Consider the following 220,082-nt stretch of genomic DNA (forward strand, 5'->3'; position numbering starts at 1 on the left):
ATGAAGGGTTTCACGGCAGTGGCGGATAGTTTGAGCGTTCAGGCATCGCATGATGATGCGCGTCTGGAATCGGCGTGGGACGCGATCCGCGCCGGGCTTCGCCGCGACATCGGCCCGCGCATGTTCGATCAGTGGCTGAAGGCCGCTCGGCTGGGCGACTATTGCCCCGAATCCCAGACGCTGGACCTGCTGTTCGCCTCCGACTTCACGGCCAATTTCGTGTCCGGTCATTTTGGTGACCGCCTTTGCATGGCATGGCGCTGTGCTGGCGTAGGGGTCCGGGAGGTCAGGCTTCGCCGCGCGCCTAACTCCATCGGCCCGCGCCTGCTCGAAGCCGCACCGGTGGAGGAGATCGCCGTTGTTGATCCGGTTTCCCTTGATGCCGCCCCCGCCTGCAATTTCCAGCCGCGCCACAGCTTTGCCGATTTCGTAACCGGCGAATCCAACCACCTCGCCTTTTCCGCGGCGCAGGCGATCGCGGCAGAAGCGCAGCCCCGCTTCAGCCCGCTTTTCATCCATGGCAGCACGGGACAGGGCAAGACGCACCTGCTCCACGCCATCGCCCAGCACTTCTCCACCCACTCTCCCGCCGCGCCCGTGCTCTACATGTCGGCGGAGCGGTTCATGATGGAGTTCGTGAACGCGATGCGCGCGAACGAGACCATGATGTTCAAGGCGCGCCTGCGCGCTGCCCGCCTGCTGCTGATCGACGATATCCAGTTCATCGCGGGCAAGGGCTCCACGCAGGAAGAATTTCTCCACACTATCAATGACTTGATCGATTCTGGCGCTCGCATCGTCGTGACCGCCGACCGCGCCCCGCAACTGCTCGATTCGATCGACGCCCGCATCCTCTCCCGCCTCGCCGGAGGGCTGGTCGCGGACATCCGCCCGGCCGACCTTGACCTGCGCCTGTCCATCCTGGAAGCCAAGCGCGCCATCGCCGGCGACCCGCCGGTCCCTGACGCCGTCATCGATTTTCTAGCGCGTTCAATTCGCTCAAACATTCGTGAGTTAGAAGGCGCTTTCAACAAACTGATCGCCTATGGCCAACTCACTGGCCGCTCCGTCGATCTGGAATTTGCCCAAAGCATGCTCGCCGACGCCGTGCGCGCCAACGCGCGCCGCATCACGGTAGACGAGATCCAGAAGGTCTGCGCGGCGCACTACAAGATCGACGCGTCGGAGATGCGGTCCAAGCGCCGCGCTCGCGCTGTGGCGAGACCCCGTCAGGTGGCCATGTATCTCGCCAAGAAGATGACGCCCCGGTCGCTGCCCGAAATCGGACGCATTTTTGGCGGCCGCGATCATAGCACCGTCATCCACGCCGTGCGCACGATCGAGGGACTGCGGCAAACGAATGCGGATATAGACGCCGACATCCGCGCCCTCCTGCGCCAGCTGGAAAACTGACGCTGACAGCGATGTAGCGATGGATTAGGGTGTCGCCGTGATCCGACATTTTGCCCTTCTGCTCGCTGCTATACTTTCCTTCACGGCCGCTGCTGCTCAGGTTCCGGCTTCTTCTCCTTCCCAGGATGTGCAGGTTGCGCTCGATACAAGTGCTGGCCGCATCATCGTCGCCGTCCATCTAGCCAAGGCGCCGATCACCGCGCGCAACTTCTTGCGCTACGTCGATCAAAAGCGGCTGGACGGCACCACATTCTACCGCGCCGTGGGGACAGCCGATTATGGCTTCGTCCAGGGCGGAACGCAGAATGATCCCGCGCGCGCACTCCCACCCATCGCCCATGAGTCCACCACGCAAACCGGGCTTACCCATGATGAAGGCGCGCTTTCAATGGCACGCTATGCGCCTGGAAGCGCCACCGGGGATTTCTTCATCGTCCTTGGCAAGATGCCCAGCATGGACGCGCAACCCGCGTCGCCGGGCGATAATCAAGGCTTCGCTGTGTTTGCCCATGTGGTGGAGGGCATGGACGTGGTCCGCGCGATCCTCTCGGCACCAAAGTCGCCGACTGAGGGCGAGGGGGTTATGAAGGGGCAGATGCTGGAGCAACCTATCCGGATCACGACAGCCCGACGGCTTCCCTGATCCTGCCAAACCGAGAAAATTCGGCGGTCTCCTACTCCGAAGTGAAGACCGCCGATGAGCGTTTCGTCCGAGATCAGCCCTTCCGTTCCGGCGGCAGGGTGATTTTTACGTCCTCGCCATTCTGCCCCGGAAAGCCGGTGAACATAGCGTCGATCAAGTTGGGGACGAGATAGGTCAACCTGTTCGACAGGGATTGCGCGGACGCCTTGCCTTCGAACAGCCGCCGGTTATCGGCCGCCCGATCGATCTTCATGCTGAGGTCGCTAGTATACACGGTATAGCTGCTGACGTCGTTGTAGCCAGGGCCGAACAGCCACGGGTCATAGAAGCCGTAGCCCCAAGGCCTACCCCAACGGCCGCGCCAACCCCAGCCGCCATAGAAATAGGGGTCGGGCGGGCCGAAGCCGGTAGAGCGCACCTTCTCACGCCCATTATCGACATGATAGGCGACGCGGACGATCAGGTCAGCGCGGGCCGGATCAGATGCTGGAGTGTAGCCGGTCTGCGCCAGGCGTTGACCTACCATCCCTGCATATTGAGAAAATTCTAGGCCACCGGCGAGACGGGGGTCATCGGCAACGATGGTGAAGCTCTGCCCGGCGGGTGCAGGCAATTGCTGGAAGCGCGCGACATTCGCTTTGAAGGATGAAGCACAGCCAGAAAGGGCGATCAGCGCCAACGTCGGCGCCGCAACCATACCAATCTTTTTGATAAGTTTCATATTCCAGCGTCCCTAAGGCAGAGAACCATTGCAACCTTGCGCCCGACAATAGCAGAACGCAACTGAACATCATTTGAACGCTCAAACAAGGCGGGCGGACGCAATAATGTCAGCTATAGGCAAGACGTCACGGGGATCGTTATTCCGTCGACGACGGGCAGCGTTTCAGCGCATCAGGCCCATCGCATCATAGGCCGACCGCAATGCGGGTTCAGCGGCGGCACGCGCCTTCGCCGCACCATTCTCCAATATAGCGTCGAGCGCCGCGTCATCCGTGCGTAGTTCAAGGAAGCGCGTGCGGATAGGCCGGAGGGTTTCAACCAGCAGTTCGCCCAAAGCAGGTTTGAAAGCCCCAAAACCCTTGCCTGCAAATTCGGCGCACACGGCGTCGGCCGTTCTGCCGATCAAGGTCGCGTAGATGCCGATCAGATTATTCGCTTCCGGCCGGCCCTGCAGACCCTCTGCCGTTTCGGGCAATGGTTCCGGATCAGTCTTGGCCTTCTTCACCTTCTGCATGATCGCGTCATCCTCATCGGTGAGGTTGATGCGGCTCATGTCGGACGGATCGGACTTCGACATTTTTGCAGTGCCATCGCGCAAGGACATGATGCGCGCCGATTCCTTGGGGATGATCGGATCAGGCAAGGTAAACAGCTCGACCCCGAAATCCGTGTTGAACTTTGTGGCGATATCCCGGGCCAGTTCGAGATGCTGCTTCTGGTCCTCGCCCACAGGCACATGCGTAGCGTTATACACGAGGATGTCGGCTGCCTGCAGCACCGGATAGACGAACAGGCCGATCGAGGCGCCTTCGCGATCCTTGCCGACCTTGTCCTTGAACTGCGTCATGCGGTTCAGCCAGCCAATCCGCGCCGTGCCGTTCAGCAACCAGCATAGCTCCGCATGGGCGGGGACCCGTGCCTGATTGAACAGTACGGAGCGATCGGGATCAATCCCCGCAGCGACAAGCGCCGCCGCCATGTCCCGGACATTACGGATGCGCTGCTCGCGCCCCTCATGCACGGTGATTGAGTGCATGTCGGCTAGAAAGAAGAAGCATTGGCTTGCCGCATCCATCTCATCCTGCATGCGCACCCAATTGCGGATCGCGCCCAGATAATTGCCCAGGTGCAGATTACCGGTCGGCTGGATGCCGGAAAGGACGCGCATTCTTCTATCCATTCTCTTGGGTTGTGGTTGAACCCCGTCGGCGCATGAGTGCCTTAAGGTCGGACACGCGATAGGCGCCCGTCAGGAAACAGGCTATCCCGTAAAGCGCTATCCCCGCGCCGACAAGCACGGCCAGCGCAAGATAACGCTGGATCATTGCCCCCGCCAACCATGGTTCAAGGAGGCTTTCGCCCGCGACAAGCGCGCCGCCCATGACGAGTGCTGCCAGCGCAAGTCGAGGAAGCCTTCGGCGCAGCTGCGCATCAGCGATGAAATGGCCGCGCTTTACCAGCGTTGCATAAAGCATGGCGACATTGACGGTCGAGGACATCGCAGTCGCCAGCGGCGGGCCTACATGCCCGAGCAGGGGGATTAGTGCGATATTGCCGATGATGTTGATGAGGATGGATAGCATCGCATAACGCACCGGCGTTTTGGTGTCGCCACGCGCATAATAGCCGGGCGTCAGAACCTTCACGAGCACATAGGAGGGGAGGCCGATCGAGAAGGCGGACAATGCCCAGCCACAGCGACGCGCATCCTCAACGCTGAAGCGGCCATATTGAAAAAGGCCGCGAACGATCGGCTCGGCAACCGTGATGAAGGCGATCGTCGCGGGCAATGTGAGAAAGAGGGCCAACTCCACGCCGCGATTTTGCGTTTCCATGGCCACCTGCTCCTGCCCCGTCGACAGAAGCCGGGAAATGGTCGGCAGCAATATGGTGCCAAGGCCGATCCCGATCAGTCCAAGCGGCAGTTGGTTCAACCGATCGGCGTAGTAGATATAGGTGATCGACCCGGAGGCTAGCAGCCAACCGGACAAGGCAGTGGAAATAAGCAGGTTGATCTGCGAAGCGCCAGCACCGGCGGCAGCTGGCACGATAAGACGCAGCAATTCACGCACGTCACCGTCAAGACGGGGGCGTTTGATCTTCATCGATACGCCCGCGCGACGGCAGGCCCAGATCAGCCATAAGAGTTGCAGCGCTCCGCCCACAGTGACCGATGTGGCCTGGACACGAGCCGTTTCATATTCGTCCGCCCCGTGGAAAAGCCACAGCCCGGCGATCATGGCGACATTGAGCAATATCGGGGCGGCCGCATTCACCCAGAATTTATCGAGCGAATTCAATATGCCGCCCAACAAGGAAGCAAGGCTGATCAGCGCGAGATAGGGCAGGGTGATGCGCGACAACAGCACCGCGAAGGCAAACTGCTCCGGCGTCGGGTTTTGGCGCGAGAAACCGCCAGACAACAGCCAGGTGATGGGGTAGGCCGCAGCAATCAGGATGACAGTGAAAAGAATAAGCACCGGCAACAGGATGGCAAGCGCACGTTCGGCGAAATGGTAACCGTCCGCGACACCGCCCGGCCCCGCCGCCTTGCGGTTGAACATCGGAATGAAGGCTGCGGAAAAGGCGCCCTCCGCAAACAGGGCGCGAAACATGTTGGGCAGGCGAAATGCTACGCCATTGAAGGCGTCCGACGCAAAGCCTGCACCGACATAGCGCGCGGCCAATGAGTCACGGACCAGCGCGAGCACCCTGCTGGCGAGCGTCAGCCCGCCTACCGAGCCAAGCGCCTTGACCAACTTCATGGGATTATCTCTCCCGCCGAGCGAGGTTGGGCTGGTCCGTTCTGCCTACGGCCGAAGCGCAGGGCAGTTCGCTTACTCCGATTACCGCAAGCTTGGCGAGCCCAGCGGGAGCGGAGTGCGGCCTCATATGTGCTTCAGGCGTGACCAGCCGGTTCGCCAGCGGTTTGTGCGATCGCCTGAGCCTGCTGCTCGTAAAGTCCACCGAAATCGATCGGGTCCAGCAACAGCGGCGGGAAACCGCCATCGCGGATCGCATCGGCCAGAACGCGGCGGGCGAAGGGAAAGAGCAGGCGCGGCGCTTCTGCCAGCATGAAAGGCTGAAGCTGTTCGTCCGGCACATTGCGCATGCCGAAGAGCGCGGCGTACAGCAGTTCGACCGCAAATGCCGTACCCTGCGGAGCGAGCGCCTTCACTTCGATTTTCAAGGAAACTTCTACGACTTCATCACCGACCTTGTCGGCCCCGATGTTGAACTGAACATCGATTTGCGGCTGATCTGGCCATTGGTAGACGGCAGGCGAATTAGGGTTCTCGAACGAGAGATCCTTCACATATTGGCTGATGAGCGCGATCTGTGGGCTCGTGTCGGCGCCGTTACCCGCGCTGGTCTGGATCGTATCGGCTTCGTCGGCCATTTGAGTTCCCTGAATTTCCTGTTGGTCCGGGGGCAACAAGCCCCAAGACGTTGGCCCGTGCGCTTAGCAGGGGCGGCGGGGCAGGGCAATGCCGCCGCCAAAAGGCGCCATTTGAATATGGGCGGAAACATGCCTATGTTGGTTGCGTTGTCGTTTTCCAGATCTAGTCTAAAGGGTTCTTTGCCCCGTGTATGTAATCGTGATCCTCGCCCTCATCGCCGGTTTTCTGGCGTTGCGGCTCTACTCCGTACTGGGAAAGCGGACGGGGCATGAGCAGGAACCTGCGTTGCGTCCCGCTGAGGAAAGGGCAAAGGTAACTGTACTTCAGCCTCGCACGATGACGGACATGGCCGGTGATTCGGTGCGGTTGGCCGATGGCTTGATCGCCCAAGGTGGCGAAGCTGGTGTGCGCGCATTGATCGCGGCCGACCGGAATTTCGATGTCCCGCAATTTGTCGAGGGTGCGAAAGCAGCCTACAAGATGGTGCTGGAGGCATTCTGGCGCGGCGATCGTTCGGAACTGGAATGGTTGTGCGATACAGAAGTGCTGACCTCTTTTGAGGAAGCGATTGCACAGCGCGAGGCGGCTGGTCATGTGCTCGATAACCGGCTTGTTCGGATCGAAAAGGCGCAGATCGTGGGCGCCCGCGTCGATGGACGTGTTGCCGAAGTCTCGCTTCGGTTCGAGGCGGATATCGCAGCGGTGACTAGAGACAAGGATGGCAATGTCGTTGCAGGTTCGCTGACCGATGCGGTGGGCACCAACGACATCTGGACGTTCACGCGCGATTTGCGCAGCACCGATCCCAACTGGAAGCTTAGCGAAACCGACGAGGCCGCATGAACTTCAGGCAGCCGTGGGCAGCGCTGTCGGCTGCGCTGCTCTTGTCGGCATGCGCGGGCGGTGTCATCCCACCCGGAGCCACAGGTCCTGCCCCTTCAAGGCCAGTGCGCGGGTCCGAGGCCCCGGTCAGCGCAGTTCCCGCGACGCCGCGCCCCGCTTTGCCGTCCGCGACGCCATCGACCCAGGCCGCCGACAATTTAACTGCGGTCGCTGCCGGAGTTGCGCGTGGCCCCGATATTGCACCGCTGATCGAAGCAGGAGAGCGTTCACGCAAGGCGCTGGAGGCATTTCGTCTTTCCTGCCCGTCGCTGATGAAGCGCATCGATCAGAGCGGCCTTACAAAAGGGTCCGATTGGAACAACGCCTGCGCTGCCGCGTCCAGCTGGCCTGAAGCGAGCGCCAACGAATTTTTCGCCCGCTATTTCGAGGCGGTGCAGGTTGGCCCAGGCACAGCGTTCGTCACTGGATATTATGAGCCTGAAATCTCCGGGTCGCGAAATGAGCAAGCAGGCTACCAGATCCCGATCTATCGCCGTCCGCCCGAGCTGATCGACGTCAATCTTGGCCTGTTCAGTGACAGTCTGAAGGGCAAGGCCATACGCGGCAAAGTGCAAGGGAGCAATTTCGTCCCGTTTGACGAGCGTTCCCAAATCGTCGCTGGAGCGCTCGCCGGTCGCGGGCTCGAACTTGCGTGGGCGGCGGACCCGGTCGAATTCTTCTTCCTTCAAGTGCAGGGCAGTGGACGTCTGCTGCTGCCCGGCGGCGATGTCATGCGGATCGGCTATGACGGGCAGAATGGCCGCGATTATGCTGGCATCGGCAAGCTGATGAAGGATCGCGGACTGATCCAGGCGGGGTCGATGCAGGATATCATGGCATGGTTGCGCGCCAACCCGGTGGAGGGCGCGCAGATCATGAATGAAAACAAGAGCTTCGTGTTTTTTCGCGAACTGACAGGGCCGGGGCCGATTGGCGCCATGGGAGTGCCGGTGACGGCGGAGGCGACCGTGGCCGCTGATCCGCGATATGTCCCGATGGGCGCGCCGGTGCTGCTTTCGCTTGATCGCGCCGAGCCCAATGGCGTCTGGATTGCCCAGGATACGGGCGGTGCCATCAAAGGCGCCAATCGATTCGACAGCTTCTGGGGTGCAGGTAGCCGAGCGCGGTCGATCGCCGGGGGCATGTCGGCACGCGGTAGCGCGCTGATCTTGCTGCCCGTTGGATCGGCGGCGCGGCTGGCGTCTCAATAATTGCGGTTGGCGATGGCCCGGCGGCATCTTTCCTCTGATGAACAGGCGCTTTGGAGCGCTCTTACTCGATCCGTTCGTCCGCTGCGGCTCGGTCGATATAAAGTCGACATAGCTGAGTCTGTCGCAACGGTGCCAAGCAGTCGAGCTTTGCCGCTTGTTCCTTCGCGGCCTATGGAAACACGTCCATCCCGCTCCCCGGCAGCTATTCTCGATAGTGGGTGGGAGCGCCGTATCCGTGGCGGGACACTGGCACCTGACGTGGCAATCGACCTCCACGGTCACACCCTCTCGAGCGCGCATGCAATGCTGAATCAGGCGCTTTCGTCCGCATTGGCCCGTGATTTGCGCATCCTGCTCGTGATTACAGGGAAGCCCCCCAAAGCTGCTGTTCCAAACCGAGAATCCCGGCGGGGCGCAATCCGGGGCGAGATCGGTCACTGGCTCGAAACCAGCCCCTTTTCCGACCGGATCGCGAGCGTCAGACAGGCCCATCCCCGCCATGGCGGCGACGGAGCTATCTACATCATATTGCGGCGCAAAAAATAGCCGTGCGAAGGTCTGCCACTGACCTTTTCTTAACCAGCATCCTCCATAAGCATCCCGATCCGTGGCTCATTATCGAGCTGCGCTCTGGGCAGGAGGCACATGCAGGGCGTGACATTGAAAAGCCGCGCCACTGCCTTCGCCTGCGCCGCGGGGGCGCTGGTGTTCATCCTGTCGCTTGTGCTTGGGCAGGATCAGGCCGACGATATCCTGGGGATCGGCAGATCGCTGATCGTCGCGATCCTTTGCGGCACATTGAGCTGGGCTTCAGCGCGCCAGACGGTCGCCACGACCGCGAGCGCCATTGATGTCGCAACCGAAAGGTTGATCGCTGCTGCCCATGGTGATCTGCAATCGTCCGTACCGCCTGAGATTGCCGTCGAATTGCCCGACCTGTCGGTGGCAATGACCAGCCTGTTCAGTCAGGTCCGCACCAACCTCGACCATGTGCAAACACTCGCATTGTTTGACCAGGTGACGGGCCTAGCCAACCGCACCAGCTTTTGCCGACAGGTTGAAAGGTTACTTGCAGAGCGGGAAGAGACCTGTGCAGCGGCGCTGTTCTTCATCGATCTCGACGGCTTCAAGGGGGTGAATGACACGCTGGGCCATGCTGCGGGCGACCAGCTGCTTGCCCGCGTCGCCGGACGTCTCCGCGAAGTCGTGATGGCGCAGGTCAGTGCAGGCATGCACGATGCTGTCATCGGTCGGCTCGCGGGTGATGAGTTCACGATGTTCTTCCCCCAGTTGCCCGGACCCGAGGCTGCGAGTCGGATCGCGCGCGCTATTCAATTCGCGCTGAGCGAGCGCTTCGATCTGGGCAGCCAGCATATAGAGTTGGGCGCATCGATCGGCATCGCCTGTTACCCCGATCACGGCGATACCCTCTCTGCCCTGCTGCGATCCGCCGATATCGCCATGTATCATGCCAAGCATCGGGGCCGGAACCGGGCCGAGATGTTCACCGCCGAACTGGCGCTCGAAGCCGCCGACCGCGCCGAACTGGAGCGGGATTTGTTGCTGGCGTTGCAACGGGACGAGTTTATTCTGGAGTTCCAGCCACAGGTGGAGGCTGTGAGTGGTCGGGTCGTCACGGCCGAAGCCTTGATCCGCTGGGCACATCCCGAACGTGACATGGTCATGCCGGGCTTCTTCGTACCTGTCGCGGAGGAAAGCGGCGCCATTGTTGCGTTGGGCGATTGGGTAATGAGCCGCGTTTGCGAAACGGCGGCGCGTTGGTCGAGGGCCGAGATCGGGCAGCGCATCGCGGTCAACATCTCGTCACGGGAACTGTCCCAAGCGGATTTCTTCCTGCGGCTGCGGCATGCCATGGCGGCGCATCAGACCCCCCCGCACATGCTGGAACTGGAAATTTCCGAATCGCTGGCAATGGGAATGGACGAGCGGGTGCGTGCGCAGTTGAAAGCGCTGCGTGAGGAAGGCGTGCGGATCGCCATCGATGATTTCGGTACTGGCTATTCCAACCTGTCCCGCCTTAAGGAGCTGCCCGTCGATCGGGTCAAGATCGACCGGAGTCTGGTGCGCGACATCGCCGTATCAGCCGAGGCACGTACCATTTGCAGTGCCGTTGTCGGGCTAATCCAGGGGCTGGGTATGGAGGTCGTGGTGGAGGGCGTCGAATCGGAAGCGCAAATGGAAATGCTGCGCGTTATCGGTTGCACGATGTTCCAGGGATATCATTTCGCCCGACCCACCAGCGAGCAGGATTATCTGGCCCGCTTTGCACCAAAGCAGGCCATCCAGCGCCGCATGGTTTGAAGATCAGGCCGCTAAGGCCCGGCGGACAACAAGCGCGTATATGCGCGTCAGATCTTGCAGGTCCTGTACGGCCACTGCTTCATCCAGCTTGTGCATCGTCGCATTGTTCAAGCCGAATTCGACCACGGGGCAGAGTCGCGAGAGGAAACGGGCGTCCGAAGTGCCACCAGTGGTGGAAAGTTCCGCTTCCACCCCGGTCACTTCCCTGATCGCTCCTGCGACAAGGCTGGACAAGGCTCCGGGTTCGGTCAGAAATGGTTCGCCGCTGATCTTTGCGGTGACGGTGCCGCCCTCCGCTGCGGCGATCGCGTTGATCCGTTCAATCAACTGCGCGCCACTATGTCGATCATTGAAGCGGACGGAGATGCGTGCATTCGCTGCGGCTGGAATGACATTGGTTGCGGAGTTGCCGACTTCCAGGTCGGTGATCTCGATATTGCTTGGCTGAAACCAGTCGGTGCCTTCGTCCAGCACCACGGCATCTATGGCGGCAAGAATGCGAACGAGCCGTGGCACGGGATTGTCGGCCAGATGCGGATAGGCGACATGCCCCTGCACTCCGTCAACCCGGATCCACATGTTCACCGAACCGCGTCGGCCCACTTTGATGACGTCTCCGAGCCGCTGGGATGACGTGGGTTCACCAACCAGGCAGAGATCGGGCCGTAGTCCATGCGCGGCCATGCGATCCATGAGCGCCAGCGTGCCGAAAACCGCAGGGCCTTCTTCGTCGCCAGTGATGATGAGGCTGACCGTACCCGGCAAGTCTTCCGGAATGCTGGCAAGCGCGGCGACGAATGCAGCGATCGATCCCTTCATATCGACTGCGCCGCGACCATAGAGCAGGTCGCCGCGAAGCTCGGGCGTGAATGGGTCGCTTGTCCAGCCATCCCCGGGCGGCACGACGTCCAGATGTCCGGCGAAGGCGAAGTGCGGACCCGCTCCGGTCGTCCGCCAGGCGAGCAGATTTTCGACCGGACCGTCGGGCTCGTCCCCCACAACAAAGCGGTCGACCGTGAAGCCGAGCGGAACCAGCATCGCTTCCAGAACGGCGAAAACCTCACCCCGCGCAGGCGTTACCGAAGGACATGCAATCAGCTTTCGTGCTATGTCCACTGTGTCGGCATTGGTGCTGGTCATGCTCATGGGGCTGCGTTAGCGAAAGCCGAGCGCCTTTGCCAGCGGAGGAAGAGATCATGCCCAAGATCGATCTTGCAGCCATAGAGCAGAACAACAGGACCGGTTATCCGGCACCCTATTCTGGGGCAGTCGATGGACGCTGGGTGCGAAAGCTCGGCCATAGTTGCGGGCTCGCCGATTTTGGCATCAGTCATGTGATATTGAAACCAGGCGCGGCTTCATCGCAGCGGCACTGGCATGAGGACGAAGATGAATTCGTCGTCATGCTGAGCGGGCAGGCCGTGCTGATCGAAGAAGAAGGCCGCTTTTCGATGCAGGCAGGTGACATGGCAGCTTTTCCAAAGGGAGAGCCGAATGGGCACCAGCTTATCAATGAAAGTGAGGGCGATTGCGAGTTCCTGGCTTTCGGGCGAGTGCCGCAGGGGGACGCGCATTATCCTGACATCGATCTTAGATGGTCGATGGGAGGCTATCGGCGCAAGGACGGGAGCGCTTTTTGAGCGGCTATCCGGGCTTCGACAGGCGGATGATGCTGGCGGGCATGGGGACCGCCCTGTTGGCCGCCAAGGCACCTGCTCCAATCCTCATCAAGCCGCCACGCTTGCGTCCGGGCGATGTCGTGGGGCTTGTTGAGCCAGCGGGCTTTACGGATGATATGTTCGATCTGGCTGTCGTGCGGGAAACGATATTAGCGATGGGGTTGAAGCCCAAGCCTGCCCGGCATCTGGTCGAACGATATGGCTATCTGGCGGGCAAGGACGAGGACCGGGCCGCCGATGTGAACGCGATGTTTGCCGATCCGGAGGTCCGGGCCGTGTTTGCTGTTCGCGGCGGATGGGGATGCGCGCGCATCCTGCCTCATCTGGACTTTGCAACGATTCGCGCGAACCCCAAGCTGCTGATCGGATTCAGCGATATAACCGCGCTACACATGGCCTTTGCGACGCGAGCGGGCTTTACGACGATCCATGGACCCAATGCCGCAAGCAGCTGGCCGCAATTCAGTTGGGATGCCTTTCGCGCGATTGCCTTTGAGGGCGCTACTCCGACATTGATCAACCCGCAGCCCAAGGAGGACCGGCTGGTTCCATTGGGCGGGCGCATCCGGACCTTTGGCGCAGGACGTGCCAGCGGGCGATTGCTGGGCGGCAATCTGACCGTGCTGGCGGCCATGGTGGGCACGGGCTGGCTGCCAGACTTTGCGGGTGCCATCCTGTTTCTGGAGGATGTGGATGAGGCACCCTACCGGATCGACCGGATGCTGACCCAGCTGTCGCAGGCAGGCATTCTTGGCAAGGTTGCGGGCGTGGTATTTGGTCAATGCACAAGCTGTAGCGCACGGGAGCCGTCCTATGGCGGTTTCACCTTGTCCGAAGTGCTGCAGCAGCATTTCGGCCCCCTTGGCGTTCCAGCATTTCAAGGCGCTGCCATAGGTCATGTCGCGAGCCAGTTCAGCCTGCCGTTGGGCGTGCGCGCTGAAATTGATGCTGATGCGGGGAGCATCCGTTTGCTGGAGGCGGCGGTTAGCTGAGGATTTCAGTCCGCCTCGTCTGAGGGACGGATGTAAGCTCCGCGTCCATCGGGCGGGATCAGTTCGTTGCCCCGGATAGTCAGCGTCAGCGTATTGAAACCGGGCTGCGGCACGTCTTTCGTCGGTTCGGCCAGCAGCCGGACGGTGTCATCCACCTCCTGCCAGCGTCCTTCGGCGAAAAGATCAAGAGCGCCATAGACGAGATACCATTGAAACCGCCCATCCGGCCGGAGCATCAGTTCAGATCCGGTCTCCATGACGCCACGAAGATAATAATGGCCCGCACGCTGAGTGGGCGAAGGCTCTGCCAAGGCTGGCGTGGCGAGGAAGGCCGCCAGCGGTAGGAATGGTGCGATCAGCCGCATGCGGGCCAAGATAACAGATTTTGGCGACGAAAACCTGTCTTACGACTAGGCCCGGCTGAAGGGGAGTAGCTCTTCATAGACATGCAGCGGCGGCTTGCCCTCCACGCGTGCGCCTTTCCGCATCAGAAACGCATGGCGGACGATCTCCGCCTGTTGTTCAAGTCCATACCCCCCGAAAGGCCGACCCTGCACAATGTCGTAACCATAGCGGCAGAAGGGATGGCGCATCAGCGGCAGATACCATTTGCCGCCCCTCTGAGCCTGCCAGACATGGGTCATCTCGTGGATGAAATGACCCTGCAAGTGCAGCCCCTGGTCGCAGAAATCCGCGCAGAAGAGGCCGCTCCTGGGATTGAACCAAAGATGCCCGTCCGGCGACATCGTCACGCGGGCGGGCTGAAATGGCCACCATTTACGATTGTGTGCCCGCACCTCTTCATAGGCGATCGCATCGCCGAAAACTGATCGGGCTAGCGCGACTTCTCCCAAGGTCAGAGGTCGGCTGGTCAATGCTTATTTGGCTCCCTCGGCCTTGGGAGTTGGCGCGCCAGGCTTCTGGATCGCGGCGTCGACCAGCAGTCGGTCGCCATTGGCGAGGAGGAAGGTCAGCGTCATCTTGCCCCGGTTGATAGCCGTATCATTGACTCCCCAGATCATCAGATGCTTGCCGCCCGGCGCGAAGGCGACCTTCGTCTTGGCGGGAATGTCGACTGAATCGATCTTCTGCATCATCATCATGCCGTCATGATCCATGCTCTCGTGCATCTCTACCTTGAGCGCGTAATCGGTGAGCACGCCGCGTAGTTGCGTCGCTGCGTCACCGCCATGCACCACGAAATATCCAGCCGATGGTGTGTCCTTGTTGGGGCTCAGGCGGACCCAGGCCTGGTCGATATAGGTCGGTGCAGGATCGCCGCATGCCGCAAGCGTGAAAGGAGCGGCAAGGGCAAAGAAGCTTAAGAGTGCGCGCATCAGGAGGCTTTCGTGACTGTCTCGTTTCCGGTCGGTTGTTACGGTAATCGCCCGCGCTTCTTGTGCCAAGAAAGATCACGCCTATATCCCATCCGCAAACGGCCTTGCCTTGGCGCTTTCGTGAGGTATGGGGCCGTCAACCGCTGAATGAAATTGGGGTTTAAGAGGACAAGATGGGAAAAGTAATCGGCATTGACCTTGGCACCACCAACAGCTGCGTGGCTGTGATGGATGGCGGCAAGCCCAAGGTGATCGAAAATGCGGAAGGCGCGCGCACGACGCCGTCGATCGTGGCCTTCACCAAGGATGGCGAGCGCCTGATCGGCCAGCCCGCCAAGCGACAGGCCGTCACCAATCCGGACAACACGATTTTCGCGGTGAAGCGCCTTATCGGCCGACGCTTCGACGATCCGACCACCAAGAAGGACATGGAGCTGGTCCCCTATCACATCGTGAAGGGAGGCAATGGCGACGCATGGGTGCAGGCGGGCGGCAAGGATTATTCGCCTTCGCAGATTTCTGCCTTCACGCTTCAGAAAATGAAGGAAACCGCTGAGTCTTACCTCGGCGAGACGGTCACTCAGGCGGTCATCACCGTTCCCGCATACTTCAACGATGCCCAGCGTCAGGCGACCAAGGACGCCGGGCAGATCGCGGGCCTTGAAGTGCTGCGCATCATCAACGAGCCGACCGCGGCTGCGCTCGCCTATGGGCTGGAGAAGCAGGACGGCAAGACGATCGCGGTCTATGACCTTGGCGGCGGCACCTTCGACATCTCGATTCTCGAAATCGGCGATGGCGTGTTTGAGGTGAAGTCGACCAACGGCGACACCTTCCTTGGCGGTGAAGATTTCGACGCCAAGCTGGTCGAATATCTGGCCGAAGGCTTCAAGAAGGATGAGGGCATCGACCTCACCAAGGACAAGCTGGCCCTTCAGCGTCTAAAGGAAGCGGCCGAGAAGGCGAAGATCGAATTGTCCTCGGCGCAGTCGACCGAAGTCAACCTGCCCTTCATCACTGCCGACCAGAATGGTCCCAAGCATCTGGTGAAGAACATCACCCGCGCCGATCTGGAGCGTCTGGTGACGGACCTCATCAAGCGCACCATGGAGCCTTGCAAGAAGGCTATGGCGGACGCTGGAATTTCTGCGAGCGAGATCAGCGAAGTCGTCCTCGTCGGCGGCATGACCCGCATGCCCAAGGTGCGCGAGGCCGTGAAGGAATTCTTCGGCAAGGAACCGCACACCGGCGTCAACCCGGACGAAGTCGTCGCCATGGGCGCGGCCATCCAGGCTGGCGTGTTGCAGGGCGACGTCAAGGATGTGCTGTTGCTCGACGTCACCCCGCTTTCGCTTGGCATCGAGACGCTGGGCGGCGTGTTCACCCGCATGATCGACCGCAACACCACCATCCCGGCCAAGAAGTCGCAGGTCTATTCGACCGCTGACGACAATCAGCAGGCGGTGACGATCCGCGTGTTCCAAGGTGAACGTGAAATGGCGGCGGACAACAAGTTGCTCGGCCAGTTCGATCTGGTCGGCATCCCGCCCGCGCCGCGCGGTGTGCCGCAGATCGAGGTCACCTTCGACATCGACGCCAACGGCCTCGTCAACGTCCATGCCAAGGACAAGGGCACGGGTAAGGAACAGCAGATCCGCATTCAGGCTTCGGGTGGTCTCAGCGACGCCGACATCGACCAGATGGTCAAGGACGCCGAGCGCTTCGCCGAAGAGGACAAGAAGCGGCGTGAAGGCGCGGAGGCGAAGAACAATGCCGAAAGCCTGATCCACACCACCGAGCAGCAGCTTTCTGAACATGGCGACAAGGTGGAAGCGGCCCTTAAGTCCGAGATCGAAACCGCGATTGCCGCGACCAAATCCGCTGTCGAAGGCGGCGACGCCGAAGCGATGAAGGCCAAAGCGCAGGAACTCGCCCAGGTTGCGATGAAGCTCGGCCAGGCGATCTACGAGAAGGAACAGGCTCAGGCCTCGGCTCCGGGCGCTGAAGCTCCGAAGGCTGATGACGATGTCGTGGACGCCGAATTTTCGGAAGTAGACGACAACAAGGCATAAGGCCCGATGAAACGGTTCTCGACTTCGCTCGAACCGAACGGTTATGGTAGCCGTTCGTGCCGGGCGAAGCCGAGGGACGTGCGCGCGCCGGGGGCGAGATGAGTAGCGAATTGGACTATTACGAATTGCTCGAGGTCGAGCGCACCGCCGACGCGGGCGTGATCAAGAGCGCCTATCGCAAGCTGGCGATGAAATATCACCCGGACAAGACCGGGGGATGCAGCGACGGCGAGGCGAGGTTCAAGGCGGTTTCCGAAGCCTATGAGTGCCTGAAGGACCCGCAGAAGCGCGCGGCTTACGATCGTTATGGCCATGCGGCCTATACCAACGCCCAGAATGGCGGTGGTGGCGGCTTCAACGGGCGTGGCGGCGCGGGCGGCTTTTCCGACCTTGGCGATATTTTCGAGACGATCTTCGGCCAGAGCGGCTTTGGCGGCGGCGGCCGTCAGGCGCAGCGGCGCGGCGCAGATTTGCGCTACGACATGGAGATTACGCTCGACGAAGCCTATCACGGCAAGAAGACCGAGATAGAGATCGAAGTCTCCGCCTCCTGCGAAAGCTGCGACGGATCGGGCGCTCAGCCCGGCACTGGCGTCAAGACCTGCGGCACCTGTGGCGGTCATGGCCAGGTCCGCGCGCAACAGGGCTTCTTCGTGGTGGAACGCACTTGCCCCGGTTGCCACGGCGCTGGCCAAGTCATCGAAAGCCCCTGCCGCACCTGCCGCGGCGAAGGGCGGGTAGACAAGCCCAAGACGCTGTCGGTCAACATCCCGGCCGGTGTCGATGAAGGCACCCGCATCCGCCTTTCCGGCGAAGGCGAAGCAGGCGCACGCGGTGCTCCTGCAGGCGACCTATACATCTTCCTTCATGTGAAGCGACATTCGCTGTTCGAACGCGACGGCACGACGCTCTTCTGCCGCGCGCCCATCAGCTTCACCACGGCGGCACTCGGCGGTTGCATCGAAGTGCCCGGCCTCGACGGCCAACGGCATGAGATCAAAATCCCGAGCGGCATCCAGTCCGGCAAGCAAATCCGTCAGCGCGGCGCTGGCATGCCGGTGCTGAACGGACGAGGGCAGGGCGACCTTGTGATCCAGGTCGATGTCGAAACCCCGACCCGCCTTTCCGCCAAGCAAAAGGAACTGCTCGAAGCTTTCCGCGACACGGAAACCGGCGAGGAATGCCCGCAATCCACCGGCTTCTTCAGCAAGCTCAAGGAATTGTGGGGCGACTAAGCGCGCGCCGTTTCAGACCTGAAATCAGAAAGGCCGGGCGCAGCACCATCTGCCCCGGCCTTTTTGCATCAGCTGGGCAGAACTCGTTTCGCTCACCGGTGAACGTTCGTTTCGTGGTCCGGCGATTAACGACCAGTTGTGGACGAGAAATTAATTGAGCCTATTTCCGGATAGCGGACATCGCGCCTCCGCGATATGGGCGGTCAGATGCTACACTGACACTGAAATTTTCGCCGTAGGATATCCGGGATGATTGTTCGCTACTTGGCTTTATTGATAGCTCTCTTGGTTCCCCCCAGCGCCTTGAATGCTCAACACCCGATGATCTTGGCGAAGCTTAATGAATGGAACGACGCCGCGCCTGTCCCCGGCAGCGAGATTTTTAAGAATGAGATCCGGCGAAAAGCAGGAGAAATCTACGGCGAGAGCGCAGCTTGCGATAATTCAGACATTGTGATCGATGCGATCGAACCTGCAACTGCTGATCGATATCCTTTCAACGCCATCCTGAGAAGAACGTTGAGGAATGCTTGGTTTGTGACCGCGCGATTGTCGGGCTGTGATCTAGCACCTGCCCGCTACATGATCATGCAGAACACTGACAACAGCTTACAGATAACTCGCGTGAATCGCGGAGTGTCTTATGCATGGGACTCGCTGATAGGCGATACGCTCCCGCTGGCCCAACTTGCCGCTATCGCTGCTCTCAAGCGAGCGGGTGTTATGTGCAGTTCCAATGAAAAGCCGACTTTGGGAGTCACCCGAATTGCGTCTAAGGAGCCGAACCTCGGTAATAGTGTCTTCGGAATTCGCTATTCAGGCAGTTGGACTGAAGTGTGGCCGATAGAAGCCTGCAAGCGAACCGTTGAAGTCTCGATCAAATTCACGGCTGATGGAGATGGTGGGGCGTACAACTACATTTCCGGCGATAAAACGCGGGTTCTGCCTTAGCGAAACGGCTTGACGGACTGTCTCGCCGGTTCAGACGAGGGAAATCGGTTCTCTTTTGCAATCCTGATGTCGGCTATTCGAGTTTAAAAGTCAAAAGCAGTTAGTCCGCAATCCACCCATCGGCGTTGTTGGGTATCCTTGTTACCAAACACGCGATGGATCGCTTCCCAAAATAATGCCGTGCCCATCACACCGGCTGCGGAGAGCCGTTGACCATCGACAAGTAACCACCCTGCCAATGCAACTGTGAAAACCCAAAGTGCGATAACCCACGGCTTCGTCATAGTTCGGGCTTACAGGGAACTGCGTCCGCTTACCGCCTTACAGCGCTCAATGGCAGACTGTCCTCTTTCCACCCATTTCCCGTCATCCCAGCGTAAGCTGGGATCTCATGAGGCTAAGCTGTGCCCTGTCGTGAGAGATGCCAGCTTGCGCTGGCATGACGGAAGGGTATCCGCTCACGACCCAATCAGAAATGCCCTTCCGCACATGAAAAGGGCTAGCGGATGGAACCAGCTATCAGCTGCAAAGCAAGGCGAATGTCACGCAAGCCCACCCCCGGTCCCTCCTGCCTGCGGGAGGGGTGGTGGCCGCAACCCAGCCATTCCGTCTCCCCGCCTGTGAAAAATGAGAGTGCCTCGTTCAGGCCGCCAAAAACATATCCGGATCGATCGACATCAGGCTTTCCGCGCCACCCTCGATCTTCCGCCGCAGCGCGCCCGCATCCGGCATCACCCGCTCAGCAAAAAAGCGCGCCGTGACCAGCTTCGCCTCCAGATAGCGCGCATCGTCTTCGCCCGCTTCCAGCAGCGCAGCAGCTGCCTTCGCCATGCGCAGCCACATAAGGCCGGTCGAAACGATGCCCAGGATGTGCATGTAATGGACCGCGCCAGCCCCGGCATTGTTAGGATTCTGCATCGCATTCTGCATCAGCCACATGGTCGCCGCGCCCAGCTGCCCGCTTGCCTTCTCCAGCGCCTCGGCTACGCCAGCCAGCTTCTCATTGCCCTTCGCCTGCCCGACCTCGTCAGCCACCAGCTTCAGGAAAGCCTGCAAAGCCCGGCCGCCATTCATCGGCAGCTTGCGGCCAACCAGGTCCATCGCCTGCACGCCGTTGGTGCCTTCGTAGATTTGGGCAATACGGGCGTCGCGTACATATTGCTCTGCGCCATTTTCCCAGATGTAGCCATGACCGCCGAACACCTGCTGGCACATGACCGCAACGTCGAAGCCCTTGTCGGTGCCATAGCCTTTCAGCACCGGGGTCAGCAGCTGGACGAGATCGTCGGCAGCCTGCCGTTCCTCCTCCGTCGCGGCGTGCTGCGCCAGATCGACCTGCATAGCGCCCCACAACATCAGCGCGCGCAGCCCCTCGGTCAGCGCCTTCGCCTCCATCAGCATGCGCCGCACATCGGGGTGGACGAACAGCGTATCGGCTTTTTCGTCTTTGTCTTGTGGGCCGGTCAGTGCGCGGCCTTGCCGCCGGTCGCGCGCATAATGGACCGCGTTCTGGAACGCGATTTCCGCTTGGCCGAGGCCCTGCATGCCTACCCACATGCGCGCGGCGTTCATCATGATGAACATGGCGGCGAGGCCCTTATTCTCCTCGCCCACGATCCATCCCTTGGCGCCGTCATAATTCATGACGCAGGTGGCGTTGCCGTGAATGCCCATCTTATGTTCGAGCGATCCGCATGACACGGCGTTGCGCTCACCCAACGACCCATCGTCATTCACCAACAGCTTGGGCACGACGAAGAGGGAGATGCCTTTGCTGCCCTCGGGCGCGTCCGGAGTCTTGGCGAGCACCAGGTGGATGATATTCTCGGTAAGGTCCTGCTCGCCGGAAGAAATGAAGATCTTCGTGCCGGTGATCAAATAGCTGCCGTCACCCTGCCTCACCGCCTTGGTCTTGATGAGGCCAAGGTCCGTGCCCGCATGGGGCTCGGTCAGGTTCATCGTGCCCGTCCATTTGCCAGACACCATGTTGGGGAGATATTTCTGCTTCTGCTCTTCGCTGCCCTTGGCGAGCAGAGCGGACACGGCCCCGCTGGTCAGGCCATGATACATTTCGAAGCTGTGATTGGCCGACAGCACATATTCGCCAACAGCAGACGCGACAATATTGGGCAGGCCTTGTCCGCCATATTCGACCGGCGCGTGCAGCGTGGTCCATCCACCTTCCACATAGGTGTCGAATGCCTGCTTGAAGCCCGGCGGCGTCGTGACGCTGCCATCCGGGTTTCGAACGCAGCCTTCCTTGTCGCCGACGGCATTCAGCGGAAAGAGTACTTCCTCAGCAATCTTCGCGCCCTCTGTGAGGATGGCATCCACCAGATCCGGCGTCGCGCTCTCAAAGCCGGGCAGATTGGTGTAGCGATCGAGGCCCACCACATGGTCGAGTATGAAGCGCGTTTCGCGAATCGGGGCGGAATAGCTGGGCATCAATCTTCTCCGGTTATCTTTTTAGTCGCGAATGTTCAGGGCTTGTCGAGAGCTGCGACAAAGCCCGAAAGTTCCGCGATGGCGGCATCTATGTCGCTTTTCTGGCGGGTGAGCAGTTCGATGCGAGCCTTGCATTTGGCGACTGTGACGCGCCGCTGCTCCTCATGTTCCTCATCCGCATCGTAAAGGTCGATCATTTCGCGAATCTCGGCGAGGCTGAAGCCGACCCTTTTGCCACGCAGGATCCAGGCAAGCCGAGCGCGGTCACGGCGCGAATAAATGCGGGCGAGGCCATGACGTTCCGGTGCGATCAGCCCTTCATCCTCATAGAAACGCAGGGCGCGGGCCGTGACGCCAAACTCCTCCGACAGGTCGGTGATGGTGTAGCTTTGCCGTTCTTTGTTGTCGGGCAATTCGATGCCCGCGATGCCGCTGCGCTGATCCATGGCGTCTTAGCTAGGAAAGCTTTACGTTAACGTCAAGCGCGATCTGCGGCAATTTGCCCTGATGACAGTCGGGCCTTGGGAGGTTAAGCGGCGCCTGATGACGGGGGCAATCAGACAATCGGAAGTCGCGCGGGGCTTGCTGGCCGCGTTGGCGCTGCTTGTCCTGGCTATTCAGTTGATCACGCCCGCCGGTTTCATGCCGGTTCGTACGGAGCGAGGCGTGATGGTGACCCTCTGTACGGGGCAGGGCGCGGTGAGCGTCCTGATCTATCGCGATCAAGCGCCGGGGAAAGAACATCATTCGCGGGATGACGGCGTCCCGGTTCAGCAACATTGCTCCTTTGCCGCCTCGGTACAGCCGGTGGTTCCTCCGCTGATTTTGGCCGATCTGCCGTTGCCAGCGTGGCAGACTGTTTTCGGGCCTATCGCATTCGCGCTCAAGACGGGGCTGATCGCCCGCCTTGCCGCACCGCCCCCGCCATCATCCGGCCCTCCGCTGTCCTCCTGAAGCTGTCGTTTATGCTGCGCTCAGCGCGGCACGATTTTCTTGAGGATGAATTCATGTCTACATTTACCGCTTTGCGCAGCGTGTCGCTGTGCGCTCTTGCCTGTTCGCTGCTTTCCACCCCAGCTTTCGCTGATGAAGCTGGTGACCAGGGCCGTATCATCGTAACCGCCAGTCCTACGGTAGAAGATGCCGTTACCCATATAAGCCGGACGGCGGGCGGCGCCGATGTCGTTGCTGCCAAGGATTTCGAAGACAAGTTGGCCGTATCGCTGCGCGACGCGCTGGCCTTCTCCGCAGGTGTCTACACGCAACCGCGCTTTGGCCAGGAGGTGCGCATTTCGATACGCGGTTCCGGACTGTCGCGGAGCTTCCATATGCGGGGCCTGACGCTGTTGCAGGATGGCATCCCGATCAACATGGCCGACGACAACGGAGATTTTCAGGAACTGGATCCGCAGGTGTTCCAGCATCTGGAGGTCTATCGCGGCGGCAATGCGCTGCGACTTGGCGGATCGACTTTGGGTGGCGCCATAAATGCGGTGACACCCACCGGACGGACGATGCCGGGCGCGGAATTGCGCATAGATGGCGGCTCGTTCGATACGCTGCGTGCGAAGGCGGCCTATGGTTATGCCGATGCTCGTGGTGACGCTTGGGCATCCATTACCGCCGACAGGTCCGATGGGGACCGCGCTCACGGAGAGAGACGCGCTTTGCGTTTCAACGGCAATGTTGGGATCAAGTTGAACGATCGGGTGGAAACCCGTTTCTATGTCAGCGCCCAAACGATCCGGCAGAAGCTGTCGGGAGCGCTGACCGAAGCGGATGCGCTGAATGACCCGGCCAAGGGCAACTTTGCAGGTGATCAGGCGCGCAACATCGATTCCATCCGGTTTCAAAACCGTACCACGGTTGAACTGGACGGCGGTCAATTGGCCTTCGGCGCCTATTTCAATGCGAAGGCTCTAAACCATCCCATTTATCAGGTGGTCGATCAGAAATCAGAGGATCGTGGACTGTTCGCCAGCCTTGACCTTTCGGGAGAGGTGCGGGGGCTTCCGGTCGAACTAACGCTGGGAACGCAGGCACGTTTTGGCCATGGTGATTTCCGGCAGTTTGTTAATATCGACGGCAAAGCGGGCGCTCTCACGTCCATGCAAAAGGCGCGGGCGCAGACGATCAACAGCTATGTAGAGGCCAGGATCGCTCCGGTTCAGGGCTTATGGCTGATCGCAGGTGGCATCTATACGCATGGTGAGCGGCGGCTGGACAATCGCCTCGTGCCTTCACGCAGCGGCGAGGCGAAATTCGATAGCTTCGCGCCTAAAGTCGGGCTTCTGTATGCACCCTCTCAGGCGGTGCAGGTCTACGCAAATTACAGCCGGTCTGTGGAGTTGCCTGGCTTCATCGAACTGGGCCAGATTGCCGCTGGACCAAGTGGGCCACTACCCGGTTTCACGCCACTCGATGCGCAGCGGGCCTGGACGGCGGAAATCGGCACGCGCGGCAGCGCGGGTCCAGCCCGTTGGGACATAAGCCTCTATCGCGCGGACCTGCAAGGCGAGTTGCTGCAATATAATGTCCAGCCGGGCATCATCCCGGCGGCAACATTCAACGCGGGCCGGACACGGCACCAAGGCGTCGAGGCCGCGCTGGACCTGACCCTCGCGCCGTGGGCGACGTTGCGGCAGGTCTACCAGTATAGCGACTTCCGTTTCCGGAATGACGCGCAATTCGGCGACAACCGCCTCCCCGTCGTGCCACGTCATTTCTACCGGGCGGAAGTTAAGCTGGGAACCGATCGCGCCAGCATCGCTCCGGCTGTGGAATGGGTGCCGCAGGGTGCCTGGGCTGATTATAGCAATAGCAAGCGGATTGATGGCTACGCGACGTTCAACATCGGGGCGCAGGCGCAGTTGACGAAGGGCGTCAGCCTGTTCGTCGATGCACGCAATCTGACGGGTAAGCGAGCGATAGGCGATATCGGAGCGCTCGTAACCTACAAACCGGACGATCCATCGATCCCTGGGAACCAGGCCAGTGCGGCCTTCTATCCCATCGAACGTCGGGCGGTTTACGCGGGCCTGCGCGCGCGTCTCTGAAAAGGCACGGGCCTATCCTCATGAGGGGGTGGAGCGGGGCGGTAAATGCGGCTAGAGGCGGCGCCATGTTGCGTCTCTCCGGCCTCAAGCTGCCCCTCGACCACCCGGCCGATGCGATGCCTGCCGCCATTTGCGAGCGGCTGGGAATTGAGGCATCGGACCTCGTCCGTCACGTCATCGTGCGCCGGGGCAATGATGCCCGGCGGAAGAGTGCAATCCAACTGGTTTATACTGTCGATGTCGAGCTGGTGGACGAGGCCGCGGTGCTTGAACGGCTTGGGGATGACCACGACGTGCGCCGTCGCCCGGACACCGACTACCGCTTCGTCACGCATGCGCCACAGGGCTGGTCGGGGAAACGCCCGGTCGTGGTGGGCGCAGGCCCATGTGGACTTTTCGCGGGACTGATCCTCGCGCAGATGGGCTTCCGGCCCATAATCCTCGACCGTGGCAAGGTTGTGCGGGAGAGGACCAAGGATACCTGGGGTCTTTGGCGGCGAGCCGAACTGAATCCCAACAGCAATGTCCAGTTCGGGGAAGGTGGCGCGGGCACCTTTTCGGATGGCAAGCTCTATTGCCGCGTGAAGGACCCGCGATTCTTGGGCCGCAAGGTGCTGGAGGAATTTGTCGCGGCGGGCGCGCCTGAAGACATATTGACCGAAGCGCATCCCCATATCGGGACGTTTCGCCTCGTCAGCATGGTCGAAAGCCTGCGCCGCCAGATCGAGCAACTGGGTGGCGAATATCGCTGGCAGCACAAGGTCGATGAACTGGAAATGGAGCGGCAAGGCGACGGAACGCAGCGCCTGCGCGGACTGCATCTTTCCGACGGCAGCTTTATAGAGGCCGACCATGTTGTGCTTGCCGTCGGACACAGCGCCCGCCCCACTTTCGAAATGTTGCACCGGCGCGGCGTTCATATCGAAGCCAAGCCCTTTTCAATAGGAGTGCGGATCGAACATCCACAAAGCTGGATCGATCGAGCCCGCTACGGCAATTGCGCGGGTCACCCGGTACTTGGAGCGGCGGCCTACAGCCTTGCGCATCATTGCGAGAATGGCCGCACCGTTTACAGCTTCTGCATGTGTCCCGGCGGGCGCGTGGTCGCTGCCACGTCTGAAGAAGGACGTGTCGTCACCAACGGCATGAGCCAATATAGCCGTGCGGAATTCAACGCCAATTCAGGCCTGGTGGTTGGCATAGAGCCGGAGCGGGATTTTCCGGGAGGGCCTTTGGCGGGCATCGACCTTCAGCGGCATTGGGAAAGCCAGGCCTTTGTCGCAGGCGGCTCTTCCTACTGGGCTCCAGGCCAAAAGGTCGGCGATTTCATGGCGCGGCGTCCCTCAGAAGCGCTCGGGGAGGTCGTCCCTTCCTACAAGCCGGGCGTCACCATGACCGATCTGTCCCTTTGCCTGCCTGACTTTGCAATCGACGCCTTTCGCGAGGCGCTGCCCGCATTTGGCCGACAGATTGCCAATTATGATCACCCTGATGCGGTCATGACCGGTGTCGAAACCCGAACCTCATCCCCCATCCGCATCACACGAGGCAAGGATTTTCAGAGCCTGAATGTGGCCGGACTTTACCCCGCTGGCGAAGGCGCGGGCTATGCAGGCGGCATATTGTCGGCGGCCATTGATGGCATCAAGGTTGGGGAAGCCGTCGGCTTGGCGATTTCCGCCTGAGTCGTGCGGCGTTGCCGTAAGGTAAATCCATCAAAATCCAATGAGGGTAGCGGCTTAACGCTGTCTTTTGCCAAGCTAAAACAAGTTAAGCGGGTAAATTACTTTCGATCGATAAATTAAGCTCCGATGAAATAATTCTTATGCCCATGACTTCGTTGGCGATAATTTGTTACCCGGTCAGGCGGCTTTGCAATATATAAGCAGCCGCTGCTCTCGGCTGGTCCGACGCTGCCGCAGCGGCCTTTCAGTAAAAATTGCTAGAGAAACAGAGGAGGCCTCTATGTATGCCAAGCCTGTGATGGCGGCGCTTTGCGTCTGCTTGGCTGTGCCGATGGTGGCAGATGCCAGGCAGGGATCTGGGCAACTGACGGTGGTAGCACCCGATAAAAGCGCAATAAGCTATGAAAAGTGGACGGATCGGACAGCATCAAGATTGTCGCGGAGCATCCGTCAGGCAACTTCCCTTTATCGTGATGGAGCATCGATCGGATATTCCCGCGTGCAGTTCCGTCTGGGAGAACAAGGGCGGCCGGAGAATATTTCTCTGGCGGGCTCTTCGGCATCCCGCAGTGTCGATCGCATATCGATGCGCGCTATCCGATCGATGGGATCGCTTTACCCCTTACCGCAGGAGGTGCGCCCTGGGTCGAAGTTCGAGGCATGGGTGATTGTGGCGAATGATGCGACGGACAGGGACAACATGCTGAGCAGTTTGCGCGCTCAACACTTTGCGCAGGCGGCGGCCGATCGGCCGATCCTCCTCGCGGCGCGTTAAATAGCAGAAAAGTCGGCTCCAAGCGCGCGGCATGAAGTGTGCGTCTTGAGCTGCGTGAAACTTACCGTCAAAGGCGGCGTTCCCCATGCCATGCGCCGCCTTCATTTCGATCTTCACAATGGCACCGGCTTTACCCGCGATGACGAGGGGCGGGAGTTGGCCGAAGAGGCTGATGCCCGCGCTCTTGCCATAAGCAGCATACGCTCGATCCTGAGCGAGGAAGTGCTGATGGGCGTCGTCGATCTGACGGGCTGGATCGACATAAGGAGTGATTCTGGCGTACAGATGGGACGAGTGTCCTTCAGCGAGGCTGTGTGTCTCCGGCTCGCCCCAGGAGACCGCGATGGTAGAGGCTCATCTCGCCAAACTTAGATTCCGTCACCCGTTATCTCCGGAAGAGGAAGAGGCCATCCGGGCGATCACGCCGCCGGGCCGTCATGTGCCTCGCAACAGCATTATCGTGCATGAGGGCGAACCTCTTGAGGCCAGCACATTGCTGCTCGAAGGGGTGATGTGCCGCTTCAAGGATTTGGCGGATGGCAAGCGGCAGATCACGCAAATCCACCTAGCGGGCGACTTTGTCGACATTCATGGCTTCACGCTGAAACGGCTCGAGCATGATGTCATGACGCTGACGGATTGCGTCGTGACCCTGGTGCCCCATGAGCAAATCCGCCAGTTGATCGAGCAGTGGCCGCGTATCGGCCGTCTGTACTGGTTCAGCACAAACCTGGATGCGTGCATGAGCCGCGAATGGGAATTGTCGCTCGGTCAGCGTTCGGCGGCGGGCCGGATGGCGGCTCTTTTTTGCGAACTATATGTCCGTCTACAGGTGATCGATCAGGCGAGCGACCGGTTCTATATCGGGATGAGCCAATCTCAGCTCGCCGACAGCCTTGGTATGACTTCGGTCCATGTAAACCGCACGCTCAGATTGCTCCGCGACCGGGGGCTTTTGAAATATCAGCGGGGCGAAGCGCAGATCCTTGATCTTGAGGGTTTGAAGGCCCTCGCGGAGTTCGACGCGCGCTATCTCTACCTCGATCCTGATCCGCTTTGACATTGCTTCTCAAGGAAGGTGTTGATTTCGTTGCAGTTAAGGTGTCGATTGGTGCCGTGATCATAAGCGGGACTTGAGGACCGATGCCAACGATGCAGGAGCGGCAGCCCAAGGATGCCCAAGGCATGAAGCCTCCCATTCCGGGGGACGAGGCCGATCGGTTGCGAGCGCTGGAACATTACCGGCTTGGCGGCATCGGTCGGGAACGCCCGTTCGACCATATAACCCAGTTCGCAGCTGACCTGTTCGATGTGCCCATGTCGCTGGTGTCGATCGTGGGATCAGACACGCAATGTTTTCGCGGCGCGTGCGGGATAGATGAAACCCATACCTCGCGGGATGTCGCCTTTTGCGCCTTCGCGATCCTGCAACCGGAGGTCATGGTGGTGCCGGATGCGACGAAGGATCCGAGGTTTAGCGGCAACCCATTGGTCACAGGGCCGCCGCACGTCCGCTTCTACGCCGGTGCGCCCTTGCGGGTGGCCAGTGGCCAGCCGCTTGGGACCTTGTGCATCGTCGATTACAAGCCGCGTGATTTCAGCGAGGCACATCGGCAGCGGCTCGCCCAGCTGGCACGGACGGTGATCGACCTCATCGAATTGCGGGTCGAAGGATTTGCGGCTGACGAACATCGGCGCAAGCTTGATGACGAACGCCAGTTGCTGAAGCTAACAGTGGAAAACGTCAGTGGCGGCGTCGCGGTGGTGGATCGGGACCTGCGGCTGATGCTGTGGAACCAAGCCTTTGTCGATCTGTTCGATTATGATCCCGATAGCGTGACGGGCGGAAGGGACGCACGTGAGCTTATCCGCCTGACCGCACAGCGCGGCGAACTGGGCCCCGGTGACCCGGATCAGATCGTCGCGGGCTTCGTCGATTCTATCCGCACCAGCGACAGTCGTCGGTTGGAGATTCAGCGCCGGAACGGTCGCATCCTCGATATCCGCCGGGAATCGATCCGTGGGGGGCGGTTCATCATGACGGCGCGGGATGTGACGCAGGAACGGCAGATCAGCCGCCTGAAGGACGAACTGGTATCGACCGTCAGTCATGAATTGCGGACGCCGTTGACCGCTATCTCCGGTGCATTGGGACTAATGGCGGGTGGCGCCGCTGGCGAATTGCCTGACAGGGCCAAACAACTGGTCGCGATCGGCAGCAAGAATGCGGAGCGGCTGATCCATCTGGTCAATGACCTGCTGGACATGGACAAACTTCAGTCGGGGAAGCTGGTCTTCCATTTCGACGGGCGGGAATTGGGCTTGCTGCTGATCGAGGCGATCGAGCAGATTGAGCCATATGCCGAGCGCTTCAGTGTTAAGCTTGAATTCGACCGCCCGGCCGAAGCGGTCGTTGCGAAGGTTGATGGCAATCGCCTGTGTCAGGTGATGACCAACCTACTGTCCAACGCTTGCAAATTTTCGCCCTCGGGTGGGACGGTGCGTGTTTCCCTTGAGCGGGCGGGGGACGTCGCCCGGATCAGCGTTGCTGACAAGGGGCCGGGGATTTCGCCGGAGTTTCGCGCGCGGCTGTTCAAGCGTTTTGAGCAGGAGGACGGTGCGCATCAGCACGGCCATGCGGGCACAGGTCTCGGCCTCGCAATCAGCAAAGGCATCGTAGAGGCGCATGGCGGAAGCATCGCGATGGATTCCGCGGCGGAAACAGGGGCGACGTTTATTGTCGAATTGCCACTGTGATGCCGAATTGACAGAAAGGCCCGAGTTGACCCGCATTCTTTATGTCGATGATGAGGCAGACCTGCGGGAGATCGCGGCCATGTCGCTTGAGCTGGACCCGGAGTTCGAGGTGCGAACGGCGGCCTCGGGTGCGGAAGCGTTGGAGCAGGCGAGACAGTGGCAGCCTGCTCTCATCCTGCTTGACGTGATGATGCCGGGCATGGATGGGCCTGCGACTTTGGCGGCGTTGCAGGTTGAGCCCGCCACCGCGACAATTCCCGTCGCATTCATCACGGCCAAAACTCATCCACGGCACGTGACGAACCTCAAGGCCCTCGGTGCGCGAACCGTGCTTGCCAAGCCGTTCGATCCGATGAGCCTCGCGGGGACCGTGCGGACATTGCTGGAGCCATGAGTGATGCGGAAGCGCAAATGCAGAAGTTGCGACAGCGCTTCCATGAGCGGGCCGCGTCCGATCGGAGCGCCATCATTTCGGCGCTTGAAGCAGGGGATCGCTCCCGCCTTTTGCATCTCGCCCATGGACTGGCGGGCGTGGCCGGGATTTTTGGCTATGCCGATATTGGCGGCCATGCGTCCGCGTTGGAGGAGGCTTTGGACGCGGGCGTTGGTGATGTGGCCGTAAAGGAGTTTGGGCAGGCGCTTATAGAAGCGCTGGGGCGCGTTTAGGGTCGACTGATCCAGACGTACTCAGGCAGGCTGCTCCGCTGTATCCGTATAGAAAAGGGCGGCATCCGAAGATACCGCCCTTGTTCCAGCTGAGCTGGATCGGTGCTCCGCGCGGGGCGGAGCAAAACCGATTACTTGAGCTCGACAGTCGCGCCGGCTTCTTCCAGCTGCTTCTTGATCTTCTCGGCTTCGTCCTTGCTGGCGCCTTCCTTGACAGCCTTGGGCGCGCCTTCGACGAGCGCCTTGGCTTCGGTCAGACCCAGGCCGGTGATGGCGCGGACTTCCTTGATGACGTTGATCTTCTTGCCACCGTCGCCGGTGAGGATCACGTCGAACTCGGTCTGCTCTTCAGCAGCCGGAGCAGCGGCGCCAGCAGCCGGACCGGCGACGGCGACGGCAGCAGCGGCCGAAACGCCCCACTTTTCTTCCAGAGCCTTCGACAGCTCAGCGGCTTCGAGGACGGTGAGGGCCGAGAGCTGATCGACCAGTGCGTTGATGTCTGCCATGTTACTATATTCCCTTCTGGGCGGGGCATGAGCCCCTCAATTGAAAGTTGATAACCTGTCTTGTCGGTAGGACCGCGGCGATTAGGCCGCGTTCTTTTCCGCATAGGCGTTGAAGACCCGCGCGAGCTGCGCAGCCGGTGCCTGGGTGACGGTCGCGAGCTTGGTCGCGGGTGCAACGAGCAGCCCAACGATCTTCGCACGCAGTTCATCCAGCGACGGCAACGATGCGAGCGCCTTGACGCCCTCTACATCGAGCAGCACTTCGCCCATTGCGCCACCAACGATCTCAAGCTTGTCGTTGGTCTTGGCGAATTCGACTGCAACCTTGGCGGCGGCAACCGGATCGGCCGAGGAGGCGAGGCCGACAGGACCGGTCAGCAGGCTGCTGAGCGCGGTATAGTCGGTGCCTTCAAAGGCGATTCTGGCGAGGCGGTTCTTCGTAACCTTGTAGGTGCCACCGGCTGCACGCATCTTCTGACGCAATTGGGTCGACTGTGCGACCGTCATGCCGAGGTTGCGGGTCACGACGACCACGCCAACATCTGCCAGATGTGCGTTCAGCGCGGAAACGACCTCAGCTTTCTGATTACGATCCATGCCATTCTCCACTTCATGTTCGCTGGCGAACCAGCAAACGACTAAAACCCGCGCGAACGCGGGGCACTTAAAGTCCGAAGGGGAGAGATCGACTGGCCCGTATCCCTTGAGGAGAACAGGCAGACCCGGACAGGACACAAGGTCCGGCCGGTAAAGAGCTTTTCCCCGTCTAGGCCGGAAATTAAGAAGGGCAAATTCCCTTCACCGACTGTCTCGGACGGAAGACCCCGAAGGGTCCGCTGCGGGGGCCTCTACAGAATTGGAGGTTTGCTGTCACGCGAAAGTTGAAAGTGACGTAGGGAATGGCGGAAAAGCGCCATTTTTGTCCCGAAGTTCACACCATATGCGCGCGCGTGCCCGGGCGCGCGTGGGCGTCATGGGAAGCGGTTCGACGTTTCAAAGAGGGCTGGGAGATAGGCAGGTTGGGGCTGTGTAGGACAGCGGGAATGGGAGGGTGTGGGGGAAATAGGATGGTTTTTGCGGGGGGTGTGATGTTGGGGATACAGGTGGGGATGGCTCGCGACTGATAGGAACATTCCCTCTCCCCTTCAGGGGAGAGGGTGCCGAGCGAAGCGATGGCGGGAGAGGGGCCATAAGGAGCTGCGGCTCGTCATTCCCCTCTCCCCGGCCCTCTCCCCTGAAGGGGAGAGGGAGAAGATCCGCGGTCAGCGCTTTTGCCCGAGATGCCAGCCTTTGTTGGCGTGCTGCTTAAGAATAAGATCTTGCGTTGCGCTAGCCCACCCCCCGGCCCCCTCCCGCTTGCGGGAGGGGGAGATGCTGCTGCCCTAAACCCGGTCGGCCTGTACTACCGCGTCCAGTGCTCGCAACGCGGAGAGAATGCGGTTCAGGTGCTGGGCGTCGTTGACTTCCAGATCGATGATGTCGGTGTGGAACGGCCCTTCGCGGTTCACCAGCTGGAGGTTCAGAATGTTCGCCTTGGTCGCGCCGAACACGTTGGCGACGGCGGCAAGCGCGCCGGGCTGGTTCTTGACGATGACCTGGAGCCGCGCGGTTCCGCCCTTGGACTTGCTGTCCCAGCTGAGATCGACCCAATCGTCGTCCTGCCCGGCTTCGAGCGATCGGCAGTCAATGGTGTGCACCTCGATCGGTTCGCCCGTGCGGCGTACACCGACGATGCGGTCGCCGGGTACAGGGTGGCAGCAGTCGCCCAGATTATAGGCGATACCGGGCGTCAGGCCGCGGATCGAGACGGGCGCGTGCTGGCGCGGATGGGCTTCCTCAATCCCGTCTACGCTGGTGGAGCCGGGGATAAGAGCCTCCATCACCTCTGAATCGAGCAGGCGATGAGTAGCGATGGCCACCATCAGAGACCCGCGATCATCCAGCTTTAGCCGCTTCAGCGCGGCCTTCAGCGCCTTGTCACCCAATTCGCTCGCCAATTCGGGCGAGAAGCGGCCGATGATTTCCTCATAGAGCTTCTCACCCAGCGCAACTTCCTCGCCGCGCTGTTTCTGGCGAATATAGCGACGGATCGCTGCGCGGGCCTTGCCGGTGATCGCAAAGGTGAGCCAACCCGGCTGCGGCTCCTGCCCTTCCGATTTCAGGATTTCGACCTGATCGCCATTTTCAAGGCCGGTACGCAAGGGCACGACGCGGCCGTTTACCTTGGCGCCGACCGTCTGGTTGCCCAGCGAGGTATGGACGGCATAGGCGAAGTCCACCGGCGTGGATCCCTTGGGTAGCTGGTGCAGCTCGCCTTTGGGCGAGAAGGCGAAGATCCGGTCCTGATACATCGCCATGCGGGTATGTTCGAGCAGCTCGTCCGCATCCTGGCTCTGTTCCAGGATTTCGACCAGGTCGCGCAGCCATGCCGCATGATGATCGGCCGCGTCGCCCTTCTGCTTGTAGGCCCAGTGCGCGGCCAGGCCGAGTTCGGCGTCGTTGTGCATGTCGCGGCTGCGAATCTGCACCTCGATCCGGGCGTTATCCTGATGGATCACCGTGGTGTGCAACGAGCGATAACCGTTGCGCTTGGGCGTGGAGATGTAATCCTTGAACCGGCCCGGCACCATTTTGTAGGTCTGGTGGATGACGCCCAACGCGCGGTAGCAGTCCTCTGTCGTTTCGGTGATGACGCGGAAGGCCATGACGTCGGTCAGCTGTTCAAAGCTGATGTGCCGTTCCTGCATCTTCTTCCAGATGGAATAGGGGTGCTTTTCGCGGCCTGACACGGTGACGGACAGGTTCTTGCCGCCCAGCAGCAGTTGCAGTTCCGCGCCGATGCGATCGACCTTGCCATGGCCGCCTTCCTTCAGCTGTTCGAGCCGCTTGGTGATGCTATCATAGGCTTCCGGCTCAAGCTCCCGGAAGGCGAGCAGCTGCATCTCGCGCATGAAGTCGTACATGCCGATCCGCTCCGCAAGCGGGGCGTAGATGTCCATCGTCTCGCGGGCGATGCGGCGGCGCTTCTGCTCATTCTTGATGAAGTGCAGCGTGCGCATATTGTGCAGCCGGTCGGCGAGCTTCACCAGCAGCACGCGAATGTCGTCCGACATGGCGAGCAGGAATTTGCGGAGGTTCTCCGCCGCCCGCTCATTTTCCGACATCGCTTCAATCTTCGACAGCTTGGTGACGCCATCGACCATTTTTGCGACGTCCTTGCCGAACGCGCTCTCAATCTCGTCATAGGTGACGAGCGTGTCCTCTATCGTATCGTGCAGCAGCGCGGTCACGATCGTCTGGTCGTCCAGGCTGAAGTCGGTAAGAATGCCCGCCACTTCGATCGGATGGCTGAAATAGGGGTCGCCGCTGGCGCGCTTCTGGGACCCGTGTTTCTGGACGGAAAAGACGTAGGCGCGGTTGATCATCGCCTCGTCCGCATCCGGATCGTAGCGCTTCACCCGCTCAACAAGTTCATATTGACGCAGCATCGTGACCCGATTGTCCGGGAAGCATCTTGCTGTGCAACAAAAAAATCCCATCTTGACGCAAAATGGCTGCTCTTTTGCATGGGCTGTGGCTTTGAGCTATCTAGACGGACGATGAAACATAATCTGGCGCAGGACCTGGAACAGTGCGCGCTCCCCAGCGCGTTGGAAGCGATGGGCGAGCGCTGGTCGTTTCTCATCCTGCGCGGCGCATTGTCGGGCATCCGGCATTTTGAAGATTTTCAATCGTCGCTCGGTATCGCGCGCAACATCCTGGCGAACCGGCTTTCGCGGCTGGTCGAGAATGGGATCATGCTGCGTCAGCCGATGCAATGCGACCGGCGCAAGATCGAGTATCGCTTGACGGAAAAGGGGCAGGAACTCGCCCCGGTCATGATCGCATTACGTCAATGGGGCGAGAAATGGGGATGTGGATCGCCGTCTTGTCAGGTGCTGGCGGACAAGCGTGACGGTCAGCCCATCCGCCGGGTGACCATTCAGGCCCACGACGGCCGGTCGTTGGAGTTGAAGGACCTTGTCTGGCTTTGCCCCGACGAGGTCACGCCGATGGATCAGGAAGCTGCTACGGCGGCGTAACGTGGGTGGCTTCACCCTGAACCTGAATTCGCCTAGGCTGGCGGCGATGTCTGTTCAACCTATTCAGCCTCAGCCTTTTTTCGCTGACAAGAACCGCGCTTTCTGGAACCTGCAATCCGTCGGATGGGCGGGAGCGTTCCTGCTGCGCGGGTCGTCTACCATCGCCAATGGGCAACCGCTTTCCAGCCTGATCCCGGTGATGATTTCCACCGTGTCGGGCTATTCGGTGACCCTGCTGATCGCGGTCATCTTCCGATTTCTGCAAAGGCAGCGGCCGATCATCACCTGGGGCGCATCGATCGTTACCGTGGTGATGGCGGCGGGTCTGGTCGCCTTTATCGACGCCTGGGTTTTTTCGACCCAGAACCGGGCAAGCGAAACGGCGGGGCTACAACTCTTCCTTGGCGCCTTTTATCTCAGCATAACGCTGCTGGGTGCCTGGTCGGCGCTTTACTACGCCATCAACTTCTACCTTCAGGTGGAGGAGCAGGCGGACCAGCTGCTGCATCTGGAAAATCAGGCGTCGAGCGCGCAACTGGCGATGTTGCGCTATCAGCTCAATCCGCATTTCCTGTTCAATACGCTGAACAGCATATCGACGCTGGTGCTTTTGAAGCAGACGGATCGCGCCAACGCGATGCTCTCACGCCTGTCGTCCTTTTTGCGCTATACCCTGATCAATGAACCCACGGCGCAGGTGACGATCGAGCAGGAGGTTGAAACGCTCAAACTCTATCTGGAGATTGAGAAGATGCGGTTCGAGGACCGCTTGCGGCCGGTATTCAACATCGATCCGGCCGTCGCGCAGTCGCGATTGCCTTCCCTGCTGCTCCAGCCGCTGGTGGAAAATGCCATCAAATATGCGGTCACCCCCAAGGAAGAAGGCGCCGAAATCTCCATCACGGCGCAGCCTGCCGGTGAAAATGTCCGGATCGTCGTATCGGATAGCGGCCCGGGATTGAACGAGGGGTTCACTCGCCCGAACATCCCCATGAGCGAGGGAACAGGCGTTGGCCTGGCGAATATCCGTGACCGCCTGATTCAGGCGTTCGGGGAACGACAGAGCTTTGAAACGCGTTCCACGCCAAGCGGATTTTCGGTCCATATCGAAATGCCGCTTAATCTGGATGAACCATCGAAAGTGGCCGCATGACCATCAGAACAATCCTCGTCGATGACGAAAGCCTGGCTATTCAAGGCCTCAAGCTCCGTCTGGAAGCGCATGAGGATGTCGAAATTGTTGAAACCTGCTCGAATGGCCGCGAAGCCATCCGCGCGATAAAGACGCATAAACCCGACCTTGTGTTCCTCGACATTCAGATGCCGGGATTCGATGGCTTTTCCGTCGTTCAGGGCCTTATGGAAGTCGAGCCGCCGCTGTTCATCTTCTGCACCGCTTATAGCGATCATGCGATTCGCGCTTTTGAGGCGCAGGCGGTGGATTACCTCATGAAGCCGGTGGATGAAGGGCGGCTTGCCGACGCGCTGGACCGCGTGCGTCAGCGCCTGTCGGAAAAGAAGCAGGTGCAGGAAGCGGAGAAGCTGCGCGAGGTGCTGGCGGAGGTCGCTCCCGATGCCATGAACGATTTCAACGCGGATGAAGAGGCGCCGTCTTCAAATCGGTTCGAGAAGCTCATCAACATCAAGGACCGGGGTCAGATTTTCCGCGTCGATGTCGACTCGATCGAGCGGATTGACGCTGCGGGCGACTATATGTGCATCTATACGGCGGATAATTCGCTCATCCTGCGCGAGACGATGAAGGATCTGGAGAAGCGGCTCGACCCGCGCAATTTCCAGCGGGTGCATCGGTCGACCATCGTGAACCTCAGCCAAGTGCGGCAGGTGAAGCCGCACACCAACGGCGAATGCTTCCTGGTGCTGGAATCAGGCGCTCAGGTGAAGGTCAGCCGGTCATACAGGGATGTGGTGGCCCGCTTCGTCCATTGACGCGCGCCTAGCGGAACACCCATTGGCGGTTGAGGCCGAACACCACTGCTGGCGTCACGAATATCATGGCCGGGATGGGCGACCATTCCGGCCATTTCATATGGGTGACGCAGAGGAAGACCCAGAGGGCGTTCAAAGCATAGCTAAGCAGGGACACGGCCACGAACTTGACGCCGCGCGCCGCATGGTTCCCGTCGCTATCCTGATCACGGAAGGTGAAGAGGCTGTGGGTGACATAGCCGATCATCACCGCCGCCACATAACCAGTCGTGTTGGCAAGCTGCGGATGCCATCCGGCCAGAGCCGCGAGCGTCCAGTAGATGGTGGCCTGGCAGGCTGTGATGAACAGGCCGCTGAGGCCATATCGCACGATCTGCCAGAACAGGGCCTGCCGTTCCGGCGTCAGACGTGACAGCAATTTCATGAAGGCCCCGTTGCGATTTGATGCGAACGCTCTAATCCACCGGCCATGAACTTGCAAAGCGGCTTCACCCTGCGGGAAAGATCCCGGCGCGCCCTGGTCTGGACGTCTGCCTGGGCGCAGGTGCATTGGAAATGGCTGACCTTCCTCATCTGGGTCGCGGCCGTGACCTGGCTGCTCTATTCGCGCTGGCCTGCCATCCACTGGCTGACGCTTAACGATACCGATGACAACATACGGTACTTGCAGGTCAAGGACTGGCTGGCGGGGCAGGGCTGGTACGATCTGAGGCAATATCGGCTTGATCCGCCTGCCGGGTTCAACATTCACTGGTCACGGCTGGTCGATCTGCCGATCGCGGCGCTGATGCTGTTCTTCCGCGCGTTTCTGGAGCAGGGGCTGGCGGATCGGCTGGCCTGCGCGATTGCGCCGATGATCCCGTTATTGCCGCTGATGCTGGGGCTCGGCTTCATCGCGCGCCGCCTTGCTGGAGGCAATGGCTGGATACTGGCCGCCCTGGCGCCCTTCGCGGCGCAGATGGGCATCAGCATGTTCCTGCCGATGCGGATCGATCATCATGGGTGGCAGCTGGCCTTGACGGTACTGATGCTCGCGGGGCTGATCGACCGCAACTGGCTGCGCGGCGGCATCGTGGCGGGGGTGAGCAGCGCGTTGTCGATCACCATCGGCATGGAGATGATCGTCTATCTGGCGGCGGGCGGGGCGCTGATAGCGCTTCGTTGGGTATTCAAGGAAGGCGCGGCGAGGCGGATGCTGCCCTATGCGCTGAGCCTTGCTGGCTCGGTTTCCATCCTGTTCCTGCTCTTTGCCAGCTACGCGAACCGGCAGATGGTGTGCGACGCTATCTCGCCTATCTGGGTCGCCATATTCGGGGCAGTGGGCGCGGGCATGACACTGCTGGCGCTGCTGCCACTACGCAGCTGGCAGGCCCGGCTGTGCGCTGGCGTGCTGGTGGGGGGCGCCGTCGCGGCCTTTGCATGGCTCAATTGGCCGCAATGCCTGACGGGCGCCTATCAGATTTCGCCGGAACTGGAGCGGCTGTGGCTCGCCAATATTCGTGAGGCCAAGCCGATCACGGTTCAGGCGTGGAGCCTGATCGTGCCGCTGATGGCCATTCCGGTTGCGGGGCTGTTCGGACTGATCTGGGCGCTTTGGGAGTCGCGGCGTGACAGCGACCGGCTGTGGGCCTGGGCGACGGTCGGGCTGATGATGCTATTCTCGACGGCGCTTCTCTTTTGGCAGTTGCGGGCCGGACCAGCGGCGCAGCTGCTCGCCATCCCACCGGCGGCTTGGGCAGCGCACCGTGTGCTTCAGCTTATATTCTTCGGCAGGCCTCTTGCGCGTGTGGTCGGCATCGTCGGAGCCGCACTGCTTGCCGTAGCAGCGTTCGCGACGCCGCTTTATCCGCAGATCAATCAGTTGTGGGTCAGCGTGACTGGTGAGAAGCCCAAAGTACAACGCCCGGCGGCGAAGACTCGACTACAGTCGATCAGCAAGGCCAATGGCCGCTGCCGGTCTCTGCCAGCGCTGGAGGTGCTGAACCAGCTTCCTTCCGCTACCATTTTCACGATGGTGGACCTGGGGCCGCGCCTGATCGCAACCACGCATCATAGCGCGATCGCGGGTCCCTATCATCGCAATGGCACGGTTATCCTGGACCTGCATCATGCCTTCGACGGATCGGCGGACGCATTCCGGCCGATCGCCGCGCGGCATCATGCGACCTACCTGCTGATCTGCCCCGGCTTTCCGGAAGGGACGGTTTACCAATCCCGTAGCCCGCGCGGCTTTTATGCGGGGTTGATGCGGGGCGATGTTCCCGGCTGGCTGCACCCCGTGGCGTTGAAGAGCGGCTTCACATTGCCCTACACCCTCTATCGCATCGACTATTCAGCGGCGGGCAGCGAAAAAGTCACGCAGCAGCGCTGACGCTTCCGCTTCGCCCAGTCCGCCATAGACTTCAGGGCGGTGCAGGCATTGGGGCTGGGTGAAAAGTCGGGGGCCTTGCTCGACCGCTCCGCCCTTGGGGTCGGCAGCACCATAATAAAGCCGGGCGATGCGCGCGTGGGATATGGCGCCCGCGCACATCGGGCAGGGTTCCAGCGTTACCCAAAGATCGCAGCCGGTGAGGCGGAAATCGCCCAGCCGTTCCGCCGCAGCGCGAAGCGCGACGATTTCGGCATGGGCGGTCGGGTCGCAGTCGCGCCGGTTGCGATTTTCTCCTTCGCCAATGATCCGTCCGTCGAGCGTGACGACGGCGCCGATCGGCACCTCGCCCGCAAGTTCGGCCGCGCGTGCGAGTTCGAGCGCGCGGCGCATGGGTTCGGGAAGCGGAAAGGGCGGTGCCATCCGCCAGCCCTTACAGCATAGCTATCGTCTATAAAATGATCAGGGCTTCTTCACATCGACGGTCGGTACTTCGACGGTTTCGTTCCGCGTGCCCACTTCGACCTTGGCTACGTCGGCCTGGAACTTCGGCATTTGCCCGCCTTCCACGGCGATTTTGGGCAGGCTGCCCTCCTGGGTCTTTTGCAGGTCGATGAAGCCGGTCGCGATGCCAGCGGCCAGCACCAGCAAAACAATCACCAACAAGCCACCAATGAGTCGCATTGCGCCCTCCTTTCGTCTATCGGCTGCAAACGTCCGAGCCGTGGAAAGGGTTGCGAAAGCGATCCGATCTGGCCGGTGGGCGGGTTGACGGCTTTCCGGAATCCCGCTACTGGCGCCGCTTTCCGAACGAACATGAACTACAAGGTTGATTGACTATGTCGCGCATTTGCGAGCTGACCGGCAAGGGCCGCCAGGTGGGTCACAATGTTTCCCACGCCAATAACAAGACGAAGCGCGTGTTCCTGCCCAACTTGCAGAATGTGTCGCTGATTTCCGAAACGCTGGAAACCACCGTCAAGCTGCGCGTGTCGACGCATGGCCTGCGTTCGGTTGAACATAATGGCGGGCTGGACAACTGGCTGCTGAAGACCAACGACGACAAGCTGTCGCTGAAGGCGCGCCGTCTGAAGCGCGACATCGTCAAGAAGCAGGCTGCTCCGGCCGCCTGATTCGGTTCGATTCGTTTCGGCTTTAAGAAGCGGCCTGGTAACGGGCCGCTTTTTTGCGTGCCGGGAGGATGCGCCCGCGCATCATTCCCGCATGTGCGGCGCTGCCTGATACCGTTTTTTTCTCAACGGTCGCGGGGCGCCCCGCGCAGCGCGAATTTCAGCAGCAGGGTGCGCTGAAAAAATTCATGATTATCGTCTGACACGATCCACACGATAATGCGCCCGGCCTCGCGCGTGATAGCCAGCCCTTCGAAGTTATCGGCCAGCAGGGGCGGAGCGAGACGGGCGATCGTACGGGCGGTCAACCGATCGCCGGGTTCCGGATGGGATGGCAGCTCTATGAGGGCCAGAGTGGCCGTGAACAGATCGCGCAGCGTTACGCGGCGATTGAGCACCAGAATGTGACGGTCATCCAGAGCGACGGCATCCGTCGGACGATAGCCCCGTGGCGCTACATAGCGAAGGTGCATGGGCGATGCGGTGCTTTGCTCCGCCGGATCTCCGGCAAAGAGCAGCGTGTCATGGTTTCCATCCGCCGTCATTCCCATTTCCGCGATCACGAGGAAGCGCCCGTCGGGCAGGCGCGCCATGGATTCGATCGAGCCCGTTTCCGGCCAAGCCTCTATCTCCGGCCAGGTGCGGCAGCTTTCAACCCGCGAAAAGCCGGGGGCGTAGCGGCAGATGCGCTGAAGCATCTCAAAACCGACCCAGTAGCGATCCGATTCCGGATCATGCGCCATCGCCTCTGAATCCCACGCCCACCATGGCTGGGCTCCGTCCTGTGCCCTGATTGGCAGGGGGGCGATGAAGGGATGGCGGTTGTCGATTGCAGGTCTGACCGCGAAACCCATCAAAGTGCCGGAATCGCTCAGCGCCAGAACCTGTCCCTGCTGATCTACCAGCAGGGATGAGATGCCGCCAAATCCATGGTGGGGGCTGCTGAGTTGCCAGCCTCCCAGATAATCGAGAGCGCCGATGCTTTGAACAGCCGGATCGGACGCGTTTAGGGGCAGGGCGCGCGCGGTAACGAGTAGTGGACCAGGCCCAAATAGTTCAGGCTTGTTCTTGTGCGGCGCCGGCAAAAGCAGGATCGCGAGCAGCAGGACGATCAGGATACGGCGCATCGCCCCGCCATAGGCAATCCCGCCTGCCGGACCAACGGCTGATTGTTCATATATGCTATTCGCCTGCGGGACAGGGACCAGTTTTTTCCATTACGGTGACGAGCGTTCAGGTCAGCTCTTGATCAGGGGCAACCGGCTAGGGATGGTGCTTTTTTATCTGAACGGTGGCTGACACGCCCATTCAGGCTTGGCTCAATGCGAATCGGCCAAAAGGGGTGCAATCGATGGGGCGGCGGAGACGCGCCGGAGTCGGTAACGAGATGATTGAGGAGCACGCCATGAAGACCAAGTTTCTGATCAATATGGGGGCGGCGCTGGCAATGGGCGTCGCTTCCTTGGCTGTAACCGCAGCGCCTGCGCAGGCACGTGACGGCTGGGGCCGTTATGATCGCGGCGACTATTATCGCGGCGATCGGGGCTATCGCGGATACCGGGGTGATTATTATCGCGGCTATCGTGGCGACCGCTACTATCGCGACAATTATTATCGTGGCTATCGCGGCGGCTATCGTTGCCGGGACAATGGCACGGGCGGCACGATCATAGGCGCGATTGCCGGTGGCTTGCTGGGCAATGAGATCGGCAAGGGCAGTGGCCGCTACGGCCGCCGGGGTGATGGCACCACGGGCGCGATTGTCGGTGCGGGCGTGGGTGCGCTGGCTGGCCGCGCGATCGATCGGGACTGCTGATCAGCCACCCGCTGCTGGATAGAGGAGGGCTGCCCCAAAAGGGCAGCCCTTTTCATTGCAATCGCGCGGCCCAAAAGAAAAGGGCCGCTCCGTTGCCGGGCGGCCCTGTTTCCAAAAATCCCGAGAAGGGAAATTACATCGCGTTCGCGGCAGCGTTCGATGCAGCGTTGCTGGCGTTCGAAGCGGCGTTGCTGGCGTTCGAAGCAGCATTCTCGGCAGCGTTCATGGCGTTGTCAGCAGCATTCGAAGCGTTCTCAGCAGCGTTGGCCGAAGCATTGGCGGCATTGTCTTCGCCCTTCGAGCAAGCGGCGAGGCCGAGCGAAGCGGCGAGAACGAGCGAAAGAGCAATCGACTTGGACATGGGCAAACCCCTCTCAGAGATAAAAACGTCGCAGACCACTCTCGGAGAAAAGTTCACCCCCCATTGCGCCTGCGGGGCCGATTCGTAATGCCTTGGATCACTCAAGGCAATCCCCATAGTGCGACTCGCCAATTTCCGGGCTTCCACTTCCATGGCCTGTTTGAAGGGCGGCAGGCCCATTGACGTATATAAAGATTTCTTTATATGATGTGCCCATGAGCGCCGCACTCGACATCTTTCGCGCCCTTGGCGATCCGACGCGGCTGCGCATCATCTATCTTCTGCGCGCCATGGAGCTTGCGGTCGGTGAAATCGCGCAGGTCGTGGGGCAGAGCCAGCCGCGCGTATCCCGCCATGTCCGTATCCTTGCGGAGGCGGGTCTGGTCGAACGGCGCAAGGAAGGCAATTGGGTTTTCCTGCGACTGGTCCGGGGGGAGGCCATGGCGCCTTTCCTGACCCTGTTCGATCAGCTGGTGCCGTCGGAAAGCGAAGATTTGTGGCAGAAGGCCGACCTTGCCCGGCTGGCGGCGGTCCGTGCGGATCGGTCACGGGCGGCGGAAAGCTACTTTGCGGAACATGCCGAGGAATGGGACGCGATCCGGTCGCTGCACGTGCCCGATGTGGATGTCGAAGCGGCCATGACCGCGCTTTTGAGTGCTGAATCCATCGGTCATCTGCTCGATATCGGCACGGGTACGGGCAGGATGATCGAGCTGTTCGGGCGCTCGGCGGATCAGGTTACCGCGCTTGACCGCAGCCCCGATATGTTGCGGCTGGCGCGGGCCAAGCTGCCTGCCGATGCAGGTGACAAATATGCGTTGGTGCTGGGTGACTTCGGCGCTCTGCCGCTGGAGCCGGGCAGCGTGGACACCGTGGTTCTGCATCAGGTTCTGCATTATGCGCAGGCGCCCGAAGCGGTGATTGCGGAGGCGGCGCGCGTCACCGGGGCAGGCGGTCGGGTGCTGATCGCCGATTTCGCGGCGCATGAACGGGAAGAGTTGCGACTGCGCGATCAACATGCGCGGCTTGGCTTTTCGGACGCGCAGATCGAAAGCTGGTTTGCGGACGCAGGTTTGGAGCTGGAACGGGTGGAGGTGCTGCCCGGCCAGGAATTGACGGTAGTATTATGGCTGGGCCGCCGCCGGGGCGCGCGTATCCTGCCTATCGAAGGACGAATTTCCCTATGACCCTGAGCTTTCCATCCGTCGAAGAGGCCGCGCGGGCTTGGCAAGCGCCGCTCTACGCCGATCTGGCGGGCGATCTGAATGTGAGCTTCGAATTCTTCCCGCCCAAGACGGAGAAGATGGAAGAGCAGCTGTGGTCGGCGATCGAGACGCTGACGCCGCTCGCGCCCAAGTTTGTGTCGGTGACTTATGGCGCTGGCGGTTCGACGCGGGAGCGGACGCACAACACGGTGGCGCGGATCGCGAAGGAAACGCCGTTGTCCGCTGCTGCGCACCTGACCTGTGTCGCGGCGAGCAAGGCCGAGATCGACGAGGTGGCGGACGCTTATTGGGAGGCGGGTGTGCGCCATATCGTGGCCCTGCGCGGCGATCCGCCGGAAGTGGGCACGAAGTTTCAGCCGCATCCTGAAGGGTATAAGGGCGCGGCCGAGCTGGTCGAAGGCTTGCGCAAGCGTCACCCGTTCGAGATTTCGGTGGCCGCTTATCCCGAAACGCACCCTGACGCGTCCTGCGCGCAGAGCGACATCGATAATTTGAAGCGCAAGCTGGATGCGGGAGCCAGCCGAGCGATCACGCAATTCTTCTTCGAACCGGAAACCTTCTTCCGTTTTCGCGACACGGTGGCGGCTGCTGGCATTACAGCGGACATCATTCCGGGCATCATGCCGGTGAGCAATTTCGCGGCGGTTCAGCGCATGTCGGCCATGTGCAACACTGACGTACCGGGCTGGATGGGCAAACTGTTCGAGGGGCTGGACGATCTGCCCGCCGCGCGGCAGCTGGTGTCCGCGACGTTGGCGGCGGAGCTGTGCCGCAAGCTCTATGCGGGCGGGGTGCGCGACTTTCATTTCTATACGCTCAACCGGGCGGAATTGAGCTATGCGATCTGCCATTTGCTTGGTTTGAGGCCCGCTGCTTTGGAGAAAACGGCATGACCGCCGAGGAACGCTTCCGCGCCGTGGCAGCGGAGAAGATCATGATATTCGACGGCGGCTATGGAACGTCGATCCAGAAGCATGGGCTGACCGAGGCGGATTATCGCGGGTCGCTCGATCTCGCCAAGGATCAGAAGGGCAATAACGACCTTCTGTGCCTGACGCGGCCGGACATCGTGGAGGGCATTCACACCGCCTATCTCGACGCCGGGGCGGACATGATCGAGACGAACACCTTCAGCTCCACGAAGATCGCCATGGCCGATTATGGCTGCGAGCATCTGGTGCGGGAGATCAACATCGCCGCTGCGCGGATTGCGCGCAAGGCGTGCGAGGCCGCGACGGCTAGGGATGGACGTCCGCGCTTTGTTGCGGGGTCGATCGGGCCGACGAATAAGACTTTGTCGATCTCGCCGGACGTCAATGATCCGGCCTATCGCGAGGTCGATTATGACACGCTGAAGGCCGACTATCGCGAGCAGTGCGACGCACTGATCGAGGGCGGGGTAGACTTTCTGCTGGTCGAGACCTGCTTCGACACGCTGAACGCCAAGGCGGCGGGGATGGCCGCGCGCGAGGCCGAGGCGGCGGCGGGGCGGCCGGTGCCGCTGATGCTGAGTTTCACGATTACCGACATGTCGGGGCGGAATCTCTCCGGGCATACGATCAACGCCTTCTGGTATTCTCTGCGGCATTTGAAGCCGCTGACCATTGGAGTGAATTGCGCCTTTGGGGCGGATTTGCTGCGGCCTTATCTGAGCGAGTTGGCGAAGAATGCCGATACGTTGATTCTGGCCTATCCCAATGCGGGGTTGCCCAATGAGCTGGGGCAATATGATGAGTTGCCGGAGACGACGGCGAGCCTGATCCGTCAGTGGGTGGATGAGGGCTTGGTCAATATGGTTGGCGGCTGCTGCGGCACCACGCCTGCGCATATTGGTGCGGTCGCCAAGGCGCTGGCCGGGCACAAACCGCGCGTAGTACCTGAGTTGCCGGTAGTGACGCGGCTTGCTGGGCTGGAGCCCATGCACATCGCGGCGTAAGATTGTTCCCCCTCCCGCAGGCGGGAGGGGGCTAGGGGGTGGGCCGGTCTAGGCGTCATCCCACGAAAGCCCACCCCCGGCCCCTCCCGCTTGCGGGAGGGGGGAAGAGAATGACATGACCCAATCGACCGCCACTTTCGTCAACATCGGTGAGCGCACCAACGTCACAGGCTCAGCCAAGTTCAAGAAGCTGATCATGGCGGGCGACTATGCCGCCGCCATCGATATCGCCCGCGATCAGGTGGAGAATGGCGCGCAGATCGTCGACGTCAACATGGACGAAGGGCTGCTCGACGCCGTGGAGGCGATGACGACCTTCCTGAAGCTGATGACGTCCGAACCGGACATCAGCCGCGTTCCGGTGATGATTGACTCTTCCAAATGGGAGGTGATCGAGGCGGGGCTGAAATGCGTGTCGGGCAAGCCGATCGTGAACTCGATCAGCATGAAGGAGGGTGAGGAGGCTTTCCTGCATCATGCCCGCCTCTGCATGGCCTATGGCGCGGCGGTAGTCGTCATGGCCTTCGACGAGACGGGGCAGGCGGATACGCAGGCGCGCAAGGTCGAAATTTGCGAGCGCGCTTACAAGTTGTTGATGTCGATCGGTTTTCCGCCGGAGGACATCATCTTCGACCCCAATATTTTCGCGGTGGCGACGGGGATCGAGGAGCATAATAATTACGGCGTCGACTTCATCGAGGCCTGCCGCGAGATCAAGAAGCGCTGCCCGCATGTCCATATTTCTGGCGGCCTTTCGAACTTCAGCTTTTCCTTCCGCGGCAATGAGCCGGTGCGGCGGGCGATGCACAGCGTGTTCCTCTACCACGCCATTCCGGCGGGTCTGGACATGGCGATCGTCAATGCGGGGCAGCTGGACGTCTATGACGCTATCGACCCCGCGCTGCGCAAGGCGTGCGAGGATGTGCTGCTGAACAGCGATCCAGATGCGGGCGAGCGGCTGGTGGAGCTTGCCGAAAGCTTCAAAGGCAAGGACGCTGCGTCCGAAAAGGCGGCTGAGGAATGGCGCAGCTGGCCGGTCGCCAAGCGGCTGGAACATGCGCTGGTCAAGGGCATCGACATGTATGTGGTCGAGGATACGGAGGAGGCCCGCCTTGCCGCCGTGAAGCCGATCGAGGTGATCGAAGGGCCGTTGATGGACGGCATGAATGTCGTCGGCGACCTGTTCGGCGCGGGCAAGATGTTCCTGCCACAGGTGGTGAAATCCGCGCGCGTCATGAAGAAGGCGGTGGCGCACTTGCTGCCCTTCATCGAAGCGTCGAAGGAACCCGGCGCCAAGGGCAAGGGCCGGATCATCATGGCGACGGTCAAGGGCGACGTTCATGATATCGGCAAGAACATCGTCGGCGTCGTGCTCCAGTGCAACGGCTTTGAAGTGATCGACATGGGCGTGATGGTGCCGTGGCAGGACATCATCAAGGCCGCGAACGAGAATGACGCCGACATGATCGGGCTTTCCGGCCTCATCACCCCCTCGCTCGATGAGATGGTGACGGTGGCGCAGGAAATGCAGCGCGCCAACATGACCATGCCGCTGCTGATCGGCGGGGCGACGACTTCGCGCGTGCATACCGCGCTGCGCATTGATCCGGCTTTCACGGGGCCGGTCGTCCATGTGCTGGACGCCAGCCGCGCGGTGGGCGTGGCGACGGCGCTCGTGTCTGAAACGCAGAAGGCCGACTTCGTCCAGAAGACGAAGGATGATTATGAGCATGTCCGCAAGGCGCGCGAAGGCAAGGGGCAGAGCCAGCTGCTGAGCATCGAGGACGCCCGAGCCAACGCATTCGAGATGGATGAGGCGCTGAAGGCGCCCCGTCCGCTGCTGCCGGGTATCCACAGCTTCCCCGATTGGGACCTAAAGGACCTGATCAACTATATCGACTGGACGCCCTTCTTCCGCGCGTGGGAACTGGCGGGCAATTATCCGGCGATCCTTGAGGACAAGGTCGTTGGCGAAAGTGCCACCAGCCTGTTCAACGACGCGCAGAAGATGCTGGACAAGATCGTCAGCGAGAAGTGGCTGACGGCGCGTGGGGTCGTGGGTCTATGGCCCTGCCGCCGCGAGGGCGATGACATCATCGTCCATGTAGAAGACGAAAAGCACGTCACGCTGCCGATGCTGCGGCAGCAGATCGCCAAGCGCGAGGGCCGGGCGAACATGTGTCTGGCCGACTTCATCAGCCCCAATGGCGACTGGATGGGTGGGTTCGCTGTGTCGATCCATGGCATCGAGCCGCATCTGGCGCGCTTCAAGGCGGCTATCGATGACTATTCGGACATTCTTTTGAAGGCGCTGGCCGACCGGCTGGCCGAAGCCTTTGCCGAGCGGCTGCATCATTATGTCCGCACCGCGCTGTGGGGCTATGCGGAAGGCGAGCAACTGACCAACGAGGCGCTGATCCGCGAGCAATATCGCGGCATTCGTCCGGCTCCCGGCTATCCGGCCTGTCCCGAGCATAGCCTGAAGCCGCTGCTGTTCGATATGCTGGATGCGCATCATACGACCGGGATCACTCTGACGGAAAGCTTTGCCATGCTGCCCACGGCGGCGGTCAGCGGCTTCTACTTCGGTCACGCGCAGGCGGAATATTTCGGCGTGGCGCGCGTCGGCCGGGACCAGTTGGAAGATTATGCGCAGCGGCGCGGGATCGACCTTGAAACCGCAGAGCGTTGGTTGCGGCCCAATCTGGATTGAGGGGCAGGGCCGATGCGGCGTTTTTCTCGAACTTCCTTCCCTCGCTTTCTCCTGCTGGGGTTGGTCGCTGCCGTCACTGGCTGCGCGCATGACCAGAGCGTTCGGCACGATGGCGGCATTGCTCCGGGATCGGTCTATGTGGCGATGGGCAGTTCCTTCGCCGCAGGGCCGGGCATTGCGCCATCCGCGAACAGCAAACCGGCCATGTGCGCCCGCTCGGCAAACAACTATGCCCAGCAGCTTGCAAAACGGCGTGGGCTGGAACTGATCGATGTCAGTTGCAGCGGGGCGACGACCGGCGGCGTACTCGACGGTTGGGCAGGCATGCGCCCGCAGATCGAAGCGCTGACGGCGGAAACGCGGCTCGTCACCATCACCATTGGCGGCAATGACGTGGGCTATATCGGGGGTCTGATGGGGGCTTCCTGCCGTCAGGTGAATGCGGCGAGCGGGGTTCGCTGTCCGCCCACCCTGGCGCCCAAGGAAGAAAGGTGGACGGCGCTGGACGCAGCGCTTCGCCGTATCGCGGCCGAAGTGCGGCAGCGCGCGCCCAAGGCTCAGCTGATATGGGTCGATTATCCGGTGGTGCTTCCGGGGAACCGCCTCTGTGCTGCCACGCCAGTTTCGCCTCAAGATGCGGATATGGCGCGGGCCATGGCGAAACGGCTGGCCGCGCTGACGGCGCGCGTGGCGCGGGAGACCGGCTCATCCATTCTTGCGGCCTCGCGCCTTACCGTCGGTCATGACGTCTGTGCACGCGACCCGTGGATGAACGGTTATCCGGTGAAAGGCGGCAAGCCGGTCAGCGCACCCTATCATCCCACGCTGCCGGGCATGACGGCGGTTGCGGACGCGCTCGATAGGATGCTTGATCGCTAAGGCGGCGTTACCGCTTTTCGTGGTTCGCGGCCACGGCCTTTGCCACCGCCTGCATGAGCTGCCAACGCGTCGGGATGGGCTCGGTCGTGCTGCCGATCATCACCGCCACGGCATAGCTGGTGCCGTCGGGGGCGGTCATGATGCCGATATCGTTGTAGCCGGTGGAGCGGGCGCCTAATTCCTGGCCCGTCCCGGTCTTGTGCAGATAATGCCAGCCAGCGGGCACGCCGCCTTTGATACGCTGCGGCCCGGTCTTGGCTTCGCTCATGATGGACATCAGCAATTGGGCCGAAGCGGGTGACAGCATGCTCCCTTCCTTGAGCTTTGCGAGCGCATTGACGATCGAGACCGGCGCCGCGCCATCAGGCGGGCTGGCGAGATAATTGTCCAGCGCCTTCGCTCGCGCCGCCATCGGCAGCTTGGCGCGAGCCGCGTAGAAATTGCGGCCGATCGAATAATCCTGCCGCCACTCCAGACCTGCAGTCGTCGCCTGTAGCAGCCGTTCGCCCGGCCCGAAGCGGATATCCTTGATGTAGCGCCGTGACAGATAGGACCGCACAGCCTCCGGCCCGCCAACCGCGCGCAGCAGGGTGTCGTTCGCCGTATTGTCGCTTTGCGTCATCGCGCGGCGCATCAGGTCGGAATAGGTCGTCGTCCATCCGCTGTTGCCCACCAGCGCAGCGCTTGGCTGGTGGAACAGGGTCAGGTCTTTCCGCGTGATCGTCGCCGAATCAGACAGGCGAATCTTGCCGCGATCCACCGCGTCGAGGAAGGTCATCGATACCCAGAGCTTCGACACGCTCTGCTGCGGGAAGAGCGAGTTGCCGTTCCACGCGACCGTCCAGTCGCTGCCGATGCGGCGAACGGCGATGCCGACTTTTCCGCTGAAGCTTTGGCCCAGGTTACGAACGACGCTGACGAGAGCGGGGGGCGGCGTTTCACGCTGATCGACGTCCAGCGCCTGGAAAGGCTTTGGCGGATTGGCGACAGGCTTGATCGGAAAGGTCGATGTCGTCGGCTGTACCCGCGGCGTGGCGCGCGCATGAGGTTCCACAGGGGCGCTGACACAAGCCGAAAGCGCCGCCATCAACAAGACAAGACGGGCCGAACCGCCATAAGGACGCGTGTCGCGCCCGTCATTTCCATTCTTCATCTGCGTCCCCGCGCTCTCCCTACCTCTCTTGGTGGCGCGAGCCTTCCGACTGACAAGGTTCATGCGACGAATGATTCCACAATTGCGATGTAAGGAGTCTGAACGGAATGCTTCTTGCGCTCAGTTAAGGTTAAGCCGCGACCGGGGATGGAGACGAGATGAACATAAAGGTTTTGGACCGGCGAGCGCTCCTGATGAGTGGCGCGGCTGCGGCGGGCGCGCTGATGTTCGGCGGCGCTGCCATGGCGGCTCCGTTCGCGTCGCGCAGGATCGCCGTGACGGTGCGGGGCACCGGCCGCGACGTGATATTGATAGCTGGGCTGGCGAGCGGACCGGGACTGTGGAACGGCGTGATGGCGGCTTTGCCGGGTTATCGCTGGCACCTCGTCCATGTGCGCGGCTTTGCGGGATTGGCGGCCGATGCCAATGTGAGCGGTCCCTTGGTCCAGCCGCTGGCGGATGAGATTGCGCGCTACATCAGTGCGGCCGGGCTGCGGCGGCCAGCGGTCGTGGGACATTCCATGGGCGGTACGCTGGCTATGATGCTGGGGTTGAAGGGGGTGGCTGGACGATTGATGGTGGTCGATATGCTGCCCGACGGCGCGGCCATGGTGGGCGGCACGGCGCGCGGCATGGGCTATCTGGCCGATCAGCTCAGCCAATATTTTACGGGGACCAAGGCAGGGCGGAGCTACCTTGCGCAGATATTGGCGCAAGCTCCGGGTGCGAGGGGGAGTGACCCGGACGTCATTGCCAATGCCCTTCGCGACCTCGCCAATATTGACCTTGGGCCGCAGCTTGGCCGCATCAGCGTGCCCATGGACGTGGTCTACGCCACCGGGGCCGATGCCGCCCAAGCGGCGCAGATCGGCCGGAACTTCCGCGCGGCTTATGCGGCCAAGAAGGATTTGACGCTGACGCCCATCGGGCCGGGCGGCCATGTCATCATGGCGGATCAGCCCGCGCGGTTCAGCGCGGCGGTGAAGCAATTTCTGTCCAGTTGAGCCGCCCACCGTCAGGGCGCCAGCACCGTGTCCACGGCTTCGGGCAGCATGTCCGGATAGTCCAGCGTGTAGTGCAGGCCCCGGCTTTCCTTGCGGCGCAGTGCTGACCGCACGACCAGACGCGCGACCTCCAGCAGGTTGCGTAGCTCGATGAGGTCGGGCGTCACGCGGAAATGGCCGTAATATTCGTCCACTTCCTTGGCGAGCAGGTCGATGCGGTGCTGCGCGCGCTCCAGCCGCTTGGTGGTGCGGACGATGCCGACATAGTCCCACATGAAGCGACGGATTTCCTTCCAGTTGTGCTGGACGATGACCTCTTCATCGCTGTTGGTGACGCGGCTTTCGTCCCATGGCCGGATTGGCGGGGGCGCGGGCAGATCGTCCCAATGGGCGCGGATGTGCCGGGCCGCCGTCTCGCCGAATACGAAACATTCGAGCAGCGAGTTGGAGGCCAGACGGTTGGCGCCGTGGAGGCCGCTTTCGGTAACTTCGCCAGCGGCATAGAGGCCGGGCATGTCGGTGCGGCCGTCCAGATCGATGATGACACCGCCGCAGGTATAATGCTGCGCCGGGACGACCGGGATCGGCTCCTTGGTGATGTCGATGTCGAGGTCCAGCAGCCGGGCGTAGATGGTCGGGAAGTGGTGCCTGACGAACTCCGGTTCCTTGTGACTGATGTCGAGATGGACATAGTCGAGGCCGAGGCGCTTGATCTCATGGTCGATGGCGCGGGCTACGACATCGCGCGGGGCGAGTTCGGCGCGCGGGTCGAAGCGGGGCATGAAGCGCTCGCCGCCGCCGGGGACGCCGGGGGGGAGCTTCAAATGGCCGCCTTCGCCGCGCACAGCTTCGGTGATCAGGAAATTCTTGACCTCCAGATTATAGAGGCAGGTCGGGTGGAACTGGTTCATCTCCATGTTGGAGACGCGGCAGCCCGCGCGCCAGGCCATGGCGATGCCGTCGCCAGTCGCGCCGCGTGGGGCGGTGGAGAAGAGGTAGGTACGGCCCGCGCCGCCGGTGCAGAGGATCGTCGCTTTCCCTAGCAGCGCATCGACATGCTTGGTCCGCTTGTTGAAGGCGTAGACGCCCCAGACATGGCCGTCGCCGGAGTAGCGCTCGCCATGGCGGGAGGTGATGAGGTCGATGGCGACCATATCCTCCAGCAGGGTGATGTTGGGATTGGCGCGCGCGGCCTTGAGCAGCGCGACCTGAACGGCGTGGCCGGTGGCGTCGTCGACATGGACGATGCGGCGGTGGCTGTGCCCGCCCTCCCGCGTCAGGTGCCAGCGTTCGCCAAATTCTTCGCCGCCGTTGAAGGGGACGCCGAGCGCCGCCAGCCGATCGATCGCAGCAGGGGCTTCGGATACGACCAACTCGACCGTTTCGCGATTGTTGAGGCCAGCGCCCGCAACCATGGTGTCGTTGACATGGGCTTCGAAACTGTCGCCTGCGTCGAGAACAGCGGCGATGCCGCCCTGCGCCCAGTTGGTCGAGCCACTGTCGAGCGCGGCCTTTGCGAGGACGATGACCTTGCGGTCTTGCGCCAGGTTGATGGCGGCGGTGAGGCCTGCTGCGCCGGAGCCGATGATGACGACGTCGTGGGTGGTGGTGGGCATGGACTTACTCGCTCCCCTCCCGCAGGCGGGAGGGGTTGGGGGTGGGCAAATGCGCAAGCGTGGTGGCTATGTGAGACATCACGCCTTCCAGATTGGTCAGCACATCTGCATTGGTGAAGCGCAAAATGGAATAGCCTTGGGCGCGGCAACAGGCGTCGCGGCGCGCGTCATAATTGGTTCTGTTGTCGTGGGTGGAGCCGTCGAGTTCTATGATGAGCCTGGCTTCACGGCAGAGAAAGTCCGCGAAGTAGGGGCCGATCGGGATTTGGCGGCTGAATTTGTGGCTGTTTAGCTGACGGTTGCGGAGATGTTGCCAGAGGAGGCGTTCTGGTGGGGAGGCTTGGTTGCGGAGGGACTTGGCGCGGGTGGTGTTTCGGTTTTTGAAAGGTCGCGCTGGCCCACCCCCCAGCCCCCTCCCGCCTGCGGGAGGGGGAGCAGGTTGCCCTTCCTCCTTCACGCGGCTGCCGTCAGGTGGAGGAAGACATCCTCCAGATCCGGGTCTCGCGTGACGACGTCCACGATCGAGAGGCCGCTGGCCTGGACGGCGCTCAGGACCTGCCCGGCGTTGGCGCGGTCCTTCATGTAAGTGATGGTCAGCGTGCGCGGGTCGGTGAGTTCGACCTTTTCGAAACACGGAGCGTCCGGCGCGGCGGTGATGTCGCGATCGACCGTCACCTGCACCACCTTTTCCTGCGCCATCGCGATCAGTTCGCGGGTCGGCTTGTCGGTGATGAGCCGTCCATGATTGATGATGCCGATGCGGTCGCACAGCTCTTCGGCTTCTTCGAGATAGTGCGTCGTGAGGACGATGGTGACGCCCTGTGAATTGAGTTCGCGGACATAGGCCCAGAGCTGCTGGCGAAGCTGGACATCGACGCCTGCGGTCGGTTCGTCAAGCACGAGGATCGGGGGCGAGTGGACCATCGCCTTTGCCACAAGCAGGCGGCGCTTCATGCCGCCCGACAGGGTGCGGGCATAGGCGTTGGCCTTGTCCTCCAGATGGACGGCGCGCAGAAGTTCGAGCGAGCGGCGACGTTCCTTGGGCACGCCATAATAGCCCGCCTGATTCTCCAGCGTCTCGAACGGCGTGAAGAAGGGGTCGAAGACGATCTCCTGCGGCACGATGCCGATGCTGTTCTTGGCATTGCGGGGGTTCTGGTCGATGTCGAAGCCCCAGATTTTCGCGGTGCCGCTGGTCTTGTTGACGAGGCCAGCGAGGATGTTGATCGTCGTCGACTTGCCCGCGCCATTGGGGCCGAGCAGGCCGTAAATCTGGCCGCGCGGGATAGTGAGGCTGATATTGTCGAGCGCGCGCTTGCCGCCCGCGTAGACTTTGGTGAGGTTGGTGATCTCGATCGCGGGCATGGGGGCGGGGGCGAAGCTGTCGGTCATGGCGGCTTATGTGGAGTGGAATGGCTGAAAATGAAAGTCACCCGTTCCTGCCTGCGCAGGAACAGGGTGCTTTCAAAACTCGTCAGCTACGTCCATCAGGCCCATGAGCTTCCTGGGCGCTATTTCCCGCCAGCTTTTTGCCAGCCGGTCGTCAATATGATCCCAGTCGGTGTCGCCAAGGTCGAGGCGGATGCCGACCCAGCCGTCGCCGAAATAGGCGGGGCGGAAATAGCGGGCGGGGTCGCTGTCGATCAGCATCGCCTGTTCTTCGGGCGCTGTGGTCTTGACGAGCAGGGCAGTGATGCCGTCGCCATGATGATCATGGCTGAAATAGGCGAATTTCTTGCCTTTTTCGATGCCGAAGCAGGGCATGCCGTGGGACGTTACCTCATCCGCCTGGGGAAGGGCGAGGGCGCGTTCGCGGACCTTGGCGAGCAGCCATTCGGGCTGGCGCTCGCGGGTGACGAAGTCGGCGAGGGTGCGGGAGTAAAGCTGGTGCTCTGCAATCAGGATGCGGGCGGCGAGGCTGTCGGCGGTGTCGCCGGGCAGGATGGCGACTTCCGTCTGCGCCAGCACCGGGCCGTCGTCCAGCTCGCTGGTGACGACATGGACCGAGCAGCCCGCATGGCTGTCGCCTGCGTCGAGCGCTTTCTGGTGGGTGTCGAGGCCCTTATATTTGGGGAGGAGGCTGGGGTGGATATTGAGCATCCGGCCTTCCCAGCCCGCGACGAATTCGGGGGAGAGCAGGCGCATGTAACCGGCGAGCGCGACATAGTCCGCGCCTGCCTTGCGCAATTCTGCGTCGATGATCTGGTCGAACTCGGCGCGTTTCATGCCCTTGTGGCTTTGGGCGAAGGTGGGGATGCCTTCCGCGCGGGCGAGGTTGAGGCCAGCCGCGTCCGGATCGTTGGCGGCGACCAGGACGATCTCATAGGGGCAGGAGGGATGCTTGGCGGCGTAAAGCAGCGCCGCCATGTTGGACCCGCGTCCGGATATCAGAACGCCGACTTTTGTTTTCACTTGCACAATCTCCGTTCTGTTCGAGCGAAGTCGAGAACCCTGCTCTTTTCGTTTCTCGACTTCGCTCGAAACGAACGGATGAGTGGGTGGTCACCCCAGATGCGTGGCGGTCCAGTCGGCTTTGGCGCTCCAGGTCTCCTGGCTTCCCTTGACGGTGCAGCCTTTTTCGCCTGCTTCGATGATGCCGACGCGGACGACGGTTTCGCCTGCGGCTTCCAGTTCCGCCGCGACGCTGTCCGCCGCATCGGCGTCCACCGCCAGCACCATGCCGACGCCGCAGTTGAAGGTGCGGGCCATTTCCTCCGGCTCGATATGGCCCTGCGCTTGCAGGAAGGCCATCAGGCGGGGCTGTTCCCAGCCGTCGGCGTTCGCGACCGCATGGCAGCCTTCGGGCAGGACTCGGGGGATGTTTTCGAGCAGGCCGCCGCCGGTGATGTGGGCGAGCGCGTTGATCTTGCCGTCGCGCACCAGCGGCAGGAGCGGCTTCACATAGATGCGGGTCGGGGCCATCAGCGCGTCGATGAGCAGGACTTCATTGTCGAAGATGGCGGGGCGGTCGAGCTTCCAGCCCTTGTCAGCGGCGAGGCGGCGGACGAGCGAGAAGCCGTTGGAATGGACGCCCGAGGAGGTGAGGCCGAGGAGGACGTCGCCTGCCTTCACCCGGTTGCCGGTGAGCGCCTTGCTGCGTTCCACCGCGCCGACGCAGAATCCGGCGAGGTCATAATCTCCGGCCGCGTACATGCCCGGCATTTCGGCGGTCTCGCCGCCGATGAGGGCGCAACCGGCCTGTTTGCAGCCTTCGGCGATGCCAGCGATCACGCGTTCGGCGACGCCGCTCTCCAGCTTGCCGGTGGCATAATAGTCGAGGAAGAAAAGTGGCTCGGCGCCCTGGACGATGAGGTCGTTGGCGCACATGGCGACCAGGTCGATGCCGACGCCATCATGGCGGTCATGGTCGATGGCGAGCTTGAGCTTCGTGCCGACGCCGTCATTGGCCGCAACCAGCAGCGGGTCGTCATAGCCAGCGGCCTTCAGGTCGAAGAAGCCGCCAAAGCCGCCCAGTTCAGCATCAGCGCCGGGACGGCGGGTCGCCTTGGCCAAGGGGGCAATGGCGCGGACCAGCGCATTGCCTGCCGCGATGTCCACGCCAGCCTTGGCGTAGCTGTAGGATTCGGTGTCGCTCATGCCCGCGCCCACTATAGCAATGATGCGGAAAACGGAACGGCAAATGGGTTGCCGCTTGGCAGATGGGGGAAATCTCGCCAAAAGGGCGCGCGTGAGCCTGTCCACTGCCTTCCAAAGCCAGATTTTCCGGCCTTCGTCGCTGATCCGCCGCTTGTCGCGGCCCGTCCAGATTCTGGGCGCGATCATGCTGGGCCTCGCTGCCGCGGCCTTGTTCGCGCAGATGGAGGGCGAACGCGGCGTGCCGCCGATCGCGAGCGGGGGCGATTATCAGGTCAGCGGCATCAAGGTCGATGTGCTGGGCAAGGATGCCAACAGCGCGCGCCTAGCGGGCTGGCGGCTGGCGCAGCGGCAGGGCTGGCGGATGCTGTGGACGCGCACCCATGGCGCGGCAGGGGTGCCGAACCTTTCCGATTCGCAGCTTGAGGCCATGATCTCCGGCGTGGAGATCGAATATGAGCAGGTCGGGCCGACCCGCTACATCGCGACGCTGGGCATTTTGTTCGACCGTGCGCGGACGGGGCAGCTGCTGGGCGTATCTGGTCATGTCATGCGCTCGCCGCCGCTGCTGGTCATTCCGGTGATGTGGGATGGCGGGTCCGCCGTGTCCTATGAGCGGATCAATGAGTGGCAGAAGGTCTGGGCGCGGTTCCGTACCGGGGACAGCGCGATCGATTATGTGCGGGTGAGCGGATCGATCGCTGACCCGATCCTGCTGAATGCCGGTCAGGTGGGGCGTCGCGGGCGGCTTTGGTGGCGCGTGTTGCTGGATCAATATGGCGCGGCCGATGTGGTGGTGCCGATCGCGCGGCTTCAGCGGGAATATCCGGGTGGTCCAGTGAGGGGCACCTTCACGGCGCGCTATGGGCCGGACGATACGTTGATCGGCAGCTTCTCCCTGCGCGCGACCGCCGAAAGCGCGATCCCGCAGATGATGGATGAAGCGGCGCGGCGAATCGATCAGCTTTATACCGCTGCGCTCAATGACGGTCGTTTGCGTCCTGACCCCTCGTTGATCATCGAGGAGCCGGTCGATCCGGACGCGCTCGCGATCGAAAATGGGACCGAACAGTCATTGGAGACGACCGAAACGCCGGTGCCGTCGGCGACGACCAGCAGCGTTTCGATCCAGTTCGACACGCCCGATGTAGGATCGGTGGCGCAAGGCGAGGCGGCGGTGCGGTCTATCGTGGGTGTCAGGTCGGCGGCGACCAGCAGCCTTGCTCTGGGCGGGACTTCCGTGATGCAGGTCAGCTTCGACGGCAGCGTGGATGCGCTGCGTGCCGGGCTTCAGGCGCGGGGCTTCACCGTGTCCGGTTCCGGAAATATGCTGCGCATCAGGCGGGGCGGCGCGGCGCTTGGCGGGGCGGGAACATCGGCGCCGCAATGAGCCAGATCAGCCTGCCGTTCGAATGGCCAGGGCAGGGGACGGACGATGACTTCCTGGTCAGCGAGGCCAATCATGTGGCCGTCCGCCATCTGGAAAATTGGCGCGAATGGCCCTTGGCTATCAGCGTGTTGAGTGGCCCGGCCCGGTCGGGGCGATCGATGCTGGGCCGCCGTTTCGCCGCGATGAGCGGCGGCACGGTGATCGACGATGCGCAGGGGCAGGACGACCGGCTGCTGTTCAACGCCTGGAATGATGCGCAGACGAGCGCCAAGCCGCTATTGCTGATCGGGGACAGCGCGCCGACGTTGTGGGACGTGGCTCTGCCGGACCTCCGGTCGCGCCTTGCCGCCGCGCCGCATGTCGCGATCGAGCAGCCGGACGAGCCGCTTGCCCGGGCGCTTGTCGAACGGGCGCTTGGCCGCGCCGGTTCGCGTTATGCGCAGGATTTGCCGGAGTGGCTGCTGCGCCGGATCGAGCGCAGCTATGCCGCGATTGCCGAGGCTGTTCGCCTGCTTAACGAGGCGGCATTGTCATCGGGACGTAAGATTTCTGTCGCTATGGCCAAAGAGAGCCTGCAAGCGGCGGGTTTCTTGCCTATAGTGGCGGACGATCCGCACCCCTCATCATAGTGAGAGAGACGTGGCCGAAGCTGATCCGTCCGCCAGCCTGACACTGCCTACCGACCGCTATTTCAACCGGGAGCTGTCCTGGCTGGCGTTCAACCAGCGCGTGCTGGAAGAGGCGATGAACCGCGCCCATCCGCTGCTGGAGCGGCTGCGTTTCCTGTCGATTTCCGGCGCGAACCTGGATGAGTTCTTCAGCGTGCGCGTGGCGGGCCTTAAAGGCCAGCAGTTGCAGGATGTCGATATGCGGTCGGCCGATGGGCTGACCCCCGCGCAGCAACTTGCCGCGATCACCGATGAAACCGCGCGGCTGATGACGGCGCAGCAGAAGGTCTGGGGCGCGCTGCATGGTGAGCTGACGCGGGTCGGGATCGAGGTCATGGGTCCTGCGAGCGAGATCGATGCGGGCAGCGAGACATGGCTGCGCGAGCATTTCCTGAGCCAGGTTTTTCCGATCCTGACGCCACAGGCGCTGGACCCGGCGCATCCTTTCCCCTTCATTCCCAATCAGGGGCTGTCGATCGTCTTCGATCTGGAAAGGCTGTCGGACAAGCAGCCGATCCGCGAATTGGTGATGATCCCGTCCTCGCTCGCCCGCTTTGTCCGCATGCCGGGTACGCCTGCGCGCTACATGGCTTTGGAAGCGGTGATCCGCCGTTTTTCGGGCGATCTCTTCCCCGGCTATCGGGTGCGCAACAGCGGTGTGTTCCGCATCATCCGCGACAGCGATATCGAGATTGAGGAAGAGGCGGAGGATCTGGTCCGCTATTTCCGCAGCGCCATCAAGCGCCGCCGCCGGGGCCGCGTGATCCGCATGGAGATTGAGGAGCGCATTCCCGAGCCGGTCGAGGAAATGTTGCAGGACATGCTTCAGGGGCATGAGGCGATCATTGCCGAGGTCGAGGGCTTTGTTGGCATTGGCGACCTGAGCGGCATTGTTGAGGAAGACCGGCCGGATTTGAAGTTCGAGCCCTATGCGCCGCGCTTCCCCGAGCGCATTCGCGAATATGGCGGGGATTGCTTTGCGGCGATCCGGGCGAAGGACATTGTCGTCCATCACCCCTATGAAGCGTTCGACGTGGTTGTTTCGTTCCTGAAACAAGCGGCGTCCGACCCGGACTGCGTCGCGATCAAGCAGACGCTGTATCGCGCGGGCAAGCAGTCGGCGATCATCCGCGCGCTGATCGACGCGGCGGAGGCGGGCAAGTCGGTGACGGCCGTTGTCGAGCTGAAGGCGCGGTTCGACGAGGAACAGAACCTGATGTGGGCCGATGCGCTGGAACGCGCTGGCGTGCAGGTGGTCTATGGCTTCATCGACTGGAAGACGCACGCCAAGGTGTCGATGGTGGTCCGCCGAGAAGGGGAGGCTTTCCGCACCTACTGCCATTTCGGCACGGGCAATTATCATCCCGTCACTGCGCGCATCTACACCGATTTGAGCTTCTTCACCGCCGATCCCGCCTATGGCCGGGATGCCGCCGCGCTGTTCAACTATATCACCGGCTATGTCGAGCCGCAGAGCCTTGAAAAGCTGGTGATGAGCCCGCGCGACCTGCGCGATCGGCTCTGTCAGCTTATCGATGCGGAGATCGAGCATGTCCGCGCTGGCCGCCCCGGCGATATCTGGGCCAAGATGAATTCGCTGGTCGATCCGGCGATCATCGAGAAGCTGTATGCCGCCAGCAATGCGGGCGTGCAGATCGACCTGATCGTGCGCGGCATTTGCTGCCTGCGGCCGGGCGTGCCGGGCATGTCGGAAAATATCCGGGTGAAATCGGTCGTCGGCCGCTTTCTGGAACATAGCCGCATCACGGCTTTCGGTAATGGCAAGGCGCTGCCCAATAATGGTGCGAAGGTGTTCATCAGTTCGGCGGACTGGATGCCGAGGAACTTTGACCGCCGCGTGGAATTTCTGGCTCCTGTGGAGAACCCGACCGTTCACGACCAGATTTTGGACCAGGTGATGGTCGCCAACCTGATCGACACCGAACAGAGTTGGGAGCTGGACAGCGACGGCCATTATGCCCGCGTCGATTCGACGGATCGCCCGTTCAACCTGCACCGCTATTTCATGACCAACCCGTCTTTGTCAGGCCGGGGTGCGTCGCTGGATAGTGGGGCGGTGCCGACATTGCGCCTGCGCGGACGGGCCTGAACGGTCATGAATTCGATGCTGAGCCAGGTGCGCGCCATCGCTGAAACGATGGTGACCTCACCTGCCCATGCCAAGGCGCGCACGGCCATCATCGACATCGGGTCCAACAGCGTGCGCTTAGTCGTCTATGACGGGCCACGGCGCATCCCCTTCATCCTGTTCAATGAAAAGGTAATGGCGGGGCTGGGCGCGTCGCTTGGGCGGACGGGACGGATCGAGCCGGAAGCCATGGAGCGCGGATTGCGGGCGGTAGGGCGCTTTGCCCATCTGTGCCGCGAGATGGAGGTGCGGGACGTGCGCTGCGTCGCCACCGCCGCCGTGCGTGATGCCGCCAATGGCGAAGAGTTCATCCTGCGCGCCAAGGACATGGGCCTCGAAGTCGAGTTGCTGTCCGGGAGGCAGGAGGCGGTTGCGGCGGCCTATGGCGTTCTGTCGGGCATCCCCGGCGCGGACGGCATTGTTGGCGATCTGGGCGGCGGCAGTCTGGAACTGGCGCGGGTACGCGACGGCGCGGTGCATGAGACGATATCGCTGCCGCTGGGCGTGCTGCGCCTGCCGCAGATCCGGGCGAAGGGGCCGGCCGTTCTGGAACGGCAGGTGAAGAAGATGCTGGCGAAGGCGGGCTGGAATGCCGGACCTGACCTGCCCTTCTATCTGGTGGGCGGGTCGTGGCGCGCTCTGGCCCGGTTCGACATGCAGCTGACCAACTTTCCGCTGCCGGTGGTGCATCAATATGCGATGCCCGCCGCCCGCGCGGAGCAACTGACGCGGATCGTGTCGCATGTGGGCCGGGCGCGGTTGAAGGATATTCCGTCGATCACGGGGTCGCGCGTGCCGACTTTGCCCGATGCGGCGGCGCTGCTGTCGGTCGTCGTCCGGCAGTTGAAGTCGAGTGAACTGGTCGTGTCGGCCTATGGCCTGCGCGAAGGGTTGTTGTTCGAAGATCTGCCCGCCGACATTCGCACGCATGATCCGTTGCTGGTCGCGGCGGAGGCGGAGGGCGAGGCGCAGGGGCGCTTCGCGGGCCATGGCGACATGATCGACCGCTGGATCGGGCCGCTGTTCCGCGACGATGAGCCGTCCTGGCGGCGCATCCGTCGGGCCGCTTGCCTGCTCGCCGATGTCGGCTGGCGCGCCAATCCGGATTTCCGGGCGGAACGTGGGGTGGAGATTGCCCTGCACAGCAATTGGGTGGGCATCACCGCGCCCGAGCGGGCGATGCTGGCGCAGGCTCTGCACAGCAATTTTGGGGGATCGGCCACGCCGCCCGCCGGGATTGTAGGGCTGGCTTCAGCGGCCGCGTTGAAGCGCGCAACCTGGTGGGGGCTGGCGATTCGGCTGGGCCAGCGCCTGTCGGGCGGGGTTGAAGGGCCTTTGCTTGCGTCCACGCTGGCGATGGATGGCGATACGTTGGAGTTGCGGCTGAAAGGGGTCGATGTCGATCTGTTCGGCGAGGCGGTCGAGCGGCGGCAGCGGCATCTGGCGCAGGCCATGGGGGTCAAGTATCGGATGGCCTGGTGAGTGGGTGTGTGAAGGGGGGACTCTCTCCCTCTCCCCTTTAGGGAAGAGGGCTGGGGAGAGGGGAGCAACGCCAAGGTCTAACAGGCCCCTCTCCCGCCTTCGCTACGCTCGGCACCCTCTCCCCTGAAGGGGAGAGGGGAAATTGCCCAACTTGCCCCCGCATCTATAAGGCCCTATTGCGCGCGCCCATGAACAGCAAGCATGCCCCCGACCCCGCTCTCCTCGCCAAGGCCGAAACGCTCGTGGAGGCGCTGCCCTATATGCAGCGTTATGCGGGGCAGACGTTCGTCGTGAAATATGGTGGCCATGCGATGGGCGATCCCGAGGCAGCGCGCGATTTCGCCGAGGACGTGGTGCTGATGAAGGCGGTCGGCATCAATGTCGTCGTCGTGCATGGTGGCGGGCCGCAAATCGGCGCTATGCTCAAGAAGCTGGGCGTCGAATCGCACTTCGTGAACGGCCTGCGCGTCACCGACAGGGAAACGGCGCAGATTGCCGAAATGGTGCTGGCGGGCTCCATCAACAAGGAAATCGTCGGCTGGATTTCCGGCGCGGGCGGGAAGGCTGTGGGCATTTCCGGCAAGGATGGCGGGCTCGTCCTGTGCGAGAAGGTCGGCGATACGCGGGCGCCCGATCCCAATTCGGGGATTGAGCGCAATGTCGACCTGGGCTTCGTCGGCGATCCGGTGAAGGTCGACCGGTCGATCCTGGACACGCTGACGCAGAGCGGCATCATCCCGGTCATTGCGCCGGTGGGCATTGGCGCTGACGGACACACCTATAATGTGAACGCCGACACGATGGCGGGCGCGATCGCGGCGGAGCTTCAGGCTTCGCGCTTCTTCCTGCTGACCGATGTCGCGGGCGTGCTGGACAAGCAGGGGCAGTTGCTGACTGACCTCGACCCGGCGGCGATCAAGGTGCTGCAAGAGGATGGCACGATCAGCGGCGGCATGATTCCGAAGCTGGAAACCTGCGTGAAGGCGGTCGAGGGCGGCGTGGACGCTGCTGTCATTCTCGACGGACGGGTGCCGCATGCGATGCTGCTGGAGATTTTCACGAAGCGGGGTGCGGGTACTTTAGTGCGGCGGTGAGGGATTCTCCCACCGTCATCCCAGCGGAAGCTGGGATCTCGGGCGGCGTCGCGCTTCCTCTCCTGAGATCCCAGCTTCCGCTGGGATGACGCCAAGAAGGCAGAAGAACAAGGGAACCCTTGTCGCGGCCTCCCCCGCTCGGCTAGAGCAGCGGCAGTCAATTTGGAGACCGCATGGCCTACGCGCTCTATCAGATCATTGTCATCCTGCTCGATGTGCTGTGGTGGATCATCATCATCCAGGCGATCATGAGCTGGTTGATCGCCTTCAATGTCATCAACACGTCCAGCGATATCGTGCGCACGATCATCGTGGCGCTCGACCGGATGACGGCGCCGATCTACAATCCGATCCGAAGGGTGATGCCTGACCTTGGCGCGCTCGACCTGTCGCCGATGGTCGTGCTGCTCGCCATCCTCATCATCCGACAGGCCATATTGCCGCCGCTCTTCGGGCTGGTGTGAGCGTCTGGAGGCAGGACGGAAACGACCTGCTGCTCTCTGTCCGGTTGACGCCAGGCGCGGCGCGTGAAGATATTGGCGGGTGCTGGACGGACGAGAAGGGCGCGCAATGGCTGGGCGCGCGCGTCCGCGCCGTCGCGGAAAAGGGCAGGGCGAACGCGGCGCTCATTGCGCTGCTCGCCAAGGGGCTAGACTGGCCACGTAGCGCGATTTCACTGGAATCGGGTGACAGCAACCGGCTAAAGCGGCTTCGTATCAAGGGCGGTGTCGACGCGCTGGCGCGCCTGTCCGCCATCATCAAGGAACAGGTTGAGGCAGCATGACCATCGGCAAGATCATCGACGGAAAAGCCTTCGCCGCCACGCTGCGCGCGAAAGTGGCGGAGGGCGTCGCCGCCTTTGTCGAACGTACGGGGCGCAAGCCGGGCCTCGCCGTCGTGCTGGTGGGCGAGGACCCGGCCAGTTCCGTCTATGTCCGCAACAAGGGCAAGATGACGGTCGAGGCGGGCATGGAAAGCTTGGAGTTCAAGCTGCCCGCCAGCATCGGCGAGGATGCGTTGCTCGAACTGGTCGAGGAATTGAACGCCGATGACCGGGTGGACGGCATCCTCGTCCAATTGCCGCTGCCCGACCATATTGACGAGGCGGCGGTGATCGGCACGGTCGACCCGGCCAAGGATGTGGACGGGTTTCATGTCGTCAATTCCGGGCGGCTGGCGACGGGGCAGGAGGCGCTGGTGCCCTGTACGCCACTGGGCTGCATCATGCTGCTGAAGGATGAGTTGGGCGACCTGTCAGGCATGGAGGCGGTAGTCGTGGGCCGGTCCAACATCGTGGGCAAGCCGATGGCGCAGCTGCTTCTGGCCGAGAATTGCACAGTCACGATCGCGCATAGCCGCACGCGGGACCTGGCTTCGGTCGTGCATCGCGCCGACATCGTGGTGGCGGCGGTGGGCCGTGCCGAGATGGTGAAGGGCGAATGGATCAAGCCGGGCGCCACCGTGATCGACGTGGGCATCAACCGGGTGACGGATACCGAGGATGGCAAGAGCCGGATCGTCGGCGACGTCGCCACGGCGGAAGCGCTGGCCCATGTGGGGGCGATCACGCCGGTGCCGGGCGGTGTCGGGCCGATGACGATCGCGGTGCTGCTGCGCAATACGCTGGTGGCGGCCCATGCGCGCGCGGGGCTGGCGAAGCCGGAGGGGCTGTGACAGCAAGGCGGGCCGTCCTGATCGCGGCTTGCCTTATCGGGCTGGTCGCGGCGCGGCCGCCGATGCGGCATCAGCCCGACCCCAGTTCCGTCTTCGCCGCCGAAATCGCCTTCAACCGTTTGGCGCGGGACAAGGGGCAATGGACCGCCTTTCGCGAGACCGCCGCCGAGGATGCGGTGATGTTCGTGCCGCAGCGGGTGCTGGCGAAACAATGGTTGAAGGGGCGGGCCGATCCGCCCAAGCCGGTGAGCTGGACGCCGTCCACCATATATGTGTCGTGCGATGGCAATCTGGCGGCGAGTACGGGCAACTGGCAGCGGCCGGATGGAACGGTTGGTTATTTCACCACGATCTGGCGGCGGGACAAACAGGGCGCTTGGAAATGGGTGCTCGACCATGGCGATACGCTTGCCGCGCCGCGTCCTGCGTCGGAGTTTCTGGTGGGGAAGGTCGCCACCTGCAAGCGGGACAAAACGCCTGAGATGGTGGGCGCCAAGGCGAAAGCAGCGGTGCCACCTGCCGATGAAAGCCTTTTGTGGAATGCGGACGTTGCGCCCGATGGCGGGCGTCATGTCACTGTGCGCGTCTGGAACGGGACGAGCTATGACATGGTGATAGACGACAGGGTGGCGGCGCCGGGGGCATGATCGAGCTGTTCATCTCCGCCTTTGTCACGCTGTTCGTGGTCATCGATCCGCCCGGCTGCGCGCCTATCTATGCCAGCCTGACGACCGGGGCGAGCCATGCGCAGCGGCGGGCAATGGCGATCCGCGCGGTCGGCATCGCGGCGGTGATCCTGTTTATCTTTGCGCTGTGGGGGAAGCAGCTGCTGGGCGTGCTGGGCATCGCGCTCGACAGTTTCCGGATCGCGGGCGGGATCATGCTGTTCATCATCGCCATGGACATGGTGTTCGAAAAGCGCACCCAAAGGCGCGAGGACCGCGCGCACAAGATCGCCGAGACGCCCGAGGTCGAGGATGTGTCGGTATTCCCGATGGCGATGCCGATGATCGCCGGACCCGGGTCGATCGCCACGGTGATGCTGCTGATGTCGCGGGCTGATGGCATATCCGAGCGGCTGGTCGTCATGGGCGCGGTGCTGGTTACGCTGGTGCTGATGCTGGGGGCGTTGCTGGCGGCGGGGCCGATCATGGCGCGGCTGGGCAGCAAGATCGAGGCGGTGATTACCCGCTTGCTGGGGGTGCTGCTGGCGGCGCTGGCTGCGCAATTCGTGATCGATGGGCTGAAGGCGAGTTTTTGAAGCCTGGTTCGCTCCGTTTGAGTCCCTTCCTCCGTTCGGGCTGAGCCTGTCGAAGCCCTTCAGTTCTCATGAAGAAAAGAAGAGCCCTTCGACAAGCTCAGGGCGAACGGAGGAGAGGGCAGTTTTACTAGGTCGAGAGCTTACGCCCGGACGTCGCTTTCCGTGACCGGCGCGATCTTGATTTCGACGCGGCGGTTGCTGGCCTTGCCCTCGGCCGTGGCGTTGGAGGCGATGGGCTGCGTTTCGCCGAAGCCGCGCGTTGCGATGCGAGCCGACTGGACGCCGTGGCTGGTCAGATAGTCAGCGACCGACTGGGCGCGGCGTTCTGACAGGGTCTGGTTATAGGCGTCCGCACCGTCGCTGTCGGTGTGGCCGTATACGTCGATATAGGTTTTGGGATATTGCGAGAGGACCGAGGACACTTCGTCCAGCGTCGGGCGGAACTGCGGCTGCACGGCGGCGCTGTCGGTGGTGAAGGTGATGCCCGACGGCATGCGCAGCACCAGATTGTCACCATCGCGGATCACGTCCACGCCACTGCCAGCGGTTTCCTCGCGCAGCTTGCGTTCCTGCGCGTCCATGTAAGCGCCGATGCCTGCGCCCGCGACCGCGCCGATGCCCGCGCCCAGGATCTTTTCCGTGCGGTCACGCTTGCCGCCGACCAGATCGCCGAGCAGATAACCGCCCAGCGCGCCGCCGATGCCGCCGATCGCGGCCTTCGAAATCTGACGCTGCCCCGTGTTGGGGTCGGTCGTGCAGGCGGCGGTGGCGAGCATGGCGGCCAGACCTGCCGTACCCATGATGCGATGAGAAATCCGCATAGATTCAGTTCCCTTTTTGTCTTGCACCCGAAAGCGCGGATGCAGGCCCCAATCGTCAAAGCCCGCCTTTTGTTCCACAGGCGAACTGAACCGCAGGTGAGGGGACGGTTGTGAAACTGTAAGGAACAGGGTTATAGGGCGTAGCTGACCACCATGGCCACGATCCCCCCGCACGCTCCGACGCCCTTTCCCTGGGCAGACCTCGTCATCATTCTGGCGCTGGTCGCTCTGAATGGCGTTTTCGCCATGTCGGAACTGGCGATCGTGTCGGCTCGCCGCCCCCGGTTGCAGGCGATGGAGAAGGCGGGGCGGCGGGGCGCGCGCACGGCGCTGATGCTGGCGAGCGATCCCGGCAAGTTCCTTTCCACGGTCCAGATCGGCATCACCCTGATCGGCATCATCGCGGGCGCCTATTCCGGGGCGAGCCTTGGCGGACCCGTCGGCGAGCGGCTCCAGCAATTCGGATTGTCGCCCAATAGCGCCGAGAGTCTTGGTTTCGCGCTGGTCATCGGCCTCACCACCTATGCCTCGCTGATCATCGGGGAACTGGTGCCCAAGCAGTTCGCCCTGCGCTCGCCTGAACCCATTGCAGTCATCATGGCGACGCCGATGCTCTGGCTCGCCAAGATCACCGCGCCGATCGTGTGGGTGCTGGACGGGTCGAGCGCGCTCATTTTCCGCCTGCTGCGCATGACGCGGGAATCGGAACATCATGTGACGGCCGAGGAATTGCACCTGATCGTCGCGGAGGCGAGCCGGTCTGGCGTGATCGAGGAAAGCGAGCGCGCGATCATTTCCGGCGTCGTGCGGCTGGCCGACCGGCCGGTGCGCGAAGTCATGACGCCGCGCATGGATGTGGACTGGATCGACATCGGCGCGGAAGATGAAACCATCCGGGCAAGGCTGCTGGAAACGCCGCACACTCGGCTGCCGGTGGGCCGTGGAACGGTTGAGGATATTATCGGCGTCGTACAGGCGCGCGACATCATGGCTGCGCTGTTCCGGGGAGAGCGGCTGAACCTTGAGTCGTTGATGCGTCGTGTGGAGGTCGTGCCAGATCAGGTCGATGCGATGGACGCGCTGGAAGTGCTGCGCCGCGCGGACGTGCCCATGGTGATGGTGCATGACGAATATGGCCATTTCGAAGGCATAGCGACGCCTGCTGACCTGCTGTCCGCCATCGCGGGGCATTTCGCTTCCGATCGCGACGTGCATGATGAACCCGACCTTGTCGAACGGGAGGACGGCAGCCTGCTGGTGTCGGGCCAGATGCCGATGGACCTGCTCGCCGATCGGATCGGCATCGACCTGCCCGAGGACCGCGATTATGCCACGGTCGCGGGCCACGCGCTGTGGCTGCTCAAGCGCTTGCCTGAGGTCGGTGATTTCATCGACGATCAGGGGTGGCGATTTGAGATCGTCGATATGGATGGGCGTAAGATCGACAAGCTGCTGGTCGCGGAGCGTTAAAACGGCCTTCTGGCGACATTGTAGGAGATTAGGGTCGGCTTGTGACCAAGGCCGGTCATAAGGACGCTTGATTCCGATAGGCGAACGCACCCATTGGCTTGGGCGACATAATTCGATATTTCGGATTTTATCGAATAGTCGAATCGGAAGGTCGCCATCCGTGGCAGGTGAAAATCAGCAGATGTCGTTACCGGACGCCGTCGAAGCACTGTCGGCATTGGCGCATAATCACAGGCTGGCCGTCTTCCGCCTGCTTGTTCGTGCGGGTGCCTCGGGTGTCCCGGCCGGAGAAATAGCGCGCGAAGTGGGCGCATTGCCAAGCACGCTCTCCACGCATCTCACCATCCTGGGGCACGCTGGCCTGATCCAGTCCCGACGGGAGGGGCGGTCAGTGATTTACTCCGCCGATTATGAGGGGATGGGTGATCTTTTGAAGTTCCTCGTTTCCGACTGCTGCGCAGGACGTCCGGAAATCTGCGCACCTTTGGTCGCCATGGTGGACACCGCAAATTGCTGTTCGCCTCAATGACAGTCGTCCGCAACATTGCCGCTGAAGCCTTGGGCACGGCCATGCTGTTGGCCGTCGTCGTGGGGTCGGGGATCATGGGACAGCGGCTTGCCGCCGGTAACGATGCGATTGCATTGTTGGCGAACACGGTGGCGACCGGGGCGGGCCTCGTCGTCCTGATCCATATGTTCGCGCCGCTGTCAGGCGCACATTTCAACCCGGCGGTAACGCTTGTTTTCCTGCTGCGTGGTGAAGTCACCCCCCAAAAGGCTTTGCAATATGTGGTCGCACAGATTTGCGGCGCCGTTGTTGGCGTATGGACCGCGCACGCGATGTTCGCCGAGCCAGTGTTGCAAATCTCAACAAAATTGCGTGACGGCTGGGGGCAGGGTTTTGCGGAAGCCGTCGCCACCTTCGGCCTGATCGGGACGATATTGACGACACAGCGGTCCCGACCCGAGTTCACGCCGACGGCGGTGGGGCTCTACATCACGGCCGCTTACTGGTTCACGGCGTCCACATCCTTCGCCAATCCCGCCGTGACCGTGGCTCGCGGCCTGACGAACAGCTTTGCGGGGATTGCGCCATCATCGATCCCCTTGTTCATCGGCGGCCAAAGTGCAGGCGCCATAGTCGCGCTGATGGTGTTTGGCTGGCTTTTACAGGAGGACCCGTATCGTGCCTGATACCTTTCCCATTAGGATATATCACAATCCCGATTGCGGCACGTCGCGTAACGCGCTCGCGATGATCCAGGCTGCGGGCTATCGTCCCGAGGTCATTGAATATCGCGACATCGGCTGGACCCGTTCCCTATTGGAGCGCCTGATCGCCGATATGCGTGCGTCGCCGCGTGATCTGTTGCGAGAAAAGGGCACGCCTGCCGCGGAACTCGGCTTGATGGGCGCGGATGCCACGGATGATCAAATCCTAGCGGCGATGGTTGAGCACCCCATTCTTGTGAACCGCCCTATTGTGGTCTCCCCCCTGGGCACAAAGCTGTGTCGTCCCTCAGAGGTCGTATTGACTCTATTGGACCGCCAGCCTGATCGATTTACCAAGGAGGATGGTGAAGTCGTAAAGCCCTGAGACGACCCGAGTTTCAAAAGGGTGCATTTCCCAAACGCAACGGGCGCGGCAATCAGTGCCGCGCCCGTCAGGTTCAACAGGAGGGGCCGACCCCTCCGCTATTATTTGCCAGCAGCGGCGGGTCCGGTCGCCGGAGCCGCGTTGGCCGGAGCCTTGCCTTCGACGCTTTCGGCGGCGTTCGTCGCATTGGCGGCGGCTTCGCCGGGCGTTGCGCTCGCTTCTGCGGGTGCGGCATCGGCGGCGGGCAGGGGCAGGTTGGAGCCCTGCGTGTTGAGCCATGCGATGAGGTTGGCGCGGTCGGCCGGGTTGCCGAGGCCCGCGAAGGTCATCTTGGTGCCGGGCGCGAATTCACGCGGGCTGGTCAGCCAGTGATCCAGATTCTCGAAGGTCCAGTTGCCGCCCTTCTTTTTGAGCGCGTCGGAGAAGGCGAAGCCGCCCTTGCCCTGTCCGATGCCTTCGCCAACGGTAGCATAAAGGTTGGGGCCGATACCGTTGGCGCCGCCCTGGTTGACGGTGTGGCAGGCCGCGCACTTGGCGAAGACCTTTTCACCGGCGGCGACATCCGCGCTGGCGAGAAGCGTGTTCAGGCCGGGACCAGCAGCTGCGCCGCCTTCGCCCTCGGCCTCCACGCCTTCGATCGCATAGCCCATCTTTTCGGGCCGTTCGTCATGGAAATATTTGGAGCTGACGATGCCGCCACCCAGCGCAATGATCCCCGCAAACAACGCCCAGCCTGCAACGGTGTTGAAACGATCACCCATTTCGCTTGGATTCCCTTGAATTTCTGTTCTGGCGGCTTGGTTTCCGCGCCCCCTCTAGCGCGCTGCCATAATGACGCAAGAGCGAACGTGCAAGCATGGTTGGAAGCTGTGGCGTCTTCACCGGTGTCAGCCGGGGATTCCGACACGCTTGCGCGCGCGTGGAGGAGTGCCTAAGCGCGCTTTACCCATGGAAAACTATCCTGCCCCCGCCCGCGCGCTGGTCGCGGAACTCGCCGAAAAGGCCGCAGCGGACCCGTCGCGCGCCATCGCCTATCAAGGCGCGCCGGGCGCCAATTCGCACCTTGCCGCGCTGGGATATGCGCCCGATTGGGTGCCGCTGCCCTGCTTCGCTTTTGAAGATGCGATCGACGCGGTGCGCAATGGTTTGGCGGCGCGGGCGATCATTCCCATCGAAAACAGCCTGCATGGCCGGGTCGCCGACATGCATTTCCTGCTGCCCGAATCGGGGCTGCACATCGTTGACGAATATTTCCTGCGCATCCGCCACTGCCTGATGGCCATCGACGATAGCCCGGTCAAAAGCGCGATCAGCCATCCGCAGGCATTGGGCCAATGCCGCCATTATCTGCGCGAGCGGGGTATCCAGCCGGTGGCCTATGCCGACACGGCGGGAGCCGCGGCGCTGGTCGCGGAATCGCGTAAGCCGGGGGAGGGCGCGGTGGCGCCCTATCTGGCGGCCGAGCTTTATGGGCTGAAGATGGTGGCGGAGAATATCGAGGATAGCGACGACAATATGACGCGCTTCCTTATACTGTCGCGCGAGCCGACCATGCCGGAGCCCGATGATGGGCCGGTCATGACGACATTCCTGTTCGAGGTGAAGAATGTCCCCGCCGCGCTGTACAAGGCGATGGGCGGCTTCGCCACGAACGGCGTCAACATGACGAAGTTGGAAAGCTACCAGCGCGGTGCGAGTTTCGCCGCGACGGAGTTTTTCTGCGACATTGAGGGGATGCCGGGCGACCCTGCCGTCGATCGCGCGCTCGCCGAACTGGAATTCCACAGCAAATGGGTGCGCATGCTGGGCAGTTATCGTCAGGCGCGGCCCCGGACCTGATGGGGTGACGGGCCGGGCGCTGCTGCCTATAGTCGATCCCATGCTGGCCGCGATCCTTCTTTCCGCTCTTGCCATGAGCGCGATCGTGGCGGTGCGCTATTTGGTCACCAGCGGCGGCTTTGCGCTGGCGACGCGTGTCCGGCAGCCGGGACTCTATGCCGGGCTGGACCCGCAGATTCGGCGGGAGATTGCGTGGTCGCTGGCATCGGCGCTGATTTACGGCATTCCGGCGGGCGTGGTCGCCTGGGGATGGCAGGCGCAGGGCTGGACGCGTATCTATACCGACGTCGCGGCCTATCCGCTCTGGTATCTGCCTATATCCGTGCTGCTATACCTCGCGGCGCATGACAGTTGGTTTTACTGGACGCATCGCTGGATGCACCGGCCGCGCCTGTTCCGCGCCGCCCATGCCGTGCATCATGCGAGCCGCCCGCCAACGGCCTGGGCGGCGATGAGCTTTCATCCATGGGAAGCGTTGAGCGGCGCCATCGTCATTCCGGCGCTGGTGTTCCTGATCCCCATTCATGTTGCGGCGCTGGGCTGTGTGCTGGCGATCATGACGGTGATGGGCGTGTCGAACCATATGGGGTGGGAGATGTTTCCGCGCTGGATGGTGCAGGGACCGGCGGGCCGCTGGCTGATCACTGCCAGCCATCATCAACGGCATCATGAACAATATAATTGCAATTACGGGCTTTATTTTCGTGTCTGGGACCGGCTGTGCGGGACCGACCGGGGACTGGGCGATTTTAGGAAGATGCACGGATGAAGGAAAAATTGCTGCTCGCGGCCGGGGCCATGTTGATTCTGCCCGGCGCCGCGCCGGTGGGCCAGCCGCAGCCGATCAGCATCGAGGTTGAAGGCCTGCGATCGCACAAGGGAAATCTGCTGGTCTGCGTCGCGCGCTCGCCCGCCTATTTTCCCGATTGCAGCCATGATCCCGACAAGCGCCATCTGGTCGTCGCCGCCACATCGGCGGCGATCCCGCTGGGCGATCTGGCGCCCGGAACCTATGGCGTCGCGATCATCCATGATGAAAATGGCAATGGGAAGCTCGACACGTTCGCCGGTATCCCGCGCGAGGGCGTGGGCTTTTCCCGAAACCCGGCCATCCGGTTCGGCGCGCCCAGTTTCCGATCTGCGCAATTTACCGTGACCGGGTCGGCGATGCGTCAGGACATAAAGGTCAAATATTTCCTCTGATTGCATCCATCCGGAACTGTAATGGCAGCGAAACATTCTAAACGCTGACCATTTAGATGGAACAGGGGATTTATGAACCATCGACAGATATTGTTCGCGGGCCTTGCCTTTATTGCGCTGGGTGCCGCCGACACCGCTTTTGCCCAAACGAACGACAGCAACGTGCTGACCGTCGGGATCGGCGCCGCCGTCATTCCCAGCTATGAAGGGTCGGACGACTATCGGGTGATCCCCGTCCCGCAGCTGCGCGGCAAGGTGAGCGATTTTGCCTTCTGGACCCGCGGGCCGAGCCTGTATTTCGATGTCATTCCCAATCGGGGGCAGGATATCGACCTGCAATTGGGGCCAGTGGCGGGCGTCCGTTTCGATCGGTCGAGCCGCAAGAATATCAAGGATGCCGCAGTGCGCGCGCTTGGCGAACGCGATAAGGCGGTGGAGCTTGGCGGCTTTGTCGGCATCGGCAAGACCGGCGTTCTCACCAGCGCCTACGACAATCTGTCCGTCCGCGTTGCTGTGACGAAGGATGTCGCGGGCGCACATGAAAGCTTCATCGTGACGCCAGCGATCGAATATTTCACCCCGCTGTCCACGCGCAGTTTCGTGGGTCTGGGCGTGTCGGCCGATTATGTGGGCAAGAAATATGGCCGCTATTATTATGATGTCGATGCCGCCGGGGCGCTGGCGTCCGGTCTGCCGGAATATTCGCGCGCGGGCGAGGGCTCGGGTTTCAAGAAGGTCGGCGTCAACCTGACCGGCGGCCTGTCATTGTCGGGCGATATTCGTAAAGGCTGGGCGCTGTTCGCGCTGGGCGGCTATTCGCGGATGCTGGGTGCCTATGCGGACTCACCCATCGTCAGCATCGCGGGTTCCAGGAATCAATGGATCGGTGCGGTCGGCGTCGGCTATACCTTCTGATCTTGTGCGGATAGGGTGACGCCCCACATAAGGCGCTGTATGGACGCGGCACCCAAGCGCAACAAGGCAGGAGAATACGGCAGTGGCGACCCTAGGAATGAGCGACACCGATAAAGCAGCGGTGGAGGCGTTCCGCCGTGACGTGGTGGACCCGTCGCGCACCAGCCTGGTCATTGTCGATTTCTGGGCGGAATGGTGTGGCCCGTGCAAGCAGCTGACGCCGGTCATCGAAAAGGTTTGCGCCGACTATGCGTCCAAAGGCGTGAAGCTGGTGAAGATCAACGTCGATGAGGATAAGTTCATCGCCGCCCAGTTTCGTGTCCAGTCGATCCCGACCGTCTATGCCGTGTTCCAGGGCCAGCCGGTCGCTGACCTGAGCCAGGCACGCACCGAGGGGCAGTTGAAGCAATATCTCGACCAGTTGCTGGCGCAGTTGCCGATCGAATCGGATGAGAAGACGCAGCTGGAGGAAATCGCCCCGCTGATTGAAATGGGCGAGGAAATGTTGGCGGGTGGGGAGCCAGACCGCGCGCTTTCGGTGTTCGAGCAGGTTGGCCAGATGGTGCCTGACAATGCGGATGTCGCTTCCGGGCATGCGCGCGCTTTGGTGGCGCTTGGGCGGCTGGACGAAGCGGAGGCCGTGCTCGCCGCTTTGCCCGCCGATGTCGCCAAAGATCAGGCGATCGACCGCGCCCGCGCCGCCCTTGCTTTGGCGCGGGACGCCAAGCCCGTTTCCGACCTGTCCGGGGTCGAGGCGAAGGTTGCCGCCAATCCCGATGATCATGATGCACGCTTCGAACTGGCGGGCGGCCTGATGGCGAATGGCGAGCGGGATCGTGCCGCCGAGGAACTGCTGGAGATCATCCGCCGCGACCGCGAATGGAATGAAGGCGCGGCAAAGGCGCAACTGCTCAAGCTGTTCGAGGCCACCGGCCTTGAAGACCCGTGGGTCGCGGGGCAGCGGCGGAAATTGTCGCAGATCCTCTTTTCCTGACGGCGCGGCCGGTGAACCGCGCCCGCGTCTCCATCTTTCCGTTGTCCGGGGCGCTGTTGCTGCCGGGCATGGACATGCCGCTGCACATATTCGAGCCGCGTTACCGGGCGCTGATCCATGATGCCATGGCGCGGGACCGGCGCATCGGCATGATCCAGCCGCGTGGGGAGGGGGCCAAGCCCGCCCTGTACGATGTCGGATGCTTGGGCCGGATCAGCGAATTCGAAGTGCTGGATGACGGCCGTTTCAACATCATATTGGAAGGGCTGGCGCGTTTTCGGGTGATCCGCGAACTCGACGTCACCACCGCCTTTCGCCAGATCGAGGCCGATGTCGAGCAAGCGCCGGAGGATGAGGTGCTTCACGCCGTCGAGCGCGCGGCGCTTGAACAGGAATCGCGGCGCTTTGCCGAAGCATTGGGCTATGTCGTGGACTGGACCGCCGTGTCGCGGCTCGACGACACGTCGCTGGTGAACGGCATAGCCCAGATCGCGCCCTTCGATCCTGCCGCCAAGCAGACCTTGCTGGAGGCGGACAGCCTAAGCGAGCGGTGCGACCGGATCATTCAGCTGATGCAGATCGTTGGCCGGATGGAGCCTGATGGCGGGGCGACGATGCAATGATTTCGCCGGACCCTTATCTGTTGGCGAAGCTGGTCTGCCCTGTGACGCGGATGCCGTTGCGATGGAATGCTGAGAGCAGCGAGCTTGTTTCGGAGGCGGCGGGTTTGGCCTTTCCGGTGCGTGATGGCGTGCCGGTGCTGGTGGTGCGGGAAGCGAGGTCGCTAGGTTAGAAAATCCTCCCCATCGAAAGATGGGGAGGGGGACCGCCGCCAATGGCGGTGGTGGAGGGGAAGGACGCGCAGGTCGTGCCATTTTCCCCTCCACCATGCTTCGCATGGTCCCCCTCCCCATGCTCGGCATGGGGAGGATTTGACTCTAAGACTCCAAAGCCGTCTCGATCAGATCCCGGCCTTCCTTACTGTTCCAGTCCATCGCGCCGATCACGCGCAACATCTCCTTGCCCTGCCGGTCGTACAGCACGGTGGTGGGCAGCATGCCGGTCGCATAGTGGAAGCCGAACTGGTTTTCCGGATCGATGAAGCTCTTAAGGTGCGGCAGCGCATGCTTGGCGAAGAAGGGTTTCACCACGCTTTCGCCCTGGCTGTCCTGAGATATGGTCAGCACGGCCAGACCCTTGGCTCCGTACGCCTTGGCGACGGCATCGAGCGTTGGCATTTCCGCGATGCAGGGCGCGCACCATGTCGCCCACAGGTTCACCAGCAACGGCTTGCCCGCGAAGTCCTGCAAGGTGGCGTCCTTGCCATCCGGCCCGGCGAAGGCGAAATCGGGGGCGCGGGTGCCTGCCTTTGAACGGTCGAGCGTGAAGCTGAACGCGCCCTTGCCGCTTTGCGGCGCACCTGTCGCCTCGCCGCTTGTCGGGGGGACGGGCGCGCTGCTATTGGCTTGATCTTGCCCCGCGCCCGGCGATTGCCTATCGCACGCGCCGAGGCCAGCCAGCAGGAGCAGTGTCATTACGCAGGGCAAAGTTGATCGGGACGGGGAAGGTCGCACGGGAGACGGCTCCAACAGCATGTGGGGCGGACGCTTCGCAGCTGGTCCGGCTTCGGTCATGCGCGAGATAAATGCCTCCATCCCGTTCGACAAGCGATTGTGGAAGCAGGACATCGCAGGGTCGAAAGCGCATGTGGCGATGCTGGCCAAACAGGGCATTGTCGAAGGCGAGGACGCGCAGGCAATCACCGAGGGGCTGAACCGCATCGCCGCCGAGTATGAAGCGAATGGCGTACCGGTGAACCTGGACCTTGAAGATATTCACATGGTGACCGAGTCCCGGCTGGCCGAACTGATCGGTCCGACGGCGGGGCGGCTGCACACAGCGCGCTCGCGTAACGATCAGGTGGCGACCGACTTCCGCCTGTGGGTGCGCGATGCGATAGACGAGGTGGCGGCGGGGCTTGAGGCGCTGCAACAGGCGCTGCTCGCTCGTGCGGAGGAGCATGTCGACGCGGTGATGCCGGGCTTCACGCACCTTCAGTCCGCGCAGCCGGTGACGCTGGGCCATCACCTGATGGCTTATTATGAGATGGTGCGCCGTGATCGCAGCCGCTTTGCCGATGCGCGCGACCGGCTGAACGAATGCCCGCTGGGCGCGGCGGCGCTGGCCGGGACGGGTTTCCCGATCGATCGGCATGCGACGGCGGCGGCGCTGGGCTTTGCCAAGCCGACCGACAATAGCCTCGACAGCGTCAGCGACCGTGACTTCGCGCTCGATTATCTGATGGCGGCGACGCAATGCAGCCTTCATTTGTCGCGGCTGGCGGAAGAATTCATCATTTGGGCGAGCCAGCCCTTCGGCTTCGTGAAGCTGCCCGACGCCTATTCGACCGGCAGCTCGATCATGCCGCAAAAGCGCAATCCCGACGCCGCCGAACTGGTGCGCGGCCATGCCGGGCGGATCATGGGCTGCATGACGGCGCTTTGCGTCACGATGAAGGGCCTGCCGCTCGCCTATTCCAAGGACATGCAGGACGACAAGCCGCCAGTGTTCGAGGCGCATGACCTGCTGGGCCTGTCCATCGCGGCGATGACCGGGATGATCGAGACGGTGTCGTTCCGCACCGATCGCATGCGCGGCCTTGCCGAAAGCGGCTTTGCCACCGCCACCGACCTGGCCGACTGGCTGGTCCGCGAAGCCAATGTGCCGTTCCGCGAGGCGCATCATATCACCGGCCGCGCCGTCGCGGCGGCGGAGAGCGCGGGCACGCCGCTCGCCGACCTGCCGATCGAGACGCTGAAAGCGATTGACGCCCGCATCGATGAGCGCATCTATGCGGTGCTGACGGTCGATGCGTCGGTCGCGAGCCGCAAAAGCCATGGCGGCACCGCGCCCGATCAGGTGCGCGCGCGGATCACCCAGGCGCGGAAGGAACAGGCATGAGGATCGCCATCAGCCGGAACATCGCCTTCGCCCTGCTGGCGCTTGGGGTTGCCGCCTGTGGCGGACGTCAGCCGTTAAAGCCGGTCGCAGGGCAGAAAATGCCTGCGGTGCCGGTCGGCGCGGTGGCTGCCCCCACCGCGCAGCAGCTCATGACCCCATCCATGCAGTCGCGGCCCGAGCGGAGCGTCGACATCCTCTCGCAGTCGGAGGAGCGCAAGGATGATCCGTTCAACCTGCCGCCCGAAAACCAGCCCTGACAAGATTCGCTAGGACAAAAGAGCCTTGGACCATTTCGACTATGTGAACGGCGCCATGCATGTGGAGCAGGTGCCGATGGCGGACATCGCGCAGGCGGTCGGCACGCCGGTCTATATCTATTCGACCGCTACCCTGACGCGCCACGTCAATGTCTTTCGAGAGGCCCTGTCGCGGCTGGACGATCCGCTGATCGCCTTTGCGGTGAAGGCCAATCCCAATGGCGCGGTGCTGGCGACGCTGGCGAAGCTGGGGCTGGGCGCTGACGTGGTGTCGGGTGGCGAGCTGCTGCGCGCGATCGCGGCGGGCATTCCGGCCAACCGCATTGTCTTTTCAGGCGTCGGCAAGACCGCCGAAGAGATGAGGCTGGCGCTGGAGCATGGCATCTACCAGTTCAATCTGGAGAGCGAGCCGGAAGCCGAGATGCTGTCGGAAGTCGCGGTATCCATGGGCAGACAAGCGCCCGTTGCCTATCGGATCAACCCCGATGTGGACGCGGGGACGCACGCCAAGATTTCGACCGGCAAGTCGGAAAACAAGTTCGGCATTCCCTATGATCGGGCGCTGGAAAGCTATGGCGCCGCCCGCGACCTGCCCGGTCTGGATGTGCAGGGCGTCGCCGTCCATATCGGCAGCCAGCTGACCGATCTAGCCCCGCTTGAGGCGGCCTTCACGAAGGTCGGCGTCCTGATCGAAAAGCTGCGCGGCGCTGGGCATGCCATCCGCACCGCCGATCTGGGCGGCGGACTGGGCGTCCCCTACGACCCCTCGCTCCCGATCCCGCCGCTGCCTGCTGTCTATGGCGAGATGGTGACGCGGGTGACGCAGGGCTGGAATGTGCGCCTGATGTTCGAACCGGGCCGGGTCATCGTCGGCAATGCGGGTGCGCTGCTGTCGCGGGTGGTGCGCGTCAAGCAGGGTGCGCAGGCACCGTTCGTCATCGTCGATGCGGCGATGAACGACCTGATGCGGCCCAGCCTTTATGATGCCTGGCACGACATTCGCGCCGTTGATCCTTCGGGCGTGCGGGAGACCGCCAATGTGGTGGGTCCGGTGTGCGAGACGGGCGATACTTTTGCCATGCACCGCGACATGGATGTGGTGCAGGCGGGCGATCTGGTCGCCTTCATGACGGCGGGCGCTTATGGCGCGACCATGGCGGGCACCTATAACAGCCGCCCGCTGACGCCCGAAGTGCTGGTGTCCGGCGACAAATGGGCCGTGGTCCGCGCCCGTCCGCCGATCGAGGCGCTGATCGAGGCGGACAGCATTCCGGACTGGGTGCAGGGCTGATGCAAAGCCTGCCCGTCTTCCTGGTGTTGAAGGGCAGGGCCGTCATCCTGACGGGAAGCGGCGAGGCAGCGGACGCCAAGCGGCGGTTGCTGGAACGGGCGGGCGCGCGCGTCGTCGGGGAGGCTGAGGACGCGGCCATCGCGATCGTTGCCGATGGCGATGATGCGACGGTTGCGCGGCTCAAGGCACGGGGCGTGCTGGTGAACGCGACCGACCGGCCGGAGCTTTGCGATTTCACTCTGCCTGCCATTATCGATCGGGAGCCTGTCTTGATCGCCATCGGCACGGGCGGTGCGTCGGCAGGACTGGCGAAGGCCTTGCGCCAGCGGATCGAGGCAATATTGCCGGAAAAGCTGGGCGCGCTCGCTACCGCGTTGCACGCTGCCCGTGCCGTCATCCGCGCACGCTGGCCCGATGCCAGCGCCCGCCGCCGCGCGATTGATGCCGGGCTGTCGGCTGGCGGTCTGATCGATCCGCTGCGCGAGGATGCCGCTGACGAGGTGCCCCGCTGGCTTGCTCAGCAGGGCGATGCGGAACCCTCCCGTCTTGTCGCGTTGCGCCTGCTGTCGGGCGATCCCGATGACCTGACGCTCCGCGCGGCGCGCCTGCTCGGGGAGGCCGATCGCATCTATCATAGGCCCGATGTGCCAGCGGTGATCCTTGACCGTGCTCGCGCCGACGCTGTGCGCATCCCCGCCACCATGCCGCCGGATGCGCCGGGCGAGGGGCTCTCGCTCTGGCTGGAGATGCCGCAATGAGCCGGGTGTTCGTCAATGAAGGCGGCCATGCCCGCGAAATCTCGCTCGATGATTTTTGCGGGCAGGCCGACCATGCTCCGTTCAGCTGGATTCATGCCGATGGCTGGCGGGAGGATGCGCAAAGCATCGTTTCGCGCTGCGACCATATGCCGCAGGCGGCGCTGTCGGCGCTGTTGGCGCAGGAAACCCGGCCGCGTTGCACCGTGATGGCGCATGGTGCGCTCATCAACCTGCGCGGTCTGGGTGCGGACGCCGAGGCAAGCGGCGATCCGTTGGTGTCGATCCGCCTGTGGGCCGAACATGCGCGGGTGATCACCGTCAGCTACCGCCCACTCGCGGCGATGGAGGCGGTGGTGAAGCAGATGCTGGCCGGAGAGATTCGCGATCCGGGCGACCTTATCGCCGCCTTTGCGCAGGAAATCACTGAAGCGCTTGATCCGGAAGTCGCGCAACTGGGCGATGATCTGGACGAGATCGAAAGCGCGCTGAGCGACAATGGCGCGGCCGAGGTGCGGCGGCAGGTGTCCGAAATCCGGGCGTCGGCGATCAGCTATCGCCGCTTCATCTCACCGCAGCGGCAGGCGCTTGAAAGATTGTCAGCGGCGGATGCGCCCTGGCTTCACCCCGATGATCGGCTGCATTTGCAGGAAGCGGCGGACCGCTGCGCCCGCATGGCGGAGGAGCTGGAGGCGGTGCGCGAGCGATCGGCGCTGGCGCATGAAGAACTGACCGACCTGCGCGCGGAACAGATGAACCGGCAGGCGTTGATCATATCGGTCGTGGCGCTGGTTTTCCTGCCGCTCACCTTTCTGACCGGGCTGCTCGGCATGAACGTCAACGGCATTCCCTTCGCCCATGAACCCTGGGCCTTTTGGGGCGTGGTGGCGGTATGCGTCGCCATGGCGATCGGGATTGGCGGCTGGTTCACCGCGACTCGCTGGTTGAAGCGCTGAAACCCTGATCGTTTCAGGGGCGGGCAGCGTTCAGCCGGGCGATTTCATCATTCAACGCCTGGATCGATGAGACCAGCCGCGCCCTGTCGACCTGCATTTCCTCAAGCGCGTCGCGCGTCTCGCCCAGTTCCACCGCGCGTCGCGCAATGCGGGCGTCGAGTTCGGCATTGTGCCGGGTGAGGGCGTTCACCTCATCGGCGCGCTGGCACAAATGGCGGAGCCGTGCGTCCAGCACATCGAAGTCGAAAGGCTTGGTGACGTAATCGTCCGCGCCTGCTTCCAAAGCCTCCACGACGCTGGCGTTATCCTGCTTGCCCGCGATCATCACGAAACTCGCCTGACCGGCAAGGCCAGCGGCACGGATTTTCTTCATGGTGGCTATGCCCGGCAGGATCGCCAGTCCCATGTCGATCAGGATGATGTCCACCGACCGGCTGAGAAGGCGGTTCAGCGCCACGAAGCCATTTTCGGCCAGCACCACGTCATAATGGAGATGGGAAAGGCGACGCGCGATCACGGCGCGGGCCGTGTCGTCTTCCTCGATCAGCAAAAGCCTGCGGCGACGGAGCGGGCGAGCGCTCTTCGCCTTGTCGCTGTCGGTATTGAGCGTCCTCGCAGCGGATTTGAAAAACTGCATGGCGTGCGTCTCCTCACACGCCTTGATCTAGGATAAGTGCGCAAAGAAATGGTTAATGCGATCTTTCGTGTGAAGGTGCTTCCGCTTCGGGCGCATAGGCGCGCAGGAAGCAATCGACCGCAAAAGCCACATCGGCCTCCACTTGCTCGGGCGTGGGCGGCTGACCATTGCCCCAGATCATCTGCTGGTGACTGCCCGACAAGGTGAGCACGATCAGCGTCCGCGCCGCAAGTTGGGCATCGGCGCGGCGCAATTGGCCCCGCTCCATCGTCCCCTCCAAAAAGCGGGCCAGCAGGTTGCGCGTATATAAGGGCGCAAGTTCCAGGAAAATCTCGCCCATTTTGGGAAAGCGGCTCGACTCCGCCGCCACCAGCCGATGCAGGGCGATCGCGTCTGGTGACGTCACCTTGCGCAGCAGATCATGACTGAAGCGCAGGAGCGTTTGATCAAGTGGACCACCCGTGTCCAGAAGCTGGGCGAGGCTGGAATGATAGGTTTCCGTCGCGTCGCGCAGGACGGCGGCGAACAATTCCTCCTTGCCGGGGAAATAGCTCCACAAGGTGCCCTTCGACCCACCCAGCTCGGCGGCGATGGAGGACATGGTGGTCGCGGCATAGCCATTTTCCAGGAATGACCGGCGGGCGACCGCGACGATCGCATCACGGCGATCGCGCCTGTTTGCTTCGCGGCGGGATAGGGAGGCAAGGTCTGCAGGGGCGCTCATAAAGGCGTACCATATAGTACGATTATCTTGTTGACAAGGCCGTGCAGCAGGCGCAAAGGCAGTTTTCATACCACATGGTACAGTTTCTTATGTCCCTAAATCGTCTCAGTAATTCCGCGCATGCCGGGTTTCTGCCGGTCGCGATCTTGGCGCTTTCCGCCTGCGCGGCCGTGCCCGATCTCGGCAAGGCGCCCGTGCCCCGGACAGCCTCCAGCATCGCGGCGTCGCAAACGCTGGGGCAGGGCGACGCGCTATGGCCAGCCGATGGATGGTGGAAAAGCTATGGCGACTCGCAACTCGACGCGTTGATGGAGGAGGGACTTGCCGCCTCCCCCGACATCGCTGCCGCTTCCGCGCGTTTCCGCCAAGCATCCGCCGCCGCGCAGCAGGCCGGAGCCCCGCTGCTCCCGTCCGTTGATCTTACCGGATCGGCCGCCGCGACGAAGCAAAGCTATAATATGGGCTTCCCCAAGGACTTTGTGCCCAAAGGCTGGTTGGGTACGGGAAAAGCCGCGCTCGACCTGAATTTCGACCTTGATCTCTGGGGCCGGAACCGGGCGGCGCTGGCTGCCGCCACATCGGAGGCGGAGGCTGCCAGCATCGATGCCCAGCAGGCGCGTCTGATGCTGACGACGGGCATCGCCGATGCTTATGCCGACCTGGCCCGCCTGTTCGACCAGCGGGCGATCCAGCAACGCGCGCTGGACATCCGATCCGCCAGCCAGAAACTGGTGACGGAGCGGCAGCGCAACGGGCTGGAAACGCGGGGCAGCGTGCGGCAAGCCGATGCGACCGTGTCCGCCGCCCGCGCCGTGCTGGCGGGCATTGACCAATCCATCGCCGTCCGGCGGCATCAGATCGCGGCGCTGATCGGCGCAGGCCCTGATCGCGGCCTTGCCATCACGCAGCCGCATCTGGGCAAGGTCACGGATTTGGGCCTGCCCGCCGATGTCACCACCAACCTGGTGGCACGCCGTCCCGATGTCGCCGCCGCGCTTGCCCGCACGGAAGCCGCTGCCAAGCGCATCAAGGTCGCCCGCGCCGACTTCTTCCCGGCCATCAGCCTCAGCGCCCTCGTCGGGGTACAGTCACTCGGCTACAATACGTCCTTCCTTGACCCCTCGACGTCGGGTCCCCGCTCTTTCCTCGACACCTTGTTCAGCAAGGATTCGCTGTTCGGCAATGTCGGACCAGCGATCAGCCTTCCCATCTTCCATGGCGGGGAACTGCGTGGCCGCTATCGTGGCGCGCGGGCGACCTTCGACGAAGCCGTCGCCAATTATGACAAGACCGTCCTTGGCGCCTATCGCGACGTGGCCGATGCCGTCACCGGCCGCCGGATATTGGTTCAGCGGCTGACGGAAGCCCGCGCCGCGCTGGCCGCGTCCGAAGAAGCCTATGCCATAGCGCAGAAGCGCTACAAAGGCGGTCTGTTCACCTTCCTCGACGTTCTGAATGTCGAGGACCAGCTGCTTTCCGCCCGCCAATCCGTCGCGGAGCTTGAAGCGCTGACCTTTTCCACTGACATTGCCCTCATTCGCGCGCTCGGCGGCGGCTTCGCTGCCAGCGGCACATCGTCCAAGGACCTGCCCAATGGCTGATGCAGCCCCCGAATTCACCGCCGATACCGGCAGCGCCGACAAGAGCGCGCGGATGGAGCAGCGCAAGAAATGGCTGGTCCGCCTTGCCATCGCCGTGTTCGTCATCGGCGCGATCTATGCCCTTTGGTATCTGCTAATCGGCCGCAATCATGTCGGCACCGACAATGCCTATGTGAATGCCGAGATCGCGCAGGTGACGCCGCTTATCTCCGCGCAGGCCGTCGAAGTGCGGGTGACCGATACGCAGGCGGTGAAGCGGGGCGACATATTGGTGCGGCTGGACCCCACCAACGCCCGCATCGCCGTCGCGCAGGCGGAGGCCGACCTTGCCGAGGCGCGCCGCCGCTTCCGCCAGACGGCCGCGACCAGTTCATCGCTCGCCGCCCAGGTTCAGGCGCGGGGCGCCGACATCGCGCAGGCGGGCGCGCAGCTCGCCGCCGCTCAGGCCGATTATGACAAGGCGCGCATCGATCTTCAGCGGCGCGAGGCACTGGCGCCCGAGGGTGCCGTGTCGGGCGAAGAAGTTACCAGCGCGCGCAAGGCATTTGCCGCCGCCCGCGCGGGCCTTGAACAGGCGCGCGCAGGCGTGGCGACGGCACGCGCGACGCAGGGCGCTGCGGAAGGACAGCTTGCCGCCAATGACGCCCTTGTCAGTGGCTCAACGGTCGAGACGGACCCCGCCGTCCTCGCCGCCAAGGCGAAGCTGGAAAATGCCCGGCTCGACCTTGGCCGCACGATCATCCGCGCGCCGATCGATGGCGTGGTAACGCGCCGTCAGGTGCAGGTCGGCCAGCGCGTGGCGCAGGGCAGCCCGATCATGAGCATCGTCCCTCTCAGCCAAGTCTATGTCGATGCCAATTTCAAGGAACGGCAGCTGCGCCGCGTACGCGTCGGCATGCCCGCCACGGTCCTTGCCGACATCTACGGCGGCGACGTCGTTTATCATGGCAAGGTCATCGGCTTTTCCGGCGGCACCGGATCGTCGCTGGCGCTGATCCCCGCGCAAAATGCGACCGGCAACTGGATCAAGGTGGTTCAGCGCCTGCCCGTGCGCATCGCGCTTGATCCCAAGGAACTTGCTGCGCATCCGCTCCGCGTAGGCCTCTCGACCGAGGTCGAGATCGACCTTTCGGGCGCCTGAGGAACCACGCGGTGACGGAGGCGGCAGAAAGATTTTTCATGGACCCCCGGCGGCGGATGCTGGCCGGGTTCGTGTTGGCGCTCAGCAATTTCATGGTCGTGCTCGACCTGACGATCGCGAACGTGTCGGTGCCGCACATCGCCGGAAATTTGGGCATCACGCCTGACCAGGGCACCTGGATCATCACATCCTATGCCGTGGCGGAGGCGATCTGCGTGCCGCTTACCGGCTGGCTCGCCCAGCGGTTCGGCACGGTGCGCCTGTTCATCTGGGGCATGATCGGCTTCGGACTCTTTTCGCTGCTCTGCGGTCTTTCGACGACGCTGGGCATGATCGTCGCCTGCCGTATCGGACAGGGGCTGTGCGGCGGCCCGCTGATGCCGATGTCGCAAACCCTGTTGATGCGCATCTTTCCCGCCGAACAGCGGGCCAAGGTGATGGGATTGTGGGCCATGACCACGCTCGCTGGCCCAGCGGTGGGGCCGATCATCGGCGGCTATATCAGCGACAATTGGAGCTGGCACTGGATCTTCTTCATCAACCTGCCGATCGCGGTGGTGTGCGTGTTCGCCGCGATGGTGCTGCTGCGTCCGGCCGAAACCGAACGGCATAAGCTCCCCATCGATTATATCGGCCTCGCCCTGCTCATATTCTGGATCGGCTGCCTCCAGATCATGCTGGACACCGGCCGCGACCATGACTGGTTTGGCGATCCGATGATTGTCGCGCTGGCCGTGATGGCCGGGATCGGCTTCCTCGTCTTCATCATCTGGGAACTGACGGAGGAGCATCCGATCGTCGATCTGCGGGTGTTCCGCCATATCGGCTTCACATCGGGCGTGCTGACATTGTCGCTATGCTTCGGCGCCTATTTCGCTGGCATCGTGATCATCCCGCAATGGCTCCAGATGTCCATGGGCTATCCCGCCTATTCGGCAGGTTTCGTCACCGCCTTTACGGCCATGACCGCGATCTTGGCCGCACCCTTTGCGGGCCGCGCGGTCGGCAAGATCGATGTGCGCCTGCTGATATCGGGATCGGTGATCTGGATGGGCATGGTCACCATGTGGCGATCGGGCTGGACCAGCACGGCCGACTTCTGGACTTTGGCCATGCCGCAGGTCGTGCAGGGCTTTGCCATGCCCTTCTTCATGATCCCGCTGACCACCCTGACGCTGGGATCGGTGCGGCCGGAAGAGACCGCGTCGGCGGCGGGCATGCAAAGCTTCCTGCGCACGCTGGCGGTCGCGATATCCACCTCCATCGTGCTGACCGGCTGGGGCAATGGCCAGCGAACCGCGCGCAATGAAATGGTGTCGGCACTTGATCCGGGCGTCGGATCGCAGCTTGCCGGTTCCGGGCTGTCGGCTGAGCAGACGCCGCAGATGATCGCCAATCTGGTCGATCAGCAAGCGACCATTTTGTCGATGAACCATGTCTTCTTCGTGGCGGCACTGGTCCTCTTCCTGGCAGGCGCGCTGGTCTGGTTCGCGCCCAAGCCGACCGGGCAGGTGGACATGTCGGCGGCGCATTAGAGCAAGCCTATCTCCCGGTCGATGCCGATAGCGCGCAGGAAAGCCGCGTCATGGCTCACCACGATCAGCGCGCCGTCATAACCGCGCAGGCCCTGTTCGATCGCCGCAATGCTGTCGAGGTCGAGATGATTGGTCGGCTCGTCCAGCATCAGCAGCGGCGGCAAGGTGGCACCTCCCAGCACGCAAGCCAGCCCGGCGCGCAACAACTGCCCGCCGCTAAGGCTGCCCGCCTGTTGCAAAGCCAGATCCGCCCGAAAGCGAAAGCGCGCCAGCGCCGCCCGCACTTCATTATGCGTCGCGCTTGGGTGCAGCCGAGCGAAATTATCCGCAATGCTGGCGCGTGGATCGAGCAGTTCCACCTTCTGGTCCAGCAGCGCGCAGGCCACCGGCCGCTCGACCCTCCCCGCCAATGGAGACAGGCTGCCCGCGATCACATGCAGCAGCGTTGATTTGCCCGCGCCATTGGGGCCAGTGATCGCAATCCGCTCCGGCCCGTTGACGCTCAGGGACAGCTCCCGCAGGACCGGCGCACTGGCATCATGACCTGCCGTCACATGGTCCAGCGTCACGATCCTCTGGCCAGACTGAACGGCGGTGGAGGGCAGGGCAACGGTCAGGCTCTCGACCACCTCGATCCGCTGCCGTGCCGTCTCTGCCGCCAGCGTTGCTTCCCGCCGCAGACGCTCCGCCAGCCGCGCCGCTTCGCCGCCCGATCCCTCGGCCCGATCCCTCCTCAATCCGATCAATATGCGCGGCATGTCGTCCTTGGCCCCCTTGCGCGCCCCGGCGGCGTCACGCCTCTGCTTGCGCTCGGCCGCGACCTGCGTCCGCTTGGCGATGTCCTTCCGATGCCGTTCGGCATGGGCCAAGTCCTGTTCGGCCGCCGCGAGTTCGACCGCCTTGCGCGCCTGCCATGAGGAGAAATTCCCGCCATGACGGCTGATGCCCAGCGTCGTCAGCTCGGCAATCGCCTCCATCTCCTCCAGCAGCGCCCGGTCATGGCTGACCACGATCGCACCCGCCCGCCAGCGCCCCAGCAGAGCGATCAGCGCCGCGCGCCCCTCCGCGTCCAGATTATTGGTCGGCTCGTCCAGCAGCAGGAAATCGGGCCGGGCAAAGATCGCTCCGGCCAGCGCCGCCCGCGTCCGCTGACCGCCCGACAATTGGGCGAGCGGTGTATCGGGTTCTACGCTCAGCCCAACTTCCGCCAATGCTTCCTCGATCCGCGAAGGCAGCGTCCAGTCGCATGCTTCCAGTTCGGCCATGTCCGCGTCGCCCTGTTCGGCCTTGGAGAGCGACGCCATGGCCTCCCGCACGCCGAACAAATCCGCGATCGTCTCGCCCGGCTCGACCTGCACCGTCTGCCGCAGTTCGGCCACCGTCCCGTCCAGCTGAACACTGCCGCCGCTGGGCTTCAGTCTGCCGGAAACAAGCGCAAGCAGCGTCGATTTGCCGACGCCATTGCGTCCGACAAGTCCGATCCGCTCGGAAGTGAAACGAAAATCAAGGTCGCTAAGGACGGATGTCCCGTCAGGCGCGGACCAGCTGATATGAGAGAGAGTAATCGCAGGCATGGACAAAAAACTTCCTGAAAGCAGAGCGTTGGGGCTTCGCGATCAGTTGCAGGTCCATGATGATTATCCTCCGAAAACTGGCCTGTGCTAATATAGCAGGCACCTTCCGCTGGCAACCAGCGGCTTCTGCCCCGATTGACGCGGCGCAGCATCGCCGTCACTGAAGGGCCAAAAGGGCTGGGTCCACATGCGAATCGTCATCATCGATGACAGCGGCCTGCGCGCGACGGTTCTCGAAGAAGGACTGCGTGAGGCGGGCTATGACGATATCCACATCGTCCCCCCGCGCGGCGGTTTCGTCGCGCGGCTCGAACGCATGGCGCCGGACGTCGTGCTGATGGACCTGGGTAGCCCCAGCCGCGATACGCTGGAGGAAATGCTCACGGTCAGCCGCGCACTGGCCACCCCGATCGCCATGTTCGTCGATCAGTCGGATGAATCCATGATCGGCGCGGCGATCGACGCGGGTGTTTCGGCCTATGTTGTCGATGGCCTGCGCAAGGAGCGGGTAAAGCCGGTGCTGGAACTCGCCGTCCGTCGCTTCAACGCCTTCGCCCGACTCCAGACCGAACTGGACGAGGCGCGGACGCAGCTTTCCGACCGCAAGATCATCGACCGCGCCAAATCCATTCTGATGAGCCAGCGCGGCATCAACGAACCGGACGCCTATGCGCTGTTGCGGTCGAGCGCGATGAATCAGGGGAAAAAGATCGTGGATGTCGCCCAGGCACTGATCACCGCGAGCGACCTGTTGGGAGGGGGCCTATGACGACATCCTTGCGCATCGCCTATTTGCCGCTGACCGACTCTGCCGTGCTGGCGGTTGCGCGGGAAAAGGGTTTCGCGGAGGAGGAGGGGATCGCCCTCGATCTCGTTCGCACGGTCAGTTGGGCGACGCTGCGCGATCGGCTGATCTTCGGTCAGGTGCAGGCCGCGCATATGCTGGCGCCGCTTGCCATCGCGGTGACGCTGGGTTTGAGCCAGCAGCCCGCGCCGCTGTCGGCGCCCTATAAGCTCAACGTCAACGGCAACATGCTGGTAATGGCGCGGGAGTTTGCGCAGGCGCTCGACCCCGATGTCGCTGCCCGGCTCGACGATCCGCTCGGCACCGCCCACGACTTCGCCGCCGCCATCGGCCTGTGGAAACGCAAGCCGGTGATCGGCATCGTCCACCGCTTTTCCAGCCACGCCATCATGCTGCGCTACTGGCTGGCGAGCGCGGGTGTCGATCCCGATCGCGACGTGTTGTTGCGCGTGGTGCCGCCTTCGCTGACGGTGGAGGCGCTGCGCGGGGGCGAAATTGACGGTTTCATCGCTGGCGAACCTTGGGGCAGCGCGGCTGTCGAAGCGGGACTTGCCGAAGCTGTCGCCATTGGCGAACGGATATGGCGGCGCGGCGTGGAAAAGGTGCTCGCCTTCCGCACCCCCTGGCTGGAGGAAAATCCGCAGACCGTAGACGCGCTGATCCGCGCGCTGGTCCGTTCCGCTGCATGGTGCGATGACCCGGCCAATCATGAGGCGCTGGCCCACCTCCTGTCGCAACCGCATTTCGTCGATCAGCCCGCCGACCTCATCCTGCGCGCATTATCGGGCCGCATTACCGCACGGCCGGACATGCCACCGCTCGACATGCCCGACTTCATGCTCTTCTCCCGCGAAGCGACGCCCTTCCCGTGGCGCAGTCAGGCGCTGTGGCTCTATTCGCAGCTCGCCCGCTGGAAGATGGTGGATCATACGCCTGAAAACGCGGCCAAGGCGGGATCGGTCTTCCGCCCCGACATCTTCCGCCGCGCGCTGGCCGACAGCAATGTGGCGATTCCCGGCGCCAGCATGAAGGTGGAGGGTGCCGTCGCATCCCCCTTGGCGGTGGGCTCCAAGCGGGGAGAATTGACGCTCGGCCCCGACCGCTTCTTCGACGGCCGCACATTCGACCCCGAACATATCGAGGATTTTCTGAAGAGCTTCTAACGCGCGTGGCGCTTGAAAAAATTGTGCCTTGCAACATGAAACGAATCATTAGATAAGGCAAAGGTCGCGCGACGAAGCGCGTTCATGGATGAGCACGCCCAAGGATGGGGCCGCGCTCTCCTCAAACAATATTTTGCAGCAAAGCCGCTGGCCGGGTCTCGTCACAAACGGGCGTCCGGAGAGCGGCTTTTTTTGTGTCCATTTCACTTGGATTGAAGGACCTCGTCATGGCAACTGCTTATTGGGATCGCGAGAAGGGCGGCGAGGGGACAGCCGGACCAACCAGCTTCTGGAAAGCTGGCCACACGCCGACCCTGATTGCCGCTTTCCTCTATTTCGACCTCGCCTTCATGGTGTGGGTGCTGCTCGGGCCGCTTGCGCCCTCCATTTCCAAGACGCTGGGCCTCACCCCTGCGGAAAAGGGCCTCATGGTCGCGGTGCCGACACTGGCGGGCGCGTTGCTTCGCGTCGTCAACGGCCTGTTGGTCGACCGCATTGGCTGCAAGCAGGCGGGCGCGATCAGCCAGGTCATCGTGATCCTTGGCCTCTTCACCGCCTGGTTCATGGGCGTGAACAGCTTCGGCGGGACGCTGGCGCTGGGCGTCATCCTGGGGTTTGCAGGCGCTTCCTTCGCCATCGCGCTCCCCCTGGCAAGCCGCTGGTATCCGCCTGAGCATCAGGGCAAGGCGATGGGCCTTGCCGGCATGGGCAATTCGGGCACGGTTCTGGCGTCCTTGTTCGCGCCGATCCTTGCCAAGCTGTTCGGCTGGAACGCGGTGCTGGGCCTCGCCTGCATCCCGCTGACCATCGTGTTTTTCCTCTACCTGATCATGGCGAAGAACGCCCCCAACGCGCCCGCGCCCAAGAAGCTGGTGGATTATTTCCGCCCGCTGAAGAGCGCCGACGCATGGTGGCTGATGGGCTTTTATTCGGTGACCTTTGGCGGTTTCGTCGGTCTGGCCGCGTCGCTGCCGATCTACTTCACCGACCAGTTCGGCCTTACCCCGATCACGGCAGGCTATTGCACCGCGGGCTGCGTATTCGCTGGTTCTCTGGTTCGCCCCATGGGCGGCGCGCTGGCTGACAAGATCGGTGGCGTGAAGGCGCTGATGATGGTCTATATCGTCGCCGCATTGGCGCTGGCGGGCGTATCCTATGCGCCGACGCTGGTCTCTGCCCTGGGCTTCTTCGTCGCTGCGATGCTGGCGCTGGGCGTGGGCAACGGCTCGGTGTTCCAGCTGGTGCCGCAGCGTTTTCAGGAAGAAATCGGCGTCATGACCGGCCTGGTCGGCATGGCGGGCGGCATTGGCGGCTTTTACCTCGCATCCTCGCTGGGTATCGCCAAGCAGTTCACGGGCAGCTTTGCCCCCGGCTTCCTGATCTTCGCGGGCCTCGCCGTGGTCGCGTTCCTCGGTATCTCGCTGGTGCGTGCCAAGTGGCGCGCGACCTGGAGCACCGGCGCGCGTATCTGATCAACGCTTACCGGAGAGGAGAGGCGGCGGCACTCGAAAGAGGAGCCGCCGCCCTTGTTTTTGGGCAATGAGAACCGCTTCCTAAGAAGTGAAGCCCTTCGACAAGCTCAGGGGAAACGGTGAAAAGGTGGAAGCTGAGCGCAATCTCTAACTTTTCCGCCGAATCGCTTGACCCCAGTCGCGTTTCATTTATGCTGCACTGCGAAGGACAAGGTTGTCCTCTACTGACATAGCTGCGGTGATCCACGGTTGGATCGTCAAAGCGTTAATGATGGCAAAGCCGCCATCCAGACTCCTGGGTTCAAAGCCCAGGGGTCCGGATGGCGGCTTTTTTTATTGTCTGGAGTCAAGGGATGGATTTTCAGAACAACGCCGGACCGGAGACGGCCAACGAAGAGGATATCTTCGTGCCCTCCGACGATGTTCGCGAACATCTGGTTGTTGTGGGCAACGGCATGGCTGGTTGCCGCGCGGTCGAGGAACTGCTGGCACGCGATGCGGGGCGCTATCGCGTCACCATCTTCGGTGCGGAACCCTATGTGAACTATAACCGCATCATGCTCTCGCCGGTTCTGGCCGGGGAAAAGAGCTTCGATGACATCGTCATCAACAGCCGCGAATGGTATGATGAGAACAAGATCGAACTGATCGCCGGTGATCCGGTGACGGCAATCGATCGCGCCGCAAAGACCGTCACGAGCCAGTCGGGTCGCACTGTTGGCTATGACAAGCTGCTGATCGCGACGGGTTCCGATCCGTTCATCATCCCGGTTCCGGGCAAGGACCTGCCGGGCGTCATCAGCTTCCGCGACATGAAGGATGTCGACACCATGCTGGAAGCCGCCGGAAAGGGCGGCTCTGCGGTGGTGATCGGCGGCGGTCTGCTCGGCCTGGAAGCCGCGCACGGCCTGACCCTGCGCGGGATGAAGGTCACCGTGATCCACCTCATGGACACGCTGATGGAGCGGCAACTGGACGAGGCGGCGGGTTGGCTGCTCAAGTCCGCGCTCGAAGGACGCGGCCAGACGATCCTGACCGCCGCCAACACCGAAAGCATCTACGGCGACGGCAAGGTCGAGGGCGTCCGCCTGAAGGACGGCACGGAAATCCCCGCGAGCCTTGTTGTCATGGCGGTGGGCATCCGTCCCTCGACCGCGCTTGCCCGTGAAGCTGGCCTTGAGGTCAATCGCGGCATCAAGGTCGATGACCATATGGTCACGAGCGACCCCGATGTGCTGGCGGTCGGCGAATGCGTCGAGCATGACGGCAATGTCTACGGCCTCGTCGCGCCGCTGTGGGATATGTGCCGCAGCCTGGCCGACGGCCTGACCGACCAGCACACGGGTTACAAGGGTTCGGTCACCTCGACCAAGCTCAAGGTTGCGGGTCTGGACGTCTTCTCCGCCGGTGACTTCTCCGGTGGCGAAGGCTGCGAGGACATCGTCCTGCGCGACGCCTCGCGCGGCGTGTATAAGCGCGTCATCGTCAAGGATGACAAGATCATCGGCGCGGTGCTCTACGGTGATACCGTCGATGGCGGCTGGTATTTCGACCTGCTCAAGCGCGAGGAAGATGTCGGCGAAATCCGTGACCTGCTGATCTTCGGTCAGGCCTTCGCCTCTGGAGGAGGCGCGCTGGACCCTAAGGCGGCCGTTGCGGCGCTCTCGGACGATGCCGAGATCTGCGGCTGCAACGGCGTCAGCAAGGGCCAGGTCGTCGCCTGCATCGAAAAGGGTGCATGCAGCCTCGACGCGGTGCGCGGCACCTGCAAGGCGTCGGCCAGCTGCGGCAGCTGCACGGGTCTGGTCGAGAATCTGCTGGCGGTGGTGCTGGGTGATGACGTCCAGTCAGGCCCCAAGACGATGTGCAAATGCACCAGCTTTGGCCATGACGATGTCCGCCGTGAGATCGTCGCGCAGAATATGCGATCGATCCCCGAGGTGATGCAGAAGCTGCACTGGTCGACACCCGACGGCTGCTCTTCCTGCCGCCCTGCGCTCAATTACTATCTGCTTTGCGCGCTGCCCGGTGAATATGTCGATGACCAGCAGAGCCGCTTCGTCAATGAGCGCATGCACGCGAACATCCAGAAGGATGGCACCTACTCCGTCGTCCCGCGCATGTGGGGTGGCCTCACCAACCCCAAGGAACTGCGCGCGATCGCCGACGTGGTCGAGAAATATGATGCGCCGATGGTGAAGGTCACCGGCGGCCAGCGTCTCGACATTTTCGGCATCAAGAAGGAAGATTTGCCCGCTGTCTGGGCCGACCTCAACGCCGCGGGCATGGTGTCGGGTCATGCTTATGGCAAGTCGCTGCGCACGGTGAAGACCTGCGTCGGGTCCGAATGGTGCCGCTTTGGCACGCAGGATTCGACCGGCCTTGGCGTCAAGACGGAACGGATGACCTGGGGATCGTGGATGCCCCATAAGTTCAAGATCGCCGTATCCGGCTGCCCCCGCAACTGCGCGGAGGCGACGATCAAGGACTTCGGCGTGGTCTGCGTGGACTCGGGCTATGAGCTGCATGTCGGCGGCAATGGCGGCATCCATGTCCGCGCCACCGACTTCCTCTGCAAGGTCGCGACCGAGCAGGAGGCGCTCGATTATTGCGCCGCCTTCACCCAGCTCTACCGCGAGGAAGCCCGCTATCTGGAGCGCACCGCGCCGTGGATCGAGCGTGTCGGCGTGGAATATGTGAAGCAGCGGATTGTGGAAGACGAGGCTGGCCGCGAGGCTCTTCGCGCACGCTTCCTCTATTCGCAGAGCTTCTCTCAGGACGATCCCTGGGCCGAACGCGCAGCCGGTGCCAATGCAGAACTGCATCAGCATCTCGACCCCATCGCGATCGCTGCGGAGTAATGACCATGACGACATGGATCGACATCGGAACGCTGGCCGACATTCCCCAGCGCGGCGCCCGCACGGTGCAGATCGAAGGCGAAAAGGAAATCGCCGTGTTCCGCACCAGCGACGACAAGGTCTTCGCGCTGGTCAATGAATGCCCGCACAAAAAGGGTCCGCTGAGCCAGGGTATCGTCCACGGCCACAGCGTCGCCTGCCCCCTGCATAACTGGAACATCGCCCTGAAAACGGGCGAGGCGCAGGGCAATGACAAGGGCTGCACGCCGACCATCGCCGTGAAAGAGGAGGGCGGCCGCATCCTGATCGCCCGCCCGGCAGCGATGAAGGCAGCAGCCTGACGAGCATCAAGCTTCCGGTCCCCAGCCATAACGGCGGGGACCCGGGTGGGGGTGTCTTGTTGGCCATCCCTTGCGGCAAGCACCTCCACCCAATTCTTGTTCCTCGGGAAGAAGAGGTAAGAGCATGACAGAGGCCATCCGCACCACCTGCGCCTATTGCGGCGTTGGTTGCGGCATTTCGGCCACGCCGACCGGACCCCGGTCGGTCACGATCAAGGGCGATGAAGCGCACCCGGCCAATGGCGGGCGCCTCTGCTCCAAGGGCACGCATCTGGGCGAAACCGTCGGCCTGACCGGCCGCCTGCTGCACCCGATGATCGGCAACAAGCGCGCCAGCTGGGACAAGTCGCTGGACCTCGTCGCGAAGAAATTCCGCGAGACGGTCGAACGCTACGGCCCCGACAGCGTCGCCTTCTACGTCTCCGGCCAGCTGCTGACCGAAGATTATTATGTCGCCAACAAGCTGATGAAGGGCTTCATCGGCACATCCAACATCGACACTAACAGCCGCCTCTGCATGTCGAGCGCGGTGGCGGGGCACAACCGGGCCTTTGGCGAGGACATCGTGCCTGCCACTTATGGCGACCTCGATGAAGCGGACCTGATCGTCCTCGTCGGCTCCAACACCGCCTGGTGCCACCCCATCGTCTATCAGCGCATTCAGGCCGCTCGCGCGGCACGCGGCACGAAGCTGGTCGTCATCGACCCGCGCCGCACCGAAACCTGCGAAGGGGCGGACCTGCATTTGCCGGTGAAACCCGGAACCGACGTCGCGCTGATGAACGGCCTGCTGGCTTGGTGCGACGCTGAAGGCATCACCGATCCCGCCTTCATGGCCGAACATGTGAACGCGCCCGAAGGATTCTGGGAGCATATCCGCACCGGCCACGACCTCTGGACGACGGCCAAGACCTGCGACATCGCGCCCGCGCTGCTGGAGCAGTTCTTCAAGCTGTTCGCCGCCACGCCGCGCACCGTCACCCTGTTCAGCCAGGGCATCAACCAGTCGATCCGTGGCACCGATCAGGTGAACGCGATCATCAACGTCCACCTCGCCACCCGCCGCATCGGCAAGCCGGGCGCCGCGCCCTTCTCGATCACTGGCCAGCCCAACGCGATGGGCGGCCGCGAAGTCGGTGGCCTTGCCTCGACCCTCGCCGCCCACATGGACTTCGCGCCGGAAAATGTTGAGCGGGTGGGACGTTTCTGGGCCGCCCCGAACATGGCGACCAAGCCGGGCCTGAAAGCCGTCGACCTGTTCCGCGCCATCAACGAAGGCCGGGTCAAGGCGCTTTGGGTGATGGCCACCAACCCCGCCGTCTCCCTCCCCGACGCGAACCGCGTCCGTGAAGCGTTGGAATCTGTCCCTTTCCTCGTCGTGTCGGACATCATCGCCGACACCGACACCAGCGTCCATGCCGACGTCCGCCTGCCCGCCGCCGGATGGGGCGAGAAGGACGGCACCGTCACCAATAGCGACCGCACAATCAGCCGCCAGCGCCCCTTCCTGGCGCTCCCCGGCGACGCCAAACCCGACTGGTGGATCGTCAAGGAAGTTGCCCGCCGCATGGGCTTTCGAAACGCCTTCGCCTATGACCGGCCCGCCGACATCTGGCGCGAACATGCCCGCCTGACCGCCTATCAGAATGACGGCCAGCGCCTGCTCAACCTCCGTGCCCAGGCCACCATCGGCAACGACGCCTATGAAGCGATGGAGCCCTTCCGCTGGGGTGGCGACAAGCCCTTTGCCGATGGCCGCTTCTCCACCCCCGATGGCAAGGCGCGGCTGGTCCTCACCAAGCAGATGGACCTTCAGGAGCCGCTCAAGCAGTGGCCCATGACGCTCAACACCGGCCGTTACCGCGACCAGTGGCACACGATGACGCGCACCGGTCTCTCAGCCAAGCTCGCCCGCCATCGCGAGGAGCCGCTGGTCGAAATCCACCCGCAGGACGCGCAGGAACTGGGCATTTGCGACGGCGACCTCGCCCGCGTCCAGACCGCACAGGGCAACAGCATCTTCCGCGTGGCTTTCAGCGAAGGCCAGCGTGTGGGTGAAATCTTCACGCCGATCCACTGGACCGACCAAATCTCCACCGGCGGCCGTACCGGCCTGCTGCCCCGGCCATTGGTCGATCCTCATTCGGGCCAGCCCGGCTTCAAATCGACGCCCGCCAGCATCGAAAAGGTCGCGACGGAGTGGAAGGGCTTCCTCATCCTGCGCGGCGAGCAGCCTGCCAAAATCCCCTGCCTCTGGGCCACGAAGGTCACCGTTCCGGATGGCGCGCTCTACGAAGTCGCGGGCAATGGCGACCCCGTGCGTCTTGAAGCCTGCCTGCCCAAAGGCGACCGCGTCGAAGCGGTCGACATGACGCGCGGCACCCGCCGCATCGCCATCATCCGCGAAGGCAAGCTGGCAGCCGTCCTCTTCGTCACCCGCACCGGCCTGCTCCCCTCGCGCGACTGGCTCATCGGCCAGCTTGAGGCGGAAGAGGTGGGCGCATCCGTCCTCGCCGCGCGCGGTCCCGGCAACCAGCCTGACAAAGGGCCGACCATCTGCGTCTGCTTCGACATCGGCCTCAACCAGATCGTCGCCGCCATCCGCGACCAGAGCCTGGTCGACGTTCCCGCCATCGGCAAGGCGATCGGCGCGGGCACCAATTGCGGGTCCTGCCGTCCCGCGCTCGCCAACATCCTCGCCCAAATTCCGCAGGAGGCCCTTCATGCAGCCGAATGAATTGATCGCTCCCGGTGAAGTCTGGCTGGTCGGCGCAGGCCCCGGCGACCCGGACCTCCTCACCCGCAAGGCCGAAAAGCTGATCGCCGCCGCGGAGATCGTCTTCTACGACGCCCTCGTCGGCCCCGGCGTACTTGACCTCATCCCGCAGGGCGTCGAGCGGATCAGCGTCGGCAAGCGTTCCGGCCGCCATTCAAAGGCGCAGGAAAGCATCAACGACCTGCTCCTCGCCGCCGCCAAAGCAGGCAAGCGCGTCGTGCGCCTCAAGGGGGGCGATCCCTCGGTATTCGGCCGCTCATCCGAAGAGATGGAGCATCTCGCCGCCGACGGCATCCGCTTCCATATCTGCCCCGGCATCACCACGGCAAGCGCTGCTGCCGCAAGCGGCAGCGCCTCGCTCACCCTGCGCGGCAAGGCGCGCGGCCTGACGCTGGTGACCGCGCATCTCAAAGCCAGTGAACCGCTCAAGCTCGACTGGGAGGCGCTCGCCCGTCCCGGCGGCACGCTTGGCATCTATATGGGCCGCGCCGCCGCCGGAGAGATCAGCCGCCAGCTGATCGCCGCAGGCCGCGATCCCGAAACGCCGGTGATGGTGGCGGTCAACGTCTCGCTCCCCACCGAACGCCTGATCCGCGGCAAGCTGTCCGCGCTTGCCTTTCTGGTCGCCACGATCAGCGACGAAGACCCGACCCTGCTGCTGATCGGCGAAGCGGTGGCGGGAACGTCCATGCCTGTAGGGGTTGCAGCTAGCGTCGCTCTACAGGTTTGAACTTGCCCTCCACATCTTTGCCTTGAGCCTGTCGATGCCGCTGCCTTAGTTGGAAGGAAGGTAAGGGGTTTCGGCAGGCTCAGACCGGTGGAGCCCGTGGGCTTGCGGTTGTAATGATGTAACTTCGTGCTCCTGCGAAGGCAGGAGCCCATTTGCGGCCGTGAGAACTGGGCTCCTGCCTGCGCAGGAGCACGGAGTGGTTAGTTCTTTGGCAATCCGGCAATATCCTGCGGTCGATTTATATTCGGCAGGACGATGTCCGCCCGCTCCACGATCCGCGCGCCGATCCGCTCCAGCCAACCATATATCGACCGGCTATTCTCCTCAGCCAGATGAGCATCCATTTCATCCGCAAGCCCGGCAGGCCAGAACCCCGCCATTTGCTGCCCCTTCAACACTGCAGCGCCTTCTCCCGTCAGCGCCTCCACCAGCGCCGCCGGATAGACCGGCATGTCGCATCCCGTCGTCAGCACCGCCTCATAGCCTTCGCTCCGCGCATGATGCAGCGCCGCATTCAGCCCGCCCAGCGGCCCCATGTCCGGCGCGGGCCGATCGGATAGGCTGGTCAGCCCCTCGACCGTCCGTCCGCATACCACCACCGCCTCAACGTGGGGCGCGATTGCCGCCACCGCATGCTCCATCAGAGTCCGCCCGTCCGGCATCAGCGCCATCGCCTTGTCGCTCCCGAACCGGCTGGATCGCCCGCCCGCCAATACCGCGCCCAGCAATCGCATTATCCACTCCTTGGCAGAACCCTCAACTTCCCCTATGGCGCGCGGCGTGAGCGGGCAACTGTTCACGACAGATCGCGCCGGAAAGGGAATGCGGTGCGGACGGGATCACCGTCCAACTCCGCGGCTGTCCCTGCAACTGTAAGCGGCGAGCGCGATGCACAGGGAAACCCGCAAGCCTTCAAAGGGGAAGGCGAGGGGGACCAGCCACTGGACCAAAAGTCCGGGAAGGCGTGCATCACCGCGACGACCCGCGAGCCAGGAAACCTACCGGCGCATGGTCGCTCTTGCCTTGGGTCCAGGGATAGGTCCGGGCACGGTGTTTTCCGTCTGAGCGACGAAGCGGCGCAGGGCCGCATCGGTGCGCGTGACGGGGCTGGCGTCTCTTCTTCCCGCGCATCGGCCGCTTATGCGGCAGGCCCTGGGCTCATGTCGCATGGCGCTCAGGGAAGACAGACATATGATCAGGACCGGAATTTCACTGCTGGCGCTCCTCGCCGCCACCCCCGCTCTCGCCGAAGATTCGGGCGAGATCGTCGTCACCGCGCTCGGCATTGAGCAACCCACCGATGAAGTCGGGCAGGCGGTGACCGTGATCGATGAAAAGACGATCGAAACGCGCCAGAATGTCAGCGTCGTGGACCTGCTGATCACCACCCCCGGCATCCGCTTCAACCGCACCGGCAGCCTGGGCAACGTCACCAGCGTGTCGGTGCGTGGCGCCGAAACGACGCAGACGCTGGTGCTGATCGACGGCGTGAAGGTCAACGACCCGAGCGGCATCGGCGATCAATATGATTTCGGCAATTTGCTTGTCGGCAACATCCGCCGGATCGAGGTGCTGCGCGGTTCCAACTCCATTGCCTATGGCAGCCAGGCGATCGGCGGCGTCGTCAACATCATGACCGGTATCCCAAGCGAAGGGTTCGGCGGCAAGGCGTCGGTCGATTATGGCTATGCCGATACGCTGAATGCGAAGGCGGATGTATCGGGCACCAGCGGCATATTGTCGGGCGGCGTGGGCCTCGCCTATTTCCGCACCGATGGCATCTCCGCTGTCTCTTCCGATTTTGGTGGCGCGGAAAAGGATGGCTATGAAAATATCACTGGCAATGCCCGGCTGAAGATCGCCTTCACCGATGATCTGAGCCTCGACCTGCGCGGCTATTATATCAACGGCGATCTCGACTATGACAGCTTCTTTGGCAGGCCGGCCGACAGCCCCGACGTCGCGAAGTCCAATCAATATATCGGCTATGCGGGCGTGAATTTGGCGCTGTTCGACGGCAAGCTGACCAACCGGGCGGCCGTTACCTGGTATCAGCAGGATCGCGATTATTATTTCGTGCGCGGCAACGCCCCGGACTTCGGCTATTCCGGGACGAACCTGCGCTTCGAATATGAAGGCGTCTATCAGCCCATCGATGACGTGAAGCTGCTGCTCGGCTATGAACATGAGCGGCCCGATTATGAGTTTTTCGGCTTCGGTTCGCAGGAAAGCCACCGCGCCAACATCGACAGCATCTATGCGCTGGCCGTGGTAAAGCCGGTAGCGGGCCTGTCCATGACAGCAGGGGTGCGTCATGACGATCACAGCCAGTTCGGCGGCGCGACGACGTTCGGCGCGAACGCCAACTACACGCCCAATGGTGGCGCGACCAATTTCCGCCTGAGCTACGGGGAGGGCTTCAAGGCGCCGTCGCTCTATCAGCTTTACGATACATTCAGCGGCAATCCGGACCTGAAGCCCGAGCGTTCGAAGAGCTACGACATCGGCTTCGACCAGAATCTGGGGAGCGACCGGGCGGTGCTGTCCGTCACCGGATTCTGGCGCGACACGCGGGACCAGCTGAATTACGACAATACGACCTTCACCTATGGCAATCTGGATCGCACCCGCGCCAAGGGCGTGGAAACGACGCTGACGCTGCGTCCGGTCGATGCACTGACCTTCACCGCCGCCTATAGCTATGTCGATGCGCGTGATCGTTCGCCGGGCAGCGCGGCCTTTGGCGAGCGCCTGCTGCGCCGCGCCGCTAACGCCGTCAGCGCATCGGTCGATTATGCCTGGTCCTTCGGCCTGTCGACCGGGGCGACCGTGACGATGGTCAGCGACAGCGTCGATCTCGACCCCGTGACCCGCAACCGGGTGCAGATTGACGGCTATGCGGTAACGGATATCCGCGCCTCCTTCCCAATCACGGAAAGGCTCGAAATCTACGGCCGCATCGACAATTTGTTCGATCAGGAATACGCCACCGCCTATGGTTATGGCACCTACGGCCGGTCGGCCTATGGCGGCGTGCGTGTCCGCTTCTGACGGTAGAAGGTGAAGGGGGTGGGCGACCGCCCCCCTTCATCGCCGGGGCGCGGCCTTTGGCTGCGTCCTGCCTTTGCTTGCGGCGTCCGCCTGCGTCACGATGCTGCGCGCGGCCTGCACATAAGCGGGGCCGCCGCACACCGTCCAGGCTTGCGGCACGCGGATGCGGGGGATGGATCGCAGCACCGGGTGGTGCAGCATCTCCGTCCCCTGATCGACGACCTTTTCGCTGCCTTCCTCCACGATCAGATAATCGGGCCTGGCCGCGATCATCTCCTCCAGCGGCACCTGCGCCAGCGCTGGCTTGCCAAGCTTTGCTGCCAGATTGGTGAGGCCCGCGCGCCGGATCAACTCATCGACCAAAGTTCCGGTCCCGGTCATATAGCCGCGCCGCTGATAATAGGCAGCCACGCCGCCGCGCCGGGACCGGGGCAGGGCGGCGAGGTCGCGCTCCATGCCCGCGATCATCGCCTCGCCCCGCGCGGGATGGCCGACAATGGCCGCCACCTGCCGGATCTGTCCCCTGATCGCCGCGAAGCTGTCCGCGCTCGCCAGCCCCAGCTTGCGCCATCGCCCGTCCGGCGCGCTGACAACGCCGCCAGTGCCATCGGGAAAGCCGATCACCAAATCGGGACGCAGCGCCAATACCTCTTCGGCCGGACGTTTCAGTACCGGAAAACGCCGCGCCTTGGCGATCGCCGCCGACAGTTCCGGATCATGCCCATAGGGACTCAGAGCCGCGATCTGCCCCGGATCGGCGAGCGCCAGCACATATTGGTCGGAACAGGTGTTGAGCGACACGATATGCTTGGGCGGCACGGGGGCGGCTCCGGTCAGGCTGACCAAACAACATATCGCCAACATCCTTCTGCGCACCAATCCAGCCTCCGCAAAGCGCCGTGCTCCCGCTTTCGCCGCAGCACTACAACCCCTATCAGCAGCCTTGGAGCGCGCAAGCCATGAAGGCCCGCCGCCATCCCCTGCTGCTCCCCATCCTAATCGCGCTCACCCTTTTGGCAGCGCTTGGCTCCCTTACACTGGGCGCGGTCCCACTCTCTCCCGCCCGCATCCTGGCCGTCCTCACTGGCGGCGGTGACGAAGTCGCCCGCGCCATCCTCATCGACCTGCGCCTGCCCCGCATGCTGCTCGGTCTCATCGTCGGCGCGATGCTCGGCCTCGCCGGAGCCGCGCTTCAGGGCTATCTCCGCAACCCACTCGCTGAACCCTCGGTCCTCGGCGCCTCCAACGCGGCAGCTCTCGGCGCTGTCTGCGCCCTCTACTTCGGCCTCGCGCAGCTTCACCCGCTCATCCTCCCCGCCCTCGCCATCACCAGCAGCCTCATCGCCATCGCCGCGCTGTTCCTGCTCGCAGGCCCATCGGAAAGCCCACTGACCCTGATCCTCGCAGGCATAGCGGTCGCAACCCTCGCGGGGGCGGGGATCAGCCTGTCGCTCAACCTTTCACCCAATCCCTTCGCCGCGATGGAGATCATGAGCTGGCTGATGGGCAGCCTTGAAAATCGCAGCTACGCCCATGTCTGGATCGCGCTGCCCTGCGTCCTCATCGGCGCCGCGCTGCTGATCGCCGACGGCCGCAGCCTCGACGCGCTGACCTTGGGGGAGGAGGGCGCCCAAGCACTGGGCGTGGACCTTTCCAAGGCGCGACTGCGTATGATGCTGGGTGTCGCCATCGGCGTCGGCGGAGCAGTGGCAGTTTCGGGCGCGATCGGTTTCGTCGGCCTCATCGTCCCTCACTTGGTCCGTCCCCTGACGGATCGCTCCCCTTCGGCCATCCTGCTCCCCTCGCTGCTCGGCGGTGCGGCGCTGCTGACGCTGGCGGACATCGGCGTCCGGCTGATCCCCACCAGCAGCGAACTCAAGCTCGGCGTTCTGACCGCATTGCTCGGCGTCCCCGTCTTCCTCGTCCACCTGATGCGGGAGCGGCGGCTATGGTAACCATCCGCACCGACAACCTGTCCGTTCGCCTTGGCCGCCATGCCGCCGTGACCAGCGTCACCACGGTGCTGGCGCCGGGGCAACTGGTCGGCATCATAGGCCCCAATGGCGCTGGCAAATCCACGCTGATCCGCGCCCTGCTCGGCCTCATCCGCGCGGAAGGTGGCGAAGTATCGATCGACGGCCTCCCGATCGCCAGCCTCAGCCGAAAGGACATAGCGCGCCGAGTCGCCTATCTACCGCAAGGCCAGACGCTGCACTGGCCGTTGCTTGTCGAACGGTTGGTAGCGCTCGGCCGCATGCCCCATCTCGGCCCACTGTCCCGCCTGTCTCCGCAGGATGAGGCTCTAGTCGATGCCGCGCTAGCCCGCGCCGATGTCCTCCACCTGAAAGGCCGCATCGCGACCGAACTATCAGGCGGCGAGCGCGCCCGCGTCCTCCTCGCCCGCGCGCTGGCAGTAGGCGCGCCCGCGCTCATCGCCGACGAACCCCTCGCGGCTCTCGACCCCGGTCATCAACTGGATGTCATGGACCTACTCAAGGCCGAAGCCCGCGCCGGCTCGCTGGTCGTCACCGTCCTGCACGACCTCGGCATGGCGGCCCGCTATTGCGATCGATTGCTGCTGATGGACAATGGCAAGCTTGTAGCCGATGGCAAGCCGCTCGACGTCCTGACGGAACAGAGCCTTGCCCAAGTCTACGGCATCTCCGCCTGCATCGAGCCCGATGGCGAATGGCCGCTGATCCTGCCAACCGGGCGGATCAAAAGCTAACCACCACACTCCGTTCGCCCTGAGCCTGTCGAAGGGCTTCTCTTTTCTTTTAAGAAGGAAAAGGCTTCGACAGGCTCAGCCCGAACGGGGGAGGGGCTGTTATTCCGCAAAAGCCTTGGGCGCAGCCGCCACCACCGTATAAGTTCCGGCACCAACCTCCGACACTTCCAGCGCCCGCTCGGCAACCCCGCCACGCCCGAACCGGAACGCGCCATCAATCCCCGAAAAGCCCCCCGAATCGCGCAGCCGCGCCGCCGGGAATACCGTCCCCGGCTTCCAATCCCGCGAAATCCGCACGGTCAGCAGCACCGCATCATAGCCCAGCGCCGACAGCCGAAACGGCGCGCTGCCATAACGCGCCCGATACTTGCCCGCCAATTGCCCATAAAGCCCATCGGACACGCTGGCGAACCACGCGCCCCGCAAAGCCGGAGCGGACGCCAGTCCGCGATCCGTATTCCACAATTCCGTGCCCAGCAGGCGCGCCGTCGCCCCGCCATTCTTCCGCACGATCGGCGCCAGCTGCAACGCCACCCGCCCGCTGTCCGCGATCAACAGCGCGTCATAGCTGGACGAAGCCTGCAATTTCTTGACCGCCGCCGTCATCGAAGCAGGCGTCCGGTCGAACGTCTGCATCGACACGACCGTCCCGCCCACGCCCTCGACCGCACGGAGGAGCGACGTGCCCGACCGCTCGCCATAGACGCCCTTGGGCACCAGCGCGGCGAACTTCGACAGCCCCTTGCCCTTCGCGAACTCGACGACGCGCTCGATCGACTGGTTGGGGTTATAGCCCATGATGTAGACGCCGTTTCCGGCAACGCTCACATCGTTGGAAAAGCTGATCACCGGCACATTCGCCTTTGCGGCGATCGGCCCTACGACCCGCGCATCTTCCGCCAGCAGCGGCCCCAAGATCAGGCGATTGCCTTCCGCCAGCGCCTTGTTCGCCGCCGCCGCCGCGCCCATGCTGGTGTCATAGGTGGTGATGCGCACCTTGTCGGCCTTGGTATCCAACAGCGCCAGCGTGGTCGCATTGGCGATCGACTGTCCCACGCCCGCGTTCGGCCCGCTCATCGGCACGAGCAGCGCGACGCGGTGGCGCAGCGTGTCGGTCGGCAGGCCCTGTGTCACATCAGGGCCACTCGGAACAGGCTCCGTCGGCCGCACCGGGCCGGGTCCACGCGGCACGATCGACTGACAGGCGGCGAGAGCCAAAGCGCTGGCAGCAAACAGGATACGCGCACCGCGCTTCATTGCCGCGAACATGTCCGCTTGCCGGAGGGCATCCGTCTCTGTCATCTGGCGTCCTTATGGAAGATACAACTTCTGGGCTGGAGCCCGGGCTTTACATCGTTGCGGGGCCGATCGGCAACCTCGGAGACCTTAGCCCGCGCGGGGCGCAAGTCCTGCGCCTCGCCGATGTAATCGCCGTGGAAGATACACGGGTGAGCGCACGCCTGCTGCGTCACGCGGGATCAGATCGCCCGATGATCCCCTATCACGACCACAGCGCCGAAGGCGTCCGCACCCGCCTGATCGAGCGGATGGCGAGCGAATCGGTTGCGCTCCTGTCCGACGCTGGCACCCCCCTCATCTCCGACCCCGGCTACAAACTCGTCCGCGACGCCCGCGCCGCCGGTCGCAACATCACGACACTGCCCGGCCCCAGCGCCGCCATTGCCGCGCTAACCCTGTCCGGCCTTCCCACCGACCGCTTCCTCTTCATGGGCTTCCTCCCCGCCAAACAAAAGGCCCGCGCCGACACCCTTGCCGAAGTCGCCGCCCTGCGCGCCACGCTCATCTTCTACGAAAGCGGCCCGCGCCTGTCGGAAAGCCTAGCCGCCATGGCCGAAGGACTTGGAGACCGCGAAGCCGCAGTCTCCCGAGAAATCAGCAAAACGTTCGAGGAAACCCGCACCGGTACGCTTACCGAACTCTCCGCCCGCTACGCCGACGCCCCGCCCAAGGGGGAGATCGTCGTCATCGTCGGCCCGCCCGGCGAAGCCCCGCCCGCCAGTGCTGAAGATGCCGACGCTGCCCTCCTCGAAGCGATGCAGCGCCTTCCCGTCTCCAAGGCTGCGGGAGAGGTTGCGAAGAAACTCGGCCTCGACCGCCGCGCCCTGTACGACCGCGCGCTGGAACTCAAAGGGTGAGGCGCCAACAGGCCGAGAAACGCGGACGCCAGGCCGAACGCATCGCCGCATGGTGGCTGCGGCTCAAGGGCTGGCAGATCGTCGGCCGCCGCCTGCGCACACCCGCCGGAGAGGTCGACCTTGTCGCCCGGCGCGGCGCAATGCTCGCCTTTGTCGAGGTAAAATCCCGCGCCACCGCCGCCGATCTTGACCTTGCGATCGACGAACGCCGCCTGTCCCGCGTCGCGTCCGCAGCCGAAATGCTCTTCTACGACCTTGCAAAGCCGGGCGACGACATGCGGATCGACGTGATCCTCCTTGCGCCGGGCCGTCCGCCGCGCCATCTGGCGAATGTCTGGCATGGGGGCTGATCCTTTCATCCCCGGAAAAAGGATTGGACATGACTGAGCTCAACCCCCTCACCATCGCCGTGCAGATGGATCCGATGGAAGGGATCAACATCGCGGGCGATTCCACCTTCCACATCATGCTGGCAGGGCAGGCGAGGGGGCATCGCCTTTACCATTATCTCGCGCCCGACCTCACCTATCGCGACGGCCGCGTGCTGGCGAAGGCGCGCCCGGTAAAGGTTCAGAAGGTCAAAGGCGATCATTTCGCCCTTGGCGAGCCAGAGATGCTCGACCTCGGCCGCGACGTCGATGTCGTCCTCATGCGCCAGGACCCGCCCTTTGACCTGAGCTACATCACCGCCACCCATTTGCTGGAGCGGGTGCAGGAAGAAACGCTGGTGGTGAACGATCCCGCTGCCGTCCGTAACGCGCCCGAAAAGCTGTTCGTGCTCGACTATGCCCGCTTCATGCCGCCGACCATGATCACCCGCGACCTTGCGGAAGTCCGGAGCTTCCTCGCCGAACATGGCGAGATCGTGGTCAAGCCGCTCTACGGCAATGCGGGCAACGCGGTCTTCCATGTCGGCCAGTCCGGCGCCAACATTTCCGCGCTCGTGGAACTGTTCAACGCTTCATGGGTCGAGCCCTTCATGGTTCAGGCCTTCATCCCCGGCGTCGCTCAGGGCGATAAGCGCATCGTCCTCATCGACGGCGAAATCGCGGGCGCCATCAACCGCATCCCCGGCGCAGGCGAAATCCGCTCCAACCTCGCTGTGGGCGGATCAGCCGCACGCACAGAACTCACCGACCGGGAACTGGAAATCTGCGCCGCCATGGGGCCGGAACTCAAGCAGCGCGGCCTGCTGTTCGTCGGGATCGACGTAATCGGCGGCGAATGGCTGACCGAAATCAACGTGACGTCCCCGACCGGCATCGTGTCGATCGACGCCTTCAACGGTACGGACACAGGCGCGATGATCTGGGACGCGATCGACGCCCGCCTCGCCGCAAGAGTAGCTGCTTGAGCCACCTTCAACCGTCTAACAAAAACCCCGTCATCCCAGCGGAAGCTGGGACCTCGTGCCCCAGGCCGTGCCCTCCAAAAGAGATTCCAGCGTTCGCTGGAATGACGTGCCTTGACTGACTGGGTCCTCCACCTCATCGACGCAGGCGGCTATTGGGGCATTTTCGCCTTGATGGTCATCGAAAATGTCTTCCCCCCGATCCCGTCCGAACTCATCATGGGCATCGGCGGCATCCGCGTCGGTCAGGGCCGCATGGCGATGGAGTGGCTGCTCGTCGCGGGCACGCTGGGCACCACGGTCGGCAATTATTTCTGGTATCTGGTCGGCCACATATTGGGCTTCGCACGGCTCAAGCCGCTGGTGGACCGCTATGGTCGTTGGGCTACGCTGGAATGGCGGGATGTGGAGAAACTCGATCATATATTCGGCAAATATGGCCAGATCGTCGTGTTCGTGTTCCGCTTCCTCCCCGCCTTCCGCACCATGATCTCGCTCCCAGCGGGCCTGTTCCGCATGGGGCATGGCAAGTTCCTTGCCTGGACGGCCGGCGGCGCGCTGATCTGGAACATCATCCTTGCCTATGCGGGCTACATCCTCGGCCAGAATTTCCGCGACATCGATAGATATGTCGGCCCCGCCGCGACGGCGTGCGTGGTCGGAGCGATCGCGCTCTACCTCTGGCGCTTGGCAACCTGGAAGCCGAGGGGGTGAGTGGGCTGTTCCCCCTCCCGCAGGCGGGAGGGGGCTAGGGGGTGGGCTGGCGCAACGTTGGATTGAGTCTTGTAACGGCGAGGTCGAAGCTCGCTACGCTCGCGCCCACCCCTAACCCTTCAAACGAGTCACGTGCCTCGTTTGAACGTTTACGGGAGGGGAACAGCGTCCCTCCGCCCAACTCAAGCCCGAGGATGCGCATTCCGATAAACATCCAGCAAATGCGCCGCATCCACCTGCGTATAAATCTGCGTCGATGACAGGCTCGCATGACCCAGCAGCTCCTGCAACGATCGCAAGTCCGCCCCGCGCCCCAGCAAATGCGTCGCAAAGCTGTGCCGCAAAGCATGCGGCGTCGTCCGATCCGACAGTCCCAGCCTTCCCCGCGCACCCTGCACCGCGCGCCGGATCAAAGCCGCCGACAGCGGACCACCCCGCGCCCCCCGGAACAGCATCTCCTCCCGCGCCATAGGATAAGGGCAAACCGCCACATAAGCCTCGATCGCCGCCCGCACCTGCGGCAGCAGCGGCACTTGTCGGCTCTTGCCCCGCTTGCCCGTCACCCGCAGCGTATCGCCCAGCGGCAACACGTCGCCCATCAGCCCCATCGCCTCGCCGATCCGCAATCCGGCGCCATAGAGCAGCAGCAGCACCGCCCAGTCCCGCGCGCCGATCCAGCCCTCGCGCGCCGTCTCCGCAATCTCACCCGCCAGCGCCACCGCCTCGTCAGGGGAGATCGGCCGGGGCAGACCCCGCTTCACCTTCGGCCCTTTCAGCAGCGGCACCCGCGCATCCTCGCCGCCGGTGAACCTCAGGAACCCACGCACCGCCGACAATTCCCGCGCCGCCGATCCATTGCCGATCCCGTCCATCCGCCGCGCCGTCAGAAACGCCCGCAAGTCGGCTTGATCCACCCGCGCCAAGCCCGCCGCCGTCACTGCTTCCCCGCGATGCTCGGTCAGGAAAGCGATCAACCGCTCCGCCGTCGCCATATAGGCGCGCACCGTGTGCGTGGATCGCCGCCGGTCCAGTGCCAGATGCTGCCGCCATGCCTCCACAAGATCCCTGCTCGCGCTCATGGCGCCAAGTCTAGGCGATGGCGTCCCCAAACGGAATCCCCCGATCAACCGGCCCTTGAAAATCCCGCCCAGATGGGCACATGAGGCGCATGGCAACCGCACCTGACATGGCCGACATGCCCACGGGCACGCTGCTGCAAATCTCGCCGCGCATTGGCCGCGTTCTGGCGCCCAATCCATCGCCCTTCACCTATACGGGCACACAGACCTATCTGGTCGGGTCAGAGGACGTGGCGGTGATCGATCCCGGCCCCGCCGATCCCGATCATCTGGCCGCGCTGCTCGCCGCGATCGCAGACCGCCCCGTGCGCGCAATCCTGTGCACCCACACCCATCGCGACCACAGCCCTGCCGCCGCGCCGCTTTCTGCACAGACCGGCGCGCCCATCATCGGCTGCGCGCCGCTGGTGCTGGACGATGACGGCCCGCGCGCCGACGCCGCCTTCGATCCTTCCTATACGCCCGACCGCATCCTCGCCGATGGCGAACAGGTGACAGGCGAGGGTTGGACGCTCGAAGCCGTCGCCACGCCCGGCCACACCTCGAACCATCTCTGCTTTGCCCTGACCGAGGAAAACGCCCTCTTCACCGGCGATCATGTCATGGGCTGGTCCACCAGCGTCATCTCGCCCCCGGACGGGGACATGGCCGACTATATGCGGTCGATGCAGCGGCTCCTCGATCGGGAGGATGTGATCTACTATCCCGCCCATGGCGATCCGGTGCCCAATCCGCGCCGTTTGGTGCGCGGCATGATGGGCCATCGCAAGCAGCGGGAAGGGCAGATATTGCGCTTCCTTCAGCGCCACGGCGCGTCCGAAATCCCGGCGATGGTGGCGCAAATGTATAAAGGCGTCGATCCGCGCCTTCATCCCGCCGCGGGGCGATCGGTCCTTGCCCACCTCATCGACCTGGACGGCCGAGGTGTGGCGGAGGTCGCAGGGGATGGCCGCTGGCAATTGCGCTAGGGGGAAACAGTTACTGGCCAACCGCCGCGCCGCCCGCTAGGGGCGCGGTCAAAGGCCGTGAGGAGTTAGGGACATGAACGCCATCACCGGAATCCCGCAGGGGACCGACCTGCGCGCGGAGATCGACCGGCTGCGCAAGGAACGCAACGCCGTCATCCTCGGCCATTATTATCAAAAGCCGGAAATTCAGGACCTGTCCGATTTCGTCGGCGACAGCCTCGAACTGTCCCGCAAGGCAGCGGAAACCGATGCCGACGTCATCGCCTTTTGCGGCGTGCGCTTCATGGCCGAAACCGCCAAGATATTGAGCCCGGAAAAGATCGTCGTCCTGCCCGACATGGACGCCGGTTGCAGCCTAGAGGACAGCTGCCCGCCCGCCCAGTTCAAGGCGTTCCGCGAAGCGCATCCCGATCATATCGCCTTGAGCTACATCAACTGCTCGGCCGAGGTGAAGGCGCTCTCCGACATCATCGTCACCAGCTCGTCCGCCGAAACGATCCTCTCCCAAATCCCGCGCGACCAGAAGATCATCTTCGGCCCCGACAAGCATCTGGGCGGTTACCTGAAGCGCAAGTTCAACCGCGACATGCTCCTTTGGCCCGGCGTCTGCATCGTCCACGAAGCCTTCAGCGAAACCGAACTGCTGAAGCTCAAGGCCCAGCATCCCGACGCCCCCATCGCCGCGCACCCCGAATGTCCGCCTTATATCGTCGATCATGCCGATTATGTCGGCTCCACCAGCGGCATCCTGCAATATGCTAAGACGATGACCGGCGACACGCTGATCGTCGCGACCGAACCGCACATCATCCACCAGATGCGCAAGGCGGTGCCGGACAAGAATTTCATCGGTGCCCCCGGCGCGGACGGCAACTGCAACTGCAACGTCTGCCCCTATATGGCGCTCAACACGATGGAAAAGCTGTATTTGTCGCTCCGCGACCTCCAGCCCCGCATCGAAATGGAAGAAGGCCTCCGCCTCGCCGCGAAGAAGAGCCTCGACCGCATGCTGGAACTCGCCAGTGGCACGGTGGGGAAGGGTGATGTGGGCAATCGCTAAGGCATGCTCCTTGTTTTCCGTCACCCCGGGCTTGACCCGGGGTCCCGCTTTACGTTCCATCGTGTGAAAGCGGGATCCCGGCTCAAGGCCGGGATGACGAGGCGGTGAGCGCCGCCTGCGTTCGCTATCCCACTCCGATCAATGCACAGAGAGGCCAGATGACCTTCACCTTGCCCGGCTTCGACCTAGACGCCTTCATCGCCTCCACCCTCGCCGAAGACCTAGGTCCCGACGGCCGTGACGTCACCAGCGAAGCGGTCATCCCCGCCGACGCGATCTTCGAAGGCGTGATGGACAGCCGCGACGCTGTGACGCTCGCTGGCCTCCCCATCGCCGCCGCCTTCTTCCGCGCCCTCGACCCTGACGTCGAGATCGAGCTACTCCGCCAGGACGGCGACCGCGTCGCGCCCGGCACTGACATCATGCGCATCCGTGGCAAGGCCCGCGCGATGCTGACGGCCGAACGATCAGCCCTCAACACCGTCCAGCACCTCACCGGCATCGCCACCATGACCCGCGCCTATGTCGACGCGATCATGGGCACCGGCGCGACCCTGCTCGACACGCGCAAGACGATCCCCGGCCTCCGCGTCCTCGAAAAATATGCCACGCGTCAGGGCGGGGCGACCAATCACCGCATGGGCCTGTGGGACGCGGCGATGATCAAGGACAATCATGTCGCGGTCGCAGGCTCGGTAGATGAAGCCGTCCGCCGCGCCGCCGCTGCCGGGATCGCAAGCATCATCGTCGAGGTGGACCGCATCGACCAGATCGAACCCGCGTTAGCCGCAGGAGCCACCCACCTGCTGCTCGACAATATGGACGCGCCCACCCTGCGCGGCGCGGTGACATTGGTCGGCGGCCGCGTGCCGACCGAAGCCTCAGGCGGCGTCACGCTCCAGACCATCCGCGCCAAGGCGGAAACCGGCGTCACCTACATCAGCGTCGGCCGCCTCACCCAATCCGCCCCCGCCGCCGATATCGGCCTGGACTTCGCGTTCGCTTAAAGCCTCTTAACCCTCGATCGTCACCGTCGAGGGATGATGCTTGTCCAAATGCTTGCGGATGATGCGCAGGTTCTTCGTGTTGGACTTGAACAAAAAGTCGAACACATCCCCCGCGAAGGGGATCGCGCCCACGACCGTGTCGAACCCCACATTGGCCGCCATCCGAGTCAGCTGCCATTTCGACATGCCCAGATTACGCGCTTCCCACACGATCCAAGCGCCCATGGCCGCAGTCGCCAAATCACCCACCACCGGGATCAGCCCGACCAAACTGTCCAGCCCCACACGCCGATTGGTGCCGGGAATGACGAACAATCCTTCCAGCATCGCCTCCATCGCCTCGATCCGCCGCCGCACCGAAGCGGGGTCTCGGCCAAAGCCCGGCAGGTCACGCACCACGCGGTCAAACTGGTCTTGCGATAACGCCATCATGTTCCTCCTGCCCCCTTAATTGGTGGCGCGGAACAAATGGTTCAATGGATGCCGCGCGCGGGGCGAAGGCATGAATCCGGTCAGCCGCCGCGACACCAGCGACCAGCGCACCGGCGCGCCCAAGGCGATATAGCCGTTATGCGCCTGCATCAGTGCCTCGGCCTGCGCCACCCGCGCCATCCGCTCTGCCGCGCTGCCCGCCATGCTCGCCGCCCGCAATTGGGCGTCGGCCTCCGCCGAACAATGCGCCTTGCGCGCGCATCCGGCGCGGCCGAGATACCAGAGCACACTGTCATAGGCGGCGACTTCATCGATCAACCGCAGGTCGGCATCATCTTTCATGCCCACCCGCTCGACGCGCAATCCGATCAACGCCAGGTCATGGCGGACAAGCGCGAACAGGCTCGTCGCCCCCGGCCCTTGCGGCAAAGCCACTCGCAGCACCGGAGCGTCGCCATTGTCGCGGCGCCATCGCGTGATGACCGCACTGGCCGCCGCTCGCCGGTCCTCCAACGGCATCGTTGTCCAATCCGGCGCAGTCGGCGGCCGAGGCAGATCAAGCTGCGCAGGCACGATCTTGTCGGTAATGGCCCACCCACCCAGCGGAAACAGGATGGGTAACTGGCTGCGATCGATCGCCATGTTGATCGCCCGCCGCACGCCGTCATCGTCCAGCAGCTTGCCCTTGCCGGTCACGGCAAATCCCAAAAGGCCCTGCACCGGATCAATCCGCACCGCATCGCGATCGACCCCGGCCGGCACCAGCAGCGGCAGGTCGGCGAACCGCCCACCCAGCACCGCCGCCGCCTTGCCTTCACGAAAGCGAATGATGGCCAGCGCTGCCCTGTCCGCGCGCAGGATGCGTGTCTCCCACGCCGCCGCCTTCGCCTCATCCCCATTGTCATCCTTGGGCGCCTTGTCGATCGGCGTCAGCGTCAGCCCCTTGCCCCATGGCTCGCGCCGGTAAGGCCCGGTGCCGCCCTGCCGCGACAACAGCGCCATTTGCGGCTGTGCCAGCATCTGCAACAAATAGGGGCGGGGATGGGAAAGGCGGATCTCGATCACCTCGCCGGTCATCGGCACGACCGCCTCGACCGCGTCCAGCGGCCCGTCCGGGTCCAGCCGTCGCAACGTCTCGATCCGCGCCATCAACAGCCGCGCGATGTCCTTCGCCGTCACCTTCGTCCCGTCGGCCCATAGCGCGCGCCGCAGACGGAAGATGTAGCTGCGCCCGTCCTCCTCGACGATCCACCGCTGGGCGAGCGCAGGCAATATCTCGCCGCTGGCGTCAAAGGCGACCAGCCCCTGCGCCGTCGCCTCCAGGATCAGCTTGGCGCCCGGATTGGGCAGATTCTCGATCGGTTTGGCGAAGTCAGCGGGTGATCCGATCACGCTCACCACCACCGGCCCGCTTGCCTCCTGCGAACAGCCCGCGATCATCGCGGCCGCGCCCAGCAGGACAGCCATCGATCGAAGCAGGGGAGCAGCCACGGTCATGCGTATGACAGGCTTAGGGTTTATCAGGCTCAAGTTGAAGCTTTTAGAGCGTGATCGTCTTACATGGAAGCATCGGTACTAAGGTTGATTTTCCGTCACCCCGGGCTTGACCCGGGGTCCCGCTGCCTCAGCAGCGTCGGAAAAGAAGCGGGACCCCGGATCAAGTCCGGGGTGACGATTACTCAAACATGGCCATGCTCTAAAATCGGGCCTCCGCCAGATCGGCCCTAGCAGGGCGAGCGAGGGGCAGGGCGATCGCACCTGTCCCGGAACAGGATTTCATTAACCACGACTCCGCATTGGCCGCCCTTTCCCAACCGTCTATGTCTTTAGTTATGCGCATCCTTTCGACGATCCTGCTCGTTTCCGCCGCCGCTGGCGCGGCTGCCCTAGCACAGGGGATGCCGACGCCTTTCACCGTGGTCGAAAGCGGGCGCGGTTACACCTCGCTAAAGGATGCGGTGGCGGCGATCGGCAACGGCAAGGGCACGGTCCTGATCGCGCCCGGCACCTATGCGCAATGCGCGGTGCAGCAGGGCGGGGACGTCGCCTTCCGCGCCCAGACGGCGGGCAGCGTCATCCTCGACGGCATGCCATGTGAAGGCAAGGCGGCGCTGGTCTTGCGCGGCCGGTCAAGCAGCGTGGATGGCATCGTGTTCCAAAATCTGCGCGTGCCCGACGGCAATGGCGCGGGCATCCGGCTGGAAGGCGGCAATCTCACCGTCACCAACAGCCTGTTCCGCAACAGCGAGGAAGGGATATTGAGCGGCGACTCGCCGGGCAACAGCGTCACGATCGACAAATCCACCTTCCGCCATCTTGGCCGGTGCGACCGCGATCTGGATTGCGCCCACGGCATCTATATCGGTCGATATGGCAAACTTACCGTCACGCGGTCGCGATTCGATCTGGGCGATGGCGGCCATTATCTGAAGACCCGCACGCCCCGCGTCACCATCACCGGCAACAGCTTCGACGACAGCCACGGCCACCTCACCAACTATATGATCGACCTGTCCAACGGGGCGAGTGGTGAGATCAGCGGCAATGAAATGGTGCAGGGCCGGGACAAGGATAATTACAGCGCCTTCATTACCGTAGCACCCGAAGGGCGCGAACATGACAGCGGCGGCCTGTCGATCGCTGGCAACAGCGCGTCTTTCGTGCCCGGCCTGCAACGCAGCAGCAGCTTCGTCGCCAACTTCACAAGCGACGCGGTGAAGATCGGCGCGAATCGTCTGGGCGCCGGCATCAAGGTCACCGATCGCCGTTGAAGGCCCGGCTTGCGCCCTCGGTTGCGCCGCCCGATAATGGCGTCATGCGCAGCACCTATGATTCCGCCACCGTCCGCCTTTATCATCTGAGCGACAGCGAAGAAGGCGGCGCTGCGACCACCCTCTTTTACGGCCCGTTAAGCGAAGCCGTGCATATAGCGCAGCAACAGCCTCAGGAAATCCAGGACGGGCTGTTCATCGCGACCGACAATGATGTGGTTGCCTGGCTGGATTTGCAGGAGGACTGAACGCAGTCCTTCTGGATTAGGAGGGCTTGTGCAGAAGTTGGAAGGCTTTTTCGAGGTCGATTATGACCGCGATCGCAAGCTGCTACATATCACCACTTACGGCTTCTGGAATCTGGATGCGGTCGATCAGTTCGGCCGCGCGCTCGAGGAAGAAGTCCGCGCGGCGGATCCGTCGTGCGACGTTCTGGTCAATACCTGCCGCACGGAAATCCATACCCCCGAAGTCAGCGAAGCGCTCGGTCGCCTCTCCTACACGCACAAGGATTCGGATACCGGCCGCATCGCCGTAGTCTCGCCTTCGGTGCTCCTGCGCATGCAGACGAGACGGCTGCAAAATATGAACACAACCTACGGCTATTTCGAAACCGAGCAGGAGGCTCTCGACTGGCTCGCGACTCCTGCTGATTCGTCGGCGGCGCAGACGCGCGCCGCTGGCTGAAGCGACCGGGATCGCTCGTGCGGCGGTTGCGGCGCTGCTCAACCGTCGGCAAAGCCGAAAGGCGCGTAGCCCCGCCGATAGTCCTCCGGCAGCATTTCACGCCCGATGGGCGGCGCGGATCGCGCCATGCACTGGCTCCGGTGGCACAGGCGGCATGTCAGTCCGATCGGCGTCGGCTCGGACGCCCCAAGTCCCTGCGTATAGATCAGCCGATGGGCATGGTCCGCCGCGCAGGCGAGCGCGATCGCCCGCTCCACACGCGGCGCCCCCCAGCCGCCGCCGCCCGCCGTCACCCTCCGCGCGATCGAGAAAAACCGTTGTCCGTCGGGCAGTTCCAGCCATTGCGTCACCACCTCGCCGGGCCGCTCGAACACATGATGGATCGACCAGAGCGGGCATGATCCGCCCTGCCGCGCAAAGGGAAAGCCCGCGCCGTCCAGCCGCTTGCTGACATTGCCCGCCCGGTCGACGCGCAGGAAAAAGAAGGGCACGCGTTCGTGCCCCGGCTTCTGTAGCGTGGTCAGCCGGTGCGCCGTCTGTTCGAAGCTGGTCCCGAATTGTCGGGCCAGTGCCTCGACATCGTAGCGCCGCGCCTCCACCGCCTTGGCAAAGGCCGCATAGGGCATCAATATGGCGGCGGCGCCATAATTGGCGAGGCCCTGGCGGGCCAGCTGCCGTCCACTTGCGCTGGAAAACTGCCCGTCCTTCAGCAGGGACTCCATGTCCGCGCGCATCTCCAGATAGGCGATCTGTATCGCCAGCTGAAAGGCGGTGCTCGCGCCGTCCAGTGCATCGTCGATCAGCACCGCGTCCCGATGCCGATCCAGCCGTCGCATCGACCCCGCCATGACATCGGGCGGCAGGCGCCGGACGCGCAGGCCATGCTTGCTTTTCAGCCATGCCGCCGTGCCGCCGGCTTGTTCAATCTGCGCGGCGATCCTTTCCCCCGCATCGTCCAGCGGCGGAAAACTGTTGCGCCGCGCGCCCAGGAACCGGCGCGCCTCGGCCGCCGGGTCCGGCGCTTCATCGGGTGCGTCGGCGCGATCGCCGCTCCGATCCGCCAGCGCCATCTGCTCCTCGCGATAGGCGGTATGCAGCCGCAATAACGCTTCGCTGAACCCCGGATAATTGATCGCGACGTCCTGCATGGCCAGCGCGGGAAGGTCGATGTCGGCGAACATCGGGTCCTTCAGCGCTGCCTGCAACCGCGCCGTCTGCTCCGCGCCGCCGTCGCCTGCCAGCTCGCTCATGTCCATCCGGTATGTGCGCGCCAGCCGAAGCAGCATGTCCGCTGTCAACGGCCGCTGGTTCCGCTCCAGCAGCGCAACATAGGAGGCGGAGATTTCAAGGTCCGCCGCCATATCGGACTGGGTCAGCCCCAACTCCCGCCGCAACCGCCGCAAGCGCGGCCCCATATAGACGGGACGATCCTTGGCCATGTTCGCTTGCGCTCCTGTGCAGACATTACAACTCTACAAGGAAAGTTTGTAAAGATCGACAACTGAACCTCACACCCCCTCCCGCCCCAGGTCATCCTCCCCCAGAACGATTTTAATTCGCCAATTCATTCAGGGGATTCCCATGACCTACGCTCAACAAATCACCCGCGCCTCCTCCCTGCTGGGCGAAGAGCCCAACTGGAATGGCATCGCCGCCGATTCGGTCGCCAGAATGCGTCTCCAGAATCGCTTCCCCACCGGCCTCGACATCGCCCGCTACACCGCCGCGATCATGCGCCGCGACATGGCCGCTTATGATGCCGACCCGGCGAACTACACCCAGTCGCTGGGTTGCTGGCACGGCTTCATCGGCCAGCAGAAGATGATCAGCATCAAGAAGCATTTCGGCACGACCAAGGGCAAATATCTCTACCTCTCCGGCTGGATGATCGCGGCGCTGCGTTCCGAATTCGGCCCGCTCCCGGATCAGTCGATGCATGAAAAGACCAGCGTCCCCGCGCTGATCGAGGAACTCTACACCTTCCTACGCCAGGCCGACGCCCGGGAACTCGGCATGCTGTTCCGCGACCTCGACAAGGCCCGCGAGACGGGCAATGAAGTTGAGGTCCATCGCCTCACCAACGCGATCGACAATCACGAAACCCACATCGTTCCGATCATCGCCGACATCGACGCAGGTTTCGGCAACGCCGAAGCGACCTATCTGCTCGCCAAGAAGATGATCGAGGCGGGCGCCTGCGCGCTCCAGATCGAGAATCAGGTCTCGGACGAAAAGCAGTGCGGCCATCAGGACGGCAAGGTCACCGTTCCGCACGAGGACTTCCTCGCGAAGATCCGCGCCTGCCGCTACGCCTTCCTCGAACTGGGCATCGATGACGGCATCATCGTCGCCCGCACCGATTCGCTCGGCGCCGGCCTCACCAAGCAGATCGCCTTCAGCCGCGAGCCGGGCGACCTTGGCGACCAGTATAACAGCTTCCTCGATGTCGAAGAGGTCGCCGATCCATCGACCCTGCGCGGCGACGTCGTCATCGCCCGCGACGGCAAGCTGCTGCGGCCCAAGCGTCTGGCATCAAACCTTTTCCAGTTCCGCCCCGGCACGGGTGAGGACCGGGTCGTCCTGGACTGCATCACCTCGCTTCAGAACGGCGCCGACCTGCTGTGGATCGAAACCGAAAAGCCCCATGTCGAACAGATTGCGGGCATGGTCGACCGCGTCCGCGAGGTCATTCCAAACGCCAAGCTGGTTTACAATAACTCGCCGAGCTTCAACTGGACGCTGAACTTCCGCCAACAGGTGTTCGACAACTGGCAGGCCGAGGGCAGGAACGTTTCTGCCTATGACCGCGCCCGCCTGATGAGCGCGGACTATGACGCCACCGACCTTGGCCGCGAGGCTGACGAGAAGATCCGCACCTTCCAGAAGGACGCCGCAGCGCGGGCGGGCATCTTCCATCACCTCATCACCCTGCCGACCTATCACACGGCTGCGCTGTCGACCGACAATCTGGCGCGGGAATATTTCGGGGACGCCGGGATGCTCGGCTATGTTGAGGGCGTCCAGCGCCGCGAAATCCGCGAGGGCATCGCCTGCGTGAAGCACCAGAATATGGCGGGCAGCGACATCGGTGATGATCACAAGGAATATTTCGCCGGTGAGGCAGCACTGAAGGCTGGCGGCAGCCACAATACGATGAACCAGTTCGCAGCTTGAAGAACCAAGGAAAGGAGGACGAAATGACTGAACCTGCAAGGTCCCGCGCGGTTTTCTCGACCGAGGATTTTTCGCTGCTCAGGACGGCGGTGGCCGATTATCTGCAGAAGGTGAAAGACACGCCGGAGTCGGTGAAGTTCGCCAACCTGTATCACCGGCTCGGTCGCCTGCGCTAATCGCCCGCTGTCGATGAGAGAAAGCCTGCCTCCGGTGATCCCGGCGGCAGGCTTTTCTAATCACCGTCAAGCCCGCTTTGTGCTTTCGCCCGAACGGCTGGACGCTTATCCTGAAGGTGTCAGACCCGACGGGAGAGCCCCCATGCCCTACACGCTCATTACCGCGAACCGGAATTATTCCAGCTGGTCACTGCGTCCCTGGGTGCTGATGAAGGCGCTCGGCATTCCCTTCGCGGATCGGCTTGAGCCCTTTGTGCAGAGCATAAATTACTCTGCCTTCCGCAACTTTTCACCAACCGGGCAGGTGCCGGCCTTGATCGATGGCGATCGGACGGTGTGGGATTCCCTCGGCATCACCCTCTATCTTGCCGATCGCCACCCTGCCGTATGGCCACAGGAGGAATCCGCCCGCGCCTTCGCCCAAAGCGCCGTTGCGGAAATGCACAGCGGCTTTGCGACCCTGCGCAACGAATGCCCCATGAATGTCGGCGTGCGAGTCGAACGCGACCTGCCCTCGCCACAGCTGAACCGCGACATAGCGCGGCTTTCGGAATTGTGGGGGGAGGGGCTGAAGCGCTTTGGCGGCCCCTTCCTCGCCGGGCCAGCCTTCACCGCGACCGACGCCTTCTACGCGCCCGTCGCATTCCGGGTACGGACCTATGACCTGAACGTCGGGCCAGTGGCGCACGGATGGGTCGATCACATGCTGGCCCACTCCGCAATGCGGGAATGGGAAGCCGCTGCCCTCGCCGAAACCTGGCGGGAGGAAAGCCATGAGGCGGATGTGGGCGCCGCTGGCCGCATCATAGAAGATTACCGCGCGTCCTGACCTGCCCCTTGCAAGCCTGCTATCGGCTTAGACAGCAAATATTGGTCCCATGCCCCCTTTCGCCGCGCCCGCTCTGGGTCTAGGGGGAAAGGGTTATGGTCAAGCCCCGCACGCTGTACGAGAAGATTTGGGACGCGCATGTCGTTGAACGCCGTCCCGATGGAACCTGCCTCATCTATATCGACCGCCACCTCGTACATGAGGTGACGAGTCCCCAGGCCTTCGAGGGTCTAAGGATAGCGGGCCGCCCGGTGCGCCGCCCCGATCTGACGCTCGCTGTTCCGGATCACAATCTGCCCACGACGCCCCGCCGCGATGCGCAGGGCAACCGCATCCCCATCGCCGATCCAGAAAGCGCGCAGCAGCTTGCCGCGCTGGAAAGAAATGCGCCGGAGTTCGGCGTTCGCCTGATCGGCGATGCGGATCTTGAACAGGGGATTGTTCACGTAGTGGGGCCGGAGCAGGGCTTCACCCTGCCGGGCACGACGCTGGTCTGTGGCGACAGCCACACCAGCTCGCACGGGGCGCTAGGCGCGCTGGCCTTCGGCATCGGCACCTCCGAGGTTGAGCATGTGCTCGCCACGCAGACCCTGCTGCTCAAGCAATCGAAGACCATGGAAGTCGTCGTCGAAGGCGAACTGGGCTTCGGCGTTACGCCCAAGGATGTGGCGCTGGCCATCTGCGGCCGTATCGGCACGGCGGGCGGCACCGGCTACGTCATGGAATATCGCGGCTCTGTCTTCCGCGACATGTCGATCGAAGGCCGCCTGACCGTCGCCAACATGTCGATCGAGGCAGGCGCGCGTTCGGGCCTGTTCGCCCCGGATGAGAAGACCGTTGCCTATCTGAAGGGCCGCCCCATGGCGCCCAAGGGCGCCGATTGGGATGCCGCCGTCGCCTATTGGAAGACGCTGGCGACCGATGAAGGCGCGCAGTTCGACAAGACGATCGTGATCGAGGCCGCCGACATCGTGCCCAACGTCACCTGGGGCACCAGCCCCGAGGACGTCGTGCCCGTGACCGGCGTCGTTCCCGATCCGGAAAGCTTCGCCGACGCGTCCAAGCGCGCCGCCGCGCAGAAGTCCCTCGACTATATGGGCCTCACCGCCGGACAGCGGATGGAGGACGTGGTCGTCGAACATATCTTCATCGGCAGCTGCACCAACAGCCGCATAGAAGATTTGCGCGCCGCCGCCGCCCTGCTGAAGGACAAGCATATCGCCAGCGGCATCAAGCAGGCGCTGGTCGTTCCCGGATCGGGTCTGGTGAAGCAGCAGGCCGAAGCCGAAGGGCTCGACCGCATCTTCACCGATGCCGGGTTCGAATGGCGCGAACCGGGCTGCTCGGCGTGCCTGGGCATGAATCCAGACAAGGTGCCTGCCGGAGAACGCTGCGCTTCCACCAGCAACCGCAACTTCATGGGCCGTCAGGGACCCGGTTCCCGGACGCATCTCGTATCCCCCGCGATGGCAGCCGCTGCCGCCATCACCGGACATCTGACCGACGTGCGAGAATTGCTGAACGAAAAACAGGGAGAGGTGGTCGCATGAAGAAGGTATTCTGGGTGCTGGCGCTCGGCGCGCTGGCCAGTGCCGCCATGGCGGCGACCCTCGGGCGCGCGGAAGACAGCCGCCGCCTGGAGACCAAGCGGGCGCATTGATGGACAAGCTGAATATCGTTGAGGGCAAGGCCTATCCGTTCGGGATGAAGAATGTCGATACCGACATCGTCATTCCTGCGCATTGGCTGAAGACCATTTCGCGTTCGGGCCTTGGCAAGGGCGCGTTCGAAGTGCTGCGCAAGGAACCGGGCAACGTCTTTGACGATCCGGAATATGCTGGCAGCCCGATCCTGATCGCGGGCGACAATTTCGGTTGCGGGTCCAGTCGTGAACATGCCGCCTGGGCGCTAGCCGACCTTGGCATCAAGGTGGTGATTGCGCCTAGCTTCTCCGACATTTTCTCCGGCAACGCGTTTAAGAACGGCATCCTTACCGTGGTTCTGCCGCAGGAAGCGATCGACCGGCTGATGGAGGTCGCGAAGACCGATCCCATCCACGTCGATCTGGAGCATCAGACCGTCACGACGCAGTTTCAGGACCGTTTCCAGTTCGAAATCGACCCGTTCCGCAAGCACTGCCTGCTGGGCGGGCTGGACGAGATCGGGCTGACTTTGGGGCAGGCCGATACGATCAGCCAGTTCGAGGCGAAGGATGCGGGGCTGCGGCCGTGGCTTGTTCCTGCCGTTGCGTAACCGTCCCGATCTTCCTATCTCATCCCAGACTTCAGCTTCTTTTTGACAAGGCACAGGCATGACGACTTTCGACGACCGCGAAAAGGCCTTTGAAAATATGTTCGCCCATGACCAGGAGATGCAGTTCCGCATCCAGGCGCGGCGGAATCGGCTGCTCGGCGAATGGGCGGCGGTCAAAATGGGGCTGACGCCGGAAGAGACCGACGCCTACGCCAAATCCGTAGTGCAGGCCGATTTTGAGGAAGCGGGCGACGAAGACGTCATTCGCAAGCTGGTGGGCGACATGACCCAGGCGGGCGTAGACATTGACGAGCCAGGCGTGCGAGCGGCTCTGGAAGAGCAGCAGGTGATTGCGCGCCGCCAATTCATCGAAGCCCAGTAAGTAGGACGGACCTGACCCATGCCAATGGCTGCCGACGATATTGCGGACATGATCCGGGCGGCCATTCCGGACGCGGACGTCGAAATTACCGACCTCGCCGGTGATGGCGATCATTATGCGGCGCGCGTCGTGGCGGAAAGCTTCCGGGGCATGAGCCGGGTCGCGCAACAGCGCGCCGTCTATGCTGCGCTTGGCGGTCGCATGGGCGGCGTGCTCCATGCCTTGCAACTGACCACTGCCGTTCCCAACTAACCGCTATCATTTTTCATGCGCGCTGCCTGCAATTTTTCAGCGCCCGACAGGACTGGACCGACCATGACCGACGCCGTGCATCAACGGATCGCCGATATTGTGAATAGCAATGACGTCGTGCTCTTCATGAAGGGCACCCCTCTGTTCCCGCAATGTGGTTTTTCCAGTCGTGCAATTGCCATCCTCGATCATCTGGGCGTCGCCTATGAATCCGTAGATGTGCTGCAGGACCAGCTGGTTCGGCAGGGCATTAAGGCTTTTTCGGATTGGCCGACCATCCCCCAGCTCTATGTGAAGGGCGAATTTGTCGGCGGCAGCGACATCATGATGGAAATGTATGAAGCTGGTGAGCTTCAGCAGCTGATGACCGACGAAGGCGTCGCAGCGGCTAACTGAATCGCAGCAGTCAGACCTTAACGATCTCTGGAAGGATAGCGTCCAGTAGCAGCATGGCTGCTGGCGTAATCTTCAGATGCTGCCCTTTGCGCTCGATCAGGTCCAGCTGGGCGAGCCGCGCAATGGCAGCTTCATCAATCAACTGCTCGACGGGGATACCGGATAGCGCCGAGATGCGATCAAGATCGACGCCCTCCGCAAGCCGCAATCCCATCAGCAGCGCTTCACGCCCGCGATCTTCTGGCGTCAGCACTTCCTCGCTTTGCAGCCCGTGGCCATTCCGGCCCACCGCGCCCATCCAGTTTTCCGGCTTCTTGTGGCGAAGCGTCGCCATCCCCTCGCGCCGTCCATGCGCGCCGGGACCGATCCCGGCATAGGTGCCATAGCGCCAATAGGTAAGGTTGTGGCGGCTCTCCTGACCGGGCTTCGCATGATTGCTGATTTCATAGGCGGGCAGTCCGGCCGCCTCGGTCATGGCCTGCGTCTGCTCATAGAGGGTCGCCGCATGGTCCGGGTCAGCAGGCGTCAGTTTCCCCTGAGCAACGAGCGTGGCAAACCGCGTGCCCGGCTCGATCGTCAGTTGATAAAGCGACAGGTGATCGGTGCCAAAAGACAGGCCGCGCGCCAGCTCCGCCTCCCAGTCCGCCTCGCTCTGGTCGGGCCGCGCATAGATGAGGTCCAGGTTCACCCGCCCGAAGACCGATTGGGCAACATCCAGGGCGGCCAGGGCCTCGCCCACATCATGCGCCCGGCCGAGAAAATGCAGCGCCTGATTATTCAGCGCCTGCACCCCCAGTGACACGCGGTTCACCCCCGCACGCGCCAGATCGGCGAAGCGCGCTGCTTCCACCGAACTTGGATTAGCCTCCAACGTGATTTCCATGTCCGCCGTGGGCCGCCAGTAGCTGGCGGCAGCGTCGATGATGTTCGAGACGATTTCCGGCGGCATCAGCGACGGCGTTCCGCCGCCGAAAAAGATGGATGAGAGCGGCCGCCCGCCAGTCAGCCCCGCTTCATGGGCAAGGTCGTCCAGCAGCGCCGCCCGCCAGGCGTCGGTATCGATGTCCGCGCGAACATGGCTGTTAAAATCGCAATAAGGACATTTGGAAACGCAAAATGGCCAGTGCACATATAAGGCCATAGGGTCAGGCGCGGGGGCCGGGGAATCGATCGGGGGCAGGGGCATGAGTGGGGGCGTCCTTAGACGGCTTTGGGCCGCACGGCTAGCAATGGCAGCGCTTGCGACAACGGGAATCACTGCTGCTCAACCATCAAAAGCCTCGCCGCCGATCCAGGCGGCGCCCACCCAGACGATCATGCCCGCCGCCTATTACGGCATGGAGGAGGCGGAACGCGGCAACCTATTGCTGCGCGACGTCGTACTGGGCATGCACAATGACGAGCGCCAATCTCTGGGCCTCACGACGTTGGCATGGGATAGCGCCCTCGCTCAGGATGCTGCCCAATATGCCCGGCAGATGGCCGTGACCAACCGCTTCCAACATTCCCCGCGCGCATCCCGCGCCGTTCCCAGCGGTGAAAATCTCTGGATGGGTCCGCGGCGTCTCTACGGATATGAGACGATGATCGGTGCTTTCCTCGACGAGAAGCACCTGTTCCGGCGCGGAGGCAAGCTGCCGGACATCAGCATGTCAGGCCGCTGGGAAGATGTCGGCCATTACACGCAGATGATCTGGCGCGGCACTCAAAAGGTCGGCTGCGCCCTCGCCGAAGGACAGAATTTCGATTATCTCGTCTGCCGCTATTTTCCAGCGGGCAACGCCTTTGGCAAAGGCCCGCTGGACGCCGATGACAGCCCCTTCGGCGCCCGTCTGGCCAGCATGGGCGAATAAGCCCGCGTCGCGTTTCTTAAAAAACCGCCGCGACCAGCTGCGCGAAAGCATCCGCACGATGGCTCATCGCATGTTTCTTTTCCGGCTCCATCTCGCCAAAGCTGATCGTGTGGCCCAGCGGCTGGAACATCGGGTCATAGCCAAAGCCCTTTTCCCCGCGCGGCGGCCAGATGAGGATGCCGTCAACCCGACCCTCAAACACCTCGACATGCCCGTCAGGCCACGCCAACGCCAACGCGCAAATGAAATGCGCGCCATGCCCGGCATCAGGCCCCTTGGCTTCGATCGCATCCCATACGCGCTGCATCGCGATGCTGAAATCCTTGGTTTCACCCGCCCAGCGAGCGGAGAAGATGCCCGGATCACCATTCAGTGCCTCGACGCACAGCCCGCTATCATCCGCCAGCGCGGGAAGCCCCGACAGATCGGCCGCCTGCATCGCCTTCAGCTCTGCATTGGCGATGAAGGTCGTGCCCGTCTCCTCCGGCTCAGGCAGGTCCAGCGCCGCCGCTGACACGGTCTCGATCCCGTAGGGCGCCAGCAGTTCGCCAATTTCCCGAACCTTGCCGGGATTATGGCTGGCGATCACCAGCTTGCCCGGCCCCAGCTTGCGGATCGCCTGTTCCTGTCCGAAATCGTCGCTCATGATTATGTAATTCTCCCCGTTCGCTTCGAGCATAGTCGAGAAGCGCGTAGTGCATAGATAGCATTTCTCGAAACGCTCAAAACGAACGGACGAACGCGCTTAGCGGCCTGTCGCCTTGTCCTGAGCAGCAAAGATCTGCGAGCAACCGATGCGCGCCAGACGCAGTAGACGCAGCAGTTCTTCCTCGTCATAAGCGGCGCCCTCGGCCGTCGCCTGCACTTCGGCAAACTTGCCATCGCCGGTCAGGATCAGGTTGGCGTCGGTTTCAGCATTGCTGTCCTCGGCATAGTCGAGGTCGAGCACCGGCGTGCCATTATAGATGCCGCAGCTGATCGCCGCGACCTTCTGGATGATCGGGTCTTCGGCCAGCGCACCCGAAGCGATCAGCTTGTCGATGGCGATGCGCAAAGCCACCCAGCTTCCGGAAATCGCGGCGGTACGCGTGCCGCCATCGGCCTGGATCACGTCGCAATCGATAACAATCTGCCGCTCGCCCAGCTTTTTCATATCTACGACGGTGCGCAGCGACCGGCCGATCAGGCGCTGAATTTCCTGCGTGCGGCCCGACTGCTTACCCTTTGCCGCCTCACGGCTGCCGCGGGTATGGGTGGCGCGGGGCAGCATGCCATATTCCGCCGTCACCCAGCCTGACCCCTTGCCGCGCAGGAAGGGCGGCACCTTTTCCTCCACCGAAGCGGTGCACAGCACCCGCGTATCGCCGAAGCTGACCAGGCAGCTGCCCTCGGCATGGATGGTGAAGCCGGGCTCCATGGTGATGTCGCGCATCTGGTCGGGCGCGCGGCCGGAAGGACGCATAAAATTTTCTCCGAAGGGTTCAGTCGGTGCGGCTTAGCGCTGGGAGCGTCGTCTTGCCAGTGGCGATACGTGCGAAAGATGGTAGGAAGCGCCCATGCAGTTGCGTCGGATGATGATTTTCGCGGTCGCCGCCCTGACAGCCGGTTGTGCGGCAGAGCGGGTTGAACTTGAAAAGCCCGCTGCCCGCGGTGACACGATCCGCTTTTCGGCGGGTCCCTGTTTCGGCGTTTGCCCCAGTTACAGCCTGCAGGTGACGCCTGACGGCTCGGGCCTGCTGGAGCCTGAGCGGTTCACGTCCGTTCCGGGCGCGACGCGCTTCACCGTCACGCCAGCGCAATATCGCCGTTTCCGCGCCGCGCTGGCGCAATTCCGGCCTCCTGCAGGAACAGTTCGGCGCATCACCCATGGGGAGAACTGCACCCGCTTCGCGACCGACATGCCCGGCTACACCATCGAATGGACCAGGGATCGGCAGCCGACCACCCGGCTGGAGTTTCAGTCGGGATGCATGGACGCCGGTTATGGAAAGCTGCGTGCCACCATTGCGGCCGTTCCCCGGATGCTGGACATCGACGCGATGGTGAAGCCGTCCGCCGTAAGATAGCCCCGGCTTGAGTACGGCCCTTCGCTCGCCTAGATAGGGGCGCATGGCGGTCACACCGGTTACCGAACTCAATGAGCGGGCGCGCGACGTTTTCCGGGTGGTGGTCGAAAGCTATCTCGGAACCGGCCTGCCCGTGGGTTCGCGCACCATCAGCAAGATCGCCTCGCTCAGCCTGTCGCCCGCATCGATCCGCAACGTCATGCAGGATCTGGAGGAACTGGGACTGCTGGCTGCCCCGCACACTTCGGCAGGGCGCATGCCGACCGAAACCGGATTGCGCCTTTTTGTCGATGGCATGATGCAGGCTGCCGAGCCTTCGGTCGAGGAACGCCGCGCGATCGAGGCAGGCATTGCCGAGGGTGGCCCGATCGAGGAAGCATTGTCCGCAGCGACTGCCGCGCTATCGGGCCTCTCTGCCTGCGCGGGAATCGTCATGGTGCCCAAGCGCGAGCCGGTGATGCGCCAGTTCGGCTTTGTGCCGCTCAATGATCGTCAGGCGCTGGCCGTGTTGGTGGGACAGGACGGCTCTGTAGAAAACCGCGTGCTCGACATGCCCGCAGGCGTGACGCCCAGCATGCTGAACGAAGCGGCGAACTTCATGTCCGCGCGCTTTGCCGGAATGACGCTCAGGGAGGCGGGCGAAGCCCTGCGTCGCGAGATGGAGGGCGAGCGAACCGCGCTTCAGGGCGCGGCGCGGGAACTGGTGGCGCGCGGCATCGCTGTCTGGTCGCAGGATGCGGATGACCGTCCGGTGTTGATCGTGCGCGGTCAGGCGCATCTGCTGGATGATGGCACCGCCGCCGACCTGGAACGGGTGCGCCAGTTGCTCGAACAACTGGAAGGCAAGCAGGAGATTTCGCGCCTGCTGGAAGGCGCGCTGGCGGGCAGCGCGACGAAAATCTTCATCGGGTCGGAAAACAAGCTCTTTTCCCTCTCCGGTTCTTCGGTCATAGCCGCGCCTTACCGTGGCGGCGATGGCCGTGTTGTCGGCGTGGTCGGAGTCATTGGCCCGACGCGCTTGAACTACGCGCGAGTGATCCCCATGGTGGATTTCACTGCGCAGACGTTATCGAGATTGATGAGATGAGCGAAGACAAGCTGAATATCGAAAATACTGAAGTCGTTGACGAACTGCCCGAGGACGCAGCGCCTGTGGGCGATGCGGCTGCTGAACGCCTTGCAGCGCTGGAGGGTGAGCTGGCGGCGGCGAAGCAGGACGCGCTCTACGCCCATGCCGAAACGCAGAATGTCCGTCGGCGGCTTGAAAAGGAACTGGCCGACACGCGCGCCTATGCGACGACGTCGTTCGCGCGGGACATGCTCTCGGTGGCGGACAATCTGGGGCGCGCGCTGCAAACCATCCCGGCGGAACTGCGCGAGGATGAAAAGTTCAAGGGGCTGGTCGCTGGCCTCGAAGCGACGGGCCGGGAACTGGAAGGCGTCTTTGGCCGCAATGGCATCGAAAAGCTGGTGTCGGTTGGACAGCCGCTTGATCCCAACAAGCATCAGGCGATGATGGAAGTGCCGTCGGATGATGTTGAGCCGGGGACAGTGCTGGTGGAGATGCAGGCGGGATACACGATCCGCGATCGCCTGCTGCGCCCGGCCTTGGTGAGTGTTGCCAAGAAACCCGACTGACGACCATTCGCTAGCTAATCCAAAAACCCGCCGGGCTTGATCTGGCGGGTTTTTCATACGCGTGACGGCAGAAGGCCGTGCTAAGGGTGATGCACAATCTTTCCGTGGCCGTGCGTGGGCGGCTTGAAAGGGAAGGCGCCGATTCCCAAAGCATGTTCGACGTCGCCGCCCGGATCGACGAAGCGGCCAGCCAGATCGAAAGGCTCGACCCATGACCCTGACCGCTAATCTGCCGACCAAAAACGGTAGCCGCTATCTCCAGCAGCTCTGCAAGCATTGGAGCCACAAGTTTGAAACCGACTTCGACGTGCAGCAGGGCGTGATCCCCTTTCCGATGGGGCCGATTCGCATGATGGCCGGTGACGAGGCGTCGATGGTGACTATCGACCCGGCGGAGGGTGCTGATGTGGATCGTTTCAAGCAAGTTGTGGCCGACCATCTCGACCGCTTTGCCTTTCGGGAAGCGCCGCTGCCCTTCGACTGGCAGTGACCGCCTTATAACACATCCGTCATCCCGGACTTGATCCGGGATCCCGCTTCCAGGCTTGTCTGCTCCCTCAGCGGCGCGGAATGCGGCGAGCGCTCGCAAGGTGATGGGCATGTGTTATCGCCACGGCGAGCGCATCGGACGCATCCGGCCCCGCCACCTTGGCTCCCGGCAACAGCCGCGAAACCATGGCATGGACCTGATCCTTCGACGCGTTGCCAACGCCGACGACGGATTTCTTGACAAGCCGCGCCGCATATTCGCCAACCTCCATCCCCGACCGGGATGCCGCAAGCAGCACGACGCCGCGTGCTTGACCGAGCTTCAGCGTTGATTGCGGGTTCACATTGACGAACACTTCCTCGACCGCCGCGCCATTGGGCTGATGTTCAAGGATCAGGTCAGTGAGCGCGAGATCAAGCGCCAACAGCCGCGTGGCCAGCGCCATGTCGGCGTCGGTCTTGATCTGCCCGTTGGCGATGTGCGTAAGGCGATTGCCGTCAGCGGCGATCAAGCCCCAGCCAGTGGTGCCAAGCCCGGGGTCGAGTCCAAGGATGATCATGGATTTTTCCTCGCCCCTTCAGGGGAGAGGATAGGGAGGTTTACCGGCCTGCCGGTTAGCCGCACTTGGAGAGGGCAAGGTAGCAGCCGGATTCTCGACGCCGAGCAACCCTCTCCCCGCCGGGGAGAGGGGAGGGTGTTTATCAACCCAGCTTCTCCATGACCTCGTCGGACACTTCATAATTGCCCCACACGGTCTGGACGTCGTCATCGTCTTCCAGCGTGTCGACCAGCTTCATCAGGGTCGCGGCGCTGCCTTCATCGACCTCGACGGTCGTCTGTGGCTTCCAGGCGAGCTTTGCGCCTTCGGCCGGGCCGAGCTTGCCTTCCAGCGCCTTGGCGACTTCGTGCAGCGCGTCCATGGCGGTCCAGATTTCATGTTCGTCTTCGTTCGACGACACATCGTCCGCGCCCGCCTCCAGAGCGGCTTCAAAGATCGCATCGGCATCGCCAGCGCTCGCCGGATAGGTGATCAGGCCCATGCGGTCGAAGCCATGGCTGACCGCGCCAGACGCGCCCAGATTGCCGCCATTTTTGGAAAAGGCGGTGCGGACGTTGGTCGCGGTGCGGTTGCGATTGTCGGTCAGCGCTTCGACGATGATGGCGACGCCGCCGGGGCCATAGCCCTCATAGCGGATTTCTTCGTAATTTTCCGTGTCGCCGCCGATCGCCTTGTCGATGGCGCGCTGGATATTGTCCTTGGGCATGGACTGCGCCTTGGCCGCGTTGATCGCAAGGCGGAGGCGCGGGTTCATGTCCGGGTCGGGCATGCCCATCTTCGCCGCCACGGTGATTTCGCGGCTGAGCTTGGAGAACATCGAGGAACGCTTTTTGTCCTGCGCGCCCTTGCGATGCATGATGTTCTTGAATTTGCTATGGCCGGCCACGGCCTGCTCCTAATCTTGTCTGATCCGAAGCGCGCTCTCTAGCGGGCGTCCTGCCCAAGCGCAACTAGACGAGGATCGCGGTGCCGGATGCCGACACCATCAGCATCGACCCGTTCGAACCCAGCACTTCATAATCGAGGTCGACCCCGACCACGGCATTGGCGCCCAGCGTCGCCGCGCGCATCCGCATCTCGCCGATCGCCTGTTCACGGGCGCGCTGGAGGACATCCTCATAAGCGCCCGAACGGCCCCCGACGATGTCGCGCACGCTGGCGAACAGGTCACGGAAGAGGTTGGCGCCCACGATCACCTCGCCGGTGACGATGCCGAGATATTCCTTTGCCGGACGCCCTTCGAGGCGGCTGGTGGTGCTGACGATTATCTCGGACATGACGTGTCTCCCTGCGTCTTGATGCGGTCGAGGGGCCTGTCTTGTAGGAAGAAAGGCCCTTCGACAAGCTCAGGGCGAACGGGGAGGGATGGATTATTCCATCCCGAGCGCGGACAGATAGGTTTGGAGAATAGCTTCCATTTCCTGCCGGTCATGCTGCGGCATTTTGCGCAGGCGGACGATCTGGCGCATGATCTTCGGATCATAGCCGGTCGCCTTGGCCTCCAGATACACGTCCTTGATATCGTCGCCGATACCCTTCTTCTCTTCCTCCAGACGCTCGATGCGTTCGATAAGAAGGCGTAGCTGATCGGCGGCGACGTTGCCCTCGCTCATATAATGTATCTCCGGATTGAATGTGAATCGGGTTGGCGCACGCTCCTAATGATTGTCGGCGTTCTTCGCCACACTCTCCTGCATCTTTGCGATCTGTTCCGGCGTCGCCTCGCTCTGATGGCGTTGTTTCCACTCCGAAAAGGGCATGCCGTGGATGATTTCGCGCGCCTCGTCCTTGCTCAAATTGCCGTCGGCTTCCGCGATCCAATCGGCGAGGCAATTGCGGCAAAAGCCCGCCGTTCCCATCAGATCGATGTTCTGGACGTCGGTCCTGTGCTGCAAATGCGCAATCAGGCGGCGGAAGGCGGTTGCGGCAACCGCATCGTTGAGCATATTGTCGGCCAAGGCGATCCTTTCGCTGATCTACATCATCCTGTCGTGCAGTAGGGATAATCGAAAACGGCGCTCTGGCAAGCCAGGGCGCGACCATGACGGCCAGGAGCTTTTTGAGAATGACGAAACTGCCGCCCCGTTCGCGCAAGGTCCGGATTTTGGCGACCCTTGGCCCCGCGAGCGACACGCCGGAAGTGATCCGCGCGCTGTTCATCGCCGGGGCAGACGCTTTCCGCATCAACATGAGCCATGGAGCGCATGAGGATCATGCGTCGCGTATCGCGTCCATCCGGGCGCTGGAAAAGGAATTCGGGCGGCCGACGACCATATTGGGCGACTTGCAAGGACCCAAGCTGCGTGTCGGTACGTTCAAGAGCGGCCTTGCCGTTCTGGAGGTGGGTGCATCCTTCATACTCGACCGCGACGAAACGCCGGGCGACGCACGGCGCGTGAACCTGCCACACCCGGAAATCTACGCGGCGCTGGTCCCTGAAACCCGGCTGCTGCTGGACGACGGCAAGCTGGTGCTGCGGGTGAAGAATGTGTCCGATGACCGGATCGAAACGGTGGTCGAGGTCGGTGGCACCCTGTCGAACCGCAAGGGCGTTAACGTACCCGATGTGGTCGTTCCCGTACCCGCCTTGACGGAAAAGGACCGGCGCGACCTGAGCTTTGCGGTGGAGCAGGGCTGCGATTGGATTGCCTTGAGTTTCGTGCAGCGCCCCGAGGATCTCGCTGAAGCGCGCAAGCTGATGGGCGGCCATGGCGCGCTGATGGCGAAGATCGAGAAGCCCGCCGCGGTCCAGCGGCTGGAGGAGATATTGGAGCTGGCCGATGGCGTGATGGTCGCGCGCGGCGACCTGGGCGTCGAACTGCCGCCCCAGGCCGTGCCGCCGCTTCAGAAGCAGATCGTCGCTACGGCACGGCGCATGGGACGCCCAGTGGTGGTCGCGACGCAGATGCTCGAATCGATGATCAAGGCGCCGACGCCCACCCGCGCCGAAGTGTCGGACGTTGCCACCGCCGTCTATGATGGCGCCGACGCGATCATGTTGTCGGCGGAAACGGCGGCGGGTGACTGGCCCGAAGAGGCGGTCGCGATGATGGATAGCATCGCCCACAGCGTAGAGCGTGACCCCGGCTATTTCGCCCGGCTGCATTTCACAGAAACCAAGCCCGACGCGACCACCGCCGACGCGCTGGCGGAAGGGGCGGCGGGCATCGTCTCGGTCGTTGGGGCAAGTGCGATCACCTGCTTCACCTCGTCAGGCAGCACGGTTCGCCGGGTGGCGCGCGAGCGTCCACTGACTCCGATCCTGGCTCTGACCCCCCGGCTCGACACCGCCCGAAAGCTGGGTCTGACCTGGGGCGTGCATGCGGTGCGCACCAAGGATATCGACACGTTCGAGGAAATGGTGGGCAAGGCCCGGCGCATGGCGCTGCGGCATAATATGACGCAGAAGGGCAGCAAGATTGTTGTGTTGGCCGGGGTTCCCTTCGGCACTCCGGGGTCGACAAACGTGCTGCATGTCACCGCCATTCGCGGTGATGAGCTTACAGGGCGGGATTAGGCTGTAGCAGGCCTTGCGCCGCAAGATCGCGGCGCAAGGTCTCTGCGTCCCGGAAGAGGTGGCTGCGAATGCTCAGCGCTTCCGCCGCCGCGACATTTTCTTCCCGATCATCGATGAAGAATGTTTCCTCGGCGCGCAGGCCAAAGCGGCTGAGCGCCAGACGGTAGATGGCAGGGTCAGGCTTGACCAACCCTTCGGCGCCAGAAACCAGAATGTCGCGAAAGTTAGCGAAGAAATCCGCCTCCCGCGCGTGAAAGGACTCCCAGAATTCCGCGCTGAAATTGGTGAGGCCGTAGAGCGCTACGCCCTGCCCACGTAATTCGCCGACCAATTGCGCCATGCCTGCAACGGCTGGTTGGACGCTGTCGATGAAACGCTCGCCCCATATCCGAATCAGCGCTTCATGTTCTGGATGGCGATCGATCAGTTCGGCGCTGGTTTCCGAGAACGGACGGCCCATGTCATGCTGGCAATGCCAATCCATCGACACGACATCGCGCAGAAACGCGTCGAGCGCCCGATCATCATCGATCAGGCGCTCGTAGAGGAGCCGAGGCTCCCAATGGTACAGAACCTGTCCGACGTCGAATATGACGGCGGAGATCGGCTCGCTCAATTAGCCCTGGCGGGCCTTGAAGCGGCGATTGGTCTTGTTGATAACATAGGTGCGGCCGCGACGGCGGATCACGCGGTTGTCCCGGTGACGGCCCTTGAGCGACTTGAGCGAGTTGCGGATCTTCATGGAAGTCAGCCTTCTAAGAATCTTGCGTGATCGGAAAATCGAAGCGCAGCCCCTATGGGTGGGGCGGCTGAAAGTCAAGGGCGGCTGGCCGCACTTTTGCCCCGTTCATGCCATATGCAGCAAAGACATGGCTTCAACTGTTGAAGGGATATCCGGTTCGGCATCGTCTATCGACTGCCGCATCTTTGTCGGAGATTAGCATGATCAAGCAGATACTCCTTCCCTCATTCCTTGCCCTGTCACTCGCCGGATGTGCGACGGCGGTGCCACCCGTCGAGGTAACCCGCTTCCATGTCGGAAATCCGGCGCAAAGCGGAACGTTGGCGGTGGAAGAAATGGCTGCGAATCCCGATGCAGGGCTCGAATTCCGGACCTATGCCGCTGCTGTCGAGCAGGAGTTGCAGCGTGTGGGTTTCATCGCCGCACCTGCCGGAGCGCGCAGCGACTATGTGGCATCGGTCGGTTTCCGCCGATCTTTCCGTCCGACTGGCTACGGCAATGATGGCAGGCCCGTAAGTGTAGGCGTTGGCGGAGCAGTCGGCAGCGGCGGCTATTCAGGGCTGGGCTTGGGTATCGGCATTAACCTCTCGGGGCGGCCGAAGGATATGGTGACGACGGAGTTGCAGGTGCAGATCCGCAGGCGATCCGATTCGACGACGATCTGGGAAGGCCGGGCATTGACCCAGGCGCGCGAGGGTACGCCCGCCGCTCAGCCCGGTATCGCCGCGCAAAAGCTCGCCAGTGCGTTGATCGGGGGCTATCCGGGGGAATCGGGGCGCACTATAACCGTGAAATGACCATCTCGATCAGCAATGCCTTCGACAGCGGCAATATTCGCGTTCTTTCCATCATCGATACTGGCGATCGGGTCCGGGCCGAGCTGGAGATCGTCAAGGACAGGCAAAGCGACTTCTACCAATGGTTCCACTTCCGCATCGCGGGCGTTGCCGGGCGCGAAGTGGAACTGGCGATCGTCAATGGCGGGACGTCCGCCTATCCCGATGGCTGGCCGGGCTATAAGGCGCGCATCAGCGAAGATCGGGAAGTCTGGACGCAGGCGGACACCCGCTATGCCGACGGCGTCCTCACCATCAGTCTTTCGCCGGATCGCAACGCGCTGTGGGTCGCCTATTTTGCGCCTTATTCGATGGAGCGGCACCACGACCTGATCGCATGGGCGGGTTGTCAGCCGGGGGTCGAGCATCGGGAATTGGGCCTGACGCTCGACAAGCAGCCCCTCGACCTTCTGACGCTGGGTGATGGGACAAAGCAGGTCTGGCTCTACGCCCGCCAGCATCCCGGCGAGACGATGGCGCAGTGGTGGATGGAAGGCGCGCTGGAACGGCTCTGCGACGAGGAGGATGCCGTCGCCCGGCTGCTCCGCGCCAAGGCGACATTCCATATCGTGCCGAACATGAACCCTGATGGCAGCCGCCGGGGGCATCTGCGGACCAACGCGGCGGGCGTGAACCTCAACCGCGAATGGCACGAACCGTCGATGGACCGCAGTCCGGAGGTGTTCCTTGTCCGGCAAGAGATGGACCGGACGGGGGTCGATTTCGCCATGGACGTACATGGCGACGAAGCTATCGCCGCAGTGTTCCTGGCGGGCTTTGAAGGCATCCCTTCACTCGGCGAGCGGCAACTCGCCCTCTATAATCGCTTTCGGGATACACTCGCGGCCCGGACGCCTGATTTCCAGACGGCGCGCGGATACCCCTCATCGGCGCCGGGCAAGGGCAACCTGACCATGTCGACCAATCAGGTCGCCGAGCGTTTCGGCGCGGTCGCCATGACGCTGGAGATGCCCTTCAAGGACAATGATGATTTGCCCGATCCGGAATTTGGCTGGTCCCCGGCACGATCGAAGCAGCTTGCCAAGGACTGTCTTGCGGTTCTGGCGGAGATGATCGGGGAGCTTTGAGCTGGATGATACGCCCTGACAGCAGCCAACCTAGTTAAACAGGTCGGCGAGAAAGTCCCTCATCGATCGGAAGCTGCGGCGGTCCGCGTCGGGGCTGTAGGCGAGCCCCTTTTCCGGCATGTTGACCGCGTGATCGGTAAATGCGTGTCCGGTGTTCCCATAAGCATGGATCTGCCAATCGCATCCCGCTTTCGTCAGTTCGTCGGCCAATGCCACCGTAGCCGCTGGGGGAGCCAAGGGATCGTCCCAACCGTGGCACACCAACAGCTTCGCGCTGATGGCGGCGTTGGGAAAAGGTGGGGCGTCATAAATCCCATGGAAGCTGACGCCGCCCGCGACGTCGGCGCCGCTGCGCGCAAGGTCGAGCACGCATTTGCCGCCGAAGCAGAAGCCGATCGCGGCCGTCCGGCTCGCGTCCGCTTCGGGAAGTGACTTCAGAACGGAATGGGCCGCGTTGAGCCGGTCACGCAGCAGGGCGCGGTCGGCATTAACCTCGTTCATGTAGCGCCCCATATCGGGGTCATCGCGGCTGGCTCGCTTGCCCTGACCATATATGTCCGCGACCAATAGCGTGTATCCCAGTTCCACGACCTTCTCGGCGTAGACGAAGTCAGCTTCCTTGGTGCCCAGTGCATTAGGGAAAAGCAGGATGCCGGGCCGGGGTGCGCCTGCGTATTTGTCGAAGACGGCCATGCTCTCGAAGGTTCCACCGGGGCCTTCATGAATCGTGACGCGGCGAGTGATAGTCATGGCAAGCCTCGCTGATGAGAATGGCAAGGCGACATTAGGTCGCTGGGTGTGCGTGGCAAGCGTCGCGGTGCCGGTCACTTTCGAGCGCATAAGAAAAGGGCGCCCCTCATGAGAGGGACGCCCTTCTTTTTCTGCTACAGCCGTGTCTTAGAAACGGTAGCCGAGGATCAGCGCGCCCTGGTGACGCTCAGGGTTCACGCCACCGATCTGCTCGTAACGCGAATAGCGATATTCAGCGCGAACGATGAAGCCCTGAACCGTCGTTTCCAGACCGGCGCCCAGACGGTAGCCGTCCAGCTTGATGCTGTTGTCCAGAGTGTCTTCCAGGCGGGCATTGGTGTAGCCGCCCTTGGCATAAGCGAGGACGTTCGGCACCACTTCGCCGCCGATGCGGACGCCGGCATAGAGGTCGCGATCGGTGCGAACGCCGAACTTCTTAACGTCGGAATCGGCATATTCGCCTTCGATGCCGAACACGGCGCCGTTGACGTTGACGTCATAGCCGATCACGCCGCCATACAGCAGGCCGCTGTCATGGTTGACAGAGTCGAAATCGACATGGTCCACACCGACGACTGCGCCGACATAGGGACCGGAAAAGGGCACGGCGTCCTGAGCGAAGGCCGGTGCGGAAACGCTGGCAAGCAGCAACGCCGAAGCGATCAGTTTTTTCATGGGGGGCTCCTTTTCTGGGTAACCGGATGTTGTCTGAGCGCGCTTTAGGGAGCCTGAGCGGGAAGAGTAAAGCATCACAAACAACGACATACCGCATTGCACAACGAACTGTGGCAATGTTGCATCACGTCTTGAAATGGGTTCGCGGCGCCCTAGTCAGCGGCATGACTGAGCAAGGGCTGGTTCAGAGGCTGCCGAACCCCGGCGCCTCACCGCGCGCCTGCCTATCCAGCCGGGTTGGACGTTTCCAGCCGATACGGGGACGCTTGCGTAGCCGCAGCGTCGGCCAGTCGCCATTGTCCACCCGTTCGGCCAGCCGCATGCCCTGAGCGCGGTAGGCTGACAGAACGGCCTCCGCCTGTTCCTTCAGCAATCCGGCGAGCAGGATGGTGCCACCTTCCTCCACGAGCGCGCAAAGCGAGGGGGCGAGTTCGATCAACGGGCCAGCGAGTATGTTCGCGATCAGCAGATCATACGGCGCGCGGGTTGCAATTGCGGGGTGATCGACGCCCGCCGCGACATATAGCGCCAGTTGGCCTTGACCCTTGCCGACCGCCATATCGTTGGCCGCGGCATTTTCCGCGCTGATGTCGACGGCGATCGGGTCGATGTCGGAAGCGGTGGCATAGGCATGGGGCCACAAATGGAGCGCTGCGAAGGCGAGCAATCCGGTGCCCGTGCCAATGTCCGCCACATTGCCAAAGCGCATGCCAACCTGCCGCATGCGGTCCAGCATCAGAAGGCAGCCTGCGGTGGTTTCATGCTGCCCGGTGCCAAAGGCGCGGCTCGCTTCGATCAGGAAATTGACGTGGCCCGGCTGCTCCGCGTTGCTGGCAAGATTGCGGATGTGGAAGCGTCCGGCCGTGACTGGCTCCAATCCTTGCTGGCTCAGGGTTACCCAATCCTCATCGGGCAACTGTTCGATCAGCGGCTTGGTGCCGCCCGCGCTGGGGATCAGGGTACGGAGCAGCTTGATCGCGGCGGGGCTGGGTTTGCCTTCAAAATAGGCATCAAGCTGCCAGGCATTTTCATCATCCGGCGCGGCCTCGCTGGTCATCAGCACCGGCGGCTTGTCCATGAGCGCGAAGCCCGCGATGTCACCGTCCAACGCCTCCGCCTCGGCACGGGTGCAGGGCAAGGTGACTTTCCAGCTTTGGACGGAAGAGGGCGCGGCATCAGTCATGCCGCGCCCTTTAGAAGCTTCAAGCGGGAAGGGGAAGTCGTGAGGGCTTCAGTCGCTCTCCGGCTGCCTTTTCCGTGAAATTCAGGCCACCTGTCGTCCAAAATCGGATGATGCGGCACGCAGGCTGGCAAGCTTGCCCTCCACGCTCATGAAGCCTCGCTCCAGCTGGTCGATTTCGGAAGCAACGACTTCCGTATCCTGACGGATGGCGGAAATGGTGCTGGACATGGAGTCGGCCGCCAGCGCCGTCTCATCGACAGCGGCGGTGATCATGGTAACCGTCTGGGCTTGAGCGTCCATGGCATGACGGATGCGATCGGCGCTCGATTGCACTTCCCCAACCGTATCGCGGATTCGTTCATTGGTTTCGACCGACTGCCGCGTCGAAGCCTGAATATCCGCGATCTTGCCCGCGATTTCATCGGTCGCACGCGCCGTCTGGTTGGCAAGGCTCTTCACTTCCTGCGCCACGACAGCAAAGCCGCGCCCCGCGTCGCCCGCGCGCGCCGCTTCGATGGTGGCGTTGAGGGCGAGCAGGTTCGTCTGGCCCGCAATGTCGCGGATCAGGCCCAGGATCGACTCGATCGATTTCGCATGCTCAGTCAGAGTTGCCGACATCGTCACCGCATCGCCCGACTGTCGGGCGGCACGCTGCGCAACATCTGCGGCGCTTTCGACTTCCGTGCGAGCATCCTCGATTGCGCGGATCAGCCCTGCCGAGGTGCGGGCTGCTTCACGCATCGCGATTGCCGATTGTTCGGCGGCGGCGGCGACTTCCGAAGCCTTGCCCAACATGCCGCGTGTGGCGGCAGAGGCATCCTTCGCCTGTTCACGCAGCGATTCGCCGAGCTGGGAAGCGCCGTCGATCTCACCCATGATCCGCTGTTCGAATAGGGTGCCGATGCGTTGCCGTTCGTTGCGCTGCGCTTCTGCCTCGTCGCCCGCGAAGGCGTTGGTCATCATGCTGGCATCGACCATGCTGACCATGGTGATGATGTTTACAAGGCGCTGGCGGGTGGCATCATCCGCCGCCTTTTGCCAGACGAGGTTGGTCAACTGCTTGTTGGCTTCCGATACCGCCGTCAGGACGAGGCCCAGGGGCAAGCCGCGTTTGCGGGCCAATCGGACACAGGCGATGGAGCTGCCCGCCCAACTGCCTGCCTCATAGAAGCTGAGCTTCTGCCGCACATATTCATGTGCTTCGGTTTCGATCTTGGCGATCGTGGAGGCGGCCAAGACGCTGCGCAGATGAGATTGATCCATGTAGCTGTCGAAGAAGGTACGGGCCGCGATCGACGCGCCGTCGCCTATCATGTCCCGAATCTCGCGAAGCCCCGCGGCCAATTCGCCGGTGGGATCTATTTCCGCCATGCTGGCGATCATTGCGCTCTTCGCTGGTGCGACGGACGTCATATGCGGCAAACCTCAATTCTCTTGTTTGTCCGTCGGGTCATAGCGCGATCTGGTTAATCAGTTCTTAGCCGTGATCGCCCGGTCCCTCTGCCAGCGCGGCTTGCCCTCTTGACCGTTCGCTCTTAAGGGGACGGGAATCAGGGACAAGCATCAGGGACGTAGGTAGATATGGCGCGAACCACGAGCCGGCCGCTCTCGCCGCATTTGACGATCTGGAAATGGGGGCCTGCTATGGCCATCTCCATCCTGCACCGCGTGACCGGCAACGGTCTGGCCACGGTCGGGATTCTGGGCGTGGTTTGGTGGTTGATGGCCGCTGCGATCGGTCCCGAAGCCTATGCCACCTTCATCAAATGCGCCACTTCGCCGCTTGGTTATCTGGTGATGATCGGCATCAGCTGGTTCTTCTTCCAGCATCTGATGTCGGGCCTGCGCCACTTCGTGCTGGATATGGGTGCGGGCTATGAGCTCAACACCAACAAGACATGGTCGCTGGTGATCCCGGTGTTGTCTACGCTGGCTACCGTGGCGCTGTGGGCCACCATCTTTTCGGGGAAAATCTGATGGGTACGGGAACCGGAATTGGCCGCGTCCGTGGCCTGGGCTCGGCGCGGCATGGCGCGCATCACTGGCTGGCGCAGCGTTACACCGCTGTCGGCAACCTGCTGCTCGTTCTGTGGCTGATCTTCAGCCTCGTGAGCCTGCCGGGGCTTGATTATGAGAGCGTCCGCAACTGGATCGCCAATCCGCTGGTAGCAGTGCCGCTGATGCTGATGCTGGTCAGCATTTTCTATCACCTGCGCCTAGGCATGCAGGTGATGCTGGAGGATTATGTTCACGACAAGGGGCTGAACTTTTTCTGCATCCTGCTGCTGAACTTCTACACCATCGCTGGCGCCGCCGCTGGCATCTTCGCGATCGCCAAGATCGCCTTCACGGGGATCGTCAAGTAATGAGCGAAGCCTACAAGATCATCGATCACACCTACGACACGGTCGTGGTGGGCGCTGGCGGTTCGGGCCTTCGCGCGACCATGGGCAGCGCCGAAGCGGGCCTGAAGACCGCCTGCATCACCAAGCTGTTCCCGACTCGCTCGCACACCGTCGCGGCGCAGGGCGGCATCGCGGCGAGCCTGGGTAACAACTCGCCCGACCACTGGACCTGGCACATGTACGACACCGTCAAGGGGTCGGACTGGCTGGGCGACCAGGACGCGATCGAATATATGGTGCGTGAAGCGCCCGCCGCCGTGATCGAATTGGAACATGCCGGCGTGCCGTTCAGCCGTAACGAGAATGGGACGATCTACCAGCGTCCGTTCGGCGGCCACATGCAGAATATGGGCGCCGGCCCGCCGGTGCAGCGCACCTGCGCTGCCGCTGACCGTACCGGCCATGCCATGCTCCACGCCCTGTATCAGCAGAGCCTGAAGTATGACGCGGACTTCTACATCGAATATTTCGCCATCGACCTGATCATGGAGGACGGCCCGAACGGCAAGGAATGCCGTGGCGTGATCGCCATCTGCATGGAGGATGGATCGATCCATCGCTTCCGCAGCAAGGCGGTGGTGCTGGCGACCGGCGGTTATGGCCGTGCCTATTTCTCCGCCACTTCGGCACACAGCTGCACCGGCGACGGCGGCGGCATGGTGCTGCGCGCTGGTCTGCCTTTGCAAGACCTGGAATTCGTGCAGTTCCACCCGACCGGCATCTATGGCGCGGGCGTGCTGATCACCGAGGGCGCACGCGGCGAAGGCGGCTACCTCACCAACTCCGAGGGCGAGCGCTTCATGGAGCGTTATGCCCCGTCGGCAAAGGATCTGGCGTCGCGTGACGTCGTGTCGCGCTCTATGGCGATGGAAATGCGCGAAGGGCGTGGCGTGGGTCCGAACAAGGACCACATCTTCCTGCACCTCGACCATATCGATCCCAAGGTGCTGGCGGAGCGTCTGCCGGGCATCACCGAGAGCGGCAAGATCTTCGCGGGCGTCGATCTGACCCGCCAGCCGCTGCCGGTGACGCCGACCGTCCACTATAATATGGGCGGTATCCCCTGTAACTATCATGGTCAGGTGGTGACGAAGGTCGGCGACGATCCGGAAGTAGTGGTGCCGGGCCTCTATGCGGTCGGCGAAGCGGCCTGCGTGTCGGTGCATGGTGCGAACCGCCTCGGCTCCAACTCGCTGATCGACCTTGTCGTGTTCGGCCGCGCTACCGGCCTGCACCTCAAGGAAACGATCAAGCCCAATGGCTCGCATCGTCCGCTTCCCGCCGATGCGGCCGATCTGGCGCTGTCGCGCCTCGATCACTATCGCAACGCTAAGGGTGGTTCGCCGACGGCGAAGATTCGCCTCGAAATGCAGCACACCATGCAGAAGCATGCCGCCGTCTTCCGCGACAGCGCGCTGCTCAGCGAAGGCGTCACCAAGATGGCGCAGGTCAATGCGAGCATGCAGGACGTTGGCGTTTCGGACCGCTCGCTGATCTGGAACACCGACCTCATCGAGACGCTGGAGCTGGACAACCTCATGTCTCAGGCGGTCTGCACCATGGTCAGCGCGGAAAACCGCAAGGAAAGCCGCGGCGCCCATGCGCATGAGGACTTCCCGAACCGCGACGACGAGACTTGGATGAAGCACACCGTCAGCTGGTTCGAAGGCTGGGGTGGCAAGGGCGGCAAGGTGTCGCTCGATTACCGCCCGGTGCATGACTACACGCTCACCGATGAGGCCGAATATATCAAGCCCAAGGCGCGCGTTTACTAACGCGCGCCGTCCAGTGGGATAGGTAAGAGGGCGGGCTGCAAGGCTCGCCCTTTTTGTTTATGGTTCAGTTCAAGTCGAGGGAGGTCAGGCGATGGCGGATGCAAGCAGACATGGCGGCCAGTGTCATTGCGGCGCTGTCCGGTTCGAGGTTGAGCTGAGCAATGGCCTCGACAGCGCCCGCCGATGCACCTGCTCATTTTGCCGGATGCGGGGCGCCGTAGCTGTCACGGCGAAGTTGGACGGGCTTCATGTCGTTCGGGGCGCCGATATGCTGACGAGCTATCGCTTCAATACGGGAGCGGCGGAGCATTTCTTCTGCTCGCGGTGCGGCATCTACACGCACCACCAGCGCCGCTCCAATGCGAACGAATATGGTGTGAATGTCGCTTGCCTCGAGGGAATGAGCCCATTCGATTTCGATGAGGTGCCCGTGCTGGATGGCGAGAACCATCCGAGTGACAATGAGGGCCGGGCGCGGATGGCAGGGGTACTGCGGTTTATTCGCGCTTAAAGTGAGGGGTGAGGGGTAGGTCGCCGAACGGGTTGGGACAGACGGACTTGTCGGCTGACGACCAAAGCCGGTCATTAACGAAACCAAAGGCTTCTCCGGTTAGCGGACTTGATGTTTAATGCGGGAGCGCAAGATGACCAAGCAGCCGAAATTAACAGCTTTGTGCTTCCTCATTCCATTTCTACTTCTCCCGAATTATTCATTTGCATGCAGCGTTCCTCAGCCAGCATCGGAAGTCGTGTTCTACGATCTACCCAAGGGCTTGCCCAAAGACGCTTCGATCATGCTGGTCTACTTCCCGCGTGCAGGAAATGTCCGGCCTAGCATCGCTCCCCGCCGGGCCAAAATACTGAAGGTAGTCAGAGGCTCATCCAAGGCCTCTTGGATCAACGTTCTTGTCGATGGCGCTCAAAGCGGCGGGTGCCGCTGGGCCACAACAAACGGGAAAACCGGCTATGTTGTTGGTCGTTTTCGTAAGGGAGAGGCGAACCGTGTTGTCTTTGATCCGGTATACGAAACCATCGAGGAGCGCCGCCGGAGAGGGGGAATAATCAAGGCAGACCCACCTTCCGGTCCGCCCGAGATAAAGCCATTCTACATTGGCACACCAGACTGGCTCAAGCGCCCTTCGGAAGATCAGTTGAGAAGATACCTTCCGAAAATTTCTGGCTATGATTACCGATACTCGGTTTTTGATTGTGATGTTGACCGCCGAGGTGAACTAAAGCGCTGTGAAATCATCGCCCGTTCCCCATTTAAGGACGAGAAAGATTTTAAGGCTTGGAACGATGCCGTTCAGAAAGTCCTTCCACTCTACCGACTGAAGGTCAAAACATGGCAAGGGTGGAGTGTTGAAGGCGGCCAAGTACAAGGTAGGGTTCGGCGTGAAAGACAGAAATGGGAGCGTTCATAAGGTAAGCTAGCGCGCTTGAAGGTTTGAATTGTCCTGAAGCAGTAAAGATGCTGCGTAATCTACCTGCTATCTCTTCATTTCGAGCCAAAACCTGCCAGTCCGCAAACCACCCTCGATGTCATTGCGGGGGGCTTGCGTTTGAGAAAGGCGGCAAAGCCCCTCTGGCGTCCGTGCCATCGTCTCGCTAAGCCTTCATTCAATGACGATCGATCCTCTGGTCCTGCTGCAGGCCTATTCCATCGGCGTGTTTCCCATGTCGGATGACCGGGATGCGGAGGAGGTTTATTGGATTGAGCCCAAGCGGCGAGCGATCATGCCGCTCCATGGCTTTCGCATGTCCCATTCGCTGGCCAAGACGATCCGGCAGGAGCGTTTCCGCGTGACTGCCAACCGCGATTTTGGCGCTATTGTCTCGCTATGCGCGCAGGCGGCGGAGGATCGGCCGTCGACCTGGATCAACAAGGAGATCGAGCAGACATACCGGCATCTGCACGAGATCGGCTTTGCGCATTCGATCGAGGTTTGGGATGGCGAGGAGCTGGCGGGCGGCCTCTATGGCGTCGCTTTGGGCCAAGCCTTTTTCGGCGAAAGCATGGTGTCTCGAAAAACCGATGCTTCAAAGGTCGCTCTGGCTTGGCTCACCGCCCGCATGCTCTTTTCAGGCTTCACCTTGCTCGACTGCCAATTCATGACCGACCATCTTCGGTCATTGGGCGCGATAGAAATCAGCCAGAAGGATTATCTGGGGCTGTTGGCAGGTGCGCTGGGCGATGTGCCGCTAGGCGCGGGCCGTTCTTCGGCATTGGCCGGGGGTTCGGGGGGCTGGGCCGAACTGGCATTTGCGCCGCTCGGCGGAGACGCGTCCGATGGGGGTTCGCCTTTGCCACCAAGCTTCACCGTGTCGGGGCCGCTTTCCGGCCAGGACATCGTGCAGCTTCTTACCCACACATCGTAGATCGGATGCTGCACCACGTTGCGGTCGGGCCGTTCCTTGAACAGCCAGCCCGAAAAGTTGCGGCGCCATTTATTGTCGGCGGTGCTGCGCACGTCGAGTTGAACGAAAGCGCCGGTTTCCTGAACATTTTCCCAAGGAGCAGTCGTCTCACACGCTTGCAGGCGGACGATCGCATCGCCTACGCGTAAGGCGTCCCCGGGCTTCATCGTGAGGTCAGTGGTGATGCCGTTGCGCTTGTTGAGCAGGCCGATCACCGCGACGCGATCCGCCATGGGCGTGCCGGGCAGGGCCGAAGAATCGCCATTGCGAATCTTTTGCCCCTCGATCTTCACGGGGCCGGTCTGGTTCGCAGTGGGGAGTTCATCGCCGCCGCAGGCAGCAAGCGACAGCAGCAGGGCGAGGGGCAGGATCGGCAGGACCGTCCCCGCCGGGCGCAGGGTCATGATGCGTCGGGACTCCACGCTTCATAATCGCCGGTCGCGCGCTGGCGCTGCGCACCCTTTTCCAGCGCACCCGTGGGCCGGTAAGCATTGGGGGTGCCAGTCGCGTTGGGCGTGAAATCCCGTTCCCAGATACGGGGCGGGGGGAGGAAGCTTTCCGGCGTTCCTTCGATCGTGTGATGCAGCCACCCATGCCATTCCGCAGGCACGCGGCTAGCGTCGTTATTGCCGTTGTAGATTACCCAGCGGCGGGTGTGGCCGTGCACGTCCGTGCCGCCTTCATAATAGACATTGCCCTGATGGTCCTCGCCCACTTTCTTGCCCTTGCGGGAGGTATAAAGTGCGGTGCCGATGGTCGCGCCATTCCACCATGTGAAGATCTTGGCCAGGATTCCCATGGGGCAAGCGCTTAGCGCCTGCTGTGGGGGATTGGCAAGGCGGATATGGCGTCAGCGGGTGCGCGGTGGGCAGAAATCGAGGTTGGCGGGGCTTTTGACCGCAGGATCGACGCAACTGCCCCAAGATACACTGTCGCCCTCGGCGATGCCGAGTTCAGCCGCGCGCCCGCCGCGCAGTTCAAGGACGGCCGCCACGGGAACGCCAGCAGAAACCGGCACGCGTGAAAAGGGTGCGGCATTGGCGGCGATGAAGGCGATCACCCCGTCGGTACGGATGAAGAGCATGTCGAGCGGGATCAGCGTGTCCTTCATCCAGAAGCTGGCGGTGCGGGGCGGCGACATGGGAAAGAGCATGCCGCTATTTGCATCCAGGGACTTGCGGAACATCAGGCCCTTTTCCTGCTCCTTTTCGGTGATGGCGGTTTCCACCGCAAAACGGTGCCTGCCCGAGTCTGTACGGATTTCAAGGGGGAGCAGATTGGTCTGCTGGCTTGTAGGGCTGGCGGTCTTTTCCGCCTTGGGCTGAGTGGGAGAACAGGCGGCTAAAACCGCGACCAGGAAGGGAAAGGCGATCCGCATCCTGTTGTGCTAGCCTATCCGGGAGTAGTGGCGCCACAGATTTTCCGAGGCCCTATGGCGCGCCGTCACTGGTCGGGTTCTGGCGGTTCGCCTGGAGCAGCGTCCGTCCAGCGACGGGCAGTGTCGAAACTGTGGCCTGCGCGCAGGAAAGCGGCAATAGCCTTTTCTCGCTGCTTAGGATCGGTTGCTGCCGTGGCATAGGGGCCGAGGCGTTTGCGGCGGGCGAAACGATCGGCCGCAGCCCAGCTATCGTTATTGACCTGAGCGTCTGCTTCCGCGCGATCAGTGTCCGCTATGCCATCGGCGCGCAGGGTCTGCGCAACGCGGCGTGCGCCATAGCCGCGACGGGTGAGCGCCGCGCTTTTCATGACGGCAAAGCTGCGATCATCGACATAGCGCAGTTCGGCCAGCCGCTCGACAAGCCGTTCCGGCGCGGGCGGACCTTTGCCAGCCCATCCGCGTTCCTGCAACTTGCGGTTGAGATAAACGAGCAGCTTCGCTTGGCTCGTCGCGAAACGGCCGACATAGCGCAGGGCCAGGTCGCGCAGGCTATCGCCATCCAGCGGCGGTCGGGGGCGTTTGCCGGTCATGTGAGTGCCTTCATGGCAATGGCTTATGCGACGGGCGCCTTGATTATGCCACAGTGGGGCCGGAATTTTACCGCGCCTCATGCTGTAGAAGGCCAAGCTGGAATGCAACTATCCGGTGCATTGTCGCTTCAAAGATGATAGCGGCGCGCCCGGATGACAAGATTGAAATTGGGTGAAACCAATATGACGGGTTCGCAAAGCATGATGGCTCCTACGCCGACCAATGACGTCCTTCCCCGGCGCTTCTCGGATTTCGAGACGCTGGGCGAGGCGCTCGACTATGCGGCGCAGGGGCAGCGCGGGCTGAATTTTCATGATGCGCGCGGCAATCTGGCGCGACCCTATCCCTTTGCCGAACTGCGCGCCGATGCCATCGCATGCGCCCACCGCCTGATCGCCCATGGTGTGAAGCCGGAGCATCGCGTGGCTCTAGTGGCCGAAACGGGTACGGACTTCGCGCAACTGTTCTTCGGCATCATCTATGCCGGTGCGTGGCCGGTGCCGCTGCCGCTGCCCACCAGCTTTGGCGGCAAGGAAAGCTATATCGACCAGCTGAATGTCCAATTGGATAGCTGTGATCCGATGCTGTTCCTCTTCCCCAAGGAGCTGGAAGAGATGGCGGGTGAGTCAGGCCGTCAGAAGAACGTCGAGAGCATCTCTTTCGAGGACTTCATCGCGCGGGAGGTGGTCCCCGTTGAACTGCCGCAGGCGAAGGGCGAGGAAATCGCCTATCTGCAATATTCGAGCGGTTCGACCCGCTTCCCCCATGGCGTCGCCGTGACGCACCATGCGCTGCTCAGCAACCTCGCCGCGCACAGCCATGGCATGCAGGTGCAGGACAGCGATCGCTGCATCAGCTGGCTGCCCTGGTATCATGACATGGGTTTGGTCGGCTGCTTCCTGTCGGTCGTCGCTAACCAGGTGTCGACCGATTATATGAAGACCGAGGATTTTGCCCGCCGTCCGCTGGCGTGGCTGGACCTCATCAGCCGCAACGAAGGCACATCGATCAGCTATTCTCCGACCTTCGGCTACGACATTTGCGCGCGGCGCATGTCGAGCCAGACGAAGGCGCAGGATCGGTTCGACCTGTCGCGCTGGCGGCTGGCGGGCAATGGCGCGGACATGATCCGCCCCGATGTGATGCAAAGCTTCGTCGACGCCTTCGCTGATGCGGGTTTCTCGCCCAAGGCTTTCCTGCCGAGCTATGGTCTGGCCGAAGCGACGCTCGCTGTCACCATCATGCCGCCGGGTGAGGGTATCATCGTCGAGCTGGTCGAGGAAACGGACCTGTCTGGCGGCGATGCGACCGAAGGCCGCCCACAGCGCTTCCGTTCGATTGTCAATTGCGGCAAGCCCGCGCGCGACATGATCGTGGAAATTCGTGACGAGGACGGCGGGTTGCTAAACGAGCGGCAGATCGGCAAGGTCTGGACTACCGGCCCATCGCTGATGGTGGGCTATTTCCGCGATCAGGAGGCTACCGACGCCTGCATGGCGGATGGTTGGCTCGACACCGGCGACATGGGCTATCTGAGCGACGGCTATCTCTACATTGTCGGCCGCGCCAAGGACATGATCATCATCAACGGCAAGAATCACTGGCCGCAGGATATTGAGTGGGCCGTTGAGCAGTTGCCTGGTTTCAAGCAGGGCGACATCGCGGCCTTCGCGATCACCACGCCGGGTGGCGAGGAAGCGCCTGCGGTGCTCGTGCATTGCCGCACGTCAGACAATGACGAGCGTACGCGGCTTCGTGACCAGATCCGCGAGCGGGTGCGGGCGATCACCGGTATGAACTGTGTCGTGGAGCTGGTGCCGCCGCGTACCTTGCCGAGGACAAGCTCGGGCAAATTGAGCCGGTCGAAGGCGCGGAACCTGTATCTGACGGGTGAGATAAGGCCCTACGATATCGCGGCTTGATGGTGCTATTGGAATGGTTTTATTCCGTTCGGCCTGAGCCTGTCGAAGGGTTCTCCTATAATAAAGGGAAGTAGAGGGCTTCGACAAGCTCAGCCCGAACGGGTTGGGGGTGGTTCTTACCCGCTCTTTTGATCTTTCAACACCTGCCGCTCGATTGTCGTCCACAGACTCGCGAAAGCCTGCGCTGGGGGTGACGACGCCGCGAATGCGCCGAGCGGCTTTCTTTGCACCGTCATCTGTTCGACCATGCTGGCCATCGGGACAGCGGGCCAGCCGGGCTGTTCCTCCAGCGCCTTGCGGTGAAGTGCGCGGCGGCGGTCGACCATGGAATAGACGGGCAGGATCGGTGGATGCGATCCGCCGCGCTGGACGAGGTAGCGCGCTACTTCGCCCATTGCGCGTTGCGACAGGGGCGAGGGGATGACCGGAATCACGATCATGTCGGCGGCACGCAGTACCTGTTCGCTGGTTTCAGTGAGGCCGGGTGGGCAATCCAGGATGATGCGGTCATAATCCTTGCCCAGATTTTCAATCAGCTTTGCGAGCCGCTTCTTCTTGTCCATCTCGCGAAAGAGGTGGTCGAGGCTGCGCAGAGAGGTGTCGGCGGCGATCAGGTCGAGGCCGGGTACGGTCGAAGGCTGGATGAGCTTGCGCACCTCCACATCCTTGCTGAAGATCGCTTGCGCCGCGTCACGGCTCTGCTTGTCAGTGGAGATGAGCCAGCTGGCGGCAGCCTGTGGATCAAGGTCCCACAGCAACGTCCGCCGCCGAGAGATGGATGCAGATGCCCAAGCCAGATTGATCGCGAAGGTGGTTTTGCCAACGCCACCTTTGAGGCTGTAGACGGCGATGGTCGCCAATGCCGGTTCCTTTGCCATGGGGTGAAAGCTACGGCTTTGACCCGCCAAAGCAAGCGGACAATCATAAGTTAATGACGCTGTCGTGACAGGATTGGTTTTCCCGTGTCCTCGGCGGGGAAGGCCCATGAAAAATCCCGCCGGAAATATCCGGCGGGATTCTCTTCGATCGTTCTGAAGGATCAAGCCGCCGCGCGGCGTTCCTTCAGTTCCTCGTTCAGCATCTCCGCGAGCAGGAAGGCCAGTTCCAGGCTCTGCGCTGCGTTGAGGCGCGGGTCGCAATGGGTGTGGTAGCGATCGGCAAGGCCCTCGTCCGTGATGGCGATGGCGCCGCCGGTGCATTCCGTCACATTCTGCCCGGTCATTTCGGCATGGATGCCGCCGCCAAAGCTGCCCTCGGCGCGATGCACGGCGAAGAAGCCGCGCACCTCGGCCAGAATGCGGTCGAACGGCCGCGTCTTGTAACCATTGGCCGCCTTGATCACGTTGCCGTGCATCGGGTCGCAGGACCAGACGACCGGATGGCCTTCGCGCATCACCGCGCGGACCAGCTTGGGCAGGCCCGCCTCGATCTTGTCATGACCATAGCGCGTGATGAGCGTGATGCGCCCGGCTTCCCGCGTCGGGTTCAGCACGTCGAGAAGGCGGATCAGCGCGTCGGGCTCAAGGCTCGGGCCGCATTTCATGCCGATCGGATTGCCGATGCCGCGCAGATATTCGACATGCGCTGAACCTTCGAACCGCGTGCGGTCGCCGATCCAGAGCATGTGCGCCGACGTGTCGTACCAATCGCCGGTCAGCGAATCCTGACGGGTCAGCGCCTCTTCATAGGGGAGGAGCAGCGCTTCATGGCTGGTGTAGAAGCTGGTTCCGCCAAGCTGCGGCACAGTCTCCGGCGACAGGCCGCAGGCGCGCATGAAGTCGAGCGCCGCGCCGATCTGGTCGGCCACAGCGTCGAACTTCGCCGCGAGCGGGCTGCGGCCCATGAAATCCAGCATCCAGCCATGCACGCGATCCAGGCTGGCATAGCCGCCGGTCGAGAAGGCGCGCAGCAGATTGAGCGTCGCGGCCGACTGGTTGTAGGCGCGGATCATGCGCTGGGCATCGGGCTCGCGCGATTCCGGCGTGAACGCGATGTCGTTGACATTGTCGCCGCGATAGCTGGGCAATTCCACGCCACCGATCGTTTCCGTGTCGGCCGAGCGCGGCTTGGCGAACTGGCCCGCCATGCGGCCGACCTTCACGATCGGCAGCTTGGACGCGAAGGTCAGCACCACCGCCATCTGCAACAGCACGCGGAACGTATCGCGGATGTTGTTCGGGTGGAACTCCGCGAAGCTTTCGGCGCAGTCGCCGCCTTGCAGCAGGAATGCCTCGCCGGTCGTGACCTTGGCGAGTTCAGCCTTCAGGTTGCGCGCTTCGCCGGCAAAGACGAGCGGGGGAAACTGGCTGAGCTGACCTTCTACGGCGGCCAGCGCCTGTGCGTCACGATAGAAGGGCATCTGAATGCCCTTATGTTCCCGCCAGCTTTCCGGCGTCCACTTCGCCGTCACGTCATGTCTCCCAATGCTAAAAATAGTGGTCGCCCCTACGCCCATGTAGGAATCAAAGCAAGTTTATACCATCCCCATCCGGGATGCGGCGCGGAGAAGGCGGGTTTCAGGTGCAGCGGATTGTCGACGTGCTGCGCGAACCAAGTTCCGCCGCTTCACTTCTTGCAAGGATAATGCTCGTTCAGCGCGATACTGACGATGACCGAGGCCGGGGCGTTGCGCTGGTCGGGATAGCGTTCAAGATAGGCGACGACGATGCGTCGCACTTCTTCCGCCAGCATCCGGTCAGGCCAGCAATTAGGCTGGGCGCGACCAATGAACACGTCCTTCTTGATGCCGTCCACCGCGCCGACGATGTACGCGGTGCAGGCCAGCGCATATTCCGGCGCCTTGTTGCGGCACTTTGCGCGCAGCGTGGTGCCGGTTTCGAACATGAAATGCTGGGCGACGGCAGGCGGAGTGGCCACCGGGCTCCCGAACAGGAGCAGAGCTGTCAGAATGTGCCATTTCATGAGCGGATGGTGCGCTTCCTGCACTGGTCTGTCCAGCCGGGCAGGCGCGCGCGCGACACGGACTGGCGCATTATTACGAAACCGTAACATATGGTAAATAAAGGATTTACCCTAGCCTTGGCCGCCATTCCCAGCGCTGCGGGTCACCGTCCATGACGTCGATGCCACGTTCGATGAGAGCATCCCTGATTTGGTCCGACAGGGCGAAATCCTTTTCCGCACGAGCATTCTGGCGACGGTCGAGTTCCGCCTCCACCTCGGCGGGCGTCGTTTCCGCGTCCTTGGGCATGATCCGAAGGTCCGCGCGGCTCAGTTGAAGGAGGTTGAGCCCCAACGCCTGATCGAACGCGGCGATCAGGCACAGCTTCTCATCGACCGGCACCTTCTTGATGGCAATCGCCTCTTCCAGCAGTGGTAGAGCGCGCGGGGTCATCAGGTCGTCGCTGATCGCGGCGTCGAACTGTTCGAGCAGCGGCGCGAGCTTGGGGTGAAGGTTGGCGCGAAGGTAATCGAGGCGGGGCGACTGCCAGGTTACGCCTTCGGCGCGGCTTTTCAGCCCCTCTACGGCCATGATCAGACGTTTGAGCCGGGTCAGCGCCGCGCCGACGCTTTCGGCGCTGAACTCCAGCTCGCTGCGATAATGGGCGCCGAGGCACAGCAGGCGGTAGGCGAGCGGATGCACGCCCGCGTCGATCAGCGAGAAGAGGGTGGTGAAGCCGCCCTTCGACTTGCTCATCTTGCCTTGGCGATCGACGAGAAAATTGTTGTGCATCCACCAGCGCGCACCGGTGAAGCCGGGTTGCGCATCGCTGCAGCCGCAATAAGCCTGATTCTGCGCGATCTCGTTGGGATGGTGAATTTCCCGATGGTCAATGCCGCCGGTGTGAATGTCGAACGGATGACCAAGGCGCGCCTCGCTCATGACCGAGCATTCGAGATGCCATCCTGGCGCGCCCTTGCCCCAAGGGGAATCCCATTCCATCTGGCGCTGGTCGCCCGGTGGGGACTTACGCCAGATGGCGAAGTCCGACGGGTTGCGCTTGCCCGCTACCGGATCGATGCGGGCGTGGGCAGCATCGTCCCGCCCGCCCGCCAGTGCGCCATAGTCGGGAACGGTGCTGCTGTCGAAATAGAGGCCGCTTTCCAGCTCGTAGCAGTGCGTTGGCGCGATCTTCTTCGCGAACTCGATCATCTGCGGGACATAGTCGGTCGCGACAGTCCATTCGCTGGGTGCCATGATGTTGAGGTCCGCGATATTTTGCTTGAAGGCGTCGGTATAATGGGCCGCTATGTCCCAGATGCTCTTCGCCTGGGCACGGGCGGCGGCCTCCATCTTGTCATCACCCGCGTCGGCGTCGCTGGTCAGGTGGCCGACGTCGGTGATGTTGATGATGTGAGTGACGTCCAGGCCCTTCCACAGCAGCGTGCGACGCAGCGTGTCGGTGAAGACATAGGCGCGAAGATTGCCGAGATGGGCATAATTATAGACGGTAGGGCCGCAGCTGTAGACGCGCGCGTGGTTCGCGTGGTTCGCGTCGATCGGAGCGAAAGGTTCGACCGTACGGGTCAGGCTGTTGAAGAGGCGCAAGGGCGCGTCGGCATGCTGCTCGGCAGGGGTGAACTGGTCGCTCATGGAGCGAAGCCATGCGGCGGTTCAACTGACCCGTCAACTCTCGCGTGGACTTGTAACAAATTGTTGCTGGCGGGCCGATGGGTTGCGTTCCTGCGTTCTACTTCCGATATTGCTTGTGCGGGCCGGGCCCCTCTGGCGGTTGGAGTTGATCCAGCTGTGATGTCGGACCGCATCGAGTGCGCTCGGTGCAGGTTCGTGGGGCTGTCCCCCCTCTAGCCTCACGAAGACCGCGCCGAGCCACTCGATCCACATGATGTTTGTTGTTGAAGGATGGAGTTTTAACGCCGTGAACAATCCCGTTCGTACACCGACTTATGGGACGACGCAGGCGGCGCAACGTGACGCCGGGCTGCGCAGTCACATGCTGGGCGTCTTCCGTAATATGGGGATCGGCCTGGTCATCACTGGCCTGGTCGCTGCCTTCATCGGCAGTACGCCCGCGCTGGCCGCCGCGATTTTCAACACGCCGCTCAAATGGGTGGCGATCTTCGCACCGCTGGCGTTCGTGTTCTTCTTCAGCTTTCGCATCGAAAAGATGACGACGGCTGGCGCGCGGATGGCCTTCTGGGCCTTTTCCGCCGTCATGGGCGTGTCGCTGGCCAGCATCTTCCTGGTCTTCACCGGGGCGAGCATCGCGCAGGCCTTCTTCTCGGCGGCGGTGATGTTCCTCGCCATGGCGTTGTGGGGCTATACCACCGGGCGTGACTTGTCGAAAATGGGCTCATTCCTGATCATGGGTCTGATCGGCATATTGGTCGCCAGCCTCATCAACATCTTTATTGGCTCGTCGGCCATGCAGATGGTGATCTCGATCATCGGCGTCGTGGTCTTCACCGGTCTGACGGCGTGGGACGTGCAGCGGATCAAGTCCGAATATTTTGCCTATGCTGGCCATGAAGTGGCGCAGAAGATGCAGGTCATGGGTGCGCTGTCGTTGTACCTGAACTTCGTGAACCTGTTCCAGATGCTGCTTAGCCTGACCGGTGAACGGGAATAATGATGCGCACTCCCGAAGCCGTGTCGGCCATGCTCTGCCCGGTCTGTCATGTCGGACTTTCGATGACGGATCGGCAGGGGGTAGAGATTGATTATTGCCCGCAATGCCGCGGCGTGTGGCTGGACCGGGGCGAACTCGACAAGATCATCGAGCGGTCAGGCTCTGCCGCAACCCCGGCGCCTCAGCAGGTTCCCTATCGGCCGGATCGCGATTATCGCGACGAGGGCCGATATTATCAAAAGAAGCGCAAGAAGAGCTTCCTGGAAGAACTGTTCGACTAGGACGGCCATCGTGCCGTCCCTTTTTTGAAGCGCTTGCCTCTGGCCGCTGATCCTTTAGAGCTTTGCCTCAGTTCCACTTCGCGGCCAGGATTTCATGTCGACAAGCAACGCGCCTCATGTCGAGGTCACGCCCGTCATTCTTGCGGGAGGGTCGGGTACTCGGCTCTGGCCGCTGTCGCGCAAATCCTATCCCAAACAATTCGTGCCGCTGCTGGGCGAGACGACATTGTTCCAGTCGGTCGCGCGGCGTCTTTCTGGCAAGGCCGAGCGATTTTCCTTTGACCGGCCGCTGGTCCTTACCAATTCGCTGTTCCGCTTCATCATTGCCGAGCAGCTGGCGAAGGAAAATATTGACCCGCAGGCGATCCTGATCGAGCCGGAAGGGCGCAACACCGCGCCCGCTATCCTGGCTGCCGCGCTGCATCTGGTGGCGCGCAAGCCGGACGCGATCATGCTGGTTGCGCCGTCCGACCATGTCGTGCCGGATGTCGCAGCATTTCATGCAGCCGTGGGCAAGGGGCTGGGCGCGGCGCAGGCGGGCGACCTCGTCACCTTCGGGATCAAGCCGGCGCGACCGGAAACAGGCTATGGCTATCTTCAGGCACAGAACAAGCCCGATGGTTCTGGTTCGCCGATCAAGCTCGCCAGTTTCGTCGAAAAGCCCAATGCGGCGCGGGCTGAAGAGATGCTGGCGACGGGCGATTATCTGTGGAATGCGGGCATCTTCCTCTTTGCCGCAAAGGACCTGATCGCCGCTTTCGAGCAATATGCGCCTGCGATCCTGTCGGCTGTGCGAGCTGCCGTTGAGCAGGCGGAGAGCGATCTCGGCTTCCTTCGATTGGCTGCAGAGCCTTGGGGGCAGGCGGAAAGCGTCGCCATCGACTATGCGATCATGGAGCGGGCCGACAATCTCTCGGTCGTGCCGTTCGATGCGGAATGGTCCGACCTTGGCGGCTGGGATGCGGTGTGGAGCCATTCGCAGCCGGATGAGAATGGCGTGGCGCTATCGGGCGCTGCGACGGCGCTGGATTGCCGCGACACATTGCTGCGGTCGGAGAGCGAGGGGTTGGAACTGGTCGGGCTCGGTCTCAACAATATCGTGGCGGTGGCTATGAACGATGCGGTGCTGATCGCCGACAAATCGCGCACGCAGGATGTGAAGCTGGTCGTGGAGGCGCTGCAGGGCAAGGGCGCGCCGCAGGCGGAGGCTTTCCCGAAGGATCATAGGCCGTGGGGCTGGTATGAGAGCCTAGTCGTCGGCTCGCGCTTCCAAGTGAAGCGCATCACAGTTCTGCCTGGCGCCTCGCTCAGCCTGCAAAGCCATTTCCATCGATCGGAACATTGGATCGTCGTCGAGGGGACGGCCAAGGTGACGGTGGGCGAAGACGTTCAGCTGCTGTCGGAGAACCAGTCCGTATATGTGCCGGTAGGCGCCGTTCACCGGATCGAAAATCCGGGCCGCATCCCGATGGTGTTTATCGAGGTGCAGACTGGCTCTTATGTGGGTGAAGATGACATCGTGCGATACGAGGATCGGTACGCACGGAATTGATGGCTTTTTGATTCGCGCAGGGGCGCAGAGGGCGCAAAGACGATTTAGTTCACGCGGAGGCGCGGAGAAAAAGGCGGCGCAGCCTCTGTCTTATCAATGTCCAGCTAGGTGGGACTGCCGATTTGGCGATATGGCTTCGCCTCTCAGCGCGACACCTCCGCGTGAACCAGAAAACTCGCGCCTTAGCCAGCTTCTGCGCCCTCTGCGCCTCTGCGCGAAATATCAGTGCGCCGCTCCCCAGCTTGGGCCGTGACCGATTTCAACGCCTAGCGGCACGCTGAGCTTCACGATCGGTTCGGCGGCGGTTTCCATGACGTGGCGGATGACGGTGCTTGCCTGTTCCACGTCCGCTTCCGGTAGTTCGAAGACCAGTTCGTCATGGACCTGGAGCAGCATCTTCACATTGGGCAGCCCTTGCGCCGCCAACGCAGGTCCCATGCGGGCCATGGCGCGCTTGATGATGTCGGCGCTGGTGCCTTGGATGGGGGCGTTGATGGCGGCGCGTTCGGCGCCCTGGCGCTCGTGCTGGATCGGTGCCTTGATGCGCGGAAACCAGGTTTTGCGGCCAAAGAGCGTTTCAGTGTAGCCGCGCGCGCGCGCCTTTTCGAGGGTTTCGGTGATGTAGAGGCTGATCCCGGGGAAGCGCTCATAATAGCGGCTGATCATGTCCTGCGCTTCGTCGGCGCTGATCTCCAGCCGTCCGGCGAGGCCCCAGCGGGAAATGCCGTAGAGGATGGCGAAGTTGATCGTCTTGGCTCGACCGCGCGTGTCGCGGTTCACTTCACCGAACAGCTGCTGGGCCGTGGCGGCGTGAATGTCTTCGCCTGCAAGGAAGGCTTCTCGGAGCGCCGGGACATCGGCGATATGGGCGGCGAGGCGCAGTTCGATCTGGCTGTAGTCTGCCGCCAGGATGACGTTGCCCGGTTCGGCGACGAAGGCGTGGCGGATCTGGCGGCCCACTTCGGTGCGGATCGGGATGTTTTGCAGGTTGGGATCGGTCGAGGACAGGCGGCCTGTCTGCGCGCCGGACAGTGAATAGCTGGTGTGGACGCGGGCGCTGTCCCTGTTGATCTGGGCCTGGAGCGCGTCGGTGTAGGTCGATTTGAGCTTGGACAGTTGGCGCCAGTCCAAAATCTTTCCGGCGATTTCCGCGCCTTGGGCCTTCAATTGCTCAAGGATGGTGACGTCGGTGGAATAGGCGCCCGACTTGCCCTTCTTGCCACCCTTGTAGCCCATCTTGTCGAACAGGATCGCGCCCAGTTGCTGGGTCGATCCGATGGCGAAAGGCTGGCCCGCAATGGCGTGGATTTCGCCTTCCAGCTTGGCGATTTCGGCGGTGAATTCGGCGGAGAGGCGGGAGAGGGCTTCGCGATCGACCTTGATGCCTTCATGCTCCATCTTCGCGATGACGGAGACAAGCGGGCGGTCCACCAGTTCATAGACGCGGGTCGCGCCTTCATTGGCGATGCGGTTCTTGTAGATCTTCCACAGGCGCAGCGTGACGTCGGCGTCCTCGGCGGCATATTCGGTCGCCTTGTCGAGCGGGACTTCGGCGAAGCTGATCTGGCTCTTGCCGGTGCCGCATACATCCTTGAAGCTGATGCAGATGTGATTGAGGTGGACCTTGGCCGCTTCGTCCATGCCGTGACCTGCGAGACTTTGTCCCGCGTCGAGGTCGAAGCTCATGACGATGGTGTCGTCAAAGGGTGCGATTTCGATGCCGTGGCGGCGCATCACGGTCAGGTCATATTTGAGGTTCTGGCCGATCTTGAGGACGCTGTCGTCTTCGAGCAGCGGCTTGAGCTTTGCAAGGACGAGGTCCTTGGCAAGCTGTTCGGGCTTCTCCGCGAACATGTCCTTCCCGCCATGACCCACCGGGATGTAGCAGGCCGCGTTCGGCCCGACGGCCAGGCTCACCCCGACGAGCGCGCAGGATACGCAGTCGAGCATGTCCGTTTCGGTATCGACGGCGACGAAACCCTCGGCATGGGCGGCGGCGATCCAGCGATCGAGCGCGTCTTCCGTCACCACCGTTTCATAGAGGCTGCGGTCGATCGGCGGCTCTTCTTCGAGGACCGGGGCGGACGGGGGCGTGCTTTCCGTAACGGCGAGCGCGGCGGTCGCGACCGCGACGGCGGCGGCGGGCGCGCCGAGGCGGGTCAGGAGCGACTTGAAGCCGTGATGTTCCAGGAAGGTCTGGAGCGGTTCAGGCGGAATGCCCTTTAGCGTCAGGTCTTCCAGCGGTTCGGGCAGGTCCATGCCGTCGTGCAGTGCCACCAGCCTGCGCGACAGGCGTGCCATGTCCGCATGGGCGATGAGATTTTCCTGCATCTTCGACTTCTTCATCGAAGGCGCGGCCTCAAGCGCGGCTTCCAACCCGCCATATTCGCTGATCAGCTTGGCGGCGGTCTTGGGGCCGATGCCGGGGATGCCGGGGACATTGTCGACGCTGTCGCCCATCAGCGCGAGAACGTCGCCCAGCTGCTCCGGCTGGACGCCGAACTTCGTCATCACATAGTCGGCGCCGCGCCGCTCATTCTTCATCGTGTCGTACATGTCGACGCCGGGTTGGATAAGCTGCATCAGGTCCTTGTCGGAACTGACGATGGTGACGTGCCAGCCCGCTGCGACAGCGGCTTTGGTGTAGCTGGCGATGATGTCGTCAGCTTCGAAGCCCGCTTCCTCGATGCAGGGGAGGGAGAAGGCGCGGGTCGCGTCGCGGATCATCGGAAATTGCGGGACCAGATCCTCCGGCGCGGGCGGACGGTTCGCCTTATACTGGTCGTACATGTCGTTGCGGAAGGTGTGGCTGCCCTTGTCCAGTACCACCGCGAGATGGGTCGGGCCTTCCGCCTTGCCCAGTTCCTCGGCCAGCTTCCAGAGCATCGTGGTGTAGCCATAGACCGCGCCGACGGGCTGACCATGCTTGTTGGTGAGCGGCGGAAGCTGGTGATAGGCGCGGAAGATGTAGCCGCTGCCGTCGACGAGGTAGAGATGATTCTGGGCCATGGGCGCAGGGGATAGCGGGTAATGCTGGGTGGCTCCAGTGGGGTTGGTTGAGATGGCCGTCCCCATGATTGGGCACGCTGTCCGGAGGGGCAGATGAAAATAGGAGCTGCTTTTGCGGACTGGCTAACGGAGTGGCGAAAAATGGCGGTTTTCCGCCGAAGTTCACACCATATGCGCACGCGAGCCTGAGCGCGCGTGTGCGCGAGGGCGCATGTGCCGGACGTTTCAAAGAGGGATCGAGGATAAGCGCGCCGATGCGGAATAGGACAGGGTGAAATCGCGCGGTGTTGGAGAAATAGGATGGTTTTTGAGATTACTGTGGTCGTTGGGTAACGGTCGATATTTTCGCGTCGTTATTCGTCACCCCGGCCCTGACCCATCTCTTTTTTCTCTGGCGCCGATCGGGAGGAGGAAGCGGGACCTAGGGTCACGTCCGGGGTGCCGAACTGGAGAGCGCGTCGTTAAACGAGCTTCATTGGCCATCCGACTTCAATTGACCGCAAGCTGACAGAAGCCGGTCCGCTGTCATTTGAAGCGCTGTCGTAGCTTGCCCACCACGGTAGTGATCAAAGCAGCAGGCAAACCGCCTACAAGACATCCGAATGCTACCCACAGGGCGAGTATAGCAAGCATGACCGCAAACATGCCGACATGCTCCCAAGACGCTATCTTCCACGGCTCCATGAAAATGACGCTCAGCCCATAAGAGAGGAGGAATGGCGCGCGGAAACCGGGGCCTCGCTTCGACATAACGGCAGCGCCAACGATCCACGCCGCAGTGATTATTGCAGCGAGGGGGATTATAAGGAGGCCCGAGAAATCCATTATAGGATGGTAGCGTCAGCTTTGCCCCGTTGCCACCTTATAACCTGACGTTCCCCTAACCACCCATCTCGTCACCCCGGGGCTTGACCCGGGGTCCCGCTGCCTTTTCATGCCAGCAGGTTGAATAGGTCCCGCCAGTCGGGATTGGCGCGCTCGATCAGGTCGTATTTCCATTCTCGCCGCCAGCGTTTGAGGCGCTTTTCATGTTCGATGCAGGCGGCGATGTCATCGCTGCGTTCGGCCCAGACGAGGCGGGTGAGGCCGTAGCGGGCGCAGAAGTCGGAGCCGGTGCCGGAGCGGTGCTGGTGGATGCGGGAAGGGAGGTCCGAAGTTATGCCGACGTACAGCGTGCCGCGATAGCGGTTGGACATGATGTAGACCCAGCCGCCTTTTCTTTCGCGATCCATGCGGTGCGCTCTTGAAGAAGAAGCGGGACCCCGGGTCAAGCCCGGGGTGACGATGAGGATTGGGTGGGGTTAGAGGACTTCGGTTGCGCGTTCGGGTGGGCGGGCGATGACGGCGCCTTTTTCCGTGATGACGATGGCGCGTTCGATCAGGATCGGGTGTTGCGCCATGGCGTCGAGGACGGCCTTGTCGTCCGTCACGTAGAGGCCGATTTCCTTCACCACGGCTTCGCCCTTGCGGAGCGCCTCAGAAGGACGGACGCCCGCCTTTGCCAGCACCGCTTCGATTTCGGCGCGGCTGGGCGGGGTCTTTAGATACTCCACTATCTCGACCTCAACGCCCGGCGTACCCTCAAGAATCGCGAGCGCGGCGCGCGATTTGGAGCAGCGGGGGTTGTGCCAGATGGTGGCCCTCATACCACGATGACCTTCACGCCTGTTCGTCCTTGGCCAACCACTCTTCCAGCCACTTGATCGTGTAGTCGCCGTTCAGGAATTCGGGGTCCTTGAGCAGCTTCTGGTGGAGCGGAATCGTGGTCTTCATGCCCTCGATCACATATTCCTCCAGCGCGCGCTTCAACCGCATGATGCAGCCTTCGCGGGTGCGGCCGTAGACGATCAGCTTGCCGATCATGCTGTCGTAGTAAGGCGGTACGCGGTAGCCCTGATAGAGGCCGCTATCGACGCGGACGTGCATGCCGCCCGGAACGTGATAGCTGGTGACGGTGCCGGGCGATGGCGCGAAGGTCTTGGGGTCCTCCGCATTGATGCGGCATTCGATGGCGTGGCCGTGGAATTCGATGTCCGCTTGCTCGACAGAGAGTGGCTTGCCCTCGGCGACGCGGATCTGTTCGCGGACGAGGTCGAGGCCAGTGATCATTTCCGTCACCGGATGTTCCACCTGAAGCCGGGTGTTCATCTCGATGAAGTAGAATTCGCCGTCTTCCCACAGGAATTCGATCGTGCCAGCGCCGCGATAGCCCATGTCGGCCATCGCCTTGCGCACGACTTCGCCCATCCGGTCGCGCTCTGCGGCGGAAAGGACAGGGGAGGGGGCTTCCTCCAGTACCTTCTGGTGGCGGCGCTGGAGCGAGCAGTCGCGTTCGCCAAGGTGGATGGCGTTGCCGTTGCCGTCGCCGAACACCTGGAATTCGATATGCCGGGGGTTGCCCAGATATTTTTCCATGTAGACCGTGTCGTCGCCGAACGCCGCCTTGGCTTCGCTGCCCGCCTGCTTCATCGAGGTTTCGAGCAGGTCTTCGGACGGCACGACCTTCATGCCGCGACCGCCGCCGCCCGATGCCGCCTTGATGAGGACGGGATAGCCGATCTTCGCGGCGACTGCCTTGGCTTCCTCGACGCTGGAGAGCGCGCCGTCGGAGCCGGGGACCAGCGGCAGGCCGAGCGCGCCTGCGGTACGCTTGGCTTCGACCTTGTCGCCCATGATGCGGATATGTTCAGGCTTGGGGCCGACGAAGGCCAATCCATGCGCTTCCACGATTTCCGCGAACTGGGCGTTTTCCGACAGGAAGCCATAGCCCGGATGGATGGCATCCGCGCCGGAGATTTCAGCGGCCGAGATGATCGCTGCGACGTTCAGATAGCTGTCCTTGGCGGCGGGCGGCCCGATGCAGATCGCTTCGTCGGCAAGGCGCACATGCATGGCGTCAGCGTCGGCGGTGGAGTGGACCGCCACCGTCTTGATGCCCATTTCATGGCAGGCGCGGTGGATGCGGAGCGCGATTTCGCCCCGGTTCGCGATCAGCAGCTTTTCGATGGCCATGGGCGCGCCTTATTCGATGACGATCAGCGGCTGGTCATATTCGACCGGCTGGCCGTTATCGACCAGGACAGCCTTGACCGTGCCAGCATTCGGCGCGGTGATGGCGTTCATGACTTTCATCGCTTCGACGATCAGCACGGTGTCGCCTGCCTTCACGGTCGAACCGACGGCAGCGAAGGGCGCTGCGCCCGGCTCTGCCGACAGATAGGCGGTGCCGACGATCGGCGAGCGAACGGCGTTGGCGGCAACAGCAGCTGCGGCTTCGGCAGGGGCTGCTGCGGGCGCGGCCACCGGCGCGGCAGCGGCCGGGGCTGCCACAGGAGCGGGCGCATAGGCGACGGCGGCGGCGTTTGCGGCCTTGCGAGCGACGCGGATCTTGCGATCGCCGTCCTCCACCTCGATTTCCGTCAGGTTGGTGTCGTCGAGCAGGGCGGCGAGATCCCGCACCAGCTGCACGTCGACCTGCATTGCGCCCTTTTCAGCCTTATCGTTCATTTGAAGTCCCTGGACCGTAAAATGTCTTATGCGATGCCCGCGCCTATGCGCATTTGGGGCAAAGCGCAACTTTTGAGCGACGAGTTACAGCTCGAGCGCGGCTTCCAGTGCGAGCATGTAGGAGAGCGGGCCGAAACCGGCGATCGTTCCCTTTGCCGCCATGCCGACATAGCTTTTGTGGCGGAATGGCTCGCGCTTGTGCGGGTTGGACAGGTGTACCTCTATGACGGGCACGCTGATGCCCTTGATCGCGTCGTGGAGCGCGATGGAGGTGTGGGTGAGGCCGCCGGGATTGAGGATGACGGCATGCGCGCCTTCCTCATGCGCTTCCTGAAGCCAGTCGATCAGGTGGCCTTCATGATTGGACTGGCGGAAATCGATTTCGACATGGGCGCGGGTGGCGGCATCCTCCATCCGCTCGGCAATGTCGTCCAGCGTGTCATAGCCGTAGATTTCCGGCTCCCGCGTGCCCAGCATGTTGAGGTTGGGGCCGTTCAACACAAAGATTTTCCGCGCGTCGGCCATGGCAATCCCCCTTAGCATGTTGCGGCAGGGGTGTCGTGGCCCCTATATGCGCCGTAATCCTTAGCCTTTCGTGTCCCGCCAAGTCGAGACACCTTCTTTCGTAAGAGACAGGACAGAGCATTGCACGTTGACGGAACAGTATCGATCTCCATCAATGGCGAGCATCGCCGCGTGCGCGCGGGCATGACGCTGGCGGAACTGGCGAGCGAACTCGGCTTCGTGCCGGAAAAGGTCGCGGTGGAGCGCAACCTGGAGGTCGTGCCGCGCTCGACACTGGCGCAGGTGTGCGTCGAGGATGGCGACGATCTGGAGATCGTGCATTTTGTTGGCGGCGGCGATGTGTCGGCGGTGGATGACGACAGCTGGAGCGTCGCGGGCAAGACTTTTCGGTCGCGGTTGATCGTGGGCACGGGCAAGTACAAGAATTTCGAGCAGAATGCGGCGGCGGTTGCGGCTTCGGGGGCGGAGATCGTCACCGTGGCGGTGCGGCGCGTCAATGTGTCGGACCCCAAGGCGCCGATGCTGACCGACTTCATCGACCCTAAGAAGATCACCTATCTGCCCAATACGGCGGGCTGCTTCACTGGCGAGGAGGCAATTCGCACGCTGCGGCTGGCGCGGGAAGCGGGCGGCTGGGATCTCGTGAAGCTGGAGGTGCTGGGCGAGGCGCGGACGCTTTACCCCGACATGGTGGAGACTTTGCGCGCGACCGAGGTGCTGGCCAAGGAAGGCTTCAAGCCGATGGTCTATTGCGTTGACGATCCGATCGCGGCCAAGCGGCTGGAGGATGCGGGCGCGGTGGCGATCATGCCGCTGGGCGCGCCGATCGGGTCGGGACTGGGTATCCAGAACCGGGTGACGATCCGCCTGATCGTGGAGGGCACGAAGCTGCCGGTGCTGGTGGATGCGGGCGTGGGCACGGCGTCGGAAGCGGCAGAGGCGATGGAGTTGGGCTGCACCGGCGTTCTGATGAACACGGCGATTGCTGAAGCGAAGGACCCGGTGCTGATGGCGGCGGCTATGAAGGCCGGGGTGGAAGCCGGGCGCATGGCCTATCGCGCCGGGCGGATGGGGAAGCGCATGTATGCCGATCCGTCCAGCCCGCTTGCCGGCTTGATTTAAGCGCTTTGTGCTCCTGCGCAGGCAGGAGTGACCAGGTGAGGGCGGGACTGGGTTCCCTGCCTTCGCAGAAACACCGGAGCGCTACTTTCGCCATTGCAGCAAATTGACCCTCCGGCTGCTTCCCCCTATGGGCTGAAGCCATTCAGGAGGAGGAAAAGCGATGGTCAAGAAGCTATACCCCGATGCTGCGTCTGCGTTGGAGGGCCTTCTCTTCGATGGCATGCACCTTTGTGCAGGCGGCTTTGGACTTTGCGGAATTCCCGAGCGTCTGATCGACGCGATCCGTGATTCGGGGGTCAAGGACCTCACCATCGCCTCCAACAACGCCGGGATTGACGGCGAGGGGCTCGGCAAGCTGCTGCGGACCCGGCAGGTCAAGAAGATGATCTCCTCCTATGTCGGCGAGAACAAGGAATTCGAGCGGCAATATCTGGCCGGTGAGTTGGAGGTGGAGTTTTGTCCGCAAGGGACGCTGGCTGAGCGCTGCCGCGCGGGCGGCGCGGGCATTCCGGGCTTCTACACCAAGACGGGCGTCGGCACGGCGGTTGCCGAGGGTAAGGAAGTGAAGAGCTTCGACGGGCAGGACTATATCCTGGAACGTGGCATCTTCGCTGACGTGGCGATCATCAAGGGATGGAAGGCTGACGAAAGCGGCAACCTGATCTTCCGCAAGACTGCGCGCAACTTCAACGCGCCGATGGCGACCGCCGCGAAGATCTGCGTCGCCGAAGTCGAGGAAGTGGTGCCGGTCGGCAGCCTTGATCCCGACGCGATCCACCTGCCCGGCATCTATGTGAAGCGCATGATCGTCGGCGCGCCTTACGAGAAGAAGATCGAATTCCGCACCGTTCGCCAGAGGGAGACCGCATAATGGCCTGGAGCCGTGACGAGATGGCCGCGCGGGCGGCGAAGGAGCTGAAGGACGGTTTCTATGTGAATCTGGGCATCGGTATCCCGACGCTGGTGGCGAATCATATTCCCGCTGGCGTGGAAGTGACGCTCCAGTCGGAAAATGGCATGCTGGGTATCGGTCCCTTTCCCTATGAGGGTGACGAAGACGCCGACCTCATCAATGCGGGCAAGCAGACGATCAGCGAATTGCCGAACAGCGCCTATTTCTCCAGCGCCGATAGCTTCGCCATGATCCGGGGCGGGCATATCGACCTGACCGTGCTGGGCGCGATGGAAGTCGCGGAAAATGGCGATATCGCGAACTGGATGATCCCCGGCAAGATGATCAAGGGCATGGGCGGCGCGATGGATTTGGTCGCGGGCGTCAAGAAGATCATTGTCGTCATGGAACATACGTCCAAGGACGGCACGCCCAAGTTCATCCCGGCCTGCACCCTGCCGCTGACCGGCAAGAATGTGGTCGACATGATCGTCACCGACCTGTGCGTGTTCATGCGCGCCGACCATGACAGCCCGTTCAAGCTCGTTGAACTCGCGCCGGGCGTGACGGCGGAGGAAGTCGCCGCTAAGACCACGGCTCATTATCTGAGCTGAGGAACGCGGCATGAGCCTTGAGGGCACCTATGACGAAGGCAATGTCTTTGCATTTATCCTTCAGGGCAAGATCCCTTCGACCAAGCTGTATGAGGATGCGTATACATATGCCTTCCTCGACATCCAGCCGCAGTCGAAGGGACACAGCCTGGTCATTTCCAAATGGTCGAAGGCGCGCAACATCCTTGAGATCGAGGAGGATGCGCTGGCGCAGGTGATGGCCACGGTGAGGAAAGTCGCCAAGGCGACGGCCAAGGCGCTCGATCCCGACGGCATCCATGTCGCCCAGTTCAACGGCGCGCCTGCCGGGCAGACCGTGTTTCACCTGCATTTTCATATCGTGCCGCGCTGGCAGGGTGGGCCGATGGGCTTTTCCGCCCATGCCCAAGGCAATTTCGCTGATCCCGCTGCCCTCGAAGCGCTGGCGGAAGAGATACGTGCCCAGTTCTGAGCCGCGCGAATTTCATGACAAAGCCGATGGAGAAGCGCTGACATGGCGCTGAAACCGTTCAAGGCGCCCGGCGCCCGGCTGGCGTTGCGATCGAAACCAGCAAGAAGCTATGTCGCGGCTGCGGATGGCAAGGCGGAGATCATCCTCGACATTTCGCGGCTATTGTCGCGCAGCTTCCATGCGGCGCCGACCGGCATCGACCGGGTCGAATATGTCTATGCGCGCGAGTTGCTGGAGCGGATACCGGAGCGGCTGGCCTTTGCCGCCGTGCATCCGGCGGGCGGCTATTATGGGCGGCTGAACAGTGCGGCGGTACGGCAGTTTCTGGCCTTCACGGCGGCGCGTTGGCGCAACAGCAGCGCCAATGATGAGGCGGCGAGCCGGGCCGCGGTGATCCGGCACCTGATCGCTTTGCGACCCCGCCCGGTGCCTCGCGCCCGGAGCGCGCGCGTCTATTTGCAGGTATCGCCCCACCATCTGGACGACCCGGATCAGGTGGGCGCGATCCTGCGGGCGGAAGGCGCGCGTTTCGTGACGCTTGTGCATGATGTGATCCCGCTCACCCATCCGGAGTTCGCGCGGCCGCAGGGGGCGGAGGAACATCGGCGGCGAATTCGCACGATCGACCGCTATGCCGATGGCATCATCGGCAACAGCCAGGCGACGATTGATGCGCTTGGCCCCTTCATGACGCGGAGCATGGAAGGGCGCAGCCTGTGCGTCGCCCATTTCGGCTCTGACCCGCCCGATATATTCGGGGGCGATAGGCATGAGGTGCCGTCGCGGCCTTATTTCGTTTACATCTCGACCATCGAGCCGCGAAAGAACCACCTGCTGCTGCTCAATCTGTGGCGGCGTCTGGTGGAGCGTTTGGGCGATCGGGCTCCGGTGCTGGTGCTGATCGGCCGTCGTGGCTGGGAAAATGAGAATGTCGTCGACATGCTGGAGCGCGCGGAAATCCTGCGCGGCCATGTCATCGAAGCGGGCAGCGTGCCGGACACGGAAATGCACGCGCTGGTCGCGGGGGCGCGGGCGATGCTGATGCCTTCGTTTGAGGAGGGGTTCGGCATTCCGGTGATCGAGGCGCTGTCGGTGGGTGTGCCGGTGATTTGCAGCGACATCGTCGCGCATCGGGAAGTTGGGGGAGAGGCTCCGGACTATCTCGATCCATTGGACGGGCTCGGATGGATGCGTTTGATCGAAGCCTATGCGCTGCCGGATGCACCCGAGCGCGAGGCGCAGATGGCGCGTATCAAGGCGTGGCGCGCGCCGCAATGGCGAGACTATTTCGATATCATCATGCAATTGCTGGAGAATGTGACGGCTAGCGCGCCCGCTTGACGTCCCTGCCGGGGGTGCGCATGAAAGTTTTGTGGACAATTGCTTTTCTGCTGGGTGCGGACGGGATTTGACGAAGTGACGCCGCTGCCCTTCCTGCGATCGCCGCCCTTTCCCGGAATTGCCCCGCGCGTGGCGGCGGTGAGCATTCTGCGCGAGCGGGCGAGTGAGCCGGATGAGGTTCCAGACAGCGTTATCGACCAGATCGCGGCGGCGCGGGTTGGCGGGGCCTTTTGGGGTCGCCAGCGCGAGGGCGTGAGGCTCGTCGCGCGAGCGGGGTGTCGTTTTCCCCGCGAGGGCTTGAGGCTGGATGAGATTGTGATTCTTCCGCTGCGGCAGTCAGCCAAGGCGTATGATCCCTGGGCGCTGGTGGCGCAGGCGCGCTCCGTCCACGCGGCGGCCGACGATGAGCTGGCGATCATTGCGGGGATGCTGGGCGTTGCTGTGCATGGACCTGATGGGGAAGTGATCGCGCCTGAACGGCTTCGGCTGGCGGCAAAGCGAGCGGTCGCGGCGGCCAGCTACCGGGATTGTTTCAGCGGCCAGGTGGTGGGCGTCGAGCAAGCCGTCGCGCAACTGGCGGAGTGGGGCCGCCATCTGCAAGGCAACCGGCATATCGCCGCCGCCAGCGGCATGGCTTTCTGGAAGCGCGAAGCGATGCGGCGGTTCATATGGGATGGGGTGCGTTCGCCGCCCTTCCTTTCCCCACGCGCCGGGGTGCGGCGCGCAAGGCGCGAGGGTGGGGCGCTGGCGGTCTGGCCATCGCGGGTGCCATCGTCCTTGCAGGCGGACGCGCCGGACGTTGCGGTTGCGCGGGTGGAGGATGGCTTCTTGCGGTCGAAGGGGCTGGGGGCCGCGCTGACGCCGCCGGGGTCGGTCGTCATCGACCGGTCTGGTATCTATTATGATGCGGGCGGGCCGAGCGATCTTGAGACGTTGCTTGCAACACATGCTTTTTCACCGGCGCTAGTGGAGCGCGCCGCTCGGCTCCGTGCGATGATCCGGGCGTCTGGCGTCACCAAATACGGACAGGATGGCGGGTCGATGCCCAGCCTTCCAACGGCCAAGCGCACGGTGCTGGTCGTCGGGCAGGTGGAGGATGATCTGTCGGTCCAGCTTGGCGGCGCTGGGGTCGAGGGCAATCTGGGCCTGTTGAAGCGGGCGCGGCGGGCTGAGCCGGATGCCCATATCATCTACCGGCCCCATCCCGATGTGCAAGCCGGGCTGCGGCGCGGGCATTTGAGCGACGCCGTCGTGCATGAACATGCCGACGCGCTCGATTGTGGCGCACCGCTGATGACATTGGTGCAGGCGGTGGACGAAGTGCATGTGCTGTCATCGCTCACCGGGTTCGAGGCACTGCTGCGAGACCGGCCTGTCACGGTGCATGGCATGCCATTCTACGCCGGATGGGGCCTGACGCGAGACCTGGCCGAGCCCAATCCGCGTCGAGGGCGCAAGCTGACGATCGACCAGCTTGTGGCGGCCGCCCTGATTCTCTATCCACGTTACCTCGACCCGGTAACAGGTCTGCCCTGCGGCCCCGAAATCATGGTGGAGCGTTTGGGTAGTGGATCGACGTCATCAATTTCATGGCTGATCCGAATGCGGACGCTACAGGGGAAAATTAGAAGATTTATGACTTTGTCTGCCGAGCATCTCCATGGCTGACGGCCAAGCCAAGACCTTCCTTTTTCTTCAGGGACCGCATGGACCCTTTTTCGCGATGCTGGCGGACGCCTTGCGGGCGCGGGGGCATGGCGCGCTGCGGATCAACATCAACGGCGGCGACAAGGTCGATTGGCCGGGCGAAGCGACCGATTATCGTGGTTCCTTCCGCAACTGGCCGCTCTTCTTTGACGATTATATCGTCCAGCATGGCGTCACCGACCTGATCCTGTATGGCGATTGCCGCCCCTATCATGCGTCCGCGCACAAGATGGCGCGGCTGCGCGGCTTGCGCGTCCATGTGCTGGAGGAAGGCTATATCCGGCCGGATTTCATGACGTTGCAAGAGGACGGGGTGAACGGCAATTCAACGTTGCCGCTCGACCCGCAATGGTATCTGGACGAGGCGCTGGGCCTGCCGCCGGAGGGCGGGCGGGAGCCGCAAATTCCTTCGACCTTCCGCAGGCGCGCGGTGAATACGACGCGCAATGGGCTGGCGTCGGCAATGATGTGGCCGATCTTTCCATTTTACCGCACGCATCGGCCGCAAAGCTTCCTGCTGGAGGCGGCGGGATGGTTCAAGAAGCTGATGCTGCGAAAGCGTGACGTGCGTTTGTCGCGGGCGCAATGGGAGACGATACGGGACAAGCCCTATTTCGCTCTGCCGTTGCAGCTGGATTCGGACTATCAGATTCGCGTCCATTCGCCGTTTGGCAATATGCGCGCGGCCTTGCGGTTCGTTATCAAGAGCTTCGCGCGATATGCACCTGAGGGCACTAACCTGTTGGTGAAGCGGCATCCGCTGGATTCGGGATTGGTCGCCTGGGAGCGGCTGACGCGGCGGCTCGCAGCCCGATATGGTGTCGCGGATCGGGTCTATTATCTTGCAGACCTCGACATCGCGCAGGTGGTGGGCCGGTCGCTTGGCGTGGTGACGGTCAACAGCACGGTCGGCACGCTGGCGCTGAACAAGGGCAAGCCGGTGCTGGTGCTGGGACATGCTGTCTACAAGGTGCCCGGCGTTGTTTATAGGGGGACGCTGGACGAATTCTGGCTCGATCCGGGCGCGCCGGACCAGACTCTCTATGCGGCGTTCCGCCGGGTGCTGATCGACCGATGCCTGATCCGGGGCGGCCTGCTAAGCGATCAGGGCCTCGATATGCTGGTGAACAATGCCGTGGAGCGGCTTTGCGACGAGAGGCAGCAGGGGGAGCGCCGTTCGGATGGACCAGTGCGGCGGATCAATCTTGCGCGGGTCAGCTGAGGACCGGATTCGCGCGCCGCGTAGGGCGTTGTTCAGATAGCGGGTGAAGGCTGCATTGCGGACGGGAGGCCGCGCGCGGAGCCATGCTAGCGCGACGATGGGACGCCATCGGGAAAGCTGATCGGGCGTGACGCCGCTTTGCCTTTGATAGGCGAGGCCAAACTGACGGGCGGCCCAGTCGCGCCAGATGTTGGTGATGGGGTCGGCAGGGCCTTCGCCGAACCGCATCAACATCTCGCTCCTGACGGCATCGGCGGCGGGCACGCCGATCGCGGCCTTCGCCCAGTCGAGGACGACCAGCCCGTTATCATTGACCAGAATATTGTCGATGTGGAAGTCGCCGTGGAGGAGCTGATTGCCCTCTGGGAGGCGAGCGAGGTAATCGGTGGCGGCGCGCTTGAGCCGATCGGGCGCCGGGCCATATTCGATATCGGTTTTAAGCACGGACTTCACCGTGCGCAGTCCGGATGCCGAGCGACCGTGCATCTTATGGAAGAGGCGAGCCATGTCCCGGAGGAGGGAGGCCGCCGAGAAGGGCTTCTTGCGAATGGCTCTGGCGACGGATGGGCCGTCTATCTTTGGATAGATGAGGGCGCGTTTGTCATCGACCTCGACGCGCGCGCGGGGTGCGGCGGTGGGGAGGCCGAGGGAATCGGCCAGTGTGGCAGCCGCCCTTTCGCGCTCGATCATTTCTTCGGACACGGCGGGATGGAAGATCTTGATGACTTTTCCGTCGCCAATATGAAAAACCTCCGAGCTCTGGCCACGGTCGAGCAGCAGCCAATCGCTTCCCATTTCCAACGACATGTGCTGCATCATTTCCTCACTTCCGTGCATTTGCCGATCGCTCAATTGATGATAGCTGCGCCGACATGGAGTCCAGGAGCTTGCCCAAATGAAAGAGTTGATCGCCTTTGATCTCGACGGAACGCTGGCGGAAAGCAAGCAACCTTTGGGCGAGGAGATGGGGGAGGCGCTGGCTGACCTGATGACGGTCGCGCATGTTGCAGTGATTTCCGGGGGTGACTGGCCGCAATTCGACAAGCAGGTAGCGAGCCGCCTGCCCGGCCGCGCGGACCTGTCGCGCCTGTGGCTGATGCCGACGACTGGCACCAAGCTTTTCACGCATCAGGCAGGCGCATGGACGCCAGTCTATGCCGAACTGTTCGACGAAGCGCAGAAGCAGAACATCTTCGCCGCCTTCGATCAGGCGCTGGAAGCGACCGGTTTCGTGCCGGAAGAAACATGGGGCGAACGGATCGAGGATCGGGGCAGCCAGATCACCTTTTCCGCGCTGGGCCAGCAGGCTCCTATCCATGCGAAGGAGGGATGGGACCCCGACTTTGCCAAGCGCCGTATCATTCAGGCCGACCTGCGGGAGCGTCTGCCCGGCCTGTCGATCAACATGGGCGGCGCGACATCGATCGACATCACGCGCGAGGGTGTGGACAAGGCCTATGGCCTCAAGAAGTTGCGCGACGCGAGCGGCATCGCTCTGGATGCGATGATGTTTATTGGCGACGCGATCTTTCCGGGCGGCAATGACTATCCGGCCAAGGAACTGGGGCTGGACACGGTGCGCGTGCGTGACCCGGAAGAGACGCTGTCCGTGATCGCTGCCATTGTTTCCTGCCAGAAGTGACCGATTTACACTGATGCCGAGCGCCCTCGGTTGCGGCTTGCGGCCCATGATCTGAGAGGGGCGGGGGGTGTCCTTCACAGGCGAACCCCTCCACCCGGCCTAGCCGTTGCGGGCGATGCCCTTCAGATGATGGAGCAGAAGGTCGGCATTGGCTTGCCAGGTGAAGCGCAGTGCTGCATCGCGCACCGCTTCGCGCTCGGGCGGGTTGTAGAGAATCTCTCCGATCGCGGCCGCGATAGCTTCCGGGTCCCGGTCAACGATCCGACCTGCTTCCGGTCGGTCGAGCAGTTCGCGCGCGCCACCAACATCGGTGATGACGATCGGCGTACCGCAGGCGAGCGATTCGACCCAGGCGTTCGCGAGCCCCTCGGACGAGGAGGGCAGCGCCATCACATCGGCCGCGGCATAAATGCGCGGCAGGCGGTCATGCGGGACGGAGCCGAGGAAGCCGATGCGTCGGTCAACGGCCAGTTCCTCCGCCTGCTTTTCCAGCGCCCGGCGATATTGACCCTGACCAGCGAAGAGCAGGGTGATGCCGGGCAGACGCGGAAGCGCCTGCACCAGCAGTTCCTGTCCCTTGCGTGGAATGAGCGCGCCGACGCACAGAACCACGGGGCCTTCAAAGCCCAATGCTTCCTTGGCGGCGGCGCGATCGGCCAGTTCAAAGCGATCAAGATCGACGCCGGTATAGTGAACGCGGATCTTTTCCGCGTCCATGCCCAGCTTGACCATCGACCGGCGCATTGCGCTGGACACGGCGAGCAGGCCCGCCGCTTCCGCCCCGGCGCGTTTCACCATGCCGCGCGTGTCGCGCCGTTTGCCCCAATAATGGATGTCGGCGCCGCGCGCCTTGACGGAATAGGGGATGCCGAGGGCGCGTGACAGGCGCTGCGCCACGGGGCCGTCGGGGAAGAAGAAGCTGGCGTCGATGACGTCGAAGGGCTGCTGTTCATGCAGATGGCGTACCAGCGGCAGGATCGCGCGCGTCATGCTGCCGACATTGTAGCGCGCGCCGATCTTCGGGATCGTCGAAAAAATCGGGCGGTAGACGGTGAGGTTCTGCCACCGTTCCTTGCGCGGCAGGGCGCGGAGCGGCGCATATTGATTGCCAAGGCCAATCGGCCAGATCGGAACCCCGAGCGGCGCGATCACCGTGACATTGACATCGGGGCGGCTGGCGAGTTCCCGCGCCTGCCGTTCGACGAACACCCCGAAATTCGGACGGCTCATGTCCGGGAACAGGGTCGAGAGCGTAAGGACATTCAGCGTCATGCTGTCCCCCTTAAGGCATCGCGGTTAATCGAGAGTTAGGGCTGAAGCGCGGCTTTGGCTACAATTGTCTCACCAATTGAACCGCCACGGCGCCCCAGGGTGGGTCGCTGATCACCTGCTGACGGCTGCCACTGCCGAGCGGCAATATTTGCAACTTGTCACCCTCTCGCCCGATCAGTCTGCCGAAGACGAAGCGTCCGGCATGGCGTGGCAGCAATATGTCGCGGTTCAGCGCGCTTGCAAATTCGTCCGGGCCGATGCGGCGGCACCAGATTTCATCGCCGCTGCGATAGTCGCCGATGCTGGCCGAGACCTGGACGCCGATCATCGCGTCGGCGGGCACAGGTGGGGGGAAGGACAGGCTTCGGGTGGGCGCGCGGGCGCCTTCCGGGCCGAGCAGCGCCGCGACCGGCACTACGCTTTGGCCCGGCAGCGCTACCAGCTCGGACGAGCCAACGCCCAGAGCGTCGGCAATGCGATTTAGCCAGTTGACCGATACGGTTCGCGTGCCGGTTTCCAGCCTGCCGATCGTCTGCGCCGTGGTTGCAGGGCGGCAGAGCGCAGCAACCTGCTCCAGCGTCAAACCCTTGGCTTTTCGAACTTCTCTAATCCGGGTGATCATGCCTATTCCCGATTTTTCACCTATTTGGTTTTTCGTCTTTCCTACAAATGGTTCGTCGTGGCAAGCCCCTTCGCATCACTCATGCATAAGGAGGAAGCCGATGCGAAGCCAATATGTGGAGCAGAAGATCGAGGACCCCGCAGGACATGTCCAGACGGTGGCGGTGAATATGGGCGAATCGCCGCTGGCATGGCTGCATGCACGTGGTCACCTGAGCGAGCGCTATTTCAGGGCGGGGGAGTTGTTGCGCGCTGACTGGGAGAAAGCGGGGCTGGGGCCGCGCGTCACCATGCGATGGGACCCAGCGCCTACCACGGGTGGCCGAAGAAATGGTTCGGGAGTGCCGGATCCCAGCATGGCCCAGTTGTCCGCGCGGGAGCGTTTTCATGCCGCCATCGCTGCCGCAGGGCCGGGGCTTAGCGACATATTATGGCGGGTTGCCTGCGCTGGCGAGGGGCTGGTCGCGGCGGAGCGGGCGCTCGGATGGCCGAGCAGGGCGGGCAAGCTGGTCCTGACACTGGCGCTGGAGAGGGTAGCCGCTTGGTATCGCGTGCCGTGACGTTTAGCGGCTCAGCTCGGCACCGAGGAGCAGCAGCAGTTTGACGTCGATGGCAAAGCCCTCGGTACGCCAGGCGGCGATCTGCCCCGCCAATTGATCCAGTGGAACGCGGTGGACGCGGATATCTTCCCCGTCCACGCCTCCACCATCGCCCGTCTTTTGCAGATCATGGGCGCGGAAAAGGCAGAAGCTTTCCGACACCATGCCGGGCGAACTGTAGAATTCGCCAGCGGCCTCCATGTGACCTGCGCGGTATCCGGTTTCCTCTTCCAGTTCGCGGATGGCCGCGCGTTCGGATGCCTCGCCTTCGTCATCATCGCCGACAAGGCCAGCGGGCAGTTCGATGCAGCGGCGGCCAAGCGGCACCCGGAATTGGTCGACGAGCAGCACATGCCGCCGCCCTTCCGCATCCTCGTCGATGGCGAGGATGACGGCAGCATGGATGCCGCGCGCCCGGCCGACATATTCCCATCTGCCGCGACGCTTGGCGGTGATGAAACGGCCAGCCCACATGATTTCTTCCGGGGCGGCCATATCCTGTTCACTCATAATTCGATCAGCCTGTCGGGCAGTTCATTGATGTCATCATGCTCGCGCGGGAAATGCGTCGCGAGGACGGCGCCGACCTGACGCACGGCCTGTGCTAGCCCTTCACCTGGCTGGCCTGCCCGGATCGCATCGATCAGCGCCGCCATCGCATCGCCCCACGCTTCGGGCGCGACTTTTTCGTTAATCGCGCGGTCGGCGACGATCTCGGCTCGATGCTCGTCAAGCGAGAGATAGATGAGGACGCCCGTGCGCCCGCGCGTGCGGGCTTCGGCGGCGGTGCGGAAGAGAAGGATCGCGCGGCGGCGTACCCGGCGGGCCTTGGTGGCACGCGGCGTCATCAGCATCCGCAGCGGCATGATGGCGAGCAGATAGCGGACCACGAGAAACGTCAGGATAAGAAGGCCGGTCAGGCTTAGGATGAGCTTCCAGTCGGCAAGCTCATGTTCCCAATCCAGCAGCAGAGTGGACAGAAAGGCGCGCAGCTGCGCCGGGAACGCGGCCACGGAAGACAAAGCGAGGAATATGGCCACCACCGCCCAGCTGAGGCCGACGTCATGATAGCTGTCGGAACGGCGCGTGACGATCGTCACGATCTCGCCGGATGTTTGTGCCTCTGCTTCCTTGACGGCGGTGGTGACAACGTCGTGGTCGGCCTGATTGAGAAGGACTTGCATCACCAGCCCCCCGAGGCGCCGCCGCCGCCGAAACTGCCGCCACCTGAAAAGCCGCCTCCGCCACCGCCCCAGCTTGATCCGCCCCCGCCGCCAGAGCCCCATCCAGAGCCCATGCCGGGACCCCAGATAATGACAGGCGCGCCGCCACCACGGCGATAGCGCTTGCCGCCGCGCGCTCGTGACAGCAGTGGCAGCAGGACGAAGAAGATAAAGAACATGATGATCCAGAAGCCGAGGATGCCGCCGCCTCCGCTATCCTGCTGGCGGGCTTCGGCCTCCGCCTGCACGGCACGTGCTCGCGCCTGGTCCGGGGGCAGGGCGAGCAGCGACGTGATCTGATCGACGCCCGCGTCGATCCCGCCCGCCATGTCGCCAGCCTTGAAGCGGGGCGTGATCGCGTTGCGGATAATCTGCGACGACAGCGCGTCCGTCAGTATGCCTTCGACGCCATAGCCGACCTCGATCCGCACCTTGCGTTCATTGGGTGCGATGATCAGCAAAACGCCCTGGTTATTCTTGTCGCCAATCCCCCAGGCGCGGCCGAGGCGGTAGCCATAGTCCGATATGTCATAGCCTTGCAGGTCTGGAATGGTGGCCACCACCAGCGACCGCCCGCTCGCCTGCTTCTGCGCGATCAGCTTCTGGCTGAGCGCCTGTTCCTGCGCGGGGTCGAGGATGTTCGCGGCATCCACCACGCCCTTGTCGTCGAACTTCGGAAAGCTCTGGGCTCCGGCGGACGGAGCCATGCCAAGCATCGCTGACAGGAGCGCGAAGATCAGGAGCAGGCGGCGGAGCATCGCTGGCGCTTACTTGCTGAAGTCGACCTTGGGCGCTTCTTCGGCTCCCGGCGTGGTTGCCTGGAAGGGGGTCATCGGCTTGGCGCCATAGATGATCTTGGCACCGATCGCGTCAGGGAAGGTGCGGATGCGCGTATTATAGGCTCGCACTGCTTCATTATAGTCCCGAATGGCGACGGCGATGCGGTTCTCGGTGCCTTCCAGCTGTGACTGGAGGTCGAGGAAATTCTGGTTGGTCTTGAGGTCGGGGTAAGCCTCCACCGATGCAAGAAGCCGCCCGAGGCCCTGGCTCAGTTGCGCCTGCGCTTGCTGGAATTGTTGGACCTTGGCGGGGTCGGAGAGATCCTCGGCGTTGACCTGTACCGATGTCGCCTTGGCGCGCGCCTCTGTGACCTTCACCAGCGTGTCCTGTTCCTGCTTGCCGGCCGCCTTCACGGTGGCGACCAGATTGCCGATCAGGTTGGAGCGGCGCTGATATTGCGCCTGAACGTCGGCCCATTTGGCTTTGGCCGCTTCCTCCGCAGTGGGGACGCTGTTGATGCCACAGGCGGACAGCGCAAAAGCTGTCAGCAAAGGCAGGAGGAAAGCAGGGGAAAATCGGCGCAGGATCGTCATGGAACATCCTCGGCATTGTTACGATGTCGGAAATAGGTGGTTGTCGAAGCGGGTGCAACGGCTCATCCTGTTAAACACGCAATCAGTGCAAGGGGTTCTCACATGGGACTGATTTCCGAATTCAAGACATTCATCAACCGGGGCAGCGTGATCGACCTGGCTGTGGGTGTCATCATTGGCGGCGCCTTCGCCACCATCACCAAGTCGTTGACCGATGACCTGATCATGCCGGTGGTGGGCTATCTGTTCGGTGGGGCGGACTTTTCCCGCTATTTCATCCGGCTCGGCGACATACCGGCCGGGTTCAAGGGCAATCCGGAAAGCTATGCCGACCTCAAGGGCGCAGGGGTCGCCATGTTGGGGTGGGGCGAATTCCTGACCGTGCTGGTCAATTTCCTCATCCTCGCCTTCATCATCTTCCTGCTGGTGAGGGCAGTGAACAGGCTGATGCCCAAGCCCGATGAGGCGCCTGCTGCAACCCCGGAGGAGGTGCTGCTGCTCCGTGAAATTCGCGATAACCTCAAAAAATAATTCGTTTCTGCGACGAAAGGAGCCTGCGGCGGGAACCATCTGCCGTGCGACCAGTTGATCGCGGTCAGAGTTCTGGGTGCTTTGCGCGGCCGGAATTCTTGCCGAATGACGTCAGCCCCAGGGGGGCGCAACAGGAGAACACGCCGTGAAAACCATCGTCTCAGTCCTCGGCCTTGCCAGCTTGATCGCGCTTGCTGCGTGCGATTCCAAGCAGGAAAACAAGGTCGAGAACGCATACGAGAATCAGGCGGACGCCATCGACAACCAGGCCAGCAACATGGAAGCGATGGCCGATAACCTGTCCGGCAATGCCGAGAGAGCCGCTGAGAACGCCGCCGACGCTTTGGAGAACAAGGCCGAGGCCACTCGCGAAGCGGGTGAACGCGCTGCCGATGCCGTCGAAGAGAAGACGGAGCGCTAAGCTTTCGCTTTCCCAAGCCGGAAAGGGCGTCGCGATGATGATCGCGGCGCCCTTTTTGCTGGCTGTTCAACGTCTTTAACGAGCCTTTAACCACGCCTTCTCCATGGTGCCGTCGCGCGCATCCGTGAAGGCCAAGGGAATGGACGAACTACTTCAGGAATTCATTGCCGAGACACAGGAAACGCTGGAAGCCCTGGCGGGCGAGGTCGTTGCCTGGGAGGCCGATCCCAGCGATCGCGACCGGCTGGACGCCATTTTCCGCTTCTTCCATACGGTAAAGGGCAGCTGCGGCTTCCTCAACCTGCCGCGTTTTGAACGGCTGAGCCATGCGGCCGAGGACGTGCTGTCGGAAATCCGCGCTGGAAACCGTACCGCCGATCCGGCGACGGTGAGCGCCGTGCTGGGCATTATGGACCGGATCGCCGAACTTGCCGAGGCGGTGGCGATCGGCGCTGCGCTGCCGGATGAAAATGACGACTATCTGATTGGCGCCCTCGCCGCACGCGAGGAAGGACCGGTGGCGGCGACGGACGTTGCTCCCGCGATCGAGGCTGTGCGTCAGGGCGGCGCGCAGGCGGTGCCCCGGACCATCCGCTTGCCGCTATCGCTGATCGATCAGTTGATGAACGGCGTGTCGGACATGGTGCTGGCGCGCAACGAACTGTCCCGCAAGCTGCGCGAACGGTCGAGCGACCCTGAGCTGGAAAGCAGCTTCGAACGGCTTTCCACATGCGTTGCCGACATGCGGGACGCCATTTCCAAGACACGGATGCAGCGCGTGGAGCGGCTGTTTACCGCCATTCCGCGCATGGTGCGTGATCTGGGCCGCGAACTGGGCAAGAGGATCGACCTGGTCCTTGAGGGCGGCGACGTCGAAATGGACCGCGAGATGGTGGAGATGGTGGTCGATCCGCTGACCCACATTGTGCGCAACAGCATCGATCATGGCATCGAAATGCCCGAGCAGCGCAAGGCGCTGGGCAAGCCAGAAGCCGGGACGCTGAAGTTGCAGGCACGCCAGTCGGGCAACCAGATCGTGATCGAGGTCAGCGACGACGGGCAGGGTATCGACACCCGGCGGCTGGTGGAAAAGGCAGTCTCAGCAGGCAAGCTGACCCGCGATGCCGCCGCCAGAATGAGCGAGGCTGAAAAGCTGGAGCTGATCTTCCAGGCCGGGCTGTCGACCGCCAGCCATGTGACCGCGATATCGGGCCGGGGGGTCGGAATGGATGTGGTGCGCGCCAATGTGGAGCGTATCGGCGGCGTCATCGCGCTGCACAATGAGCTGGGGCGGGGATTGCGGATCGTGCTGCGCGTTCCGTTGACGCTGACGATCATTCCGGGCCTCATCATTCGATCTGGGGGGCTGCACTTCGCCATTCCGCGCGCGGCGGTGGTCGAGATACTGCACGATAATAACGAGACGCTGCACGTCGCCGAAGTCGGTGGCGCGAAGATCGCGACGATCCGTTCGGTGCGTCATTCGATGATCGATCTGGAAGATGTTCTGGGAATGGAGAAGTCCGCTCAGCCGGGTCCGCGCGCGATCATGGTGGTGCGATCCGCGACCGGCGTTCCCTTCGCTCTGGGTGTCGCCGCTGTCGATAACCATGAGGAACTGGTTATTCGTCCTGCCTCTCCGCTGGTCATGGCGACCGGCGTCTATGCGGGCATGACGCTGCCCGACAATGGCAAGCCGATGCTGCTGCTCGACGCGGCGGGCCTCGCCAATGCCGCGCGCCTGCCGAATGTTGCGGATGAACGGGCCAATGATCAGGCAGATGACAATGACGATGGCGCTGTCCGGGTCGAGATGGTGTCGGCCCTGCGTTTTGAGGAGCTGTCGGGCGAACGACGGCTGATCAAGCTGTCGCTGGTTGAGCGGGTGGAGGACGTTGACGCGTCGCTCTTTGGTCGTTCGGGCGCTCATGCCTTTGTGCGGCTGGATGGACGGCTGGTGCCGGTGGCCAACGGCGCGCATAAATTTACTGCCGATCATGTTTCGGCGCTGCGGCTTCGGGATGGCAATCAGGAAGCCTGCTATCCGGTCGCCGCTGTTCTCGACATCGTGGAAATGCCTGCCGTGCCCGACATGGTCGCCCTGCAAGGCGTGCTGAGCGGCGTCGCCATGGTCGATGGCGAACATCTTGAGGTCCTTAATCCCTTCGCGCTGTTTGCCTCTCTGCCAGATAGTAGCTTCGCAAGACGCGTTCGGGGACGGTGCGTCCTTGCTGACAGTGAGGATGGCTGGACGCGTGAAATATTGGCGCCCTTGCTGCGTCAGGCGGGCCATGAAGTCCTTTTGGGCCTGCCCCAGGATGAGACCGTCGATCCGGCGGACGTGGTTCTTTGTTCTGACCGTGACCTGACGCAGGCGGCCGAGATATTGGGATGCCGCATCGTTCAACTGCGCGCGTCACCAAAACCGGCGGGGCCAGAGGATGGCAGCATCTACCGCTATGATCAGGACGCCCTGATGGCGGCCATCACCGGCACCCGGCGCTAAGGAGGGATTTATGGAGCAGCTTTACCTTCTGGCGACATTGGCCGACACCCGCGTCGCCGTGGAGGCGAATGAGGTCGAGGCGGTCGTGAAGCTGGCCGACATCTCGCCGGTGCCCGGCATGCTGGGGCATGTCGCGGGACTGTCCGCCCTGCGCAGCCGCGTGCTGACGATCATCGACGTGCCTGCCCTTATCCTTGGCGCGCCGACACCGCCAGATCGGCGGGGCCTGGCGATCATCGCCGACATCAGCGGGCACAGCTATGGCCTGATGGTAGATGCGGTGCATGATATTTGCCAGGTGCCCGAAGGCGACCTGCCGCTGCGTGGGCAGTTGGATAAGGCCTGGGCACCTTATGCGCGGGCGATCGTCGAACAGGATGGGCATCCGCACCTGCTGGTTTCGCTGGCGAGCTTCATCGAGACCGGGCTGCTGGCACAGGCCGCATAAATTCCTGGCTCGTTTACGAATTACTCGGCTTTGGTGGCTAATCTTTCCTGCACGGGGAAAAATCCAAGGGACGCTTCATGAAAAACTGTCTGGTAGTCGATGATTCGAAAGTCATCCGCAAAGTTGCACGGCATATCCTGGAATCACTTGATTTGTCGGTAAGTGAAGCGGTGGATGGGCAGGATGCCCTGACCCAATGCGAAGCCGCAGCGCCGGACGTGGTCCTGCTGGACTGGAACATGCCGGTCATGAGCGGAATGGAATTTCTTCAGGCGCTTTCCACCGCGAAGGTAACCGCTCGGCCGAAGATCATCTTCTGCACCACTGAAAACGGCATCAGTCATATCAAGGCAGCCGTGGAGGCGGGCGCCGACGAATATGTGATGAAGCCGTTCGATCGCGAAACGCTTGAAAGCAAGCTGTCGATCGTGGGCGTCATCTGAACCGTTGATTCGCTGATTCGCCCCAGTTCTTTCCTGTCGCCAGAAAGCCCATCAATGTCCGCCGTCACGCCTATCCTGGCCAGCCAGAGCAGACCGCAGGTCCGCGTAATGGTTGTCGACGATTCCGTCGTGGTGCGGACAATGATCGCGCGTATCCTGGATAGTGATCCGGCATTTTCGGTGGTTCACAAGACCAACAGCGCCGAACATGCATTGGGCTATCTGGCCGCGCATGAGGTCGATCTGGTCCTGTTGGACATCGAGTTGCCGGGGCAGAGCGGATTGTCGGCGCTTCCCGCCCTTCTTCGCGCGAATCCCGGCGGCAAGGTGGTCATCCTTTCCGGAAATTGCGAGGAAGGCAGCGGAGCCGCGATCGAGGCACTGGCGCTGGGAGCGAGCGACATTTTCACGAAGCCCGGCAGCGGTTGCTTCGGCGAACAGTTTCCCCAGGTGCTGATCGATCGGCTGTCGCGCCTGTTCGGCGCCAATCTGGCACAGGCGGCTGAGGCGCAGCCGGTCGTCATGGCGGCGAGCAAGCCCACCGCTCCGCTCGCCTGCCTCGGCATCGGTGCTTCGACAGGCGGTATCCACGCGCTGGGCCAGTTGTTCGCCGGTATGACCGAGCCGCTGGGCGTGCCGATCTTACTGACCCAGCATCTGCCGGTCAGCTTTACATCCTATTTCGTACAGCAGCTTGCCCGGATGACCAGCCTGCGCGTGAAGGTTGGCGAACAGGGCGAAATGCTGGTGCCCGATACCATCTATGTCGCGCCCGGCGACGCCAATTTGCAGGTCCGCCGGGGGCTATATGGGCGGGTGATGGTCACGCTGAATCCCCAGCGCACGCCTGCGGGAAACCTGCCCGGCGTCGATCCGATGTTCACCACCATGGCCGAAGCCTATGGGCCAGGCGCAGCAGGCGTCGTCCTGACCGGGATGGGCCGTGACGGCACGGTCGGCGGACATGACATCGTTGACGCAGGCGGTTGGATCGTGGCGCAGAATGAAACGAGCAGCGTCGTTTGGGGCATGCCGGGATCGGTGACAGCGGCTGGGCTCAGCTGTGCGTTGCTGGACCCCTATGCCATCATGGATTTCGTCGCGCGGCGCGGAAAGAGCAGAGGTTTGACACATTGACCCTTTCGACCGATTCATCCTCGAGCGGCGCCGCCCGCATCTTTTCGGCTCTGCTGGAGGCGCGCACCGGGCAGATATTGTCGGAAAGCCGCGCATGGCGGATGGAAACGGCGCTGAAGCCGGTCATGCGCACCCATGGCCTTGCGGACATGGATGAACTGGCCGCCCGCCTCCTGGGCAATCGTGATCCGCGTCTGGAAGATGAGGTGATCAACGCGCTGCTCAACAACGAAAGCAGCTTTTTCCGCGATCTCCAGATCTTCGACATGATCCACCGGCATATCCTGCCGTCCTTTTATGCGGATCGGCGCGACCGGGTGCTGCGGATCTGGAGTGCGGGCTGTTCCACGGGTCAGGAAGTCTATTCCCTCGCGATTCAATTGCGCAACGACATCGCGCGCTGGCGTGGCTGGCGCATCGAAATACTGGCGACGGACATTTCGACCGCCGCCATAGATCAGGCGCGCAGCGGCGTCTTTTCGCAGATGGACGTTCAGCGCGGTCTTGCCGTTGGCGACCTGATCAAATGGTTCGAACCCGCTGGAGACAATTGGCGCGCCAGCCCGGAACTGCGCCGGATGATCGATTTTCGGACGGATAATCTGTTCGATGCGAAGGCCCCATCGGGTGAATATGACCTGCTTCTTTGCCGCAATGTGCTGCTTTATTTCACACCGGAACGCCGACAGGAGGTATTCCGCCTTCTGAAGCGGCATAGCCAGGAAAAGTCGGTGTTGTTGCTGGGAGCGGGCGAGACCGTGATCGGCCATAGCGAGGATTTCATTCCCCATCCTGAATTTCGCGGCGGATATGCGCGGCGGCTGGAAACGGCGCGGAAGAGCGACGAGGCGCTTCGCCGCGCCATCTGACCAAGGTTTCTCGCACATCGCCTCCCTGACGCTGGATCAGGGAAATGCTTGCGCTTGATCGGCCAATCGCTCTCGGTCATTGTCTGCGGCAGTTGCCCGTCCTGATGCGGCGGGGCGAGGACAGATGATGGTTACGGGTTTCCGATGAGCGACATTCCAATGATCGAAACGCCGTCGCCCAATTTTGACGACCGCAAGCTGCCCATATCCATGCTGGTGCTGCATTATACCGGCATGCCGGACGCCCAGAGCGCGATCAACTGGATGGCCAGCCCCGAATCCAAGGTGTCCGCCCATTATGTGGTGACCGAAGAAGGTGAGATCGTCCGCATGGTCGATGAAGCCAGACGAGCCTGGCATGCGGGCCGGTCCCACTGGCGCGGCACGGATGACGTCAATTCGGCGAGTATCGGGATCGAAATCGTCAATCCTGGCCATGAATGGGGTTATCGCCCCTTTCCCGACGCGCAGATTGAGGCGCTCATCCCGCTGATGCATGACATTGTGCAACGTCACGGCATCAAGCGTGGCAATATCGTCGGGCATAGCGACGTCGCCCCGGCGCGCAAGCAGGACCCGGGCGAGCTTTTCCCCTGGTGGCGGCTGTCCCGGCTGCGTCTGGCGCTGCCGCGTCCCACCCGCAATCTGATGGACCCGCTTTGGTCGGACAGTGCTTTCCTGCTGGCGCTGGAGCGCTTTGGCTATGACATTGCCGAGCCTGATGCGGCGGTGGTCGCATTCCAGCGGCGCTTCCGGCCGGAACTGATCGACGGGGTGATCGATGGCGAATGCCGCGCGATCCTGCTCGCCTTATTGCTGCCAAAGCCGAGGGGCGATGAATAAGCAGGGATGACGGGCGCGCGCAGTACGTGTATAGCGCGCCCCGCCAGAGGGCCGGGCGGCCGCGGCGTGGCGGGTAACTTCCACGGCGAGGAAAGTCCGGGCTCCACGAAATGACGGTGCCGGCTAACGGCCGGCTGGAGTGATCCAAGGGACAGTGCAACAGAAAGCAGGTCGCTACAGCTTCGGCTAAGCGAAATTGAAAGGGTGCGGTAAGAGCGCACCGCGTCTCCGGCAACGGAAGGCGGCACGGTAAACCCCACCGGGAGCAAGACCGAATAGGGGCGGCGCGCAGCTTTGACTGCTAGGCCAGTTTCGGCTGAGACCGCCCGGGTTGGTTGCTTGAGGGACGGAGCAATCCGTCTCCTAGAGGAATGGCCGCCCATCCATGGTGACATGGTGGACAGGACCCGGCTTACAGGCCCTCTGGCATTAGAATCCTCCCCGCGTGGAGCGGGGGGAGGGGGACCGTTTGCGCAGCAAATGGTGGAGGGGAAGAGGGATGACGTTGCGCATTTCCCCTCCACCGCCTGACGGCGGTCCCCCTCCCCATCTTGGATGGGGAGGATGTTATTTGAACCGCCGGGGTGGCGTTCTGCCTGCGGCTTACCTAATTGAGACCGATGGCACGAAGCAGCCGATCAAATGACTGGGGCTTTCCCCGCTGGCGCAGCTACGGCGCATCGCGTGAGGCGCAACAGGTGCGCATGTGCGATCGATATGGCTGTGACCAGCCGGGCAACTGCCCTGCACCCAAGTCGCCCAACAGCCCGGAACGCTGGTACTTCTGTTCCGATCATGCGGGCGAATATAACCGCAACTGGGACTATTTTCAGGGGCTGGACAAGGAAGAGCGGGAGCAGCGCGAGCGTGCCGAGCGCCGCGACGCTGGCGGCTATCAGGGCAGCGCCTATCATGGCTGGGGCGGGCCGGGTGACGGCACCCGGTCGCGGGATGAGCTTCACGCTTTGAAGGCGCTGGAGCTGGAGGACGATGCCGATTTCGAGGCGGTGAAAAAGAGCTGGCGGCGTCTGGCCAAGGAATATCACCCCGACGTCAAGCCGGGCGACGCGGACGCCGCCGTCCGTTTCCAGACGATCCAGGCCGCCTATGAAGTGCTGCGGTCGGCGGAGGAACGGCGTACGTGGAAGCCGCGGGAGACCGCGGATTGACGGATCATGTCCGGTCCAACTGGCAGAATGCGGTCCTGGTCTGCCGCAAATGTTCGAAGAAGCTGGATGGGGGCTTTGGTCCCGATGGGGACGAGCGGCTCGCCAAGGCGCTACGGAAGCGGTTGTCGCTGAAGAAAGGACGCAAGGCGGCGGCGGGGATTATCGAGGTGAATTGCCTCGGTGTTTGCCCCAAGGGGGCGGTGACCGTGGTCAATGGCGCGCAGGCGCGGGACTGGCTGCTGGTCCGGCAGGGCGCTGATCTGGACGAAGTCGCGCGAAGCTTGGGTCTTGCCCCGGCCGATCGTGGGGTCAGCTAGCCTGTTTGAGCGGCGGCTCCAGCCCCGCTTGGGCGAGCAGGGGCATCAGCAGTTTCTCTTCCTTGCGCATCCGGTTGAGCAAGGCATCGATGATCTGGCGGCTTTCGCGGCAAAATTCGGGCCATTCGCGCGCAATGCGATCATCGCTCCATCGGGACATATAGTGGGTGAAGTCCAGCGCCAGCGGCGCCATTTCCGCTTGCAGCTTCGCCGCTGTTTCCCGCAGAGGTGCATGCGCCTGCCGCTGCATCGCGGGATAGAAGATATGGTCTTCCAGGGCGAGATGGGACATTAATTGCCGGGCAAACTGCCAGCGGAAGGTGCCAAGCTGGCGAGGCGTGGCGTTGTCGGAAATTAGCTGCAAAAATCCATCAGCGGCTATGTCAAGCGCGTCATGTTGGCTTTGTAATTGCTGCAGGTCCATCGGCCGTTTCCAAACATAGGATAAGATGCTTTTCGCACGGCGCCGTTAATAATCCGTTCTTTCCGGCGGTTATTGACCGAGGGAGGCGCCGTCCGCCGCGCTTTTCGGGCAACGGACGGCGTGACAAGCATCAGCCCGGCTGATCGGCGCGGCTCGCGCCTTCGCCGTCCAGATTCAGCGCCACGAAATCCCAATCGATCGCGTCCTTCAGCAGGCGCTCGGCATAGTTGGGGCGCAGATTGCGATAGTCGATATAATAGGCATGCTCCCACACATCGAGGATCAGCAGCGGCGTGTGGCCATGCGCGACAGGGGTGTCGGCGTCATGATAGCTGGTGACTTCCAGCTTGCCGTCCTTCAGGATCAGCGCGGCCCAACCGCTCGCGAAATGGCCCACGGCCTCGGCCTTCAGCTTTTCGATCAAGGCATCGACCGAGCCGAAGCCTTCGTTGATGAGGGCGAGCAGCGTGCCGGTCGGCTGCTTCTTTTCCGGCGACAGCGACAGCCAGTAGAATGTGTGATTCCAGATCTGTCCGACCTGGTTGAACAGCGCGCCCTTGCTGCTCTTGATCAGCTCGACCAGCGACTTGCCCTGCAGGGCGGGGTCTGCGGCGACCAGTTCATTCGCCTTCACGACATAGGCATTGTGATGCTTGCCATGGTGATAGTCGAAGGTTTCAACCGAAAGAATGTCGCCAAAGGCATCCTTGGGGTAAGGCAGATTGGGCAGCACAAAGGCCATGTCGGAACTCCTCGGGTTCTTGGGATGGATGGCGGCATAACGGGTATGCCACCGAAAGGGTCCCGGCCCCGTAGCAGCCTTATTGCACTGCGGAAAACAGGATATTTTCGTTTAGCTGCATGGAAATATCCATGTGACAGCAGCGTAACGATGACATAGAATCATCGGTCAGGCCGTTCACAAATAGCGGCCGGATAATAGGGGACGGATCAATGGCAAAATTCTTTGGTAATTTGCATCTGGTGCTCGCCGTGGGGCTGGTGTTTGCGCTGGTGGTGATTTTCTCGGTTCCGGCGAACACGATTCCCGAGCAGGCGATCCTGCGCTGGCTCCACCTGTTTTTCGGCATCGTGTGGATCGGCCTTCTTTATTATTTCAACTTCGTCCAGATCCCGACCATGCCCAAGGTTCCGGCCGAACTGAAGCCGGGCGTGTCGAAGTTCATCGCGCCTTCGGCCCTGTTCTTCTTCCGTTGGGGGGCGGCGCTGACCGTGCTGACCGGGGCAACGATTGCCTGGCGCAGCGCCTATCTGGTGGAAGCGTTGACGCTTCAGCCGGGCTTCGTGCTGATCGGCGTCGGCATGTGGTTGGCGCTGGTGATGGCGTTCAATGTGTGGTTCATCATCTGGCCGAACCAGAAGAAGGCGCTGGGTATCGTCCCTGCCGAGGATGCGGTGAAGGCCAAGGCAGCGACCACGGCGATGATGTTTTCGCGCATGAACACCTTGCTGTCGTTGCCGATGCTTTACTGCATGGTGAATTTCAACGGCGGTTGATGAGAAATGCGCGGGCGGGGTTGGTTGAGGCTGGCTCCGCCCTGCGCTTTATATGATGTGCTCCTGCGAAGGCAGGGCCCCAATTCTGCCGTTTTAGCTAGGCTGCTGCCTTCGCAGGAGTACGGTAGTGTAAGGGGTCTACGTCACCCCTGCGGCGGGGTGGTTTCGCCGATTTCCTCGCTGTCCACATTGTTGCCCAGCGTCAGCCCATGGCGCGTAAGCATTGGGATATTGGCGAGGGCGAAGAGCAGCGAGACGATGGTGACGCCCCAGACTTTCACCGACAGCCATGCGTCGAAGGTCATCGAGTGGCGCATCAGTTCATTGGCGACCGCCATGGCGGCGAAAAAGAAGCCCCAGTTGCGCGACAGCTTGCGCCAGCCTTCGTCGGTAAGCCCGTCATAGGCGGCTTGCAGCAGATATTTGAGCAGTGCCTTGCCGCGGAGCAGCCCGCCGAACAGCATCAGGGCGAAGAAGCTGTAGATGATCGTCGGCTTGATCTGAATGAAGCTCTGATCCTGGAAATAGATGGTGAGGCCGCCGAAAAAGAGGACGAGCATCGCTGACAACCACAGCATCGGCGACACGCGGCCGAGCTTTATCTTCGAAATGATCACGGCGATGACGATCGCTGCCATGAAGGCGGCCGTGCTGAGGGTCATCGCGGTAATCGGATTGCCGGGACCCCAGATCCAGCCCGCGCCCTTGTAGCTCAGGAAGAAGACGAGCAGCGGGCCGAAGTCGAGCGCAAGGCTCAGATTGCCGCCGTGGGTGGGTTTTGTTTCAGTCATTGTGCATTTCCGTCCTCCCAGCGTTGAAATGAGGCGCGTGACTCATTTCAACTGGGAACTCATGAGGCTGGGTTGGGCCGTAGCGGCCCGAAATCCCAGCTTCCGCTGGGATGACGGAGGCGGGGAATTTACCGCGCATAGGCTGTTCCTGCGATCGCGCGCGCCATGTCGCCCGCATCGAACGGGCGCAAATCCTCGATCTTTTCGCCGACGCCGATCGCGTGGATGGGCAGGCGATATTTCTCCGCCGCCGCGACCAGCACGCCGCCGCGCGCGGTGCCGTCCAGCTTCGTCATGACGAGGCCGGTGACTTGCGCGACTTCCTTGAAAACCTCGATCTGGTTCAACGCATTTTGTCCTGTGGTGGCATCCAGCACCAGCACAACGTCATGAGGTGCGGCCGGGTTCAACCGGCCAAGGACGCGGCGGATCTTGGCGAGCTCGTCCATCAGCTCGGTCTTGTTCTGGAGGCGGCCTGCCGTATCGACGATTAGCACGTCGATGCCGGTGGCGGTGGCCTGCTTGACTGCGTCGAAAACTATGCCCGCCGCATCGCCGCCTTCCTTGCCCGCGACGATGGGAATGCCGAGGCGATCGGCCCACACCTTCAATTGCCCGATCGCGGCGGCGCGGAAGGTGTCACCCGCCGCCAGCATCACGCCATAATCCTGCTCCAGGAAATTATTGGCGAGCTTGGCGATGGTGGTGGTCTTGCCGGAGCCATTGACGCCGATGACCAGGATCACTTGGGGGCGAGGGAAGGCTTCGATCTCCAGTGGGCGCGCGACCGGGGCGAGGACCTTTTCGATTTCCTCCGCGATGATTTCGCGCAGATAATCTTCGGTGAGTTCGCGGTTGTAGCGGCCTTCGGACAGACGGTGGCGCACGCGGGCGGCCATGGCGGGGCCAAGGTCGCTGACGATCAGCGCTTCCTCGATCTCGTCGAGCGTCTGGTCATCCAGAGCGGCCTTGGTGAAGAGGCCGGTGAGGTTTTCGCCGAGCTTGTCGGAGGTGCGCTTCAGGCCGCCGAAGAGGCGGTCGCGCCAGCTGGTGCCGGGTTCAGTCATTGGCGAGCCTCTTGCGCGATCAGCACGCCATTCTCAAGGGCCGTGATGGTTGCCGACGTGATGGAGGAGGGGGCTTGAGGCGTTTCGAAGTGCACCGGGGCGAAATTTTCCGCGTGGCCGGTGAGGCCGTTGCGCTCGACCAGCACAGACTGGGGGCTGCCGATGAGGCTTTGCAGCCATTGCTGGCGCTGCGCTTCGCAGGCCGCGCGGAGGCGGGCGGCGCGGGCCTTGATAGTGGCACGATCGACCTGCGGCATGCGGGCGGCGGGGGTGCCTGCGCGCGGGGAGTAGGGGAAGATGTGGCCGTGGACGATGGCGCATTCCCCGACCAGCTTCAGGCTGTTTTCGAACATCGCCTCATCTTCGGTCGGGAAACCGGCGATGATGTCCGCGCCGATGCTGATGGCGGGGCGGGCTGCCTTGAGGCGCTCCACGATGCGTATGGCGTCGGTGCGGCTGTGGCGGCGCTTCATGCGCTTGAGGATCATGTCGTCCCCTGCTTGAAGCGACAAATGGAGGTGCGGCATCATGCGCGGCTCATGGGCGATGAGGTCGAAGAGCCGGTCGTCAATCTCCACGCTGTCGATGGAGGAGAGGCGCAGGCGAGGCAGGGCGGGCACGGCCTTCAATATGCGTTCGACCAGCAGGCCGAGGGAGGGCGATCCGGGGAGGTCGGGGCCATAGCTGGTGACGTCCACGCCGGTGAGCACGATTTCCTGATAGCCTGCTTCCACAAGCTCGCGCGCCTTGTCGATGACGGCGCCTGCGGGGACGGAGCGGCTGTTTCCTCGGCCATAGGGTATGATGCAGAAGGTGCAGCGGTGGTCGCAGCCATTTTGCACTTCGAGGAAGGCGCGGGCATGTTCGGCGAAGGCGCTGGCCATGTGCGGCGCGGTGTCGCGGACGGCCATGATGTCGGAGACGTTCACGACCGCCTCCGCCTCACACGTCACCCCAGCGAAGGCTGGGGTCTCATGCCCAACGCCGTGCCCTATGGCCTGAGATCCCAGCTTCCGCTGGGATGACGGGTAGTGGGTGGGGTCGAGTTTCTCGCGGTTGCCAATCACCGCATCGACTTCCGCCATCCGCGCAAAGGTTTCCGGCTCGGTCTGTGCTGCGCAGCCCGTTACCATGATCCGTGCCTCTGGCCGTTCGCGGCGAGCGCGGCGGATGGCTTGGCGGGTTTGGCGCACGGCTTCGGCGGTCACCGCACAGCTGTTGACGACGATGAGGTCATCCTGCCCGCCTACCATCTCGCGGATCGCCTCGCTTTCCGCGATGTTGAGGCGGCAGCCGAGCGTGATGATCTGCGGGCCGCTCATGCTCTAAAAGCGGGTCCAGTCGGCCTCGCCATCGAAGACGTGGGTGGCGGGGCCGGTCATCATGATGGGGCCGCCGGGCTGCCAATCGATGACGAGGTCCCCGCCGGGCAGGGTCACGCGGGTGGGGCCGCTGACTAGCTTGCGGCGTACGGCTGCGACGGCTGTTGCGCAGGCGCCGGTCCCGCAGGCGCGGGTGAGGCCAGCGCCGCGTTCCCAGACGATGAGGCGGATATGATTGTCGCCGATGACCTGCGCGAAGTTGACGTTGACTCGGGCGGGGAAGAGCGGATCACTCTCTATCAGCGGGCCAAGACGCTCAAAGTTCACACCGTCCAGATCGTCCACGAAGAAGACGACATGCGGGTTGCCGACATTGACGGCGGCGGGGGCGGGAAGGTCTTCCCAGCTGACCGGCATGGTCAGCGTGTCCATGGCGTAGGCGAGGGGGATGGCGTCCCAGTCGAGCCGGGGCGCGCCCATATCGACGGTAGCGCCGCCATCGATCGCCTCGGCTTCCAGCAGTCCCGCCTTGGTTTCGATCAGCACGTCGCGGCCGACGAACAGCGGCACGCAGCGGGTGGCATTGCCGCAGGCTTCGACCTCGCTGCCGTCGCTGTTGAAGATGCGCATGGATACGTCCGCGCGATCGGACTGGTCGATGAGGATGAGTTGGTCGCAGCCTATGCCTGCGTGGCGGTCGGCTATGGCTTGGGCGCGGGTGGGGGTCATTTCGACCGCCCCCTCGCGCGCGTCGATCACGACAAAGTCGTTGCCCAGTCCATGCATTTTCGAAAAACGGCCCATAGCGCCGCGCATGTAGGGGCTCAGCGGGGAAAAGGCCAGCCTCAGCGCCGTCCCTGCGCAACCGCGCAAATCCCCCAGTATCCGTTACGGGCGCTTAATGCTTTCTCGCTAGCCTCGTCACATGGCGATCAAATTGACATCGATGTTGTCGACAATCCTCCTTCTGGCCGCAATCAGTGCGGGACCCTATGCCGTCTATCTCGCGGTGCTCAGAAGATTTTGGAGCGCGATAGGCGCTATTCTTGGCGGAATATCACTCGGCTTGGCGGGGCTCTTTGCTTCGCTCAAAGCAAGTGGCATGTACTTTCAGGCCATCCAACAGAAGAATGACATGCTCGGATTCGGGCAAGTGCTCTATGGCTTCTTTGGCCTAGTATACTTTCTGATCGTGTTGGTGATTGTTCTGCTGGTGTCCTTGTCCATGTGGATGATGAACAGAGGCAAGCCCGGGGGCTAGTCGCTCGTTACATTCGGTTGCATCCCTCCCCCCATTCCGCTAAGGGCCACATCGCAATTGGGCGGTTCGCCGTTCGATACCCTGACAGATCCATGGCGCTCACAAGGGAGCACCGGATGGACGCTGGCCGGCGAGTTTTCGCCCGCCGGCGGTTTTGTCGTTTGGCGGGGTGGTGCTGTTTTCCGGGCTTTTCGGCCCAAATGAGGTGATGATGTTCGATTCGCTAAGCGATCGTCTGAGCGGGGTATTCGACAAGCTGCGTGGGCGCGGTGCGCTTACGGAGGACGATGTCCGCGCCGCGATGCGCGAGGTGCGAATCGCGCTGTTGGAAGCCGACGTTGCGCTTCCAGTGGTGCGCCAGTTCGTCGATCAGGCGACCGAGCGGGCTGTTGGCAGCGATGTGCTGCGGTCGGTCACGCCGGGCCAGATGGTCGTCAAGATCGTCTCCGACACGCTGACCGAGACGCTCGGTTCCGAAACGTCCGATCTGCTGATCGATGTCAGCCCGCCCGCCGTCATCATGATGGTCGGCCTGCAGGGGTCGGGCAAGACCACTTCCACCGCCAAGATCGCCAAGCGCCTGAAGGAAAAAGAGCGCAAGAAGGTGCTGATGGCGTCGCTCGACGTCCAGCGTCCGGCGGCGCAGGAACAGCTGGCGGTGCTGGGCACGCAGACCGATGTCGCGACCCTGCCGATCGTGGCGGGCCAGCAGCCGGTCGATATAGCCAAGCGCGCGTTGCAGGCTGCGAAGCTCCAGGGCTTCGACGTGGTGATGCTCGACACGGCGGGCCGTCTGCATGTCGATCAGGCGCTGATGGACGAGATGAAGGCGGTGGCCGAAGTCTCGAACCCGGCGGAAATCCTTCTGGTGGTCGACTCGCTGACCGGGCAGGACGCGGTGAATGTCGCGACCAGCTTTACCCAACAGGTGCCGCTGACCGGCGTGGTGCTGACCCGTATGGACGGCGATGCGCGTGGTGGTGCGGCGCTGTCGATGCGCGCGGTCACGGGCCGTCCGATCAAGTTTGCGGGCACGGGCGAGAAGCTCGACGCGATCGAGCCTTTCCACCCTGCGCGCGTGGCGCAGCGCATATTGGGCATGGGCGACGTCGTGTCGCTGGTCGAGCGCGCGGCCGAGAGCATCGACGCCGAGGAAGCCGACAAGCTCGCCAAGAAGATGGCGAAGGGTCAGTTCGATATGAACGACCTGCGCAGCCAGCTTAACCAGATGCGCCGCATGGGCGGTCTTGGCGCGCTCGCGGGCATGCTGCCGGGCCTCAAGAAGGCGCAGGCGGCGATGGCGGCGAGCGGCGCCAACGACAAGACGCTGATCCATCTGGACGCGATGATCGGGTCGATGACGCTCAAGGAGCGGGAAAAGCCCGCCCTGATCAACGCCAAGCGCAAGATTCGCATCGCCAAGGGTTCCGGCCGCACCGTGCAGGAAGTCAACAAGCTCCTGAAAATGCATCAGGAGATGGAAACGGCGATGAAGAAAATCCGCAAGATGGGCGGATTGAAGGGCCTCGCCAAGATGTTCACCGGCGGCGGCATGGACAAGCTGATGGGCGGCGCGGGCGGCGCGCCGGACCTTGGCGGTCTTGGTGGATTGGGCGGCCTTGGCGGCGGTGGCAACATGCCCAACCTGCCGCCGGGCTTTCAGAATTTCATGAAGAAGTGAAGTAGTGCGTCATCCCAGCGCAAGCTGGGATCTCACTTCTCTCCAAGGGCAGAGAGATCCCAGCTTTCGCTGGGATGACGAATTGAGAAACAAGTATTTTAGTACGGAAAGGTTAAAAACAACATGGCAACGTCCATTCGTCTTTCGCGCGGTGGTTCCAAGAAGCGTCCTTATTACCGCATCGTCGTGGCTGACAGCCGCGCGCCGCGCGACGGCAAGTTCATTGAGCGCATCGGCAGCTACAACCCCGTCCTGCCCAAGGGCGACGAGAAGCGCGTTGTTATCGACGTTGAGCGTGCGAAGCACTGGGTTGCCGCTGGCGCGCAGCCGACCGACCGCGTTGCCCGCTTCCTGGACGCCGCTGGCGTGAAGGAACGCGCTGTCCGCAACAACCCGAAGAAGGCTGAGCCGGGCCAGAAGGCCAAGGATCGCGCCGAAGATCGCGCGACCAAGGCTGCGGAAGCCGCTGAAGCTGCCGAAGCCGCAAAGGCTGCCGCCGCTGAAGCCGCCGCGGCTCCTGCGGTTGAAGAAGCTCCGGCCGTCGAAGAAGCGCCTGCCGCTGAGGAAGCTGCTCCCGAAGCCGCTTCTGAAGAACAGGCTGAAGGCTAAATGGGTAATCACCCCTCCCCTTCAGGGGAGGGGCCGGGGGTGGGGGCTGGCCATGGCTCCGCGCCCGGAACCCCCCACCCCAACCCCTCCCCTGAAGGGGAGGGGCTAGCCTCTTCGCGCGCCCTCACTCTCGCCGTCATCATTGGCGCGCATGGGGTGGCGGGCGAGGTTCGTCTGAAGCTCTTTGGGGAAGGCGTGGAAACGCTCAAATCCTACAAGAGCTTCGACGCTTCTGGCGCCAAGCTGACATTGAAGTCGGTGCGCGCCGGTTCCAATGGCGCGGTTGCGCGTTTCGCCGAGGTCAATGACCGAAGCGCGGCCGAAGCCCTGCGCGGTACGGAACTCACCGTTCCCCGCTCTGCCCTGCCTCCATTGGAGGAGGGCGAATATTATCATGCCGACCTCATCGGCCTGCCCTGTTTCTCGAGCGAGAATGAGGGGCTGGGCAATGTCGTCGCGGTCGAGAATTTCGGCGCTGGCGATATCATCGAGGTCGAACGGCCCAACGGCAAACGCTTCATGGCGCCGATGCATGCGGTCACGATCTCGGACGGACGGGCCGTGATCGAAGCGGCATTTGCGATATGATCGGCGGTCGCTGATGCCCCAGATCCTTACCGCCCTCTATCTGTTGATGATGATCGCCGCAGGGTGGCGCCTGTTCACCATGCCATGGAAGCGCGCGTTGAAGATTGGCGCGGCGGTGGCGCTGGTCATCCCTATTCCCATGATGTTTCTCCTGCCTGCTTTGATGAACCCGGAGCGGCCCTTTGCCGATTTGCTGCGTGCGATCGGCATAGCCCTGATGGCAGGCGGCGCCGTGTCGTTGGTGGGGGGTATGTCCGCGGCGTGGCTGCGCAAGCGCAAGGCGTGAGTTTTCGGACGCAAATATTGACGCTTTATCCGGAAATGTTTCCGGGACCGCTGGGCGTTTCGCTGGCGGGGCGCGCTCTGGCGGAAGGGAAATGGTCGTGCGAGCCGATCCATATCCGCGATTTTGCGACCGACAAGCATCGCACCGTTGATGACACGCCTGCGGGCGGTGGCGCGGGAATGGTGCTGCGCGCCGACATATTGGGGCTGGCTATCGATCATGCGCTGGAGCAAGGGCCTGACCTGCCGGTGATCGCCATGACGCCGCGCGGTAAGCCGATCACCCAGACCCGCGTGCGAGAACTGGCTGCGGGTCCGGGCGCGACGATATTGTGCGGGCGGTTCGAGGGCTTTGACGAGCGTATTTTCGAGGCTCGGCCGGTCGAGCAGATCAGCATGGGTGACATCATTTTGTCCGGCGGCGAGATGGGCGCGCTGATGCTGCTCGATGCTTGCATTCGGCTGCTTCCCGGAGTAATGGGCGCGGCTTCCAGTGGGGATGAAGAGAGCTTCGAAAGCGGCCTTCTCGAATATCCGCACTATACCCGGCCCGCTTTGTGGGAAGGGCGCGCGATCCCTGAAGTGTTGCGATCGGGGGATCATGCGAAGATCGCCGCCTGGCGGAAACAAAGGGCGGAGGATGACACACGGCTAAGGCGGCCGGACCTTTGGGAACGTCATATCGGCGTTCGGGACCAGCCGCCCTCTGGTGCGCAACGCGAAAAGTAGGACTTTAAGTCATGAACTTGATCCAGCAGATCGAGGCCGAAAACATCGCGGCTCTCGCCAAGGATATCCCGGAATTCCGCCCCGGTGACACGCTGCGCGTCGGCGTGAAGGTCATCGAAGGTGACCGCAGCCGCGTCCAGAACTACGAAGGCGTGTGCATCGCCCGCTCGAACAAGGGCATGGGCAGCAACTTCACCGTGCGCAAGATTTCGTTCGGTGAAGGCGTGGAGCGCGTGTTCCCGCTCTACTCGCCGAACCTCGATTCGATCACCGTCGTCCGCCGTGGCGTCGTGCGTCGTGCGAAGCTCTATTATCTGCGTGGCCGTACCGGCAAGCGCGCTCGCATCGCCGAGCGCCGCGACGTCCGTACCGAGGATTGATCCTTCTCGCGGCTTTACGGTCGCTAAGTTGAACAGGCGGCGCTCGCAAGAGCGCCGCCTGTTTGCTTTTGGGGCCGATTGACCCGATCAGATTCTACCGGACTTTGGCAGGAAGCCCCGCCTTTTCTGGTCGCGTCTTCCACAATGACCAGCCTACGCCGCCTGCCAAAATGGCGAAGGTGACGGCCAGCGAGACCGGCGGCGGGATTTTGGCCAGGCCCAACGCGTCGGCGACAAATATCTTCGATCCAATGAAGATCAGCAGCAGGCTGAGCGCATATTTGAGGTAGTGGAAACGCTCCACCATCGCGGCCAGGGCGAAATAGAGCGCGCGCAGGCCAAGGATCGCGAAGATGTTCGACGTATAGACGATGAACGGGTCCGTGGTGATCGCGAAGATCGCTGGCACCGAATCGACCGCGAACACCACATCGACAAATTCGATCATGACCAGCGCCAGGAACAGCGGCGTGAAGAACAGAGCTCCCCGTCCAGTCCGGGGATCGGTCTGCCTCACCCAGAAATGCCGACCATGCAGAGTGTCGGTCACCCTCATGCGGCGCTTCACCCAGCGCAGCAGGGGCGACGCGCCGACGTCATAGTCCTTCTCCGCGGTCATCCACATCTTGATGCCGGTCGCGATCAGGAAGGCGGCGAAGAAATAGAGCAGCCAACCCCATTGCTGCACCGCCGCCGCGCCGAAGCCAATCATCACCGCGCGCAACAGGATGACGCCCAATATGCCCCAGAAGAGCACCCGATGCTGATAGAGACGCGGTATGCCGAAATAGGTGAATATCATCGCGATGACGAAGACATTGTCCATCGCCAGGCTTTTTTCGACGACAAAGCCGGTGACATAGTTGAGGCCCGCCGTCGCGCCCATTTGCCACCATATCCAGGCACCGAACCCAAGGCCGAGAAGGATGTAGAAAGCGGAAAGGGTAAGGCTCTCGCGCACGCCAATCTCGCGTTCGCGTCGGTGCAGGACGCCAAGGTCCAGCGCCAGCAGCGCGATCACGATGCTAAAAAAGGATAGCCACATCCAGAGCGGCGTACCGAGCCAGACCAGCCATAGGAAATCCATGGCGTCAGCTCCCGTTCCAGGCGGGGCGCGCCATCGACCGGCGCAGGCGGGCGTTCAGTTGATCCCTGCGCTGCAACAGCCTTTCGATGCGGCGGGGATCAGGCGCTGAGCGCAGTCGCTCCATCCGCAGCCGGTCATCGACGCGCTGCGCCAGAAGCATGAGAATAAAGGTAAAAGGCTTCATATGTGCCATCCTCTTTCGTGCGTTTCGCTCGATCGGATGACAGGGAAGGGTAAGGAGCCTGCACCGGTGTCACCCGATGCGGTCCGACATCACGTCGCTTCTAGGGAGAAGCAGCGCCAGAGGGGCCCGGTCCGCAGAGATTGGAATAACCGGTTCCCGCGCGGGGCGCAAGTCCGGCGGGCGACCTAGCGCTAGGCCGGTTGTCGGCTTGTGAACCACAGCCCGCCCAAGCTGATCGCGGCTGCCGCTGACATATAGAGGCCGACGAGCGCCACCCCCTGCACCTGGATCAGCCATGTTGCAACGATAGGGGCGAGCGCACCGCCGATGATGCCGCCGAGGTTGAAGGAGAAGGAGGCGCCTGTGTAGCGCAGTTGGACCGGGAAGAGGTGGGGCAGATAGGCCCCCAATGGTCCATAGACGAAGCCCATTAGGAACAGGGCGAGGCTGAGGATCAGGAAGATCGGCAGCAGTTGGCCCGTGCCCATGGCGGGGCCGAAGATGATGCCCATCAGGACGGTGCCGATGCAGCCTGCGACCAGCACGCGGGTGGGGCTGGTCTTGTCCGCCCACCATCCGGCGATGATGATGCTGAGAGCCATGAAAAGGATCGCGCCGAGCTGGATCGCCAGGAAGGTCTCGCGATCGATCTTGAGGGTGGTGGTGCCATAGCCAAGGGCGAAGGCGGTCGCGATATAATAGACGGCGAAACAGGCGACGACGGCGAAGGTGCCCGCGATCGCTGCGCCCAAGTGGTTCGAGAGGAGCGTCGCGAGGGGGAGTGCGGGCGGCGGCGCTTCGGCTTGGGCGGCGGCGAACTCGGGGGTTTCGGTGAGTTTCAGGCGGACCCAGAGGCCAAGGAACACCAGCACCGCGCTGCCAAGGAAGGGCAGGCGCCAGCCCCAGGCGAAGAAATCCTTGTCCGTCAGAAACATGCCCAGGATCAGGAACAGGCCGTTGGCGGCGAGGAAGCCGACCGGCGCGCCGAGCTGGGGGAACATGCCGAAGCGGGCGCGCCATCCGGGCGGGGCGTTCTCTACCGCCAGCAGCGCAGCGCCGCCCCATTCGCCGCCAAGGCCGAAGCCCTGACCGAAACGCAGGATGCAGAGGATCAGAGGCGCCCACCAGCCGATCATCTGATAGGTGGGCAGAAAACCAATGGCGAGCGTCGATCCGCCCATCAGCATGAGCGAGGTGACGAGCGTCGCCTTGCGGCCGATGCGGTCGCCATAATGGCCGAACACCGCCGCGCCCAGGGGCCGCGCGAAGAAGGCGAGGGCGAGGGAGCCGTAGGCGGCGAGAAGCTGCGCCGAAGGGGAGGAGGCGGGAAAGAAGAGGGGGCCGAACACGAGGCTGGCGGCGGTGGCGTAGATGTAGAAGTCGTAAAACTCGACCGCCGTGCCGATCAGGCTGGCTGCCAGCACCCGCTTGTGGCGCAGCATCGCGCCGATTCCGTCCGCAGCCATGTCTTCCCCGCCCCTTGCCATGTCTTAAGTCTTCTTCGCTCGTTTCTGGTTCAGCAGTTCATAGGCCATTACAGCACAGGCCACGGCCGCGTTCAGGCTGTCCGCTTTGCCCAGCATCGGCATTTTTACCAGCTGGTCGCACTCGGCCTCATAGGATTCGGGCAGGCCCTGCGCTTCGTTGCCGACGAGCAGGAAGGAGGGGCTGGCATAGCGCGGCTCCTGATAATCCTGCGTGGCCTTGAGGCTGGTGCCGATGAGTTCGCCCGGACCCTGCCGCAGCCAGTGCATGAATTCGCCCCAGCGCGCCTGGGTGATCGACTGGGTGAAGAGCGCGCCCATGCTGGCACGGACGGACTCTACCGAGAAGGGGTCGACGCAATCGTCGATCAGGATGAGGCCGCCAGCGCCCACCGCGTCGCCGGTGCGCAATATGGTGCCGAGGTTGCCGGGATCGCGGAGCGACTGGGCGACGATCCAGATGTCGGCCTTGCTCCGATCGAGCTTGGCCAAGGGGGTCAGCCGGTCTCGATAGACGCCGACGACGGCTTGCGCATTATCCTTGCCGGAAATCTTGGAAAGAATGTCCGGCGTGGTTTCGATGACGTCGCCGCCGGATGCCTCCATTGCCGCGATCAGGTCTGCGGCGAGGGGATGGGTGGACCCGGCGTGGAAGAGCATTTCCGGCAGCACGCCTTCCTCGCGCGCTTCGGTGAGGATGCGAAGGCCCTCGGCTAGAAACAGCCCTTCGGCCTTGCGGAACTTCTTTTCACGCAAGCTGCGGACACGCTTCACCAGCGGGTTGGAAAATCCGGTGATCTCGCGTGCCACTGCGCCTGCTTTCCTCCTTGGAATGAGGCGGCCTCTCTATCGGGCCGGGGCGGAGCGCGGAAGAGCTATTCTTCGCCGAACTTGTCTTCGACCAGCGTGACCAGCTTTCCCAGCGATTCTTCCGCGCTGGGGCCGGTGGCGCTGATGATGATCGAATCGCCCAGCGCCGCGCCCAGCATCATGAGGCCCATGATCGATGTGCCGGTCACTTCGCTGCCATCCTTGCGCACGGTGATCTGGGCGGGAAGGCCGCTGGCCAGCGTCACGAACTTGGCGCTGGCGCGCGCGTGGAGGCCGCGCTTGTTGCTGATCAGGACTTCCTGACTGATTTCGCTCATGTAGTGCTGCCCAACAATTCGGATGCGACGCTGATATATTTTTGGCCGGCTTCACGCGCGGCGGCGACGGCCTGGCGCACGTCCATGACCTTGCGCGCGCTTTCCAGGCGGATGAGCATGGGCAGGTTGATGCCCGCGATAACCTCGATCTCGCCCGCCTTCAGCAGCGATATGGCAAGGTTGGACGGGGTGCCGCCGAACAGGTCGGTGAGCAGGATGACGCCCGAACCGTCATTCACCCGCTCCACCGCCGATGCGATGTCGGCGCGGCGCACCTCCATATCGTCTTCCGGGCCGATGCAGATGGTCGCGATCTGCTGCTGCGGGCCGACCACATGCTCCATCGCGACGACGAATTCCGTCGCCAGCGACCCATGAGTGACGAGAACAAGTCCTATCATCTACTTACCGGCCCACATTGTTTCATGATTTAAGCTTTCGGGCCTCCCGGCTCGCGCTTCTCCAGACTATCCTGGGGCGCTGATTCCATATTGCGGTGCGAGACCGTGGGCGAAAAGCCCGCCTCTTGCAAGTATTTGGCGACCCGTTCGGCGACATGGACCGAACGGTGCCGTCCGCCGGTGCAGCCGAAAGCGACGGTCACATAGGATTTGCCGCTGTCCTGATAGCGGGGAATGAGCAGGGCCAGCAGTTCCTCGATCCGGTGCACTGCTTCCTCATAGGCGGGGTCTTCGATGATATAGGCGGCGACATCGGGGTCCAGCCCGGTCTTGGGCCTCAGTTCCGCTTCCCAATGCGGATTGCGCAGAAAGCGCATGTCGAAGACCAAATCCGCGTTCAGCGGGACGCCTCGTGAAAAGCCGAACGACATGATCGTCAGCACCGGAGCGGACAGCCCCTCGCGCGAAAAGCGGTTGCGGATTTCCTGTTGCAGCGCGTTGCTGGTCAGGCTGGTCGTGTCGATGACATGGCTGGACCAGCGGCGCAGCGGGTCGGTCAGTTCCCGTTCGCGGGCGAGGCCGTGAGTCGCGGGGCGATCCGATGCCAACGGGTGGCGGCGGCGCGTCTCGGCAAAGCGGCGCTCCAGTTCCATGTCGGAGCAATCGAGAAAGAGTGTTTCGACGTCATGGCCCCGGCGCGTTCGCAGGGCCTTTATGCGCTGAACGATCGTCTGCGCGTCGAACCCACGTGTGCGCGCGTCGATGCCGAGCGCCAGCGGACGGTCATCCAGTTCCTCGTGACCAGCTGGCACGGGCGTGTCGAGCAGCCGCTCCAGCAGGAGGAGGGGAAGGTTGTCCACGACTTCCCAGCCCATATCCTCCAGCGTCTTGAGCGCCGTCGTCTTGCCCGCGCCGGAAAGGCCGGACACCAGCAGGATGGTCTTGGGCGTCCGTGCGGTCACGCCAGCCCCATCGTTTTTAGCGCGAGTTCGACCTTGATCGGCGCCGATGCTTCAAAGGGTGAAACCTTGACCACCGGCAGGGGGGCACCGGCGACGAGCCATTCTTCTGGGTCGCCCGGCATGCGATCAATGTCCTGCGAAAGGTCGATGATCAACGCCAGCCGCGCCCCGTCGATCGACGGCAAGTCTACGACTCCGACGCCGCGCACCTCCATCTTTCCGGCGATCGTGGCTGGCGCGGACGCCTCCAGCTGCCCCCCGCTGGATCGCACGATGGTGTAATCGTCGCTGATGAGCGTGGCGCCGCGGTCGATCAGACGCAGGGCGAGATCCGATTTGCCCGCGCCGCTCGCGCCGCAGATCAGCACGGCCCGCCCGTCTATCGCGACGCTTGTCGCATGCATTGTTTCGGTTGAGTCTTGCGCCGCCATGTCCCTGAACGCATCCTAGACCTTGAGACGGTGCGTGTGAATCGAATTGACGCAAAGAATTCACGCAAAGGTCAAAAACTTCGAGCAGCCGTCCTATTCCGAGACAATACCGGGGTCGCGTTCAACCCCCATGGGAAGGCGCAGCATGAAACAGGCGCCCTGCTGATTATCCTCACGGTCGGCAATGCTGATCTTGCCCTGATGCCCTTCGACGATCGACCGGGCGATGGCGAGGCCGAGACCTGAATGCTTGCCGAAGCTCTCCATTTCCGGGCGGACACTATGAAAGCGGCGGAAGACATGCTCGCGCTGGGACTCGGGTACGCCGGGGCCTTCATCCTCGACGCTGACGAGGACTTCATGATCGGCCACGGTCGCGACGATCTGCACCAGCCCGCCATCGGGTGAGAAGGAGATGGCGTTGTCGATCAGATTGTCGAGCACGCGGAGCAGGCGCTGCTCTTCACCAAGGACGACGGCGACATCCTTGCGCGGGCGGGCGAAGGCAAGGCGGACGCCGCGCGGAACGCCCCGTGCCTCGCGCGCCACCACCATGCGCTCGATCAGCAGGCCAAGGTCGATCGGCTCGAACCGGGTGCGGGAAAGCTGCGCGTCGATGCGGGAGGCTTCGGCAATGTCGGTGACGAGCCGGTCCAGCCGCCGCACATCGTCCTGGGCAATCGCCATCAGCTGATCGCGCAGCTCCGGCTTGTCGATCCGCTCCAGCGCGTCGAGGGCGGAGCGGAGCGAGGCGATGGGGTTTTTAAGCTCATGGCTGACATCGGCGGCAAAGGCGTCGGTGGCGTCGATCCGCTGGCGCAGCGCGTGGCTCATGTCGGACAGCGCGCGGGCGAGCATGCCGATCTCGTCGCGCCGTTCGGGCAGGCGAGGCACCGTCACCTCCCGCGCGCGGCCAAGGCGGACGCGTACCGCCGCGCGGGCGAGGCGTTGCAGCGGCTGGACGATGGTCCGGGCGAGGAAAAGCGACAGCAGCACCGACGCCAGCACGGCCGTGGCGATCACGATGCCCAGCCTCAGCCGCTCGGCGCGCACCGTCCGGGTGATGTCGCGGGCATTTTCGGTCGCGAGGAGGCTGCCGCCGTCCTTCATGCCTGTAGCGGCGGAGATCATGAAGGTGCGGTCGGGCGCATAGCGGTTCATCGCCTGCGGCTGGCCTGTCCTGCGGGCGAGCAGCAGCTCCGGCCAGGCATTGGCGCGATCGATCGCAGGTTCTTCGAAATTGGGCGGACGGTCGGCAAAGACGACGCGGTCCACCGCCTTGTCCAGAAAACGCGCGGCATGGCGCCGCCACCCTTCTTCCGACGGCAGGGTCAGCCGGTAACGAGGAGCATCCATCGCAAAGCTGTCGGCGATCAGCCGTCCGTCCGGGCCATAGCGGCGAACGCGATCACGCGTCTGTCGGGCATAGGCGGCGATCAGGGCATTGTGCCGTTCGGCCGGCGCCGTCTCCAGGCCGATCGCCAGCAGCTTCAACTCGCGCGCGGACTGGTCGAGGCGCGCGTCCACGATCCGGGTGCGATAGCTGTCCAGATAGAAGAAGCCGCCCGCCAGCAGGGCCAGCGCGAACACGTTGACCGCCAGGATGCGCGGCGTCAGGCTGATCCGGCCCGACCAGCGCAACCCGCCGTCCTGCGGATCACTCTTCGGAGAATCGGTATCCGGCGCCATAGAGCGTATCGATTGCGTTGAATTCAGGATCGGCCTCACGGAATTTGCGGCGGAGCCGCTTGATGTGGCTGTCGATGGTGCGGTCGTCGACATAGACGTCATCCTGATACGCCGCATCCATCAACTGGTTGCGATTCTTGACGACGCCGGGGCGCGCCGCAAGTGTTTCGAGGATCAGGAATTCGGTAACGGTCAGCGTCACGTCCTGGCCCATCCATTTGACGCGATGGCGGGCGGGGTCCATTTCCAGCCGTCCGCGTATGATCGGGTCGGCTGCGGGCTCGTCACTGGCGTCGGCCATCCGGCCCACCTCCGCCCGGCGCAGGATGGCGCGGATGCGGGCGATCAGCAAGCGCTGCGAAAAGGGCTTGGCGATATAATCGTCGGCACCCATGGCAAGGCCCAGCGCTTCGTCCAGCTCATCGGTCTTGGATGTGAGGAAGATCACCGGCATCTGGCTTTTTTCGCGCAGGCGCCGGAGCAGTTCCAGGCCATCCATGCCCGGCATCTTGATGTCGAACACGGCAAGATCGGCCGGGTTGTCGAGCAACGCCTTCAGCGCCGCCTCCGGGTCCGAATAGAGGCGCGTCATGAAGCCTTCGGCCTGCAGCGCGATGGACACGGAAGTCAGGATATTCTTGTCATCATCCACAAGGGCGATGGTTGGAGTCATGCTTCTTCCCAATGATCTTGGCCGCCCTGCTCAGGCCTTCCAGTCCAGCGTTAGACGATGCCCGTCCTGCTCGCAAGAAAGGGGTAGGCGGGCGATTATGCGGCTTTTGTCCCTTAATCTGGGACAAACGGCTTGCTGGCGGGATTTGACGCTGGGGGTGCAAAGGCTTATTGGGCCTCCCATCTGCAGGAATGTCGCCGCCCACAAGGGAGAGCGGCGCTGGGAGCGGATCGGTCGCAAGCGTTCGTTGTTGGCGAGCCGGAGTAATCACATCAGGAGCTAAGGCGTGCAGGCCAAATCCTCAATTACCCTGGATCAGCAGGGCATTTCCACGACCGCTGAACAACATTGGAATCTCGGCACCGCGCCGCTCGTCGAAGCTGCCATCGCAAATGGCGAGGGCATCCTGTCCAAGGATGGTCCACTGGTCGTGAAGACTGGCAAGCACACCGGCCGTTCGGCCAACGACAAGTTCATCGTCAAGGACGCCGAGACCGAAGCCACCGTATGGTGGGGCAAGACGAACGTTCCCATGACGCCGGAGCATTTCGCGGCGCTGAAGGAAGATTTTTTCAAGGCGCTGGGCGAGAAGAGCAAGCTCTACGTCGCTGACTTGTTCGGCGGTTCGCAGCCCGAGCATCGCGTGAACGTCCGCGTTATCAACGAACTCGCCTGGCACAATCTGTTCATCCGCACGCTGCTCGTGCGTCCTGGCCACGAAGAGCTGAGCGCCTTTGCGCCTGAATATACGATCATCGACCTGCCGACTTTCCAGGCGGACCCGGCGCGGCATGGCACGCGCAGTGAAACGGTGATCGCGGTCAATTTCACCGAAAAGCTGATCCTGATCGGCGGCACCAAATATGCTGGCGAAATGAAGAAGTCGGTCTTCGGCATCCTCAACTATCTGCTGCCGACCAAGGGCGTGATGCCCATGCACTGTTCGGCCAATATCGGCTCGAACGGCGATACGGCTGTCTTCTTCGGCCTGTCGGGCACCGGCAAGACGACCCTGTCGGCCGATGCCAGCCGCACGTTGATCGGCGATGACGAGCATGGCTGGTCGGACACGGCGGTCTTCAATTTCGAGGGCGGCTGCTATGCCAAGATGATCAACCTGTCGGCCGAGGCTGAACCGGAGATTTTCGCCACCACCAAGCGTTTCGGCACGGTGCTCGAAAATGTGGTCATCCACGAGCATACGCGTGAAATCGACCTCGACGACAACAGCCTGGCTGAAAACAGCCGTGGTTCCTATCCGATCGACTTCATCCCGAATGCGTCGGAAAAGAATCTGGGGCCGGTGCCCAAGAACATCATCTTCCTGACCGCCGACGCCTATGGCGTTCTGCCGCCGATCGCGCGGTTGACCCCGGATCAGGCGATGTATCACTTCCTGTCGGGCTACACCGCGCGCGTGGCGGGTACGGAAATCGGCGTTACCGAGCCTTCGGCGACCTTCTCCACCTGCTTCGGCGCGCCGTTCATGCCGCGTCACCCGTCGGTCTACGGCAATCTGCTCAAGGACCGGATCAACAAGGGCGGCGTGACCTGCTGGCTGGTCAACACCGGCTGGACCGGCGGCAAATATGGCGTTGGCAAGCGCATGCCGATCAAGGTGACGCGCGCCCTGCTGAACGCGGCACTGGACGGCAGCCTCAATGATGTCGAGTTCCGGATCGATCCGAATTTCGGTTTTGAGGTGCCGGTCGCGGTGCCGGGCGTTGATGCGACCATCCTTGATCCGCGTGCGACCTGGGCCGATCCGGCGGCCTATGACGAGACGGCCGGCAAGCTGGTCAAGCAGTTCGTGGACAATTTCGCCCAGTTTGAAGAGCATGTCGATGCTTCGGTGCGGCAGGCTGCGCTGACGGCGGCCTGACACGGGGGCTGCCCGCTTTCAAAGGTTGAAAAAGAGCCGGGGGCAGTGCTTCCGGCTCTTTTGCTTTCGGGCGGCGGCTTGCGGTGCTATTCTGGTGCCCAATTCAACGGGATTATGGCGATGTTTGACCAACTGATAAACAGCGTGGGCGGATTGGAAGCAGTGGCGGCGAAGCTGGGGCTTTCGGCCGAGCAGATGCAGGCGCTGATGACCGAGATTGGCGGCAAGATCGCGTCTGGTGAAACCGATGTCGCGGCGCTCGCCACCACGGCGGCCGAACATGGCGTGTCGGCGGACAAGTTGCAGGAACTGTTCGCGCAGTTTGGCGGCCCCGAGGCGATTCTGGGCAAGCTTGGTGGCCTGTTCGACAGTGACGGCGACGGCAGCCCGATCGGCGAACTCAGCAGGCTGGCAAAGGGGCTGTTCGGCTGAAAATCCGGTTGAAGCTGGCGGGGCATGATCGTCAGCTATCGGCCGTGAAAGTTTTTTCACCTTGCCTTAGCGGGGCCGAAAAGGCATTCGCGCCGCCATCACTTATTGCGAAAGCCACGCAACTGGCGTCCTGACCGGGCGTTGGCCAAGTGGATTTGGCAGGAGACAAGGTTTTGAGCGACGTGACAATCGAAAAGCCGGTACTGGAGCCGACCGGCGCCCTGACTGTCGAAACCGTGCTGTCGGTGCGGCATTGGAACGAGCATCTGTTCAGCTTCCGCATCAGCCGCCCGGCAAGCTTCCGCTTCCGTTCGGGCGAGTTCGTGATGATCGGGTTGCAGGGCGACAATGGCAAGCCGCTGCTGCGCGCCTATTCCGTGGCCAGCCCCGCCTGGGACGAGGAACTGGAGTTCCTGTCGATCAAGGTGCAGGACGGGCCGCTGACGTCCAAGCTCCAGCTGATCCAGCCGGGCGACCAGATCTATCTTGGCCGCAAGCCCACCGGCACGCTGGTGACTGACGCGCTGCTGCCGGGCAAGCGCCTGTTCATGCTATCGACCGGCACCGGCCTGGCGCCCTTTCTCAGCCTGGCGCGCGATCCGGACGTGTACGACTTTTATGAAGAGGTCGTCGTGGTCCACTCCGTCCGCCGGGTCAGCGACCTTGCCTTCCATGACGAGATGACCGGCAAGCTGGCGGAAGACCCGCTTGTCTCCGAACAGGCCGCGAACCAGTTCCATTATGTGCCGACCGTCACGCGCGAACCGTTCCGCAACAATGTGCGGATCGACAAGCTGGTCGAGAGCGGGGCGCTGTTCGAAGGCATCTCGGGCGACAAGAAGTTCAACCCGGAGACAGACCGCGTGATGATGTGCGGCAGCATGGAGATGATCAAGCAGTTCGCGGCGTTCTTTGAGGGCGAAGGTTTTGTTGAGGGCTCCAACGCGGCGCCGGGCGCTTTCGTGATCGAGCGTGCTTTCGTCGGGTAAGCGGGCGGAAATCGGTGGTACGAGAGGGGCTGGCGGTGACGCTGGCCCTTTTTGTTTGGGAATGGGCGAACCTCTGCGCAGGACCATTTGTAATCACTGCACTTCCGTTATCCCAGCGAAAGCTGGGATCTCGTGAGGCTAGGCCGAGCGCCATCGACTGAGATGCCAGCTTGCGCTGGCATGACGGGATGGGAGTGTCGGCTAACGACCATTTGTGGTCGTTCCTTCCTCTGATTTCCACTCCCGTTAGCGGACTTTGCAAAACGAAGTTAGCTAGCATCACCTTGGCAATCTGTGGCAGGATTGAATTATGTGGAGCCTCACCCAGAAAGTCACTTTCGATCCCCGAAGCGGTAGACCTGAAGCGCCTATGTACTGGCGTTTGACCACGTTCTGCGTGATATCCGCGTGGATCTTCGCGGTGATTTTGGTCTGCTACACTGCGCTTGCCATTCGAGATGGTGCACCTGCGCTAGCCTTCATTTGCGCGGCATCCGCTGTTGTGTTGCTTGTGACTGTTTATCGACGCAGAAATCAAATACGGAAGCAGCAGCGGGAATTTGACCGCTTGGTTGCCGAATACGAGAAGGCGATTTTGCAGCCTCCATTCTGAAGGCTGGTCAGCGTCTGATAATTGAAAAACCTGCTCGCAACCAGACAGTCCCCTTCCCACCCGTTCAAGTCATCATCCGCCCGATTATGGGAGGGGCTAGGGCTGGGCGCGAGCGGAGCGAGCTTCTGGGTTATCCCACAAAACAAGGCAGATGTTGCGCCAGCCCACCCCCTAACCCCTCCCGCTTGCGGGAGGGGGAATGGCCGCCACCAGCCTCAAACCAATTCCACCTGTAGCACTGATGCCTCCGCTCCAACCACGCGTACCCGGCTTCCCGCTGGCGCGTCGGGGCCTCGGCAGGACCAGACGCTGTCGCCCACCTTCACGCGGCCGTGGCCTGCTTCGATGGGTTCGACCACCAGCACGATCTCGCCGATCAGGCGGGCGGTGCGGTCATTGAGCAATGGGTCCTGCGAGTTCACAGGATTGGCGACATACCAGCGGCGGCCGCCCCAGACCGATACCAGGCAAAGCAGGGCGAAGATCAGCAATTGCACCGGCACGGATACCGGCAACAGTAGCGCGATCAGCCCCGTCACCGCCGCCGCCAGCGCGACCCAGATCAGGAACACGCCGGGGATCATCACTTCGGCGACGCCGAGCAGGGCGGCGAAGACCAGCCAACCCCAATGATCGTCCAGCATGCTGAGCCAGTCCATCAGCTCTGACCCTGCGCGAAGGGGCTGCGGCGGGGCGGGGCTGGGGGCGAGGGAGGCGGCGAGCCGTCATTGCCCAAGGCTTCCTTGGCAAGTGCGCCGATGCCGCCCAGCGTACCGATCAGCTGCGTCGCCTCGACCGGGAACAGGATGGTCTTGGCATTGGGCGAGGTGGCGAACTGGCTCACCGCATCGACATATTTCTGGGCGACGAAATAGTTGATCGCCTGTGCGTTGCCGTTCGCGATCGCTTCCGACACCATCTGCGTCGCCTTGGCCTCCGCCTCGGCCTCGCGTTCACGGGCTTCGGCGTCGCGGAAGGCAGCTTCGCGGCGGCCTTCGGCTTCCAGGATCTGGCTTTGCTTCTGCCCTTCGGCTTTCAGGATTTCAGAAGCCCGCAGGCCTTCGGATTCCAGGATCAGCGCGCGCTTTTCGCGTTCCGCCTTCATCTGGCGGCCCATGGCGTTGACGATGTCGGCGGGCGGGCGGATGTCCTTCAGTTCCACGCGCGTGATCTTGATGCCCCAGGCGTTGGTGGCATGATCGACGACCGACAGCAGGCGCGCGTTGATTTCGTCGCGCTTCGATAGGGTTTCATCAAGGTCCATCGACCCCATCACGGTGCGCAGGTTGGTCGTCGCCAGCTGCATGATCGCGACGTACAGTTCCGAGACTTCATAGGCGGCCTTCGCGGCGTCCAGCACCTGGAAGAAGACGACGCCATCGACCGACACCATGGCATTGTCCTTGGTGATGATCTCCTGCCCCGGAATGTCGACCACCTGCTCCATCATGTTGATCTTGCGCCCGACGGCGTAGAAGAAGGCGGGGTAGAAATTGAGGCCGGGGCGCGCGACTTCGGTGAAACGGCCGAAGCGTTCTATGGTATATTGATAGCCTTGGCGCACCACCTTGACGCTGACGGCCAGATAGAAGAGCACCAGGAAAGTCACCGTTAGCGCGAAGGTCGTCAGCATCTTTTTCCCCCTTAAGAAGCGCTTGACTATGACGCGGATTCGTTAACGGGGAAAGTCAAACCGTCACGAAGGCGGTTGGGCCATACAGGAGACTGCCATGTTGCTGCGCCACGCCCGATCGTTGCTGTTCCTGCCGGCGTCGAACAAGCGCGCCATCGCCAAGGCGCGCACGCTTTCCTGCGACATGGTCATGCTGGACCTGGAAGATGCGGTGGCTGACGACCGGAAGGAAGAGGCACGCGCCAACGCTGTCGAAGCTGCCGCTGAAGGCTTTGGCAAACGGCTGTGCGCCGTGCGGATCAATGCCGAAGGGACACCGTGGCACGGCCCGGAAATGATCGCGGTCAAGCGTTCCGCCGCCAACTATGTCATCCTGCCCAAGGTCGAAAGCGGCAAGCAGGTGCGCGACGTGTTCAGCGTCTGCCAAAAGCCGGTCATCGCCATGATCGAAAGCGCGGCTGGCGTTCTTGCCGCCACGTCGATCGCGGCGGAGGAGGGCACGGCTGGACTGTTCATGGGCACCAATGACCTGCGGCAGGACCTTGGCATTCCTCCTTCGGCGGGTCGGGAAGGGCTGAGCTTCGCCTTGCAGTCCGTGATCCTGAGCGCGCGGGCAGCGCGGATCGCGGTATTCGATGGCGTGTTCAACCGACTGGACGATGAAGCGGGGTTCGAAGCGGAATGCGCTGCCGGGCACGCCCTTGGTTTTGACGGCAAGACGTTGATCCACCCGAGCCAAGTGCCCGTCGCCAACCAGGTGTTCGGGCCGGATGCGCAGGCGGTGGCTGATGCCCGCCGGCTGATCGAGGCGGCGACGGGCGGGGCTGAGCGGTTTGAGGGGCGCATGATCGAGGGGATGCATGTTGAGGAGGCCCGGGCGCTTGTTGCTCGGGCTGAGGCGGGGGTGGGTTGAGCCATCTTGTTCCCCTCCCGCAAGCGGGAGGGGTTAGGGGTGGGCGCGAGCGAAGCGAGCTTCTGAACTCGCGTCAAATGCAAATCTGGCGTTGCGCAGGCCCACGCCCGGCCCCTCCCGCTTGCGGGAGGGGGGATATGGCCTCTATCGCTTCGTAGCGTTGGCCGCATTCCCCGCCTCTGAAGGCACCGCCCCCTTCGCCGCAAAAACACGCAAGCTATCGAGCACCTTCTTCGCGATCGGCTGATATTGTTCGCTCAGCATCTCCGGATATACGAAGGTGGCGGTAACGATCCCCCCGTCCGGCTGGCGGAGCAGGCGCACGGCGACATTATTACCCTCGCCATCGTTTGCCGTGCCGCGATATTCATTGTCGCCGATGAAGTCGCCATCGACGCCTTCTGAACCGCTGCTCATCGATTGGACGACCTGTTGGAGCGTCTGCTGCTCTCCGTTGCGCTGCCAGAAGACGCGGACGTCTGCGCCTGCGCCGGGGTCCTGAAAGACCGTGCCATCGGGCGTGCTTGCGGCGGCATCCTGTTCCCAGCCTTCGGGGAAGCTGACCGAAAAGCCGCGATCGTCATTCACATAATTGCGGTTCTCGGCAGCCTCCGCCTTGCTCTCCGCCAGCGCCTTGGCCGTGGCGGCATTGGCGGCGGCGGCCAGTTCCTCCTGGCTGGGCATATCCGACACCGGCTCGGCGCGTCCGCAGGCGGCCAGCAGGAGGACGGAGAGGAGGGCGGCTTGGCTGAGCTTTTTCATGCCCTGTCCAAAGCATAGGCGGCCCGACATTTCAACGTCGCAACGATGCCGAGCGGCGGATGAGCGCTGCGCCGCGACGGGCGCGGTTCAGGCCGCGCTGTCGATCCCGAGTTCGGCGAGCTTGCGGTAAAGGGTCGAACGGCCGATGCCGAGGCGGCGGGCGACCTCCGTCATGCGGCCCCGATAATGGCCGATGGCGAGGCGGATGACATCCGCTTCGATCTCCGCAAGCTGGCGGACATGGCCGTCGCCTTCGAACAGGGTGATGCCGGCCGCTTCCCGGTGCGTCTGCGGCACGGTGCGCAGGCGGGGATGGAGCGGCTCGCCACTGGCGCGCGTCCGGATGTGGGCGGCGATCTGTGGAAAATCCTGCGGCGTCAAGGCGTCCCCTTCGCACAGGACGGCGGCGCGGAAGAGGGCGTTTTGCAGCTGGCGCACATTGCCCGGCCATTCATGCTGCATCAGCAGCGCGAGCGCATCGTCGGTCAGGCCCAGGCCACGCAGCCCCGGCTGGGTGGCGATGCGGGCCAGCAAATGGCGGCAGAGCGCGGGCACGTCGCCGATCCGCTCCCGCAGTGGCGGGATGGTCAACTGCACGACGTTCAGGCGATAATAGAGGTCCTCGCGGAAGCGGCCCGCTTCGATTTCATCGACCAGCCGCTTATTGGTCGCGGCGATGATCCGCACATCGACATGGACCGGCCGCCGCGCGCCCAGGGGTTGCACTTCGCCATCCTGAAGGACGCGCAGCAGCTTCACCTGAGCGTCGAGCGGCATTTCGCTGACTTCATCGAGGAAGATCGTGCCCATGTCGGCGGCGACGAACTTGCCGACCTGACGCTCGAATGCGCCGGTGAAGGCGCCGCGCTCATGGCCGAACAGGTCGGATTCGACCAGGTTGGCCGGGATGGCTCCGCAATTGACTGTGATCATCGCCTGCTTGTGGCGGGGCGAGGCCGCGTGGATGGCGCGGGCGATGACGTCCTTGCCGACGCCGCTTTCGCCTTCGATCAGGACGGGCACGCGGGCGCGTGCCGCCTTTGCCGCAATGGCGAGGGCAGCGCGGAATTGGGGGGCAGCGCCGACCACATCTTCGAACGAGAGGGCTGCGGAGATTTTTTCCGTAAGCGGGCGCAGCTCGCCCTTGCCATGCTCCTGCGACAGGGTGGCGTTGAGCGCGGCGAGCAGCCTTTCGGGTGCGACCGGCTTGGCCAGATAGTCCGTCGCACCAGCGCGCATCGCATCGACGGCAACAGCGACACTGTTATGCGCGGTCAGTATCAATATTGGCAGGGCGGGGCGGCGGCTGCGCAATTCGCGGACCAGGCCAGTGGCTTCCGGACCCGGAATCCACTGGTCGAGCAGCACCGCGTCGAGCCGCATGCCGTCCTGCGTGCCGAGCATGGCGATCGCCATGTCACCGTCGCTGGCGAAGATCGTGCGCCACCCGGCGCGTGCGGCGAGCGCCGACACAAGCCTGCGCTGGGCAGGCTCTTCATCGATCAGCATCAGCATGGGAACGCCGTCGCGCGCCATCTTACCCCTCTTCTTGTTCCGTGGCAGCAGCCTAGCCCAAGGGGGTAAAGGCGCCCTTAACCGGAAAGTTTTTCTTGCGTTGTTTCGAGGTTGAGGGGGGAGAACCTTGTCGATAAGAGGGGCGCGCTTAAAAACACAGGCGACTAAGGGAATGGAAATGGCGTCAGAAGGAAATATGGAGAGCGCGACCCAGACCTATTCGGGGTTCGTGTCCCTCGTGAAGTGGGGCACCACCGCATGCGTGGTGCTGGCTGCGATCGTCGTCCTGCTGATCTCCAGCTAAGACTGGAGCGGCGAGGGGGATGTCGATGAAGATCGCAATCATCAAGGAGCTTGCCGAAGGTGAGCGCCGCGTGGCCGGTACGCCGGAAACCGTCAAGAAGTTCAAGGCGCTGGGCGCCGATGTCGCGGTGGAAGCAGGCGCGGGCCTGACCGCCGCCATCGCTGACGCCGACTATGCCGCGATGGGCGCAACGATTGCGGATCGCGCCGCGACGGTGGCGGGCGCGGACATTATCCTGGGCGTTCAGGGGCCGGACGTCGCGACCATTACAGGCGCGAAGCCCGGCGCGTGGATCGTCGCGGGCCTCAATCCCTTCGTGGAGCGCGCGCGTGTCGATGCCTATGCAGCGGCGGGCTATGAAGCGCTGGCGATGGAATTCATGCCGCGCATCACCCGCGCGCAGTCGATGGACATACTTTCCTCGCAATCGAACCTTGCTGGCTACAAGGCGGTGCTGGACGCTGCGGCCGAATATGGCCGCGCTTTCCCGATGATGATGACGGCGGCGGGCACGATCTCCCCGGCCAAGGCGTTCGTCATGGGCGTGGGCGTTGCCGGGCTTCAGGCGATCGCGACGGCCAAGCGGCTGGGCGCGCAGGTGTCGGCGACCGACGTGCGCTCCGCCACCAAGGAGCAGATCGAAAGCCTGGGCGCGAAGGCGGTTTTTGTCGAAAGCGTTGCGGGTATCGAGGGCGAGGGCAAGGGCGGCTATGCCACCGAAATGTCCGAGGATTACCAGAAAGCGCAGGCCGAACTGGTGTCCAGCCACATCGCCAAGCAGGACATCGTCATCACCACCGCGCTGATACCGGGCCGGGCCGCGCCGCGCCTCATCACCGACGCGCAGATCGCGACGATGAAGCCGGGCAGCGTGATCGTCGACCTCGCCGTCGAGCAGGGCGGCAATGTCGAAGGCGCGGTGCTGGGCCAGGTGGTCGAGCGCCATGGCGTGAAGATCGTCGGGCACAAGAATGTGCCTTCGCGGCTTGCCGCCGATGCTTCGGCCCTGTTCGCGCGCAACCTTTATAATTTCCTCTCCGCCTTCTGGAACAAGGACCAGAACGCGCCGGTGCTGGACGAGGAAATAGGCAATGCCATCCGCCTGACGCAGGGCGGTAAGGTCGTCAGCGACCGATTGCAGTAAGGGACTGTTCCTCTCCCGTGCCTTGCGCGGGGGAGGAGGTCTTCGTTTTGGGGCGAGCAGTAGCGGCGGCCCCGCCGTGCGAATCTCCGTTTCGATCGGCCTCAACATGACCTTCAAAAGGCAGGAATGAGCGGGCTTCTCCTCTTCTATTTCCTTCTTGCCTGCACGATTGGTGCGATTGCCGCATGGCGCCTGTCGATGGACGACCTGAGCAGCCGAGTCGTCCCGCTATTCCTGCTCACCCCTGCTGGCATCGCCGGAACGCTGGTGGTTGCGGCGGAAGTGAGCAGCACTTGGGCGCGCTATCTGAGCCTGATTGCCCTCATTCTTGCCAGCGCTTCCTTTTGCGGCGGCTATGTCGCGACGCGCCGGGCTGAAAAATCGCAACAGGCAGCGAAACGCCCGTGAGCCCGAGCTTTGACGCGATCATCCTTGCTCAGACCGTAGCGGCGGCGCTGTTCGTTTTCGCGCTGTGGCCGCTGGGCACCGTGGCTGGCAGGCGGCGGCGCCAGACGGCTCTGGCAGGGACGGTGATCCTGTCCGCAGCCGCCGTCTACGACATGGACGTGCTCAACGCGCCGGAGATTATCGGCGCGCTGCTGATCGGCGGGGCGTTTGGCCTGTTGCTCGGACGGGAATGGCCGGAAAGCCGGTTGACGGTGCTGCTGACGATTTTCGCCGGGTTTGCGGGAGCGGCAATGATTTCCGCCGCCGCCGCGGCCTGGCTCAATCCCTTCGCCTTCGGCCTGGTTGATGAGGGGAGCGCCGATGTCGCGACGCGCCATTTGCTGGCTCTCGGCGTGGTGGCGCTGGCGGGAAGTGGCGCCTGTGCCGCCGCAGCCTTCGCGCTGTTGAGGCGTGGGGGCGGAAATATGGCATTGCTCGCTATCAGCATCGGAATGGTCGGTTGGGCCACCGCAGCCTTCGCTTTCCTGCTGGAAAATATGGGCCTGGCCGTTGTCGGCGGGCTTGGCGGAGCGGCGGGAACGGGAATCGCGTTGCGCTTATGCGGTGGCGCGCGCGGGAAGGGGCTTGCCGACGCGGAGGCCCGTCCGTAACGCTGAAGCGGACAGACGCCGGGGCACTCCCGGACGGCAATTGGGGTAAGGCGCACCATGCAGAAGCTCGGCCTGATCGGCGGTCTCAGCTGGACATCGACGGCACGTTATTATCAGATCATCAATCAGGCGGTGTACCGCGCGAAGGGCGGGCAGCACAGCGCGCCCCTGCTGATCGAAAGTCTCGACTTCGCCGACATCGGCCGCTCCACCACGGAGGAGGAGTGGGCGCATGCCGCGCAGGTGCTGACCGCGTCCGCCCGGCGGCTGGAGCAGGCGGGGGCAAAGGCGCTGCTGATCTGTGCCAACAGCATGCACCGCGTCTATGAAGAGGTGCAGGGCGGGGTGGACACGCCGATCATCCACATCGCCGATGCGGTGGGCCGCAAGATGAAGGCCGACGGCGTGCAAAGGGCTGCCCTGATAGGCACCCGCAACGTCATGACCGAGAAATTCTACCGGCAACGGCTGGTCGGCCACGGCATTTCGCTGCTGCCTGCGGACCTGGAACTCGCCGAGCGGATCGACCGCATCGTTTATGAGGAACTGACGATCGGCAAGGTCAGCCGCGAATCCGAACGCTATATGCGGTCGGAACTGACGGACATCGCCAAGGAGAATGTGCAGGCGGCGATCCTTGCCTGCACCGAACTGGAAATGATCGTGGATGTGAAGGCGAACGTGCTGCCCATCTATGACGGCACGGCGATCCACGCGCGGGCCGGGGTCGATGTTATCCTGGGCGACTAGTCCGGCACTCCGTTCGTTTCGAGCGCTGTCGAGAAACGAATAGACCGGACAAGAAAAGGGGACGCCCTCTCGGACGTCCCCTTCCTCCCCTTTTTAGCTTGTCTCAGAATGCCGTGCTGATCGAGCAGGCCGCAGGGCCAAGGATCACGACGAACAGCGTCGGCAGAATGAAAAGGATGAGCGGCACCGTCATGATGGCGGGCAGACGCGCGGCCTTTTCCTCGGCGCGCATCATGCGTTCATGGCGGAATTCAGCGGACAGCACGCGCAGGGCCGAAGCGAGCGGTGTGCCGTATTTCTCGGTCTGGATCATGGTCGTGACCACGCCCTTGATCGCATCCAGCTTCACGCGGTTGGCGAGATTTTCGAAGGCCATGCGCCGTTCGGTCAGGAAGCTGAGTTCGATCGCCGTCAGCTGGAACTCGTCGCCCAGTTCCGGATAGGCCTTGCCCAATTCCTTGGCGACGCGGCTGAAGGCGGCATCGACGGTCAGGCCCGCCTCGGCGCAGATGACGAGCAGGTCGAGCGCGTCGGGCAACCCCTTGCGGATCGCGGCGGAGCGCTTCTGGATCTTGTTGTCGATGAAGATGTCGGGCGCCTTGTAGGCCAGCAGCAGCGCCACGGCGAAGGCCATGAAACGCTTCGCGCCGCCCCAGTCGGGATAGATGCCGACGCCATAGAGCAGCAGAGCAGCCAGACCGCCGATGACGATCGGCAGCACCATGCGGCCGAAGATGACGGCGACCGCCAAATCCTTCGACCGGATGCCCGCCTGCGCCAGCTTCAGCTGGGCCTCCTTCAGCTGGTCGTCCTGCAACACCTTCAGGCTCGACAGGAAGGACCGCATCTGGTCGGTCGTCTGGCTCTTCTTGACCAGCTTGGCGCGGCGGCGCGCGGTGGACGCGGTGATCCCCGCCTTCAACTGTTCGCGCCGTTCATTGAGCGCTTTGACCCGCTTTGCCATCGGGTCGCGCACGGTCATTACCGTATAGAGCACGAACAGCATGGCCAGCGTCGCCATGGCGGCAAGCAAGGTGCCGAAATCCGTGGCGTTCATGCCGAAAAGAGTGCCGGCGGGGGAAGCGGTTTCCATGTCTTTCTATCCCCCGTCAGATTTCGAAGTTGATCATCTGCGCCATGATGAAGACGCCTATGCTCATCCAGCACATGCCGCCCAGACCGATGACCTGCATCGTCGACATCCCAAACAGGCCGGCCGGATCGGGCGTGAAGAAGGGGTGCATGTAACTGAAGTTAATGTAACAGATCATGCCGAACACCAGGAACGGCAACGCGCCGATGATGTAGGCCGACGCCTTGGATTCCGACGACATGGCGCGGATTTTCAGCTTCATCTGCGCACGCTGACGCAGCACGGTTGCGAGGTTGGAGAGAGTTTCGGCAAGGTTGCCGCCCGTTTCCCGCTGGATCGCGAGGCTGATGACGAAGAACTGGAATTCCGGCGTGCCGAGGCGATCGGCCGTTTCCTGCAACGCCTGATCCATCGTCTTGCCGATCTTGATGCGCTCGGTGATCAGCTTGAATTCCTCACCCACTGGCCCAGGCACTTCGTTTGCCACGACGCCCAGCGTTTCGGTGATGGGCAGGCCCGATCGCAGACCGCGTGTCAGCAGTTCGAGCGCGTCGGGAAATTTCATCGTGAACTGCATCACCCGCTTCTTGATCAGGCGGCCGACCCACATGTGGGGCAGGGCGAGCCCTGCAGCCAGGCTGACCATGATGGCGAGCAGCGGTGCGAAGCCGCGCACGAACAGAAAGGCGCAGATGCCCAGAGCAATGAAGGCGCAGGAGGTCATATATTGGCTGACCGTCCATTTCTTGCCGGTCATGCGGATGCGCTTGGCCAGATTTTCCGGGTTCGGAACCAGCGAAACGAGCATCTTCATCTCGTTGCCCGGCTGTCGATTGGAAATGGCCTTGCGCATGCGCGCTTCCATCAGCGCGTCGGTCGATCCGCTGTGACGTTCGCGGATCAGGGCGACACGGCGCTTGCTGGCCTTTTCAGCCGAGGGGCCAGCAAAGGCCATCGCTACCAGACCCAGGAAGGCCGTCAGCAGCATGATCAGCAATATCGAATTGCTCATGGTATCGCCCG

Annotated in this window: 237 protein-coding genes, 1 other RNA gene, 2 pseudogenes and 1 riboswitch; of the genes and pseudogenes, 146 read left to right on the forward strand and 94 right to left on the reverse strand. The window is 62.8% G+C overall.

What is annotated here, in order from left to right:
• Together dnaA and ACZ51H_RS00010 are read left to right on the forward strand one after the other, a co-directional pair.
• Nucleotides 1–1,413 (forward strand): chromosomal replication initiator protein DnaA, encoded by a 1,413-nt coding sequence (gene dnaA / locus ACZ51H_RS00005; RefSeq protein WP_460987328.1) that lies wholly within the window; start codon nt 1–3, stop codon nt 1,411–1,413.
• A gap of 37 nt (nt 1,414–1,450) precedes the next feature.
• The gene (locus ACZ51H_RS00010; protein ID WP_464802063.1) at nt 1,451–2,056 is read left to right on the forward strand and encodes a peptidylprolyl isomerase; all 606 of its coding nucleotides are present in this window, start codon (nt 1,451–1,453) and stop codon (nt 2,054–2,056) included.
• Nucleotides 2,057–2,129: 73 nt separating this feature from the next.
• Here the strand turns inward: ACZ51H_RS00010 and ACZ51H_RS00015 are convergent, their stop codons facing one another.
• The 4 genes from ACZ51H_RS00015 to secB form a co-directional block, all read right to left on the reverse strand.
• Nucleotides 2,130–2,777 (reverse strand): DUF4136 domain-containing protein, encoded by a 648-nt coding sequence (locus ACZ51H_RS00015; RefSeq protein ID WP_464802064.1) that lies wholly within the window; start codon nt 2,775–2,777, stop codon nt 2,130–2,132.
• Nucleotides 2,778–2,942: 165 nt separating this feature from the next.
• Nucleotides 2,943–3,947, reverse strand: coding sequence for a tryptophan--tRNA ligase (trpS, locus tag ACZ51H_RS00020; protein WP_464802065.1), 1,005 nt, complete (start codon nt 3,945–3,947; stop codon nt 2,943–2,945).
• Nucleotides 3,948–3,951: 4 nt separating this feature from the next.
• Nucleotides 3,952–5,544 carry a murein biosynthesis integral membrane protein MurJ gene (gene murJ / locus ACZ51H_RS00025; RefSeq protein ID WP_464802066.1) on the reverse strand — a complete coding sequence of 531 codons (1,593 nt, stop codon included), beginning with the start codon at nt 5,542–5,544 and terminating at the stop codon, nt 3,952–3,954.
• A 134-nt stretch (nt 5,545–5,678) separates the two neighbouring features.
• A complete protein-coding gene (gene secB, locus ACZ51H_RS00030) occupies nt 5,679–6,179 on the reverse strand; it encodes a protein-export chaperone SecB (protein WP_460987336.1) in 501 nt (166 codons plus the stop codon).
• Nucleotides 6,180–6,366: 187 nt separating this feature from the next.
• Here secB and ACZ51H_RS00035 point away from each other — a divergent pair, with 187 nt between their 5' ends.
• The 4 genes from ACZ51H_RS00035 to ACZ51H_RS00050 all read left to right on the forward strand — a co-directional run bounded on the left by ACZ51H_RS00035 (nt 6,367) and on the right by ACZ51H_RS00050 (nt 10,595).
• Entirely contained in the window at nt 6,367–7,023 is a 657-nt protein-coding gene (locus tag ACZ51H_RS00035; protein WP_464802067.1) for a Tim44/TimA family putative adaptor protein, read from the forward strand.
• Nucleotides 7,020–8,273 (forward strand): murein transglycosylase A, encoded by a 1,254-nt coding sequence (gene mltA / locus ACZ51H_RS00040; RefSeq protein ID WP_464802068.1) that lies wholly within the window; start codon nt 7,020–7,022, stop codon nt 8,271–8,273. The genes ACZ51H_RS00035 and mltA overlap by 4 nt, the downstream gene beginning before the upstream one ends.
• A gap of 12 nt (nt 8,274–8,285) precedes the next feature.
• The gene (locus ACZ51H_RS00045; protein ID WP_464802069.1) at nt 8,286–8,819 is read left to right on the forward strand and encodes a Smr/MutS family protein; all 534 of its coding nucleotides are present in this window, start codon (nt 8,286–8,288) and stop codon (nt 8,817–8,819) included.
• A gap of 99 nt (nt 8,820–8,918) precedes the next feature.
• Nucleotides 8,919–10,595, forward strand: a complete 1,677-nt coding sequence (locus tag ACZ51H_RS00050; protein WP_464802070.1) for a putative bifunctional diguanylate cyclase/phosphodiesterase — start codon at nt 8,919–8,921, stop codon at nt 10,593–10,595.
• A 3-nt stretch (nt 10,596–10,598) separates the two neighbouring features.
• Here the strand turns inward: ACZ51H_RS00050 and dapE are convergent, their stop codons facing one another.
• Complete coding sequence (dapE, locus tag ACZ51H_RS00055) at nt 10,599–11,741, reverse strand: succinyl-diaminopimelate desuccinylase (RefSeq protein ID WP_464802071.1); 1,143 nt, start codon at nt 11,739–11,741, stop codon at nt 10,599–10,601.
• Nucleotides 11,742–11,791: 50 nt separating this feature from the next.
• Here dapE and ACZ51H_RS00060 point away from each other — a divergent pair, with 50 nt between their 5' ends.
• On the forward strand, nt 11,792–12,235 hold the full coding sequence (locus tag ACZ51H_RS00060; RefSeq protein WP_464802072.1) for a cupin domain-containing protein: 444 nt from the start codon (nt 11,792–11,794) through the stop codon (nt 12,233–12,235).
• A gap of 41 nt (nt 12,236–12,276) precedes the next feature.
• Nucleotides 12,277–13,266, forward strand: a complete 990-nt coding sequence (locus ACZ51H_RS00065) for a S66 peptidase family protein (RefSeq protein WP_464802903.1) — start codon at nt 12,277–12,279, stop codon at nt 13,264–13,266.
• A 5-nt stretch (nt 13,267–13,271) separates the two neighbouring features.
• On the opposite strand, the gene ACZ51H_RS00070 is transcribed toward ACZ51H_RS00065, so the two are convergent.
• Genes ACZ51H_RS00070 through ACZ51H_RS00080 form a run of 3 tightly spaced genes read right to left on the reverse strand, consistent with a single transcriptional unit; the run spans nt 13,272 to nt 14,603 of the window.
• The gene (locus tag ACZ51H_RS00070; protein WP_464794183.1) at nt 13,272–13,631 is read right to left on the reverse strand and encodes a hypothetical protein; all 360 of its coding nucleotides are present in this window, start codon (nt 13,629–13,631) and stop codon (nt 13,272–13,274) included.
• A gap of 45 nt (nt 13,632–13,676) precedes the next feature.
• The gene (locus tag ACZ51H_RS00075) at nt 13,677–14,141 is read right to left on the reverse strand and encodes a vgr related protein (RefSeq protein WP_464802073.1); all 465 of its coding nucleotides are present in this window, start codon (nt 14,139–14,141) and stop codon (nt 13,677–13,679) included.
• 3 nt (nt 14,142–14,144) lie between these two features.
• Nucleotides 14,145–14,603, reverse strand: a complete 459-nt coding sequence (locus ACZ51H_RS00080) for a copper chaperone PCu(A)C (protein ID WP_464802074.1) — start codon at nt 14,601–14,603, stop codon at nt 14,145–14,147.
• A gap of 173 nt (nt 14,604–14,776) precedes the next feature.
• Between ACZ51H_RS00080 and dnaK the strand changes: the two genes are divergently transcribed.
• The 3 genes from dnaK to ACZ51H_RS00095 all read left to right on the forward strand — a co-directional run bounded on the left by dnaK (nt 14,777) and on the right by ACZ51H_RS00095 (nt 18,861).
• Entirely contained in the window at nt 14,777–16,675 is a 1,899-nt protein-coding gene (dnaK, locus tag ACZ51H_RS00085) for a molecular chaperone DnaK (RefSeq protein ID WP_460987354.1), read from the forward strand.
• 98 nt (nt 16,676–16,773) lie between these two features.
• A complete protein-coding gene (gene dnaJ, locus ACZ51H_RS00090; RefSeq protein WP_464802075.1) occupies nt 16,774–17,910 on the forward strand; it encodes a molecular chaperone DnaJ in 1,137 nt (378 codons plus the stop codon).
• Nucleotides 17,911–18,159: 249 nt separating this feature from the next.
• Entirely contained in the window at nt 18,160–18,861 is a 702-nt protein-coding gene (locus ACZ51H_RS00095; protein ID WP_464802076.1) for a hypothetical protein, read from the forward strand.
• 642 nt (nt 18,862–19,503) lie between these two features.
• Here the strand turns inward: ACZ51H_RS00095 and ACZ51H_RS00100 are convergent.
• Together ACZ51H_RS00100 and ACZ51H_RS00105 are read right to left on the reverse strand one after the other, a co-directional pair.
• Nucleotides 19,504–21,306 carry an acyl-CoA dehydrogenase C-terminal domain-containing protein gene (locus ACZ51H_RS00100; RefSeq protein ID WP_464802077.1) on the reverse strand — a complete coding sequence of 601 codons (1,803 nt, stop codon included), beginning with the start codon at nt 21,304–21,306 and terminating at the stop codon, nt 19,504–19,506.
• A 35-nt stretch (nt 21,307–21,341) separates the two neighbouring features.
• The gene (locus tag ACZ51H_RS00105; protein ID WP_449471002.1) at nt 21,342–21,752 is read right to left on the reverse strand and encodes a MerR family transcriptional regulator; all 411 of its coding nucleotides are present in this window, start codon (nt 21,750–21,752) and stop codon (nt 21,342–21,344) included.
• A 97-nt stretch (nt 21,753–21,849) separates the two neighbouring features.
• Between ACZ51H_RS00105 and ACZ51H_RS00110 the strand changes: the two genes are divergently transcribed.
• The 9 genes from ACZ51H_RS00110 (at nt 21,850) to ACZ51H_RS00150 (ending at nt 30,245) form a co-directional block, all read left to right on the forward strand.
• Entirely contained in the window at nt 21,850–22,260 is a 411-nt protein-coding gene (locus ACZ51H_RS00110; RefSeq protein ID WP_464802078.1) for a hypothetical protein, read from the forward strand.
• 53 nt (nt 22,261–22,313) lie between these two features.
• On the forward strand, nt 22,314–24,362 hold the full coding sequence (locus ACZ51H_RS00115; protein ID WP_464802079.1) for a TonB-dependent receptor family protein: 2,049 nt from the start codon (nt 22,314–22,316) through the stop codon (nt 24,360–24,362).
• 65 nt (nt 24,363–24,427) lie between these two features.
• Nucleotides 24,428–26,047: an NAD(P)/FAD-dependent oxidoreductase gene (locus tag ACZ51H_RS00120; protein WP_464802080.1), complete on the forward strand. Its 1,620-nt coding sequence runs from the start codon at nt 24,428–24,430 to the stop codon at nt 26,045–26,047.
• Between the two features lie 280 nt (nt 26,048–26,327).
• Nucleotides 26,328–26,822, forward strand: a complete 495-nt coding sequence (locus ACZ51H_RS00125) for an energy transducer TonB family protein (RefSeq protein WP_449471009.1) — start codon at nt 26,328–26,330, stop codon at nt 26,820–26,822.
• Nucleotides 26,823–26,876: 54 nt separating this feature from the next.
• Nucleotides 26,877–27,194, forward strand: a complete 318-nt coding sequence (locus tag ACZ51H_RS00130) for a DUF6894 family protein (protein WP_449471011.1) — start codon at nt 26,877–26,879, stop codon at nt 27,192–27,194.
• A complete protein-coding gene (locus ACZ51H_RS00135; RefSeq protein WP_460987366.1) occupies nt 27,166–27,882 on the forward strand; it encodes a Crp/Fnr family transcriptional regulator in 717 nt (238 codons plus the stop codon). Before ACZ51H_RS00130 ends, ACZ51H_RS00135 begins: the two co-directional genes overlap by 29 nt.
• 125 nt (nt 27,883–28,007) lie before the next feature.
• The gene (locus ACZ51H_RS00140; protein WP_464802081.1) at nt 28,008–29,579 is read left to right on the forward strand and encodes a GAF domain-containing sensor histidine kinase; all 1,572 of its coding nucleotides are present in this window, start codon (nt 28,008–28,010) and stop codon (nt 29,577–29,579) included.
• 25 nt (nt 29,580–29,604) lie between these two features.
• On the forward strand, nt 29,605–29,973 hold the full coding sequence (locus tag ACZ51H_RS00145; RefSeq protein ID WP_449471016.1) for a response regulator: 369 nt from the start codon (nt 29,605–29,607) through the stop codon (nt 29,971–29,973).
• A 17-nt stretch (nt 29,974–29,990) separates the two neighbouring features.
• Nucleotides 29,991–30,245, forward strand: a complete 255-nt coding sequence (locus ACZ51H_RS00150) for an Hpt domain-containing protein (protein ID WP_464802082.1) — start codon at nt 29,991–29,993, stop codon at nt 30,243–30,245.
• Nucleotides 30,246–30,376: 131 nt separating this feature from the next.
• Here ACZ51H_RS00150 and rplL read toward each other — a convergent pair whose 3' ends face one another.
• The 3 genes from rplL to ACZ51H_RS00165 all read right to left on the reverse strand — a co-directional run bounded on the left by rplL (nt 30,377) and on the right by ACZ51H_RS00165 (nt 34,239).
• Nucleotides 30,377–30,751, reverse strand: a complete 375-nt coding sequence (gene rplL / locus ACZ51H_RS00155) for a 50S ribosomal protein L7/L12 (RefSeq protein WP_449471019.1) — start codon at nt 30,749–30,751, stop codon at nt 30,377–30,379.
• Between the two features lie 81 nt (nt 30,752–30,832).
• Entirely contained in the window at nt 30,833–31,348 is a 516-nt protein-coding gene (gene rplJ / locus ACZ51H_RS00160) for a 50S ribosomal protein L10 (protein ID WP_449471020.1), read from the reverse strand.
• Nucleotides 31,349–32,133: 785 nt separating this feature from the next.
• Nucleotides 32,134–34,239 carry a RelA/SpoT family protein gene (locus tag ACZ51H_RS00165; RefSeq protein WP_460987373.1) on the reverse strand — a complete coding sequence of 702 codons (2,106 nt, stop codon included), beginning with the start codon at nt 34,237–34,239 and terminating at the stop codon, nt 32,134–32,136.
• Nucleotides 34,240–34,350: 111 nt separating this feature from the next.
• Here ACZ51H_RS00165 and ACZ51H_RS00170 point away from each other — a divergent pair, with 111 nt between their 5' ends.
• Genes ACZ51H_RS00170 through ACZ51H_RS00180 form a run of 3 tightly spaced genes read left to right on the forward strand, consistent with a single transcriptional unit; the run spans nt 34,351 to nt 36,783 of the window.
• Nucleotides 34,351–34,833 carry a winged helix-turn-helix transcriptional regulator gene (locus tag ACZ51H_RS00170; RefSeq protein ID WP_449471024.1) on the forward strand — a complete coding sequence of 161 codons (483 nt, stop codon included), beginning with the start codon at nt 34,351–34,353 and terminating at the stop codon, nt 34,831–34,833.
• A 46-nt stretch (nt 34,834–34,879) separates the two neighbouring features.
• Nucleotides 34,880–35,986: a sensor histidine kinase gene (locus ACZ51H_RS00175; protein WP_196225242.1), complete on the forward strand. Its 1,107-nt coding sequence runs from the start codon at nt 34,880–34,882 to the stop codon at nt 35,984–35,986.
• Nucleotides 35,983–36,783 carry a LytR/AlgR family response regulator transcription factor gene (locus tag ACZ51H_RS00180; protein WP_196225243.1) on the forward strand — a complete coding sequence of 267 codons (801 nt, stop codon included), beginning with the start codon at nt 35,983–35,985 and terminating at the stop codon, nt 36,781–36,783. Before ACZ51H_RS00175 ends, ACZ51H_RS00180 begins: the two co-directional genes overlap by 4 nt.
• A gap of 7 nt (nt 36,784–36,790) precedes the next feature.
• Here the strand turns inward: ACZ51H_RS00180 and ACZ51H_RS00185 are convergent, their stop codons facing one another.
• Complete coding sequence (locus tag ACZ51H_RS00185) at nt 36,791–37,207, reverse strand: GtrA family protein (RefSeq protein WP_196225244.1); 417 nt, start codon at nt 37,205–37,207, stop codon at nt 36,791–36,793.
• Nucleotides 37,208–37,252: 45 nt separating this feature from the next.
• Here ACZ51H_RS00185 and ACZ51H_RS00190 point away from each other — a divergent pair, with 45 nt between their 5' ends.
• Nucleotides 37,253–39,154 carry a hypothetical protein gene (locus ACZ51H_RS00190; RefSeq protein ID WP_196225245.1) on the forward strand — a complete coding sequence of 634 codons (1,902 nt, stop codon included), beginning with the start codon at nt 37,253–37,255 and terminating at the stop codon, nt 39,152–39,154.
• On the opposite strand, the gene ACZ51H_RS00195 is transcribed toward ACZ51H_RS00190, so the two are convergent.
• Together ACZ51H_RS00195 and ACZ51H_RS00200 are read right to left on the reverse strand one after the other, a co-directional pair.
• Nucleotides 39,116–39,574 (reverse strand): nucleoside deaminase, encoded by a 459-nt coding sequence (locus ACZ51H_RS00195; protein ID WP_196225246.1) that lies wholly within the window; start codon nt 39,572–39,574, stop codon nt 39,116–39,118. The genes ACZ51H_RS00190 and ACZ51H_RS00195 overlap by 39 nt on opposite strands.
• A gap of 39 nt (nt 39,575–39,613) precedes the next feature.
• Nucleotides 39,614–39,835 (reverse strand): hypothetical protein, encoded by a 222-nt coding sequence (locus ACZ51H_RS00200; protein ID WP_196225247.1) that lies wholly within the window; start codon nt 39,833–39,835, stop codon nt 39,614–39,616.
• A gap of 155 nt (nt 39,836–39,990) precedes the next feature.
• Here ACZ51H_RS00200 and rpmB point away from each other — a divergent pair, with 155 nt between their 5' ends.
• Nucleotides 39,991–40,284 carry a 50S ribosomal protein L28 gene (gene rpmB, locus ACZ51H_RS00205; RefSeq protein WP_196225248.1) on the forward strand — a complete coding sequence of 98 codons (294 nt, stop codon included), beginning with the start codon at nt 39,991–39,993 and terminating at the stop codon, nt 40,282–40,284.
• A 122-nt stretch (nt 40,285–40,406) separates the two neighbouring features.
• On the opposite strand, the gene ACZ51H_RS00210 is transcribed toward rpmB, so the two are convergent.
• Nucleotides 40,407–41,408: an esterase-like activity of phytase family protein gene (locus tag ACZ51H_RS00210; RefSeq protein ID WP_464802083.1), complete on the reverse strand. Its 1,002-nt coding sequence runs from the start codon at nt 41,406–41,408 to the stop codon at nt 40,407–40,409.
• A 278-nt stretch (nt 41,409–41,686) separates the two neighbouring features.
• On the opposite strand from ACZ51H_RS00210, the gene ACZ51H_RS00215 reads away from it, so the two are divergent.
• A complete protein-coding gene (locus ACZ51H_RS00215) occupies nt 41,687–42,097 on the forward strand; it encodes a glycine zipper 2TM domain-containing protein (protein ID WP_460987385.1) in 411 nt (136 codons plus the stop codon).
• 133 nt (nt 42,098–42,230) lie between these two features.
• On the opposite strand, the gene ACZ51H_RS00220 is transcribed toward ACZ51H_RS00215, so the two are convergent.
• Nucleotides 42,231–42,458: a circumsporozoite protein gene (locus ACZ51H_RS00220; RefSeq protein WP_460988155.1), complete on the reverse strand. Its 228-nt coding sequence runs from the start codon at nt 42,456–42,458 to the stop codon at nt 42,231–42,233.
• A gap of 215 nt (nt 42,459–42,673) precedes the next feature.
• Here ACZ51H_RS00220 and ACZ51H_RS00225 point away from each other — a divergent pair, with 215 nt between their 5' ends.
• The 5 genes from ACZ51H_RS00225 (at nt 42,674) to ACZ51H_RS00245 (ending at nt 49,212) form a co-directional block, all read left to right on the forward strand.
• Complete coding sequence (locus ACZ51H_RS00225) at nt 42,674–43,645, forward strand: ArsR/SmtB family transcription factor (RefSeq protein ID WP_464802084.1); 972 nt, start codon at nt 42,674–42,676, stop codon at nt 43,643–43,645.
• On the forward strand, nt 43,642–44,577 hold the full coding sequence (metF, locus tag ACZ51H_RS00230; protein ID WP_464802085.1) for a methylenetetrahydrofolate reductase: 936 nt from the start codon (nt 43,642–43,644) through the stop codon (nt 44,575–44,577). The genes ACZ51H_RS00225 and metF overlap by 4 nt, the downstream gene beginning before the upstream one ends.
• The gene (locus ACZ51H_RS00235) at nt 44,574–45,620 is read left to right on the forward strand and encodes a homocysteine S-methyltransferase family protein (protein ID WP_464802086.1); all 1,047 of its coding nucleotides are present in this window, start codon (nt 44,574–44,576) and stop codon (nt 45,618–45,620) included. Before metF ends, ACZ51H_RS00235 begins: the two co-directional genes overlap by 4 nt.
• Nucleotides 45,621–45,735: 115 nt before the next feature.
• Nucleotides 45,736–48,333, forward strand: coding sequence for a methionine synthase (gene metH / locus ACZ51H_RS00240; protein WP_464802087.1), 2,598 nt, complete (start codon nt 45,736–45,738; stop codon nt 48,331–48,333).
• 12 nt (nt 48,334–48,345) lie between these two features.
• A complete protein-coding gene (locus ACZ51H_RS00245) occupies nt 48,346–49,212 on the forward strand; it encodes an SGNH/GDSL hydrolase family protein (RefSeq protein ID WP_464802088.1) in 867 nt (288 codons plus the stop codon).
• A gap of 7 nt (nt 49,213–49,219) precedes the next feature.
• Here ACZ51H_RS00245 and ACZ51H_RS00250 read toward each other — a convergent pair whose 3' ends face one another.
• Nucleotides 49,220–50,365, reverse strand: coding sequence for a serine hydrolase (locus tag ACZ51H_RS00250; protein WP_464802089.1), 1,146 nt, complete (start codon nt 50,363–50,365; stop codon nt 49,220–49,222).
• 194 nt (nt 50,366–50,559) lie between these two features.
• On the opposite strand from ACZ51H_RS00250, the gene ACZ51H_RS00255 reads away from it, so the two are divergent.
• Nucleotides 50,560–51,369 (forward strand): alpha/beta fold hydrolase, encoded by an 810-nt coding sequence (locus ACZ51H_RS00255; RefSeq protein WP_464802904.1) that lies wholly within the window; start codon nt 50,560–50,562, stop codon nt 51,367–51,369.
• Nucleotides 51,370–51,380: 11 nt separating this feature from the next.
• On the opposite strand, the gene nadB is transcribed toward ACZ51H_RS00255, so the two are convergent.
• The 5 genes from nadB to purM all read right to left on the reverse strand — a co-directional run bounded on the left by nadB (nt 51,381) and on the right by purM (nt 56,582).
• The gene (nadB, locus tag ACZ51H_RS00260) at nt 51,381–52,985 is read right to left on the reverse strand and encodes an L-aspartate oxidase (protein ID WP_464802090.1); all 1,605 of its coding nucleotides are present in this window, start codon (nt 52,983–52,985) and stop codon (nt 51,381–51,383) included.
• A gap of 4 nt (nt 52,986–52,989) precedes the next feature.
• The gene (locus ACZ51H_RS00265; RefSeq protein WP_464802091.1) at nt 52,990–53,442 is read right to left on the reverse strand and encodes an endonuclease domain-containing protein; all 453 of its coding nucleotides are present in this window, start codon (nt 53,440–53,442) and stop codon (nt 52,990–52,992) included.
• Nucleotides 53,439–54,377: an ABC transporter ATP-binding protein gene (locus tag ACZ51H_RS00270; protein ID WP_464802092.1), complete on the reverse strand. Its 939-nt coding sequence runs from the start codon at nt 54,375–54,377 to the stop codon at nt 53,439–53,441. The genes ACZ51H_RS00265 and ACZ51H_RS00270 overlap by 4 nt, the downstream gene beginning before the upstream one ends.
• A 72-nt stretch (nt 54,378–54,449) precedes the next feature.
• Complete coding sequence (purN, locus tag ACZ51H_RS00275) at nt 54,450–55,352, reverse strand: phosphoribosylglycinamide formyltransferase (protein WP_464802905.1); 903 nt, start codon at nt 55,350–55,352, stop codon at nt 54,450–54,452.
• Between the two features lie 135 nt (nt 55,353–55,487).
• Nucleotides 55,488–56,582, reverse strand: coding sequence for a phosphoribosylformylglycinamidine cyclo-ligase (gene purM / locus ACZ51H_RS00280; RefSeq protein WP_464802093.1), 1,095 nt, complete (start codon nt 56,580–56,582; stop codon nt 55,488–55,490).
• Between the two features lie 184 nt (nt 56,583–56,766).
• Between purM and ACZ51H_RS00285 the strand changes: the two genes are divergently transcribed.
• From ACZ51H_RS00285 to ACZ51H_RS00330, 10 genes are all read left to right on the forward strand, one after another.
• Complete coding sequence (locus tag ACZ51H_RS00285; protein WP_464772659.1) at nt 56,767–57,969, forward strand: heavy-metal-associated domain-containing protein; 1,203 nt, start codon at nt 56,767–56,769, stop codon at nt 57,967–57,969.
• Entirely contained in the window at nt 57,966–58,598 is a 633-nt protein-coding gene (locus ACZ51H_RS00290) for a P-loop NTPase family protein (protein WP_464771795.1), read from the forward strand. The genes ACZ51H_RS00285 and ACZ51H_RS00290 overlap by 4 nt, the downstream gene beginning before the upstream one ends.
• A 10-nt stretch (nt 58,599–58,608) precedes the next feature.
• A complete protein-coding gene (locus ACZ51H_RS00295) occupies nt 58,609–60,747 on the forward strand; it encodes an RNA degradosome polyphosphate kinase (protein ID WP_464771796.1) in 2,139 nt (712 codons plus the stop codon).
• 6 nt (nt 60,748–60,753) lie between these two features.
• Nucleotides 60,754–62,268, forward strand: a complete 1,515-nt coding sequence (locus tag ACZ51H_RS00300; protein ID WP_464802094.1) for a Ppx/GppA phosphatase family protein — start codon at nt 60,754–60,756, stop codon at nt 62,266–62,268.
• Nucleotides 62,269–62,456: 188 nt separating this feature from the next.
• Nucleotides 62,457–63,362: an acetylglutamate kinase gene (gene argB, locus ACZ51H_RS00305; RefSeq protein WP_230463238.1), complete on the forward strand. Its 906-nt coding sequence runs from the start codon at nt 62,457–62,459 to the stop codon at nt 63,360–63,362.
• A 173-nt stretch (nt 63,363–63,535) separates the two neighbouring features.
• On the forward strand, nt 63,536–63,826 hold the full coding sequence (locus tag ACZ51H_RS00310) for a YggT family protein (RefSeq protein WP_196225267.1): 291 nt from the start codon (nt 63,536–63,538) through the stop codon (nt 63,824–63,826).
• Nucleotides 63,823–64,146, forward strand: a complete 324-nt coding sequence (locus ACZ51H_RS00315) for a DUF167 family protein (protein WP_464802095.1) — start codon at nt 63,823–63,825, stop codon at nt 64,144–64,146. The genes ACZ51H_RS00310 and ACZ51H_RS00315 overlap by 4 nt, the downstream gene beginning before the upstream one ends.
• The gene (gene folD, locus ACZ51H_RS00320) at nt 64,143–65,036 is read left to right on the forward strand and encodes a bifunctional methylenetetrahydrofolate dehydrogenase/methenyltetrahydrofolate cyclohydrolase FolD (protein ID WP_464802096.1); all 894 of its coding nucleotides are present in this window, start codon (nt 64,143–64,145) and stop codon (nt 65,034–65,036) included. The genes ACZ51H_RS00315 and folD overlap by 4 nt, the downstream gene beginning before the upstream one ends.
• Nucleotides 65,033–65,683: a YybH family protein gene (locus tag ACZ51H_RS00325; protein WP_464802097.1), complete on the forward strand. Its 651-nt coding sequence runs from the start codon at nt 65,033–65,035 to the stop codon at nt 65,681–65,683. The genes folD and ACZ51H_RS00325 overlap by 4 nt, the downstream gene beginning before the upstream one ends.
• Nucleotides 65,680–66,297 (forward strand): MarC family protein, encoded by a 618-nt coding sequence (locus ACZ51H_RS00330; protein ID WP_460987410.1) that lies wholly within the window; start codon nt 65,680–65,682, stop codon nt 66,295–66,297. Before ACZ51H_RS00325 ends, ACZ51H_RS00330 begins: the two co-directional genes overlap by 4 nt.
• 140 nt (nt 66,298–66,437) lie before the next feature.
• Here ACZ51H_RS00330 and ACZ51H_RS00335 read toward each other — a convergent pair whose 3' ends face one another.
• Entirely contained in the window at nt 66,438–67,118 is a 681-nt protein-coding gene (locus tag ACZ51H_RS00335; RefSeq protein WP_464802098.1) for a YiaD family glycine zipper/OmpA-like lipoprotein, read from the reverse strand.
• Nucleotides 67,119–67,271: 153 nt separating this feature from the next.
• Between ACZ51H_RS00335 and ACZ51H_RS00340 the strand changes: the two genes are divergently transcribed.
• The 4 genes from ACZ51H_RS00340 (at nt 67,272) to arsC (ACZ51H_RS00355) (ending at nt 70,185) form a co-directional block, all read left to right on the forward strand.
• Complete coding sequence (locus ACZ51H_RS00340; protein WP_464802099.1) at nt 67,272–68,588, forward strand: hemolysin family protein; 1,317 nt, start codon at nt 67,272–67,274, stop codon at nt 68,586–68,588.
• 160 nt (nt 68,589–68,748) lie between these two features.
• On the forward strand, nt 68,749–69,117 hold the full coding sequence (locus tag ACZ51H_RS00345; protein ID WP_464771804.1) for an ArsR/SmtB family transcription factor: 369 nt from the start codon (nt 68,749–68,751) through the stop codon (nt 69,115–69,117).
• The gene (locus ACZ51H_RS00350) at nt 69,114–69,782 is read left to right on the forward strand and encodes an aquaporin (protein ID WP_464802100.1); all 669 of its coding nucleotides are present in this window, start codon (nt 69,114–69,116) and stop codon (nt 69,780–69,782) included. The genes ACZ51H_RS00345 and ACZ51H_RS00350 overlap by 4 nt, the downstream gene beginning before the upstream one ends.
• Nucleotides 69,775–70,185 carry an arsenate reductase (glutaredoxin) gene (gene arsC / locus ACZ51H_RS00355; protein ID WP_464802101.1) on the forward strand — a complete coding sequence of 137 codons (411 nt, stop codon included), beginning with the start codon at nt 69,775–69,777 and terminating at the stop codon, nt 70,183–70,185. The genes ACZ51H_RS00350 and arsC (ACZ51H_RS00355) overlap by 8 nt, the downstream gene beginning before the upstream one ends.
• 101 nt (nt 70,186–70,286) lie before the next feature.
• On the opposite strand, the gene ACZ51H_RS00360 is transcribed toward arsC (ACZ51H_RS00355), so the two are convergent.
• Nucleotides 70,287–70,946: a c-type cytochrome gene (locus tag ACZ51H_RS00360; protein WP_464802102.1), complete on the reverse strand. Its 660-nt coding sequence runs from the start codon at nt 70,944–70,946 to the stop codon at nt 70,287–70,289.
• 187 nt (nt 70,947–71,133) lie between these two features.
• Here ACZ51H_RS00360 and ACZ51H_RS00365 point away from each other — a divergent pair, with 187 nt between their 5' ends.
• From ACZ51H_RS00365 to ACZ51H_RS00395, 7 genes are all read left to right on the forward strand, one after another.
• A complete protein-coding gene (locus ACZ51H_RS00365) occupies nt 71,134–72,024 on the forward strand; it encodes a prephenate dehydratase (protein ID WP_464802103.1) in 891 nt (296 codons plus the stop codon).
• Nucleotides 72,025–72,064: 40 nt separating this feature from the next.
• Nucleotides 72,065–72,793, forward strand: coding sequence for a sterol desaturase family protein (locus ACZ51H_RS00370; RefSeq protein ID WP_460988158.1), 729 nt, complete (start codon nt 72,065–72,067; stop codon nt 72,791–72,793).
• A complete protein-coding gene (locus ACZ51H_RS00375) occupies nt 72,790–73,227 on the forward strand; it encodes a DUF2141 domain-containing protein (RefSeq protein WP_460987416.1) in 438 nt (145 codons plus the stop codon). The genes ACZ51H_RS00370 and ACZ51H_RS00375 overlap by 4 nt, the downstream gene beginning before the upstream one ends.
• Before the next feature lie 72 nt (nt 73,228–73,299).
• Nucleotides 73,300–74,142, forward strand: coding sequence for a MipA/OmpV family protein (locus ACZ51H_RS00380; RefSeq protein WP_464802104.1), 843 nt, complete (start codon nt 73,300–73,302; stop codon nt 74,140–74,142).
• Between the two features lie 82 nt (nt 74,143–74,224).
• On the forward strand, nt 74,225–75,136 hold the full coding sequence (locus ACZ51H_RS00385) for a tetratricopeptide repeat protein (RefSeq protein WP_460987418.1): 912 nt from the start codon (nt 74,225–74,227) through the stop codon (nt 75,134–75,136).
• An 11-nt stretch (nt 75,137–75,147) separates the two neighbouring features.
• Nucleotides 75,148–75,759, forward strand: coding sequence for an LON peptidase substrate-binding domain-containing protein (locus ACZ51H_RS00390; protein WP_460987419.1), 612 nt, complete (start codon nt 75,148–75,150; stop codon nt 75,757–75,759).
• Nucleotides 75,756–75,929 carry a Trm112 family protein gene (locus ACZ51H_RS00395; RefSeq protein ID WP_464771810.1) on the forward strand — a complete coding sequence of 58 codons (174 nt, stop codon included), beginning with the start codon at nt 75,756–75,758 and terminating at the stop codon, nt 75,927–75,929. Before ACZ51H_RS00390 ends, ACZ51H_RS00395 begins: the two co-directional genes overlap by 4 nt.
• A 145-nt stretch (nt 75,930–76,074) precedes the next feature.
• Here ACZ51H_RS00395 and ACZ51H_RS00400 read toward each other — a convergent pair whose 3' ends face one another.
• On the reverse strand, nt 76,075–76,671 hold the full coding sequence (locus ACZ51H_RS00400) for a TlpA family protein disulfide reductase (RefSeq protein WP_464802105.1): 597 nt from the start codon (nt 76,669–76,671) through the stop codon (nt 76,075–76,077).
• Nucleotides 76,672–76,729: 58 nt separating this feature from the next.
• Here ACZ51H_RS00400 and argH point away from each other — a divergent pair, with 58 nt between their 5' ends.
• From argH to ACZ51H_RS00425, 5 genes are read left to right on the forward strand one after another with little or no spacing between them, the layout of a single operon-like run.
• Nucleotides 76,730–78,097, forward strand: coding sequence for an argininosuccinate lyase (gene argH, locus ACZ51H_RS00405; RefSeq protein WP_464802106.1), 1,368 nt, complete (start codon nt 76,730–76,732; stop codon nt 78,095–78,097).
• Nucleotides 78,094–78,354, forward strand: a complete 261-nt coding sequence (locus ACZ51H_RS00410) for a hypothetical protein (RefSeq protein WP_449471088.1) — start codon at nt 78,094–78,096, stop codon at nt 78,352–78,354. Before argH ends, ACZ51H_RS00410 begins: the two co-directional genes overlap by 4 nt.
• A gap of 25 nt (nt 78,355–78,379) precedes the next feature.
• Nucleotides 78,380–79,645 (forward strand): diaminopimelate decarboxylase, encoded by a 1,266-nt coding sequence (gene lysA, locus ACZ51H_RS00415; RefSeq protein ID WP_460987424.1) that lies wholly within the window; start codon nt 78,380–78,382, stop codon nt 79,643–79,645.
• Nucleotides 79,645–80,403, forward strand: coding sequence for a precorrin-2 dehydrogenase/sirohydrochlorin ferrochelatase family protein (locus tag ACZ51H_RS00420; RefSeq protein ID WP_460987425.1), 759 nt, complete (start codon nt 79,645–79,647; stop codon nt 80,401–80,403). The genes lysA and ACZ51H_RS00420 overlap by 1 nt, the downstream gene beginning before the upstream one ends.
• Nucleotides 80,400–81,356, forward strand: coding sequence for a zinc transporter ZntB (locus ACZ51H_RS00425; protein WP_464802107.1), 957 nt, complete (start codon nt 80,400–80,402; stop codon nt 81,354–81,356). Before ACZ51H_RS00420 ends, ACZ51H_RS00425 begins: the two co-directional genes overlap by 4 nt.
• A gap of 13 nt (nt 81,357–81,369) precedes the next feature.
• On the opposite strand, the gene ACZ51H_RS00430 is transcribed toward ACZ51H_RS00425, so the two are convergent.
• Nucleotides 81,370–81,993 carry a response regulator transcription factor gene (locus tag ACZ51H_RS00430; protein WP_449471095.1) on the reverse strand — a complete coding sequence of 208 codons (624 nt, stop codon included), beginning with the start codon at nt 81,991–81,993 and terminating at the stop codon, nt 81,370–81,372.
• Between the two features lie 52 nt (nt 81,994–82,045).
• Nucleotides 82,046–82,717 carry a TetR/AcrR family transcriptional regulator gene (locus tag ACZ51H_RS00435; protein WP_464802108.1) on the reverse strand — a complete coding sequence of 224 codons (672 nt, stop codon included), beginning with the start codon at nt 82,715–82,717 and terminating at the stop codon, nt 82,046–82,048.
• An 89-nt stretch (nt 82,718–82,806) separates the two neighbouring features.
• Between ACZ51H_RS00435 and ACZ51H_RS00440 the strand changes: the two genes are divergently transcribed.
• Genes ACZ51H_RS00440 through ACZ51H_RS00450 form a run of 3 tightly spaced genes read left to right on the forward strand, consistent with a single transcriptional unit; the run spans nt 82,807 to nt 86,994 of the window.
• The gene (locus tag ACZ51H_RS00440; RefSeq protein ID WP_464802109.1) at nt 82,807–84,318 is read left to right on the forward strand and encodes an efflux transporter outer membrane subunit; all 1,512 of its coding nucleotides are present in this window, start codon (nt 82,807–82,809) and stop codon (nt 84,316–84,318) included.
• Nucleotides 84,311–85,459: an EmrA/EmrK family multidrug efflux transporter periplasmic adaptor subunit gene (locus ACZ51H_RS00445; protein WP_464802110.1), complete on the forward strand. Its 1,149-nt coding sequence runs from the start codon at nt 84,311–84,313 to the stop codon at nt 85,457–85,459. Before ACZ51H_RS00440 ends, ACZ51H_RS00445 begins: the two co-directional genes overlap by 8 nt.
• 38 nt (nt 85,460–85,497) lie before the next feature.
• The gene (locus tag ACZ51H_RS00450; protein WP_464802111.1) at nt 85,498–86,994 is read left to right on the forward strand and encodes a DHA2 family efflux MFS transporter permease subunit; all 1,497 of its coding nucleotides are present in this window, start codon (nt 85,498–85,500) and stop codon (nt 86,992–86,994) included.
• On the opposite strand, the gene ACZ51H_RS00455 is transcribed toward ACZ51H_RS00450, so the two are convergent.
• On the reverse strand, nt 86,991–88,568 hold the full coding sequence (locus ACZ51H_RS00455; protein ID WP_464802112.1) for an ABC-F family ATP-binding cassette domain-containing protein: 1,578 nt from the start codon (nt 88,566–88,568) through the stop codon (nt 86,991–86,993). The two genes, ACZ51H_RS00450 and ACZ51H_RS00455, sit on opposite strands and share 4 nt — an antisense overlap.
• A 187-nt stretch (nt 88,569–88,755) precedes the next feature.
• Here ACZ51H_RS00455 and ACZ51H_RS00460 point away from each other — a divergent pair, with 187 nt between their 5' ends.
• From ACZ51H_RS00460 to cobA, 7 genes are all read left to right on the forward strand, one after another.
• Nucleotides 88,756–89,337, forward strand: coding sequence for an ANTAR domain-containing response regulator (locus ACZ51H_RS00460; RefSeq protein ID WP_464794233.1), 582 nt, complete (start codon nt 88,756–88,758; stop codon nt 89,335–89,337).
• On the forward strand, nt 89,334–90,536 hold the full coding sequence (locus tag ACZ51H_RS00465; RefSeq protein ID WP_464802113.1) for a CmpA/NrtA family ABC transporter substrate-binding protein: 1,203 nt from the start codon (nt 89,334–89,336) through the stop codon (nt 90,534–90,536). Before ACZ51H_RS00460 ends, ACZ51H_RS00465 begins: the two co-directional genes overlap by 4 nt.
• A 227-nt stretch (nt 90,537–90,763) precedes the next feature.
• A complete protein-coding gene (locus ACZ51H_RS00470) occupies nt 90,764–92,008 on the forward strand; it encodes a nitrate/nitrite transporter (RefSeq protein ID WP_464771821.1) in 1,245 nt (414 codons plus the stop codon).
• A 353-nt stretch (nt 92,009–92,361) separates the two neighbouring features.
• The gene (gene nirB, locus ACZ51H_RS00475) at nt 92,362–94,869 is read left to right on the forward strand and encodes a nitrite reductase large subunit NirB (RefSeq protein ID WP_464802114.1); all 2,508 of its coding nucleotides are present in this window, start codon (nt 92,362–92,364) and stop codon (nt 94,867–94,869) included.
• 5 nt (nt 94,870–94,874) lie between these two features.
• Nucleotides 94,875–95,210 carry a nitrite reductase small subunit NirD gene (gene nirD, locus ACZ51H_RS00480; RefSeq protein ID WP_464802115.1) on the forward strand — a complete coding sequence of 112 codons (336 nt, stop codon included), beginning with the start codon at nt 94,875–94,877 and terminating at the stop codon, nt 95,208–95,210.
• A gap of 124 nt (nt 95,211–95,334) precedes the next feature.
• Nucleotides 95,335–97,947 (forward strand): molybdopterin-dependent oxidoreductase, encoded by a 2,613-nt coding sequence (locus ACZ51H_RS00485; RefSeq protein ID WP_464802116.1) that lies wholly within the window; start codon nt 95,335–95,337, stop codon nt 97,945–97,947.
• Nucleotides 97,934–98,716 carry a uroporphyrinogen-III C-methyltransferase gene (gene cobA, locus ACZ51H_RS00490; protein ID WP_464802117.1) on the forward strand — a complete coding sequence of 261 codons (783 nt, stop codon included), beginning with the start codon at nt 97,934–97,936 and terminating at the stop codon, nt 98,714–98,716. The genes ACZ51H_RS00485 and cobA overlap by 14 nt, the downstream gene beginning before the upstream one ends.
• Before the next feature lie 200 nt (nt 98,717–98,916).
• Here cobA and mobA read toward each other — a convergent pair whose 3' ends face one another.
• Complete coding sequence (mobA, locus tag ACZ51H_RS00495; RefSeq protein WP_464802118.1) at nt 98,917–99,450, reverse strand: molybdenum cofactor guanylyltransferase; 534 nt, start codon at nt 99,448–99,450, stop codon at nt 98,917–98,919.
• A gap of 61 nt (nt 99,451–99,511) precedes the next feature.
• Nucleotides 99,512–99,736: riboswitch (cobalamin riboswitch) on the forward strand.
• Between the two features lie 171 nt (nt 99,737–99,907).
• Between mobA and ACZ51H_RS00500 the strand changes: the two genes are divergently transcribed.
• Nucleotides 99,908–101,767, forward strand: a complete 1,860-nt coding sequence (locus ACZ51H_RS00500; RefSeq protein ID WP_464802119.1) for a TonB-dependent receptor plug domain-containing protein — start codon at nt 99,908–99,910, stop codon at nt 101,765–101,767.
• Between the two features lie 36 nt (nt 101,768–101,803).
• Here ACZ51H_RS00500 and ACZ51H_RS00505 read toward each other — a convergent pair whose 3' ends face one another.
• Nucleotides 101,804–102,631: an ABC transporter substrate-binding protein gene (locus ACZ51H_RS00505; protein ID WP_464802120.1), complete on the reverse strand. Its 828-nt coding sequence runs from the start codon at nt 102,629–102,631 to the stop codon at nt 101,804–101,806.
• A gap of 95 nt (nt 102,632–102,726) precedes the next feature.
• Here ACZ51H_RS00505 and ACZ51H_RS00510 point away from each other — a divergent pair, with 95 nt between their 5' ends.
• Both ACZ51H_RS00510 and ACZ51H_RS00515 read left to right on the forward strand, forming a co-directional pair.
• Entirely contained in the window at nt 102,727–103,722 is a 996-nt protein-coding gene (locus ACZ51H_RS00510; protein ID WP_464802121.1) for a FecCD family ABC transporter permease, read from the forward strand.
• The gene (locus tag ACZ51H_RS00515; protein WP_464802122.1) at nt 103,716–104,495 is read left to right on the forward strand and encodes an ABC transporter ATP-binding protein; all 780 of its coding nucleotides are present in this window, start codon (nt 103,716–103,718) and stop codon (nt 104,493–104,495) included. The genes ACZ51H_RS00510 and ACZ51H_RS00515 overlap by 7 nt, the downstream gene beginning before the upstream one ends.
• 99 nt (nt 104,496–104,594) lie before the next feature.
• On the opposite strand, the gene ACZ51H_RS00520 is transcribed toward ACZ51H_RS00515, so the two are convergent.
• Nucleotides 104,595–105,797: a penicillin-binding protein activator gene (locus ACZ51H_RS00520; RefSeq protein WP_464802123.1), complete on the reverse strand. Its 1,203-nt coding sequence runs from the start codon at nt 105,795–105,797 to the stop codon at nt 104,595–104,597.
• Nucleotides 105,798–105,808: 11 nt separating this feature from the next.
• On the opposite strand from ACZ51H_RS00520, the gene rsmI reads away from it, so the two are divergent.
• The 4 genes from rsmI (at nt 105,809) to ACZ51H_RS00540 (ending at nt 108,716) form a co-directional block, all read left to right on the forward strand.
• Nucleotides 105,809–106,651, forward strand: coding sequence for a 16S rRNA (cytidine(1402)-2'-O)-methyltransferase (rsmI, locus tag ACZ51H_RS00525; RefSeq protein WP_464802124.1), 843 nt, complete (start codon nt 105,809–105,811; stop codon nt 106,649–106,651).
• Nucleotides 106,648–107,001 carry a YraN family protein gene (locus ACZ51H_RS00530; protein ID WP_464802125.1) on the forward strand — a complete coding sequence of 118 codons (354 nt, stop codon included), beginning with the start codon at nt 106,648–106,650 and terminating at the stop codon, nt 106,999–107,001. The genes rsmI and ACZ51H_RS00530 overlap by 4 nt, the downstream gene beginning before the upstream one ends.
• 29 nt (nt 107,002–107,030) lie before the next feature.
• Nucleotides 107,031–108,005, forward strand: coding sequence for a glutathione synthase (gene gshB / locus ACZ51H_RS00535; RefSeq protein WP_464802126.1), 975 nt, complete (start codon nt 107,031–107,033; stop codon nt 108,003–108,005).
• Nucleotides 108,006–108,116: 111 nt separating this feature from the next.
• Entirely contained in the window at nt 108,117–108,716 is a 600-nt protein-coding gene (locus tag ACZ51H_RS00540) for a DedA family protein (protein ID WP_464802127.1), read from the forward strand.
• A 182-nt stretch (nt 108,717–108,898) separates the two neighbouring features.
• Here the strand turns inward: ACZ51H_RS00540 and ACZ51H_RS00545 are convergent, their stop codons facing one another.
• The gene (locus ACZ51H_RS00545) at nt 108,899–109,795 is read right to left on the reverse strand and encodes a tyrosine recombinase XerC (protein ID WP_464771833.1); all 897 of its coding nucleotides are present in this window, start codon (nt 109,793–109,795) and stop codon (nt 108,899–108,901) included.
• Nucleotides 109,796–109,884: 89 nt separating this feature from the next.
• Here ACZ51H_RS00545 and ACZ51H_RS00550 point away from each other — a divergent pair, with 89 nt between their 5' ends.
• The 3 genes from ACZ51H_RS00550 to nadC all read left to right on the forward strand — a co-directional run bounded on the left by ACZ51H_RS00550 (nt 109,885) and on the right by nadC (nt 112,830).
• Entirely contained in the window at nt 109,885–110,763 is an 879-nt protein-coding gene (locus ACZ51H_RS00550; protein WP_464802128.1) for an MBL fold metallo-hydrolase, read from the forward strand.
• Between the two features lie 73 nt (nt 110,764–110,836).
• Nucleotides 110,837–111,823 (forward strand): quinolinate synthase NadA, encoded by a 987-nt coding sequence (gene nadA / locus ACZ51H_RS00555; RefSeq protein ID WP_464802129.1) that lies wholly within the window; start codon nt 110,837–110,839, stop codon nt 111,821–111,823.
• Between the two features lie 158 nt (nt 111,824–111,981).
• A complete protein-coding gene (gene nadC, locus ACZ51H_RS00560) occupies nt 111,982–112,830 on the forward strand; it encodes a carboxylating nicotinate-nucleotide diphosphorylase (RefSeq protein WP_464802130.1) in 849 nt (282 codons plus the stop codon).
• Between the two features lie 6 nt (nt 112,831–112,836).
• On the opposite strand, the gene ACZ51H_RS00565 is transcribed toward nadC, so the two are convergent.
• Nucleotides 112,837–113,259 (reverse strand): DUF4112 domain-containing protein, encoded by a 423-nt coding sequence (locus ACZ51H_RS00565; RefSeq protein ID WP_449471135.1) that lies wholly within the window; start codon nt 113,257–113,259, stop codon nt 112,837–112,839.
• Between the two features lie 18 nt (nt 113,260–113,277).
• On the reverse strand, nt 113,278–114,759 hold the full coding sequence (locus tag ACZ51H_RS00570; protein WP_464802131.1) for an ABC transporter substrate-binding protein: 1,482 nt from the start codon (nt 114,757–114,759) through the stop codon (nt 113,278–113,280).
• Between the two features lie 335 nt (nt 114,760–115,094).
• Here ACZ51H_RS00570 and ACZ51H_RS00575 point away from each other — a divergent pair, with 335 nt between their 5' ends.
• The 3 genes from ACZ51H_RS00575 to ACZ51H_RS00585 are packed head-to-tail and all read left to right on the forward strand — an operon-like array spanning nt 115,095 to nt 116,720.
• Nucleotides 115,095–116,033, forward strand: a complete 939-nt coding sequence (locus ACZ51H_RS00575; RefSeq protein WP_464802822.1) for a right-handed parallel beta-helix repeat-containing protein — start codon at nt 115,095–115,097, stop codon at nt 116,031–116,033.
• Nucleotides 116,034–116,077: 44 nt separating this feature from the next.
• Nucleotides 116,078–116,281: a hypothetical protein gene (locus ACZ51H_RS00580; protein ID WP_196225314.1), complete on the forward strand. Its 204-nt coding sequence runs from the start codon at nt 116,078–116,080 to the stop codon at nt 116,279–116,281.
• Between the two features lie 28 nt (nt 116,282–116,309).
• Nucleotides 116,310–116,720, forward strand: a complete 411-nt coding sequence (locus tag ACZ51H_RS00585) for an STAS/SEC14 domain-containing protein (RefSeq protein WP_464802132.1) — start codon at nt 116,310–116,312, stop codon at nt 116,718–116,720.
• A gap of 38 nt (nt 116,721–116,758) precedes the next feature.
• On the opposite strand, the gene ACZ51H_RS00590 is transcribed toward ACZ51H_RS00585, so the two are convergent.
• Complete coding sequence (locus tag ACZ51H_RS00590) at nt 116,759–118,159, reverse strand: helix-turn-helix domain-containing protein (RefSeq protein ID WP_464802133.1); 1,401 nt, start codon at nt 118,157–118,159, stop codon at nt 116,759–116,761.
• Nucleotides 118,160–118,301: 142 nt separating this feature from the next.
• On the opposite strand from ACZ51H_RS00590, the gene ACZ51H_RS00595 reads away from it, so the two are divergent.
• The 8 genes from ACZ51H_RS00595 to grxD all read left to right on the forward strand — a co-directional run bounded on the left by ACZ51H_RS00595 (nt 118,302) and on the right by grxD (nt 124,182).
• Nucleotides 118,302–119,894, forward strand: a complete 1,593-nt coding sequence (locus ACZ51H_RS00595; protein WP_464802134.1) for an isocitrate lyase — start codon at nt 118,302–118,304, stop codon at nt 119,892–119,894.
• A gap of 23 nt (nt 119,895–119,917) precedes the next feature.
• Nucleotides 119,918–120,070, forward strand: coding sequence for a hypothetical protein (locus tag ACZ51H_RS00600; protein WP_464802135.1), 153 nt, complete (start codon nt 119,918–119,920; stop codon nt 120,068–120,070).
• A 142-nt stretch (nt 120,071–120,212) separates the two neighbouring features.
• Nucleotides 120,213–120,899, forward strand: a complete 687-nt coding sequence (locus ACZ51H_RS00605) for a glutathione S-transferase family protein (RefSeq protein WP_464802136.1) — start codon at nt 120,213–120,215, stop codon at nt 120,897–120,899.
• 95 nt (nt 120,900–120,994) lie between these two features.
• Nucleotides 120,995–122,449, forward strand: a complete 1,455-nt coding sequence (gene leuC, locus ACZ51H_RS00610) for a 3-isopropylmalate dehydratase large subunit (protein WP_464794259.1) — start codon at nt 120,995–120,997, stop codon at nt 122,447–122,449.
• Nucleotides 122,450–122,558: 109 nt separating this feature from the next.
• On the forward strand, nt 122,559–123,152 hold the full coding sequence (gene leuD / locus ACZ51H_RS00615) for a 3-isopropylmalate dehydratase small subunit (RefSeq protein WP_449471147.1): 594 nt from the start codon (nt 122,559–122,561) through the stop codon (nt 123,150–123,152).
• Between the two features lie 58 nt (nt 123,153–123,210).
• Complete coding sequence (locus ACZ51H_RS00620; RefSeq protein ID WP_196225322.1) at nt 123,211–123,534, forward strand: DUF1476 domain-containing protein; 324 nt, start codon at nt 123,211–123,213, stop codon at nt 123,532–123,534.
• 18 nt (nt 123,535–123,552) lie between these two features.
• Nucleotides 123,553–123,786 (forward strand): BolA/IbaG family iron-sulfur metabolism protein, encoded by a 234-nt coding sequence (locus ACZ51H_RS00625; protein WP_006965900.1) that lies wholly within the window; start codon nt 123,553–123,555, stop codon nt 123,784–123,786.
• Between the two features lie 63 nt (nt 123,787–123,849).
• Nucleotides 123,850–124,182, forward strand: coding sequence for a Grx4 family monothiol glutaredoxin (gene grxD / locus ACZ51H_RS00630; RefSeq protein WP_449471149.1), 333 nt, complete (start codon nt 123,850–123,852; stop codon nt 124,180–124,182).
• A gap of 10 nt (nt 124,183–124,192) precedes the next feature.
• Here grxD and hemW read toward each other — a convergent pair whose 3' ends face one another.
• Nucleotides 124,193–125,368: a radical SAM family heme chaperone HemW gene (gene hemW / locus ACZ51H_RS00635; RefSeq protein WP_464802137.1), complete on the reverse strand. Its 1,176-nt coding sequence runs from the start codon at nt 125,366–125,368 to the stop codon at nt 124,193–124,195.
• On the opposite strand from hemW, the gene ACZ51H_RS00640 reads away from it, so the two are divergent.
• Nucleotides 125,367–126,035 carry a CAP domain-containing protein gene (locus tag ACZ51H_RS00640; RefSeq protein ID WP_464802138.1) on the forward strand — a complete coding sequence of 223 codons (669 nt, stop codon included), beginning with the start codon at nt 125,367–125,369 and terminating at the stop codon, nt 126,033–126,035. The genes hemW and ACZ51H_RS00640 overlap by 2 nt on opposite strands.
• A 16-nt stretch (nt 126,036–126,051) precedes the next feature.
• On the opposite strand, the gene rdgB is transcribed toward ACZ51H_RS00640, so the two are convergent.
• Nucleotides 126,052–126,681 (reverse strand): RdgB/HAM1 family non-canonical purine NTP pyrophosphatase, encoded by a 630-nt coding sequence (gene rdgB, locus ACZ51H_RS00645; protein WP_464802139.1) that lies wholly within the window; start codon nt 126,679–126,681, stop codon nt 126,052–126,054.
• Nucleotides 126,682–126,780: 99 nt separating this feature from the next.
• On the reverse strand, nt 126,781–127,497 hold the full coding sequence (rph, locus tag ACZ51H_RS00650) for a ribonuclease PH (RefSeq protein WP_464771848.1): 717 nt from the start codon (nt 127,495–127,497) through the stop codon (nt 126,781–126,783).
• A gap of 94 nt (nt 127,498–127,591) precedes the next feature.
• On the opposite strand from rph, the gene ACZ51H_RS00655 reads away from it, so the two are divergent.
• From ACZ51H_RS00655 to ACZ51H_RS00675, 5 genes are all read left to right on the forward strand, one after another.
• A complete protein-coding gene (locus tag ACZ51H_RS00655) occupies nt 127,592–128,101 on the forward strand; it encodes a DUF6438 domain-containing protein (protein WP_464802140.1) in 510 nt (169 codons plus the stop codon).
• A 43-nt stretch (nt 128,102–128,144) separates the two neighbouring features.
• A complete protein-coding gene (gene hrcA / locus ACZ51H_RS00660) occupies nt 128,145–129,188 on the forward strand; it encodes a heat-inducible transcriptional repressor HrcA (RefSeq protein ID WP_449471157.1) in 1,044 nt (347 codons plus the stop codon).
• Entirely contained in the window at nt 129,185–129,739 is a 555-nt protein-coding gene (locus ACZ51H_RS00665) for a nucleotide exchange factor GrpE (RefSeq protein ID WP_449471158.1), read from the forward strand. The genes hrcA and ACZ51H_RS00665 overlap by 4 nt, the downstream gene beginning before the upstream one ends.
• A gap of 89 nt (nt 129,740–129,828) precedes the next feature.
• Nucleotides 129,829–129,954 carry a hypothetical protein gene (locus tag ACZ51H_RS00670; RefSeq protein WP_464771852.1) on the forward strand — a complete coding sequence of 42 codons (126 nt, stop codon included), beginning with the start codon at nt 129,829–129,831 and terminating at the stop codon, nt 129,952–129,954.
• On the forward strand, nt 129,951–130,229 hold the full coding sequence (locus ACZ51H_RS00675; RefSeq protein ID WP_464802141.1) for a DUF2218 domain-containing protein: 279 nt from the start codon (nt 129,951–129,953) through the stop codon (nt 130,227–130,229). The genes ACZ51H_RS00670 and ACZ51H_RS00675 overlap by 4 nt, the downstream gene beginning before the upstream one ends.
• 67 nt (nt 130,230–130,296) lie before the next feature.
• Here ACZ51H_RS00675 and ruvC read toward each other — a convergent pair whose 3' ends face one another.
• The 5 genes from ruvC to ACZ51H_RS00700 form a co-directional block, all read right to left on the reverse strand.
• A complete protein-coding gene (ruvC, locus tag ACZ51H_RS00680) occupies nt 130,297–130,788 on the reverse strand; it encodes a crossover junction endodeoxyribonuclease RuvC (protein ID WP_464788140.1) in 492 nt (163 codons plus the stop codon).
• Nucleotides 130,789–130,930: 142 nt separating this feature from the next.
• Nucleotides 130,931–131,674, reverse strand: coding sequence for a YebC/PmpR family DNA-binding transcriptional regulator (locus ACZ51H_RS00685; protein WP_449471164.1), 744 nt, complete (start codon nt 131,672–131,674; stop codon nt 130,931–130,933).
• Nucleotides 131,675–131,738: 64 nt separating this feature from the next.
• The gene (locus ACZ51H_RS00690) at nt 131,739–132,065 is read right to left on the reverse strand and encodes a heavy metal-binding domain-containing protein (RefSeq protein WP_174525906.1); all 327 of its coding nucleotides are present in this window, start codon (nt 132,063–132,065) and stop codon (nt 131,739–131,741) included.
• A gap of 93 nt (nt 132,066–132,158) precedes the next feature.
• Nucleotides 132,159–132,401, reverse strand: a complete 243-nt coding sequence (locus ACZ51H_RS00695; RefSeq protein ID WP_449471166.1) for a DUF2312 domain-containing protein — start codon at nt 132,399–132,401, stop codon at nt 132,159–132,161.
• Between the two features lie 45 nt (nt 132,402–132,446).
• Nucleotides 132,447–132,734 carry a DUF1244 domain-containing protein gene (locus ACZ51H_RS00700; RefSeq protein ID WP_449474587.1) on the reverse strand — a complete coding sequence of 96 codons (288 nt, stop codon included), beginning with the start codon at nt 132,732–132,734 and terminating at the stop codon, nt 132,447–132,449.
• A gap of 119 nt (nt 132,735–132,853) precedes the next feature.
• On the opposite strand from ACZ51H_RS00700, the gene pyk reads away from it, so the two are divergent.
• Entirely contained in the window at nt 132,854–134,305 is a 1,452-nt protein-coding gene (gene pyk, locus ACZ51H_RS00705) for a pyruvate kinase (RefSeq protein ID WP_449471167.1), read from the forward strand.
• Here pyk and ACZ51H_RS00710 read toward each other — a convergent pair.
• On the reverse strand, nt 134,289–134,921 hold the full coding sequence (locus ACZ51H_RS00710) for an HAD family hydrolase (RefSeq protein WP_464802142.1): 633 nt from the start codon (nt 134,919–134,921) through the stop codon (nt 134,289–134,291). The two genes, pyk and ACZ51H_RS00710, sit on opposite strands and share 17 nt — an antisense overlap.
• Nucleotides 134,922–135,047, reverse strand: coding sequence for a type B 50S ribosomal protein L36 (ykgO, locus tag ACZ51H_RS00715; RefSeq protein WP_004210176.1), 126 nt, complete (start codon nt 135,045–135,047; stop codon nt 134,922–134,924).
• A 200-nt stretch (nt 135,048–135,247) separates the two neighbouring features.
• Between ykgO and ACZ51H_RS00720 the strand changes: the two genes are divergently transcribed.
• Nucleotides 135,248–135,844: a hypothetical protein gene (locus ACZ51H_RS00720; RefSeq protein WP_464794267.1), complete on the forward strand. Its 597-nt coding sequence runs from the start codon at nt 135,248–135,250 to the stop codon at nt 135,842–135,844.
• Nucleotides 135,841–136,971 (forward strand): M14 family metallopeptidase, encoded by a 1,131-nt coding sequence (locus tag ACZ51H_RS00725; RefSeq protein WP_464802143.1) that lies wholly within the window; start codon nt 135,841–135,843, stop codon nt 136,969–136,971. Before ACZ51H_RS00720 ends, ACZ51H_RS00725 begins: the two co-directional genes overlap by 4 nt.
• 30 nt (nt 136,972–137,001) lie before the next feature.
• Here ACZ51H_RS00725 and ACZ51H_RS00730 read toward each other — a convergent pair whose 3' ends face one another.
• The 4 genes from ACZ51H_RS00730 to ACZ51H_RS00745 all read right to left on the reverse strand — a co-directional run bounded on the left by ACZ51H_RS00730 (nt 137,002) and on the right by ACZ51H_RS00745 (nt 140,992).
• Nucleotides 137,002–137,721, reverse strand: a complete 720-nt coding sequence (locus ACZ51H_RS00730) for a dienelactone hydrolase family protein (protein ID WP_464802144.1) — start codon at nt 137,719–137,721, stop codon at nt 137,002–137,004.
• A 147-nt stretch (nt 137,722–137,868) separates the two neighbouring features.
• The gene (locus tag ACZ51H_RS00735) at nt 137,869–138,396 is read right to left on the reverse strand and encodes a porin family protein (RefSeq protein ID WP_464771857.1); all 528 of its coding nucleotides are present in this window, start codon (nt 138,394–138,396) and stop codon (nt 137,869–137,871) included.
• Nucleotides 138,397–138,580: 184 nt separating this feature from the next.
• Nucleotides 138,581–139,579 (reverse strand): 50S ribosomal protein L11 methyltransferase, encoded by a 999-nt coding sequence (locus ACZ51H_RS00740; RefSeq protein WP_464802145.1) that lies wholly within the window; start codon nt 139,577–139,579, stop codon nt 138,581–138,583.
• Between the two features lie 81 nt (nt 139,580–139,660).
• On the reverse strand, nt 139,661–140,992 hold the full coding sequence (locus ACZ51H_RS00745) for a methyl-accepting chemotaxis protein (RefSeq protein WP_196225339.1): 1,332 nt from the start codon (nt 140,990–140,992) through the stop codon (nt 139,661–139,663).
• 168 nt (nt 140,993–141,160) lie between these two features.
• On the opposite strand from ACZ51H_RS00745, the gene sdhC reads away from it, so the two are divergent.
• The 6 genes from sdhC to aat all read left to right on the forward strand — a co-directional run bounded on the left by sdhC (nt 141,161) and on the right by aat (nt 146,138).
• On the forward strand, nt 141,161–141,556 hold the full coding sequence (gene sdhC / locus ACZ51H_RS00750; protein WP_460987475.1) for a succinate dehydrogenase, cytochrome b556 subunit: 396 nt from the start codon (nt 141,161–141,163) through the stop codon (nt 141,554–141,556).
• Nucleotides 141,556–141,945, forward strand: coding sequence for a succinate dehydrogenase, hydrophobic membrane anchor protein (gene sdhD, locus ACZ51H_RS00755; protein WP_196225341.1), 390 nt, complete (start codon nt 141,556–141,558; stop codon nt 141,943–141,945). The genes sdhC and sdhD overlap by 1 nt, the downstream gene beginning before the upstream one ends.
• A complete protein-coding gene (gene sdhA, locus ACZ51H_RS00760; RefSeq protein ID WP_464802146.1) occupies nt 141,945–143,759 on the forward strand; it encodes a succinate dehydrogenase flavoprotein subunit in 1,815 nt (604 codons plus the stop codon). Before sdhD ends, sdhA begins: the two co-directional genes overlap by 1 nt.
• 91 nt (nt 143,760–143,850) lie before the next feature.
• Entirely contained in the window at nt 143,851–144,270 is a 420-nt protein-coding gene (locus ACZ51H_RS00765) for a GFA family protein (RefSeq protein ID WP_464802147.1), read from the forward strand.
• 133 nt (nt 144,271–144,403) lie between these two features.
• Nucleotides 144,404–145,183, forward strand: a complete 780-nt coding sequence (locus ACZ51H_RS00770) for a hypothetical protein (protein ID WP_464802148.1) — start codon at nt 144,404–144,406, stop codon at nt 145,181–145,183.
• A 199-nt stretch (nt 145,184–145,382) separates the two neighbouring features.
• A complete protein-coding gene (gene aat, locus ACZ51H_RS00775) occupies nt 145,383–146,138 on the forward strand; it encodes a leucyl/phenylalanyl-tRNA--protein transferase (protein ID WP_464802149.1) in 756 nt (251 codons plus the stop codon).
• A 35-nt stretch (nt 146,139–146,173) separates the two neighbouring features.
• Here the strand turns inward: aat and ACZ51H_RS00780 are convergent.
• From ACZ51H_RS00780 to ACZ51H_RS00795, 4 genes and pseudogenes are all read right to left on the reverse strand, one after another.
• A pseudogene (locus ACZ51H_RS00780) lies at nt 146,174–146,581 on the reverse strand (DUF2155 domain-containing protein); the annotation flags it as partial.
• Entirely contained in the window at nt 146,578–146,976 is a 399-nt protein-coding gene (locus tag ACZ51H_RS00785; protein ID WP_460987480.1) for an NADH:ubiquinone oxidoreductase subunit NDUFA12, read from the reverse strand. The gene ACZ51H_RS00785 and the pseudogene ACZ51H_RS00780, both read right to left, overlap by 4 nt.
• A 51-nt stretch (nt 146,977–147,027) precedes the next feature.
• Complete coding sequence (locus ACZ51H_RS00790; protein WP_464802150.1) at nt 147,028–147,555, reverse strand: DUF192 domain-containing protein; 528 nt, start codon at nt 147,553–147,555, stop codon at nt 147,028–147,030.
• A 65-nt stretch (nt 147,556–147,620) separates the two neighbouring features.
• Nucleotides 147,621–148,145, reverse strand: coding sequence for a regulatory protein RecX (locus ACZ51H_RS00795; protein WP_464802151.1), 525 nt, complete (start codon nt 148,143–148,145; stop codon nt 147,621–147,623).
• Between the two features lie 201 nt (nt 148,146–148,346).
• Between ACZ51H_RS00795 and ACZ51H_RS00800 the strand changes: the two genes are divergently transcribed.
• Complete coding sequence (locus ACZ51H_RS00800; RefSeq protein WP_464802823.1) at nt 148,347–150,068, forward strand: fatty acyl-AMP ligase; 1,722 nt, start codon at nt 148,347–148,349, stop codon at nt 150,066–150,068.
• 116 nt (nt 150,069–150,184) lie between these two features.
• Here the strand turns inward: ACZ51H_RS00800 and ACZ51H_RS00805 are convergent, their stop codons facing one another.
• The 4 genes from ACZ51H_RS00805 to cysS all read right to left on the reverse strand — a co-directional run bounded on the left by ACZ51H_RS00805 (nt 150,185) and on the right by cysS (nt 154,623).
• Entirely contained in the window at nt 150,185–150,946 is a 762-nt protein-coding gene (locus tag ACZ51H_RS00805; protein WP_464802152.1) for a ParA family protein, read from the reverse strand.
• A 161-nt stretch (nt 150,947–151,107) separates the two neighbouring features.
• The gene (locus tag ACZ51H_RS00810) at nt 151,108–152,478 is read right to left on the reverse strand and encodes a class II 3-deoxy-7-phosphoheptulonate synthase (protein WP_464802153.1); all 1,371 of its coding nucleotides are present in this window, start codon (nt 152,476–152,478) and stop codon (nt 151,108–151,110) included.
• Nucleotides 152,479–152,633: 155 nt separating this feature from the next.
• On the reverse strand, nt 152,634–152,912 hold the full coding sequence (locus ACZ51H_RS00815) for a Rap1a/Tai family immunity protein (protein WP_460988162.1): 279 nt from the start codon (nt 152,910–152,912) through the stop codon (nt 152,634–152,636).
• Nucleotides 152,913–153,096: 184 nt separating this feature from the next.
• A complete protein-coding gene (cysS, locus tag ACZ51H_RS00820; protein ID WP_464802154.1) occupies nt 153,097–154,623 on the reverse strand; it encodes a cysteine--tRNA ligase in 1,527 nt (508 codons plus the stop codon).
• A gap of 286 nt (nt 154,624–154,909) precedes the next feature.
• Here cysS and ACZ51H_RS00825 point away from each other — a divergent pair, with 286 nt between their 5' ends.
• From ACZ51H_RS00825 to ACZ51H_RS00835, 3 genes are all read left to right on the forward strand, one after another.
• Complete coding sequence (locus ACZ51H_RS00825) at nt 154,910–155,620, forward strand: Bax inhibitor-1/YccA family protein (RefSeq protein WP_464802155.1); 711 nt, start codon at nt 154,910–154,912, stop codon at nt 155,618–155,620.
• Nucleotides 155,621–155,622: 2 nt separating this feature from the next.
• On the forward strand, nt 155,623–155,901 hold the full coding sequence (locus ACZ51H_RS00830) for a TFIIB-type zinc ribbon-containing protein (protein ID WP_464802156.1): 279 nt from the start codon (nt 155,623–155,625) through the stop codon (nt 155,899–155,901).
• 94 nt (nt 155,902–155,995) lie between these two features.
• Complete coding sequence (locus ACZ51H_RS00835) at nt 155,996–157,453, forward strand: mannose-1-phosphate guanylyltransferase/mannose-6-phosphate isomerase (RefSeq protein WP_464802157.1); 1,458 nt, start codon at nt 155,996–155,998, stop codon at nt 157,451–157,453.
• A gap of 222 nt (nt 157,454–157,675) precedes the next feature.
• Here the strand turns inward: ACZ51H_RS00835 and polA are convergent, their stop codons facing one another.
• The 6 genes from polA to aroQ form a co-directional block, all read right to left on the reverse strand.
• Nucleotides 157,676–160,462, reverse strand: a complete 2,787-nt coding sequence (gene polA / locus ACZ51H_RS00840) for a DNA polymerase I (RefSeq protein WP_464802158.1) — start codon at nt 160,460–160,462, stop codon at nt 157,676–157,678.
• Between the two features lie 932 nt (nt 160,463–161,394).
• Complete coding sequence (locus ACZ51H_RS00845) at nt 161,395–161,694, reverse strand: GIY-YIG nuclease family protein (protein WP_464802159.1); 300 nt, start codon at nt 161,692–161,694, stop codon at nt 161,395–161,397.
• 69 nt (nt 161,695–161,763) lie between these two features.
• Entirely contained in the window at nt 161,764–162,108 is a 345-nt protein-coding gene (arsC, locus tag ACZ51H_RS00850) for an arsenate reductase (glutaredoxin) (protein ID WP_464802160.1), read from the reverse strand.
• Between the two features lie 13 nt (nt 162,109–162,121).
• Complete coding sequence (gene accC / locus ACZ51H_RS00855; protein ID WP_464802161.1) at nt 162,122–163,474, reverse strand: acetyl-CoA carboxylase biotin carboxylase subunit; 1,353 nt, start codon at nt 163,472–163,474, stop codon at nt 162,122–162,124.
• Nucleotides 163,475–163,483: 9 nt separating this feature from the next.
• Nucleotides 163,484–163,969, reverse strand: coding sequence for an acetyl-CoA carboxylase biotin carboxyl carrier protein (gene accB / locus ACZ51H_RS00860; RefSeq protein WP_449471202.1), 486 nt, complete (start codon nt 163,967–163,969; stop codon nt 163,484–163,486).
• Nucleotides 163,970–164,053: 84 nt separating this feature from the next.
• Nucleotides 164,054–164,494 (reverse strand): type II 3-dehydroquinate dehydratase, encoded by a 441-nt coding sequence (aroQ, locus tag ACZ51H_RS00865; RefSeq protein ID WP_460987493.1) that lies wholly within the window; start codon nt 164,492–164,494, stop codon nt 164,054–164,056.
• A 120-nt stretch (nt 164,495–164,614) separates the two neighbouring features.
• Here aroQ and thiS point away from each other — a divergent pair, with 120 nt between their 5' ends.
• From thiS to ACZ51H_RS00900, 7 genes are all read left to right on the forward strand, one after another.
• Nucleotides 164,615–165,616, forward strand: a complete 1,002-nt coding sequence (gene thiS / locus ACZ51H_RS00870; RefSeq protein ID WP_464802162.1) for a sulfur carrier protein ThiS — start codon at nt 164,615–164,617, stop codon at nt 165,614–165,616.
• Nucleotides 165,617–165,776: 160 nt separating this feature from the next.
• Nucleotides 165,777–166,487 carry a CoA transferase subunit A gene (locus tag ACZ51H_RS00875; protein ID WP_464802163.1) on the forward strand — a complete coding sequence of 237 codons (711 nt, stop codon included), beginning with the start codon at nt 165,777–165,779 and terminating at the stop codon, nt 166,485–166,487.
• Nucleotides 166,487–167,122: a CoA transferase subunit B gene (locus ACZ51H_RS00880; RefSeq protein ID WP_460987496.1), complete on the forward strand. Its 636-nt coding sequence runs from the start codon at nt 166,487–166,489 to the stop codon at nt 167,120–167,122. The genes ACZ51H_RS00875 and ACZ51H_RS00880 overlap by 1 nt, the downstream gene beginning before the upstream one ends.
• Before the next feature lie 10 nt (nt 167,123–167,132).
• On the forward strand, nt 167,133–167,573 hold the full coding sequence (locus ACZ51H_RS00885) for an HIT family protein (RefSeq protein ID WP_464802164.1): 441 nt from the start codon (nt 167,133–167,135) through the stop codon (nt 167,571–167,573).
• Between the two features lie 42 nt (nt 167,574–167,615).
• On the forward strand, nt 167,616–168,914 hold the full coding sequence (locus ACZ51H_RS00890) for a glycosyltransferase family 4 protein (protein WP_464802165.1): 1,299 nt from the start codon (nt 167,616–167,618) through the stop codon (nt 168,912–168,914).
• A gap of 75 nt (nt 168,915–168,989) precedes the next feature.
• Entirely contained in the window at nt 168,990–170,582 is a 1,593-nt protein-coding gene (locus tag ACZ51H_RS00895) for a capsular polysaccharide export protein, LipB/KpsS family (RefSeq protein WP_464802166.1), read from the forward strand.
• The gene (locus ACZ51H_RS00900) at nt 170,575–171,843 is read left to right on the forward strand and encodes a capsule biosynthesis protein (RefSeq protein WP_464802167.1); all 1,269 of its coding nucleotides are present in this window, start codon (nt 170,575–170,577) and stop codon (nt 171,841–171,843) included. The genes ACZ51H_RS00895 and ACZ51H_RS00900 overlap by 8 nt, the downstream gene beginning before the upstream one ends.
• A 243-nt stretch (nt 171,844–172,086) precedes the next feature.
• On the opposite strand, the pseudogene ACZ51H_RS00905 reads toward ACZ51H_RS00900, so the two are convergent.
• Nucleotides 172,087–172,680: pseudogene (locus ACZ51H_RS00905) on the reverse strand (phosphotransferase family protein); the annotation flags it as partial.
• A 58-nt stretch (nt 172,681–172,738) separates the two neighbouring features.
• Between ACZ51H_RS00905 and ACZ51H_RS00910 the strand changes: the two are divergent.
• Complete coding sequence (locus ACZ51H_RS00910; protein WP_449471214.1) at nt 172,739–173,485, forward strand: HAD-IIB family hydrolase; 747 nt, start codon at nt 172,739–172,741, stop codon at nt 173,483–173,485.
• Nucleotides 173,486–173,584: 99 nt separating this feature from the next.
• On the opposite strand, the gene ACZ51H_RS00915 is transcribed toward ACZ51H_RS00910, so the two are convergent.
• Both ACZ51H_RS00915 and ACZ51H_RS00920 read right to left on the reverse strand, forming a co-directional pair.
• Nucleotides 173,585–174,757 (reverse strand): glycosyltransferase, encoded by a 1,173-nt coding sequence (locus ACZ51H_RS00915; RefSeq protein WP_464802168.1) that lies wholly within the window; start codon nt 174,755–174,757, stop codon nt 173,585–173,587.
• A gap of 58 nt (nt 174,758–174,815) precedes the next feature.
• A complete protein-coding gene (locus ACZ51H_RS00920) occupies nt 174,816–175,379 on the reverse strand; it encodes a helix-turn-helix domain-containing protein (protein WP_449471217.1) in 564 nt (187 codons plus the stop codon).
• Between the two features lie 100 nt (nt 175,380–175,479).
• On the opposite strand from ACZ51H_RS00920, the gene ACZ51H_RS00925 reads away from it, so the two are divergent.
• Nucleotides 175,480–175,938: a DUF6456 domain-containing protein gene (locus tag ACZ51H_RS00925; RefSeq protein WP_464802169.1), complete on the forward strand. Its 459-nt coding sequence runs from the start codon at nt 175,480–175,482 to the stop codon at nt 175,936–175,938.
• A 3-nt stretch (nt 175,939–175,941) separates the two neighbouring features.
• Here ACZ51H_RS00925 and ACZ51H_RS00930 read toward each other — a convergent pair whose 3' ends face one another.
• Genes ACZ51H_RS00930 through ACZ51H_RS00945 form a run of 4 tightly spaced genes read right to left on the reverse strand, consistent with a single transcriptional unit; the run spans nt 175,942 to nt 178,573 of the window.
• Nucleotides 175,942–176,487 carry an NUDIX hydrolase gene (locus ACZ51H_RS00930; RefSeq protein ID WP_464802170.1) on the reverse strand — a complete coding sequence of 182 codons (546 nt, stop codon included), beginning with the start codon at nt 176,485–176,487 and terminating at the stop codon, nt 175,942–175,944.
• Nucleotides 176,484–177,161 (reverse strand): TPM domain-containing protein, encoded by a 678-nt coding sequence (locus ACZ51H_RS00935; RefSeq protein WP_464802171.1) that lies wholly within the window; start codon nt 177,159–177,161, stop codon nt 176,484–176,486. The genes ACZ51H_RS00930 and ACZ51H_RS00935 overlap by 4 nt, the downstream gene beginning before the upstream one ends.
• Nucleotides 177,161–177,958 (reverse strand): TPM domain-containing protein, encoded by a 798-nt coding sequence (locus ACZ51H_RS00940; protein WP_460987505.1) that lies wholly within the window; start codon nt 177,956–177,958, stop codon nt 177,161–177,163. Before ACZ51H_RS00940 ends, ACZ51H_RS00935 begins: the two co-directional genes overlap by 1 nt.
• Before the next feature lie 9 nt (nt 177,959–177,967).
• Nucleotides 177,968–178,573 (reverse strand): LemA family protein, encoded by a 606-nt coding sequence (locus ACZ51H_RS00945; RefSeq protein ID WP_449471225.1) that lies wholly within the window; start codon nt 178,571–178,573, stop codon nt 177,968–177,970.
• A gap of 102 nt (nt 178,574–178,675) precedes the next feature.
• Between ACZ51H_RS00945 and mscL the strand changes: the two genes are divergently transcribed.
• The 11 genes from mscL to ACZ51H_RS01000 all read left to right on the forward strand — a co-directional run bounded on the left by mscL (nt 178,676) and on the right by ACZ51H_RS01000 (nt 187,257).
• Nucleotides 178,676–179,104 (forward strand): large conductance mechanosensitive channel protein MscL, encoded by a 429-nt coding sequence (gene mscL / locus ACZ51H_RS00950; RefSeq protein WP_196225374.1) that lies wholly within the window; start codon nt 178,676–178,678, stop codon nt 179,102–179,104.
• 145 nt (nt 179,105–179,249) lie between these two features.
• Nucleotides 179,250–179,525 (forward strand): hypothetical protein, encoded by a 276-nt coding sequence (locus tag ACZ51H_RS00955; protein WP_449471228.1) that lies wholly within the window; start codon nt 179,250–179,252, stop codon nt 179,523–179,525.
• 139 nt (nt 179,526–179,664) lie between these two features.
• Nucleotides 179,665–182,031 (forward strand): chemotaxis protein CheA, encoded by a 2,367-nt coding sequence (locus tag ACZ51H_RS00960; protein ID WP_464771885.1) that lies wholly within the window; start codon nt 179,665–179,667, stop codon nt 182,029–182,031.
• Between the two features lie 10 nt (nt 182,032–182,041).
• A complete protein-coding gene (locus tag ACZ51H_RS00965) occupies nt 182,042–182,479 on the forward strand; it encodes a chemotaxis protein CheW (RefSeq protein ID WP_464802172.1) in 438 nt (145 codons plus the stop codon).
• A gap of 77 nt (nt 182,480–182,556) precedes the next feature.
• Nucleotides 182,557–182,922 carry a response regulator gene (locus ACZ51H_RS00970; RefSeq protein WP_196225378.1) on the forward strand — a complete coding sequence of 122 codons (366 nt, stop codon included), beginning with the start codon at nt 182,557–182,559 and terminating at the stop codon, nt 182,920–182,922.
• 54 nt (nt 182,923–182,976) lie between these two features.
• Nucleotides 182,977–184,059 carry a chemotaxis protein CheB gene (locus ACZ51H_RS00975; protein WP_464802173.1) on the forward strand — a complete coding sequence of 361 codons (1,083 nt, stop codon included), beginning with the start codon at nt 182,977–182,979 and terminating at the stop codon, nt 184,057–184,059.
• Nucleotides 184,056–184,928 (forward strand): CheR family methyltransferase, encoded by an 873-nt coding sequence (locus ACZ51H_RS00980; protein ID WP_464802174.1) that lies wholly within the window; start codon nt 184,056–184,058, stop codon nt 184,926–184,928. Before ACZ51H_RS00975 ends, ACZ51H_RS00980 begins: the two co-directional genes overlap by 4 nt.
• 144 nt (nt 184,929–185,072) lie before the next feature.
• A complete protein-coding gene (locus tag ACZ51H_RS00985) occupies nt 185,073–185,771 on the forward strand; it encodes an N-acetylmuramoyl-L-alanine amidase (protein WP_464802175.1) in 699 nt (232 codons plus the stop codon).
• A 43-nt stretch (nt 185,772–185,814) separates the two neighbouring features.
• Nucleotides 185,815–186,202: RNase P RNA component class A (gene rnpB / locus ACZ51H_RS00990), an RNA gene on the forward strand.
• A 189-nt stretch (nt 186,203–186,391) separates the two neighbouring features.
• The gene (locus ACZ51H_RS00995) at nt 186,392–186,940 is read left to right on the forward strand and encodes a J domain-containing protein (protein WP_464802176.1); all 549 of its coding nucleotides are present in this window, start codon (nt 186,392–186,394) and stop codon (nt 186,938–186,940) included.
• The gene (locus ACZ51H_RS01000; RefSeq protein WP_464802177.1) at nt 186,913–187,257 is read left to right on the forward strand and encodes a (2Fe-2S) ferredoxin domain-containing protein; all 345 of its coding nucleotides are present in this window, start codon (nt 186,913–186,915) and stop codon (nt 187,255–187,257) included. Before ACZ51H_RS00995 ends, ACZ51H_RS01000 begins: the two co-directional genes overlap by 28 nt.
• On the opposite strand, the gene ACZ51H_RS01005 is transcribed toward ACZ51H_RS01000, so the two are convergent.
• Nucleotides 187,250–187,681 (reverse strand): hemerythrin domain-containing protein, encoded by a 432-nt coding sequence (locus tag ACZ51H_RS01005; protein WP_464794299.1) that lies wholly within the window; start codon nt 187,679–187,681, stop codon nt 187,250–187,252. The genes ACZ51H_RS01000 and ACZ51H_RS01005 overlap by 8 nt on opposite strands.
• 130 nt (nt 187,682–187,811) lie before the next feature.
• On the reverse strand, nt 187,812–188,423 hold the full coding sequence (locus ACZ51H_RS01010; RefSeq protein ID WP_449471240.1) for a superoxide dismutase: 612 nt from the start codon (nt 188,421–188,423) through the stop codon (nt 187,812–187,814).
• Between the two features lie 212 nt (nt 188,424–188,635).
• Here ACZ51H_RS01010 and ACZ51H_RS01015 point away from each other — a divergent pair, with 212 nt between their 5' ends.
• Nucleotides 188,636–189,199, forward strand: coding sequence for a urate hydroxylase PuuD (locus ACZ51H_RS01015; RefSeq protein WP_464802178.1), 564 nt, complete (start codon nt 188,636–188,638; stop codon nt 189,197–189,199).
• A 143-nt stretch (nt 189,200–189,342) separates the two neighbouring features.
• Here ACZ51H_RS01015 and ispZ read toward each other — a convergent pair whose 3' ends face one another.
• From ispZ to dapF, 4 genes are all read right to left on the reverse strand, one after another.
• Nucleotides 189,343–189,990, reverse strand: a complete 648-nt coding sequence (ispZ, locus tag ACZ51H_RS01020) for a septation protein IspZ (RefSeq protein ID WP_464802179.1) — start codon at nt 189,988–189,990, stop codon at nt 189,343–189,345.
• A gap of 128 nt (nt 189,991–190,118) precedes the next feature.
• Entirely contained in the window at nt 190,119–191,057 is a 939-nt protein-coding gene (gene ftsY / locus ACZ51H_RS01025; protein WP_464802180.1) for a signal recognition particle-docking protein FtsY, read from the reverse strand.
• Complete coding sequence (mtaB, locus tag ACZ51H_RS01030) at nt 191,054–192,379, reverse strand: tRNA (N(6)-L-threonylcarbamoyladenosine(37)-C(2))-methylthiotransferase MtaB (protein ID WP_464802181.1); 1,326 nt, start codon at nt 192,377–192,379, stop codon at nt 191,054–191,056. Before mtaB ends, ftsY begins: the two co-directional genes overlap by 4 nt.
• Before the next feature lie 3 nt (nt 192,380–192,382).
• The gene (gene dapF, locus ACZ51H_RS01035) at nt 192,383–193,183 is read right to left on the reverse strand and encodes a diaminopimelate epimerase (RefSeq protein WP_464802182.1); all 801 of its coding nucleotides are present in this window, start codon (nt 193,181–193,183) and stop codon (nt 192,383–192,385) included.
• Between the two features lie 121 nt (nt 193,184–193,304).
• Between dapF and ACZ51H_RS01040 the strand changes: the two genes are divergently transcribed.
• The 7 genes from ACZ51H_RS01040 (at nt 193,305) to rplS (ending at nt 197,912) form a co-directional block, all read left to right on the forward strand.
• Complete coding sequence (locus ACZ51H_RS01040) at nt 193,305–193,640, forward strand: hypothetical protein (RefSeq protein WP_464802183.1); 336 nt, start codon at nt 193,305–193,307, stop codon at nt 193,638–193,640.
• Nucleotides 193,641–193,848: 208 nt separating this feature from the next.
• The gene (gene ffh / locus ACZ51H_RS01045) at nt 193,849–195,321 is read left to right on the forward strand and encodes a signal recognition particle protein (RefSeq protein ID WP_464802184.1); all 1,473 of its coding nucleotides are present in this window, start codon (nt 193,849–193,851) and stop codon (nt 195,319–195,321) included.
• A 123-nt stretch (nt 195,322–195,444) separates the two neighbouring features.
• On the forward strand, nt 195,445–195,930 hold the full coding sequence (gene rpsP / locus ACZ51H_RS01050) for a 30S ribosomal protein S16 (RefSeq protein ID WP_464771894.1): 486 nt from the start codon (nt 195,445–195,447) through the stop codon (nt 195,928–195,930).
• Nucleotides 195,931–196,518 (forward strand): ribosome maturation factor RimM, encoded by a 588-nt coding sequence (gene rimM, locus ACZ51H_RS01055; RefSeq protein ID WP_464802185.1) that lies wholly within the window; start codon nt 195,931–195,933, stop codon nt 196,516–196,518.
• 13 nt (nt 196,519–196,531) lie between these two features.
• Nucleotides 196,532–196,804, forward strand: a complete 273-nt coding sequence (locus ACZ51H_RS01060; RefSeq protein WP_464802186.1) for a hypothetical protein — start codon at nt 196,532–196,534, stop codon at nt 196,802–196,804.
• Nucleotides 196,801–197,532, forward strand: coding sequence for a tRNA (guanosine(37)-N1)-methyltransferase TrmD (gene trmD / locus ACZ51H_RS01065; RefSeq protein WP_464802187.1), 732 nt, complete (start codon nt 196,801–196,803; stop codon nt 197,530–197,532). Before ACZ51H_RS01060 ends, trmD begins: the two co-directional genes overlap by 4 nt.
• Nucleotides 197,533–197,543: 11 nt before the next feature.
• The gene (gene rplS / locus ACZ51H_RS01070; protein ID WP_449471260.1) at nt 197,544–197,912 is read left to right on the forward strand and encodes a 50S ribosomal protein L19; all 369 of its coding nucleotides are present in this window, start codon (nt 197,544–197,546) and stop codon (nt 197,910–197,912) included.
• Nucleotides 197,913–198,006: 94 nt separating this feature from the next.
• On the opposite strand, the gene ACZ51H_RS01075 is transcribed toward rplS, so the two are convergent.
• The 10 genes from ACZ51H_RS01075 to ACZ51H_RS01120 all read right to left on the reverse strand — a co-directional run bounded on the left by ACZ51H_RS01075 (nt 198,007) and on the right by ACZ51H_RS01120 (nt 205,971).
• Nucleotides 198,007–198,999 (reverse strand): TerC family protein, encoded by a 993-nt coding sequence (locus ACZ51H_RS01075; protein WP_464802188.1) that lies wholly within the window; start codon nt 198,997–198,999, stop codon nt 198,007–198,009.
• A 4-nt stretch (nt 199,000–199,003) separates the two neighbouring features.
• Nucleotides 199,004–199,183, reverse strand: coding sequence for a hypothetical protein (locus ACZ51H_RS01080; protein WP_449471262.1), 180 nt, complete (start codon nt 199,181–199,183; stop codon nt 199,004–199,006).
• A 191-nt stretch (nt 199,184–199,374) separates the two neighbouring features.
• Nucleotides 199,375–200,649 (reverse strand): MFS transporter, encoded by a 1,275-nt coding sequence (locus ACZ51H_RS01085; RefSeq protein ID WP_460987524.1) that lies wholly within the window; start codon nt 200,647–200,649, stop codon nt 199,375–199,377.
• Between the two features lie 24 nt (nt 200,650–200,673).
• Nucleotides 200,674–201,477 carry a TrmH family RNA methyltransferase gene (locus tag ACZ51H_RS01090; RefSeq protein ID WP_464802189.1) on the reverse strand — a complete coding sequence of 268 codons (804 nt, stop codon included), beginning with the start codon at nt 201,475–201,477 and terminating at the stop codon, nt 200,674–200,676.
• A gap of 65 nt (nt 201,478–201,542) precedes the next feature.
• Nucleotides 201,543–201,815, reverse strand: coding sequence for an HPr family phosphocarrier protein (locus ACZ51H_RS01095; RefSeq protein WP_464771901.1), 273 nt, complete (start codon nt 201,813–201,815; stop codon nt 201,543–201,545).
• Entirely contained in the window at nt 201,812–202,216 is a 405-nt protein-coding gene (locus ACZ51H_RS01100) for a PTS sugar transporter subunit IIA (RefSeq protein WP_097091003.1), read from the reverse strand. Before ACZ51H_RS01100 ends, ACZ51H_RS01095 begins: the two co-directional genes overlap by 4 nt.
• A gap of 29 nt (nt 202,217–202,245) precedes the next feature.
• On the reverse strand, nt 202,246–203,178 hold the full coding sequence (gene rapZ, locus ACZ51H_RS01105) for an RNase adapter RapZ (protein ID WP_460987526.1): 933 nt from the start codon (nt 203,176–203,178) through the stop codon (nt 202,246–202,248).
• Entirely contained in the window at nt 203,175–203,609 is a 435-nt protein-coding gene (locus ACZ51H_RS01110) for an HPr kinase/phosphorylase (protein ID WP_449471270.1), read from the reverse strand. Before ACZ51H_RS01110 ends, rapZ begins: the two co-directional genes overlap by 4 nt.
• Nucleotides 203,610–203,702: 93 nt before the next feature.
• Nucleotides 203,703–205,298: an ATP-binding protein gene (locus ACZ51H_RS01115; RefSeq protein ID WP_464802190.1), complete on the reverse strand. Its 1,596-nt coding sequence runs from the start codon at nt 205,296–205,298 to the stop codon at nt 203,703–203,705.
• Nucleotides 205,267–205,971, reverse strand: coding sequence for a response regulator (locus ACZ51H_RS01120; RefSeq protein ID WP_449471273.1), 705 nt, complete (start codon nt 205,969–205,971; stop codon nt 205,267–205,269). Before ACZ51H_RS01120 ends, ACZ51H_RS01115 begins: the two co-directional genes overlap by 32 nt.
• A 286-nt stretch (nt 205,972–206,257) precedes the next feature.
• On the opposite strand from ACZ51H_RS01120, the gene ACZ51H_RS01125 reads away from it, so the two are divergent.
• The 4 genes from ACZ51H_RS01125 (at nt 206,258) to ACZ51H_RS01140 (ending at nt 209,887) form a co-directional block, all read left to right on the forward strand.
• The gene (locus ACZ51H_RS01125; RefSeq protein WP_464802191.1) at nt 206,258–207,853 is read left to right on the forward strand and encodes a phosphoenolpyruvate carboxykinase; all 1,596 of its coding nucleotides are present in this window, start codon (nt 206,258–206,260) and stop codon (nt 207,851–207,853) included.
• A gap of 114 nt (nt 207,854–207,967) precedes the next feature.
• Entirely contained in the window at nt 207,968–208,285 is a 318-nt protein-coding gene (locus ACZ51H_RS01130) for a hypothetical protein (RefSeq protein ID WP_449471275.1), read from the forward strand.
• 173 nt (nt 208,286–208,458) lie between these two features.
• Nucleotides 208,459–209,274 carry a ferredoxin--NADP reductase gene (locus ACZ51H_RS01135; protein WP_449471277.1) on the forward strand — a complete coding sequence of 272 codons (816 nt, stop codon included), beginning with the start codon at nt 208,459–208,461 and terminating at the stop codon, nt 209,272–209,274.
• A 310-nt stretch (nt 209,275–209,584) separates the two neighbouring features.
• A complete protein-coding gene (locus tag ACZ51H_RS01140) occupies nt 209,585–209,887 on the forward strand; it encodes a hypothetical protein (RefSeq protein WP_464771906.1) in 303 nt (100 codons plus the stop codon).
• A 215-nt stretch (nt 209,888–210,102) separates the two neighbouring features.
• On the opposite strand, the gene ACZ51H_RS01145 is transcribed toward ACZ51H_RS01140, so the two are convergent.
• On the reverse strand, nt 210,103–210,546 hold the full coding sequence (locus ACZ51H_RS01145) for an NfeD family protein (RefSeq protein WP_464802192.1): 444 nt from the start codon (nt 210,544–210,546) through the stop codon (nt 210,103–210,105).
• Nucleotides 210,546–211,520 carry an SPFH domain-containing protein gene (locus tag ACZ51H_RS01150; RefSeq protein ID WP_464802193.1) on the reverse strand — a complete coding sequence of 325 codons (975 nt, stop codon included), beginning with the start codon at nt 211,518–211,520 and terminating at the stop codon, nt 210,546–210,548. Before ACZ51H_RS01150 ends, ACZ51H_RS01145 begins: the two co-directional genes overlap by 1 nt.
• Before the next feature lie 97 nt (nt 211,521–211,617).
• Here ACZ51H_RS01150 and ACZ51H_RS01155 point away from each other — a divergent pair, with 97 nt between their 5' ends.
• On the forward strand, nt 211,618–212,433 hold the full coding sequence (locus ACZ51H_RS01155) for an HpcH/HpaI aldolase/citrate lyase family protein (RefSeq protein ID WP_464802194.1): 816 nt from the start codon (nt 211,618–211,620) through the stop codon (nt 212,431–212,433).
• A gap of 144 nt (nt 212,434–212,577) precedes the next feature.
• Here the strand turns inward: ACZ51H_RS01155 and ACZ51H_RS01160 are convergent, their stop codons facing one another.
• Together ACZ51H_RS01160 and ACZ51H_RS01165 are read right to left on the reverse strand one after the other, a co-directional pair.
• The gene (locus tag ACZ51H_RS01160) at nt 212,578–213,195 is read right to left on the reverse strand and encodes a hypothetical protein (protein ID WP_464802195.1); all 618 of its coding nucleotides are present in this window, start codon (nt 213,193–213,195) and stop codon (nt 212,578–212,580) included.
• An 87-nt stretch (nt 213,196–213,282) separates the two neighbouring features.
• Nucleotides 213,283–214,731, reverse strand: coding sequence for a sigma-54-dependent transcriptional regulator (locus ACZ51H_RS01165; protein WP_449471287.1), 1,449 nt, complete (start codon nt 214,729–214,731; stop codon nt 213,283–213,285).
• 157 nt (nt 214,732–214,888) lie between these two features.
• On the opposite strand from ACZ51H_RS01165, the gene ACZ51H_RS01170 reads away from it, so the two are divergent.
• From ACZ51H_RS01170 to ACZ51H_RS01190, 5 genes are all read left to right on the forward strand, one after another.
• Complete coding sequence (locus tag ACZ51H_RS01170) at nt 214,889–215,014, forward strand: aa3-type cytochrome c oxidase subunit IV (RefSeq protein ID WP_449471288.1); 126 nt, start codon at nt 214,889–214,891, stop codon at nt 215,012–215,014.
• A gap of 25 nt (nt 215,015–215,039) precedes the next feature.
• The gene (locus ACZ51H_RS01175; RefSeq protein WP_464771910.1) at nt 215,040–216,158 is read left to right on the forward strand and encodes an NAD(P) transhydrogenase subunit alpha; all 1,119 of its coding nucleotides are present in this window, start codon (nt 215,040–215,042) and stop codon (nt 216,156–216,158) included.
• 126 nt (nt 216,159–216,284) lie between these two features.
• Entirely contained in the window at nt 216,285–216,566 is a 282-nt protein-coding gene (locus tag ACZ51H_RS01180) for an NAD(P) transhydrogenase subunit alpha part 2 (RefSeq protein ID WP_464802196.1), read from the forward strand.
• A complete protein-coding gene (locus ACZ51H_RS01185) occupies nt 216,563–217,216 on the forward strand; it encodes a hypothetical protein (protein WP_196225416.1) in 654 nt (217 codons plus the stop codon). The genes ACZ51H_RS01180 and ACZ51H_RS01185 overlap by 4 nt, the downstream gene beginning before the upstream one ends.
• Nucleotides 217,217–217,273: 57 nt before the next feature.
• Entirely contained in the window at nt 217,274–217,966 is a 693-nt protein-coding gene (locus ACZ51H_RS01190) for an aspartate/glutamate racemase family protein (RefSeq protein WP_196225417.1), read from the forward strand.
• 103 nt (nt 217,967–218,069) lie between these two features.
• Here the strand turns inward: ACZ51H_RS01190 and ACZ51H_RS01195 are convergent, their stop codons facing one another.
• Together ACZ51H_RS01195 and ACZ51H_RS01200 are read right to left on the reverse strand one after the other, a co-directional pair.
• Nucleotides 218,070–219,059 carry a type II secretion system F family protein gene (locus ACZ51H_RS01195; protein WP_196225418.1) on the reverse strand — a complete coding sequence of 330 codons (990 nt, stop codon included), beginning with the start codon at nt 219,057–219,059 and terminating at the stop codon, nt 218,070–218,072.
• Nucleotides 219,060–219,075: 16 nt separating this feature from the next.
• Entirely contained in the window at nt 219,076–220,071 is a 996-nt protein-coding gene (locus tag ACZ51H_RS01200) for a type II secretion system F family protein (protein WP_196225419.1), read from the reverse strand.
• Nucleotides 220,072–220,082 lie beyond the last annotated feature (11 nt).

This window comes from Sphingobium sp. TomMM15, from assembly GCF_055397045.1.

Coding starts and splice junctions, on each gene's coding strand:
- dnaA (WP_460987328.1), top strand. CDS start 1: ATGAAGGGTTTCACGGCAGTGGCGGATAGTTTGAGCGTTCAGGCATCG.
- ACZ51H_RS00015 (WP_464802064.1), bottom strand. CDS start 2,777: ATGAAACTTATCAAAAAGATTGGTATGGTTGCGGCGCCGACGTTGGCG.
- trpS (WP_464802065.1), bottom strand. CDS start 3,947: ATGCGCGTCCTTTCCGGCATCCAGCCGACCGGTAATCTGCACCTGGGC.
- murJ (WP_464802066.1), bottom strand. CDS start 5,544: ATGAAGTTGGTCAAGGCGCTTGGCTCGGTAGGCGGGCTGACGCTCGCC.
- secB (WP_460987336.1), bottom strand. CDS start 6,179: ATGGCCGACGAAGCCGATACGATCCAGACCAGCGCGGGTAACGGCGCC.
- mltA (WP_464802068.1), top strand. CDS start 7,020: ATGAACTTCAGGCAGCCGTGGGCAGCGCTGTCGGCTGCGCTGCTCTTG.
- ACZ51H_RS00045 (WP_464802069.1), top strand. CDS start 8,286: ATGGCCCGGCGGCATCTTTCCTCTGATGAACAGGCGCTTTGGAGCGCT.
- ACZ51H_RS00050 (WP_464802070.1), top strand. CDS start 8,919: ATGCAGGGCGTGACATTGAAAAGCCGCGCCACTGCCTTCGCCTGCGCC.
- dapE (WP_464802071.1), bottom strand. CDS start 11,741: ATGAGCATGACCAGCACCAATGCCGACACAGTGGACATAGCACGAAAG.
- ACZ51H_RS00060 (WP_464802072.1), top strand. CDS start 11,792: ATGCCCAAGATCGATCTTGCAGCCATAGAGCAGAACAACAGGACCGGT.
- ACZ51H_RS00065 (WP_464802903.1), top strand. CDS start 12,277: ATGGGGACCGCCCTGTTGGCCGCCAAGGCACCTGCTCCAATCCTCATC.
- ACZ51H_RS00070 (WP_464794183.1), bottom strand. CDS start 13,631: ATGCGGCTGATCGCACCATTCCTACCGCTGGCGGCCTTCCTCGCCACG.
- ACZ51H_RS00080 (WP_464802074.1), bottom strand. CDS start 14,603: ATGCGCGCACTCTTAAGCTTCTTTGCCCTTGCCGCTCCTTTCACGCTT.
- dnaK (WP_460987354.1), top strand. CDS start 14,777: ATGGGAAAAGTAATCGGCATTGACCTTGGCACCACCAACAGCTGCGTG.
- dnaJ (WP_464802075.1), top strand. CDS start 16,774: ATGAGTAGCGAATTGGACTATTACGAATTGCTCGAGGTCGAGCGCACC.
- ACZ51H_RS00095 (WP_464802076.1), top strand. CDS start 18,160: ATGATTGTTCGCTACTTGGCTTTATTGATAGCTCTCTTGGTTCCCCCC.
- ACZ51H_RS00100 (WP_464802077.1), bottom strand. CDS start 21,306: ATGCCCAGCTATTCCGCCCCGATTCGCGAAACGCGCTTCATACTCGAC.
- ACZ51H_RS00105 (WP_449471002.1), bottom strand. CDS start 21,752: ATGGATCAGCGCAGCGGCATCGCGGGCATCGAATTGCCCGACAACAAA.
- ACZ51H_RS00110 (WP_464802078.1), top strand. CDS start 21,850: ATGACGGGGGCAATCAGACAATCGGAAGTCGCGCGGGGCTTGCTGGCC.
- ACZ51H_RS00115 (WP_464802079.1), top strand. CDS start 22,314: ATGTCTACATTTACCGCTTTGCGCAGCGTGTCGCTGTGCGCTCTTGCC.
- ACZ51H_RS00120 (WP_464802080.1), top strand. CDS start 24,428: ATGTTGCGTCTCTCCGGCCTCAAGCTGCCCCTCGACCACCCGGCCGAT.
- ACZ51H_RS00125 (WP_449471009.1), top strand. CDS start 26,328: ATGTATGCCAAGCCTGTGATGGCGGCGCTTTGCGTCTGCTTGGCTGTG.
- ACZ51H_RS00135 (WP_460987366.1), top strand. CDS start 27,166: ATGGTAGAGGCTCATCTCGCCAAACTTAGATTCCGTCACCCGTTATCT.
- ACZ51H_RS00140 (WP_464802081.1), top strand. CDS start 28,008: ATGAAGCCTCCCATTCCGGGGGACGAGGCCGATCGGTTGCGAGCGCTG.
- ACZ51H_RS00150 (WP_464802082.1), top strand. CDS start 29,991: ATGCAGAAGTTGCGACAGCGCTTCCATGAGCGGGCCGCGTCCGATCGG.
- rplL (WP_449471019.1), bottom strand. CDS start 30,751: ATGGCAGACATCAACGCACTGGTCGATCAGCTCTCGGCCCTCACCGTC.
- rplJ (WP_449471020.1), bottom strand. CDS start 31,348: ATGGATCGTAATCAGAAAGCTGAGGTCGTTTCCGCGCTGAACGCACAT.
- ACZ51H_RS00165 (WP_460987373.1), bottom strand. CDS start 34,239: ATGCTGCGTCAATATGAACTTGTTGAGCGGGTGAAGCGCTACGATCCG.
- ACZ51H_RS00170 (WP_449471024.1), top strand. CDS start 34,351: ATGAAACATAATCTGGCGCAGGACCTGGAACAGTGCGCGCTCCCCAGC.
- ACZ51H_RS00175 (WP_196225242.1), top strand. CDS start 34,880: ATGTCTGTTCAACCTATTCAGCCTCAGCCTTTTTTCGCTGACAAGAAC.
- ACZ51H_RS00180 (WP_196225243.1), top strand. CDS start 35,983: ATGACCATCAGAACAATCCTCGTCGATGACGAAAGCCTGGCTATTCAA.
- ACZ51H_RS00185 (WP_196225244.1), bottom strand. CDS start 37,207: ATGAAATTGCTGTCACGTCTGACGCCGGAACGGCAGGCCCTGTTCTGG.
- ACZ51H_RS00190 (WP_196225245.1), top strand. CDS start 37,253: ATGAACTTGCAAAGCGGCTTCACCCTGCGGGAAAGATCCCGGCGCGCC.
- ACZ51H_RS00195 (WP_196225246.1), bottom strand. CDS start 39,574: ATGGCACCGCCCTTTCCGCTTCCCGAACCCATGCGCCGCGCGCTCGAA.
- ACZ51H_RS00200 (WP_196225247.1), bottom strand. CDS start 39,835: ATGCGACTCATTGGTGGCTTGTTGGTGATTGTTTTGCTGGTGCTGGCC.
- rpmB (WP_196225248.1), top strand. CDS start 39,991: ATGTCGCGCATTTGCGAGCTGACCGGCAAGGGCCGCCAGGTGGGTCAC.
- ACZ51H_RS00210 (WP_464802083.1), bottom strand. CDS start 41,408: ATGCGCCGTATCCTGATCGTCCTGCTGCTCGCGATCCTGCTTTTGCCG.
- ACZ51H_RS00215 (WP_460987385.1), top strand. CDS start 41,687: ATGAAGACCAAGTTTCTGATCAATATGGGGGCGGCGCTGGCAATGGGC.
- ACZ51H_RS00220 (WP_460988155.1), bottom strand. CDS start 42,458: ATGTCCAAGTCGATTGCTCTTTCGCTCGTTCTCGCCGCTTCGCTCGGC.
- ACZ51H_RS00225 (WP_464802084.1), top strand. CDS start 42,674: ATGAGCGCCGCACTCGACATCTTTCGCGCCCTTGGCGATCCGACGCGG.
- metF (WP_464802085.1), top strand. CDS start 43,642: ATGACCCTGAGCTTTCCATCCGTCGAAGAGGCCGCGCGGGCTTGGCAA.
- ACZ51H_RS00235 (WP_464802086.1), top strand. CDS start 44,574: ATGACCGCCGAGGAACGCTTCCGCGCCGTGGCAGCGGAGAAGATCATG.
- metH (WP_464802087.1), top strand. CDS start 45,736: ATGACCCAATCGACCGCCACTTTCGTCAACATCGGTGAGCGCACCAAC.
- ACZ51H_RS00245 (WP_464802088.1), top strand. CDS start 48,346: ATGCGGCGTTTTTCTCGAACTTCCTTCCCTCGCTTTCTCCTGCTGGGG.
- ACZ51H_RS00250 (WP_464802089.1), bottom strand. CDS start 50,365: ATGAAGAATGGAAATGACGGGCGCGACACGCGTCCTTATGGCGGTTCG.
- ACZ51H_RS00255 (WP_464802904.1), top strand. CDS start 50,560: ATGAGTGGCGCGGCTGCGGCGGGCGCGCTGATGTTCGGCGGCGCTGCC.
- nadB (WP_464802090.1), bottom strand. CDS start 52,985: ATGCCCACCACCACCCACGACGTCGTCATCATCGGCTCCGGCGCAGCA.
- ACZ51H_RS00270 (WP_464802092.1), bottom strand. CDS start 54,377: ATGACCGACAGCTTCGCCCCCGCCCCCATGCCCGCGATCGAGATCACC.
- purN (WP_464802905.1), bottom strand. CDS start 55,352: ATGGCGGCGCTGCTTTACGCCGCCAAGCATCCCTCCTGCCCCTATGAG.
- purM (WP_464802093.1), bottom strand. CDS start 56,582: ATGAGCGACACCGAATCCTACAGCTACGCCAAGGCTGGCGTGGACATC.
- ACZ51H_RS00285 (WP_464772659.1), top strand. CDS start 56,767: ATGCTGGGCCTCGCTGCCGCGGCCTTGTTCGCGCAGATGGAGGGCGAA.
- ACZ51H_RS00290 (WP_464771795.1), top strand. CDS start 57,966: ATGAGCCAGATCAGCCTGCCGTTCGAATGGCCAGGGCAGGGGACGGAC.
- ACZ51H_RS00300 (WP_464802094.1), top strand. CDS start 60,754: ATGAATTCGATGCTGAGCCAGGTGCGCGCCATCGCTGAAACGATGGTG.
- argB (WP_230463238.1), top strand. CDS start 62,457: ATGAACAGCAAGCATGCCCCCGACCCCGCTCTCCTCGCCAAGGCCGAA.
- ACZ51H_RS00310 (WP_196225267.1), top strand. CDS start 63,536: ATGGCCTACGCGCTCTATCAGATCATTGTCATCCTGCTCGATGTGCTG.
- folD (WP_464802096.1), top strand. CDS start 64,143: ATGACCATCGGCAAGATCATCGACGGAAAAGCCTTCGCCGCCACGCTG.
- ACZ51H_RS00330 (WP_460987410.1), top strand. CDS start 65,680: ATGATCGAGCTGTTCATCTCCGCCTTTGTCACGCTGTTCGTGGTCATC.
- ACZ51H_RS00335 (WP_464802098.1), bottom strand. CDS start 67,118: ATGCGGATTTCTCATCGCATCATGGGTACGGCAGGTCTGGCCGCCATG.
- ACZ51H_RS00340 (WP_464802099.1), top strand. CDS start 67,272: ATGGCCACGATCCCCCCGCACGCTCCGACGCCCTTTCCCTGGGCAGAC.
- ACZ51H_RS00350 (WP_464802100.1), top strand. CDS start 69,114: ATGACAGTCGTCCGCAACATTGCCGCTGAAGCCTTGGGCACGGCCATG.
- ACZ51H_RS00360 (WP_464802102.1), bottom strand. CDS start 70,946: ATGGGTGATCGTTTCAACACCGTTGCAGGCTGGGCGTTGTTTGCGGGG.
- ACZ51H_RS00365 (WP_464802103.1), top strand. CDS start 71,134: ATGGAAAACTATCCTGCCCCCGCCCGCGCGCTGGTCGCGGAACTCGCC.
- ACZ51H_RS00370 (WP_460988158.1), top strand. CDS start 72,065: ATGCTGGCCGCGATCCTTCTTTCCGCTCTTGCCATGAGCGCGATCGTG.
- ACZ51H_RS00375 (WP_460987416.1), top strand. CDS start 72,790: ATGAAGGAAAAATTGCTGCTCGCGGCCGGGGCCATGTTGATTCTGCCC.
- ACZ51H_RS00380 (WP_464802104.1), top strand. CDS start 73,300: ATGAACCATCGACAGATATTGTTCGCGGGCCTTGCCTTTATTGCGCTG.
- ACZ51H_RS00395 (WP_464771810.1), top strand. CDS start 75,756: ATGATTTCGCCGGACCCTTATCTGTTGGCGAAGCTGGTCTGCCCTGTG.
- ACZ51H_RS00400 (WP_464802105.1), bottom strand. CDS start 76,671: ATGACACTGCTCCTGCTGGCTGGCCTCGGCGCGTGCGATAGGCAATCG.
- argH (WP_464802106.1), top strand. CDS start 76,730: ATGTGGGGCGGACGCTTCGCAGCTGGTCCGGCTTCGGTCATGCGCGAG.
- ACZ51H_RS00410 (WP_449471088.1), top strand. CDS start 78,094: ATGAGGATCGCCATCAGCCGGAACATCGCCTTCGCCCTGCTGGCGCTT.
- ACZ51H_RS00420 (WP_460987425.1), top strand. CDS start 79,645: ATGCAAAGCCTGCCCGTCTTCCTGGTGTTGAAGGGCAGGGCCGTCATC.
- ACZ51H_RS00425 (WP_464802107.1), top strand. CDS start 80,400: ATGAGCCGGGTGTTCGTCAATGAAGGCGGCCATGCCCGCGAAATCTCG.
- ACZ51H_RS00430 (WP_449471095.1), bottom strand. CDS start 81,993: ATGCAGTTTTTCAAATCCGCTGCGAGGACGCTCAATACCGACAGCGAC.
- ACZ51H_RS00435 (WP_464802108.1), bottom strand. CDS start 82,717: ATGAGCGCCCCTGCAGACCTTGCCTCCCTATCCCGCCGCGAAGCAAAC.
- ACZ51H_RS00440 (WP_464802109.1), top strand. CDS start 82,807: ATGTCCCTAAATCGTCTCAGTAATTCCGCGCATGCCGGGTTTCTGCCG.
- ACZ51H_RS00445 (WP_464802110.1), top strand. CDS start 84,311: ATGGCTGATGCAGCCCCCGAATTCACCGCCGATACCGGCAGCGCCGAC.
- ACZ51H_RS00450 (WP_464802111.1), top strand. CDS start 85,498: ATGGACCCCCGGCGGCGGATGCTGGCCGGGTTCGTGTTGGCGCTCAGC.
- ACZ51H_RS00455 (WP_464802112.1), bottom strand. CDS start 88,568: ATGCCTGCGATTACTCTCTCTCATATCAGCTGGTCCGCGCCTGACGGG.
- ACZ51H_RS00460 (WP_464794233.1), top strand. CDS start 88,756: ATGCGAATCGTCATCATCGATGACAGCGGCCTGCGCGCGACGGTTCTC.
- ACZ51H_RS00465 (WP_464802113.1), top strand. CDS start 89,334: ATGACGACATCCTTGCGCATCGCCTATTTGCCGCTGACCGACTCTGCC.
- ACZ51H_RS00470 (WP_464771821.1), top strand. CDS start 90,764: ATGGCAACTGCTTATTGGGATCGCGAGAAGGGCGGCGAGGGGACAGCC.
- nirB (WP_464802114.1), top strand. CDS start 92,362: ATGGATTTTCAGAACAACGCCGGACCGGAGACGGCCAACGAAGAGGAT.
- nirD (WP_464802115.1), top strand. CDS start 94,875: ATGACGACATGGATCGACATCGGAACGCTGGCCGACATTCCCCAGCGC.
- ACZ51H_RS00485 (WP_464802116.1), top strand. CDS start 95,335: ATGACAGAGGCCATCCGCACCACCTGCGCCTATTGCGGCGTTGGTTGC.
- cobA (WP_464802117.1), top strand. CDS start 97,934: ATGCAGCCGAATGAATTGATCGCTCCCGGTGAAGTCTGGCTGGTCGGC.
- mobA (WP_464802118.1), bottom strand. CDS start 99,450: ATGCGATTGCTGGGCGCGGTATTGGCGGGCGGGCGATCCAGCCGGTTC.
- ACZ51H_RS00500 (WP_464802119.1), top strand. CDS start 99,908: ATGATCAGGACCGGAATTTCACTGCTGGCGCTCCTCGCCGCCACCCCC.
- ACZ51H_RS00505 (WP_464802120.1), bottom strand. CDS start 102,631: ATGTTGGCGATATGTTGTTTGGTCAGCCTGACCGGAGCCGCCCCCGTG.
- ACZ51H_RS00510 (WP_464802121.1), top strand. CDS start 102,727: ATGAAGGCCCGCCGCCATCCCCTGCTGCTCCCCATCCTAATCGCGCTC.
- ACZ51H_RS00515 (WP_464802122.1), top strand. CDS start 103,716: ATGGTAACCATCCGCACCGACAACCTGTCCGTTCGCCTTGGCCGCCAT.
- ACZ51H_RS00520 (WP_464802123.1), bottom strand. CDS start 105,797: ATGACAGAGACGGATGCCCTCCGGCAAGCGGACATGTTCGCGGCAATG.
- rsmI (WP_464802124.1), top strand. CDS start 105,809: ATGGAAGATACAACTTCTGGGCTGGAGCCCGGGCTTTACATCGTTGCG.
- gshB (WP_464802126.1), top strand. CDS start 107,031: ATGACTGAGCTCAACCCCCTCACCATCGCCGTGCAGATGGATCCGATG.
- ACZ51H_RS00545 (WP_464771833.1), bottom strand. CDS start 109,795: ATGAGCGCGAGCAGGGATCTTGTGGAGGCATGGCGGCAGCATCTGGCA.
- ACZ51H_RS00550 (WP_464802128.1), top strand. CDS start 109,885: ATGGCAACCGCACCTGACATGGCCGACATGCCCACGGGCACGCTGCTG.
- nadA (WP_464802129.1), top strand. CDS start 110,837: ATGAACGCCATCACCGGAATCCCGCAGGGGACCGACCTGCGCGCGGAG.
- nadC (WP_464802130.1), top strand. CDS start 111,982: ATGACCTTCACCTTGCCCGGCTTCGACCTAGACGCCTTCATCGCCTCC.
- ACZ51H_RS00565 (WP_449471135.1), bottom strand. CDS start 113,259: ATGGCGTTATCGCAAGACCAGTTTGACCGCGTGGTGCGTGACCTGCCG.
- ACZ51H_RS00570 (WP_464802131.1), bottom strand. CDS start 114,759: ATGACCGTGGCTGCTCCCCTGCTTCGATCGATGGCTGTCCTGCTGGGC.
- ACZ51H_RS00575 (WP_464802822.1), top strand. CDS start 115,095: ATGCGCATCCTTTCGACGATCCTGCTCGTTTCCGCCGCCGCTGGCGCG.
- ACZ51H_RS00580 (WP_196225314.1), top strand. CDS start 116,078: ATGCGCAGCACCTATGATTCCGCCACCGTCCGCCTTTATCATCTGAGC.
- ACZ51H_RS00590 (WP_464802133.1), bottom strand. CDS start 118,159: ATGGCCAAGGATCGTCCCGTCTATATGGGGCCGCGCTTGCGGCGGTTG.
- ACZ51H_RS00595 (WP_464802134.1), top strand. CDS start 118,302: ATGACCTACGCTCAACAAATCACCCGCGCCTCCTCCCTGCTGGGCGAA.
- ACZ51H_RS00600 (WP_464802135.1), top strand. CDS start 119,918: ATGACTGAACCTGCAAGGTCCCGCGCGGTTTTCTCGACCGAGGATTTT.
- ACZ51H_RS00605 (WP_464802136.1), top strand. CDS start 120,213: ATGCCCTACACGCTCATTACCGCGAACCGGAATTATTCCAGCTGGTCA.
- leuC (WP_464794259.1), top strand. CDS start 120,995: ATGGTCAAGCCCCGCACGCTGTACGAGAAGATTTGGGACGCGCATGTC.
- leuD (WP_449471147.1), top strand. CDS start 122,559: ATGGACAAGCTGAATATCGTTGAGGGCAAGGCCTATCCGTTCGGGATG.
- ACZ51H_RS00620 (WP_196225322.1), top strand. CDS start 123,211: ATGACGACTTTCGACGACCGCGAAAAGGCCTTTGAAAATATGTTCGCC.
- ACZ51H_RS00625 (WP_006965900.1), top strand. CDS start 123,553: ATGCCAATGGCTGCCGACGATATTGCGGACATGATCCGGGCGGCCATT.
- grxD (WP_449471149.1), top strand. CDS start 123,850: ATGACCGACGCCGTGCATCAACGGATCGCCGATATTGTGAATAGCAAT.
- ACZ51H_RS00640 (WP_464802138.1), top strand. CDS start 125,367: ATGAGTGGGGGCGTCCTTAGACGGCTTTGGGCCGCACGGCTAGCAATG.
- hemW (WP_464802137.1), bottom strand. CDS start 125,368: ATGCCCCTGCCCCCGATCGATTCCCCGGCCCCCGCGCCTGACCCTATG.
- rdgB (WP_464802139.1), bottom strand. CDS start 126,681: ATGAGCGACGATTTCGGACAGGAACAGGCGATCCGCAAGCTGGGGCCG.
- rph (WP_464771848.1), bottom strand. CDS start 127,497: ATGCGTCCTTCCGGCCGCGCGCCCGACCAGATGCGCGACATCACCATG.
- ACZ51H_RS00655 (WP_464802140.1), top strand. CDS start 127,592: ATGCAGTTGCGTCGGATGATGATTTTCGCGGTCGCCGCCCTGACAGCC.
- hrcA (WP_449471157.1), top strand. CDS start 128,145: ATGGCGGTCACACCGGTTACCGAACTCAATGAGCGGGCGCGCGACGTT.
- ACZ51H_RS00665 (WP_449471158.1), top strand. CDS start 129,185: ATGAGCGAAGACAAGCTGAATATCGAAAATACTGAAGTCGTTGACGAA.
- ACZ51H_RS00670 (WP_464771852.1), top strand. CDS start 129,829: ATGCACAATCTTTCCGTGGCCGTGCGTGGGCGGCTTGAAAGGGAAGGC.
- ACZ51H_RS00675 (WP_464802141.1), top strand. CDS start 129,951: ATGACCCTGACCGCTAATCTGCCGACCAAAAACGGTAGCCGCTATCTC.
- ruvC (WP_464788140.1), bottom strand. CDS start 130,788: ATGATCATCCTTGGACTCGACCCCGGGCTTGGCACCACTGGCTGGGGC.
- ACZ51H_RS00690 (WP_174525906.1), bottom strand. CDS start 132,065: ATGTCCGAGATAATCGTCAGCACCACCAGCCGCCTCGAAGGGCGTCCG.
- ACZ51H_RS00695 (WP_449471166.1), bottom strand. CDS start 132,401: ATGAGCGAGGGCAACGTCGCCGCCGATCAGCTACGCCTTCTTATCGAA.
- ACZ51H_RS00700 (WP_449474587.1), bottom strand. CDS start 132,734: ATGCTCAACGATGCGGTTGCCGCAACCGCCTTCCGCCGCCTGATTGCG.
- pyk (WP_449471167.1), top strand. CDS start 132,854: ATGACGAAACTGCCGCCCCGTTCGCGCAAGGTCCGGATTTTGGCGACC.
- ykgO (WP_004210176.1), bottom strand. CDS start 135,047: ATGAAGATCCGCAACTCGCTCAAGTCGCTCAAGGGCCGTCACCGGGAC.
- ACZ51H_RS00720 (WP_464794267.1), top strand. CDS start 135,248: ATGATCAAGCAGATACTCCTTCCCTCATTCCTTGCCCTGTCACTCGCC.
- ACZ51H_RS00725 (WP_464802143.1), top strand. CDS start 135,841: ATGACCATCTCGATCAGCAATGCCTTCGACAGCGGCAATATTCGCGTT.
- ACZ51H_RS00730 (WP_464802144.1), bottom strand. CDS start 137,721: ATGACTATCACTCGCCGCGTCACGATTCATGAAGGCCCCGGTGGAACC.
- ACZ51H_RS00735 (WP_464771857.1), bottom strand. CDS start 138,396: ATGAAAAAACTGATCGCTTCGGCGTTGCTGCTTGCCAGCGTTTCCGCA.
- ACZ51H_RS00740 (WP_464802145.1), bottom strand. CDS start 139,579: ATGACTGATGCCGCGCCCTCTTCCGTCCAAAGCTGGAAAGTCACCTTG.
- ACZ51H_RS00745 (WP_196225339.1), bottom strand. CDS start 140,992: ATGACGTCCGTCGCACCAGCGAAGAGCGCAATGATCGCCAGCATGGCG.
- sdhC (WP_460987475.1), top strand. CDS start 141,161: ATGGCGCGAACCACGAGCCGGCCGCTCTCGCCGCATTTGACGATCTGG.
- sdhD (WP_196225341.1), top strand. CDS start 141,556: ATGGGTACGGGAACCGGAATTGGCCGCGTCCGTGGCCTGGGCTCGGCG.
- sdhA (WP_464802146.1), top strand. CDS start 141,945: ATGAGCGAAGCCTACAAGATCATCGATCACACCTACGACACGGTCGTG.
- ACZ51H_RS00765 (WP_464802147.1), top strand. CDS start 143,851: ATGGCGGATGCAAGCAGACATGGCGGCCAGTGTCATTGCGGCGCTGTC.
- ACZ51H_RS00770 (WP_464802148.1), top strand. CDS start 144,404: ATGACCAAGCAGCCGAAATTAACAGCTTTGTGCTTCCTCATTCCATTT.
- aat (WP_464802149.1), top strand. CDS start 145,383: ATGACGATCGATCCTCTGGTCCTGCTGCAGGCCTATTCCATCGGCGTG.
- ACZ51H_RS00785 (WP_460987480.1), bottom strand. CDS start 146,976: ATGGGAATCCTGGCCAAGATCTTCACATGGTGGAATGGCGCGACCATC.
- ACZ51H_RS00790 (WP_464802150.1), bottom strand. CDS start 147,555: ATGCGGATCGCCTTTCCCTTCCTGGTCGCGGTTTTAGCCGCCTGTTCT.
- ACZ51H_RS00795 (WP_464802151.1), bottom strand. CDS start 148,145: ATGACCGGCAAACGCCCCCGACCGCCGCTGGATGGCGATAGCCTGCGC.
- ACZ51H_RS00800 (WP_464802823.1), top strand. CDS start 148,347: ATGATGGCTCCTACGCCGACCAATGACGTCCTTCCCCGGCGCTTCTCG.
- ACZ51H_RS00805 (WP_464802152.1), bottom strand. CDS start 150,946: ATGGCAAAGGAACCGGCATTGGCGACCATCGCCGTCTACAGCCTCAAA.
- ACZ51H_RS00815 (WP_460988162.1), bottom strand. CDS start 152,912: ATGTTCGAAACCGGCACCACGCTGCGCGCAAAGTGCCGCAACAAGGCG.
- cysS (WP_464802154.1), bottom strand. CDS start 154,623: ATGAGCGACCAGTTCACCCCTGCCGAGCAGCATGCCGACGCGCCCTTG.
- ACZ51H_RS00830 (WP_464802156.1), top strand. CDS start 155,623: ATGCGCACTCCCGAAGCCGTGTCGGCCATGCTCTGCCCGGTCTGTCAT.
- ACZ51H_RS00835 (WP_464802157.1), top strand. CDS start 155,996: ATGTCGACAAGCAACGCGCCTCATGTCGAGGTCACGCCCGTCATTCTT.
- polA (WP_464802158.1), bottom strand. CDS start 160,462: ATGGCCCAGAATCATCTCTACCTCGTCGACGGCAGCGGCTACATCTTC.
- ACZ51H_RS00845 (WP_464802159.1), bottom strand. CDS start 161,694: ATGGATCGCGAAAGAAAAGGCGGCTGGGTCTACATCATGTCCAACCGC.
- arsC (WP_464802160.1), bottom strand. CDS start 162,108: ATGAGGGCCACCATCTGGCACAACCCCCGCTGCTCCAAATCGCGCGCC.
- accC (WP_464802161.1), bottom strand. CDS start 163,474: ATGGCCATCGAAAAGCTGCTGATCGCGAACCGGGGCGAAATCGCGCTC.
- accB (WP_449471202.1), bottom strand. CDS start 163,969: ATGAACGATAAGGCTGAAAAGGGCGCAATGCAGGTCGACGTGCAGCTG.
- aroQ (WP_460987493.1), bottom strand. CDS start 164,494: ATGGCCGACGCGCGGAAAATCTTTGTGTTGAACGGCCCCAACCTCAAC.
- ACZ51H_RS00875 (WP_464802163.1), top strand. CDS start 165,777: ATGGTCAAGAAGCTATACCCCGATGCTGCGTCTGCGTTGGAGGGCCTT.
- ACZ51H_RS00880 (WP_460987496.1), top strand. CDS start 166,487: ATGGCCTGGAGCCGTGACGAGATGGCCGCGCGGGCGGCGAAGGAGCTG.
- ACZ51H_RS00885 (WP_464802164.1), top strand. CDS start 167,133: ATGAGCCTTGAGGGCACCTATGACGAAGGCAATGTCTTTGCATTTATC.
- ACZ51H_RS00890 (WP_464802165.1), top strand. CDS start 167,616: ATGGCGCTGAAACCGTTCAAGGCGCCCGGCGCCCGGCTGGCGTTGCGA.
- ACZ51H_RS00900 (WP_464802167.1), top strand. CDS start 170,575: ATGGCTGACGGCCAAGCCAAGACCTTCCTTTTTCTTCAGGGACCGCAT.
- ACZ51H_RS00910 (WP_449471214.1), top strand. CDS start 172,739: ATGAAAGAGTTGATCGCCTTTGATCTCGACGGAACGCTGGCGGAAAGC.
- ACZ51H_RS00915 (WP_464802168.1), bottom strand. CDS start 174,757: ATGACGCTGAATGTCCTTACGCTCTCGACCCTGTTCCCGGACATGAGC.
- ACZ51H_RS00920 (WP_449471217.1), bottom strand. CDS start 175,379: ATGATCACCCGGATTAGAGAAGTTCGAAAAGCCAAGGGTTTGACGCTG.
- ACZ51H_RS00925 (WP_464802169.1), top strand. CDS start 175,480: ATGCGAAGCCAATATGTGGAGCAGAAGATCGAGGACCCCGCAGGACAT.
- ACZ51H_RS00930 (WP_464802170.1), bottom strand. CDS start 176,487: ATGAGTGAACAGGATATGGCCGCCCCGGAAGAAATCATGTGGGCTGGC.
- ACZ51H_RS00935 (WP_464802171.1), bottom strand. CDS start 177,161: ATGCAAGTCCTTCTCAATCAGGCCGACCACGACGTTGTCACCACCGCC.
- ACZ51H_RS00940 (WP_460987505.1), bottom strand. CDS start 177,958: ATGCTCCGCCGCCTGCTCCTGATCTTCGCGCTCCTGTCAGCGATGCTT.
- ACZ51H_RS00945 (WP_449471225.1), bottom strand. CDS start 178,573: ATGACGATCCTGCGCCGATTTTCCCCTGCTTTCCTCCTGCCTTTGCTG.
- mscL (WP_196225374.1), top strand. CDS start 178,676: ATGGGACTGATTTCCGAATTCAAGACATTCATCAACCGGGGCAGCGTG.
- ACZ51H_RS00960 (WP_464771885.1), top strand. CDS start 179,665: ATGGACGAACTACTTCAGGAATTCATTGCCGAGACACAGGAAACGCTG.
- ACZ51H_RS00965 (WP_464802172.1), top strand. CDS start 182,042: ATGGAGCAGCTTTACCTTCTGGCGACATTGGCCGACACCCGCGTCGCC.
- ACZ51H_RS00970 (WP_196225378.1), top strand. CDS start 182,557: ATGAAAAACTGTCTGGTAGTCGATGATTCGAAAGTCATCCGCAAAGTT.
- ACZ51H_RS00975 (WP_464802173.1), top strand. CDS start 182,977: ATGTCCGCCGTCACGCCTATCCTGGCCAGCCAGAGCAGACCGCAGGTC.
- ACZ51H_RS00985 (WP_464802175.1), top strand. CDS start 185,073: ATGAGCGACATTCCAATGATCGAAACGCCGTCGCCCAATTTTGACGAC.
- ACZ51H_RS00995 (WP_464802176.1), top strand. CDS start 186,392: ATGGCACGAAGCAGCCGATCAAATGACTGGGGCTTTCCCCGCTGGCGC.
- ACZ51H_RS01005 (WP_464794299.1), bottom strand. CDS start 187,681: ATGGACCTGCAGCAATTACAAAGCCAACATGACGCGCTTGACATAGCC.
- ACZ51H_RS01010 (WP_449471240.1), bottom strand. CDS start 188,423: ATGGCCTTTGTGCTGCCCAATCTGCCTTACCCCAAGGATGCCTTTGGC.
- ACZ51H_RS01015 (WP_464802178.1), top strand. CDS start 188,636: ATGGCAAAATTCTTTGGTAATTTGCATCTGGTGCTCGCCGTGGGGCTG.
- ispZ (WP_464802179.1), bottom strand. CDS start 189,990: ATGACTGAAACAAAACCCACCCACGGCGGCAATCTGAGCCTTGCGCTC.
- ftsY (WP_464802180.1), bottom strand. CDS start 191,057: ATGACTGAACCCGGCACCAGCTGGCGCGACCGCCTCTTCGGCGGCCTG.
- mtaB (WP_464802181.1), bottom strand. CDS start 192,379: ATGAGCGGCCCGCAGATCATCACGCTCGGCTGCCGCCTCAACATCGCG.
- dapF (WP_464802182.1), bottom strand. CDS start 193,183: ATGGGCCGTTTTTCGAAAATGCATGGACTGGGCAACGACTTTGTCGTG.
- ACZ51H_RS01040 (WP_464802183.1), top strand. CDS start 193,305: ATGGCGATCAAATTGACATCGATGTTGTCGACAATCCTCCTTCTGGCC.
- ffh (WP_464802184.1), top strand. CDS start 193,849: ATGATGTTCGATTCGCTAAGCGATCGTCTGAGCGGGGTATTCGACAAG.
- rpsP (WP_464771894.1), top strand. CDS start 195,445: ATGGCAACGTCCATTCGTCTTTCGCGCGGTGGTTCCAAGAAGCGTCCT.
- rimM (WP_464802185.1), top strand. CDS start 195,931: ATGGGTAATCACCCCTCCCCTTCAGGGGAGGGGCCGGGGGTGGGGGCT.
- ACZ51H_RS01060 (WP_464802186.1), top strand. CDS start 196,532: ATGCCCCAGATCCTTACCGCCCTCTATCTGTTGATGATGATCGCCGCA.
- rplS (WP_449471260.1), top strand. CDS start 197,544: ATGAACTTGATCCAGCAGATCGAGGCCGAAAACATCGCGGCTCTCGCC.
- ACZ51H_RS01075 (WP_464802188.1), bottom strand. CDS start 198,999: ATGGATTTCCTATGGCTGGTCTGGCTCGGTACGCCGCTCTGGATGTGG.
- ACZ51H_RS01080 (WP_449471262.1), bottom strand. CDS start 199,183: ATGAAGCCTTTTACCTTTATTCTCATGCTTCTGGCGCAGCGCGTCGAT.
- ACZ51H_RS01085 (WP_460987524.1), bottom strand. CDS start 200,649: ATGGCTGCGGACGGAATCGGCGCGATGCTGCGCCACAAGCGGGTGCTG.
- ACZ51H_RS01095 (WP_464771901.1), bottom strand. CDS start 201,815: ATGAGCGAAATCAGTCAGGAAGTCCTGATCAGCAACAAGCGCGGCCTC.
- ACZ51H_RS01100 (WP_097091003.1), bottom strand. CDS start 202,216: ATGATAGGACTTGTTCTCGTCACTCATGGGTCGCTGGCGACGGAATTC.
- ACZ51H_RS01110 (WP_449471270.1), bottom strand. CDS start 203,609: ATGGCGGCGCAAGACTCAACCGAAACAATGCATGCGACAAGCGTCGCG.
- ACZ51H_RS01115 (WP_464802190.1), bottom strand. CDS start 205,298: ATGGCGCCGGATACCGATTCTCCGAAGAGTGATCCGCAGGACGGCGGG.
- ACZ51H_RS01120 (WP_449471273.1), bottom strand. CDS start 205,971: ATGACTCCAACCATCGCCCTTGTGGATGATGACAAGAATATCCTGACT.
- ACZ51H_RS01130 (WP_449471275.1), top strand. CDS start 207,968: ATGGCGATGTTTGACCAACTGATAAACAGCGTGGGCGGATTGGAAGCA.
- ACZ51H_RS01140 (WP_464771906.1), top strand. CDS start 209,585: ATGTGGAGCCTCACCCAGAAAGTCACTTTCGATCCCCGAAGCGGTAGA.
- ACZ51H_RS01145 (WP_464802192.1), bottom strand. CDS start 210,546: ATGGACTGGCTCAGCATGCTGGACGATCATTGGGGTTGGCTGGTCTTC.
- ACZ51H_RS01150 (WP_464802193.1), bottom strand. CDS start 211,520: ATGCTGACGACCTTCGCGCTAACGGTGACTTTCCTGGTGCTCTTCTAT.
- ACZ51H_RS01155 (WP_464802194.1), top strand. CDS start 211,618: ATGTTGCTGCGCCACGCCCGATCGTTGCTGTTCCTGCCGGCGTCGAAC.
- ACZ51H_RS01160 (WP_464802195.1), bottom strand. CDS start 213,195: ATGAAAAAGCTCAGCCAAGCCGCCCTCCTCTCCGTCCTCCTGCTGGCC.
- ACZ51H_RS01165 (WP_449471287.1), bottom strand. CDS start 214,731: ATGGCGCGCGACGGCGTTCCCATGCTGATGCTGATCGATGAAGAGCCT.
- ACZ51H_RS01170 (WP_449471288.1), top strand. CDS start 214,889: ATGGCGTCAGAAGGAAATATGGAGAGCGCGACCCAGACCTATTCGGGG.
- ACZ51H_RS01175 (WP_464771910.1), top strand. CDS start 215,040: ATGAAGATCGCAATCATCAAGGAGCTTGCCGAAGGTGAGCGCCGCGTG.
- ACZ51H_RS01180 (WP_464802196.1), top strand. CDS start 216,285: ATGAGCGGGCTTCTCCTCTTCTATTTCCTTCTTGCCTGCACGATTGGT.
- ACZ51H_RS01190 (WP_196225417.1), top strand. CDS start 217,274: ATGCAGAAGCTCGGCCTGATCGGCGGTCTCAGCTGGACATCGACGGCA.
- ACZ51H_RS01195 (WP_196225418.1), bottom strand. CDS start 219,059: ATGGAAACCGCTTCCCCCGCCGGCACTCTTTTCGGCATGAACGCCACG.
- ACZ51H_RS01200 (WP_196225419.1), bottom strand. CDS start 220,071: ATGAGCAATTCGATATTGCTGATCATGCTGCTGACGGCCTTCCTGGGT.